Genomic DNA, 222,678 nt, shown 5'->3' on the forward strand with positions numbered 1-222,678 from the left:
CAAGACGAAGTTCGGCACGGTCAACTGCGGTGCGGGGTCGCCGAGGGCCGGCAGCCGAGCTTCCTATCGCGCCTATCTGATCAAGGTGAACACCTGCCTGGCCACCGCCTGGCGCAAGTCGTTCGCCCAGGCGGGCAAGAAGTTCCGCGCGCCCAAGATGGTCGTGGTCAACACGCGCGGCAACACCTCGTGCGGCAAGTTCCCGGCCCGGTTCGTGGGCTACTACTGCTACAACTCCGAGACGCTCTACATCTACCTGTGGAGCACGCCGGTCAAGAACGGCTACGGGTTGTGGGGCGCGGAGCTGCTCGCGCACGAGTACGGCCACCACATCCAGGGGCTGGCCGGGATCCGGGCCTACTCCCTGCAGGTGCCCGGGAACGAGACCTCGCGCCGCCTCGAACTCCAGGCGCAGTGCTTCGCGGGGGCGTTCCTGCGCAGCGTCAGCGGCTCGGTGCCGGGCATCGCCCAGAACATGGACTACGAGTTCGAGTGGTACCGAAAGAACGGCGGCGACAAGGCGGGCGCGCCGCCGGACCACGGCAACGGCCCGAACAACGCCTACTGGCTGAAGCGGGGCTGGACCACCGCGAGCCCGGGGTCGTGCAACACCTGGAGCGCCCCGCGCTCGCGGGTGGCCTGACGGGAGGCGTGTGAGGGCGGGCCGCCCGCGGGCGGCCCGCCCTTCCTGTTCAGCAGGTACGCAGGGCGTCTTCGACGAAGGTCATCGCCTCGGGGTGGCCGCGGAGCAGGCCGAGGCTGTGGTCGTCGACCGGCAGGATCTTGAGCCGCCCCTTCGTGGCCTGGGGGACCTTCTCGAACAGGGCCGTCGCGTTGGCCCCGAAGGCGGTCTCGGCGACCGTCCACAGGCTCCGGACCGGCCTGTCCTCGGCCAGCGGCGCCACGCCGCCCTCGATGCCGGTCAGCGGCGAGACCGCGATCGCGACGCACATCGGCAGAGAGGTCGCCCGCTGGGCGGCCAGCACCGCGATCGGGCCGCCGTAGGAGCTGCCCAGGGCGGCCAGCCTGGTCGCGCCCTGGTCGTGCAGCCAGGTCAGGGCCGTCTGCAGGTCGGCGGCCAGCTCGCCCACCTCCCCGTCGCCCTCGCTGGAGCCGGTGCCGCGGCGGTCGGGGACGATCACCCGTACGCGCAGCCTCTCGGCGAGCGCCGACATCGCCGGCAACCAGTCGCAGAGCGTGTGGCCGGCCCCGTGGGCGACCGCCATCCCGACCGGGGCGCCGGGCGGCCCCACCACCGCCGCGCCCAGCCGTACACCCGATCCGGCCCGAAGGACGACCCGTTCGGCGCCGGGCGGCACGGTGTCGCACTGGTCGGCGAGCGGGCTGTCGGGCGCGACGCCACACCCGGTGAGCAGGGCGAGCACGATCAGGACGGCCAGTCGGGGCATGAGCCGGAATCCTACAGTTGGATGATTCATAAACTTGTATCGTTCGTGTTTAGGGCGGTAAGTTGGACGTCATGACGGCACCCAAGAGCCAGACCATCGCGGAGGAGTTGCGCGGGGCGGGACTGCGGGTGACGGCAGCCCGGGTCGCGCTGCTGGAGACCGTGCGGGGTGGCAACCACCTCGGCGTCGAAGACATCGCCTCGGGCGTCCGTGATCGAGTCGGTCACGTCTCCCTCCAAGCCGTATACGAGGCCCTGCACGCGTTGACCGCGGCGGGGCTGGTCCGCCGGATCGAGCCGGCCGGGAGCCCGGCCCGGTTCGAAGGACGCGTCGGAGACAACCATCACCACATCGTCTGCCGGTCGTGCGGCGCCGTCGCCGACGTCGACTGCGCCGTGGGTGAGGTGCCGTGTCTGACCGCGTCCGAGACCCACGGTTTCACGATCGACGAGGCCGAGGTCATCTATTGGGGCCGCTGCCCCAGCTGTTCCGCCACTGCGAGCTGAGATAGTCCGGAAGGATTTGGATGTCCGAGAACCACGACGCCATCGTCACCGACGCGAAGGATGAGGGCGCCTGCCCGGTCGCGCACGTGCGCGCGGCCCACCCGACCCAGGGCGGCGGCAACCGCCAGTGGTGGCCGGAGCGGCTCAACCTGAAGATCCTCGCGAAGAACCCGGCCGTCGCGAACCCCCTCGGCGACGACTTCGACTACGCCGCCGCCTTCAACGCCCTCGACCTCGCGGCCGTCAAGCGCGACATCGCCGAGGTGCTGACGACCTCCCAGGACTGGTGGCCCGCCGACTTCGGCAACTACGGCCCCTTCATGGTCCGCATGGCGTGGCACAGCGCGGGCACCTACCGCATCCACGACGGCCGCGGCGGCGCCGGCGCCGGCCAGCAGCGCTTCGCGCCGCTGAACTCCTGGCCCGACAACGGCAACCTCGACAAGGCCCGCCGTCTGCTGTGGCCGGTCAAGAAGAAGTACGGCCAGAGCATCTCCTGGGCCGACCTGCTCATCCTCACCGGCAACGTCGCCCTGGAGACCATGGGCTTCCAGACCTTCGGCTTCGCCGGCGGCCGCGCCGACGTGTGGGAGCCCGAGGAGGACGTCTACTGGGGTCCCGAGTCGGTCTGGCTCGACGACAAGCGCTACACCGGTGACCGCAACCTGGAGAGCCCGCTCGGCGCCGTCCAGATGGGCCTCATCTACGTCAACCCCGAGGGCCCCAACGGCAACCCCGACCCGCTGGCCGCCGCCCGCGACATCCGCGAGACCTTCCGCCGCATGGCCATGAACGACGAGGAGACCGTCGCCCTCATCGCCGGCGGCCACACCTTCGGCAAGACCCACGGCGCGGGCCCGGCCGACCACGTCGGCGCCGACCCGGAGGCCGCCTCGATCGAGGAGCAGGGCCTCGGCTGGCGCAACACGTTCGGCACCGGCAAGGGCGCCGACACGATCACCAGCGGTCTCGAGGGCATCTGGACGACCAAGCCCACCCAGTGGACCAACGACTTCTTCGAGATCCTCTTCGGCTACGAGTGGGAGCTGTTCAAGAGCCCCGCCGGCGCCAACCAGTGGCGTCCGAAGGACGGCGCGGGCCAGGGCACCGTCCCCGACGCCCACGACCCGGCCAAGCGGCACGCCCCGACGATGCTGACGACCGACCTCGCCCTGCGCGTCGACCCGATCTACGAGCAGATCTCCCGCCGCTACCTGGAGAACCCCGCCGAGTTCGCCGACGCCTTCGCCCGCGCCTGGTACAAGCTGACCCACCGCGACATGGGCCCGGTCGTGCGCTACCTCGGTCCCGAGGTCCCCAGCGAGGTGCTCTTCTGGCAGGACCCGCTCCCCGCGCGCACCGGTGACCTGCTCTCCGACGCCGACGTGGCGGACCTGAAGGCCAAGATCCTCGACTCGGGCCTGTCGGTCCCGCAGCTCGTCTCGGCGGCGTGGGCCTCGGCCTCCTCCTTCCGCGGCAGCGACAAGCGCGGCGGCGCCAACGGCGCCCGCATCCGCCTCCAGCCGCAGATCGGCTGGGAGGTCAACGACCCCGACCAGCTCGCCAGCGTGCTCAGCACCCTTGAGGGCATCCAGGCGTCGTTCGGCAAGCCGGTCTCCCTGGCCGACCTGATCGTGCTGGCCGGTTCGGCCGCCGTCGAGCAGGCCGCTCGCGACGCCGGTTACACCGTCGAGGTCCCGTTCACCCCGGGCCGCGTCGACGCGACCCAGGAGCAGACCGACGTCGAGTCGTTCGCCGCCCTGGAGCCGACCGCCGACGGCTTCCGGAACTACTACGGCAAGGGCAACCGCTACCCGGCGGAGTACCTGCTGCTCGACCGCGCCAACCTGCTGACCCTGAGCGCGCCCGAGATGACCGTCCTGGTGGGCGGCCTGCGTGTGCTCGGCGCCAACACCGGCCAGTCGGCGCAGGGCGTCTTCACCACCCGCCCCGGCACCCTGACCAACGACTTCTTCGTCAACCTGCTCGACCTGGGCACGACGTGGAAGTCGACGTCGGAGGACCAGACCTCCTTCGAGGGCCGCGACGCCGCGACCGGCGAGGTCAAGTGGACGGGCACCCGCGCCGACCTGGTGTTCGGCTCGAACTCCGAGCTCCGTGCGCTGGCCGAGGTCTACGCGAGCGACGACGCCGGCGAGAAGTTCGTCGCCGACTTCGTGAAGGCCTGGGTCAAGGTCATGAACCTCGACCGGTTCGACCTGGTCTGACCTGACATCTGACAGGGGCCGGCCCGCGATCCACGCGGCCCGGCCCTTTCGGCGTGCCGGGGTGTTCCTCAGTCGAGCCAGGTGACGCGGACGACCAGCACAAGTTGGAGATGGTCGGCGACGATGAAATTCAGGAAGCCCCGGCCGCCGAACAGGTCGAGCGTTCGCAGCCCTCCGCCGTGCAGAGGGCCTCTGCCCGCGGTGGCCGCGTCCCGTCCCAGAATCGCGAGTTGATCGCCCAGCCGTTCGACCTCGGCGAGGACCGGGGCGGGCAGCCCGTGGGCGACGCTTTCCTCGTCGGGGTCGTACTCCCAGGTCCAGGCGTCACTCATCGGCGGCGTCACCACGGGCGGCGTCGGTGATGGCGCGGATCTCGGCCAGCAGGACCGTCACCGTCTGCCGGTCGGTGGCGACGGCCACCTGCCGCTCCAGATCGTGTAGGCGGGCGGCCGTGGCGGGGTGGCGGTGGATGGCCACGAACTCGGCCCATTGCCGGAGGAACCCGAGAAGCGGTGCGACGGTACTTTGCCGCGCGGCCTGCTCCGTCGCCTGATCGAGATGTTCGACGAACTGACCCAGATGAGCGGGGGCGATCTGGGCCACCGCGGCCCGCAGCGCCGCCGTCGTCATCGGCGGTTGAGGGATGAGGGCCTCGTCATCGTGACGCGGAGTGGACATCGGCGACCTCCAGCTGGGAACTCATCTCACCGTATCGCCGTCGGCCGACGCTGTTCAGGCACTTGACCGGGTGCCGCCGCCCTCGTAGCGGCGGCGCATGATCGGGCCCGCCGCGAACACGTGGCCAGTCGACCTCGACGCTTCGGACGGCTGGAGATCGGCGTCCGCTAGACCGTGCCCCACACGATCGGAGCGGCCAGCACCTCGGGGAATTTGCGTTCGGCGTATTTCACGTACTCGTCGATGTGGGCGGCCATGGCCTCGGCCGACTTCTCCGGGGAACGATCGCGGATGGCCTCGTAAATCTTCACGTGGGCGCGGTGGACGGCCGAACGGCGCACTTCCGGATAGTCGATTCCGATGGCCGAACCGTCGAGGATTCCCAGTAGCGCGTCGATCAGGTAGCCGAACATGGTGTTGCCGGAGCCGTGGGCGATGATGTCGTGGAATCGTTTGTTCTCGGCCAGGAACACGCTCTGGTCGGAGAGGCCGGCGCGCATGTCGTCGACGCTCGACTTCAGCGCCGCGAGTTGTTCGTCGGCCATTCTCTCGGCCGCCAGCCGGGCCATCATCGGCTCCAGTGCCGCGCGGGCCTCGGCGACCGTGCGGAAGGGGGCGTTCTCGAACTGCAGGAGCAGGGTCAGCGTGGTGACGAGGCTGGTCGCGTCGGGTTGCTGGACGACCGGGCCGCCGCCGGGGCCGGGCTTGAGCGAGAGCACACCCTGGAGTTCGAGGAAACGCAGCGATTCCCGGAGGGTGCCGCGGCCGACTTCATAGGTGTCGAGCATGGCGCGTTCGGGAGGAAGACGGTCGCCGATCGTGTTGCCCCGGCGGTTGATGTCCGCCACGATGCGCTGCGCGACCAGCATGGCCGTCTTCTGCGGACGCAGTGACACCTGAGCCATTTCTCATGACCTCCGAGAGCGAAACGCGATGACGCCCTCGCTCGAGGACGGCTTTGGGATTTCCACCCATGAGGGAGACGCCGTCACAACTCGGGCCCCGTTAGTTTCTCACATACGGGATGAGGCGGAGCATCAACCTTTTATCTCGTCCATTTGAGAATGAATCGATGCGCATGATTCGTGGCGGTGCTGCCAGCGCGGGACCGGACGCAGCCGGGTCAGCACCAGCGTGACGGCCACGGCCGCGACCGGGAGGCACATCGCGGTGAGCCAGCTCGTCATGGCCATGTGCCGGACCGTCTCCACCCGGCCGTGGACGAGCACCACCACGGCGAACTGGGCCAGCGCGGCCCCCGGGAGGACCACCGCCAGGCGTCCCGTCGCCTTCTCCGACGGGGTCAGGGAGCGGCGGCGCACCACCAGCCATCCGGCCCCGGCCGTCACGATCCAGAGCACCGGCACCAGCAGCGGGCCCGCGCGGAAGACCTCCCAGATCGCCGAGTAGACGGTGATCCGGTGCTCCTGCCCGCCCTCCGGCTTCCCCGCCCCTTCCGGGTAGGAGCCCAGGTAGTTGGGACGGAGTCCGGCGACGCCCTGGAGACCCCAGCCGACGGTACGGATCAGGTGCCACGGATGCGTCGCGTAGAACCCGGCGACCCGGAGAGGGGAGGGGTGGGCGGTGCGGTGATACCGGTCGGCGAAGGAGACCCAGGCCGCGTCGTCGCGTGACAGGCCGGCGGCCGGGGCGAGCGCCGGGTCCAGGCCCAGCGACGCGAGGTCGGCGGCGGCCGTGGGGTCGTCGTGCAGGATGGTCTGGAACACGGCCCTGTGGTCGTCGAACCCGGTCTCGGTGACGACGTGGAAGACGCCGAGACCGGCGATCCAGGTGGCGACCATCAGCGCCACGATCCGGCGGCCCGGCACCCAGAGCAGCGCGAACGCGATCACGGGCACGAACGTCACATACTCCGGCCGCGCCCCGATCACGAGCAGCGCCGGGACCGCCGTCGCCACCACCCTGGGCGCCGTCGGCCGTTCCCACACCAACAGCAGCGCCACGACGAGGAACCCGGCCGCCACGAGCGCGGTCGGTTCGGCGTGGGGAGAGATGAGATACCCGGCGAACGCGGCGTCGGCGTACAGGAGCCCGACCGCTGAGGCGAACCCCGCCCGGACCAGCGGCCGTCCCGGCACGACGGCGACGAGCAGCCCGCAGACCACCCCGACGAGCAGCCCGAACACGACCCCGAGCGCCCGCAGGTCGAGCGCCCCCGGGTAGCCGAGCAGCGGCGTCAGCCACTTTCCGGCCGCCTGCGCGAACAGGGCGGTCGAGAACTCGGGCGGGCAGCTCTCGCCCGTCCACGTGTGCGCGATCCAGGCCGGCTGTACGTGCTCCCACCCGGCCAGCGCGGGGTTGCGGAAGTTGGCCAGCCCGAGCCGGCAGGGCAGGTTCTCACCGAACCCGGCAAGCCCGACATGTCCCCCGAGAAACAGCCGAACCTGCATGACCGCCGCCCACACGACCCCGACCACCACCGCCACCTGCGGGTACCGCCGAACCCCGGCCTGTCGGGTATGTGGGGTCCGAGTCCGATCGCCGCCCCGACGTGCGAGCGGCGAGGACAACCCGCGCTTCCGAGGTCTGTCGCCCGGGCGTCTCCAGCGCGAAAGCAGCCGGGTCAACCCCCGCTTCCGTGGTTCGGCGGTTTCGGGATAGCGGTCGCCCCATGCCACCGGGCCGTCGGTGTTCTGCTGGTCGAGGGTCATGCGGCCATTCCCTCGCGCAGGGTGCCGACCGTGATGTGGTGGCGTTCCTGGCCCACCCAGCACGACCGGTCCGGGCCGAGGCGGATGCGCAGGCCGCGTAGCCGTCCGGCGAACATCGCCGCGTTGGCGCGGCAGCGGTTCCTGGTCAGGCCCTGGGGTTCGACCCACTCCCACTCGTGGGGGAGTGAGCACTGGACGTCGCGGCCGTCCAGGTTGCAGCGGCGGATGGCCGCCGACTCCGGGCGGTTCATGATGCCGCGCAGCGGGGCCGTCAGGACCGGGCCGCCGTTCGGGTGGGTCGTCGGGACCAGCAGGTCGCAGCGGAGGGTGCGGTCGCCGGCGGCCCACTCGTCGGGGGTGGGGACCTTGCCCCAGACCGAGACGCCCCACTGGGCGTCGTGCGGGCCGGCGGCCAGGTAGGGGCGGATCGGGCGGTAGTCGCAACCGGCCGTGACCATCGGGACCAGCAGCTCGTGCGGGGGGCGGATCGGGGTGTCGGCCAGCGGGCCGGACAACCGGGTGACCAGGTAGGTCTCGGTCTGGTGCGGCTGGGTGCACGGAACGGGTGGCCGGACGTCGCTCAGGGCGTACAGCTCCTCCGGCTGGGACATCACGTGGCAGCTGCCGACGGGCATGGCCGCGCTCGGGTGCGTGGTCGCCGGGGCGGCGCACGCCGTCGCGACCAGCAGCACGGTGAATCTGCCCCAGAGAAACACGGTCTTGCCCACGGGACCTCCTGGGGGCGTCAGGGAAAACTCGCGGCACCGTAACAAGCCGACCAGTCCGGGGGCGCGGAGGACGCGCGGTGACTGACCCTGCCGAGTGAGCCGTCACGCGCGGCTGAGGTGGCCGGACCGGCGCGAGGGCTAGGTTGCAGGTCGTTCTAGAGGGGGGAACATGGCCGTTCGGGTAGGCCTTTCGGGGGTGCTGGGGGCGCTGCTCCTGGCGGTGCTGCTGATCGACGACCGGATGCGGGGCTGGGAGGCGGTGCTGGCCTCCCACGTGGTCGCGCTGGTGGCGCGGACCGAGACGGCGGTCAACTCGGTGATGGCGGTCATGTCGTTCAACGAGGAGACCGGTGACGCGGTCGGGTTGCGGATCTCGCCCGAGTGCACGTCCGGGTTCCTGATCGTGCCGCTGCTCGGGGTCACGATCCTCATCCTCTGGTTGTCGCGGCGGACGAGCGTCTGGCCGCTGGTCGCGCTGGCCGTCGCCGTCGTCATGCTGTTCGCGACCAACCAGGTGCGCATCCTCGCCCTCGTGGTGCTGATCAAGGGGCTGGGCTTCGACCCCGGCTACTACTGGGGGCACACCATGGTCGGCTCGGTGATCAGCGTGTTCGGCATCGGGGCGGCGCTGGTGGCGTACGTGCTGCTGACGATGCGGGGGGTGCGGCGCTGATGGGCTACCTGCTCGGGCTGACCCAGGCGTTCGCGCTGTTCCTCAGCGTCACCTTCCTCACCTACGTCCTGACGATCGTCCGGCCCTATCTGCGGCAGCGGCCCGACCCGGCGGGCAACCCGGCCGCGTTCGAGTGGCACCTGTTCATCCCGTGCCGCGACGAGGCCGCCGTCATCGGGCCGACCCTCACCTACCTGCGCGAACGGTTCTCCCACGTCAACGTGTGGGTGGTGGACGACGCCTCCGACGACGACACGGCCCGCATCGTCGAGGAGATCGCCCGGGACGACGCCCGGATCCACCTCGTGTCGCGAAAGCGCCCGGAGGCACGGACCGGGAAGGGCGACGCCCTGAACGCCGCCTACCACGCGCTCGACGACTTCCTCCCGCCGGACGCCGACCGCACCCGGCACGTGGTCTGCGTGCTGGACGCCGACGGGCGGCCCGCCCCGAACATGCTGAGCGTGTGCGCGGGCGAGAAGTTGTTCGCCGACCCGGCGATCGGGGCCGTCCAGATCGACGTGTGGATGATCAACCGTGACGACAGGAACCCGTGCCCGGAGCGCGGCCGGTTCCGGAACGCGTTCGGGCGGCTGCTGGTCCGGATGCAGGACCTGGAGTTCCGCGGCCCGATCTCGGCCATCCAGCTCGGCCGGCGGCGCAGCGGAACGGTCGCGATGGGCGGCAACGGCCAGCTCACGCGGCTGAGCGCGCTCGACAAGGTGGCCGGTGCGGGAAGACGACCGTGGGGCGGCTCACTGCTGGAGGACTTCGAGCTCGGCGTGCAGCTCCTGCTGGCGGGGGAGCGCAACGAGTACACCCCCGACACATGGGTCGAGCAGGAGGGCCTCTGGTCGTTCCGGCGGCTCATCACCCAGCGCACCCGCTGGGGGCAGGGCACCATGCAGTGCGCCAAGTACCTGCCGCGGATCTGGCGGTCGGCCCGGTTCAGCAGCCTCGGCGCGCTCGAAGTGCTCTACTACCTGGCGCAGCCGTGGATGCAGCTCCTCGGCACGCTCGTCTACCCGATCCCGATGATCTATCTGGCCGGCCGCGTGATCGCCGACCCGGCCAGGATGACGTGGTGGCTGGCCGAGGGCGGCTGGATCCTTTTCGCCATCTACGGCACGTTCGGCATTCTGCCGTTCCTCATCTGGGGGCCGCTCTATTGGTGGCGCTGCGAACCCCGGGTGGGGCTGGGCAAAAGCCTGCTCTATGGGATCGCGTACGCGATCTACGTTTACAACTTCTATCTCACGTCCTGGCGCGCGTTCTGGCGGATCACTCGCGGCCGGAGTGGCTGGGCGAAAACCCGGAGAAACGCCGAGACCCATGTCGCGGGCACACCGGTGGCCCGGGAAATGTGAATCCCGGGCCATTTCGGCGGCTATCGCACCTTGTGCATTCTGAACAACAAAGCGCCGCCCACGATCAGGACGGCCGCCAGCGCGATCAGCACGGCCAAGGGAATTCCGGTGAACGGCAGAACGGCCAACGGGACGCCGGTCTGCCAGCGGGGGCCGTGCCCCCAGGATCCGTACACGATGACACCTCAGTTCTCGGAGTGGATGAGTTCGGCGCACGCCCTGGCCACGCGGGCGGCGGCGTGGCCGTCGCCGTAGCGGCAGGGGGCGACGTGCCTGACCCGGCCGGCCACGGCCGACTGGAGGAACAGGCCGGCGGTCTTGGTGACCAGTTCTTCGTCGGTGCCGACCAGGTGGGCACCGCCGTCGTCGAGGGCCTCGACGCGTTCGGTGGAGTCGCGCATGACCAGCACCGGCAGGCCGAGCGCGGCGGCCTCCTCCTGGACGCCGCCCGAGTCGGTGATCGCCAGCGCGCTGACGGCCAGCAACCGGGCGAACTCCCTGTAGGGCATCGGCGGCACGCACCGGATGTTGGCCCGGGGCCGCACCACCTGGTCGAACACCTGGCGTACCGCCGGGTTGAGATGGGTGGCGACGACGAAGTCGACGCCGGGATGGCCGGCGGCGAGCCGGTCGGCGACGCGGGCGACGCGCCGCATGGGCTCGCCCCACGACTCGCGCCGGTGCGCGGTGATCACCACCACCGGCCGGTCCCGGGGCGTGGGCCGGTCGGCCAGCACGGCGGCCAGCGCGTCGATCACCGTGTTCCCCGTGACCAGCACCCGATCGGCCGGGATGCGCTCGGCGAGCAGGTTCGCGCGGGCCGAGGCGGTCGGCGCGAGGTGGAGGTCGGCCAGCGGCGCGATCAGCCGCCGGTTCGCCTCCTCGGGGAACGGGGTGAGGCGGTGGCTGCGCAGCCCCGCCTCCACGTGGGCGACCGGGATGCGCCGCAGGTAGGCGGCCAGCGCGCCGCCGAACGCCGACGTCGTGTCTCCCTGGACGACCACGAGATCAGGTCTGAGCCGCCCGAACACCTCGTCGAGCCCGAGCACGACCTCGGCGGTCAGCACGGGCAGCGTGGCCGCATCGCGGCGCAGCTCGTGGGACACCGCGGCCTCGAACAGCGCGAGCACCTCGCCCACCACCGCGCCGTCGTGCTGCCCGGTGTGCACGACGTCGACCCCGGCGAAGGCCCGCAGCTCCCGGATGACCGGCCCGAGCTTGATCGCCTCGGGCCGGGTGCCGACGACCACGCAGACCCGGCTCACCAGCCGCTCCCGGTGCGCGCGTCGCCGAGCACGACCGCGATGGCGTGGGCCCGGTCGCGTGCGCCGATCTTGCGCAGGATCGACTTGACGTGGGTCTTCACGGTCTCGTGGGCGATGCAGAGCCGCCCGGCGATGGCCCGGTTGTCGAGGCCCAGGATGATCTCCTCCAGCACTTCGTGCTCGCGCGGGCTGAGGCCGAACCGGGTGCGGTGGCCCCCGCGCCCGGCGGCCGACCGCCCGAGCCGGTCGTCGACGATGACCTGGCCCTCGGCCACCCGCTCCAGGTGGAACAGCAGGTCCTCCAGCGGCGAGGACTTCAGCAGGTACGCGTGCGCCCCCGCGTCGAGCGCCGCGCGCGCCAGGTTCACGTCGTCGACCGAGGTGAGCACCACCGGCATCACGCCGGGATGCTCCAGGCCGATCCAGCGGCACAGTTCCAGGCCGCAGTCGTCGCCGATCCGCGTCTCGCAGATCACGATTTCCGGCATAAGCCGAGAAATTATTCGGCGGCCTTCCGCCCCGGTCATTGCGGAAGCGGCGACCGTGAATGCGGGGGCCTGCCGGAGAAACGCACGCAATGCGAGATGCGCGAGCGGACCTTCGTCGACGACGACGATCTGGCACGTTTCCCGGCGGACGGCTCCGCGTGTCCCCATTTCGGCTCCTGTTCTTCGACGCTCAATGTAACGAGCGAATCGAGCCGGGCGCGGGCCACAACACTCACTCTCTGGAGTGAACTGACAGGTCCCTTACCGTTTCACCCTCGGCCCACGAATAACTTGGAGCGTCACCGACTTATACAAGAAGCCCGCGGAGGGCCCGCACATGTTTCTCGGACGTACTTTCGCCGTTTCCCTGGCGGCGCTCACGGCGCTGCTCGCGGGGACGACGAGCACCGCCCACGCGAGCGACGACACGGTCAACGCCTACGGCGCCTCGATCACCCTGCCGCTGGGGCTCAGGTTCCGCCCCGCGCCGGAGGCCGAAGCCGGCAACCCGGCCGCGGAGGTCGCCTCGATCAACGTCGGCACCGTGTCGACCGGCGCGGTGGCGGTGGAGGTCGAGCGGAAGACCGCCGTCGGGACCGAGTCGGCGCGGGCGTCGGTCGACGGCCTGAACGCGGCCCTGCTGGGCGTCGGTTTCACCGCGGGCTCCGTCCGGGCGGAGTGCACCGCGGTCGCCGGTCAGCCCACGACGGGCTCGACGACGCTGGCCGACGCGCGGGTGCTCGGCACCACCCTGGACAGTAGCCCCGCGGCGGGCACCACGTTCCTGTTCCCGCCGCTGCTGCCGCTCGTCGAGGTCCGCCTCAACGAGCAGATCCCCAACGCCGACGGCAGCCTGACCGTCCACGGCATGCGCGTGCGCGCGTTGTCGGGTGACGGCGACGTCATCCTGAGCTCGGCGACCTGCGGCCCGGCCACCCTCGACGCGCCGAGCGACGCGCCGCTGGCCTCCGGCGCCGGCCTCTATATGGCCCTGGGCCTGGCCGCCGCCGGTGGCGGCGCGATGCTGCTGCGCCGCCGCCGTCGGTTCGGCTGATCGAAGGGCGCCCCGGCGGGAGCGCCCTGTTTCATTTCGGCACGTAGAGGGCGAACCAGGAGTAGCCGAAGTCCTTGTAGTAGCGGGCCCGGTAGTGTCTCTGCAGGTTCAGATAACCCGGGTCGGTCTCCACGAAGGCGCTGTTCTGGTGTTTCCGCCCGCCGGACACCACCCACACCCGCTCGGCCTCTCCGGTCAGTTTGATCAGTTTCTGGTACGGCTCCGCGTACACCCCGACGAACCACTCATAGGTGGGATCGACGTACAGCACCCGATCGCCCGGCCGCACCCGTTCGGACAGCGCGGCGGCCATCGACCGCAGGTCGTCGGGCCGGTGGTCGGGTGCCCGGAGCCACAGGTGCTTGGGCACCGTCAGCGCGACGAGCAGCGCCAGCGCGACCCACGCCAGCGGCCTCGGCCGCAGCCGGTCGAGCCCCGCCCCGGCCAGCAGGGCCAGCCCGGGGAGGGCGAACAGCACGTAGCGGGGGCTGTAGATCGGGTAGACCAGCGAGACCAGCATCGACAACGGGATCAGCAGCGCCCACGCCCCGGCCACCCGGCCCAGCGCGCCCCGCGCCCCGAAGGCGGCCAGCCCCAGCAGCGGGATGATCGCCCACCTGCTGCCCATGACCTCCTGGGCCAGCGTCGGCAGGGCCGCCCACGTGGGCGCATGCAGCCAGCCGAGCTGCACGCCCCGCTGCCCCGCCGCCAGCGCCGCCAGGGGCGCCAGCCCCGCCGCCGCGATGAGCATGGCGCGCAGGAAACGCCGCCGGTCGGGCGCGACGAACACGTGCGCCACCACCAGCAGCAACCCGTAGACGTGCGACCACCCCAGCAGCACGATCACGACCGCGTAGAGCACCTGGTTGCGCCGGGTCACCAGCAACCAGGTCGCCAGCACCGCCAGCGCGGTCACGATCGCGTACGACCGGACCTCCTGCGCGTACCGCGTCACCATCGGCAGCGCCGCGAAGACCAGGCCGGCCAGCAGGCCCGCGCGGGCGGAGGCCAGGTGGCGTCCGATCGCGGCGACGCCGTAGGCCGCGGCGGCCGTCGCGAGCACCGAGGGCAGCCGGAGCGCCGGCTCCGACGTGGAGATCCACGCCACCGGCCGCAGCAGCAGGTAGTAGAGGGCGTGCACCCGGTCCATGTGGCCGAGCAGGTCCCACAACTCGCCGATCGGCCGGGAGGCGGCCAGGGCGGAGACCGATTCGTCCCGCCAGAACGACGGCACCCAGACGTTCCACAACCCGACGGCAAGCGCGACGGCGGCGGCCGTAAGTTCGGCGCGGCGCCTGGTCAGCGGCGCGACGGGCGTTTCGGTCAGGGTTATGGCCATGGCGCCAATTCATACCACTTGACCGGAATCATGTTATGAACGTACGTTCATGAACATGCGTTCATACATCGTGAACACCCACCAGGCCGAGGCCTGGAACGGCTACGAGGGCGCCCACTGGGCCGCCCACCACGACCGCTACAACGCCGTCAACGACGCCTTCAACCCGTTCCTCCTCGGCGCAGTCCGGCCGGGCGACCGCGTCCTCGACATCGGATGCGGCACCGGGCGTACCACCCGGCTGGCCGCGCGCACGGCGGCCTCCGCCACGGGGATCGACCTGTCGGGGCCGATGCTCGCCACCGCCCGCGAGCTCACGGGCGGGGGAGGCGTCACCTTCGTCCAGGGCGACGCGCAGGTCCACCCGTTCCCCGATTCGTCGTTCGACCTGGCCCTCAGTAGATTCGGGATCATGTTCTTCGGCGATCCGGTCGCCGCCTTCGCCAACATCGGCCGGGCCCTCGCGCCGGGCGGGCGGCTCACGTTCCTGTCGATGCGCGGCTACGGCGACCTGGCCCAGGTCGTCTCGGCCCTCGGCCTGCCCGCGCCCGAGCCGGGCACCGGCCCCCTCGCGCTGGGCGACGCCGAGACGGCGGGCCGCGTCCTCACCGAAGCCGGCTTCGCCGACGTCGTCGCCCGCCCGGTCGACGCGCCGCAGAACTGGGGCGCCGACGCCGCCGACGCGGCGGCGTTCCTGGGGGCCTGGGGGCCGATCCGGCACCAGGCCGGAGACGGCGCGGCCGGGAGGCTGCTCCCGGCGCTGCGTGCCTTCGAGACCCCCGACGGCGTGCTGCTCAACGGCGAGGCGCTGCTGGTCGGCGCGGTGCGGCCGTGATGGCGCCGCGCCGGGCGCGGGCCGTCGAGGCCGGGGTGGACCTGCGCGACCACCTGATCGGCGCCGCCGCACGGCTCATCGCCCGGCGCGGCACCGGCGGCCTGACCGTGCGCGAGATCGCCCGGGAGGCCGAGGTGGCCACCGGGGTGCTCTACAACCACTTCGCCGACAAGGAGGAGCTGCTCGCCCTCGGCCTCCACGGTCACGTGCGGGCCGCCGAAGCGGATCTGCCGCCGTTGCCCGCCGACGACGAGGAGGTGGGACGGGCGCTGCTGGCGTACACGAGAAGGGCCCTCGACCTGCACCTGGCCATCGTTCCCGCGTTCGCGAACCTGGCGCCCGAGGTGCTCGAACGGTTCACCGCGCTCGGCAACCCCGCCGCCGGCGGGCAGGGGCTGCGCGACCAGCTCGCCGCCTTCCTGCGGCGGCGGCAGGAGGCGGGGGACGTCGCGGCCGGCGCGCCGGTCGAGGCCGTCGCGACGATGATCATCGGGGCCTGTCACGAGGTCACCCTGCGCGCCCCGGCGGTGGTGCCCGAGGGGTTCGCCGACGACCTGGTCACCATCGTCCTCGGTGGGATCCAGGTGCGGTGACGAAGCCCGCGATACAGTCGTGTAATGGTGCGAAGCTCGTTGGGGTGCCCGTGAACCTGCCCGGGGCCTGGCCGATCACCGACGACGTCGGGTCGATGCGTGACCGCATCGACGCGTTCGCCTCGGGTGCCGGGCTCACCGGAGCCCGCCTCCATGACCTCGTGTTCGCGGCCAACGAGGCGGTCGTCAACGTGCTCGAACACGGCGACGGCCTCGGCACCGTCCGGATCTGGCTGGAAGACGGCCAGGTCGTCGTGGAGGTGACCGACCGGGCCGGTCGGCTCACCCCCGCCCATCTCAGCCCTGCCCGGCCCTCGCTCGACGGCCGCCGCGGCTTCGGCCTGTGGCTCATGAGCGAGGTCTGCGACCAGCTGACGATCGAGCAGGGCGACGGCGGCTCCCGGGTGGAGATGCGCATGAACGTCGACGACGACGACTCGATCAAGCCCCGTGGCACGCAGCAGCGCCTGGGTGTGGCCGTGACGCGACTGGCGGCGGGGCCGCTGGTGACGGTCTCCGGCGACCTCGACGTCACCACCTCGCCGCAACTGCACGCCGTGGTCACCGACCTGCTGACCTCGGGCGACACCCACATCGCGGCCGACCTGTCGGAGCTCTCGTTCTGCGACTCCAGCGGGCTGCGGGTGCTGCTCGTCTCGACGGTCGCGGCCCGGGAGATGGGCGGGCTGATGGTCCTGGCCGGCGTGACCGGCCCGCTCGACCGGCTGCTCCGGCTGACCGGAAGCCTCACCGTGCTCGCCGTCCGCGACAACGCTGAGGAGGCGTTGAAACTCCTCTCCGAGCACCGGGCCGGTTCATGACCCACGAACTCGACGACCTGATCGCCCGGCTCCAGGAGGAGACCCGGCTCGTCGAGACCCTCCACGAGGTGGGCCGCGCGCTGGCCGCCGACCTCGACCTCCCCCGGATCGTGCGCACCGCCTGCGACGCCGCGACCTCGCTGACCGGGGCCGCCTTCGGCTCGTTCTTCTACAACGTCTACGACATGAACGGCGAGAGCTACTTCCTGTACGTGCTCTCCGGCGTCCCCCAGAGCGTGTTCGAGGGCTTCCCGATGCCGCGCAACACGAAGGTGTTCGACCCGACGTTCCAGGGCGAGGGCGTCATCCGCATGCACGACGTGCGCGCCGACCCCCGCTACGGCCACAACCCGCCCTACCACGGCATGCCCGAGGGCCACCTCGACGTGCGCAGCTATCTCGCGGTGCCGGTGGTCTCGCCGTCGGGCGAGGTGCTCGGCGGGTTCTTCTTCGGCCACCCCGAACCCGGCATGTTCACCGTCCGCCACGAGCAGCTCGCCTCCGGCGTGGCCGCGCAGGCCGCCGTGGCCATGGACAACGCCCGCCTCTACCAGCGCCACCGCGACGCCGCCGTGGAGCTCCAGCGCAGCCTGCTGTCCCCGTTACCGCACGTCCCCAAGGTGCGGCACGCCTGGCGCTACTACCCGGCCCACGGCATCGACGTCGGCGGCGACTGGGTCGACCTGATCCCGATCGACGACGGCCGGGTCGCGCTCGTGGTCGGCGACGTGATGGGCAAGGGCATCCAGGCCGCCGCCGTGATGGGGCAGATGCGCACGGCCGTACGGGCCCTGGCGGTCAGCCACATGTCGCCGGGCGAGATCCTGCGCCAGTCGGCCGTGGTGCTGCGGGCCGCCGACAAGGCCCGCCTGGTGACCTGCTGCCTCGCCGTCTACGACGCCGACGCCCAGACTCTGACCTGGGCCAACGCCGGGCAGCTCCCGATGCTGCTCGACGTCGCCGGCGGGCCCTACCGGTTCCTCGACGACGGCGCCGGACCGCCCCTGGGCGTGGTCGACTACAACTACGTCGAGCACAAGGTGCACTTCCCGCCCGGGGCCCGGCTGCTCCTCTACACCGACGGCCTGGTCGAGCGGCGCGACCGGGCGATCGACGCCGGCATGGGCGTGCTGAAGGCGCTCTGGCAGGGCACTCGTGACCTCGCCGACCTCGACGCGGTCGCCGACCGGCTCATCGCGGAGCTGGTCGACGTCCGCGCCCACGAAGACGACATCGCCCTGCTGGTCGTCACGACCGGCTGAAGGTGGTGGTGAGCTCCAGCGCCTGACCGGTGCGGGCCGACTCGTGCGCCTTCAGCATGATCTCCAGCGCGTGGCGGGCGACGTCGCCGCCCATGACCTCCTCGGCCGTGCCGTTCACGACGTCGGCGAGGTGGTCGACCAGCAGCGCCCGGCGCAGCTTGTCCACGCGCTGCTGGGCCGGCTCCAGGTGGGCGAGGTCGAGGTCGACCCAGCCGCTCAGCCCGGCGGCGGCCTCCAGCAGGAACAGGTCGATGCCCCGGCCGCCGTTCACCGGCAGGTTGTTCGGCAGGTTCAGAGTGCCCTTGCGGCCGAAGACCTCCAGGCGGGGGCCCTTGGCGGCGTTCACGTTGAAGGTGCCGTCGACGACGGCGAACGTGCCGCCGCCGAAGTCGAGCATGATCAGGGTGTTGTCATCGGTGGTGACGGTGATCTCCTTGCCGGCGTACGGGCCGGAGCGCACCACGCGGGTCGGCTCGGTGACGCCCGAGAACGCCGACACCCGCTTGGCCGGGCCGAGCAGGCCGAGCATCTCGTGGATGCCGTAGACGCCGACGTCGAACAGCGGGCCGGAACCCTCCTGGTAGAACCACGTCGGGTCGGTCGGCCAGTTCATCATCGAGGCCGGGCCCCCGTGGCTGGCCCGGACCTTGGCGAACGCGACCTTGCCGATGACCCCTTCGCGGATCAGCCGGGCCGCCTCGATGCGGCTCGGGTAGAGCATGTTGGGCGGCGAACAGACGATCTTGAGGCCGCTCGCGGCGGCCAGGTCGATGAGCGCGTCGGCCTCCTCCATCGTGGTGGCCAGCGGCTTCTCGGTCGCCAGGTGCTTGCCCGCCTCCAGGATCTTCAGCGAGGTCGGGCCGTGCGCCGGGATGGGGGTCAGGTTGAGCACCAGGTCGATGTCGGACGCGTCGAGCATCTCGTCGAGCGTGGCGTAGGTCTCCCGCGCGCCGTACGTCTTCGCGGCGGCGGCGGTGCGCTCCTCCACCGGGTCGCACAACGCGACCAGTTCCACCTTGTCGGCGATGTGGTGCAGGTTGGGCAGCACCCCGTAGTCGACCGTGGCGATCGCCCCGACCCCGAGGACCCCGAGCTTCAACATCAGACAGAACCCTTTCTCAACCCTTGACCGCGCCCGCGACCATGCCCTGCATGAGGCGCCTCTGGACCAGCAGGAAGAACACGACGACCGGGATGGTGAAGATCACGCTGGCCGCCATGACGCCGCCCCAGTCGGAGTAGTAGCTGGAGAAGAACTGCTGCAGCGCGACCGGGAGCGTCTCCCTGGACGACTGCTGCATGTACGTCGCCGAGAACATCAGCTCGTTCCACGACGTGATGAACCCGTAGATGGAACTGGCCGCCAGCCCCGGCCAGACGAGCGGGAACACGACGAGCCGCACGGCCTTCATCCGTGAGGCCCCGTCGACCATCGCCGACTCCTCCAGGGAGACCGGGATGTCCAGGAAGAAGCTCCGCAGCATGTACGTCGCCAGCCCCACCGTCAGCGCGAGGTGCGACAACACGAGCCCCTGGTAGGTGCCGAGCAGATCGGTGTTGCGCAGCACCACGAACAGCGGGATGACCAGCACCGTCTGCGGCAGCATCTGGATCGACAGGATCACGATCAGCAGGTAGCGCTTCATCGGCACGTTGAACCGCGCCAGCGCGTAGCCCGCCAGCAGCGCGATCAGCCCGGTGACGACCGTGGTGGCCCCGGCGACCAGCAGCGAGTTGAGGAACTGGCGCGGGATCGCCCCGGAGAACAACTCGGTGTAGCGCGACAGGATCGGCTCGTGCGGGATGAACTGCGGCGACACCGTGAAGATCTCGGTGTCCGGCTTGAGCGAGGTGACGATCATCCAGAAGAACGGGAACAGGCTCACCACGCAGATGAGCACCATCGCCGGATAGACGACGAGCCGCCGGGTCATGTGCCCTCCTTCGACAACCTCACGTAGACGGCGGTGATCCCGGCCAGCAGCACGAACGTGACGACGGCCATCGCCGCCGCGACGCCCTGGTCGAGCACCGTGAACGCCTGCAGCCAGGTCAGCAGCGACAGCACCTCGGTGCTGTGGCTCGGCCCGCCGGGCGGGGTGGTCATCACCAGGAAGTGGTCGAACGACTGGTACGCGAAGATCGTCGACATCACGCCGAGGATGGTCAGCAGCGGCTTCATCATCGGCAGCCGGACCCTGATCAGCTGCTGGTAGAAGCCCGCGCCGTCGACCCGGGCCGCCTCCAGCACCTCACCGCGCGTCGCGCGCAGCCCGGCCAGCATCGAGATCGCGATGAACGGCACCGAGTGCCACACCACGGCGATCGTGATGGCGACCAGCGAGGCGAAGCCGTCGTTGAACCAGGCGTAGCCCCGGAAGGAGTCGAAGCCGAGGGAGACCAGCAGCCAGTTGGCGATGCCGTACTGGTCGTTGAACATCCACTTCCAGATGATGCCGCTGGCCACCCGGGGCATCGCCCAGGGCAGCAGCACGACCACCGTGACGATCCTGGCCGTCCACGACCCGGCGTCCAGGACGAGCGCGATGGCCAGGCTGATCAGCAGGGTGGTGACCACGCAGACGACCGCGAAGACCGTCGTGCGGAGCAGCGCGGCCAGGAAGTAGGGGTCGCCGAAGATCTCGGTGTAGTTATCGACGCCGTTGAAGGCCCCGGTCATGAGGTATTCGCCCTCGTGGAACGAGAGCCAGACGGTCCGCACGATGGGGTAGCCGACCACTCCCAGGATCACCGCCAGGAGGGGGGCGAGCAGGAGACTCGGCAGGCCGAACCGGTCCCATCGGGACCGGGTCCGGCTTCCCGAGCGGGCGGGCACAACGGAGTGCTGTGCCCGCCTGCTGGTGGTAGAGGTCATTGTTGTCCGATCGCGGCGTCAATCTGCGAGGCCAGTTCCTGCATGGCCGCTTCGGGCGTCTTCTGCCCGTTCATGATCGCCTGCATCGCGTTGACGATGGCCCCGGTGCCCTCCACCTTGCCCCACGTGGCCACCGGCGGGATCGACCGCGTGTTCGGCGCCTGCTCGGCGTAGGCCCGCAGCAGCGGGGTGGAGAACGAACCGCTGGTGCGCTCCTTCTCCAGGGCGTCGACGGTCGCCGGAAGGAGACCGATCTTGGTGGTGACCGGCACGAGGTTCTCGGTCTTCATCAGGAAGTCCACGAAGCTCTTGGCGGTCGCCTTGTTGTCGCACCCCTTGAAGATGGCCAGGTTGCTGCCGCCCGCGAAGGTGTCGTTGTTGCCGCCGGGGCCGGCCGGCAGCGGCGCGGTGGCGAGCTGCTGCTCCATCCCGGGGTTCTGCGCGAGGATCGTCTTCAGGTCCCACGAACCGCCGACCATCATGCCGATCTGCCCGAGCGCGAACGCCTTGGACGCGTCGGCGCCCTGCCAGGTGGCCGCCCCTTCGGGGGCCAGCTTGTGCTTGGTCAGCAGGTCGGCGTAGAAGGTGAAGGCCGCGACCGCCTCGGGCGAGTCGACCTTGGCCTTCCAGGCGCCGCCCTCCTGGACGGCGATCTCGCCGCCCCAGTTCCAGATCATCGGCAGCCAGTACCACTGGTTGCCGCCGATGATGCCGAAGCCGTTGACGCCGGGGTTGTCCTGCTGCACCTTCGTGGCCGAGCTCAGCACCTCGTCCCAGGTCTTGGGGGCCGCCAGGCCGGCCTTGTCGAAGAGGTCCTTGCGGTAGATGAGCGCCCGCACGCCGGTGTCGTAGGGCACCGCGTACGAGACGCCGTCGAGCACGGTCGAGTCGATCATGCTCTGGGTGTAGACGCCCTTCATCGACGCCGGGTCCTGCGCGATCGGCTCCAGGGCCTGGAGGCCGGCGAACTCCGGGCTCCAGGTGTTGCCGATGAGCGCGACACAGGGCACGGTGCCGCCGGCGATGCTGGTCAGATAGGTCTTGTGCGCGTCGGCGCCGAGGAACCGCAGGTTCACCTTGGTGCCGGGGTGGGCGGTCTCGTAGTCCTTGGCGAGCTGGACGATCGTCGGCTGCTGGGCGGCGCCGATCGGGTCGCCCATCCACACGTCGATGGGGCCGGTGACCTCACCGGTCGCGTTGCCCTCCGCGGCGTCATCCGAGCCGCAGGCCGAGGCGAGCATGAGTGCGGCCGCCGCCGACGTGGCGGTGATGACCTTCAGTGCGCTTTTCCACGGTCGTTGCATTTCTTCTCCTGGCAATGGCGGTCGCGAAAGCGGTGTATGAGCGCCCCCCGTGCGCATTGGTCCTGGGTCAGGCAGCCCGTGGGCTACCGGTGGCGTTCCTCCAGGTGGAGGAACTCCTCGAAGAGCGGTTCGTACACGTTCGCCAGGTTCGGATCGGCGGGCACGGTCCTGGCGACCCGTGTCCACCGCTCGTGGGACGCCCGTCCGGACAGGGCTCGGTCGGCGATCATGGCCGTGCCGAGGATCCCGGCCTCGGTCGTCTCGGGGACCGTCAGGTCCCGCTTCAGCACGGCCGCGAGGATGCGCAGCCAGAGGTCGCTGCGGGCGCCGCCGCCGACCGCGACCAGCTCCGCCGGGTCGCGCTGGTCGAGCGCGGCCCCGGCGATGGCGCGGAGCCAGAAGGCGGTGCCCTCCATCACGGCTCTCGCCAGGTCTGCGGCACCGTGGGCGAGGGTCAGGCCGTGCACGGACCCCCGGGCGGACCGGTCGTGGCCCATGCCGCGCTCGCCCATCAGGTGGGGCAGGACGACCACGCCGCGGGAGCCGGGCGGGACCGACTCCGCCGCCGCGACCGCTTCGGGGGCTCCTCTGCCGGTCAGCTCGGCGATCCAGTCGAGCGCCGACCCCGTCGAGGTCGCGGCGGCGAAACACAGGGGGTCGGTCAGCGCGGCGGCGGCCCGCGCGGACGCGAAGCCGCCCACGGCGCCGGCCGTGCCGAGATAGACGCAGGCCCGCCCCGGGAGCACCGCCGCCGAGCCGAGCAGGGTGGCCATCCAGTCGCCGGTGCCCATGACGACCGGGGTGCCCTCGGGCAGCCCGGTCGCGGCGGCGGCCTCTCTCGTGACCGCTCCGGCGACGTCGAGCGGCTCGCCGATCGGCGGCAGCCGGTCGGGCGAGATGCCCGCCTGGGTGGCGACCGCCGGCGACCAGGCGCCGTCGCGCAGGAAGCCGGTGCCGCCCGCCTCGTAGCGGTCGGTGGCGGCCTCGCCGGTCAGCCGCATCCGCAGGAAGTCCTTGACCGGCAGATACCACCGGGCCAGCACGGCCAGCGGGTCGCGTTCGGCCCACCACGCCACCCGGTCGGCCGCGCTCGGCCCGTCCGGACGCTGGTCGGGCCACAACAACGCGGGCCCGAGGACCTTGCCCTCGTCGGTGACCGGCACGACCGTGTGCATGAAACCGGAGATCGCGACCGCCCGCACGTCGTGGACGGGCAGCCGGGAGACGCACGACACCAGCGCCCGCCACCACATCTCCGGGTCGGCCTGCGCGGCGGTCGTCTCGGGGTGCTCGACCGGCGTGCGCCGCGAGGTCATGGCGACGATGCGCCCTTCGCCGTCGACGACGGCCGCCTTCGCGCCGCTCGACCCCTGGTCGATCGCCAGGACGTGCATGCCGGTCACCCCCTTCTAGGGCTCGATCAGGACCTTCATCGCCAGGGACCGCTCCTTCTCGTCGGCGGCGGTGAACGCCTCGACGATCCGGTCGAGCGGGAACCGGTGGGTGATCAGCGCGTCGGCCGCGACCTGGTTCCCGGCCACCAGCCGCAGCGCCTCGGCGTACGCGCCGGGGCCGTAGCTGTTGGACCAGTGGACGGAGACCTCGCGCACGTAGGCGACGTGCGGTTCCAGGCGCGGCGGGGTCGGGTAGACGCCCAGCACGCACACCGGGGAGCCCTCGGCCGCCGACTCGACCGCCTGCTGGAGCGTCACGTCCGGGATGGCGACGGCGTCGACGACCAGGTCGGCGCCCTTGCCCTCGGTGAAGTCCTCGATGCCGGCCCGGGCGTCGTGGGCGAAGGCCACCTCGTCGGCCGCGCCCGCCTCGAGCGCCAGGTCGAGGAACGCCTTCGCCGTGCCGGTCAGCAGCACCTTGACCCCGTGGGCACGCAGCACCTGGCCCATGGTCAGGCCCATCGTGCCGCTGCCCAGGACGACCGCCCTGCTCCCGGCGGGCGTCCGCACCAGGTTGTGGGTGTGCACGCCGCACGCGTAGCAGTCGAGGATGGCCCCCGCCGCGAGGGAGACCGAGTCCGGCAACACGTGGACCCGTTCGGCGGGGGCCAGGTCGTATTCGGCGAAGCCCTCGCTGGTCACGTGGACGTCGCCGACGTAGCCCCGCCTGCGGCACAGGTGCGACCGGCCGTTGCGGCAGGGCGGGCACTGGCCGCAGGCGATGAGGTGCTTCGGCTCGACGGCGACCCGCTGACCCACGTGCAGGCCGGTCACGCCGTCGCCGAGCGCGGCGATCTCGCCGGCCAGCTCGTGGCCGTCCCGGCCGGGCTTGTCGGGGCTGTGCTGCCACGGGCCCTGGCCACGGAAGGCCAGCACGTCGCTGCCGCAGACACCGGCCGCGCCGACCCGCACCAGCACTTCGCCGGGGCCGGGCAGCGGGATCGCCATCTCCTCGATCCGGATGTCCCGGCCGCCGCGGAAGACGGCCGCACGCATCATCTCTCAGGCTCCTGTTCTCTGGGCAGATTCTTGGCGCGGGCCACGGCCGGCCTTCGGCCGCCCGCAGCCCGCTTACAGCGGGACGTTGAGGTGCTTGGCGGCCACGTCGACGCTCGCGCCGCCGTGCACGATCTCGACCAGGGCCGCGACCATCCGGTCGGGCCGTTCGGCCTCGACGATGTTGCGGCCGTAGACGATGCCGCTCGCCCCGGCCTCGATGGCGTCGTGGGCCATCTGCAGCGCGTGCAGCGGGGTCGGCTTCATCGGGCCGCCGAGCGCGAGCACCGGGACCAGGCAGCCCTCGACGACCTCGCGGTACTCCTCGGGGGTGCCGGTGTACTGGGCCTTCACGAAGTCGGCGCCCGCCTCGGCCGACACCCGCGCGCCGTGGGCGATGTTGGCCAGCGTGTGGGCCTCCAGGGCCTTGAAGCCGACCGGGATCGGCTCGGCCATCACCGGCATGCCCCACCTGTCGGCCTCGGCGCACAGTTCGCGCAGCTCGCCCATCTTGGTGACCTCGGGGTTGCCCGGGAACACCTTGAGCTCCAGCGCGTCGGCGCCCCAGCGGACGGCCTGCTCGACGCCGTACCCGGCCGAGGGGATCTCGCTGTCGAGGGCCAGGATGAGACCGGTGCCGCCGAGCTCGTCGGCCGCCGCGCGGGCCAGGCCGATCGTGGCCAGGATCGCGTCGACGCCGCCGTCGACGACGCGCTTGACCGCCGCGCGGCCCCGCTCCAGGCCGGGGGCGACGCCCTTGGTGATCCCGGCGTCCATGGCGGCGATCACGGCCCGCCCGTCGGGGGCGAACACGTGGTGCATGCGACGACGGGGCCAGTGGGTGCTCATTTCTCTCCTTCTGCGACAACCAGGGACTTCAGGCCCCGTTGCTGTCTCGTCGTTTCGAAGGCTTCGGCGACCGCGGCGAGCGGGAACCGGTGGCTGATCAGCGGGGCGACGTCGACCTGGCCGAACCGGAGCAGGCGCAGGGCGGTCGCGAAGTCGTTGGGGATGAAGTCGTGGCTGCCGTTGATCGCGACCTGGTCGTAGTGGGGCACGTCGGGGTTGAGGGCGATGGCGCCCTTCGGGTGGGTGCCGGCGAACAGGTTGACCGCGCCGTTCTTGGCCACCAGGCCGAACGCCGCCTCGATGACCGCCGGGATTCCGACGGTGACGATCACGATGTCGGCGCCGCGCCCGTCGGTGAGGTCGAGGACCGCCTCCCGCTGGTTCGCCACCTCGGCGACGTCGTGGGCGCCGAGTTCCCGGGCTGCCTTCAGCCGGTCGGCCTTCATGTCGGTGACGATGACCCGGCCGCCCCTGGCCCTGGCGACCTGGGTGTGCAGCAGGCCGATCGGGCCCGCGCCGACGACCAGCACGTTCTCGGCGAGCGGCAGCGGCAGCGCGCGGTGGGCGTTGACGACGCAGGCCAGCGGCTCGGCGAAGCTCGCCGCCTCGAAGCTCACGCCGTCGGCGAGCCTGGTGAGCTGCGCCACCGGCATGACCGTCGCGTCGGCGAAGCCGGCGATCGGGTACTTGACGAGGTTCTCGCAGAAGTTGGCCGCGCCGCGCACGCACTGGTGACACCGGCCGCAGACGCCGCGCCAGTCGACCGCGACCCGGTCGCCGACCTGGAGGTCGCCGGTGTCGCCGCTGCCGAGTTCGGTCACGACGCCGGCGATCTCGTGGCCGGGCGTCCACGGGTCGCGCTTGGCGGCCGTCGCGGCAGTGTAGCTGCGGATGTCGCTGGGGCAGACGCCCGAGGCGTGAATCCTGATGACGGCCTGGCCCTCGCCCGCCTTCGGGTCGGGCCTTTCCTCTACACGCAGGTCGTTGTGGCCGTACAGCAGAGCTGATTTCACGCCGACCCCTTTCCCAGCAGCCGGTCAGGCTGCCTGCTTGTCTGGCAGGTTTGAAATGGTGCCTCGTGTCACAGAGCCGAACAAGGCTCCGTTTGTCACGATTTGGTGTTATTGAAAGAGTTCGCGGAGCACGCGGATGGTTCTGAGCTGGTCCTCGGGACCGCCACCCTCGTGGTTGTTGTACGGCCACACCGTGATGTCCTTCGGCCCCTGGTAGGCGTTGAAGGCGGCGTACACGGTCGACGGCGGGCAGACGCCGTCCATCAGCGCGACGGAGAACGACCCGCGGCAGGTCGCCCGCGCCGCGAAGGCGGTCGCGTCGAAGTAGGCGAGCGTGGCGAACGCCCGCTCCCACTTCGTGCGGTGGATCGAGCACCAGCGCACGATCTCGGCGTAGGGCTCCCGTTCGGTGATCGCGGTGCCCCTGCGGAAGGCCGACAGGAACGGGACGTGCGGGATCGCGCCCCGCACGTCGTCGCGCAGACCGGCCACGACCAGCGACAACGCGCCACCCTGGGACCTGCCGGTGACGGCGGTTTCGCCGACGCCCGGATGTCGTCTGACCGCGTCGACGGCTCTCACGGCGTCGGTGTAGAGGCGGCGGTAGTAGTAGTCGTCGGGATCGAGGATGCCCCGCGTCAGGTAACCGGGCACGGCCGGGCCGGTCGCCGACGGGTCTCCCGTGTCGCCGGCCCGCCACGAGCTGCCCTGACCCCGGGTGTCCATGATGAAGTGGCCGAAACCCGACGACACATAGGCCAGCGACTCGATCGGGATGCCGCGGCCCGAGCCGTACCCGAGATACTCCACCGCCGTCGGGACGGGGCCGGACCTGTTGGCGGGCAGCAGCAACCACCCCTTGATGGGGTCGCCGCCGTAGCCGGTGAACGTGACGTCCCAGGTGTCGACCGTGGTCAGACCCGCGTCGTGGGGCTCGAAGACCACGTCCAGCGGCGGCTGCTCCTTGAGGGTGCGGGCCCAGAAGTCGTCGAAGTCGGCCGGTTCCGGTTCGGGGTAGCGGTATTCGCGGAGCTGGGGGAGCGGGAGGTCGAACTGCGGCACTGTCTCACCCCTTGAGATTCGGGAAGAGCCGGGCGGGATTGGTCTCGGCGACGGTGGTCAGGTCGGGGCCCAGGAGTTCGGCCGCCTCGTGGAGGCAGGCCGCGACCGTCTTCGCGTCGACGAACGGGAAGTCCGAGCCGATGAGGAGACGTTCCGGGCCGGCCAGCGCCAGCGCCGAGCCGAGGGCGTAGGGGGTGGTGGCGAGGGCGAAGTCGTAGTGGAAGCGGCGTAGTGCGCGGTAGATCCCGCCCTCGCCCACCTGCTCCAGTTCCGGCAGGGGTTCGGCGATGGCGAGGCGTCCGGCCAGGTAGGGGGCGGTGCCGCCGCAGTGGGAGAAGATCCAGGTGATGCCGGGGTAGCGGTCGTGGGCGCCGTTCAGGGTCAGGTTGACGATGGCCCGGGTGGTGTCGAAGACGTACTCGATCAGCGACGGCCGCAGGTGGATCTCGGCGGCCGGGTAGTGCACCGGCAACTGCGGGTGGACGTGCACCACGGCCCCCCGCCTGTCGAGCTCGGCCAGCACCGGCTCGAAGGCCGGATCGCCCAGATACCGTCCCGCGTAGTTGGTCAGCAGGCCGACCCCGGCGAACGCGTCGTGGCCGGCCCACCGCTCGATCATGTGCAGCGCGTCGCCCACCGACGGCAGCGGCACCGCCACGAACGCCCGGAACCTGCCCGGGTGTTCGGCGACCGTCGCGGCCAGGTCGGCGTTGGTGCGCTCGCACAACTCGCGGGCGAGCGCCTGGTCGCCGTCGAAGAAGAACCCGGGCGACCCGGCGGACAACACCGCCAGGTCGATGCCCAGGTCGTCCATCATCGCGAGCGAGGCTCCGGCCGACCAGGCGGGCAGGCCGACACCGGGCTGCGCGCCGATCCCCAGGCCTTCGAGGACCTCGGCGTAGGCCGGGAAGATCGCGTGGTGGTGGACGTCGACGCGCATGGTCACGAATCGAGGACCGCGTAGGCCCGGTAGTTGGACGAGCCGGGGCCCGCCGCGCGGTTCTTCATGATCGCGGTGGCCGTGTAGGCGGGCGAGGAGTTCGGCGGCTCGTTGAGGGCCGGGAGCGGGCCGCCCTTGGCCGGCTCCCGCGCTTCGAGCGCGTCCTTGATGGCCGCGCAGAACTCCGGCAGGTCGTTGGGCAGCCGGGAGGTGATCAGGTTGCCGTCGACCACGACCGGTTCGTCCTTGAACAACGCGCCGGCGTTGATGACGTCGTCCTTGATGGTCGCCACGCAGGTCGCCTGCCGTCCCGACACGATCCCGGCGGTGGCCAGCATCCAGCCGGCGTGGCAGATGGCCGCCACGACCAGGTTGCGGGTGTCGGCGTCCCTGACCAGCTTCACCATGTCGGGGTTGCGCCGCAGGTACTCGGGGGAGAAGCCGCCCGGGATGATCACGGCGTCGACCGAGTCGAGGTCGACGTCCTGCACGGTGAGGTCGGCGCGGGCGGGGTAGCCGATCTTGCTGGCGTACACCTCGTCCGTCGACGGGCCCACCACCCGCACCTGCGCGCCGTCCTCGCGGAAACGCAGGACCGGATACCAGAGCTCCAGCTCCTGGTAGAGGTTCTCGACCAGCACGACGATCCGTGCCTGTGACAGTTCCACGTTGTCCCTCAGACCTTGATGGAGAAGATGCGGGCGGCGTTGTCGCGGGTGATGGCGTCGATCTGCTCGTCGGTCACGCCCTTGCTCTTCAGGCGCGGGATGAAGGAGGTCCACATGTAACCGAGGTCGACGCGCTCGTTGGCGAGCTGCGGGTCGGACTCCGTGACGTCGGAGCGCGGGTTGTAGAACCAGCGGTCGTAGGAGAGCACGAGCTGGCTGGTGAAGCCCTCGTTGATCAGGCCCACGAACGCGTTCGCCATGCGCTCGTCGAGTTCCTCGACGGTGTCGACGCGCCAGGGGATGCCGATGTGGTCGAGCTGGAGGTTGGCGCCCCGGTTGAGGATCTCGTGCAGCTGGCCCTCGTCCGGCTCGACGAAGGCGTGCCCGATGATCACCTTCGCCGGGTCGGCGCCCTCCTCTTCGAGGATGTCGAGCTGCTCGATGCCGGGGTTGGTGACGCGGTAGTCCATCGGGTCGGTGTGGGTGTTGATCGCGCAGCCGACGATGCGGGAGGCCCGCCCGGCGGCCCGGATCACCCGGTCCTCGACCTCGTGGATGCGCCGGCCGTTGGGCCCGATCGGGCTCGGCTGCGGCGTGACGCTCTCCTGTCCGGTCGCGATCTTGATGGCGCCCGCCTTGTAGGGCGTCTGCTGCCACGCGAAGACCATGCCCTCGGTCAGGTCCCGCACGAAGAAGTCGGTCAGCTCCTCGACCGTCTGCCGCCGCCAGTAGTAGGGCACGCCCATGCGCTCGGGGAAGAAGCCGGTGATCGCGATGACGTTCATGCCGGTCCGGCGGGCGACCTCGGCCATCAGCTCGGGGTGGCGGCCGACCTCGGGCGGGGTCATGTCGACGAGCGTGCCGAAACCCCAGTCCCGCATGCCGTCGGCGACCTGTTTGGCGATGAACGCGACGTTGTTCTCGTAGTCGAGCACGGTCCGGTGGTCGAGCTCCGCGCCCGGGTAGCCGTAGAGGAGGTGCTCGTGGGTGAGGAACCGGCCCGACGTCTCGGGTGAGACGTCGCCCAGAACGGTCCTGAAGACTTCCATCGGATTCAGACTCCTCTGCGAATGGTGGCGAAGAACTCGGAGAGATCGTTCGTGCCGTCGGCGGAGACCACCCGTTCGTTCTGGTCGCCGATGGCCTGGGCCACCACCGACGCGCCGTTGCCGACCGAGGCGACCCGCCCGCCGGCCGCGTGCACGGCCGTGACCAGGGCGACCTGCGCGCCGCTCGGCTGGGGGAGGTCCCACGGCGCGACGCCGGGGGCGATGATCACGTCGACGGAGGCGGGGTCGAGGTCGGCGGCGTCGGTGTCGGGGATGACGGGGTAGCCGAGGATGCTCTCCGCCCCCGCGGCGGCGGCCACGATGTGGACGGTCGCGCCCTCCTCGCGGCCGCGCAGCACCGGGTACCAGAAGTCGAGCTCCTGGTAGCCGGGGTAGGCGAGGACCACGACCTTCTGCTGGGCCAGCGACATTTACGCTCCAAGGTGTTCGGCGGGATGGGACGCGGCGAAGGAGTCGACGACCTCGGCGCAGGCGCGCAGGGCGGTCAGCGCCGTTTCGTTGTCGACCTGGGGAGCGGCGCCGCTCACTCCGATGGCGCCGATGAGTTCGCCGTCCGACCGCAGCGGGAAGCCGCCGGCCAGGACGACGATCCGCCCGGCGAGTGCCGAGGTCAGGCCCCAGTCGGCCGCCCCGGGCTTGGTGACCTCGCCCCACGCGTCGGTCGGCGCGTTGAACGCGGCGGCGGTGAACGCCTTGTCGATCGCGAGGGTGAGCGCGACGTGCGAGGCGCCGTCCATGCGCACGGCGGCGACGACGTGGCCGTGCCGGTCGGTGACGGCGATGGCCATCGGCTTGCCCGCGCTGTCCTGGGCGGCCCTGACCAGGCGTTCGGCCAGTTCGAGAGTGACGACGGATTCGGTGCGGATCATCGGAGCGGCCTCACGGGGTGAGCGTGGCGGAACGGATCGCGAATCGGCGGGCGGGTTTCACGAGGTGAGCGTGGCCTTCGACGAAGGCGCGGGTCGGCGGGTGGTTTCACGAGGCGAGGAGGCCGCCGTCGACGACGACGGCCTGGCCGGTCAGATAGCGGGAGCCGGGGGAGAGGAGGAACTCGATGACGGCGGCGACGTCGTCCGGAACCCCCTGGCCGCCGAGGGGGATGCGCGACTCCAGCGCCGCGACGGTCGTGTTGTCCTTGCCGCCCACGCGGGTCCAGTAGGGGTCGTTGAAGGGGGTGTCGATCCAGCCGGGGCAGACGCAGGTGACGCAGACCCCGTCGGGGCCCATCGCGACCGCGAGTGACCTGGTCAGCGCGACGAGGCCGCCCTTGGAGGCGGCGTACGCGAAACTTCCGCCGCCGCCCCGGAAGGCCGCGGTCGAGCCGGTGAGCACCACCCGGCCGTGGGCCGACGCCGCCAGATGGGGGGCCGCGGCCTGCGTCATGAAGAAGGGCGCCCGGAGGTTGAGCGCCATCGTGCGGTCCCATTCGGACGCGGAGAAATTTGCCAATTCGGTCTCGACGAGAAGCCCTGCGCAGAAGACGATGGCATCCAGGCGGCCGTGCGCTTCGACCGCGTCGGCGACCGCCTGGGCGGGTCCGTCGGCCGTGGCCAGGTCGACGTGGCTCGCCGTCCCCGAACCGGGGTGGGCGTCGAGGGCCTTGACGACCTCGGCGGCACCGGCCGCGTCGATGTCGGCCACGTGCACGTCGGCGCCCGCCGCGCGCAGCCGGGCCGCCGTGGCGGCCCCGATGCCGCTCGCGCCACCGGCTATCAGCACAGATGTCACCACAACTCCAACCTGTAGGGCTGCCTGACATCATGAACCTGTGTTTTGAGTTCTGGCAAGGCGTTATGCCCGAAAAACCGGCGAGTTGACACTGTTGGACCCAGGCTCCCACAATCAACATGTCTGACAGCCAGGCACCCTGGACGATTGTCCAGCCTCATGTGAGGGAGCGGCCCGTTCCATGCACTTTTCTGGGGAGTTCCCAGTGGTCCGCGTGGCCGGACCGCCCGCCGAGCGCGGCAGGCGGTACGGCGCGCTGGCCCGCACCCGGATCCACCGTTCGATCTCCGCCTACCAGCGCGTCTTCGACCACTACGCGGGATGGGACTGGGCCACCGTGTGCGCCCACGCCGCCCGGTACCGCGACGTCGTCGGTGACTTCTCGCCGGCGTCCCTGACCGAGATGCGGGGCATCGCCGAGGGCGCCGGCCTCGACGTCGCGGAGATCCTGGCCCTCAACACCCGCAGCGAGATCATGTTCCACGCCGGCGACCGGGAGATGCCCCACGAGTGCACGTCGCTGACGCTGCTCCCGGACCGCTCGGCCACCGGCACCCCGCTCATCGCGCAGAACTGGGACTGGCTGCTCCACTCGATGGACACCGCCATGATCCTGGAGGTCGTCCGCGACGACGGCCCCTCGTTCGTCACGCTGGTCGAGGCCGGTCTGCTCGCCAAGGTCGGCATGAACGACGCGGGCGTCGGGTTGTGCACCAACACCCTGATCAGCGACGGCGACGAGGGCCGGATCGGGGTGCCCTACCACGTCCTGCTGCGCGCCGCCCTCGACAGCGGGTCGGGCCGCGAGGCCGCCCGCACGATCGCCGGCGCCGAGCGCGCCCTGTCGGCCAACTACCTGCTCGCCGACGACACCGGCTTCGCCGCCGACCTCGAAACGGCCCCCCGCCCCGACGGTGTGCGGATTCTCACCCCCGAAGACGGCCAGATCACGCACGCCAACCACTTCCGATCTCCCGACCTGACAGGCGAGGATCTGTACGCGCGCCGCAAGCCCCACACGTTCACGCGGCTGCGCAACGTCACCGAGAGCCTGGGCGAACGGTCCGGCCTGTCGGTCGACGACCTCAAGAAGGTGCTCGCCGACCACCAGGACAGCCCGTCGAGCGTCTGCCAGCACCCCGACGAGAATGTGCACGAACGTGAGCGCACCGCGACGATCGCCGGTGTGATCATGGACGTGTCCGGCCGTACGATGCATATCGCCGCGGGGCGGCCCTGCGTGGCACGGTGGGAGACGAGAACCCTGGCGCCGAGATGAAGAAGGACCTATCCGTAATGAAGGTCGTCCCTGTCGAGCAGAAGAGCGCGGCGGAGCACGTGCGCACGCAGCTCATCGAACTGATCGAGTCGCGTCACTTCGCGGTCGACGACCGCCTGCCCTCCGAGGCCGAGCTCGCGGCGTCGTTCGGGGTCAGCCGCTCGGTCATCAGGGAGGCCCTGCACAGCCTGAACGCCCTGGGCCTGACGAAGTCCTACGCGGGCAAGGGCACCTTCGTCGCCGCCACCCGCGTGCAGTCCCACCTGCTCAGCGGGCAGTACCTGCCCTCGCAGCTCAACGAGGTGCGCCGCTACCTTGAGGTGCCGGCGGCCCGGCTGGCGGCCGAACGGCGCACCCAGGAGGACCTCGACGGCCTGGCCGAACTGGTCGCCGCCTTCGAGGACAACGACGACCCGGCCGAGCGCAACAAGATCGACGCCCGGTTCCACATCGCCATCGCCCAGGCCACCGGCAACCCGCTCTTCTCCCGCCTGGTCGAAGACCTGCGCGCGGTCCTCCAGGACCAGGCGCTCGCCGTGTCGGCCTCGCCGGGCCGGGCCGCGCAGGCCCGCGCCGAGCACCGGGCCATCTACGAGGCGATCAAGGACGGCGACGCCGAGATGGCCGCCCTGGCGATGCGCCGCCACCTCCAGGCGGTCGTCGCGACCTCGGCCGCGCTCAGCGACTCCTGAAGTCGGTGTACGTCGACCGGAAGGTCGTCGTGAACAACCCCGCGTCGCCGAGCGGCCGGCCCACGTCGAGCACGAACGAGACCGGCCGGTCGTGCTCGTCGATCGTGAGGGTGTAGGTGACCAGCGACCGGTCGACGGCGTCCCCGGCGTACTCGATCAGCAGCAGCTTCAGCGCGTCGCCGGTCAGGTTGCCCGGGACGATGCCCCGGTAGACCCGGCCGTCGCGCTCGAACGTCACGTTGCCCTGGACGACCAGCGACCGGATCACGGTGAGCCCCGCTGTGGCCGTCAGCAGGATCGGCGGCTCGTTGCTCCCGTCGCCGAACTCCCCGAGCGGCTCGCCGGTCTCCTTCACCCGCCGGTCCTCGATCGTGTAGCGCCGGGTCTCCTCGCTGCCGTACTGGATGTCGGCGACGAAGTCGTCGTGCGGCAACCCCGGATCGCCCGCGACGGTGACGGTGCCCCGTGACGTGGCCAGGTTGTCGCCCTGCCCCATGCCGCCCTCGCTGGTGAACGTGGCGGTCGGCGTCTTCCGGTACACCTCCGACAGGGCCGCCGCCAGTTCGGCCTGGGTCTCGGGCGGCCGGTCGCCGCGCGGCCAGAACACGACGGCCGCCGCGATCACCGCCAGCCCGGCCAGCGCCGCCACCGCGGCCCGCCACGGGACCGCCCTGCCCGTGACCGGCCGGGTCGCCTCCAGCCGGCCCGACTCCAGCGCGTCGAGGTCGTCCTCCTCATCGTGCCCGAGCAGGCTGAGCAGCACCTCCTTCGAAGTGGGCCGCTCGGTGGGCGACTTGGCGAGGCAGCGGCGCACCAGCGGCAGCAACACGCGCGGCACCCCGGTCAGGTCGGGCTCGGCGTGCAGCACCCGGTAGGCGACGGCCGCGATGTTGTCGCCCTCGAACGGCACCCGCCCGGTCGCCGCGAACACCATGGTCGCGCCCCACGCGAACACGTCGGCCGCGGCCGTGACCCGCTCCCCGGAATACTGCTCGGGCGCCATGTAGGGCGGGCTGCCGATGGCCCGCCCGGTGGTCTCGCTGTGGCTCAGCCGCGAGATCCCGAAGTCGATGACCCGCGGCCCCTCGGGGGCCAGCAGCACGTTGCCCGGCTTGAAGTCACGGTGGATCACCCCCGCCCGGTGGATCGCCACCAGCGCTGTGGCGGTCCCGATGGCGATCCGCTGCAACTCGGCCCCCCTGCGGGGCGGCACCCGGTCGAGCGGGGTGCCGGCGACGTACTCGCTGACGATGTACGGCGGATCGTGGTCGAGCACCACGTCGATGATGCGCGCGGTGCAGAACCCCGCGACCTGCCGGGTGGAGTTCACCTCCCGGACCGCCGCGTCGTCGGCGCCGTGCCGCAGCACCTTGACCGCGACCGGCTCCCCGTTCCACTCGCCCAGGTAGACGACGCCCTGACCGCCCTCGCCCAGCCGGGAGACCACCGTGTAGGGCCCGATCGACCGGGGATCGCCGGCCCGCAACGCCATGTCCACAATCCCATTGGACGCCATCACCCCCTACCGGGGTTTGGCGATTGCGGGGACTACTTCGGCGCGAGCCCCTTGAGGAAGGCGACCACCGCCTCCTCGAACCGCTCCTTGGTCACCCCCAGTTCGGTGAGGACCGGGTTTCCCGCGCTGAGCAGCGCGAGCACCATGTGCTCGGTGCCGATGTAGTTGTGCCCGAGCCGCAGCGCCTCCTGGAACGTGAGCTCCAGGAGGCGCTTGTTGTCCTCCCCGAGTTCGGCGTTGCCGTCCAGCGCCGTGCCGGTCTCGGGCAGCGCCCGGCGCGCCGCCTCGCGGGCCGCGTCGAGGTCGAGGCCGATCTCGACCAGGGCCTTCACGGCGAGGCCGTCGGCGTCGGCGAGCATCGCGACCAGCAGGTGCTCCTGCCCGGCCATGGGGTGGCCCAGTTCCTTGGCGAGCCGCTGCGCCTCGCCGATGGCCGTCTTCGCGCGCGGGGTGAACCGGGAGAACTGCTGCTGGTTGTCCTCCAGCTTGGGCACGAACCGCTTCTGCGCGGCCTGCTTGGTGACGCCCATGCTGCGGCCGATGTCGGTCCAGGAGGCGCCCGACTTGCGGGCCTGGTCGACGAAGTGGCCGATGAGGTGGTCGGCGACGTCGCCCATGTGCTCGGCCATGAGCACGGCGCCGGAGAGTTGTTCGAGGACGTTGGGGTTGGCCGCCTTGATCCCGTTGATGAGATCGTCCAGCCGTACGACGGGATAATCGCTCATGCGTCAACAGTAGGTTGACGCTGCGAGAATCGTCAACCCTCTGTTGACGCTTGGAGCACTGGGAAGGGGCCACAAGTCGCGTCCAATCAAGTCCCAAGGGCGCCTTGTCATGGTCACGGTGATCGCCGATCGAAGGAGATTCCCGTGCGAACGTCCTTTCGTGCTCTGCCGTTCCTCGTCGGGACGCTGGTGCTCAGCACCGTCGTCCAGCTCGCGACGGTGCCGCAGGCGGCCCTGGCCGCTGAGGCCGCCGAGCCGCTGGCCAGGGCCTATCACATCGACAGCCGGGCCGAGGTGCCCGACCTGCAGATCCATCCCGGACGGCTGGCGCTGTCGGCCGACGGAACCACCGCCTTACACCTGTCTCCACGGGGAGACGACCCGCCGGTCCTGGTGGCCGCCGACCTGCGCGACGGCGGAGAGGAGGTCGTCGGGCTCGACCTCGAAGGGCTGCCCGTGGCGCAGGTGATCGACGCCGCGATCAGCGGCGACGGCCGGACGGTCGCCTTCCTGGCCAGTGGCTCCAACGCCGCCGACCTGCGGCTGCCGGCCTCGGCCGACCCCTTCATCAAGGAGGCGATCTTCGTCAGGGACCGGCTCACCGACGCCACCACATGGGTCCAGCTTCCCGACCTCGGCGTCCCGGTCTCGCACCACAAGCTGCGCAACCTGGCCCTGAGCGCCGACGGCGGGCGGCTGGCCGCCGACCTGTCGCTGCCGCTGCCCGAGTACGACGACATCACCTCCCCGGAGGGCGTGCTGCTGGTCACCCTGCAGTCCGACGCCGCGCCGGTGTCGCAGGTCGTCCGCCCGGAGGACCTCTCCGACGGCGAGCCCGACGTGAAGGGCTTCGCCCTGTCCGGTGACGGGAAGGTGCTCGCCGTCAACGTGGGCGGCGACGAACGGACGCTGCTGCGCTTCGACGCCGCCTCCGGCGACCGGCTGCCCGGCGAGCGTGAGCTGACCCAGGCCCAGCACACGGCCTGGACCCCCAACCTCGACCAGGCCGGACGCCGGACCGCCCTCGGCGGCGACGCCGGGGTGGTCGTGGCCGACCTCGACACCGGACCTTCGGCCGACGTGACGCTGGCGGCCTCGGGAACGGTCCCGTACGTCTCCGGCGACGCCGCCTTCCCCTCCGACGACCTGCCGGCCGTCGCACGGCTGAGCGCCGACGGCGGGACCGTCGCGTTCCGGCGGGCGGGCGCGGTGTGGACCCAACCGGCTCAGGCCGGCCGAGCTCCCGTGCTGGTCAGCGCCGGTCTGGACGGCCGGATCGCCGACCCTCTCCCCGGCGAGATGGCCACCTATCCCGACTACGTGAACGCCTACGCCATGAGCGGCGACGCCGCCACCCTGGCCTTCCTGTCCGCCGCCACCGCGTTCGTCGCCCCCCGCACGGACACGCCGCAGCCCTCGCACCTCTACCGCGCCGTCCCGGCCGACGCCCCCGCGCCGACCTGGCCGGAGGACGCCGCGCTGGCCGCCGAACCCGGCACGACCTCCGTCGCCCTCTCGTGGCCCGCCGCGAGCGCCACGGCCACGACCTACGACGTCAGCGTGAACGGGACCACGGTCGCCACCGTGATCGCGCCCACGACGCGGGCGACGCCGTCGGGGCTCACCCCCGGCTCGACCGTCGAGGTCGCGGTCGTCGCCAAGGACGCGTCCGGCCGCGCCTCGGCCCCGCTGACCAGGAGCGTCACCCTGCTGGACGACGTGCCGCCCGGCGAGGCCCCGCTCTCGGCGGTGGCCGGGCCCGGCGCCCGGGTGCGCCTCCAGTGGGAGGCCTCCGGCCTGAGCGGCCTGACCGGCTACCGGGTGCTCCGCGACGGCGTGAAGCTGGCCGACCTGGCCCCCGGCGCGACCACCCACGACGACACCGCGGTCGCCGCAGGCACGGAGTACACCTATGCCGTCGCCGCGCTGCGCGGCACCGAGCAGATCCGGCTGACCAAGGACGCCCGGGTCCGCGTCGACGAGCTGACCGTCACCGAGACGGCCGCCAACCTGCCCAAGGTGGCCGGGTCGGCGGTGCTCGCCCTCGGCCGTGAGGCCACCTTCGCGGTGGTCGGCGCGGCGGGCTTCACCGCCACCGCCGACCTCGTCGTGCGCACCGCCGACGACCCGGCGAAACCGGTGACGGTGCCGCTCGCGGAGGAGCGCGCCGGACGGTACCGGGGCTCCTGGCCGCTGCCGGAAGGCGTGACCGAGATCGTCTCCGGCGTCCTGCGGCTCGCCGACGGCACGGGGCACGCGATCTCCCGGCCGGTCACCGGCCTGCCCGCCACGGTCGGCGGTCTCGTCCGGGTCGGCGTCACCGTGCCGGGCGGGGAGCCCGACGGCGTCCGTCTCCAGGTGTGGAGCGACACCACCGGCACCGGCCACGTCACCCAGCTGAAGGCCAACGGCACCCTCGCCGTGCCGGTCGCGCCGGCGACCGATCACCGGATCACCACCCGCCGCTCCGACGGCCTCGACGGCACCCCGCCGACGACCGTGGGGGTCACCTCCGGCCAGGCGGTGGACGTGACCGTCGCGCCGCACGCGCCCGCGTCCCTCACCCTGACGCTGCGCCGGGCCGGTGACGTGGCGCTGGCCGACGTCCCGGTCATGCTCACCACCCGGACCGGGGTCCGGTCGGGCCGCACCGACGGGAACGGACGGGTGATGTTCGGCACCCTCGACGCGGCCACCGACGTGACCGCGAAGATCACCGTGCCCGCGCAGACCCTCGTGACCTACGGCCTGGCCGCCGTGCCGGACCGGACGGTGACCCTGGCGGCCGGGGCCAACGCGGTCGCGGTGACCGCGGGCGCGCTGCCCAGGGTGACCGTGCGCGGCACGGTCAAGGACGACGACGGCCGCCCGCTCCGGGCGACGGTGACGCTGCGGCAGACGGTCGCCGGCGTCGGGGTGCCCACACGCGTCGAGTCGGCCGCCGACGGCACCTGGTCGGCCCAGGTGTTCGGCGGGGGAACCGGCACCGTCGTGACGGCCACCCGCGCGGGCCAGACGACCGCCGAGGTCGTGGCCGGTCCGGACGCCCCGGCGGAGCTGGTCTTCCCCGACGTGTCCGGCTACGTCGTGCGGCCCAAGGTCGTCATCGTCTCGATGGACGGCGACCGGACCGAGCAGGAGCTCAACACCGAGACGGTCGACCCCCTCAGGCCCGAGGTCCTGGCCGGTGGCCGGAGGATCATCGCCTGGGACGGCGAGGTGCCGGTCGACGTGCCCCCGGGCTCGACCGTGACCTTCTGCGCGGACGGCTCGAAGCGGGGCCTGAGCAGGGCGTGCGCCGAGGCCGTAGCGGCGGGTTCGCCCGACATCCCGCTGACCGTGGAGATCCACGAGAAGTCCAGGATCACCGCGCGCATCCTCGAACCGGACGGCACCCCGCGTACCGGCCGGACCTGCTCGCGGATCGAGGGCGAGGACGCCTCGGCGGTCGCCGACTTCGCCGGTCCGGACCTGCGGGTCTCCGCGCCCGCGGCGGGCACGTACGTGCTCACCGTGGTGGCGTGCCGCGACACGCTCAGCGGTTCGGTCCAGCGGGTCGTGACGGTCGGCGCGGGGGAACAGCTCGACCTCGGCGACCTGCGGCTCGCCCCGATGACGACCCTCGTCCGCGGGGAGCGCAGCGGCTTCGACGCCGTCACCGACGCCGTGCTGCCCGGCGAGCTGGCCCACCTGCGCGCCGACGTCGAGTTCCAGAACACCACGCGGAGCGGCGCCGCCCGGCTGACGCTTCCCCCGGGCGTCACGGTTCCCGACGACGCGGTGCTGCGGGACGGCACGCCGGTGGCGTTCACCCGCGAGGAGAACGCCGTGGTGATCCCGCTCCCGGCCGCGACCACGCGGAAGATCGACGTGTACGTCCGCACCCCGGCCACGGCCGGGAATGAGCTGCCGTTCTCCCTGTCGGTGTCCTCCGGCGACCTGACCGAGGTCGTGGGGTCGGCCGGGGTCCGGGTGGGCACGGTCACGCTGCGGGCGCCGTCGTCGAGCCAGACCGGGCGGTTCACCGCATCGGGCCTGGCGCCCGCCGGTGCGCGTGTCGTCGTGCGCGACGGCGACACGGTGGTCGCGGAGGCCGACGCCGGCGAGGGCGGCCGGTGGCACGCCGTCGTGGACCTCGGCGCGGGCGACGAGGCGGTGAGGCACGTCCTGCGCGCCTCCGCCGCCGTCGGCTCCGCCGAGTTGGCCGCCGACCCGGTGACCGTGGTCGTCGACCCGTACGCCAGCGTGCTGGAGAAGGTGACCATGTCCCAGACGGGCATGACCAAGACCTTCCGCCCGGCCGACGGCGTGGCGCGTTTCCCCTGGGTGTGGAACCCGGGCCTGGCCGTCACCGTCAAGGCGGAGTTCAGCGGCCCGGTCGGCGGCCCCCGGGCGCGGCTCGGCACACTCGACCTCCCCCTGACGCCGGTGGAGGGCCAGGAGAACGTCTACACCCTGACCACCAAGACCAAGGCGCACGAGGTCGGCGACCTGACGATCACCTACGGTCCGGAGCACGACCGGCCCCTGCTGCCGATCCCCCCGGCGCCCGACCCGGCGGGCGGTCTCTTCGATCCGGAGGCCGCCGTGGTCGCCGACCCGGTGACCGAGGGCGACGCCGTCAGCCAGGAGTTCACCGTGCCGGTGCCGAAAATGGGCCCGGCCGCCCAGGGGCGGATCAAGCTGACCATCGAGCCGCTGCCCGGCTACGAGCCGGGCCCCGCGGCCGTCAAGGCGGCCCGCGCCTCGGGCGTGCCCGTCTACGAGCCCGTCCTGTCGGGCGGCGACCCCTTCGCCACGACCGGCCGCTACACCAGTGAGGCGGCGGCGATCGTCGACATCGGCGTGCTGGCGAGCATGTCGCCGGACTCGCCGGTGGTCAGGTCGCTGAACGCCGCCGGGTTCGTCAGCGGACCGGCACGGGCGATCTTCCAGACGTCCTTCTGGAACGTCACCAACTGGGACGCCATCAACTCGGCGGAGAGCAGCGACGAGAAGTACACCGAGCTCAACAAGATGATGGACATGGCCAACCGGTGCATGGACGGGTCGCTGGGCGCCGTCTACCGCCACCACCTGCAGCAGCTCATGCGGCGGGCCGTCATGCTCGACATCTACAACGGGGTGTCGGCCGCCGTCGGCCTGGCGCTCACCCCGGCGACCTTCGGCCTGGGCACCGTCGCGATCTGGGCGGTGAGCTGGGGTATCGGCAAGGCTCTGGAGATCCCGCTCAACAACGACATCGCGGCGCTGCGGCGCGAGATGAACAGCGCCCAGGAATGCCGGTGGACCGAGCGGGACGCCCCCTACCGCGACCCGCACGCCCCGCTTCCGGACGCCGACATCGACTACCGCTTCGACCCCTCCGGTTACCTCTACGAGGGCCTGGACGCCCGCCGCGTGGAAGGCGTCACCGCGACCCTGCTGCGCGCCCCCGCCCCCGAAGGGCCGTGGCAGCCGTGGGACGCGGCGGTCTACGGCGACCTCAACCCGCAGGTCACCGACGCCGAGGGCCGCTACGGCTGGGACGTGCCCGAAGGCTGGTGGAAGGTCGTCTACACCAAGGACGGCTACCTGCCGGCCGAGTCCAAGGTGCTGAAGGTGCTGCCCCCGCACACCGACGTCGACGTCAACCTGTTCCGCGCCGAACCGGCCGAGGTCGCCACGATCGAGGCCGACGACGAGGGCCTCACGGTCACCATGAGCCAGCCGACCCGGGTGGCCCAGGCGCTCGGCGGCGCCCTGAAGGTCACCGGCGCCGACGGCCAGTGGACGGCCGTGTCCCCGCAGTCGCCCCCGGCCGGTCACCCGTACCCGGACCAAAAGCTGGCCATGGCGTTCCGCTTCACCGGCGAGAAGCACACCGGTGAGGTCAACGTCGAGGTCGACGGCCTGCTCCAGGACCACGGCGGCCGCGCCATCGCCGAAGGCGTGGAGAAGACCATCCAGGTCCGGTGGACCGGCCCCGACGCGGCCGGACCGCAGGTCAGCGTGACGGGCGTGGCCGACGGCGCGACCTACCGGCTGCACGCCGTGCCAACGGCCGCGTGCGTCACCGTCGACCGGGGCTCCGGCGTGGCGACCGAGGCCACGCTGACGATCACCGGCGGCACCCCCACCGGGGTCGGGGTCTACACCGCCACCTGCGCCGGAGCGAAGGACAACGAGGGCAACCTCACCCCGCCGGTGACGGCGACCTACTCGGTGGCGTACGTCTTCACCGGCTTCGCCGCGCCGGTCAAGAACGACGGCGTCGTCAACGTGGCCAAGGCCGGCCAGGGCATCCAGGTCAAGTGGCGGCTGACGGACGCGAACGGCGCCCCCGTCAACGGCCTCACCACGGCGGCGCTGACGGTCAGTCCCTTCGACTGCCGGACCGGCCTGCCCACCGGCCAGGAGCGCACGCCCGCCGAGGGCGCCTCGGCGCTCCAGGTCCTCGGGCACGGCAGCTACCAGGTGGTCTGGCGCACCCCGGCGTCCTACCTCGACAAGTGCCTGACGCTCCACGTCGACACGGGGGAGGGCGCGGCGGCGTCGCACACCGCGCTGTTCCGCTTCACCCGCAACGAATCCCTCTGACGCGCCGCTGCCGCGCCCGCCTTCCCCGGCGGGCGCGGCAGCGCCGTCTCAGGCCGCGAACCGGCGGGCCAGTTCCCGACCCCGGGCCACCTGCACCTTCTTCGCCTGCCCCATCGAGAAGCGCAGCAGCCCGAAGGGCGCCGACAGCCGGTAGTGGTCGGTCACCCGGGTGTCGCCGGGCACGGCGTCGATGCGGTAGCCCCAATCCACCCGGACCCCGCCGGGGCTGACCACGTCTCCGGTCCTCATGGGGTGTCCCTGGGTCGGAGGAGCCGGTCGAGGACGGCGTCGACGTCGACGGCGTCCGGGCCGAGGAGCAGGCAGTCGGTCCGCATCCCCTCGATGACCCGCGCGAGGATCGTGGCGGCGGCCGAGGGGTCGGGGACGTCGGCGCGCGCGAACTGTTCGCCGAGCAGGTCGAGCAGGATCTTGCGCTGGGCGCGGTAGTGGGCGGCGAAGCCGGGATCGGTCGCGGCGCGGGACACGAACGCCTTGGCCACGCTCGTCTCGGCGGCGCGTTCCTCGTCGAGCGGCAGCAGCTCCGTCACGATCACCGCCAGGGCCTGACGCGGCGACCGCGCGCCCTCCTCCGACCGGGCCGTGAGGCGGTCGGCGCAGCGCCGGCAATGGTGTTCCAGGGCGAACAGGAGCAGGTCGTCCTTGGTGCCGAAGTGATGTTGCAACGTCCCGGTGGTCACCCCGGCCTCGGCGGCGATCTCCCGCATGCCCGGGAAGGTGCCGTGGCCGCGCATCAGCAGCCTGCCCACGGCGTCGGCCACCGCGTTGCGGCGTGCGTCCGGAACCCACCGTTCTCGCATGTCCCACCTCCATTACAGATGTAATGTAACAGTGGTCCGCTCGTGTCAGAAAGAGGACGGTTTCTGGCCGCTATGGCTGGGATCGTGGTCATATGACGATGACCGTTCTCGACACCCGGGCCCTCAACCGCGCCACGCTCGCCCGGCAACTGCTGCTCGACCGCGCCGGCCTGCCGGTCCTCGACGCCGTCGCGCACCTGTGCGGGATGCAGGCGCAGGAGCCGCAGGAGCCGTTCGTCGGGCTCTGGTCGCGGCTGCGCGGGTTCGACCCGGCGACGCTCTCCGGCCTGCTGGTGGGGCGGAAGGTCGTGCGCACCCACCTCATGCGCCGCACCGTCCACCTGGTCACGGCCGACGACGTCGTGGCGTGGCGGGCCCGGCACGACACGATGTTGCGCCAGCGGGTGCTCGGGGTCTACCGGCGCGAGCTGGCCGGCGTCGACCTCGACGAGCTCGCGGCGGCCGGCCGGGCCCTGATGGCCGACGGCGAGCCGTGGACGATGGGCGATCTGGCGCGGACGATGGCCGAGCGGTGGCCGATGCCGCAGCCCCGGCCGCTGGGCGAGATGCTGGTCTCCGCCCTCGTCCCGGTGGTGCAGTTGCCGCCGCGCGGGGTGTGGCGGGCCAAGGCGGGGGTGCGCAACGTCCCGATCTCCCTCTGGCTGGGACGGGAGCTCGACCCGCCCGCGCCGAACGGGTCCGACCCGGTCGGTGAGACGCTCGTGCGGCGCTACCTGGCCGCCTACGGCCCCGCCGCCACGGCCGACCTGCGCGCCTGGTGCGGGCTGGCCGGCCTGCCGGCCGCGGTCGCCGCGGTGCGCGGGGAACTGGTCTCCTTCCGCGACGAGCGGGGCCGCCAGCTGCTGGACCTCCCCGACGCGCCGCGCCCCGACCCAGACACCCCCGCGCCGGTACGCTTCCTGCCCGCCTTCGACAACGCGCTCCTCGGCTACGACGACCGCACCCGGATCGTCGACGACGCCCATCGCGGCGTGTCGATCGCCGGCGTCCGGGTCGTCCTGGTCGACGGCCGGGTCGCCGCCACCTGGACGGTCACGGACGGCGCCGTGACCGTCGCCCCGCTGCGCGAGCTCTCCCGGTCCGACCGCGACGAGGTGGCCGAGGAGGGGGAGAGGCTCGCGTCGTTCCTCTCCGACGGCGAGACGCGGGCCGTCAAGATCGCCTGACCGGTCACTCGCAGCGGGTCGTGGTGTCCGTGCCGGGGCCGCCGTTGCAGGAGTCGAGGCCGGGGCCGCCGTTCAGTTCGTCGGCGCCGGTGCCGCCGTTGAGCTCGTCGGCGTCGGCGTCGCCGCGCAGGTCGTCGTCGCCGGTGCCGCCGTTGAGCTCGTCGGCGCCCGCGCCGCCGCTCAGGTCGTCGCTGCCCGTTCCGCCCTGCAGCTCGTCGCTCCCCGCGCCGCCGCGTAACTCGTCGTCGCCCGCGTCGCCGCGCAGCTTGTCGTCGCCGCCGTCGCCCCGGAGGGTGTCGTCGCCCTTCCCGCCGCGCAGGTCGTCGGCGTTCCCGCTGCCGCGCAGCTCGTCGTCGCCGTCGCCGCCGAGCACGACCACCCGCTGCCCCTGCGGCAGGACGTTCACGACCACGACGTCGTCCCCGTCGCCGGCCACCACTTTGATCTTCGTGCCGAGCCTGGCCACCACGGTCGCCGGGCTCTCGGCGACGCAGCCCTTGATCGAACCGGCTTCGTCCTCCAGGCGGACGACGTCGCCGACCTGGGTGATGGTGAGGTCGTTGGCGACGCCCGGCTCCGCCGTGTAGATGACCTGTCCGCCGGTCTCCTCGACGCACGTTCCGGCGGTCACCGCGGCCGCCTCGGCGGGGACGGCGAGCGCGGGCACGACCGCCAGCGCGGCCGCCACCAGAAGGGCCGATCTTCTGAGAGTCGTCATGGTTCCTCCTGCTTGGGTTCTCGGCTTCGCCATCACGCTAGAAAACGGGGCGGGCCCCGATCAGCCGAGCAGTCCCTAGAGACGAGGGAGGGCCAGCCCTCCTGCGCGGGCGCCTAACATGACGTATGGCCCGCCGCGAGCAGCTCAGCGACTTCCTGCGCACCCGCCGGGCCCGGCTCACCCCCGGCGACGTCGGCATGGCCGTGGCCGGCCGGCGCCGCACCCCGGGGCTGCGGCGCGAGGAGGTCGCCGTGCTGGCCGGGGTCGGGGTGTCCTGGTACACGTGGCTGGAGCAGGGCCGCGACATCAACGTCTCGGCCGAGGTGCTCGACGCGATCGGCTGCGCGCTGCGCCTGAGCGAGTCCGAGCGCGCCCACGTCTACCTGCTGGCCGGGCTCAACCCGCCGCAGGCCGGGGCCGCCCGCGACGCCGAGGTCACCCCGGAACTGCGCCGCCTGCTCGACACCTGGACGCCGCCCGCGATGGTCCGCGACCGCTACTGGAACCTGGTCGCGACCAACGACGCGGCGCAGCGCCTGTTCCGCTACGGCGACACCGACCACAACTGCCTGGTCGCGTTCTTCACCAACGCCCGCTACCGGGCCATGCACGTGGAGTGGGAGTCGGTCGCCCCGGCCGTCGTGGCCGCCTACCGCGCCGACGCCGGGCACGCCCCCGATGACCCGGAGTTCGCCCGCGTGGTCGCCGACCTGAGCGCGGTGAGCCCGGAGTTCGCCGAGCTCTGGGGCCGCCACGACGTGGGCCCGCCGGTCCAGGCGATCAAGGCCATCCGGCATCCCGAGGCCGGAGACCTGTTCTTCGACATGACGACCCTGGTGGTGGCCGACCGTCCGTCGTGGTACCTGGAGCTCTACACCCCCCGGTGAAGGTGGTGGTGCCACACCCCGGATCACTGCGCACTGTTCGTCTTCCGCGCCCGTCGGCACGCTGGATCCATGACCCACACGTTCCACGGCAAGATCGCTCTCATCACCGGCGGCACCAGCGGCATAGGCCTGGCGACGGCCGAAAGGTTGCTGGCCGGCGGCGCCCACGTGGTCGTCACCGGCCGCGACAGGACGAAGCTGGACGCCGCCGTCGGGCGCCTGGCCGGCGGCGACCGCGTCCTGGCCGTTCAGGGCGACGCCGCGAGCCTGCCCGACCTCGACCGGCTGGCGACCACGATCGAGAGCCGGTACGGACGGCTCGACGTCGTCTTCGCCAACGCGGGCACCGCCGTGTTCGAGCCGCTCGGCGAGGTCACCGAGGCCGGCTTCGACCACGTCATGGCGACCAACGTCAAAGGCGTCTTCTTCACCATCCAGAAGACCCTCCCCCTGCTGGCCGGCGGGGGGTCGATCGTGGTCAACGCCTCCTGGGCGCTGCACCGCGGCCTGTCCGGCGCCGCCCTGTACGCCGCCTCCAAAGCCGCCGTCCACAACCTGACCCGCACCCTCGCGGCCGAACTGGGCCCGAGAGGCGTGCGCGTCAACTCGGTGAGCCCCGGCTACATCGAGACCCCGATGTTCCACGAGCACATCTCCGCCGAGACCGCGGCCGTCGCCCTGGCCTCGGTCGCCTCTGGCCGTCTCGGCACCCCGGACGACGTCGCCGACGCGGTCGTCTTCCTGGCCTCCGACGCCGCCTCCTACGTCAACGGGCAGGACCTGGTCGTCGACGGCGGCCTGGTCGCCGCCATCGCGCCGACCGGCCGCTAGGCGGCCCCGTCCATGGTCATCTCGGGCCAGAACTCCCGGTAGCGGCCGGAGTGGAAGACGAGCGGCTCCCCTTCGGTGCGCTGGAAGCCCTCCACCGCCCCGACGAAGATGTGGTGGTCGCCGCCGTCGTGCACCCGTTCGGTCCGGCAGACGAAGGTGGCCAGCGTCCCGGCGAGGATCGGCAGGGGAGCGGCGGAGAGCAGGTCCACCCCGGCGAACTTGTCGGGCGAGGGCGTGGCGAACCGCCTCGACAGGTGGTCCTGGCCGGCGGCCAGGACATTGACGGCGAACCGCCCGGCCCGCAGGAAGACCGGCGCGCTGGGCGCCCGGTTCGACAGGCACCAGAGCACCAACGGCGGATCGAGCGAGACCGAGGTGAAGGAGTTGACGGTCACCCCGGCCCGGTCGCCCTCGCCGGTCGCCGTCGTGATCACCGCCACCCCGGTCGCGAACTGCCCCAGGGCCTCACGGAGCGATCTCATGCCGCGACCCTCCTGAGGTAGGCCTCGGCCCGGTCGGCGTCCATGAACCACTCGGCGTAGTCGGACGGGTCGTCGAACCCGTTGACGAACCGGTGGGCGACCTCGGGGTGCTGCCCGGCCGCGCCCAGGAGCGCCAGGTGGTGGGGTTCGGCCGGCGCCAGCAGGGTGTTGGTCCAGGCGGTGACGTGCCGGGCCTGGTCCCAGAAGCGGTCGAAGGTGGCCCGCATCCAGTCGGCGTCGAACGGCTGCCCTCCCCGCTCCACGATGGCCCGCAGGTAGGTGGCGGCGCACTTGGCGGCGTTGTTGCTGCCCTGCCCGGTGATCGGGTCGTTGAGCACCACGACGTCGGCGACGCCGAAGATGGGCGCACCGGACGGCAACACGGCGACGGGGTTGCGGACCGTGGGGGCGAAGCGGCCGGTCAGGACGGCGTTGTCGTCGGTGAGCTCGATGCCGTCGCAGCGCTCGGCCTCCCACGGGAAGAAGGTCTCCAGGATCTGCCGGCTGCGCGCCAGGTGCTCGGCGGGGCCGCGCACGTCGCCCCAGCAGTCCATGGGCCCGCCGGGCACGCCCTCGAACACCATGATCTCGCAGGGGCCGCTGGTCGTGAGGGCGGGGAAGACGAAGTACTCGCCCACACCGGGCAGCAGGTTGAAGCAGACGGCCGAGTGGTCGGGCCGGGGGGTCAGCCCGTTGACGTAGGTGACCGCGAGGGCCCGCTGCGGGGCGGCGTAGGGGGAGCGGGCGGGATCGCGCTCGAACAACGAGGCGATCTGGCCCTTGCCCGCCGCGACGAGGACCAGGTCGTAGCGGGCGGCGTAGGTCTCCAGGTCGTCGGGGGTGGCGTCGTGCAGCACGAGCTTGCCGCCGAGCCGCTCGAACTCGCCCAGCCAGGCCGGCATCTTCAGCCGCTGGTCGACCGAGCGGGCCGGGGCGTCGAGGCGTCCGGCCCAGTCGAGTAACTTGCCGCCCTCCGGATTCGGGACCGCGAGGGCGATGCCCTCGATGGGCGGGCAGAGGTCGGCCCACCAGTCGAGGCCGAGTTCGCGCTCATGGGAGAGCGCGGTGCCGAACATGCACTGGCCGGACATGACCCGGCCGTCGCGGATGTCCTCGGCGGTGCGGTTGGAGACCACGGTGACGTCGTAACCCTGCTGGAGCAGGCCGATGGCCAGGTGGAGGCCGGCCTGCCCGGCGCCGACGATGAGGATGTCGCGCATGGTGGTGAGTCCTTTCGGGGTGAGGAGTGGAGTTTCGATCGGCGCCTGACAAGAACGGTACGTTCGGCGCCGCCACTCCAGCCATCCGCTGAGCGCGGATGTCATCCACCTGACGCGGGCCCTCTCCGCAGCGTCTCCGACGGCGGCAGTCCGTACTGCTCGCGGTACTGGGCGGCGAACCGTCCCTGGTGCAGGAACCCCCACCGCGCGGCCACCGTGGTCACCGTGACCCGGGCGGGATCGGCCGCCCTGAGCTCCTCGTGCACCCGCGCCAGCCGCACCTTCCGGAGGTAGGCCATCGGGGTCAGCCCGAGGTGCGCGCGGAAGCCCTCCTGGAGGGACCGGCCGCTGACCGCGACCGCGCCGGCGATGTCGGCGGTGGTCAGCGGGAGGTGCGCGTGGCCCTCGACGAACTCCATCGCCCGGCGCACCACCTTCGGCAGCGCGGGCCGCCTCGGCGCCGTCAGCCGCTCCCGGTAGTTGGACGGTTGCATGGTCAGCAGCAGGCTGATCAGCGCGTTCTCCAGATGGGCGATGGCCAGCGGATGGCCGGTCAGCCCGTCGTCGCGTTCGCCCTCCCTGACGAGCAGGTCGGCCATGTCCCGCCACGACCGGGTCCAGCCGGTCGTCAGGTCCATGCCGAGGTCGAAGACGACCGGATCGCCGATCGGCTCCCCGAGCATCTGCTCCAGCGACCGCTCGATGGAGGCGCGCTCGAACTTGATGACGAGCTGGGGGCACCCGGCCGCCCAGCGCATGTCGAGGTGCCGGGTCGGGGAGGGCAGCGCGGCCAGCGTCGGCGTGGAGACGATCTCACTGGCGCCGGCGCGGATCAGGCTCCGCCCGGCGAGCGGGATCATGACGAGGAAGAAGGTGTCCAAGTCGCCCGGCTCGATGTGCACGTCGCCCCCGTAGTCGAGGTAGCTGACGCGGACCGAGCCGAGCTGGACCGAGTTGAACCGGGCCGACAGCAGGTTCGCTTGCCCGGCAAGGTCCAGCCGGTGAGGGCAGAACACCTTGGCGACCTCGCCGCGGACCTCGTCGAGGTCCGAGCTGGCGAAGACGGCACGATTGCTGAGGAGCACACCAGATGATCGGCCCTTTCGGGCGTGGCGTTCCATGAAAAAGGACGCACACCTGGCGCCACATTTCCGGGACGGCGGTCACGACTCCGGCGGCATGCTGAACTCGTCGGCCCACTGGAGCACACGGTGCGCCCCCGCCCGTTCCGCCGTCTCCCTGGCCTCGGCGATCAGGTCGGCCGCGTCGTCGGCGCGCCCTTCGTCCCGCGCCAGGTAGGCCAGCCCGACCAGGTTCGCCGCCACCCCGGGAAGGAACCCGAGGTCGCGCCGCAGCCGGGTCGACTCCTCCAGCAGTTCCCGCGCCTCGGGCGTGCCCTTGGACGCGAAGGCGAGGTGCCGCAGCGTGTACGCCAGCGTCTCCCGGTCGCCCGCCTGGGTCGCCAGGTCGCGGGCGCGTTCGAAGAAGGGCCGGGCCACGTCGTCCTCCCCTGCCACGACCTGGTGGTAGATGCCGACCCAGAACAGCGCCTCGCCCTCGCCCCGGGTGTCGCCGAGGGAGTTGTAGAGGTCCACGGCCCGCTCGAACGCGGTCACGTCGCCGTCGCCCTCGCCGGAGAGGTAGCGGGCGTGGGTGATCCGGCCCCGAGCCAGCATGAGGTCGGCCTCCAGGCTGTCGAGGGCCAGGTCGGCCATGTCGAGCGCGCCTTCGGTCCCGACGAAGACGGCCTGCTCGTACAGTGTCTTGGCGTTCTCGATACGTCCCATTCGCCGACCCTACGCCCGGGAGGATCACCCGCATGGGAATCACGTGCCACTACCTCAACGTGCGCCCGGAGGAGATCGAGCCTCTCCTCCGGCATCCCCAGCGGATCGACGAGCTCATGGAGGACGTCGAACGGGGCCTCGACATCGGCAAGGCCTGGGACGGCCTGGCCGCCCTCCTGACGGACCTGCCGGTCGACGTGGTCTTCGGCGGCACGCCCCTGGAGACGGGCCACGAGTTCCCCTACGGTCAGCCGCGTTACCTGTCGCCCGAGCAGGTCGTGATCGCGGCCGAGTCGCTCCCCGGCGTGCTGCGCTACGACGGGACGGCGATGACCGGCGTCTACCCGGGCGACGACGACGAGGACTACTACCGCCGCCACTACGCCGGGCTCTGGGAGTTCTTCTCCACCTGCGCCAAGAACGGCGACGCCGTCGTGGTCACGCTGCTCTGAAGCCGGTCGAGGGTGAAGCGGTGGATGTCGTCGATCGGCTCTCCGGGCGGCGTGGACGTCGCGCGGGCCCGGAGCTCGCGGAGGCGGTCGGCGTCGGCGCCGTACAGCGGGGTGGCGCCCTTCTGGGCGGCGACCGCGTCGAGGATGGCCAGCGCCGACGCGAGGTCGCCGCACCGGGCCAGCAGGAACGCGGCGCCCCGGATCGTCGCCCACTGCTGGAGGCGGTTCCCGTGGCGTTCCCAGTGGGTGATCACCTCGACGTAGAGGCCGGCGGCCGAGGCCGGGTCGCCGTGGCGGGCGGTCACCGAGGCCAGCGAGGTCAGCGCGACGCCCTCGCAGTAGCGGTCACCCGTCGCCACGGCCTGTGACCTGGCCTCCGCGAGCAGCCGCCCGGCCCGGCCGGGGTCGGTGTCGAGGAGGGACTCGCCCAGGACGTACAGGGCCCAGCCCCTGACCACCGCAGACCGGCACGTGTCGAGCATCGCGGTGGCCGCGGCGGCAGCCTCCTCCGGCCGGCCGCCGTAGGCGGAGACCAGCACCAGCGAGGAGCGGATGTAGCCGGCCCGCAGCTCGTCGTCGGCCGCCTCGGCCCAGCGCAGCACGTCGGCGCCGAGCCGCCGCGCCTCGTCGAGGTCGCCGCTCAGCAGGGCCAGCTCGGCCTGCACGAACACGGCGAACCGGCGGAACGGGTCGTCGGGGCCGAGCAGCCGCAGCGACAGTCCGGCCAGCCGCCGGGCCTCCTCGTAGTCGCTGCGGAAGCGGGCGCAGCCCGCCGCCACGCCCAGGGCGAGGGCGGCGAGGGGTTCGTCGTCGGGGTGGCCGGTCTCCGACCAGCGGCGGGCCGCCGCCTTGGCCCAGTCTTCGAGCTCGGCCGGCATGCGCATCTCGGCCCAGTCGGCCAGTTCGCCGATCAGCCACAGGTCGAGCGTCAGGTCGTGGTCGAGCGCCCACAGGTGGGCGGCGCGGATATCGCCGAACCGCCGGTCGACCTCGGCCACCCACGCGCCGTCGATGCGCTCGGCACCGCGCTGCACGAGTTCCAGCAGGTCACGCGCGTGCGCCTGCCTGATCGCGGCCTCCTCGCCGCTCTCGGCGAGCCGGTCGCGCGCGAACGCGCGCAGGGTCTCCAGCATCGTGTACGCCGTCACGTCGCCCCCCGCGACCGCCACGACCATCGACCGGTCGACCAGGTCGCCGATCCGGTCGAGCGCGGTCGCCGGGTCGAGCCCGCAGACCCGGGCCGCGTCGTGGGCGGTGAACACGCCGGGGAACACCGACAACCGGGCGAACAACCGCCGGTCGTCGTCGTCGAGGAGGCGGTAGGACCAGTCGATGACCGCGTCGAGGGTGCGATGGCGTTCGGCCGCCTGCCGGTAGGAGGTGCGCAGCAGGCCCCCCGACGACAGGATCTCGGCCGGGCTCATCACCCGCAGCCGTCCGGCCGCCAGTTCGATGGCCAGCGGGATCCCGTCGAGGCGGCGGCACAACTCCTCGGCCGCGTCGCCGGCCACGTCGACCCCGGGGGCCAGCGCCGCAGCCCGCAGCCGGAACAGCTCGACCGCCTCCTCGCCCAGCGGCGGCACCGGGACGATCTGCTCGACCGGCAGGCCGAGCGGAAGGCGGGAGGTGGCCAGGATCCGCACCCCCGGGCACGACGCCGCGATCGCCTGCGCGGCCGCGGCGGCCGACTCGACGACGTGCTCGCAGTTGTCCAGCACGAGCAGGGTCTCGCGGGACCGCAGGTAGTCGACCAGCCGGTCGAGCGGGGCCGACCCGTCGACCAGGTGCACGCCGAGCGTGGTCAGCATCGCCCCGGCGACCTCGGCCCCCGTCGGCAACGACGACAGGTCGACGAACGCGCCGCCCTCGGAGACCTCCGCCGCGAGCCGTGTCTTGCCGACCCCGCCCGGCCCCGTCAGCGTCACGACCCGCGCCCGGTCCAGCCGGGCCCGCAGGTCGGCGAGCAGCTGGTCGCGCCCGACCAGTGACGTGGGCGCCGGTTCGGCGGCCTCGCGCGGGTGCAGCCCGGGGTCGTGCCGCAGGATGCGGGTCTCCAGGTCGCGCAGCGCCTGCTGCGGTTCGAGGCCGAGTTCCTCGTCGAGCATCGTCCGGTACGCCCGGTAGGCGTTCAGCGCCTCGACCTGCCGTCCGAGCCGGTAGAGGGCGAGCATGAGCTGGCCGCGGGACCGTTCCCGCATCGGCGACTCGGCGATCACCTTGTCGAGTGTGGCCAGCGCCTCCTCCGGCCGGTTCAGCCGCAGCGCGGCCTCGGCGCGGTCCTCCCAGGCCGACAGCCGCAGCTCGGTCAGCCGGGCGACCTCGGCCATCGCGAACTCTTCGTGGGCGTACTCGGCGTAGGCGCCGCCCCGCCACAACGCCAGCCCCTCGTCGAGCAGCGCGAGCGCCTCGCGCGGCCGGGTCGCGAGCAGGCCGCGCCCGCGTTCGGCCAGGTCTTCGAAGGTGGTGACGTCGAACCACGCGGGGTCGACGACCAGGGCGTAACCGGGGTGGCGGGTGTGCAGCACGTCGCCCAGGCCGGCGGCGCGCAACTGCGTGCGCAGCCGGGAGACGACGGTCTGGAGCGCCGCGTCCGCCCGCGCGGGCGGGACGCCCTGCCAGACGACGTCGGCGAGCGTGTCGGCGGCGACCACGCCGGGGGAGCGCACCAGCAGCGCGGCCAGCAGCCGCCGGGGGTTGCCCGACCGGGTCAGCGCCTCGGCGCCGGGCACGTCCAGCGGTCCGAGGGCCCTGATGCGTAGTGTCACGGCGACTCCCGGCGCTGGATCTTCCGGAAGGAACTATAAGTCGGGGATGTTCACCCGCGCAGCGCCATAACCGCCGCCGCGACGGCGGCCTGCCTGACCTGCTCGTAGGGCTCGCGGGCGAACTGCACCACCGTGTCGGAGAGTCCGCCGACGGCGACCGTGGCGCGCACCCGCGCGCCGAGCTCCCGCCCGCCGCCGATCAGGAGGGTGGTGAGCTCTTCGCGGAAGGCCAGCATGCGGTCGATCAGGTCGAGTTCGTGCAGCACGCTCAGGTCGGACAGGATCATCACCAGCGTGTCGCGCCGCTGCCAGACCAGGTCGAAATAGGCCCCCAGCAGTTCCTCCCGCGAGGTCTCCGCGTGGGCGGCGAGGAAGCCCTCCAGCTCCTCGAACAGCGGCGTGACGATGGTGCGCAGCAGGTCGCCGCGTGAGGAGAAGTGATAGTAGAGCGCCGGCTTGGTGATGCCGAGCCGGTCGGCGATGTGCTGGAGGCTGGTGTCGCGCACCCCCTGCTCCAGGAAGAGCTCCCGGGCCGTGGCCAGGATGCGGTCGCGGGTGTCGGTCGGCCTCGCCATGGAACTCACCCTGGCTTACCATCCGTTAAGTAAGCAACTTACCGACTGTTAAGTAAGGAGCTTTCCGGATGCGCATCCTGATCTCCGGCGCGAGCGTCGCGGGCCCGCTCGCCGCCTACTGGCTCGCCCGTCGCGGCCACGCCGTCACCGTCGTCGAGAAGGCCCCCGAACTGCGTAAAGCCGGGGGCCACGCGGTCGACCTGTTCCGTCCGGCACTGGAGATCGCCCGCCGCATGGGCGTGTACGACCGGATCACCGCCCGCCGGACCGGCGTCGAACTGCTGTCGTTCCGCCGCCCCGGCGACACCCGCCCGGCCCGCATCCGCGTCGGCGCGCTGACGGCGCGGGCGGCGGGCGACCACGTCGAGATCATGCGCGACAACCTCAGCGAGATCCTCTACGAGGCGGGCCGCGACCACGTCGAATACGTCTTCGGCGACTCGATCGCGGCCATCGACGACCGCGTGGTGACCTTCGAGAACGGCCCCGCCCGCGAGTTCGACCTGGTGATCGGCGCCGACGGGCTCCACTCCAACGTCCGCCGCCTGGCCTTCGGCCCCGAGTCCGACTACGCGACCTGGATCGGCGCCTACCTCGCCGTGCTGACCGTCACCGACCACCCCGGCCCGTCCGGCCGGGTCGACGGCGTCGTCGCGGTCGACCGGATGGCGATGATCTACCACGACCACACGAACACGCGCGGCTTCTTCATGTTCCGCACCCCGGCCCCGCTCGACTACCACCACCGCGACGTGCCGAGGCAGCAGACCCTGCTCAAGGAGCACTTCGACGACCTCGGCGGCGAGGCGGCGTGGTTGCTCGACCGCCTCGGCGACACCCCCGCCTTCTACTTCGACTCGGTGACGCAGCTACGCATGGACACCTGGTCGAAGGGCCGGGTCACCCTGGTCGGCGACGCGGGCTACTGCCCCGGCCCCGCCGTCGGCGGCAGCACCAGCCTCGCCATGGTCGGGGCCTACGTCCTGGCCGGCGAACTCGCCCGCTTCTCCGACCACGGCCACGCCTTCGCCTCCTACGAGCGGGAGCTGGCGGACTACGTACAGAAGAGCAGGGCCTTCGCGATCGGCGCGGCCAGGCGGCTGGTGCCCGGGAACGAACGGGCACTGCGCACCCTCATGTACGGAACGCGCCTGCTCAACCGCCTTCCCACCCCGGCGGTGCGGCTGCTGACGGCCTCCAGCGTGGGCCTGCGGGTGCACACCTCGTTCCGGCTCAGGGACTACCCCGGCTAGAACCGGCGGCACTGGTCCTCCTTGTTGCCCCCGACCTTGTTGCCGCCGCCCGTCGGCCGGGGCGAGTTCTCCTTGCACTGGAGGTTGCCCTTCATCCTGTTGTCCCTGATCTGCGCGCCACCCTTGTTGCCGACGACCTGGATCGACCCCCCGACCCGGTTGGAGCGGACCTTCAGGTACCGCCTGTTGGCGTCGAGCTGGATGTCGGAGTCGACCCGCGACGAGGTGACGGTGGCCGCCCCGCCCTGCTTGACCTGGACGCTGCCCTTGACGTGAGACCCGGCGAGCACGCTGACGGCCCTGGCGTTCTCGCCCTGGACGTTGCCCTCCACCCTGATGCCCCGGGCGACCAGCGTGGCCCCGCGCTCGACCTTGAGCGTGCCCTTGACCTTCGTGCCGACCAGCGTGCACGTGGCCCCCGAGGGCACCCGCAGGTTGTCGACCGTGACGGCCCGCATGGTCGCCCGGCACACCCGCTCCTCCGCGACCGCCGGCGAGACCAGCCCGGCACCCCCGAGCAGCACACCCAGCACGACCCCGCCCAGCAGAACGTTCTTCCTCATCGCAACCCCTCCCCATTCGGAATCGGGCGATCCGCCCGCCTGGGAAAGAGCTTCGAGGCCGGGGGTGAAGACTCCATGAGCCGCCGATGAGCGGCTTCTCATCCAGGGGAAGCGAGTGTGCGGACCGGCGCGTCGGGGCGGAGCGCGGGGCGGGGCGGAACGGGAAAGCCCGGCGCGGGCCGCGCCGGGCTTCCTCGTTCGGGGTGCTATCGGGCGGGCGTGAACGTGTACGTCGTGCCCTTCGCGGCGTCGATCCGGAGCGTGGACTTGCCGGCGCCCACGTTGCTCACCGTCCCGTCGTCGGCCGAGACGTTCACCTTCGTGCCGAACCAGGGGTTCTTGACCTCGAAGACGCCGCCCTGCTCGCTCTTCACGGTGATGTACTCCACCGTGTCCCCGGTCCGGGACGCGCTCACGAGGAGGCCGCCCTTCTCGCGGAGGTTGTGGAAGGCGCCGCTCTTGCCGGCCGGCCACACCGGGAAGACCTGGACCAGCCCGTCCCAGCTCTGCAGGAGCAGGTTGTTCAGCGCCTCGATCGCGCCGGCCTTCTCCAGGCCGTGGTAGCCGTCGGAGATCCGCAGGTTGGCCGCCGAGCGCTGGGTGATCTGCTGCTTCAGCCGGTCGATGATCGTCTGGCCCGGGTAGCCCACGCGGGCGGCCTGGGTGAAGACCTTCGGGAAGCTGTTGTCCTGGCCCCACGAGTTCATCGCGTTGATGGTGTCGATGGCGGTCTGCCGCTCGGCGGCGGGGGAGCCGATGCCGAGCTGGCCGCCCGGGTGGATGAACTCCAGGTTGACCGTGTTGTCGCCGGGGCGGATCGCCCGGTCGTCGCTGATCGTGCCGGGCTCGCCGAGGGCGTACACGGTCTTGCCCTGGTAGGTCGTCGTGGGGATCGCGGGCAGGTTGCGGAGCATCTTGCCCCACACCCAGCGGTGGTCGGCGTCCAGGCCGAGCCGGGTGCTGGTGTCCTCCAGCGTGGTCAGCAGGAGCTTCAGCATGCCCAGGTCGGCGCTGGGGTTCTTCGCCCAGGTGATCTCGTGGGGGCCGCCCCAGAAGGACAGGGCGCCGGTGGCCGGGTCCTCCTCGACCCAGTTCTCGAAGAACGAGGCGACCTCCTTCATGAAGGGGTAGCCGGTCTCGCGGAGCCACTGCTCGTCCTGGGTGTACTGCCAGTACTCGATGTGCTGGGTCACCGTGAACAGGGCGTTGGCGACCTGGTTGTGGTAGTTGTCGTCGGTCGTCGTGCCGAACGGGCTGATGCCGACCGGGAAGAGCACGCCGCTCTTCACGCCGCCGCCCGGGAAGCGCGCGTCGACGTAGTCGGGCTTGACCCGGCGCAGGTCCTCGGCGGCGCGGCGGCGGGCCTCCGGCACGAAGGCGTCGACCGCGTCGAAGTAGGGCAGCGCCAGCTCGGGGCGGTTGGAGCTGTAGACCCCGTAGTAGTTGGCCTGCCAGTTGTAGTTGAGGTGGAAGTCGCCGCCCCACATCGGGAAGTCGGTGGTGGCCCAGATGCCGTACAGGCCCGAGGCGGTCTTGCCCTCGCGCAGCGAGCTGCCGAGGAAGTACAGGGAGCTGTAGTAGAAGCGCTCCAGCACGTCGTCGTCGAGGTCGACGTAGGAGCGCAGCCAGTAGTCCTTCCACCAGTCGAGGTGGGCGGCGTAGAGGCCGTCGACCGACGCGGCGGTCTGGGCCCCCGCCAGGGCGATCGCGGCCGGGCCCGGGTCGGCCGGGTTGACGCCGCCGCCCGCGACGGCGGTGACGACGTCGACCGTCTGCCCGGGGGCGAGCTCGAAGTCGATGCGGCCGTTCGAGACGGTGGGGGCGCCGCCGATCACCCGGGTCGCCAGCGACGCCCGCGAGACGCCGCGCGGGCTGGCCGGGGTCTGGCGGGTGGCCCACACGGTGTCGCCCTGCACGCCGGAGGTCTGCACCATGCCGCCGCGCGCGTCGGGGGTGCCGACGACGGTCTGCGCGCGCAGCCGGACCGGCCGGTCGCCCTGCGAGGTGATGGAGGTGACGACCACGTTGCTGTCGGCGCCGGCGAAGGTCTTCATCGTCACGGGCACGCCGCCGAGCTGCATCGAGGTGTCGACGTCGCCCCTGAGCAGGTTCTGCTCCTCCAGGAAGGTCCCGGTGGGCTGGGTGGGGCCCTCGGCGTCGTACAGCTCGAAGGCGCCGACGCGGGCGCGCGGGTTGTTGATCGAGTCGGCGGTGGTGCCCTGGGTCGGCTCGGTCAGGTTCAGACGCAGGTAGCGGGCGGTCACCGGGGCGAACGTGCGGTCGGTCGTGGCGGCCGTGTTGCCGGTGACGGTGTCGATCGTGGTCCAGCTCTGGCCGTCGGTGCCGGCTTCGAGCGTCCAGTTCTTGCCGTTGTTGGCGGCCTCGCCGGGGCGGGCGGCCTGGTCGTGCTTGAGGATGTAGCGGCGGAAGGTCTTCGCCGAGCCGAGGTCGAGGCGCAGCCACTGGGGTTTGCCCACGTCGGAGACCCAGCCCTCGTAGCCGGAACTCCAGGCGCCCGAGACCGCGCGCGACGGCGGGAAGGACGGGTGGCTGCTGGACGCCGTCGCGGTCGACCCCAGCGCCAGGTTGGTGGCCGTGACCATGGTGTCGGCCTGGATGGTCACGTTGCCGAGGGCCACCAGGGAGGGACTGCCGGCGGACGTCCAGAAGTCGCCCTTGGAGATGTAGAAGGTCTTGGTGCCCTGGCTGCCGCCGGAGGTCACGCCGATGTCGCCGTTGCCGAGGAGGGCCGTGTCGGGCATGGTGCGGTTGACCGCGCCGGAGTAGGTCTGGTTCGTCCAGCGGCCCTTGACCGCGCCGACGAGCTGCTGGATCTCGGCCCACTGCTGGTCGGCCGCCGGGACCGCCGCGTCGGCGGGGAGCGCCGTCAGGAGGGAGGCGGCGACGGCCGCCGCCAGGATGCCTCGGGTTGTTCTCATGGGGGGTGCCTTTCTGCCCCTGCCTGAGCAGGCAAAAGACCTCGTCCGGCCGGGCGTGGACCGGTCGAGATAACGTTATCTCAAAACCATAGAGTGTTTCCCGCACGTTTCTGAAGACGTTCGCCCATAACGGCTTCATCACGCGCCCCAGCGGTGAAAACTTCTGCCGATGTCAGCCCGACCTGCGGGAGAACGCTCTCCCAATGACTTAATTCATAGCGTGGTATTGGCGTGATCAAGCTGATGTGCTGCGACTTCTCTGGTGAGAGAGCGCTCTTGTGAACGTATTGACTCGGTCCGGTAACACGGTCAGGATTTCGCGTGTGCAGCCCTCCATGCGAAAGAGACGCTTCGCCGTCCTCAGTGGTTTGTCCCTGCTGTTAAGCGCCGTCGTCGCCTCGCCGGGGCCCGCGACGGCCGCCGAACCCCCGGTCGCCGGTCCGCCCGCCCTCGAGAACGGGTGCGCGAAGATCGAGGACACCCTGCCGACCTACAGCGACTGGCCGAAGGTCGAGAGCAAGATCGAAAAAGACCCGGCCATCGAGCGCAAGGTCGCCCGCCTCGTCGCCGACATGACCCTGGCCGAGAAGGTCGGCCAGATGACCCAGCCCGAGATCAGCGCGATCACCCCGGCCGAGGTCAAGCAGTACTTCATCGGGTCGGTCCTCAACGGCGGCGGCTCGTGGCCTGGCGGGGACAAGCACGCCCCGGTCGGCAGCTGGCTCGGCCTCGCCGACGCCTACTACGACGCCTCCGTGACGACCCGCACGAAGATCCCCGTGATCTGGGGCATCGACGCCGTCCACGGCAACAACAACGTCTTCGGCGCGACGATCTTCCCGCACAACATCGGCCTGGGCGCCGCCGCCGACCCGTGCCTGATCCGCAAGATCAGCGAGGCCACGGCCGAGCAGCTCCGCGTGACCGGCCAGGACTGGGCCTTCGCGCCCACCCTCGCCGTCGTCCGCGACGACCGCTGGGGCCGCACCTACGAGGGCTACGCCGAAGACCCCAACCTCGCCCGCGCCTACGGATACGAGGCCGTCCAGGGGCTCCAGGACTCCAGCTGGCGCCGGATGGGCAACCGCGGCGTCATCGCCACCGCCAAGCATTTCATCGGCGACGGCGGCACCCGCAACGGCGTCGACCAGGGCGTCAACCCGTCGTCCGAGGCCGAGATGATCAACGTGCACGGCCAGGGCTACTACGGCGCGCTCGCGGCCGGCGCCCAGTCGGTCATGGTGTCGTTCAACAGCTGGACCAACGAGGACCTCGGCATCGACGAGGGCAAGCTGCACGGCAGCAAGAAGGCCATCACCGACATCCTCAAGGGCAAGATGGGCTTCGACGGCCTGGTCGTGTCCGACTGGAACGGCATCGGCCAGGTGGCCGGCTGCACCAACTCCAGCTGCGCCCAGGCGATCAACGCCGGCATGGACATCGTGATGGTCCCCAACGAGTGGAAGGCGTTCATCGCCAACACCATCGCCCAGGTCGAGTCGGGCGAGATCGCCATGTCCCGCATCGACGACGCCGTCACCCGCATCCTGCGCGTGAAGTACCGCGCCGGCATCTTCGACGGCCGCCGCCCCTCCGACCGGGTGCTGGCCGGCGACGAGTCGCGCCTCCAGGCCACGAAGCTGGCTCGCGAGGCCGTGCGCAAGTCGCAGGTGCTGCTGAAGAACAACGGCAACGTGCTCCCGCTCGCCAAGGACGCGAAGGTCCTGGTCGTCGGCAAGAGCGCCGACAACCTGCCGAACCAGACCGGCGGCTGGTCGCTGACCTGGCAGGGCACCGGCAACACCAACGCCGACTTCCCGAACGGCACGACCATCCTCACGGGCCTGCGTCAGGCCCTCGGCACGTCCAACGTGACCTTCAGCGAGACCGCCGACGGCGTCGACCCGTCGCAGTTCGACGCCGTGATCGCCGTCCTGGGCGAGACCCCCTACGCCGAGGGCGTCGGCGACCTGGCCAGGCGGACCCTCGAAGCGGCCAAGCTCTACCCCGGCGACCTCGCGGTCCTCGACAAGGTGGCCGGCAAGGGCGCCCCCGTGGTGACCGTCTACGTCACCGGCCGTCCCCTGTACGTCAACAAGGAGCTCAACCGCTCCGACGCCTTCGTCGCGGCCTGGCTCCCCGGCACCGAGGGAGGCGGCGTCGCCGACGTGCTGGTCGGGCGGCACCCCTTCACCGGCAAGCTCTCCTACTCCTGGCCCAAGAGCGCCTGCCAGTCGCCGCTGAACCCGGGCGACCCGGGTTACGACCCGCTGTTCCCGGCCGGCTACGGCCTCACCAACGGCCAGACCGGCAACGTGGGCACCCTCGACGAGGCCTCCCACGAGTTCCCCTCGTGCACCTCCACGGGCGGCGGCGGCACCGCCACCGAAGACCTGGAAGTCTTCGTCCGGACCGACGTGGCGCCGTACAAGAGCTTCATCGGCTCCCCCGAGAACTGGGGCGGCACCGAGATCGGCCCCGACGGCGCCGCCGCCCACGCCAACATCAACACGGTCCCCGCCGACGTGAACGTCCAGGGCGACGCGCTCAAGGTGACCTGGACCGGCGGCGGCCCCGGCCAGGTCTACTACCAGAGCCCCGCGGGCACCGACCTGCGCGGATACCTGAACGCGGACGCCGCCCTGGTGTTCGACACCATCGTCCACTCCGCACCCGCGGCCCGGACGGTGATCAGCGCCCACTGCGTCTACCCGTGCTTCGCCGAGGTCGTCGCCACGGACCTGTTCACCGGCCTGGCCGGAGACGGCAAGTCGACGGTGAAGATCCCGGTGTCGTGCTTCGCGAACGGCCTCGACTTCGAGAACGTGAACACGCCCTTCCTCGTCTACACGGAAGGCGCGTTCTCGGCGTCGTTCGCCAACGTGCGCTGGGTGCCGCAGGCGGCCGACGACCCGGACGCGCTGGCGTGCTCGGAACTGTCCTAGCCAGATGAAGAGCCGGGCCGGTCATGGCGACCGGCCCGGCTTCTTTGTGCCCGCCGAGGACCGCTCATGGCCGTTTTCTTTACGGCTCCCGCCCACCCTGAGACGCCCCGACCGGCGTGGCCACTACGGCAGTGAACGGCGGTTTCGGCGAAGGGCCAGACCGGTCAGGGCGGCGGCGAGCACCGTCGCGCCGATGAGCGTGATCACCCGGCCGTCGGGCCCCGCCGAACCCCCGCCACCGGTCGCGACACCGCCCACGGGAGTTTCGACCTCGTCGACGAAGGTCTCATAGATCGTCGGCACGGTCGTGACGGTCTGGGTGACGCCGACCGGATCGGGGTCGACCGTTCGGGTGACGGTCATGGTCGGAATCGGGGTGCGAGTGCCACTCGGAGTCGGTGTCGGAGTCGGTGTCGGTGTTGGAGTGGGCGTCTGGATCGGACTCGGGGTGGTGGTCGACCCGCCGGCGCCGACGACGACGCGGTAGGTGGTGAGGTCGTCCTTGTTGCGGACGTCGCACTCGATCAGTGGGTCTGACGTCGTGAGGCCGAAGTTGATCGCGGCCGGCCGGACGACCCCCGTTCCCTCGCCCGGCGGTGTCGAGTTCACGCGGGTGGTGCCCGCAGGGAGCATGATCTCTCCACCGGCCGCCACCGGGCCGACGACGACGCCTTCTCCGGTGCCCGAGGTGAACCGGGGAAACTCGCTGATGCCTACATAGGCGTACATCTTCGTTCCGGCAGGAAGCGCGGTGGTGGCGCGAATTCTGCCGGAGTCGGCGTAGGTGGCGCGATGGAGGAATGTCAGCGGAACACCCGGCTGCGCACCGGTCGGCATCGTGAGTTCGACGTGGATTCTCACGATCTGGGTGGTCCCGCCTGCGGGAGTGCACGCGTATTCGACGATGTCGGTCGCGGCATAGGCCGGTGGACACAGCGAAATGAGGCCCAGTAAGCCGGTTGATGCGAATAAAAGTCGTCGAAGGCGCACCGCTACTCCTCGTTTCCCGCAAAGGCGTATACGGAGACGGCCTGGTTCGCCCTGTGGTTGACGATGACTCCTGAATTGTCATCTGTCTCAACAGATCTGTCGGTCGTGCTCGCTAGCGTTCGGGCGTTCGATCAAATTCGGGGTGGAGGTCTCGCGGTGGGCGCCGAATGGTCTGGCATGGGGGAGAGCACATGGTCCGATCTGGGCCGGGTCCGTGCCCACTTGGCAGCCGGAGCCGATCCGAACGGGTCTGACCACTGGGGCCCGGTCCTGTTCCGGGCGGCCGCGTTCGGCAGCCCCGAGGTGGTCGCCGAACTGGCCGATCGGGTCGCCGACGTCGACGCCATCGACGAGGGCCACACCGCGTTGTGGTCGGCGGTCTTCCACCGCCAACCCGGCAACGCCCGTGCCCTGGTCGGGGCCGGCGCCGATCCGTGGCGGGCGATGATGAACGGCTGGTCCCCGGCCCGGCTCGCCCTCGCGGGCCCGACCCCCGACCTCTTCCCGCCGGGCGACCTCGCCCTCTCGCCCGGCGAGCTGGCGGCGGTGGCCCTTTCCGAGGACCTGTTCACCGCGCTGGAGTCCATCGACGACGACGGCCACAGCATCGCCTGCGTCGCGGGCGTCACCGCCGCCGAGGCGGCGCGCCGGTTGGGCGGCACGGTCGTGACCGAAGACGAACTAGGCCTGGTCTTCGACGACCCGGGCGACGCTTGGCACGACGATCGTCTCGAACGGGTCGTCGGCGTCACCGACGTGACGGGCGGTTGTGTGGTCACCCAGCCGTGGGGCTGGCACGCCTCGGATGAGCGGCTGCTCAGAAAGCTCACCCGGGGCACCCGCGGCTACGCCATGTTCGCCAACCCCAAGAGCGGCGAGCAGGGCGTCGGCGCGGTCGACGGCGAGATCACCGACTGGGACACGATCCTGGGCCTCGCTCCTCCCACCGCGGCCGACTCGGCCGAAGAACTGCTCCGGAAGTTCCTCTACCAAGACGACCCGGAGGCCTACTGCTGCGGCTACGCCGGCCTCCACCTCACCGACGCACGCCCGATCCTGGGCCCGCCCGACCTGTGGATCCGCCTGGATCCCACCCGCTGAAAACCAGTGGCGCCCCGCCGGAGCGGATCGATTCACTGTCCGGCGGGTTTCCGCACACCGAGGAGTTTCATGTACGCAGTCACCGCCGCCACCGGCCAGCTCGGCCGCCTGGTTCTCGACCGGCTCAAGGGTGACGTGGTCGCCGTCGTGCGGGACGTCTCCCGCGTCCCGTCGGGCATTGAGGCGCGGTACGGCGACTACGACGACCCCCACAGCCTCCAGACGGCGTTCGCCGGGGTCGACCGGCTGCTGCTCATCTCGTCCCCGGAACTCGACGCCGCCCGCCGGACCGCCCAGCACCGCAACGTGCTCGACGCCGCCGTGGCGGCGGGCGTGACCGCCGTCGTCTACACCAGCTTCCTCGGCGCTGACACCGTCGCGACGGGGATGACCGAGGCCCACCACGCCACCGAGCAGGCGATCGTCGAGAGCGGTCTGGCCCACACGATCCTGCGCAACCCGTTCTACGGCGACGCATTCCTGCCTCAGGTCACCGACGGCGTCATCCGCAGCAGCACCGGCGGCCGGGGCCTGAACACCGCCTTCCGCGACGACCTGGCCCAGGCGGCGGCCAACGCCCTGACCGGCGAGGGCCACCTGGGCCGCGCCTACGACCTGACCGGCCCGCTGTGGACCTACCCCGAGGTCGCCGTGGCCCTCGGCGTCGCCTACGAGGAGGTGCCCGACGCGGGCCCCGGCCCGATGGCCTGGCTGAACGGGCTGGTCAGAGCGGGCGCCCTCGAACGCCAGACCGGCGACCTGGAGTCACTGCTGGGCCGCCCCGCAGAGACGGTGGCCGAGAGGCTGACGACCTGATTCAGAGGAAGCCCGACCCGTTCGCCCTCATGGACAGGGCCGGGCGCGTGTGCCTGGACCGCCTCGACCCGGCAGATCAGGTGAGAAGGCGGTCGCACCAGGCGATCAGCTCGGCGCGCAGCGGGGCCGCCCGGCCCGCGAACTCCCGTTGCGTCGCCGCGTATGCCGTGCGTCCTTCGGCCGTCTCGATCGGGATCGGTTCGTAGCCGAGATGCCGCAGGTCGTAGGGGCTGGCGCGCATGTCGACGGCGCGGATGTCCCAGGCCAGCTCGAAGCAGTCGGCCACCAGTTCGCCGGGGACCAGCGGTGAGAGTTTGACCGCCCACTTGTAGAGGTCCATGTTCGCGTGCAGGCAGCCGGGCTGCTCCGTCGCGGGCTGGAGTTCGCGGGAGAGCGGCAGCGTGTTCAGCGGCCGGGCGGGCTCGGTGAAGAAGCGGTAGGCGTCGAAGTGGGTGCACTTCAGCGGGCGTTCCTCGACGGCCGCGGCGACCCGCTGGGGAGACAGGCGGAGGGGCTGGGCGGAGTGCCGGACCTCGTCGGTCCGGTAGACCATGGCCCATTCGTGCATGCCGAAGCAGCCGAACTGCCCGGCCCGGGAGGCGGTGCGCCGCAGCAGGTCGGCGATCCAGGTGATCGAGTCGAGGCGCCGGGCGACCAGGTCGGCGACGTCGAGGGTCTGGCCGCCCGGGACCGAGACGTACCCGGTCCCGAAGTCGGCCGCGCCCTCCAGAACGGTGAACGCGCCGGGGTGCCAGCGCCGCAGCCGGCTGGGGCGGTAACCGTAGTAGCTGAACAGGAAGTCCTCGACCGGGTGGGCCTGGGCTCGCCTGCGGCGTTCGAGGTGGGGCTCGATCCACGCGTCCACCCGTGCGTGGTGGGCCTCCTGGCGGGCCTGCCACTCTCGCTCGTCCAGCCTTGTCACGCGCATCATGCTAGACATGCGACGTACTTATGTGGTCACCGGAGGAGGCCGGGGGATCGGCCGGGCCATCGCCGAGCGGTTGTCACTCGACGGCCTCGTGGTGGTGGTCGACCTCGATCCCGGGCCGGTGGGCATCCCCGTGCGGGGTGACGTGGCCGATCCGGCCGTCGCCGAGAGGGCCGCCGACCTCGCCGAGGAGCACGGCGACCTCGTCGGCTGGGTCAACAACGCGGCGATCTTCCGCGACGTGTCCCTGCACGACGATCCGCCCCGCGAGGTCCTCGACGCCATCGGGCTCAACCTGAACCCCGTCGTCGTCGGGTGCGCGGCGGCGATCAGGAGGTTCCTGCCGAGGAACCGGGGGGCGATCGTCAACGTCTCCTCCCACCAGGCGCAGCGGCCGGTCAGAGGCGCGATGGCCTACGCGACCGCCAAGGCGGCCGTCGAGGGGCTCACGAAGGCACTCGCCGTCGACTACGGGCTGCACGGTGTCAGGGTCAACGCCGTCGCGCTGGGCTCGATCTGGACGGAGCGTTATGCGGCGTACACGAACGAGCGGGTGGAGGAGGAGATGCGCCGCCTCCACCCGCTCGGGCGGGTCGGCCGGCCGGAGGAGGTTGCCGACACCGTCGCCTACCTGCTCTCGGACGCCGCCTCGTTCGTCAGCGGGGCGGTCGTCCCGGTCGACGGCGGGCGTTCGGTGCTCGGGCGCGATCCCGAAGAGGTGTAGGCGGGCGTTCAGGAGGCGTACTGCTGCAGGGCCATCTGCCGGGCCGTCTCGATCTCCTCGGCCGTCGCCGTGCCGGACGCCTCGATGGCCGCGGCCCACGCCGCCACCGTGGCCTGCCCGTATTCGGGGGTGACCCGGCCCTGCGCCTCTTCGCCGGTGAGGAACAACCCCAGCGCCAGGAACGCCTCGTCCCAACCCGGACCGACCCAGAGCGCGCCCGCGCCGCTCCGCGCCATCGCGATCGGCACCGAATGGGTGAGTTCGAGCGTGGTCGTGTCGTCGTCGCCGGTCAGGGTGACCGTCACGACGCTCGACTCGTCGCCGTAGGTGACCTTCAGGAGCGGCTTCTCGCAGGTCAGGATCGTGCCTCCGGCCCCGCCCTCGGTGGCGAAGGCGCCGCCCGGCCGCAGGTCGCCGCTGACCGGGAGGAACCAGCGCTTGAGGCGTTCGGGGTCGGTCAGGGCGTCCCAGACGTCGTCGATCGGGGAGCCGAAGTCGCGGCGCAGGACGACGGCCACGGTCTCGTCGTCGCGGGTGACCTCGCGGGAGGTCCAGCCGATGTCGATCATTTCTTCCTCCTCGTGCGGGCCAGCTCGGTCTCCAGGGCGTCGAGGCGCTGGGACCAGAAGCGGCGGAACGGTTCGAGCCACACGTCGACCTCCGCGAGCGGGGTGGAGTCGACGACGTAGAGGCGTCGGGTGCCCTCGGCGCGCACGGTCGCGAAGCCGCTCTCGCGCAGCACCCGCAGGTGCTGCGCCACGGCCGAATGCGAGATCCCGAACTCCGCCCGCACGGTCGCGGTGATCGCGCCCGAGGTCTGCTCGCCCTCGCTGAGCAGCTCGATGATGCGGCGGCGCACGGGATCGCCCAACACGTCGAAGGCGTTCACGTGGCCGACTATGTCAGTTCTAGTTTATATAAGTCAACACAGACATAGTGCTCGGCCGCGCGGAGGCGCGGGTCTTCCACGAGCCCTTTTCTTTACGGCTCCGCCCGCCCTGAGACCGGGGCGAGTGGCTCACGACGTACAGCGAAAAAGAAAAGGGCCCGCGCGGGGAACGCGGGCCCTTGGCTGGTGAGCGGTTATCCCTTGTAGCGAGGCGCCTGACGGTCACCCGGAAGGCAGAACTCGCCCGTGAAGAAGGTGCTCTCCGGCACGCAGCGCCACATGCTGGGGTTGGTGTAGCTGGGCGCGAGGCGGTCGTCGATCGCCTGCTCCAGCGCGTAGCCGCCCGCCAGCAGCTTCGCCTCGGAGAAGGCGCCGCCGATGAGGGTCACCCCGATCGGGTTGCGGCCCGCCGAGCTGGCCTGCACGCCATACCCGGCCGGGATGGTGAGGGCGGGGTAGCCGGCGCGGTCGGCGTAACCGATCACGTTGCTGCCGCTCGGGACCAGGATCAGGTCGTACGAGCCCAGCACGGTGTCCAGGACCGCCCGGTTGGCGGCCTTGCCGTTCGCCAGGTCGGCCGTGTACTTGGCGTTCGTCGCGGGGTCGGACAGCTCGACCGCCTGGGCGGCCAGGAGCTGACCCTGCTGGTACTTCAGGCCCTCGACCGGGTTGGCGAGGTTGTAGTCGATGATGCTCTGCAGCGTCGTGCCGGGCCTGGTCTCCGCCAGGTAGGCGTTCAGGTCGCGCTTGAACTCCGTGGCGACGACGCCGTCGGTCGCGGCCGGGGTGGCGATCGAGACCTGGGTGACGGTCGCGCCGAGGCCCTGGAGCTTGGCGATCGCCTCCTGGTAGGGGGCGCTCGTGCTCGACACCACGGCGATCTTCTTGCCCGCGAGGGCGTCGGCCTTGAGGTCCTTCGTGTAGTCGACCGGGGTGGCCGGGTCGGCGATCACGTTGAGGATCGTCGCGGCGTCGCCGACGCTGCGGGTGATCGGGCCGGGGGCGTCCTGCGACTTGGCCACCGGCAGCACGCCGTCGGTGCTGACCAGGCCGACGGTCGGCTTCAGGCCCACCACGCCGGCCGCGTCGGCCGGGGCGAGGAGCTGCGCCGAGTCGGGCGAGGTCTCCATGCCGATCGTGATCGCGGCCAGACCCGAGGCGGTGGCCGCCGCGGCGCCGGCCGACGAACCCGCCGGGGTCTTGTCGGTGTCGTTCGGGAGCAGGACCTGGCCGCCGAGCGAGGAGTAGCCCTTGGGCAGGTTGGCGTCGAAGACGCCGTTCAGCTCGGTGACGTTGGTCTTGCCGAGCACGATCGCGCCCGCCGCCTTCAGCTTCGCCACGATGGCGGAGTCGTCGGCCGGCTTGGTGCCCTGGAGGGCGATCGAGCCGCCCGTGGTCGCCAGCGCCTTGGCGTCGATCGTGTCGTTGACCAGCACCGGCAGGCCCCAGAGCGGGGGACGCGCGTCGGGGCTGCGGTACTTGCCGCGCTCGTGGTCGAGCTTGCGGGCCTCCTTGATCGCGTCCACGTTGATCTCGCGCACGGCCTGGATGGCCGGGCCCTCGGCGTTGGTCAGCGCGATCCGGTCGAGGTAGGCGCGGGTGAGCTCCTCGGCCGACACCTCGTCGGCCTTCAGCTTGGCCAGCAGGCTGGTGGCCGTCTCGGTCTCCAGCGAGAACGGGAGCGCACGGGAGTCGTAGCCGGTGACCTTGAGGACGGCGTCGTAGTCGGGGTTGCAGCCGCCACGCGCGGCGAACGGCGGGGCCGGGGTCGTCTTCGCGCAGCGGTACATGCTCGGGTTGACCAGCGAGGCCGGCTGCCGGAGCTTGGTGGCCTGCTCGATGACGTAGGCGACGCCGAGGAGGTCGAACTCGTCGTAGGCGCCGCCGTGGACCGCGACGTTCTGGGCACGCCGCTGCGTCGCGGTGTAGCCCATCGGGATCGTGATCGTCGGGTAACCGGCCTGCGGGGCGCTCGGCGTGCTGCCCAGGATGGCGATCACCGGGTCGGCCGGCTGCGCCGGGTCCGAGTTGGTGTACGTCATCATGTCGTCGATGGCCTTGTGCCAGGCGGCCTTACGGATCGCCAGGTTCGTCCGGTACAACTGCTCGTTGGCCCCACCGGGGGTGACGTCCGACTGCGAGGCGTTCAGGTGGGAGTTGTTGCCGAACTTCAGCGCCTGGTGCGCCTCGGCCTGGTTGACCTGGATCTCCTGGAGCAGCGACTTGATCGGCGCCTGCGGGCCGAGCCGCTCGTAGTAGGAGTTGATGCTCTTGTGCTGCTCGTAGCCGCTGGGCAGCGCGGGCAACGAGGGGACCGTCGCCGTCGGACGGGGCACCATGATCGCGCCGGCGGCCACGAGGGCGTCGTACGCGATCTTGAGCGGGCTGCCCTCGGTGAGGTTGCCGTTGTAACCGATCTTCTTACCGGCCACGAAGTTCGGGTCGAGGGCCTTCATGTAGTCGGGCAGCGTGGCGGGGAGCGCCGGGATGATGCCCTTCGCGATGTAGTCGTCGCCGAACATGGCCTTGTACCCGGCGTCGGCCACCGGGTCGGGCCCGGCGATCGAGGCCAGCGTGAGCGCGGCGTCGGAGACGGTGCGGACCATCGGCCCGGCGATGTCCTGCGAGGCCGAGATGGGCGCGATGCCGTACCCGGGCACCAGGCCCACGGTCGGCCGCAGCCCCACGAGCGACTGCGCGTTGGACGGCGAGATGATCGACCCGGACGTCTCGGTGCCGATCCCGAGCGTCGAGAGCGCGGCGGCCATGGCCGCGCCCGTGCCCGACGACGACCCGGAGGGGTTCTGGTCGGCGTCGATGCCGTTGAGGACCTGGCCGCCGTAGTTGCCGAAGCCGGAGGGCTGGTTGCCGAAGCTGTTGGCGTACTCAGACAGCCCCACCTTGCCGAGGATCACGACACCGCGTTCCTTCAGCTTCTTGGTGATCCCGGCGTCGGTGGCCGGGAACGACTGCCGCAACGACCAGTTGTTCGCCGTCGTGGCCATGCCCTCGACGTCGATCAGGTCCTTGAGCAGGATCGGCAGGCCCATGGCCGGGCCGAGCGACTTGCCCTTCTTGCGCAGGCGGTCGTACGCCTCCGCTTCCTTTAACGCGTTCGGGTTGAGGTCGGTGACCGCGTTCAGCGCCGGCCCGCGCTTGTTGAGCGCGGTGATCCGGTCGATGTACGCCTTGGTCAGCTCGACGGAGGTGAGCTTGCCGGCGGCCATGAGGGAGATGGCCTCGGCACCGGTCAGCGTTTCGAGGTCGAGTTCGACCTTGGCGGCTGCCGGTTGTGCGTGGAGTGTGACGAGGGTGAGGGAGAGAGAAGTGAGGGAGATCAGGACTTTGCGCACCACGTGCTCCTTGAGGAACCCGGTAATGCGGTGGACGCTATAGATCATCCGTTACGGTGATATGTCATATATGTTCCCTGGGCGAAACCGGACGTACCGACCGGTTTAACGGACGTCCGAGAATCTGGAACCTTCCAGCGCGCTTAGGGTGAACGACCATGGATGACCAGCAGCAACGCCGTTCGATCACGACGATCTCGACCCGGGAGGTCTACCGGAACCCGTGGATGAGCGTCCGTGAGGACGAGATCGTCCATCCCGACGGCACCCCCGGCATCTACGGCTACATCCAGCGGGCCGACTTCGTGCTGGTCATCCCCGAGGAGAACGACGGTTTCCACCTCGTCGAGGAATACCGCTACCCCATCCGCCGCCGGTCCTGGAGTTTCCCGCAGGGCTCGGCGAAGGCCCCCACGCGCCAGGACGAGGCCCGGACCGAACTCGCGGAGGAGACCGGGCTCCGGGCCGATGACATGCGGTTCCTGGGGCGGCTCGACAACTCCCACGGCCTGAGCGACCAGTCGATGCACGTCTTCGTCGCGACGGGCCTCACCGCCGGCGAGACCGCGCGTGAGCCGACCGAGCAGGACATGCGGCAGACGTGGGTGTCACGCGCGGAATTCGAGCAGATGATCCTGCGCGGCGAGGTCACCGACGCGTCCTCCGTCGCGGCCTACGGCCTCTACCGCCTGAAAACGGGTTCCGAGCCTGAGAAACCCTCCCAGCTGGGAAATTGAGCGGAGTTACACTGACGGCATGAGTGCCGATCCTGCCTACGAAGAGCTGCACCACCTGGTCGACAGGCTCTCGCCTGGCCAGGCCAGCCGCGTGCTGCGGCTGGTGCGGGATGAGCTTGCCGAATCTGCGACCGCGGGTCCGGTCGCCGACAGCCCGCAGAGAGAGGTGTCGTTCATCGGCATCGGCGAGGGCGATGAGGATCTTTCGGAACGGGTGGAAGAGATCCTCGCGGAGCGGTTCAATCGCTCAATGTGACTATAACGCTACTGGATACCGGCCCGTTGGTCGCCGGAGCCAATCGCAAGGACAAACACCACGCCTCCTGTGCCCGTCTGCTGCGGAACCTGGTCGGGCGCGTGCTGGTTCCCACGACGGTGCTGGCGGAAGCAGGGTGGATCCTCAACGGCAGACTGGGTCCAGAGGTGCACGCCAGCTTCTTGGAGTCGGTCGAGCAGAGCTTCGAATTGGTGGAGCTCTTTCCGGTTGATCTGCGACGGATGGCCGACCTGATCCGTCAATACAAAAGCGCTGACCTCGACACGGTGGATGTCTCGGTAATGGCCATCGCGGAACGGTTGGGTGTCAGGCAGATAGCCACCTTGGATCGGCGGGATTTCGGGCTGGTGCGGCCCTGTCACATTCCCGCATTCGACCTGTTGCCGGAGACGCTCCCCTAGGAAACATCCGGCCGCAGCACCGCGCGCAGGTTCTCCAGCACCGACGGATCCTCGATCGTCGACGGCACCGGTTCCTCGCGGCCGTCCGCGAGGGCGCGCATCGAGCGGCGGAGGATCTTGCCCGACCGGGTCTTCGGCAGAGCCGGCACGATCGCCACGTCGCGGAAGGCCGCCACCGGGCCGATCTCGCGGCGGACCGCGTGGACCAGGTCGTCGACGAGCCGGGCCGGCGGGATGTCGGCGCCCGCCTTGAGCACCACCAGCCCCAGCGGGACCTGGCCCTTGAGCTGGTCGGCCACGCCGATGACGGCGCATTCGGCCACAGCCGGGTGGGCGGCGAGCACGGTCTCCATGGTGCCGGTCGACAACCGGTGGCCGGCGACGTTGATCACGTCGTCGGTGCGGCCCATGACGTACAGATAGCCGTCGTCGTCGAGGAAACCGCCGTCGCCCGTCAGGTAGTGGCCCGGGTAGCGGGTCAGGTATTCGCGGATGTAGCGCTCGTCGTCGTGCCACAACGTCGGCAGCGATCCCGGTGGCAGGGGGAGTTTGAGGGTGATCGCGCCGTCGTCCTGGATGCGGACGTCCCAGCCGGGCAGCGGCACCGTCGCCGAGCCCGGTTTGGTCGGCAGGGACTCCAGGCCGCGGGGGTTGGCCGCGATCGGCCAGCCCGTCTCGGTCTGCCACCAGTGGTCGACGACCGGCACGCCCAGGCGCTCGCCGGCCCACTGGTAGGTGTCGGGGTCGAGGCGTTCCCCGGCCAGGTAGAGGGCGCGGAAGGTCTTCAGGTCGCCGATCAGCGTGCCGTCGGGATCGACGCGTTTGATCGCCCGCAGCGCGGTGGGCGCGGTGAACAGGGTGACCACGCCGTGTTCGGCGACGACCCGCCAGAACGCCCCGGCGTCGGGGGTGCCGACGGGCTTGCCCTCGTACAGGACGGTTGTGGCGCCGATGAGGAGGGGGGCGTACACGATGTAGCTGTGCCCGACCACCCAGCCCACGTCGGAGGCGGTCCACCAGACCTCGCCCGGCGCGACGTCGTAGACGTTCAGCATCGACCAGGCCAGCGCGACCGCGTGGCCGCCGGTGTCCCGGACGATGCCCTTCGGCCGGCCGGTCGTGCCCGACGTGTAGAGGATGTAGAGCGGGTCGGTCGCCTTCATCGGCACCGGATCGGCCGGTGACGCGGTCGAGATCAGCTCGAACCAGTCGACGTCGCGCTCGTCCATGCGGGCGACCCCCTGGTCGCGCTGGAGCATGACGATGACGTCGGGCCGGTGCCGGGACAGTTCGAGGGCCTGGTCGATGATCGGGCGATATTCGACGGTACGGTTCGGCTCAAGACCACACGAGGCGGCCACGATGGCCTTGGGGGCGGCGTCGTCGATGCGGGCGGCCAGCTCCCGCGGCGCGAACCCGCCGAACACCACCGAGTGCACCGCCCCGATCCGCGCGCAGGCCAGCATCGCGATCACGGCCTCGGGCACCATCGGCATGTAGATCACGACCCGGTCGCCCACCCCCACCCCGAGCGACCGCAGGCCACCCGCGAACCGGGCGACCTGGTCGGTGAGCTGCTCGTAGGTGAACCGCCTGACCTCCCCGGTCATCGCGCTGTCCCAGATGAGCGCGGTCTGCCCGCCCCGCCCGCCGGAGACGTGCCGGTCGAGGCAGTTGTAGGCCGTGTTCAGCTCCCCGTCGGGAAACCACCGGTAGAGCGGGGCGGCCGAGTCGTCGAGCGCCCGGGAGGGCGGCACGACCCAGTCGACCGCGCGGGCGGCCTCCAGCCAGAACGTCTCCGGATCGGCCAGGCTGTGCCGGTACACGTCTCGATAGTCGGCCATGAACTTCACAGTACGCCTGCCCTATTTCCGGGTCAGGATGGACATATGAGTCTTTCTGATGCGGAACTGGCCGTCACCGCCGCCGAGGCGGGCGCCGCCGTGGTCCGCTCCCTCTACGGCAAGCCGCTGCCCCGATACGACAAGACGTCGGTCGACTTCGCCACCCAGGCCGACCTGGAAGCCGAACAGGCCATCCTGGACGTGATCAGGGAACACCGCCCCGACGACGCCTTCCTGGGCGAGGAGACCGGCCTGAGCGGGGCCTCCGACCGGACGTGGATGGTCGACCCCCTGTGCGGCACCCTGAACTTCGCCGCCCAGACCCCCTTGATCGCCGTGAACGTGGCCCTCCGGGTCGCCGGCCGGGACGTGGCCGCGGCGGCGGCCGACCCGATCAGCGGCGAGGTCTTCTGGACCGACGGTGTCCGCGCCCAGGTGGACGACCAGCCCTTGACCCCGTCCCCCGACTCCAAGCTGGTCGACTTCAACCTCGACCCGCCCTACGGCGACCTGCTGTCGGTGATCGCGGCGCCCGGCTTCGCCGAGAGGTTCAGCCCCCGGGTGATGTCGACGTCGCTGGCGTGTTTCTGGGTGGCGGCGGGCCGCCGGGCGGCCTACCTGAGCGACGGCGACAAGCGCGACAGCGTGCACTTCGCGGCGGCACTGGCGGTGTGCCGGACGGCCGGGTGCGTGGTGACCGACCTGAAGGGGGGACCGTTCGAGACGGGGGAGGGCCTGCTGGTGGCGGCGGATCGGGAGACGCATGAGGCGCTGCTCGGGATGATCCTCCTCGGCCGATAGAAGCATGTCTCCGGCGGGGTCCCGATCTGCGCCGCGAACGATGAGGAGGCGGGCCCTATAACCTGCCCTTCATGCGGCGATCGATCACTTCTCCTCGTCTTGTCATCGCCCTCGTCGCGATCGGGGTGGCCGTCGCGACGGGCGGTCTTCTGGTGGCGGGGTCTTCGGAGCCGGATCTCAGCGAATTCCAGATCATGCAGTATTCGGAGATCACCCGAGCTGACCGTTGAAGGCGGCGTGGAAGTTCCGTCAGGGCTGAGACAGGTCGGGCAGTGCTTCGCCTTCTTGGGGTGATCGCCGTTCGGTCAGCCAGAACAGGTAGTTCCGGAGATATCCCTCCAGCTCCCCGTTGTCGATCGACGCGGCGAAATCTCGTAATGCCGGCACACGGTCGCGGTCCCAATCTTGGTCGTTCTCCGCGTACTCCTTGGCCAGCCTCTCGGCGAACGCGCGAACCTGCCCGCGTCCGGCCCACCACTCGCGCACCGACTCGGGTGTCCAATGATCGTCTCCGTCGTGGGCGTAGTCGCCGAACGGTTCTTCCTCGGCGGCGTCCAGGATCTCGGTGAGCCCGTCGCGGTCCCCCGCCTGCCGGTAGACGAACTCCTGTCCTCTGGCGTCGCACAACACATGCCGGGGCGCGACGAGCGGTCCGGCGCCGCACGTGTCGGTGTCCGCGCCGTAGAAGGGGCCGGGCACGTTCAGCGGGTTCCGCCGCTCCCATGTGCCGCGGAAACGGTCTGACAGACATATGTTGCCCGCGATGCGTTCGAGAGCCTCGGGCAGGGGGTCCCAATACACCAGACGATCTTAACGAAGCCGAAACTTTTCGAACCGAAGCCCGTCTGGAATCCGTGATTTCAGCTACTTTCGCCCGGTGCTGTCTCGCGGACCAGCATCACCGTCAACGTCTCCCACCAGGGCCGCAGCTCCAGCTTCTCCGCCCCGGTCGAGGTGCCCACGGGGACCGGGCCGTTCCCCGTGGTCGTCGTGTACGGGGGATTCGGCGCCGACGTCAACGCCATCAAGGCCGCCGGGGTCGCCGTCATCAGGTACGACCCCTACACGGTCGGCCGCGAGGGCACTCCGCGAAACAACAAGCAGGGCGCTTTCTACAGCATCTACGGCGCGCAGAGCCAGACCGGGCTCCTGGTCGCCTGGGGCTGGGGCGTCTCCCGCATCATCGACGTCATCGAGTCGTCCGGGAGCTCGATCCTCAAGGCCGACGCCACCGGCGTGACCGGGTGTTCCCGCTTCGGCAAGGGCGCCTTCGTCGCGGGCGCGTTCGACCAGCGCATCTCGCTGACCATGCCGATCGAGTCGGGCACGGCCGGCGTGCCGATCCTGAGAGGGGTCCCAGGAGAAGGGGCGCAGAGCCTGAGCAGCGCCTACGGCGAGCAGCCCTGGTTCGGCGACGCGTTCGGCTCGTTCACCGGCAGCCCGGCCCGGCTCCCCGTCGACACGCACAGCGTGGTCGCCATGATCGCTCCACGCGGCCTGTACGTCATGGACAACCCGCACATCGCCAACCTCGGCCCGCGCTCGGCCGGCGTCGCGGCCCTGGCCGGAGCCGAGGTCTACAAGGCGCTCGGCGCGGGCGACGACATCTCCTACTGGTTGGACGTCGCCGACGGCACCCACTGCGCCAACCGCGCGGAGTGGCGCGACCAGCTCAACAAGAACCTGCGCAAGCACCTGCTGAAGACCGGCGACGACGCGGGCGCGATCCGCGTCTCGTCGCGGGCGTCGGGCAAGCTGGCGGAGTGGCGCGACTGGACCACCCCCACCCTGACCGACGGCCCGAACCCGACCCCCACGCCGACCCCGACACCGACTCCCACCCCGACCCCCTCCCCGAACCCGGGTGGAGCGTGCTCGGCGACGTACCGCCAGGTCAACGCGTGGCCGCAGGGCTTCCAGGGTGAGGTGACGGTACGGGCCGGCGCCGCAGCCATCCAGGGCTGGAGCGTGACCTGGACCTGGCCCGGCTCGCAGACCATCACCCAGATCTGGGGCGGCCTGCGCTCGGGCGCCGGTCAGAACGTGACCGTCCGCAACGAGACCTACAACGGCAACCTCGGCGCCAACGCGAGCACCACGTTCGGCTTCAACGGCGGCGGCGCGGCCGTGACACCCACTCTGGCCTGCACCAGCCCATGATGAGAGGGCCCGTGGCGACGCGGGCCCTTTATTCTGACTTGCCGGTTTACAGCAACATCGGCACGATGTGGGGCTTGTGAGACGAACCCTCATCCCCGGCCTGGTCTTAATCGTCGCCCTCGCAGGACTCGCGACACCCGCACACGCAGACCCCGCCGACGACCCCAAGCTCATCGACAACGCCCTCTACGCGAGTGGCACGATCCCCCGTTCCACCTGCGCCGAGAAGCCGATCAAGAAGCGCAACGACCCGGCCACCGCCAGGGCCTACTTCGCCACCGTGACGGCCTGCCTCGACCGCGTCTGGACCAAGCAGCTCGCCAAGGCGGGCGTGAAGTTCAGGAAGCCCAAGCTCAAGCTGCTCGCGAAGGACCCCAAGAGCTACTGCGGGTCGAAGTGGGACCGGTGGGACGGCATCGACTACTGCGAGGACAACCGGGAGATCATGGCGGTCCTCGACCGGACCATCCTCAACCTCGACCCCGACGATCTGTGGATCTTCACCGCACTCTCGAACCGGTACGCCGAGCACGTGCAGTACCTGACGGGCATCGAGACGGCCATGTTCAAGATCCTTCCCGACGAGGGCGAACCCGGTTATGAGGAAACCCACCGCCGGGTCTACCTGCAGGCGTACTGCCTCTCGGGCGTCTTCACCGCGAGCGTCTTCAAGTCGCTGCCGCGTAAGACGTCCGAGTGGACCCACATCGTCAAGGCGCACACCGAATTCGCCCACCGGATGGTGGGAAGCGCCAAGAACATCACGTACTGGATGAACCGCGGCTTCAACTCGCGCAACCCCAAGTACTGCAACACCTGGACGGCCTCCAACGCGCAGGTTGCCTGACCACGACGGACCTCGCCGCGGGCCCTTGCGCGATCTTCGGCGAACCACCACGATCGGGGATTTGTGCGACGAGCCCTCATCCCCGGTCTGGTGTCCGCCCTCGCCCTCGCCCTCGCAGGGCTCGCGTCACCCGCGGGCGCCCACCCTCAGTCCGACCCCCTGCTGGCCGAGAACGCCCTCTATTCGACAGGGCCGATCCCGCGTTCCTCCTGCGCGGAGAAGCCGGTCAAACGGCGCAACCACTACCCGACCGCCAAGGCCTACGTGACCTTCGTCGCCGCCTGTCTCGACCGGGTCTGGTCGAAACAGTTCGCCAAGGCGAAGTTGCCGTTCAGGAAGCCCAAGCTCCAGCTGCTCGCCAAGAACCCCGTGTGGCACTGCGACCTCAAATGGGACAAGCGCTGGACGTCCAGCTACTGCGGGGACTACCGGACGATCACCGTCGTCCTCGACCGGCGGCTCCTCCGCGACCCCGACGACCTGTCCCTCTTCACTCTCACCGCCGCCCTCTACGGCCAGCACGTGCAGCGGCTCGCCGGGATCGAGAAGGCGTGGGTGCGGGCTCTCCCCGAGCCGGCCGACCTCGGTTACGAGGAGGACGTGGACGACATCATCCGCCGTGTGCTGCTGCAGGCGGAGTGTCTCGGCGCCGCCTTCACCAGCAGCGTCTACGGGTCGATGCCGCGTGACCGGGCCGACTGGGCCGCCGTCGTGCGCAAGAGGGCCAAGGAGCGCCACATGGGGGGAGCGGAGAACATCACGTACTGGCTGAACCAGGGTTTCGCCTCCCGGGACCTGCAGGACTGCAACACGTGGCGGGCGGAGAACTGGCGGGTCGCGTAGCTCCGCCTTGCATGATCGTGCGGCGACCGCCACGATCGTGGGCCTATGCGACGAATCCTGCTCTCCGCCTTGCTCTTATCCCTGGTGACGGCGACCCCGGCCCACGCCGATCCGTCCAGGGACCACAGGCTCATCGACAACGCCCTCTACGACGCGGGACCGATTCCCCGCTCCTCCTGCGCCGAGAAGCCGATCGACCGGCGCAACCACGTGCCGACCGCGCGGAAGTACGTGACCTTCGTGATGGGCTGCCTCGACCGGGTCTGGTCCAAGTACCTCGCCGAGGCCGGCATCCCGTACAAGAAGCCCAAGCTCAAGCTGCTCACCAAGGACCCGAAGAAGTACTGCGGCCTGGACTGGGCGGACTACGAGTACGCCTGGTACTGCTATGCCAACAGAGAGATCATGGTCGTCCTCGACCGGACCCTGCTCAACATCGACCCAGACGACCTGTACATCTTCACCATGCTCGCCGGGTTCTACGGCGAGCACGTGCAATATCTGGCGGGCATCGAGGAGGCCAGGCTTGAGGAGGAATCGGACGAGCCCTACACGGACTTCCGGCGTTCTCTCCTACAGAGTCTCTGCCTTTCCGGCGCCTTCACCGGTAGCGTCTACAAGTCCATGCCGCGGAATGTGGGCGACTGGAAGTTCATCGTGAAGCAGCGGGGCAAGGTGGTGCAAGACCGCTTCTACGGGAAGCCGGCGAGCATCGCGTACTGGATGAACCGCGGCTTCAAGTCGCGTGACCCCAAGTACTGCAACACCTGGACGGCCCCCAAGGCCAAGGTCGCCTGAAATCTCAGGTTCTTGCCAAGAAGGGTCCCTATCGTCCCGAGCGCCACAACCGCTCACACGAAAGGGAATCCCTCCCATGCGGCGTAGTACCTTCGTCCCCGCTCTGCTCGGCGCGGCTCTGGCCGGCGCCACCCTGGTCGGCGTGGCCCCCGCCTCGGCGACCACCGGCACCCCGTGCGAGAAGGCGCCGTGGATCGGCCAGGTGCAGGGCAAGCCCAAGGGTCTCACCCCGGGGGCCCGGGCCGGTGACTACTTCTGGCACGACAGGGCCGGCTTCCACCTGCGCATCACCCAGAAGAAGCCGCGCAAGGCCACGGTCTACACCGGCACGATCACCTCGAACACCCCGATCCGCGACTTCAAGTGGGTCAAGCTCGAGGAGAAGCAGGACTCGGTCGTGCTGTCCGAGGACAAGCTGACCATCACCTTCAAGGTCGTCAACCACGGCTGGGTCGACGGCTTCTCGTTCCGCACCTCGTGCGCCGACAGCCTCACCGTCTCGGCGCTGACCATCAACTCGAAGCCGCTGCCGGCCGGCAAGGTCTACCTGGGCAAGACCAAGGCCCACCCGGCCTCCATTCCCTTCACCGTGCACCGTAAGGCCTAAACTGCCAGGTCCGGCCGCATATGGCCGGAGGAGGTAAAGCAGATGGGCGCACACCGGATTCTCGCCGTGGACGACGACCCGGCGATCCTGCGGGTGCTGCGGCGAGGGCTCACCCTGGAAGGCTTCACCGTGGAGGCGGCCGGCGGCGGCCAGGCCGCGCTGGAGATAGCCGACCAGGTCGATGCGATCGTCCTGGACGTCTCGATGCCCGGCGTGACCGGCATCGAGGTGTGCGCCGAACTGCGCCACCGGGGCTCGGAGGTGCCGATCCTCATGTTGTCGGCCCTCGACGAGGTCGCCGACCGCGTCGCCGGTCTCACCGCCGGGGCCGACGACTACATGGTCAAACCGTTCGACCTCACCGAGCTGGCGCTGCGGCTGCGGGCGCTGCTGCGCCGTGCTGGCGCTGCGGCGCCGGTCGGGTCGGGTGTGCGGGCCGGCGGCCTGGTGCTGGACACCGACGGCCGCGACGCCGTGTTCAACGGCCGGCCGCTGGCGCTCACCCGGCGGGAGTTCGACCTGCTGGAGGTGCTGGCCAGGAACCACGGCATCGTGTTGTCGCGGGAGGTCCTGCTCGAACGCGTCTGGGGGTACGACTTCGCGGTCACCGCCAACGCGGTCGAGACGTTCATCGGCTACCTGCGCAGGAAACTCGAGGCCGAGGGCGAGCCGAGGATCCTGGAGACGGTCCGCGGCGTCGGCTACGTGCTGCGGGTCCGGTCGTGAGGTTGTCGACCCGGTTCGCGCTGGGCGTGGCCGTGCTGGTGCCGCTGCTGGTCGGGCTGTCCGGGCTGCTCTTCGTCCGGTTGTCGGCCGACGACCTGCACACCGCCCGCGACGAACGGCTGATGCAGCGCCTCCAGGCGTTCACCCCCGTGGCCCTCAACCACACCCAGCGCCCGGTCCGCGTCCGCCCGGCGGAGGGCGACCCGGCCGAGGGTGTGTACGTCGATCCGGTCCGCGGCCAGCCCCTGGTCATCGGCGCGGTCCCGCCGGAGTTGCCGGCCCCGGCGACCGCCCCCGCGACCGCCGGGACCTGGCGTTACGTCAGCACCGACCTGGGCCGCCGGGGCCGCCTGTGGATCTTCGAGAAGCAGGGCCCGCTCGACTCCCGGATCTCCGCTCTGTACGACCGGCTCCTGATCACCACCCTGATCGCACTGGTCGCCGGGGCCGCCGCCGGCCTCACCCTCGGCCGGTTCACGCTCCGCCCGCTGACCCGCCTGACCAAGGACGTGAAAGCGGGCAACGGCCGGCTGACCCGCAAGACCCGGGCCCGGGAGATCGACGAGCTCGCCGGCCTGGTCAACGGCCTGCTCGACCGCCGCGACGAGGCCGTCCACCGCACCGCCGAGGCCCTGGAGACCGCCCGCGCCTTCGCCGCCACCGCGGCCCACGAACTGCGCACTCCGCTGACGAGCATGGGCGGCAACATCGCCCTGCTCGGCTACCCGACCCTGCCGCCGGAGGACCGCGTCGAGGTCATCCGCGACCTGGCCATGGAACAGGCCCGCCTCGAACGCCTCATCACGATGCTCCGCCAGCTGGCCAGGGGTGAGCTGATGGAACCCGACTCGCTGAAGGACGTCGACCTGGCGGGGGTGTGCGAGGTGGCCGTACAGGAGGCGACCCGCAGGCACCGCCACGCCCGCTTCGTCGCCCACCTCCCCGACGCGGCCATGGTCAGAGGCTGGCCCGAGGGCCTGCGCATGATCGTCGACAACCTCCTGGAGAACGCGGCCGTGCACGGCGTCGGCCCGCACGGGACGGTCCGGGTCGAGCTGTCCGTGCGGGTCGAGGGCACGGTGGCGCTGCTGCGCGTCGCCGACGACGGCCCCGGCATGCCGCGTGAACTGCACCAGGAGGCCTTCAACCGGTTCAGCCGCCGCGCGGGCAGCCCGGGCACGGGCCTCGGGTTGACGTTGATCCACCAGCAGGTGGTGCTGCACGGCGGCACGGTCGAGATCGAGCCGTCCCAGGGACGGGGGTTGTCGGTGCTGGTGCAGATGCCGATCGCGTGGCGTCCCGACGGGCCGAGCGACGGGTTGTCGTGGTTGTCGCTGCACCAGAAGGCCTGATCAGGTGTTCCTGATGCGGCAGACGGGAAGGCCGTCCCAGTCTGCTCGACCGTAGTCCGACCAGTCGGCCTGTCCCGTGAAGCGGATCCAGTCGGCCCTGCTGATCTCCGCGCCGAGTCTGCCGTCGCAGGCCACCGCTTCGGGGTCGGCGACGATCTCAGCCAGGCTGCGGAGATCCCACATCGTGCTTCCGCCCGCACCGGCGGTCAGCGCGACGCCGCCGTCGGCACTGAGGGCGGATGAGTCGATGTCGTGGTCGTCTCCCTTCAATCTGGCCAGCAGGACCGGGGCGGAGGGGTTCGACAGATTCCAGAGAAGGCCGGAACTGCTTTCGCCGGTCACCAGGGCCGTCCCGCCGTCCGAGCTCAGGGACACGCTGCTGATTCCGGCCAACGGCCCTTCGAACCGGGTGACGCGCCTCGGCGGCGACGAGCCCTCCAATCGCCACACCTCGAGCTGGGCGGCCGCCCCCACCAGAACCGTCCGTCCGTCAGCACTCACCGCCACGGCGGTCGGCGTATTCGTGGGGTCGGAGAGATCGGCTGTCTTGACCGGATTCGCCGGGTCGGTGAGGTACCAGCTCCGCACCGTGCCGTCGTCGGCCGAGGTGACGGCCACCCGGCCGTCCGAGCTGAGGTCCAGGTCGACGGCGTAGGAGTTGTGTGCCCTCGTCGTCGACCTCCGCTTCGGACGAGCGCCGTCGGACAGGTCCCACACAGCCAGCTCGCCGTGGAAGTCGGCGATCACCGCCCGCCGCCCGTCGGCCGACAACGCCACCGCTTCGACGGAAGCACCGTCCTGGCTCGGCAAGGTCGCACTCCCGATGGGCTTGGCCGGATCGCCGAGGTCCCATATGGTCGCGCCCTCGTCGCCGCCGCTGATCGCGGCCCGCCCATCAGGCGTCAGTTCCACCGCTGTCTGACCGTTCCGGCCACCCTTCAACGTGGCGAACGCTTCGGTCACCTCTCCGGTCTTCGGATCAAGCCGGCTGGTGAGGTCCCAGACTCCCGCTGCTGCACCGTCACCGATCAGGGCGGCCCGGCCGTCGGCGCTCAGGGCCGTCTGCCAGGCAGAAGCCGTGCGCAGACGCACGTTCTCCCCCCACACCAACGTGTCGATCAGCTGCGCCCGGATCTCCTCTGCGGGGTGGATCTCGAAGGCCGCGATGGCCAGCATCCTGGCGGCGGCACGGTCGGTGTCGACCAACTCCGCCGCGTGGAACGCGAGCCGATAGGCCAGTGCCTCATGCCGCTGGGACGCGGCGTCGGCGTGCTCGCGCATCCAGCCGACTCCCAGGGCCAGCGTGACGGCCAGCAGCGCCGCGACCGTGACGGGCGAGGTCACCCGGATTCTCCGCCGCGCTGCTCCGAACAGGTCCTTCATTCCAACCTCCAGGAGGCAGCGGGGTTTGTCGGTGGCGGCTTCTAGGCTGCGCGACCATGATCGAAGAAGGAATCCGGACCGTCCAGCTGGAGCTCTACGTCGAAGACTGCAGCATGGTCCACCTGCTCGAACAGGACGGCGGACAGAGCCCCAACCCGGCCCGCCGGTTCGGCGACATCGAGATCCGGGAAGGCGTCGTCGACCTGGTGATCAACACCCAGTGGGGAGACGACATCCCGTTCACCGTGACCGTCGCCGACCGCGACCCCGGCGCCGGCCTCGACGACTACGAGGACATCACCGAGATCGACTACTACTCCCCGTCGGGGAAGCTGGTGATGGCGGGGTTCTCCTTCGACTGGGACGAGGAGAAGGCGCCCGCCCTCCCGCCGTTGCCGGCCGGTCCCGGCAACTACCGGTTGCGCTACCACGTCCGCGGCGCCGACTGGGAGAGCTGCCTGGAAGGCGACCACTACCTGCAGATCTGGCCCTCGGAACCGGCCGAGCCGAAGGTGGTCAAGGCCACCAGCCACTACTACAAGCACCTGGTCAGCAAGGTCTAGCTCCGGTGCGCCGCCACCTGCGGTCCGTGCCCGGGGGCGACGGAGCCCTGTAGCACCAGCGCCGCGCCGCCGATGGCCGCCGCGTCGCGGGGGTTGCTCGACAGGTCGACCTGCACGGGATGGACCTGCCGGGAGAACGCGCTCTCGCCGAGCCGGCGGCGGATCTCGCTCACGTACAACGAACCGGCGACGGCGAAGCCCGGCCCGGCCAGCACCAGCGTGTCGAGGTCCCACAGGTTGGCCAGGGTCAGCGCGCCGTCGGCGAGCAGGGACGCCGACTCGGCGATGAGGGCGCGGGCCTGGTCGTCGCCGTAGACGGCGGCGCGGGCGAGCACGTCGAAGGCGCGCGGGTAGGGGTCGTCGGGGCGGATGCCCAGGCGGTCGGCCAGGCCAGGAGGAACGCAGCTGGCTCGGAGTGACGGTCGGCCGCCGGCAGCGATCACCAGCGGCTTCGGAGCCAGCTGATTGTCGCGCGACGTCCGTGTTCGCGCCGCTCCCGCAGATGCGGGGCATGCGCCAGGCCGGGGAGCGCGGCGGTGTGGGTCCAATAACTGGCGAGCGCGACGAGGAAGGCGTCAACGTGGTCATGTTCCGCGACGGAACCGAACAGCGACTCCGGGTCCTGGCCGCCGAGGTCTGATTGCAGCAGCAGGAGAACCAGGTCGGTCCAGGCGGGCCCGACGCAGGAGCGCCCCCAGTCGACGATCCGCGCCGTGCCGGTCGCCGGATCTATGACGATGTTGTCGAAACGCGGGTCGAAGTGCACCAGCGAGTCACCGACGACGATGTCGCTCCAGACCGCCTCGACGAAGGCCAGCCGCGCCAGGTGCCGCCGCTCCCATTCCCCGACGTCCTCGACGGCGACCGGCCCCCACCGGCCGTCGCGTTCGAGCCCCCGCCAGGTCTCACACCGTCCGGTCATCCGCTCGCCCAGCGTCGGCAGACCGCCGACGGGTGAAGGCGTGAGCTCCCGCGCGCAGACCGCGAGCATGTCGAGCGCGGCGGCCAGTTCGTCCGCCCGCCACGGCTCGTGCGGCAGCGCTCCCGGCGCGACGTCGAAACAGAGCAGGAACCACCCGGCCACCTCGAACGCGAAGCGCAACCGCGGCGTCGGAACGGCCCGGGGGAGCGCGGCGGCCACCACGGCCTCGGTCCGATAGTCCTGGACGTTCCCGGCGTCGTCCCGAACCGCCTTCACGAAGACCTGGTCACCATCGGCCAGGAAGGCGACCCCGAGAACACCGAACGAGAAACCACCCTGCCGCTCCTCGAACCCGACGACGGCTGCCCCCAGCCGGGTCTCGACTTCGTCGATGACGGCGGCGGGAAGCTCGGTCCAGGCGACGCGCCGCGTTCTCATGGACGTCATTCGGGTGGGACCAGGCCGTGGTCCGCAAGAGCCTTGAGGGCCTTCTCCATGCATTCGTCGGCCGAGAAAGCGTCCACGCGCACTGACCACTCGCCATTGGTCGCGTGAAAGGTCCACGGCCGGACGCCGCCCCGGCCGGCGTCCACTCGGAGGAGTGCGTCGACGTCACACTCCAATAGCCAGTCGAGCAAGGCGATGGCGTCCATCACGGCACGGTACAGCACCCCTTGACGATCGGGCCGGAACGCGGTCTTGTGGGTGAAGCGGTCTTCACAAGATCTTGACGCGGTGAGTGAGTCGTGTTGTCATCGGAATACCCTCCATTACCTGCCAGTTTGATAGGAAATTCCGCATGCGCACACTCCGTCGGGCAGCGATCACGACCGCACTCCTCTTAGCGGCGGCAGGACTCCACGTCATCCAGAGCGGCGCGGCACAGGCCGCGCTTCCGACCGCGGCCGTCGCGCTCGGCGACAGCTTCGTCAGCGGCGAAGGCGCCGGCGACTACCAGCCCGTCGTCGACGCCAACGGCACCGCGCAGGGCTTCCCCGGCTGGTCGGCGCCCAACAACAACGCCTACTTCTGCCACCGCTCCGCCAACGCCTCGCTGTTCAAGGCCGATCTCCCCGGCATCCAGGACCGGTTCAACCTGGCCTGCTCCGGCGGCCAGCCGCACGACGTCGCCAACGCCTCCAGCGCCCGCGCCAACGGCCGCACCGTCAAGTCGCAGCTCGACCAGCTTCGCGCCGTCGCGCAGACGCACGACATCGACGTCGTCCTCATCGGCCTCGGCTCCAACAACACCCAGTTCACCTTCGGCGACGTGGCCACCCTGTGCGCCAACCGCTTCATCGCCGACGCCTGGACCGGCTGGTGGGAGTTCTGGGCCTACCTCGGGGGAGACGTGCCGCAGGAGCCGTGCACGGTGTCCGACCTCGCCAGCCCGGCGGAGGTCAGCACGGCCACCGACGAGACCACCGCCGCCCTGCGCCGGATCCTCGACACCCTCGCCCAGGTCGACGCCGACGGCGTGCACCAGGTGGTGCTCCAGACGTACACGAACCCCCTGCCTCTGGACGTCGCCCCGGAGTACCGCGACGAGGACGGCCGCACCGACACCCGCGACAAGTTCCGCGACCTCGGCGCGGAACGGTATGCGGCCGGATGCCCCATCCACCGCGCCAGCCTCGCCCCCGGGCACGTCTTCTCGTCCAACCTCGGCGACCTGGTCAAGAACGCGTACACGACCCTGGCCGCCGAACGCCCGGCCGCGAACCTGCGCGTGCTCGACGTGCAGCGCGCCTTCGACGGCGCCCGCCTGTGCGAGAACCCCGGCAGCCCGTCGGGCACCCTCGCCACGCCGGTCAGGGTGATGGAGGGCCCGACCGGCAACCACGTCACGAGCCTGTCCGGCTGGGACAAGATCCGCATCCAGCGTGCGGCCAACGCCTGCGTGACCTACTTCCAGACCTGCCAGGAGTCGTGGCACCCCAACGCCGCCGGGCACAACGTCCTCGGCCAGTGCCTCTCGGGCGCGCTGACCGCCGCTACCCGGACGGTCGTGACGTGCGCACGGAACGCCAACGGGACTCTGACCATCTCCTGACCCCGGCGGCGACGGCGAGCAGCACCACACTCGCCACGAGGTCGAGCACGTAGTGGTTGCCCGTGACGACGACCACCACCGCCATCCCGACGGGAAACGCCCACGCCAGGACCGCCAGGCGTGGGCGTGCGGCCCAGACGGCGTAGGCGGCCCAGAGCGACCAGCCGAAATGGAGGCTGGGAAACGCGGAATAGAGGTTCGCGCCCCTTGACCCGACGATGTCGACGATTCCCGGGAGCGCGAAGCGCGGCGGTGACATCGGGATCGTGAAGAAGACCACGAGAGCGAGCCCGAGCATCAGCATCATGGTGCCGCGGACTCTGACGTAGACGTCCGGACGGCGGAGGAAGAGCCAGACGAGAACGGCCGCCAGGACGACGTAATAGAGGCGGTAGTAGAGAATCGCCGGCTGGATGAACGCCGGATGGGCGGTGAGCCACTGATTCGCGGCCACCTCGATGTCCAGCCCCAAAGCGCGTTCCCACGACTGGAGAACGAGCGCGTTGGCGGTGGCCTCGGCGGCGACGCCTTCTCCGGCGGCGGCGTGCAGGCGGGAGAACAGCAGAAATACGAAGACCAATAAGGCGAATTCGCCGACGATCCTCAGCAGGCGGGGGGTTCCGCGCATACGGAGACCCTAGATGCTCGGACCTGGCTCAGCAGTTCAGCGTCGCCCAGTTCTTCGGCGGTCCACTCCATGAGCGAACGCGTGTAGTCGTTGTCGTCAGGCGCGGCGAGATACCGGCGAACCACCCGCTCCGCCCGCCGGTCAGCCCGTCTGGCCAGGCCGTACGCCGCCTCCGCGGCGACGACCACAACCGTGTCGTCGAGCCGGGCCGACAGCGCCTCGCGGATGGCCGTGTCGTCCGCGTCGAGCCCCGCGAGACCGGTCGTCGCGCAGTCCCGGTTCTCGTCGTCGTCCGTTTCCCGGCTGATTCGGACGAGCGCCGCGACGGCCTCGGCGTCGTCGGCTCGCATCACGTTCGGCAGACTCCACGCGGCGGCGTGGCGAACACCGTTGTGGAAATGGCCGGCCGAATCCAGCACCTCGGGAAGGGCCCGCTCGTCCCCGAGATGCCCCAGCGCGAACAGCACCGAACGGAGCACCATGGGGTCGCATTCCCGCCGCGCCATTTCCCGCAGGATCGGCAGACTGCGGTCGAGGAACGGCTTGGCGTCGCCTCGGTGACCGAGTTGCGCCAGAACGTCGGCGCCGAGTTCGCGCTCTCCGCTGAGGTCGCCGGCGCACAGTCGTGCCGCCGCCTCGAAGATCCCGGCGTCACCGCGCCTGTGCAGTGCCGCGACGATCTCCCACCGTTCGTCGTCGGTGTCCGAGACGAGGGCCCTGGGGATCAGTTCCTCGAAGGGCGTGGTCATGCCACAAGTGTGAAAAATGGGCACACGTCCTGTAAAGCGAGTTGAATCCCCCTAAGATCACCGGCTGTGACGTCATGGGCTGCGCGATACAGGGCCGGTGAATGGTTCGCCGTCTGGGCCGAACTCCGTGAAGGTGTTCCCGCCGCGTCGATGGAAGACGCCGAGGACGTGGCGCGCGAGACCATGCGGCGGGTGGCGGTCAACGCGGACGTCATCGTCGAGCGTCTCGCCGGCGTCGGCTACTCCTTCGCCTTCCCCGACTGGGTCAGGCAGCCGCCCACCCCCGACGACCTGGCGGCCGTCCGGAAGGCGGAGCAGGTGATCGGCCCGTTGCCCCTGGCTCTCCGGGCCTGTCTGGAGGTGGTGGGCGGCGTCAACCTCTGTGGCGACGGCGGCGCCGTTCTCCCGCACGTCGGCTATCACGACGTCCCGCGGGAACACGCCGATTTCTACCCCGACCCGTTGGTGCTCCCACCGGGACGCCACCTGTGGGAGGACTGGGAGATGTTGGGCGACGCCGACACGGAGGGGCACACCTTCTCCTTCGCTCCGGACGAGATCCACAAGGCCAACGTCAGCGGGGGCGTGCAGGATGTCGAGCTGCCGAGCAGCGCGGCCGATCCGCAGCTGCTGGGCACCCGCCCTGGCGTCACCCTCGTCGACTACCTGCGCATCTCGTTCGCCTGGGGCGGCTTCCCCGGCTACGACGCGCTCGCCGTGCCCCCGAAGGTCGTCGAGGAGTTGCGCCACGACCTGCTGATGTTCTGACGCTACGGTCGCGTGTCGTCCAGCAGCCGGTCGAGGCAGCGCCGGCCCAGCTGCGCCATGACCGGATTGCTCCTGACGTAGTACCAGACACACCCGATCGCCTGTACGAACGCCCACGCCTTCCCCCGCTCCCATTCGAGGTCGTCGACCCCGAGCAGTTCGCGGAACACCTCACGGGGCCCGTTTTCCAGCAGGTTCCACGCGCTCAGCAGATCGAGCGCCGGATCGGCCGCCCCGAACCCGCCGACGTCGAGCACACCGGTCAGCCGTCCACCGGACACCAGCACGTTGCCCGGCAGCAGATCGCCGTGCGTCATCACGTCGGCCGACCGGCGCGGCAGCACGCGGAAGTCCGCCCACAGTTTGCGCAGCCTCGGCACGTCCAGCAGCGCCTCGCTCTGCCGGAAGCAGGTCTCCACCCATTCGTCGTGTACGTCGATGTCACCGCCCCGGCCGCCGCCGGAGAACGTCCGCCCACGGGTGTCGATCGCGCGCAGGCCGGTGACAAGATCGGCCAGATCGTGCGCGAACCCGACCGACTCCCCAGGATGGTCGTCGGTCGCGACGACCCCCGGCAACCAGGTCTGCACCGACCACGGCACCGGATAACCCGCCCCCGGTTCCCCCAGCGCGACCGGCTCAGGCGTGCGGAACCGCGTCCGCCCGGCCAGCTCACGGGCCGCCTCGGCCTCGGCCTCCAGCCAGCGCCGCGTCGACTCGACGCCGCCGGGCGGCTGGAGGGGAAAGCGCGCCGTGTAGCGGTCGCCGATGCGGAAGATCGCGTTGACGGTGCCGTGGGAGACGACGCCCGTGACGGCGAGATCGCGCCACTGGGGGAACTGCTCGTCGACCAACACACGGACCATCCGGGTCGACACGGTCAGCTGGCTGGCATGCATTTCGACGACCCTTCCGGCCGCCCGGCCGGTCATGCAACCCATTTGTTACGGTCGCTGCCATGAAGATCCTGGTCGTTGGCGGCACCGGCTTCCTGGGCGCCGAACTCGTCCGGCAGGCCGCGGCCCACGGCCATGTCGTGGCCGCCACCTACTTCACCCGCCCAGGAGCGGCGCCTGAGGCCGACTGGCGGTCGCTGGACGTCCGTGACCGCGCCGACGTCGCCCGCCTGGTCGCCGACGTCGCCCCCGACGTCGTCGTCAACGCCGCCTACGTCCAGTCCGACTGGGCCACCACGGCCGTGGGAGCCGCCAACGTCGCCGTCGCGACCGACGGCATCCGATTGGTTCTGGTGTCGAGCGACGCCGTCTTCTCCGGCGCCGCGGTCACCTATGCCGAGGACGCCGTCCCCGACCCCGACAGCCCTTATGGCGCGGCGAAGGCGGCGGCGGAGGTCGCCGCCCAGACGGTCAACCCGAGCGCCGTGATCGCCCGGACCTCCCTGATCATCGGCGACGGCGGCTCGCCGCACGAAGCCCTGGTGCACACCCTGGCCTCGGGCGATCGGCCCGGGATCCTGTTCACCGACGACGTGCGCTGCCCCGTCCACGTCGCCGACCTGGCGGCGGCCCTGCTGGAACTCGCGGACTCCGGTCGCGCGGGCGTCCACCACCTGGCTGGAACCGACGCGCTGAGCCGCTACGAACTCGGCCTGCTCATCGCCTGGAGAGACGGCATCGACCCGGCCCGGCTGCCGTCCGGCGCACGGGCCGACGTCGGGCTGGCGGGGCGGCGGGACGTGCGGCTCGACTGCGAGCTGACCCAGCGGCACCTGAAGACCAGGTTGCGCGGCGCCCGGGAGTTCCTCTCATGCCGGTAGACGACTGCGTGTTCTGCGCGATCGTCCGCGGCGAGGCCGAGGCGAGTGTGCCCTACGCGGACGACCAGGTCATGGCGATCATGGACATCGCGCCCGTCACCCCCGGGCATCTCCTGGTCATCCCGCGCGTCCACGCCGTGGGCCTGGACGACCTCGACGAGGACACCGGCGCGCACATCTGGCGGATCGGCCACCGCATGGCCCGCGCGCTGCGCCGCTCCGGGTTGCGCTGCGACGGCGTGAACGTCTTCCTCGCCGACGGCGCGGCCGCCTTCCAGGAGATCTTCCACGTCCACCTGCACGTCTTCCCCCGGTACGAAGGCGACGGCTTCCGGATCGAGGCCACCTGGGCCACCCGGGAGCGGAGCCTGCTCGATCGGGAGGCCCAGGCGATCAGGGCCGTCCTGCCCGGCTAGATCCTCTTCAGGAAGGCGTCGAGGGCCGTACTCCTTGTCATCGATCGAAGACGGCCACCCCAGCTCCGGCCCCCGCGATGCCACGGCCGTCCCCGGCTCGGTCTGCCCCCCACGATCAGGAGCAGCAGCGGAAGGCCACGCCCGAACACGAGGTCATGAAGGCCGTCAACGCCGGGCGGCGTCCAGTTTCTCCTGGACCGACGCGGCATCGCTGGGCACGCCGGGCGACTCCCAGAAGTTCTCGGTGTCCCCGGCGTAGAGGCCGCCGTAGGCAGGGGTGCCCGGCTGGTAGCGCCACCCGTCCGCGAGCTTCCCGGCGTCGACCGCGTCGTAGCCGATCCGGTCGAGGAACGTGACCGCCTCCGCCTTCGCGTCGGCGTCGTCGCCCGCGACGGCGAGTGCGCTGCGGTCGGCCGCGCCCGAGGGCCGCGGCAGGGCCCGCAGGTGCACGAAGTAGATGTTGTTGAACACCTTGACGACCTTGGACGTCGGCAGATGCGCCTGCAGCAGCTCACTCGACGTGGTCGTGGCGGCGTCGAGCTCCGGGAAGACCCCGTCACGGTCGGGGTAGTAGTTGTTCGTGTCGAGCACGGTCTTCCCGGCGAGCGGCTCCACCGGAACCTGGCGGTAGGCGCCCAGCGGAACGCTGACGACCACGAGGTCGCCCGCCTCGCCCGCCTCGGCGGCGGTCGCCGCGCGGGCCTTCGGCCCGAGCTCGTCGACGAGCTCCCGCAGCGTCTCGGGGCCGCGCGAGTTGCTCAGGACGACGTCATAACCGGCCGCGACGGCCAGCCGGGCCACCGTGCCGCCGATGTGCCCGCTGCCGATGAATGCAACTGTTGTCATACGAGCCACAAACCTCCCCGTCCCGCCGGGCATTCCACCGGTAGGTTCCGGACGTGTTCTCGTTGGCCGAACCCCCTCTTTTCACCCGGCTCAAGCAGGCCCGGCGCATCCTGGTGGCCGGCGCCGGCGGCGGATTCGACGTCTTCGCCGGGCTCCCGCTCGCCGCGGAACTGTGGACGGCGGGCAAGGAGGTCCACCTCGCCAACCTGTCGTTCAGCCGCCTTCACGGCCTCGACCTCGACGTCTGGGTGGAGGAGAACGTGGCGGCGATCGTCCCCGGGACGGCCGCCCGCGACTCCTACTTCCCCGAACGGTCACTCGCCCGCTGCCTGGAGGCCCACGGCCTGCCCTCCACGGTCTACGCCTTCCCCAAGGTCGGCGTCACCCCGTTACGCGCGGCCTACCAGGTGCTGGTCGAACGCCTGGACCTCGACGCCGTCGTGCTGGTCGACGGCGGCACCGACATCCTGCTCCGGGGAGACGAGGCGGGTCTGGGCACCCCTGAGGAGGACATGGCCAGCCTGGCCGCCGTCCACGGGCTCGACGTACCGGAGAAGATCGTCGTCTGCCTGGGTTTCGGCGTGGACGCCTACCACGGCGTCAACCACGTCCAGGTGCTGGAGAACCTGGCGGCACTCGACCGGGAAGGCGCCTATCTCGGCGCCTTCTCCCTTCCGAGAGCCAGCCGGGGAGCAGAGCTCTATCTGGACGCCGTCGCACGCGCCCAAGCCGACACCCCCGACCATCCGAGCATTGTGAACGGCTCGATCGCGGCGGCCCTGACCGGCGCGTTCGGCGACGTCCAGTTCACCAGCCGAACCAGGGGCAGCGAGTTGTTCGTCAACCCCCTGATGGCCCTCTACTGGGCCGTCGACGCCGACGCCCTGGCCCGCCGCTCGCTCTACCTGGACCGCCTCGAAGAGACCTTCCTGATGCGCCAGATCAGTTCCATCATCGAGGGCTTCCGCGCCGAGATCACCCGGATACGCCCACCCCGGGCATATCCGCACTGACGGCCAGGCGTGGACCTTGGTACTGCAACGGCGAGGTGCTCGATCACGTAGCCGCGCAGCGTGCTGAATCAGCGAAGACGGCGGAGCCTCAGCACGGCATCGTCCGCTGTTCCCGCCTCGCCGGCCGGGCCAGGCCGTTCCCGCGTGACCACTTTGTCGACGTCCACCACCCAGTCACCTCCTCCGTTCCGTACCCAGCCGAGAATCACCGAGTTGGGTACCAGTTGCTCGGCCAGGTAACTCGGTGGCTGCTCGGACATCCAGGAAGGGAAGCCGGCGTGGCTGATGATCAGCAACGTGCCGCCAGGGGCGACGGCGGCGGCAGCCGAGGCGAAGACCGCTTCCCGCGCGGGCGCGTCCGCGATGGGCGAGTGCAGATACTGGGCGGTCACCAGATCGAAGGTGCCTACCGGGAGCGAGCGGGTCAGATCGTGTACCTGCCAGTCGATCCGGTCGGCCACCCCTGCCCGCGCTGCGGCGGTGGCGGCTCTGGCCAGCACGGTCGCCGATACGTCGGCCGCGGTCACCCGCCAGCCGTTCTCCGCGAGCCAGATGGCGTCACCGCCCGCCCCGCAGCCGAGATCCAGGGCCGTGCCCGCCACGAGATCACGTGCCTCGTCGGCGAGTAGGGGGTTCGGTCGCGGCACCCAGTCGGCCGGCGGCCGCAGGCCCTGGTAGAAGCCCTCCCAGTAGGTGTGCGCCGTGTCAGTCGGCGTGGGAGCGGGCATCGCACTGCGCGGCCGCTGCGGGGCGGTGTCGGTCATGGGCACACCCTCGTTCGATGATGTCCCAGGACGCAACGGTTCTTGCCAGAGTGGCAAGTAGGAACACGCGCGACATCAGGAGGCGTGGTGGTGCCGGCTCCAGACGCGATGGGTCTCCAGGGCGTCGGAGGACTCTGCCCGTCCAGGAGAGAAACCAGGAGGAGCCGCCCGGGGCGGCTCCTCGCGTGTGCCGGTCGGAACGCCGGCTCAGCAGGTGACGGACAGCACCTTGGCGGTCTCGTTGGAGCTCACCTTCACCCAGCCGCCGTACGCGAAGTACTGCGAACCCGCCCGGACCGAATAAGTGGTGCGGCAGCCCTGGACGCTGTAGAACCCGTCGATGTCCCTGCGTGGGCTGTAGGTGTAACCCCCCATCCCGGTGCCGGGGGCGAGGCTGGCGGTCGACCACGGGTCGCTGTCGTTGTTCTTCCAGCGCACCCCGATGTAGGTGGTGGTTTTGTTCTCCACCCGCCCGCATGGGGGAAGCGTGCAGGCACTGGCGGACGCGGGCCCGGCCGTGACGACGCTGAGACCTGCGGCGATCAGCATCGCGGTCGCTAAGCCGGCGGTACGCCGTTTGGTGCGAGATTCCATGCCGAACATCCTTTGAGATTGGTCGGTACTGGCGAGTAACAACTGTAGTCACACGCGAATCTCGCAATGCCTCACGTTTTGGATGATTGGCACAGATAGGCATAAACGTCGATGCGCACCCGGCCACGCCGCGCCCGACCCGAGCGCTGATCCGCGCCGGCAGCCGTCACCGGCCTTCCTGGCGCAGCCCCCATTGACCGTGTGCAGTCGCAGCTCAGCCACGCCCTGCTCCAGTTCGCCCAGCGTGCGAGCGGCGTAGGTGAGGTCGATGCGCTCGTTCAGCTCGTCGAGGTCAATCCGTCCGCAGCTGCTCGGCGGCCCGCGCGCAAATGGCGGCGATCGTTCATACGCCGATCCCGTGGAACGACCCGTCATGGAGTACCCGCAGGAACCCGACGACGGCAGGGGCCAGGCGCTCAGGCAGTCAGAATGCCCTCGATCCCCTGAAGGAACGTCTCGCAGACCGCAGCCGGCTCGGACAGACAACCCGACGCCATCGCACCGTCGCGCAGCATGACGAAATGCCGTCCCGCGAGCTCGGGCGGTGTCTTCCCGCTCTGCGCGAGCAGGTCGGTGACGGTGTGCAGGAACCACTGGCGGTGTGCCAGAACGGCCTGGTGCACGGGATGCTCGGGATCCGGATACTCCGCCACGGCGTTGAGGAACGCGCACCCGCGAAACCCGGGCGACCCGATGTCCTCGGCGATGGCCGTGGCGACGAGCCGCAGAATCTCGGCCGCCGGACGCCCGCTGGCGAGGGCCTCGTCGACCCGATCGCGGATCGCCTGATCGGCCTCCCGCAGATAGGCGACGACGAGTTCGTCCTTGCCGGTGAAGTGCCGGTAGAGCGTCGCCCGGGTCACCTTGGCCTCGGCGACGATCCGGTCGATCCCCACCGAGTGCAGCCCCTCCATGTAGAAGAGCCGAGTGGCGGTGCCGAGCAGCCGGGCCCGCGCTTCGGACACCTGACCTCGAGTGTTCCTCACCCCAGCGAGATTAGCAGACAGAACGTTCGGTCTTGACGTCCAAGACGCCGTGGTGCCAGGCTTACAGCGATACCGAACGTTCTACCTCATACGCGAAGGATCTCCCATGACCACTGTCATCTCCTCCACCGTCGCCATCTCCCTGCGACGGCTGTACTTCACCCGCTTCGCCTTCGCCCTCATCTGGGCCGGCCTGCTGGCCGCAACCGCGTCGAGCCTGACCCCGATCAGCATCGCCCTGCTGGTGCTCTACCCCCTGTTCGACGGCGTCGCCGCCGTCGTCGACGCCCGCTCTTCGAAGGACAAAGGCCCAACCCTGAGCCTGTACGCCAACATCGCCATCAGCTGGCTGACCGCGGCGGGCCTGGCCGTCGCCACGTCGTCAGGCATCCCCGCGGTGCTGCGCGTGTGGGGCGCCTGGGCCATCGTGTCGGGTGTCACCCAGCTGGCCGTCGGCGTCATCCGCCGCCACTTGGACGGCCACTGGCCCATGATCCTGAGCGGCGGCATCTCGGTCGTCGCCGGATCCTCGTTCATCCTGCAAGCCGGTCAGGAGGGCGCATCCCTGCTCAACCTCGCCGGCTACGCGACTCTGGGCGGCCTGTTCTTCCTCGCCTCGGCCCTCCGCCTCGGCCGAGCCGCGCGAGGCCGCTGACGCGGAGTGGCAGGCGTCCCACACGTGATCTGCGACGGCTACGTACCCGACACCAAGTCGGAACCGCATCGGCCATGGGTTGAGATCGCGGGGGCCAGGCTGTCCAGTTCGGTGATCGAGGATCAGTCGCCCCCTCCACCACATTGGCTGATGCCACGGGGATCACGCGAAACCACGTGGCCGGCCAGATCGATGAGGACTCCCAGGCATGGTGGCGCTGTTCATGACGAACTGGCTGTCATGGAGGCCAACGTCGGCTGGGCGAAGGACAACAAGGTCCTGGCGCGTGCCTCCGGGAGGCCGTCGGGTGAAGGATCGTGGAGCGATCGTCTGATCAGAACTCGGCGCGGGCTATCTGCTCAGCGCAAGCGGCCCGAACCGTGGCGATCAGCTCGGCCTCAGTGCGCCCCCATCCAGCTCCCCATTCCTCATCCAGCCCGTAGAGCGCACCGAGCGGAGGCGCAAGCACCTCCTCGGAATAGTCGGTCATGATGACGACTTGCTCGATCATCGAGACCAATCGGCGTTCACTGAGATCGCCCGAAAGGTAACAGCGCGCCATATCGGCGAGGACGCTTTTCGCGGCGTCGGATATGGACGGCATCACGGTCCCCGTGTCAGCGAGAGCGTCGGCCAGCACGTCGCGCACCTCATGTGGATCTCGTCCGTCAAAACCCGCGAGAATGCGCAACGTCTCACCATCCATGCCCTGAACGAGCCAATGAGCGGCCCACATGGGAACCCGATCGGTAGGCAGGACTCCGAGTGCGCACCAGGCAGCCACCAAATATGGTGCCGGAATCAAGTGTCCCGTATCGTAAGGGGATCCATACATAAGAGCATCGTTTCACGACGGCAGATCCTTTGGACCATCGTTGCAAATGACCCCAGCGGCCGCGCTCGACGGCCGCCTTGACCAGGCTGACGAAGCGTTCGTCGCGCCCCCGGGTGGCAAGAGGGTCGGCAGAGCAGGAGGAAAGGAGTGACCCTGGCCTCCGCTCCAGATTGATTCCAGGGGACTCTGAACGCCTCATCTGGGCGGAATAACGACTGGCCTATCAGAATTCTCAGGGAATTCTCGTGATCAGTTCCGCAGACGTGACCGCAGCGCTGAGGCGATTCGGGGTGGTGGAATGGTGGCGCATCTCGATCGGCCTCGATCCGCGGGACGGACTCCACCGACCGCCCTTGATCGTGTGGCGCTACTCCTCGCCGGGTGACCAGGTCAGGGAGTTGATTCACCGCACTGTCTCAGGTCTGCCGACCTCTGTCGACTGGGATGTCGACACGTCCGGAAAGAACTGGACGATCATTCCGGAAATATTGCGTCGTGAATACGCCCGCCACGCAGGGGACTCCTATACCGGAGTATTGGGCGATGTGAAGCGTTCGGATCAGCTGTTCTGCGAAAAGGCGAACCTCGACATGGTGCTGTTCGTACGCGAACTAAACGACACTGCGGCGTTCTGATCCATCCGACCTGGCACGGGACGCGCGTGGAGGGCGCAGGAATAATCTTGTCCGGTGTCAGACGAACTAAGCCATATGACCGACCTCTGGGACAGGGGATCGTTCACCGAAGCCGCCGCTTTCGTGCGGCGCCTTGGCGCCGCACGTCCCGGAGAGCCACTTCCCATCCTGCTCCAAGCCCTCATCCACACGCGCCAGGCCGACGCCAGGACCGCACGTGAACTGATCGAGCGCGCCATGGACCTGACCTCGTCCCCAGGCTCTGACAGCCTGGCTCTCGCCAGCATGATCTTCCGCGAACTGGGCGACACCACTCAGGCCATCTCATACGGCTTGCGTGCGACCACGCTGAAGCCGCATGACTGGCAGGGATATGTGGCCTTGGCCCGCGCCGCGGCAGCGGAGCCACTGCGAGGACAGCAGCACGAGGCCGAGCGCGCGGCACGCCGAGCCGTCGCACTCGCCCCAGGTGAGGCAACCGCCTATCTGGCTCTTGGGGAGGCCCTGCTGGCTTACCCGCCTCAACGCATTGGCACCCGCAAGGAAGGCGTCGAGGCACTGGAACGCGCCGCAGGATTGGCGCCCGGCAATGCCGAGATCCAGAAGGCGCTGGCTGAGGTTCGTCCGGCCAAGGACGGCAACGCCTGGTTGGGTTGCTTGGCGTTGCCTGCCATGGTCGCCCTGTTCGTGGCTGGTCACAGAGTCATCGAAATGGCGGGGGACGGTATCGCTCGCTTGCTGCAAATCGACCAGAATCGTCCAGAGGGCGAGCATTCCTTTCCAGGCTTGCTGATTCTCGTCGTGATGGGAGCCGTGGTCTGGATCCTCGTACGCCTTGTCAGAATCAAGCGGAGAGGTGACCGGCCGCAGGTGGCGATCGGCAGGAGAAAGGCCCTCTCACGTAACCTGCATCTGGCCGACGAGGAGAGTCTGCGCATCGCGGCCGCCACTGCGGCAACCGTCGTCTGCATGGTGCCCTTGATCTTGACCGGATCCCTTGCCGCCGAAGCCGCAGCCGGCACGCCCCTGTCTGCGGACGGCGCACTTCTGCCCCTGGTGGGCGTGGTCGCTTTATCGGTTGTCGGCTGGTCGGCAGTGCGGTGGTGGTTCGGGCCGGGGCAGGTACAACGGGCACTGAGGGTCAGCGGAATCTTGAGGGGCTGCCTGCTGACCAGCTACGTCATCGTGATCGGTACCGTGCTACTGAGCTGGGCGGAGGTGTCCGACGAGGCGGCATGGACCGCGCTGATGGTGCTGCACTTCGTGTGGTTCACAGCCGGGCTGGGCCCATTGATCATCGGTGCGCGCCTTGCCCGCCGCCGGGGCAGGAGTGGACGAATTCCTCCCGAGTAACGGACCCACGGCCTTCCTGCTCATCTAGGGTCGTCAAGTCCGCCGGCCCGTCGTGTTGAAGGTGGTTTCCGGCTCGTATGCGCATCCCGTAGGAGGCTCCGCAGACTCGCCTTTGTCGACCGCAGTGATCGGGTGGCCGGAGTTGGTCGAATGGCAGGCCAGGCGAAGCCGTAACAGAAAGGAGCTTTGACGAGCGAAGCGAGGCCTTGCCAGGGAGCGCGAGGGGGCACGAGCCCCTTAGCAGCGAGTTTCTGGAGGCCGCCCCCAGAAACGAAAGAGTCCAGCGAGGGCGCCAAAGCGCCGAGCAGGGCTCGCCGAGAGCGGGAATCGAACCCGACCGCGACCGCTCCCGACTCGAGATGCGCCTGGAGAACCTCGAGATTGGTCACAATGATGTTGACGAGTTCCGGCGGGCGGAGTGGGATGAGCTCCCGCACGAGGATGACAGAAGGTTCGGTCGCGCGACTGTAGGCCAGAAGTGCCCCTAAATCAGTGTCTGCGGACACAACCAGCCTTCCGCCCTGTACAGCGAGCTCCATGATCGTCGCGTCTGGAGCACTCGTCGAGTGAAGATCGCGCACGTGGACCGCATTGTGGCCGGCCTTGCTCAACAGCTCGGCAACACGGGGCGGGAGGTTTTCGTCGACCGGAAGTTCACGCTGGCTCACGGAGACTGTAGAAGTGGACATTCGTCGAAGCCGCCGCGTACTCAAGCGCCTGCCTGATGTCCTCAAGCTCCAGGTCGGGGTAATCGGAGAGGATCTCGTCAAAGGTCCACCCTCCGGCGACCAGACGTACCAGCGTCTCGACGGACATGCGCAGGCCCCGAACGGTCGGCTTGCCTTCGAGCCGCCCAGGCTCAACGGTGATCCGATCGAAGTTCATGGTGTCAGCTCGGCCACAGAGAATGGCGGTCTGATGACGCCATCCGACCTTCCCGCCGTCTGAAGTCACTACAGAGGATTGACCTGAGTGACAGGCTTCTGAGGATTGTTCACCGGGCGATGCACAGTGCGGCGAGGCGTTCCAGGGTGCTCGCCATCTGCGTCTGCCACCATGCGCGCCCGCTGTCCACTTCCGCACGTTTGTCCTCCGGCATACGTGAACCGTCGAAGATCTCGGTCACGGCCGTCGCCCCAGCCCCGTCAGGTCGCAGGTCGAAGATCCACCGGTGGCCCCATGCGGTCCCGGGCTCGGTGGCGTCCGGGTGCCCGCGACCGGGTCTCGGCTCCCAGCCGATGCGGCGGTCCGGCTCGAACTCGACGACGTGGTTGTTCATCTCGTAGTCGCCATAGCGCTCGTAGTGCATCCGCATCACGAAGACGTCCCCGACGCCCGAGACCGCGGCGTCGCGGACGCAGCCTCGCAGCATCCCCGATCCGTCGAGGTCCGGGTGCCGTCGGGGGTCGGCCAGGATCCGGAAGATGTCCTCCGCCGGAGCCTTGATGCGCCGGGACACCGCTACCACGGCGTTGTCTGTCGTGCTCGTCATCCGCACGCCTCCGTCGATCGCAGAGCATGAGCCTGACTCCGGCCTGAACGCTACATCGGGGGTATGACAACGCCTGAGCACGTACGAGCCCCAAGCTGTTTGAAGCAGCCGGGGAACACCAGAGCTCCACCAGAACCCGGATCGCTGCAATCTGTTACGACCTGGTGGTGGGGACGAACGGAGACTGGTTCCGCCGGCACTCCGGACGGACGTCAACCTCGGGCCGGCCGCCGACTACATCACTGCCGCTCGAAGAGTCTCCGTGAGATGCGGGCAACTCCGTGAGGACTCTCCACTGTCATGACCGCGAAGGCGCAATAGCGGGGTGGCCGGAGCTGGTCGAGTGGCTGGCCAGGCGAAGCCGTAACGGAAAATGGATGTACGAGCGAAGCGAGCAGCAGTCCGAGCGAAGCGAGGCCTTTCCAGGGAGCGCGAGGGGCGAGCCCTTCGCCTGGAACGCGGCGACCCGGAGCGAAGCGACGACGGGGACGCGACAGCGGACCGGGGGAGCGTGAGGGGGCGAAGCCCCCTGACAGCGGGGGTCTGGGGTCGCCCCCCAGAAATACGAAAGCCCCGCGAAGGCGGTCGTAAGGCCACCGAGCAGGGCTCGCCGAGAGCGGGTGACGGGAATCGAACCCGGGCTGTCAGCTTGGGAATTGTAGCTATCACGGGCCTTGGACCTTGGGTTGGCTGTGACCGCGGTTGACCCCGCGTCACCGGGGTTAATGGCACGCTAATGGCACGACGATCATCAGAAGCTCCTGCAATGGCGGCCTACGCAGGCGGTGCCCGGCGAATGCCTGGGGGTCCCAACTGGACAATTGCAGCCTCGAACTACTGGGCGTCTGCGACTGTCGGTAGCGGCTGGCAGCATGGCGCCATGACTACGCATCCCCTTGACGTTTCCTGGCTCTGCGGAGAGTACACCGAATATGGCTACAGCTTCATCTACATCCGCGACGCACCCGAGCAGGTAATCACTCGCCTCGGCGGCCGATGGGAGGACTTCACGCCCGGCCCATTCCCCGGTAACCCCGACCAGTTCCCATTCCCCGGCGACCCGATCGGCATCGCCTCCATCGGCGAATGGTCGTTCATCGTCGAATCTGGCTCGCTTGGCACCCGCGAAGAAGACGTGCTCCCTTCGCTGTCCAAGGGCACCCGCCTTGTCTCCCAGTTCGCGCTCAGCATCAAAGGCTTGGACTACTTCTACTGGTTCGAGGACGGCAAGATCAGATTCGGCTTCTGGGCGCAAGAGGGATACATGATGGAGACACCGGACGAACTCGTAGACACCATGGCGGAGATCGACAGGCTCTATCCCGGGTTACCCTATCTCTACGAAGGACCGGCTTTCTTGCTCGCCGAGCGCCTCACCGGGATAGCACTGACCCGGCAACTGTTGGCAGATTCCACCTTTTGCTGGGGAGTCGTGCCAGAACCACCCCTATAGCCGTCGCTAATGGCAGGGCAACCAGCCCGTGACCTACGGTCTTGTCGCCGCACTGCGTATACCTGCCCTACCTGGTCATCCCGTCTGCCATCGCCCTGTCCGAAGGGGAAGCGGGCTACCATGATCATGTCGGGCTCGATCAATGGCTTGCAATATCTGGAGGCCAAGGCCAGAGCGCACTGCATGATCGAAATCGACGGTCCCTTCTGCCGTGAAGAGAACATGAGAGCTGCGTCTCATTAGGGGGAATGGCGCGACGATCATGACTCTGCGCTGGGGCTCTCCTGCCCGGCCATATCCGGCTGTTGACGCAGGCCGTAAAACCGGAAGACCGTTTCACGTTGTCGCTCGATTGAAGCTATCTCGTGGGGCTGCGCTGGTGCGAACAAGTCGACTTCCTCGGGTGGGTTCCCTGGAGGTTTGGAAGCCAAGACGTATCCGAAGCGGCCGTTGGTGAACTGTCGGAGCAAGCCTGATGGCCAGACATCCGCTCGTGCTCCTTGGCAGCAAAGGTTGAGGCCTTCGGCTTCCAATCGGCAGCGGAGATCGATGAGGCAATCCAACAAGTCCTCGCCCTCTGCATCCATTAGGAGGCTGCGGCACATGAATGTGAGCCGGGCCGGCGCAGAGTCATAGAGCGTGAGGGTCGCCACTGTGGTCTTTCCCTCGTGGTCGACAACGTCTAGTTCGATGGCTTCCTCGGGGGATGTCTGCATAAACGATCAGCTTAAGGTTCTTAAGGTGCGAGCAGAATCGGCAATCGTCTCCGCAGACATGACCTGCCGCGGTGGTCGGGTGGTCGGAGCTGGTCGGGGGGCCGCCCAGGCGAAGCCGTAACGGAAGAAAAGCTTGAACGAGCGAAGCGAGCAGCAGCCCGAGCGAAGCGAGGCCTGTCCAGGGAGCGCGAGGGGCGGAGCCCTTCGCAAGGAGCGAAGCGACCCAGAGCGATAGCGATGACGGGCCGCGAATGCGGACCAGGGGGAGTGTGAGGGGGCGAAGCCCCCTGACAGCGGGGGTCTGGGGGTCGCCCCCCAGAAATACGAAAGCCCCGCGAAGGTGGTCCAAAGGCCACCGAGCAGGGCTCGCCGAGAGCGGGTGACGGGAATCGAACCCGCGCTGTCAGCTTGGGAAGTGCAGCTATCACGGGCTTGGCACCTCGGGGTCCCTGGTCAGCGTCGGTCTCGGGACGGTCGCGAGTGGCCGTGGTTGACTCCTCGTTACCGGGGTTAATGGCACGCTAATGGCACGGTCTCCGAGCTCACCTGCAGGGTCGCCGCTCAGGGGAGCTGGGGTCGGAGGGCAAGCCAGTGATCGATTTCCTCCCGAATCCCTGCGTCCGCAAGATGCATGCGGATGATGCCGGCGGGGGCAAGCAGGTTCTTGCACCGCCGCAGGTTGAGGATCTCCAACTCGGGGCGCTGCCTCCACTGACAGGACCACTCCTCGGCCTGTTCCCGTCCGAGCGGCAGAGCTTGGAGGATGTCTGCTCCGAGGGTGTCGGGGTTCCATAGGGGATCGTCGTATGCACCCAGGTTCGTGATCACCCAAGCACACAGATTGAACCCCGCTTACATCGGCGGTTGCTCGATCCAGCCCTTCACCCTGGGCGCGCTCCAAGGCGTAGAGGGCGGTTTCAGCCCACATCCGTCGTCCCTCGCCTTGGTCCGGGTTATAGGCGTAGAGCTGATTGGCCTCCCACACCGCCAGCCAGTGGTCAATCAAGGAGCGGTCCTCGGCCATGAACGGAGTCTGGCACGTGCACCGCGCCGCCCTGCCTGATCATCCGGCCGGTCGATAACTACAACCAGCGGAGCAGGCTTCCCCGTTTCAGACTTCGACGAGGCCACCTCTGCGGGGTAGCGTGCGGCCGTGATGCCGGAGCGCCGTTCGTTTCACAACCCTCCTGCGCGGGAGCGCGACGATGCGTCCTCTGTGTTGGAAAGCGCGCTGTACAACGCGACGCTGACGGGCGAAGCCGCTGACACCCTCGTGGGCCTGGCTCTCCATGATGAGGACCAGGCGTTCGTGGAAAGCTGGTGTATCAGGCTCGGCCGAGGGCTTACCCCCGGTAGTCCTCTGCTGGGTCTTGCGGCGCTCTGTGTCGGGCATCTGGCTCGACGTTTCGGTCAGGTGAGTGACGAAGCAGCCTTGCTCGTCGTCGACCTTGCCAACCGCTCCAAGGCCGACCCTGCCGACGTGGACGCCCGTGCTCAGGACGGTATGGATGACGTCGTCTTCTTCACGGGGCGGAACCTCTGACCACGCCTTATCGTCGCGTCCCTGCGTGAGATCTTCACGAGTGCACGACATCGAACCTCATCCTGTCAGCTGGCAGAGTGTGTGCATCACTGTGGCCACGCTGGCCTGGACACAGACGCGGTAATTTGACCGCTCCGCAGGCAGCCTCGGCTTGCCACCTGTGAGGAGCTCCGGCGGGAGCCCCCGGCCCGCGAAGGTGGTCCAAAGGCCACCGAGCAGGGTTCGCCGAGAGCGGGTGACGGGAATCGAACCCGCGCTGTCAGCTTGGGAAACCTGTGCTGACCTCGCACCATTGACCTGCAACAACAAAGGTCCAGCGTATGCGCGTGACACCGGACACGCTTGACCGTCAGCGACCGCGACTGACCGACCGTTCTGGCACGCATCTGGCACGCTCAATGCGGGAAGCTCCTGATCGGTTGGTGACCGAATGATCTCCACGAGCGTTGAGGACTGATGTCGAGAAGCGCCGAACCAGGCCATGACTCCAGGGGCGCCCAGCTTGCAGCCGAATAATCACGCGAGGGGCTGTCATTCCCTTACCACCAAGGTGGCTTGCGGCCGATCCAAGTCTCGCTCCCCCATGCAGCCATCGAGGGTGTGACCATGGCGGGGAAGTAGTAATCAGCCTTGTCGAGGTCTTCGCCATCTGGCACGTACATGCATGCCACCCGCTCAATCGGCTCCATCACGCCGAGCTTGCTCGCCTCGACCTCTAAGGAGGGAACAACCGCACGAGGCATGACCGACAGTGAGATATTCCGCCCTACTCCTGGGTCTGAGACACTTCGAATGAGCCGAACGAGCGCTTGCGCGATGCCAAGGAATCCGTCCGGGTGGCGTTTGCGGTAGCTGCGGATGAAGTTTTTAGTCCGATCAATCTCATCGGTTGACGGTAGGATCCCAGCAATCTTCAGCAAAAGATCACGGTCATCGGGGAGTACATGCCTGTTGACCTCAAAGGCGGGGCGCGGCCTCCATGATCGGTAATGTGACCCCAACGCGTTTGAGATAGTTGCAATCGCGGGAACTCGGCGACGCTGAGCATCAGATCTTTCAAGCACCGGATACCCAGCGATCACGTAGGCATGACCGGTCCCAGAACGGTCTAAACCCGCAGCCTGCCTGATTGCGTCAATCGCCCGCTGAGACTTTCCGGCCAAAGCCTTAAAGTACTCTGACGGATCAACCTTGCTTAGCTCCTCAACAACCCACTTGTCGGTATACATGCCGCCAAGTCGGGCGAATCCTGTGTAGCCCATAATCGCCTGACCGTTGAGTACAACAGCCTTGTTCTCAACGTCCTGATAGATATTAGATTGACCTGCCCGCTTGATGGTGATCATTCGATCCGAAGCGATCGCAGCATAATTATGACTGATATAGCCGACAATTAATGTCATGCAAGCCCAATTCTTCCAGGGGTGGTTTATCGCCGCACTATCAGACCTATTCAGTCGAGACGAAAAAGCAATTATCATCGAGGTGGAGGACCAACCCGAAGCTCATAAAGGTTGCAGACCTCTATCAGGAATTGGCGCGCAAGTATGCCCGTGCGGCTTCAATTGTCGCAACGCCATCGCCGTCGCAGGTTTGGCAGTAGCGAGTTTCGGATAGCCAGCCACCTCCACCCGATCCATCACACTCGGGGCAGCTTTTCTTTCCTGGAGAAACCTGCCAGGGGTCATCGTCGTTTGAGCTTTTCGGCAAGGACAAGAGCATCACTCGCCTGTTCGCCTTATCCAGCTCGGCTTTCAGTTCGGCAAGCTGTCTGAAGTGCATCATCTTGCGCTTGTCTGAGGAGATATAGACGAGCAGACTGACCAAAAATATGATAAGCGTGAGGACCAGTGCTGGGGCCTCAAGTCTCGCCCCATTTCCTGTATAGCCGGCGATGCTGGTCATAAACCAGTGAAGCGCATCGGCGACCAGAATAGATACCGTGAAAACCATAATGCCGCCGAGAAAAACAACCTTTATTAATTCCCACAGCTTTGCCGATAAGCTCTCAGGCATGACGCTACCCCACTATGCGATGTGGGAATTGATGCTAATGTAGCCAGGGAAGCCTACAGGTGCACGTTGATCACGATTGCATATATTTTTTGGAAGTCGTCGCACCCTGAGTCTGGATGGCCCCGATCTAGGTCAGCGGATGGGCGAAACAAGCGATCGTCTCCGATGGGAAATCAGGCTTCCATGCGCTTTTCGGTCCATGCAGGTATATGCAAACTGGACAACCATAAGAGCTCCGGTGGCACAACTCCCCTGCTCCCGATAGCTGCCACTCCGGGACTGTCGGGCAGGTTCTGTCAAGGACGGCTTCGCGTGTACTTTTGCCGGTGACCTTCCGCCTGTGCTGGTTGTCCTGCCTGCACAGCCGTGCTTGACAGGTTCTGCCTGCCCCGGATAATCGGGCAGCGGGTGCAGGGGTTACGGCGGGAAGGCGGCGGGCCGACTATGGCGCGTTCGTTCGGCAACGGCGACTGGGCGGGTCGGAGTGCGGCCCGGGGCGCTGCCGGCCGGGACCGGCCCCCAGGCCGCATGCCCGGACGGCAGGCGGCAGAGGGCCGGGTACGGCGGCGCGGCGCGCCGCCGTCTTGATACCTAACGGTGCTATTCGGCAAGTCGGACGCTTAACTCTGCTGCGCCTGCTCGATCAGTCCCATTAGGTCAGCCACAAGCTTTGGCCCTGCGGCGATGGTCACGCTTGAAGCCATCGTGTGAGGGCTGCCATCAATGTCCATGACTGCCGCCCCTGCTTCGCGAGCGATTGCCACGCCAGCGGCGGTATCCCATGGCTTGTTGGAGAGCATGATGCAGGCGTCCGTCTTACCGGCGGCAACCCACGCCAGATCGACAGCGGCAGACCCGTACATCCGTACTCTCTGCACTTTCGTGGCGAGTTGGTAGTTGAGCGGAATCCGGAGCCGGTTCTTCTCCTCGGCGTCCGCTCCAACGGCGTAGTCCCCAATGGCCACGATCGCGGCGTCAAGGGCGTCCGTTCTGCTGGCGTGAATGGCTTCGCCATTGCAGGAGGCTCCAGCACCTTCGGCCGCCGCATAGGTCAGGCCGAGAAAGGGGAGGTCAATGACGCCGAGCACAGACCGATGTCCCTCGGCGAGTCCGAGCGAGATCCCACACAGCGGGATCCCATGCATGAAGTTGGCGGTCCCGTCGATGGGGTCGAGCACCCATGTGAGCCCCTCGCGGGTACCTGTGAGTCCCTCCTCCTCGCCGAGAAATCCCACTTCAGGGGTCTCTCGGGCAAGGAACTCGCGGAGTGCCTGTTCAATGGCGTAGTCCGCCTCGGTGACCATGTCGCGGTCACCCTTAGACGTGACGACTCCGGGTTGTGCGGTGGTGAAGATCTGTCGTGCGATGGTGACGGCCTGCTCTGCTAGCGGCAGTAGCTCGCGGGCGTCGATGGTCATACAGGTTTGCTCCGCTCCCACAATGAACTGAAGACCTGGACGAAGACGGGATACAACCCGCCTTCGGTGGCGTCGTTGGTCATGACGAGCGTGGGCGAGTCAACACCCCGGGAAGCCGGCAGGTACGGCTGCACGACGCACGTCTTCCCGTCAACGATCAGGATGTTGAACCGGATCGTCTCGTCATAGACGCGGATCTCAAGCCGTTCGGCGGTGGCGTCGCCGAGTCGGGCCTTGAGCCTCGTAAGGATGCTGATGTTCAGGGCCGTAAGCACCTGCAGCGTCGCGTCGGTGTATTGCTCTTCGGCCTCGCGGGCCTTGATGGCGGCTCCCTTGGGGTCAAGGAACAGGCACCGAATCCGAGTGCCCTCGTCGAGTAATCGCTTGAGCTGGTGGTCGGGATAGCTCTGGCAGATCACGTTCAGCGAAAGGCCGGCGGCGTCGATCGACTGCGCGTTGTCGAACAGAGCCGACGGCGGATGCGCGGCGGTGAAGGCAGACCGGCTGCTGTAGACGGCGGTCAGATCTGCCATAGCCCCCGCCGCAGCAACAACAGGCGGGACAACGACCTCGGGACGCGGCACGGCCTCGGCGGAGAACAATTCGGCAGCCGTCGTGCCGGGGAACATCGCCTCCAGGACACGGCAGTGATCGGCGTAGGGAAGGCCCTTGAGTTCCCCGGTCAGCCACCGATTGAGCTGCGCTCGGCTCGGCCACTTGCCCATGAGGCAGGGGTCCACCTGCCTGGCCGCCTTGTCGTACTCCCGGCAGAAGGTCGTGTAGCTCTGCCAGTGCCGCTGTCGTAAGAGGGTCCGCAACATGATCGCTTGCTCGGTCATGGTTCACGCCCCGGAGGTTGGAAGCCTGCCATCGCCCAGGTTAACCAGGGTGGCGAGGTAAGAGGCAGCGAAGAAGAGACACAACGAGACGGAATGCGTTGAAACGAGAATTCCGCGCGGTCGAGACGTGACATGACCTGGCGGAATCGTCGAGTCATGGTCGAACGGTGTGAAATGTGTTCCGGTCGCGGGTGGAAGTACGTGAGTCCGCGACGAGTCGTCGCCGCAACCGGGTCCGACACGTCGACCCCGGCACGTGTGAAGGCCGAGTGCCTCGGCTGCGTGGGCACCGGAGGCGCGCAGTCATGAGGACCGACCGCATCGAAGACGTGATCCTCGGCGTCGCCGTTCCTCTGCGGGCGGTGTCCGACGCCCACCAGGCCATCACGCTCCTCCGGCTCGAACTGCGCACCGTCCATGACCTCATGGGTGATTGCCACGTCGGTGATGGGGTGGCCCTGCTGTCGGTCTGTTACGGCCTGGTCGTGTGGACGAACGGAGACTGGTTTCGCTGGCAGTCCGGCCGGACGTCGAACTTGGGCCGGCCGGTCTACGCTTTCAGCCCGGCCGCCGACTACGTCACCGCCGCCCGAAGAGTCGCCCTCAGATACGGGCAGCTCCGGCAGGACCCTCAACCGACATGACCGTGCCGCCCGACTGCCACGGCACCCACCCATTGGTTCGGCAAGAGAACGCACGGCCGATCGACTGGCATCCACCGCAGCCAGGAGGCCGCGTGCTCGTTAAGGACTGGACCTGTGGGTGTAGCGGTCTGTACTTCGAGCTCTGCCAATCAGGCGGTGCCGTCTACATCCGGAAGACCGTCCCAGAAGGCGACGGAACGCAGACCTTCGAGACTGCCAGATGGCCCACTGGGCAGGCCCTCGTGGCGTGGGAGCAATTGCTCAACGGCCAGCTCTGGTAGCGAGCGCGGCGGGCCTGGCCCTCCAGCGCAGTGGAGCCGCCCACTGCCCGCCGCGCTCCGTCATTTCCCGTGCGGGAGACAGATCCGATCGGCGTGTCTAGACTTCACGACAAGTCGAGTTGTGGGGAAGTCGTCATGGCATCTGATGAGTTTGCTCCACCGAAGTACGCCCAGATCGTGCAGGCGATCCGCCGCAAGATCGCCGATGGCACCTACCCCCCGGGGTCACTCCTCCCGTCAGAGACACAGCTCGTCCGCGAGTTCGGCGTCAGCCGGCCAACCGTCGTCCGGGCGCTGCAAGTCCTCCAACTCCGGGGCACCATCGACCGCGAGCACGGCAAGGGCTCCTTCGTGAAAGCGGCTTCACCGGTCTCAGGTGAGGACAACTCACGCCCCGGCCGCGCCGTGCTGGATCGGGCGGAGGCCGATGAACACCTGACGCTCATCGCGGTCGGCCCGCACTCCGCCCCGGCCCATGTCGCCAAGCTCCTCGGCGTCGCAGATAAGGCAACCGTCATGATGCGCCGCATCGTCATCAGCGACGACCAGCGCGCGGCCGAACTCGTGACGCTCTGGTGCCCGGTCGAGCTGGCGGACGGTACGGACCTCGGCCGCGACGAACCGTTGAGCGTCGGCATTCGGCAACACCTGCGCGCCACCAAGAACCTCAAGCTCGAACACGTCGCAGAACGTCTCAGCGCTCGGAATCCCTCCGCCGACGAGGCGAAGATCCTCGGCATCCGCAAGACGGCTCCCGTCCTGGGCGTAGTCGCCAGCGTGTTCAACGGCGGCGGCCGGCCGGTCCTCATCGTCGACATCGTGCTTCCCGGCGATCTGCACGACCTGGAAGACGCCTACTCCCTCTAGGTATGCCCTGAAGGCATGAGTCCTGACAACTCGACTTGTCAAGCTGACGAACCCGGATCTACGGTTCAAGCAACTCGACAATACGAGTTGTCAACAACACAACAGGAGCACACATGGCACTGCAAGGACCCATCCCCATCCACTTCGGACAGTTGTTCCCCCACGGCTGCTACGCCGTGGGAGAGGTCGAAAAGGTCCGCGACTTCGACGCCTCCACCCCTGACCGCTTCGTCCAGTCCCGCGACAAGCAGACCGGTGAACCGGTCTGGCAGCTCGCCGTCATGGACCCCGACCCCGCCGCCAAGGCCGCGCAGAAGACCGTGGTCGTCAAGCTCGTCGGCCAGGTCGAGCCGGTCGTCCCGCCGCCCACGGGCGGCCTGCCGTTCACGCCGGTCGAGTTCGAGGCCCTGTGCGTGACCCCTTACGTCAACAAGGACGGCCGCCTCGCCTACTCGATCAAGGCCCGCGCCGTCCGTCCGATCCGTCTCCACGCTAAGCCCGTCACCGAGCCGAAGGAAGCCGCCTGATGTCCCGTCGCAGGAACCGCCCCTCCAGCGTGATCAGCCTGAACACCGGTTCGGGTGCTCGCGCCGCCCATCACAAGTACCCGGCCCGAACGCCCATCCTCATCCTCGACTTCGGCGCGACGTCCCTCCTCCTGGCCACCTCCGCGAGCGACCTGGTCACGCCGGAAGACGTCGAGTTCGCCTGCCAGTTGGCCCGCGAGGCGCGGCTCTTCGCCGAGTCGGTCACGCGCAAGTACCACCAGGCCGGCGGGGAGATGGCGGCGTGAACCACAAGCCGTACACCTACCTCACGGTCTCGCTGACCGGTCAGGAGGTCGGCCACCTCGGCATCTCGTTCCACACCGCCGACGTGCGGGTGAGTGCCTTCGTGGTCAAGGGGGAGCGCCCGTGCCTCAACATCTCCAGCTCGCAGGCCTCGGTCTCCATCGGCACCACCGGAGCGGGACCCGTCACCGGACAGGACCTCTCCCTCGCCCGCACCCTCCACGCCGCCGCCGTCCGCTACCTCGCGGACTGCGAGCGCCTCCACAACGCCGCTTGAACGCAGGCGGGGCCGCCGGAAGCGGGAACTTCCGGCGGCCCCTGAATCTCCCGCCACACGCGAAATGTTTCGAGAGGACCCGAAGTCTAATGTTCAGAAAACTTCCTGGTGACGAGGCACGAAACCTCGTCACGACCACCCCGGACACGGCCGTCGTCTTCCGCCCGGCCGTCGTCACCACTCCCGCGATCATCACCCTCGTCATCTGGCTCGCCCGCCTGATCAGGGGCCTGGTCCGCTTCATCTGGCGGCACCCTGTCGTCGTCTTCCTGCTGGCGGGCTCGGTCGCGTGCCTTCATCTGTACGGCTGGCGCGCCACCCTCGCCCTCCTCGGCGTCGCCCTGCTCGCCAGCCTGTCGTGGGCGTTCAGCGATCGGGCGTCGTTCCTCGGATACGTCGGCTGGCCGCTACTCGCCTTCGGGCGCTGGTTCTGGATCTACCGGCGTACCTGGCAACCGGTCATGACCATCTCGGGCCTCGGGCGGCATGTGCGGGGGCGGGACTACTCGCCCCGGCTCGTCCGGGTCGACTGTGACGGCTGGGCCGACAGGCTGACGGTCCGGATGCTCAACGGCCAGTCAGTCAAGGACTGGACCGACCGCATCGACGGCCTGGCCCACGGCTTCGGCTCGCTCTCGTGCCGGGTCTCGGTCGCCTCGGCCGGTCACCTCGTCCTGACCTTCCCGCGCCGCGACCCGCTGGCCGCACCACTGCCCGCCGTGCCGGTTCCGCTCGTGCCGACCGTGGGGCCGGTCGAGATCGGAAGCCAGGAGGACGGTACGCCCCTGCGACTCAAGGTCCACGGAACCCACCTCCTGGTGGCCGGCGCCACGGGGGCAGGAAAGGGCTCCTTCATCTGGGGGACGATCCGCGGCCTGCTCGCCGCGATCCTGGCGGGCCTCGTGCAGGTCTACGCGCTCGATCCCAAGCGCATGGAACTCTCGTATGGACGCGAGATCTTCGGACGGCGATACGCGGCCACGCCGGAAAAGTGCGCCGACCTCCTCGACGAGGCGGTCTCGCTCATGCAGGAACGGGCCGACCGTTTCGCCGGCCGCCAGCGCTCACACACCCCGACCACAGCTGACCCCTTCGTCCTGGTCGTCGTCGACGAGGTGGCGTTCCTGACCGCCTACCAATCGGACAAGGGCCTCCGTCACCGCATCACGGCGGCGCTGGCCACCCTGACGACCCAAGGCAGAGCGGTCGGTGTCGGCGTCCTGGCGGCGCTCCAGGACCCGCGCAAAGAGGTCATGAACATCCGCAACCTGTTTCCCGACAAGATCGCGCTTCGGCTCGACGAGTCCGAACAAGTGGACATGGTTCTCGGCGACGGCGCACGGGATCGCGGCGCACTGGCCGACCACATCTCACCCATCCCGGAACTGGGCGCGGGCGTCGGTTACGTCCGACTGGAGACCAGCCCCGACCCCGTTCGGGTCCGTGCCGCCTACGTGTCCGATGAGGACATCCGCGACATGGTGCAGATCGTCACCGGAGCGGGTGAGGCCTTATGACGCTCGCCCACCTCCTCGAAGGCCTGCGCTGCTCCTGCTGCGGCGCACTCGATGTCCTGTGGCTCGACCTGGCGCGCGGCCTCATCGAATGCCGTGAATGCGGACAGAGCGCATTCACTTTCCCGGAGATCGGGGAGGGCGAATGAAGATCACCCAACCGTCCGCCCGCGCGGCCGTCGAAGCGGTCGCCATCCAGAACGGCATCTGTGTACGCCCGGTGCCTGTCCGCCGGTACGACCTGGTGACCGGCCAGACCAAGGTCATCGACATCCCGTGCGGCTCGACCCTGGAGACGAGATGCCAGAGCTGCGCCAAGCGCAACCGGCAGCTCAGGATGGCCCAGTGCCGGGAAGGCTGGCACCTCGACGAGGAACCGGTCACGACCACCGCAGAACCCGACTGGTATCAGAAGTACCTGATCGAACTCCGCGCCGACGCCCAGGCCAGGCGCGACGAATGCGAAAGCGCCGGCACCTCCACCGAGGACTATGACGGCGTCATCACCGAACTCAACACCGAGATCCGTCAGGCCGGCCTTCGCGGCGACGTCCTGCCCGACGAGAAGCCCCGGCGCACCAGATCGACCCGCCGCCGCCAAGACGCTCCCGACCTACCCAAACGCAAGATGGCGGCCACGACCCTCGGCAGGGTCTTCGAGGCCAACGGCAAGACCTTCCGGCCCTCCATGTTCCTCACGCTCACCCTGCCGTCCTACGGGCGCGTCAGAGACGGCGTGCCCGTCGACCCCGACGCCTACGACTACTCACGTGCCGCCCGCGACGCGCTGCACTTCTCCAAGCTCGTCGACCGCTTCGTCCAGAACCTTCGCCGCGTGGCCGGTTACGACGTCCAATACTTCTCGGCCGTCGAACCCCAACGCCGGTTGGCACCTCACCTGCACATGGCCATTCGCGGAACCCTGCCCCGCGCCGAGATCAAGCAGATAGCCGCCGCGACCTACCACCAGGTCTGGTGGCCCTCCGTCGACACGATCCGCTTCGACGGCGACCACCTGCCCGTCTGGGAGGACGGCGCGGGCTACCTCGACCCCACGACGGGCGAGATCCTGCCCACCTGGGACGAGGCCCTCGACGCCATCGACGAGCCGTTGCACGTCGTCCGCTTCGGCGCACAGGTCGATGTGAAGGGCGTGCTGTCGGGCACTCAGGATGCCGATCAATGCGTCCGCTACCTCGGCAAGTACCTCACGAAGAACATCGGCGACTGCCACACGCCGCAGAACGAGGCACAGCGCCGTCACCTCGACCGCTTCACCGACGCCCTGCGATACGAACCCTGCTCGCCGATCTGTCCCAACTGGCTCCGCTACGGCGTCCAGCCCAAGAACGCCAAGCCCGGAATGCGCCCGGGTGGCTGCCGCTCCAAGGCGCACAAGCCCGAACACCTCGGCTACGCCGGCCGCCGCGTCCTGGTCTCCCGCAAGTGGTCCGGCAAGACCCTCACCGAACACAAGCGCGACCGTAGGGCCTGGGTCCTGGAAGTCCTCGGCCTGCCCGGCGACCAGTCGGCCCCTGATCGCTACACCTGGCGGCCGGTGAAGCCCGGCGATGACGACGTCCCGTCCCTGACGAGACGCCTCCTCAAACAGATCTCCGAACGCCAACGCTGGCGGGCGGCGATGCATGACCCGCCCGATGATCCTCCGGCGACCGGTCAGGCGGCGGCCTGATGGACGAGTTGCTCACCGTCTCCGAAGCCGCCGCGCTGCTCCACACCTCCGAGCGCTTCGTCCGCCGCCTGATCGCGGAACGCCGCATCGAGTTCGTGAAAGTCGGCCGTCACGTGCGCATCCGTGAATCGGCCCTGATCGCCTTCGTCGTCGCGGGCACGGTCGCGCCCCTGACGACCCACGACGTCACGGGAAGGGTCGCCTGATGCCCAACAAGGACGGTCACCGACGCTTCGGCAGCATCCGCAAGCTGCCCTCGGGCCGATTCCAGATCCGCTACCCCGGCCCAGACGGTCGCATCCGCTCGGGAACCGACACCTACGAACGAAAGGGCGACGCGGAGCGTGCTCTGTCCCTCGTCGAAGCCCAGATCATCAGAGGCGAGTGGACCGACCCGGACAGAGGCAAGATCAAGCTCAAGGACTACGCCGAGACCTGGATCTCACAGCGCCCCGGCCTGCGCCCCCGAACGGTCGACCTGTACACGTGGCTCCTTCGGAAACACATAACCCCGCACCTCGGCGGCGTCCAGGTGGCCAAACTGTCCACGCCGTTGATCAGGCAGTGGCGGGCCGACCTCCTCGGCAACGGCGTCTCGGTGTCGGTGGCGGCCAAGGCGTACCGGCTGCTGCGGGCGGTGCTGATGACGGCGGCGGAGGATGACCGGATCATCTCCGCCAACCCGTGCCGGATCAGAGGGGCCGGCGACGAGCACCCGGCGGAACGGCCCGTCCTGACCGTCGCCCAGGTCTTCGAACTGGCCGACAGCGTCGGACGTCGTCCGGTCGGCAATGTCCGCCAGGTCAAGCCGGGTGCCTACCGGTTGCGTTTCCAACGGCACGGCGAGATGCGCGCCTTCCCTGAGACGTTCACCACACGGGCCGACGCCGAGCGGGCGCTGTGGAAGATGGGCACGGACGGCCGAGCCGACCGCACCCAGGACCGTAGATTCCGCGCCCTGGTCCTCCTGGCGACCTTCGCAAGTCTGCGATGGGGTGAGGTGAGCGCACTCCGCCGCAGTGACGTCGACCTCGACGCCGGAACCGTGCGCATCCGGGCGGCCTTCGTCGAACGCGCGACCGGGGAACTGGTCCTCGGCCCGCCGAAGTCCAAGGCGGGCCGCCGCGTCGTCGGCATCCCGCAAGCTGTCGTCCAGGCGCTCAAGGAACACATAGAGATCTACGTCAAAGACGAACCGGGCGCGCTGCTCTTCCCCGGAGCGAAGGGCGGCGCGCTGCGGCGCAGCGGTTTCAACACCCGAACCCGCTGGGTCGACGTCGTCAAGGAGATGGGCATGCCCGGCCTCCATTTCCACGACCTCCGCCACACGGGCAACATGCTCGCCGCCGAGTCCGGCGCGGGCCTCAAGGACCTCATGGCGAGGATGGGCCACGACAACGTCAGAGCCGCCCTGATCTACCAGCACGCCGTACGCGGCGCGGACCAGATGATCACCGATGCCATCGACCGCCAGATCAAGAAGGAGGACGACGGCGAGCTAATGGCACGCTAATGGCACGGAAAGATCAATAGCCTCAGAAAACAATCAAGGCCCGGGTCGGGATCTATCCCCTGACCTGGGCCTTAGTGGTGAGAGCGGGTGACGGGAATCGAACCCGCGCTGTCAGCTTGGGAAGCTGATGTTCTGCCATTGAACTACACCCGCAAGGTGCTCCGCCTACTCTACATGATCCACGCCAAGCCCACGCCCCCGTTCCCACTACCCTGTCGTCGTGCTGCTTTCAGATCGCGACATCAAGGCCGAGGTGGACAGCGGAAGAGTCCGTCTCACCCCCTACGACCCCGCCATGATCCAACCGTCCAGCATCGACGTCCGGCTCGACCGGATGTTCCGGGTCTTCGAGAACCACCGCTACCCCCACATCGACCCGTCCTGTGAGCAGCCCGACCTGACCCGGCTCGTCGAACCGGAGAAGGACGAACCGTTCATCCTCCATCCGGGGGAGTTCGTCCTGGCCAGCACCTACGAGGTCATCAAGCTTCCCGACGACATCGCCAGCCGCCTGGAGGGCAAGTCGAGCCTCGGCAGGCTGGGGCTGCTGACCCACTCCACGGCCGGCTTCATCGATCCGGGGTTCGAGGGGCACGTCACCCTGGAGCTCAGCAACGTCGCCACGCTGCCCATCAAGTTGTGGCCCGGGATGAAGATCGGTCAGCTCTGTCTGTTCCGGCTGAGCAGCCCCGCCGAGCATCCGTACGGCTCGGCCGCGTACGGTTCGAGGTACCAGGGGCAGCGTGGACCCACGCCGTCGCGGTCTTTCCTCAACTTCCACCGCACCAAGATCTGAGAACGAGCGAAAAACCTTATGTGTCAGGGGAAGACCGTTGGGCAACCATTAGGTGACATCTACCTTAAGTTCACGTTCTGCCTGGTTGCCTCTACTCTTCTCTGCGGACAGTCCCCGCACATCTGGAGATCCACGTGCGTCTGCGTCTCACGCCCCGTGAGGACAGTTACTACGACTTGTTCGCCGACTCGGCGAACAACCTCGTCACAGCGTCACGGCTGCTGGTCGAGATCATCAGTGACGGTTCCGACCGTGAGGCTCTCGCTGAGAAGATGCGCGCGTGTGAGCACGCGGGCGACGAGCGTACTCACGCGATTCTGAACCGGTTGAACGAGAGCTTCATCACACCGTTCGACCGGGAGGACATCTACAAGCTCGCCTCCAACCTCGATGACGTCATGGACTTCATGGAGGCGGCGGCCGATCTGATCGTGCTCTACCAGATCGACCACCTGCCGAAGGAAGTCGTGCGTCAGGTCGAGGTGCTCGAACGCGCGGCCGAGCTGACCGCCGAGGCGATGCCCCGGTTGCGGTCGCTCAACAACTTGAACGAGTACTGGATCGAGATCAACCGTCTCGAGAACCAGGCCGACCAGGTCTATCGGCGCCTGCTGGCCAAGTTGTTCTCGGGCGAGTACGACGCCCTGACCGTCCTCAAGATGAAAGAGGTCATCGACCAGCTCGAGTCCGCGGCTGACGCGTTCGAGCATGTCGCCAACACGGTCGAGTCGATTGCGGTCAAGGAAAGTTAAGTGGAGCTTGCGCTCGTCATCAGTGTGGTCGTCATCGCACTGGTGTTTGACTACACGAACGGCTTCCACGACGCGGCGAACGCGATCGCGACCTCGGTCTCGACGCGGGCGCTGACGCCGCGGGCCGCCCTGCTGATGGCCGCCGTGATGAACTTCATCGGCGCCCACCTGGGGGAGCAGGTCGCCAAGACGGTCGGCAGCGGCATCATCGAGCCGCCTGAAGGAACCCACGGTCTGGTGATCGTGGGGGCCGGGCTCGTGGGCGCGATCACGTGGAACCTGATCACGTGGTACTTCGGGTTGCCCTCGTCGTCGTCCCACGCGCTCATCGGCGGGCTCGTGGGGGCGGCGCTGGCGGCCAGCACGACCGTCCACTGGGATGGGGTGCTGGAGAAGGTCGTCGTGCCGATGATCCTGTCGCCGCTCGTGGGGTTCACCCTGGCGGGTGGCATCATGATCGCGATTCTGTGGATCTTCCGCAAGTCGAATCCCCATTCCACGGGCCGGGGTTTCCGCTACGCGCAGACGGTGTCCGCCGCGGCCATGGCCCTCGGCCACGGTCTGCAGGACGCCCAGAAGACCATGGGCGTGATCTTCCTCGCACTGGTCGTCGGCGGCTACAACCAGCCCGGCGACAACATCCCTCAGTGGGTCATCCTGGCCGCCGCGGCCGCGATCTCCCTGGGCACCTACGCGGGCGGCTGGCGCATCATGCGCACCCTCGGCCGGCGCATCATCGCCCTCAACCCACCCCAGGGCTTCGCGGCCGAGAGCGCCGCCGCCACGGTCCTCTACGTGGCGGCCATCGGCTTCCAGGCTCCCATCTCCACCACCCACACGATCACCAGCGCGATCATGGGCGTCGGCGCGACCAAGCGCCTGTCGGCCGTGCGCTGGGGCGTCGCGGGCAACATCGTCACGGCGTGGGTCCTGACGATCCCGGCGGCGGGCATCGTCGCGGCGATCACCTACTGGATCGCCCACGCGATCATCGAGTAGTCCCACGTAAGGACGCAGGCGCGGGATCCCCGATCACGCGCCTGTTTCTTTTCCCGTTACGGCCCCGCCCACCCCGGCACCGCCCGCCGCCCCCGGCGCTCCCCGGCATCCGGCGCCAGGCCCGCGCTCCCGGCACCCGCCGTCACGGGCAAGCTCACCGGGCCGGGGCGTACATCACGTCGACGTCCCACCGGCTGAAGCCCAGGCCCTCGTACAGCCCGATCGCCGCCCGGTTGTCCTCGTCCACGTACAGCATGACCTGCGACAACCCCAGCGACCGCAGGTGCGCGAGGCCCGTCAGGGTCAGCGCCTTCCCCAGGCCGGACCCCTGCTCCGCCGGATCCACCCCCACGACGTACACCTCGCCGATGGGCTCGTGCCCGTGGCCGCCGTCGCCGTGGACCTTCGTCCAGTGATAGCCCGTCATGGTTCCGTCGCGGAAGGCCAGGAAGAAGCCCGCGGGGTCGAACCAGGGCTCCTGTTCACGCCGCCGCACGTCCTCGACGGTCCATGCGCCCTGTTCGGGGTGGTGGGCGAACGCGCGGGCGTTGAGGGCCACCCACTCCTTCTCGTCCCGGCCGGTCTCGAACGTGGTGATCCGCACGCCCTCCGGCACCCGCGCGGCCGGGAACGGCGCGAACAGGCTGCGGCGCATCTGCCAGAGCGAGCGCACCCGCTGGAACCCGGACGAGGCGGCCAGCCGCCCGGCGCCCGGGTGGTCGCCGTGGGCCCACAGGCGCAGCCGCCCGCCGGTCTCCATGAGGATCGCGTCCAGAAGCATGCGGCCGTAGCCCCGGCGGCGGGCGGCGGGGTCGATCACGAGTTCGCCGCTGGGGCCCTCGACCGTGTCGGTCGGGTCCACATGGGCAAAACCTGACAAAACGCCCGATTCATACAAAAGCGCCGTCTTGGCTCCGGGGTCGCCCCCGTACCGCAGATGGAGCATGACGTGCTCGTTCAGCGGGCGGACGCCGTCGGCGTCGGTCGCGGCCTGGACGAGCCGCCTGACCTCGGCAACCGTGTCGTCATCGAGTCGTTCCCTGATCTCCACGTGCGCGTTCATGGAACGCACTCTACGTACCCCTGACTGGCAAATCCCGCCAGGTGTCGCCGAGGGGAATCGTTACCTTTGCGCCATTGGTCGGCCAGGTGGTCACTCTAGGCTCACTTACCATGACCCCTGCATCCCTCAAGAGACTCGCCGTGGCCACCGCCGCCTCGGCGGGTGTCATCGCTCTCGCCATCGGGCCCGCGGGCGCCAGCGCGAGCGGCTCGGCGAAGATGGACGACGAGCTGGTTCCGGTCCGGATCCTCTCGATCAACGACCTCCACGGCAACCTGGAGCCCCCGACGGGGTCCAGCGGCCGGATCGCCGACGAGACCGGCACCGTCGTCGACGGCGTCGGCGGCGCGGCCTACCTCGCCACCTACGTCAAGCAGCAGCGCAACCGCGACACCGTCCTGGTCGCGGCCGGCGACCTGATCGGCGCCTCCCCGCTGCTGTCGGCCGCCTTCCACGACGAGCCCACGGTCGCGTTCCTCGACTCGCTGGAGCTGGCCACCTCCAGCGCCGGCAACCACGAGTTCGACGAGGGCTACGCCGAGCTCAAGCGTGTCATGGAGGGCAAGTGCCACCCGGTCGACGGGTGCTCGCCCGCCGGCAAGTGGAAGGGCACCGACTTCGAGTTCATCGCGGCCAACGTGATCGACACGGAGAAGAACAAGCCGGCCCTCGCGCCCTACTATGTGGAACGAATCAACGGCGAGAAGGTCGCCTTCATCGGCCTGGTCACCAAGACCACCCCGACGATCGTGACCGCCTCCGGCATCGCCGGCCTCGAGTTCACCGACGAGGTCGCCGCCGCCAACGAGACCTCCGCCTACCTCCGCGACGTCAAGGGCATCAAGGCCCAGGTCGTCCTGGTGCACGAGGGTGACCAGGTCACCCCGAACCAGAGCCCCGACGCCTGCCCGATCACCAAGGGCGCCGGCTCGCGCATCGCCGAGGGCATCGACCCCGAGATCGACATCGTCATCAGCGGCCACTCCCACCAGGCCTACATCTGCAAGGCCACCGACCCGGCCGGTCAGCAGCGCGTCTACACGCAGGGTTCGTCGTTCGGCCGCGTGCTGACCCAGATCGACTTCCAGATCGACAAGGGCACGGGCGACATCGTGCGCTCGTCGGTCGTCGCCGACAACACCGTCGTGCGCCGCACCGTCACCCCCGACCCGGCCACCGTGACGTTCATCAACGACTGGAAGGCCCGCGTCGCGACCGTCGCCAACAAGAAGGTCGGCGACATCACCGCCGACATCACCAACGTGGCCGGTCCGTCGGGAGAGTCCCCGCTGGGCAACCTGATCGCCGACTCGCAGCTCGAATCGGCCAAGGCCGGCGGCAACGCCGAGATCGCCCTGATGAACCCGGGCGGCATCCGCACCACCCTCACCTACGCCAGCTCGCCCGCCGGCGAGGGCCCCGGTGTGACCACCTACGGCGAGATCTTCGCGGTCCAGCCGTTCAACAACCTCGTGCAGGTCGTCACGCTGACCGGCGCCCAGCTCAAGCTGGTCCTGGAGCAGCAGTGGGTGGGCGGCCCGAACAACCAGGCCTTCACCAAGATCCTGCAGCCGTCGTCGAACCTCACCTACTCCTACAGCAACAGCGCCGCCTGGGGCTCGAAGGTGTCGGACATCAAGATCGACGGTGTTCCGGTGACCCCGACGCAGTCGATCCGCGTCGCGGCCAACAACTTCCTCGTCGGCGGCGGTGACGCCTTCGCGGCCTTCACCCAGGGCACCGACCTGTGGAGCGGCCCCCTCGACATCGACGCGTTCGAGGACTACCTGACCGCGAACTCCCCGGTGGCGCCCCCGGTCGCCAACCACATCACGGTTCTGCCGTAGGGCTGAGAGCACCAGGAAGCCCCCGGTCGATGGCGACCGGGGGCTTTTCCCTGCTCTGAACGCGCCGATCAGCGGCGGGCGGACTCCAGTTCCTGGGCCATCTCGTTGCCGCGGTCGGGCACGAAGCGGTAGCCGACGTTGCGGACGGTTCCGATCAGCGCCTCGTATTCGGCGCCCAGCTTGGCGCGCAGGCGCCGCACGTGGACGTCGACGGTCCGGGTGCCGCCGAAGTAGTCGTAACCCCAGACCTCCTGGAGGAGCTGGGCCCGGGTGAACACCCGGCCGGGGTGCTGGGCCAGGTATTTGAGCAGCTCGAACTCCTTGAACGTGAGGTCGAGCGCCCGGCCGCGCAGGCGCGCGGTGTAGGTCGCCTCGTCGATCGCCAGATCGCCGCTGCGGATCTCGTCGGGCACCTCCTCGGCGGCGGCCAGCGACAGCTTGCCGATCGCCATGCGGAGGCGGGCCTCGACCTCGGCCGGGCCGGCGGAGTCGAGGATCACGTCGTCCGCACCCCACTCGGCGGTCATCGCCGCGAGGCCGCCCTCGGTCACGATGACCATGAGCGGGCAGTCGATCCCCGTGGTCCGCAGCAGCCGGCACAGGCTCTTGGCCTGTACGAGCTCACGCCGGGCGTCGACCAGGATCGCGTCGGCGGGCGGGGCGTCGAGCAGCGCGGTCCCCTCGGCGGGGGCGACCCGGACCGAGTGGAGCAACAGCCCGAGCGCCGGCAGGACTTCGGCGGACGGTTCCAATGCGTTGGTCAGCAGAAGCAGATTGCTCATGAGGCCTCCTCGCCAAACGGGCGGGCGCGCCGGGAGAGCACCGCGCTGTGCACGATCACAGGCTCGCCTCCTTCGATCCGCGTCAACGGCAGGGCCGTAGAAACACGTAAGGACCCGGGGGCTACGTCGCCCAGGTCCCGTTGCTCGTAGATTAGCCCACAGCAACTTTGCGTCCAATGTGCGTCCACCGTGTGAACAGCACTTCACGTGGAGAATCACCGTATCCAAACGCTCACTGTGAGTGTGCGGATCTGGGGCTGGAGAGGCGTATGGCTACGGGAACGGTGCGCTTTTGGGCCGCGGCGAAGGAAGCGGCCGGAGTCGCCGAGGAGACTTTCGACGCGGAAACCCTTGGCGAGCTTGTTACCAAAATCACAAGGAACGACGCGCTGGCCAGGGTGCTTCCGCGGTGCTCGTTCCTGGTCGACGGGAACCCGGCCGGCACCCGCGACCCCCACACCGTGGAGCTGCCCGAAGGTGCCACGGTTGAGGTTTTGCCGCCGTTTGCCGGCGGATAGGCTGATCCGAAACCCCCCGGCCAACGGAGGATGCGGTGCGCAAGCTGGTGGTGGCGCTGCTCGTGCTCGTCGTGCTGGCCGTGGTTCTCGACCGCGTGGCCGTCGCCGGCGTGCAGCGGGAGATCGCCAAGCAGGTCCAGGCCAGTGCCGATCTCGACGCTCCGCCGACCGTGCAGGTCAGGGGCGTGCCGTTCCTGACCCAGGCGATCGGCGGGCGCTATGAGGAGATCGCCATCGACATCGGCGACATCCAGCGTGAGGGCATCCGGCTCAGCGACGTGCAGGCGACGCTCTATGGGGTCGAGGCGCCGCTGATGGACCTGATCCAGAACGCCACGGGCACGAAGATCGTCGCCGAGCGGGTCAGCGGCACGGTGACCATCTCCGAGGAGACCCTGAACTCGCGGGCCCCGCGCGGCATCAAGATCGAGGGCGGCGGCGGCAACGGCACCGTCCGCGTCTCGGGCGAGGTGACCGCGCTGGGCAACCAGGTGCCGGTGACCGCCGACATGAAGATCGAGGTCAAAGACGGGGTGCTGCGGCTCACCCCGGCCAAGGTGACGATCGCGGGCGGGTTCACCGTGCCCAACGCCGAGCGCCTGATCACCTTCACCGTGCCCGTGCAGGGCCTCCCGCTCGATCTGAAGATCGACGAGGTCCGGTCCGCCCCCGGGGGCGGACTGGTCGTCGACGCGACTGCGACCGATGTCCCTCTTTCGCGGTGAACCGAAGCGCCGCCGGTTGCGTTCTGAGGATGTGAGCGCAGCCGGGACGGCCGACGAGGAGCTGGTGAGAGCCCTTTTCGACGACCACGCCGGGCCGCTCTACGGTTACGTACTGCGATTGACGGGTGACCCGGGGAGGGCGGAGGACATCGTGCAGGAGACCATCCTCCGGGCCTGGAAGAACCCGATCGCCGACCGCCCGGTCCGGGCCTGGTTGTTCACCGTGGCCCGCAACCTGGTCGTCGACCAGGCCAGAGCGCGCAAGTCCCGCCCGCAGGAGACCGGCGACGAGGCGCTGGCGATCCTCCCGGCCGACGACGAGCTCGACAAGGCCGTCGAGTCGTGGGCCATCGCCGACGCGCTGGCCTCGCTGCGCCCCGACCACCGTGAGGTGCTGCTGGCCGTCTACTACGGCGGCCAGTCGGTCAAGGAGGCCTCCGAGTCGCTCGGCATCCCGCCGGGCACCGTCAAGTCGCGCACCTACTACGCGCTGCGCGCGCTCAAGCTGGCGCTGGAGGAGCGGGGGCTCGCGCCGTGAACCACGACGACGTCAAGATCTCTCTTGGGGTGTACGCCCTGGGCGCCCTCGACGCCCGGGAGACCGCCATGGTCGAGGCCCACCTCGACACCTGCGACGAGTGCACGGCCGAACTCGCCGAGCTCTCCGGCCTGCCGCCGATGCTGGCCCGCGTGTCGGCCGCCGACGTCGAACACGCCGCGGCCCCGCCCCGGGCGGTGCTCGACCGGCTGCTGGCCGACTCGGCCAAGCGCCGCAGGCGCGGCCGGATCACCCGCACGATGCTGGGCCTGGCCGCCGGCGTGGCGATCGTCGGCTGGGGCGGCGCGGTGCTCATCGACGGCGCCGCCGACACCACGGCCGCCCCGGCCGCCGGGGGCGCCCCCGAATCGGCCCAGATTCCCGACACCACCGCCCAGGACCGGAGCGGCCACGTCGCCGCCGAGGCCCAGCCGATGATGACCGAGGAGCCCCCGCACGACGTCTCGGCGGGTACCGGCCCCGCCGAGACCGGCGTCGCTCCTGCCGAGGAGCCGACGGCCTCCAAGGCCGCGCGGGCCCCGCAGCCCAAGGAGAGCCCGGCAGCCGAGTCGGCCCAGGCCGACGAACCGGCCACCACCAAGATCGCGCCCGAGACCATGACGCTGGAGCGGTCGCGGGGCGAGGTCACGCTGCGCCTCGACCTGACCGGGCGCGAGGGCGGCACCGAGGTGGTCGCCACCATGACCGGCGTGCCCGTCGACACCAAGACCGAGCTGGTCGCGGTCTCCCGGGAGGGCCCGAGCACGTCGGTGGCGAGCTGGGAGGTCAAGGCCGACGACGCCGACGGCGCCACCTTCCCCGGCTCGACGAGCCTGCCGATCGCCGAGATCGCCCGGTTCGAGCTGCGGGCCGCCAACGGCACCGCGCTCATCACGATCCCCGTCGGCTGACCGGGAATTTCCCGGTCGCAGCCGGTGGTTGCCGATCGTATGGACCTGGGTGCGCCCTTGGGCGAGCGGGCGACGCTCGTGCACTTCTCGACGGCCTTCTGCCAGCCCTGCCGGGCCACCCGGCGGGTGCTCGCCGAGGTCGCCGCGATCGTTCCCGGGGTCCGCCACGTCGAGGTCGACGCGGAGTCGCGGTTGGACCTCGTACATGCCCATGAAGTTACGAAAACCCCAACGGTGTTAGTTCTCGACAGTGCTGGAAATGTCGTGAAAAAGGCATCAGGGCAGCCCAGGAAAGCCGACGTCATCGCGGCCCTCGCCCTGACCCTGGACAGCGTGTCTCAAAGCGGGTCTCAGCAATCGGACGGCATGTGACAGATGGCGAGACGAAAGGGTACTGTCGTGCCCATGACTCCCACGACAGAGATGCTGACGAAGCGGCGGGCGGTTGACTTCTGCCGCGTCGCGACGGCTCTCTGTCGCATGGCCTGAGGGTGATTTCCGGCGGCGTCTGAAGCCGCATCACGCGAAACCCATCAGGAGCATCAGGCGATGCAGGTCGATCCCCGTGGCCCCCGCTCTGGCGCGGCCGACACCACTCTGGTTCCGCCCCGGTACGTCCCGGGGCCTGGGCATCATTCGCATCGTTCCCGCCTCTGGAATCGTCCCTCCGGCCCTGGGTGCGACAGCAGCGGCACTGCTGGCCGCCTTTCCCCCGCATCACCACCGCTCATCAGCCGTCTACAACCTGGGAGAAATTCATGAGTCGCTCCGCCGCACTGGTCGACGCCGACTGGGTCGAGGCCAACCTCGACACGCCCGGCGTCGTCCTGGTCGAGGTCGACGAGGACGCCAGCGCTTACGACAAGGGTCACATCCGCGGCGCCGTCAAGGTCGACTGGCGCGACGACCTGCAGGACCCGGTCCGTCGTGACTTCGTCGACAAGGCCGGTTTCGAGGCGCTGCTCTCGTCGCGTGGCATCGCCAACGACGACACCGTGGTCCTCTACGGCGGCAACAACAACTGGTTCGCCGCCTACGCCTACTGGTACTTCAAGCTCTACGGCCACGAGAACGTCAAGCTGCTCGACGGCGGCCGCAAGAAGTGGGAGCTCGACTCCCGCGAGCTGGTGAAGGACGTCCCGAACCGGGAGGCCACCACCTACACCGCCCAGGAGCAGGACCTGTCGATCCGCGCGTTCCGCGACGAGGCCGTGGCCGCGATCGGCAAGCTCAACCTGGTCGACGTCCGGTCGCCCGACGAGTTCACCGGCAAGCTGCTCGCGCCGGCCCACCTTCCGCAGGAGCAGGCGCAGCGTGCGGGCCACATCCCGACCGCTCGCAACATCCCGTGGAGCAAGGCCGCCAACGACGACGGCACCTTCCGTTCCGACGACGAGCTCAAGACCCTCTACGCCGACGCGGGGGTCGACTTCGGCAAGGACACCATCGCCTACTGCCGCATCGGGGAGCGCTCGGCGCACACCTGGTTCGTGCTGCACGAGCTGCTCGGCCAGGCCAACGTCAAGAACTACGACGGTTCGTGGACCGAATACGGCTCGCTCGTGGGCGTGCCCGTGGAACTGGGAGAGGCCCGATGACGACCATCCAGCAGGGGTGCGCCGCGCCCGAGCAGACCGTGGCGCTGCCGACCGGAATCGACCTGTCCAAGCAGGCCGTGATCCAGGGCGTCGTCACCGGCGCCGGCACCGCCTACGCCCGCCTTCTCGACCACTCCGGTGAGTTCACCGGTGAGGTCGTCGTCTCCGACGAGGGCATCTTCCGCTTCTTCGCCGCCCCCGGCTCGTGGACCGTCCGCATCATCGCGGGCGGCGGCCGGACCAAGGACGTCGCGGTCGAGGCCAAGCTGGGCGAGGTCGCCCAGCTCGCGGTCGCCGTCTAAACCGCATCGGGAAAGCCCGGTCTCCATGAGGAGGCCGGGCTTTTCAGTTGACGCCGGCCAGTTGTTCCAGCACGTCGATCAGCGCGTTGTGCTCCCCGGCGACCTTGAAGAACTCGCGGTCGACGTTCTCCACCACCCCGGCGGCGCGCTCGGCCAGCCGGCGGCCCTCGTCGGTGATCACGAGCACCTTCTTGCGCATGTCGGCGGGGTCGTCCTCGCGGCCGAGCAGGCCCTTGACCTCCAGCACCCTGACCACCTGGCTGGTCATCATCACGTCGACGGTGGCGTGTTCGGCCAGTTCGCGCTGGCTGGGGCGGACGCCCTGACTGTCGAACCACCACAGGTCGACGAGGAGGGCGAACTGCACGTGGGTCAGCCCCATCGTCTTCAGCGCCGTGGTGATCTCCCGCTGCCATCGAAGGGTCGCCCGCCACAGCAGGAAACCCGGGCTCCGGCCTGGACCGGCGTCCCGTTCCGCGCTCACTGTCTGATTCCCCGATCTACGACTTCAGGGAGTGTCCCACCTCGCCTCCCGCATATCCGCCGTTGACCAGCCCGGACGGCCGATCTTTGACCTTTCCGGCTCCTTGACCGCTAGCATGCGCAAGATGTCCGGAACGTCCGCCAAGACGGCGCGCTTACCCCTCGACGCGCTCAGGATCGCCGGGTCGTGCGCGCTGCCGCTGATCATGTGGTTCTCGCTGGGCCGGTTCGTGCGCTGGGCGCTGCTCTACGCCGCCGCGCACCTGTCGCACGGCTCCTGGTACCAGCTCCGCATCGTGGGCGTGCTGTTCATCTTCACCCTGGTCGTCATGGTCTCTCTGGCGACCGTGGTCGGCATGCTCTACACCGTCCGGGAGGCGCTGGCCGAGACGCGGGCCCGCCGCGCGGGCGACGAGGCGCAGGAGACGATCTTCGGGGCGCTCAACCGCACCGCCCTGACCTTCGCGGGTCTCTACATGACCTGGGGCCTGGTCGACCAGGACATGCGCGACTTCGAGAACATCGACCGCACCCTCAACCCCGACCGGCAGTTCGTCGACCAGCTCCAGGGTGTGCAGAGCACCATCGGCGACGGCCTGACCGGCCTCGACGTGCGGATCTCGGTCGCCGCCATGGTCGTCGCGTACGCGATCAAGTGGTTCGCCGGCCGCCGCCACGAGAACAAGCCGGGGAAGTTCACCGGCGTCCTGACCACCTTCGGCGAACTGGCCTTCGTCTTCTACGGCCTGACCGCCACCGTCGCCGCCCTGAAACTCCGCGAAGACTGGATCGAGCACCGGGCGCTCGTCATGGGCGTCAGCGACGCCACCGAGGACGTGCGCGAGTCGCCGTTCTTCGAGTGGCTCGGCGACGTGTGGCCGCTGCTCCTCGACGCGCTGGTGCTCCCGCTGGCCTGGCTGACCGTCGGCATCCTCGTGTACGGCGCCTACGCCGAAGACACCCAGACCACGATCAGGGGCACCCGCCTGGAGGGCGTCGGCGCCCGCGTCGAGCGCAGCCACAACTGGACCCAGGTCACCCTGGCCAAGCTGGCCGGGGGGTTCACCTCCCGCTGGATCCCGCTGCTCAACTCCCTGCGCCTGACCGCCAAGGGCGGCCCGGCCCTCTTCGGCCTGTACGCCCTGCTCTACGTCGGCCTCCACGTCGGCGGCGACTACCTGGGCAGACTCCTCGACTACGCCACCGCCGGCGGCCCCTACCTGTGGATCGTCACCAGTGTGCCGACGACGTTCGTGGTCGACCTGCTGGTGACCGTCCTGTCGATGTGCCTGATCGCGGCCACCTACGACCAGGCCGCGACCCGCAAGCGGCTAACGGAGGAACCGGAGGACGTCGAGGTCGGCGCTTAGGTCGTCGGTCAGGTCCTCGGTCGGGGTGTCGGAGCGGTAGGACTTGGGCCGGACGAACAACTCGGCCGTGCCGGCCACGTCGGTCGGCACGACGGCGTAGATCTCGATCGGGAACGCCCTGCCGATCTGGTCGTCCGACGGGTCGAGCGGGGTGGCGTTCTCGAGCACCTCGGTCCGCCACTTGCGCCCGGAGCCGTCGCGGATCTCGACGTCGGGCACGCCGGTCAGGAACGTGCCGTCGCGGTCGAGGGCGGTGCGGGTCAGCATGATCTTGACCCACTGGCGGCCGGGCTTCTCGGCCGCGCCCGCCGGGTTGGGGATCGGCTCGATCGTCGACCGCCAGGCGACGTGCTCGAACTCGTAGCTCTCGCCCGCCGGGACGACGTGGACGGTGTCGGGCTCGCCGGTGGCGTACACATAGGTCGACCAGTTGGCGGCGGCGGGCGCGCCGACGGCGAGCACCACCGAACCGGCGGCCCCGGCGAAGAACCGGCCCCAGCCCTTCTTCTTCGGCTCCGGCTCCGGGGGAGGCGGCGGCGGTTGCTCCGAGACGGGCGGCGGGTCGGGGAACGGCGGATAGGGCTCCGGGTCCTGGAAGGACGGCTGGGGGCGCGGCAGCGGACGGCCCGCCGCGATGGCCGGGAAGGGCTGGGTCGAGAAGCCCTCGTCGTCCTCCTCCGGTGTGGGGGGAGGCGGCGGTGGCGGCCACACCAGCACGTCGCTGGGCGGCGCCAGCGGCGGGATGTAGGCCGGGATCATCGGCGGGAGCGGTCCCGAATAGGTCGTGTCGTCGATCTCGGTCGGCTGCGACGGCGGCGGGGAAAACCAGTCGCGGGGTGGCTCTTGCTGGTTCACGTGCCCTCCGGGGCCAGCGAGTAGTGCTCGACCGGCGACTCGCCGCCGGTCAGCCCGAGATCGATCTGCACGTCCGGGGCGAGGTTGTCGACCACCAGCGGGTTGTTCGGCGTGATCAGCACGAGCTCGGCCCCCGGAAGCGCCTCCTTGGGCACCTCGAACACGAGCGGGGCGTCGATCCACCAGCCGGCCTGCACCCACTTGCCCAGGAGCATGGCATCGTCGGCCACCTTGTCGGTGACCTCGTACTTCTTGTCGCCCTCGGTCAGCAGCCAGGCCTCGTGGCGGCGGAACTGGAGCGGTTCGGCCGGGGAGGTCGCGGAGACGTGCGCGACGAGGAACAGGTTGCCCGTCTCGATGGTCTTGTCGGCCACGTCGACCGAGGTCGCGACGGCCGTCTTGGTCACTTTCACCGAGAACCGGCCGGCGTCGACCTCCTCGCCGGAGTCCCCCGAGGTGGTGAGGTAGGCGTTCTTCTGATCAGGCTCCAGCGCGAAGGTCTGGGCGCAGACGGCCGCGGCGGCGAGGCTCAGTCCGAGCGTCAGCGCGCCCAATCGGCGGAGGAAGCCGGCCATCAGGCCTCCTCGGGCCGGATCGGCAGGGTGACCTGGGCGATGACCTTGGGCTCGATGAGGGCCATCTCGTCGCCCGCGCCGGTGGGCAGGTCCTTGTCCGGTTCGACCTGCCAGAGCTCGCGCGGGTCGCGGCGGCTGACGGGCTCCTCGACGAAGCCGCCGACGTCGACGGTCACCTTCTCGGGGGGAGTGGCGCCCTCGGGCAGGTCGTAGCGGATGACGACGGTGTGGGTGATGCCCGGGTGGAGCTGGAAGCTGCGGACGCCGTGGCTCCACACGCCGATCTCCGGATAGGAGTCGGGCTTGCCGAGCGGCGGGGTGGTCTTGAGGATCGTCGAGCCGAGGCGTCCGTGCCGGCTGACCTTGGGGCCGGTCGCCATCGCGCCGACGCTCTCGGTCGTGTCGCCCTCGTTGGTGACCTTGAGAACTAATTCCACCGCGTGGCGGTCGCCCTCGGCAACGTCGACCGCCTTGACGAACTGGGTCTTGAAGAGCTTCTGATCGATCGTCGCGCCGGCCTGGTACTGCTTGGGAGGCGAGTCGGGTTCGGTGTCGAGCCCGCCCGTGCCGGCGGTCACCCCGAGCCCGGACACGGACAGCAGCGCCACCACGGGCACGAGCACCGGTCGCCGACTCATGGCAATGGATGGTAGTACGCCCACACGTGACCCATCCGCCGCAATCGTCCCTATCTTTGGTGGGAAACCCGTCCGAATGCCGAGAACCCTGCCCTGACGGGGTGCCTAGCTCCTACGCTTTGACCTTACGACGAATACGGAGGGGCCAGGCGCGACCATGGCGAGGTTGACCGACGCGCACCCCGAGCACGCGGAGCTGCGCGCCGACCGCATCTACCTGGGGTGGCAGTACCTTCTGCTGCACCCCGACCCCGGCCCGCCTCCGAAACGCCCGCCGCGCGACGACGCCGAGCTGCCGCCCGATCCGGGCCCCGAACTGTTACGCAACGAACGCCTACAGGAAGACCTCCTGAACCGCCCGGTCAAGTTGTTCCGCAACGTGGTGGCCGGGCTCGCTGTGGTGGTCGCCGGCCTCGGGTTCGCCGGGGTGATCGGCTGGCCGTTCGTGGGCATGGGCGTGCTGGCCGCCGCCGGGGTCGCCGGGGTCTGCTCGTACGCCATCCACCAGGGCAACAAGGCGGTCCGGTTTCGCGTACAGGAACGCCTCGCCCAGACCGAGCGCGACCGGGCCAAGCGCGAGCGCGAGAACGTCCGCGCCCAGGAGGAGCACGCCGCCCGCTACCGCGACTGGGCCGAGCGCAAGGCGATCTACGACAAGCAGATCAGCTGGTACGCCGTCGCCGTCCCCGACGACATCGACCGCGTCGACGTGGCCGGGGGCACCCTCCCGGGCTGGTCGGCCCTGATCACCCTGATCGGCGCCACCCGCCTCTACAGCGGCGGCCACCTCACCGTGCTCGACCTGTCCGAGGGCGTGATCGCCAAAGACCTGATCCAGCTCGCCAAACGCGGCGGCGACGACCCGCTGGTCTGGGTGCTCCCCTCCGACCTGCCCAAGCTCGACCTCGGGGCGACGCTGAAGCCCGAGGCGTTCGCCGACGTGCTGGCCCACGTGGTCAGCGTCAGCGAGGAGACCAGCCGCGACATCGGGTTCGACAACGCGATCCTCGAACGGGTCCTGGAAGTGCTCGGCGAGACCGCCACGATCAGCCAGGTCACCGCCGCGCTGCGGGCCCTGGCCCAGGTCGGCGACCCGCGCGAGGACCTCAAGTCGGGGCGGCTCACCGCGATCCAGCTCGAACGCATCGGCACCCTCTTCGGCCGCGGCGTGGCCGACCGGGTCGTCATCGAACGGGCCTGGGCGCTGGAGTCGCAACTGCGCAAGCTGGAGACCCTCGGCTCCGACGCCGTGCGGCTGCCCCCGGCTCGGTTGCGGGTGGTCAGCATGGACCGCCAGGCCGGGGTGTTCGGCAACCGGGTGCTCGGCACCTACGTGGCGACCGCGCTGACCCACATCCTGCGGCAGTCGCCGGCCAGCGAACGGCCCTGGTACCACACGATCATCGTGGCGGGGGCCGACAAGTTACGCGGCGACGTCCTCGACCGGCTCATGGACGCCTGCGAGACCTCGCGCACCGGGCTGGTCCTCACCTACCGTTCCCTCACCCCGACCGTCAGGGAGCGGCTCGGCCGGGGCCATGCCGCCGTCGCGTTCATGCGCCTGGGCAACGCCGAAGACGCCCGGGTCGCCAGTGAGCACGTCGGCACCGAGCACCGGCTCGAACTGGCCCAGCTCACCGAGTCGGTCAGCTCCGTGGTGAACGGGGCGGGGGGGACCTACACCTCGACGGTGGGCGAGGGGCGTACCGAGCTGGAGGCCCTGGCCGAGGGCGACCTGAAAGAGGGCATCACCGAGTCGACCGAGTGGGGCCGCAGCGCCGGGAGGGTCGCCGAGGGGGTCATGCAGCGGTCACGGGAGTTCCTGGTCGAGCCCCACCAGCTGCAGCAGCTCCCGACCACCTCGGTGATCGTCACCCACGCCACCGCCGACGGCCGCGAGGTGCGCCTCGCCGACGCCAACCCGGCCATCCTGACCTTCCCGAAGACCACGCTGGAGGAGGTCAAGTCGCTGGCCGTGACCCCTCCCGTGATTCCGCCGGAAACCGACGAGAAGGCGCCCCCGCCGAACCTCGGCCCGCCGCCGCCGCGCCTTGATTGGCGCAAACCCTGACGCTCACTCCGGTAAGAGGTTCGTCAACGGGGATGTGTGAGCATGATCGGCAAAGGACCGTGAAAGCCTGGCAGAGAGGGGTCTCATGCAACCGTTCCCCCTGAGCGGGCCGTGGTATCGGATCCAGGCGATCACCGCTCCGTCCCGCACGTCGTCGGCCGAGTGGGACTTCGTGAACGTGCTGCCCGCCGTGCTGTCCGCCGCGCAACGCGACCGGCCCTTCGTCATCGGCTGGTTGTCCCGGGGCTCCGGGGCGCCGCTCGAACTGATCACCAACGCCGGGCCGCTGACCCCGCCGCGCGCTCCGCGCAGGGCGGCCGTCGCGGCGATCGAGGTGGTGCCGACCGGGCCGCAGCCGCTGCTGTTCCCCGGCGGCGCGCGGGGCGTCGAGATCGGCGACGACTGGCTCGCCGACCTCGCCGATCTGGTGTGGACGCCCTGTCCGGGCCGCCAGGCCCCGCCGCTCAACGGGCGGCGCGAGCCGGAGCCCGACGAGCCCAAGCAGCCGACCCTGTTCGAGTCGACCCTGACGACGCTGATGTCGCGCCCGTTCGGCTGGGTCGTCGTCGCCGAGCCGACCGACCTGCTCGACCAGGAGGTCGGCCACCTCCGCACCCAGCTCAACGTGCTCCGCCAGTACGGCGACGCCTCCGAGCGCTCCCGCTACGACGCCGAACGCGCCGAGCGCCGCATGCAGGAACTCGACGCCTTCCGCGAGGCGGGCCTGTGGAACGTGCGCGTCCTGGCGGGCGCGGCGGGCCCTGAGGAACTGCGCCAGATCGCGCCCGTCCTGGTGGGCTCGGTGGAGATGAGCCACCACCCCTACCGGCTGCGCAGCGCGATGGCGGGCCCGGCCCGGCCGAGCGCCCAGGAGCCCGTCTACAGCTTCACCGAGGCCCTCAACGTCAACTTCCAGGACCCGACCGACAGCGCCGCCGCCCCCTTCGCCGCCACCGCGGGCGCGCTCGCGGCCCTGGCCGGGCTGCCCCGGCGCGAGGTCCCGGGCGTGCGGGTCCTCGACACCGGCTTCTTCGACGTCACGAGTGAGGCCGACTCGACCGGCGGCGACATGCTCGACCTGGGCGCGATCGTCGACGGCCAGGACCGGGCGGTGGGCACCTTCCGGGTCCCGCTGGCGACCCTGAACCGGCACGCCTTCGTCACCGGCGCGACCGGGTCGGGCAAGTCCCAGACCGTCCGCCACCTGCTCGAACAGCTCACCAAGGCGGGCATACCGTGGCTGGCCATCGAACCGGCCAAGTCCGAGTACGCCGCCATGGCCGGCCGCCTCGAAGGCCAGGCCCCGCTGACCGTGATCAACCCGTCGGCCCCCGACGCCGTGCCGTTCAGCGTCAACCCGCTGGCCCCCGAGCCCGGCTACCCGGTGCAGGCCCACATCGACATGGTCCGGGCCCTGTTCATGGCCGCCTTCGACGCCGAGGAACCGTTCCCGCAGATCATGTCCCTGGCCCTCCAGCGGGTCTACGAGGCCAACGGCTGGGACGTCGTCACCGGCGGCGGCATCCCGGGCGCGGCCGTCCAGCCGCAGGTGCCGACCCTCGAACAGCTCCAGCAGCACGCCCTGGAGGTCATCGAGGAGATCGGCTACGGCAACGAGGTGCAGGCCGACGTCGAGGGCTTCATCTCGTTGCGCCTGCGGTCGCTGCGGGTCGGCTCGGCCGGGCGGTTCTTCGAGGGCGGCCACCCCGCCGACATCGGCGGCCTGCTCCAGCGCAACGTGGTGCTCGCGATCGAGGACGTCGCCAACGACGAGGACAAGGCGTTCCTCATGGGCACCCTCATCATCCGCATCGTCGAGCACCTGCGGATGCGCGCCCGCCAGCAGAAGTCGACCGGCCTCCAGCACGTCATCGTGATCGAGGAGGCCCACCGGCTGCTGCGCGACCGCGGGGCCCAGCGGGCCTCCACCCACGCGGTCGAGCTGCTCGCGGGCATGCTGGCCGAGATCCGCGCCTACGGCGAGGGCATCGTGGTGGCCGAGCAGATCCCCACCAAGCTGGTCTCCGACGTCGTCAAGAACACCGCGCTCAAGGTCGTGCACCGGCTGCCGGCCGAAGACGACCGGTTCCTCGTCGGGGCGGCGATGAACCTGTCGGAGGAGCAGTCGCGTCAGGTGGTCTCGCTCCAGCCGGGCTTCGCGGCGGTCTTCGCCGACGGCATGGACCGGCCGCTGCGCATCCAGGTGCCGCTGGGGGAGGACCGCGAGCGCGTGCTCCAGTCACCGGCGCCGCCGATCAAGGGGCGTCGGTCGGCCGCCTGCGGGCGCGAGTGCCGTACCGGAAAGGCCTGCACGCTCTTCGAGGTCCGCGAAGCGGACCTGCTCGCCGTCGCGCCCGAGTGGGCGTGGCTGCGGATCTGGACCGACACCGTCATCCTGTCGTTCGTCGCCAACCGGTCGCTGCCGGGCGTGCCGCGCATCCTGGCCGACATCTGGTCGGAGCTCCCGCCGCGCCGCCGAGAGTGTCTGCTGGCCACGCTGGTGGAGCGCAGCGTCGCCCGCCGGGCCTGGTCGCTGCGCACCTGGTTCGACCCGACCCTGCTCACCGAGAAGGCCGCCGAGGTCGCGGCCGGGCTGCTGGCCGGCTCGCCCGCCGGCGACAAGCCCGGCCCGGCGTGGGTGATCCCGCAGATGCGCTGGCTCCACGAGGTCGACCGGCTGTTCCCCTACGGCCACCCGGCGCCCAACCTGCGCAGCCCGGCCCCGGCGATGGAATACGCCCTCTTCGGTACGGACCCCTCCGGCCGCCCCTACCTGCACGCCGGGGTCAACGGCGGCGGGCTCGCCGTGGAGACCAGGACCGAACTGCTCGGCCACCGGGCCAAGGCGCTACGCCACCATCCGCTGTCGATGGAGGTCGACCGCAACCGCCCGCTGGCCTGGCGGGTCATCCTCGGCGACGACGAGCACGAGGGCATCCAGCGCGACATCGCCACCGTCGCGGTCGGCGTCGAACCCCGGGAGCGCATCCGGCACGTCGCCCACACGATGGGGGCGGCGTGGCTGGAGACGGTACTCTCCTGGCCGCGCCGGTTCGTTCTCCCGTTCGACGGCGACGCCCCTGCCGAGCTGTCCTTCACCGACCCTTAGGATCACTGCATGAGTCAGTTGCCGTTGCGCGCTCAGCTCGCCAGCGCGCTCGGACGAACCGCCGCGACGCTCTCCCGGGCGACCGGGCGCGGCGACGGGTCCGTGATCGGCGGGCGGGTGGGCCTGCTGCTGGAGCCCGACCTCCTGCGCAAACTCGCCCACGAGAAGAAGCTCGCACTGGTCAGCGCCACCAACGGCAAGACCACGACGACCCGCCTGATCGCCTCGGCGCTCCAGGAGCTCGGCGAGGTCGCCACCAACGCCTTCGGCGCCAACATGCCCGCCGGCCACGTCTCGGCCCTGTCGTCCAACAAGGCCGCCCCCTACGGCGTGCTGGAGGTCGACGAGAAGTACCTCCCCGAGGTGCTCGACACGACCGAGGCCGGCGTCGTGGTGCTGATGAACCTCAGCCGCGACCAGATGGACCGTGCGGCCGAGATCTGGCTGCTGGCCCAGAAGTGGCGCCGCGCCCTGGCCGGACGGCCCGCCCACGTGATCGCCAACTGCGACGACCCGCTCGTCACCTGGGGCGCCTCCACGGCCGCCCGGGTGACCTGGGTCGCCGGCGGCCAGCGCTGGCACGAGGACTCGTGGTGCTGCCCCGAGTGCGGCGGCCCGCTCGACCGTGCCGAGGGCATCGTCAACGCCGACTGGGCCTGCCGCGAGTGCACCTTCAGCCGGCCCGAGCCCAACTGGATCCTCGACGGCGAAGACGCGATCGACCCCTACGGCCACCGCTGGCGGCTCGACCTCCAGCTCCCCGGCACCGCCAACCGCTCCAACGCGGTCGTCGCCCTGGCCACCGCCGCCGCGTTCGGCCTCGAACCGCAGCGTGCGCTGCCGAGGCTGCGCGAGGTCAAGTCGGTCGCCGGCCGCTACACCACCGTCGAGCGCGACGGCCGCGTGATGAAGCTGCTGCTGGCCAAGAACCCGGCCGGCTGGCTGGAGGCCTTCGACGTCACCCGCCCCGACCGCCCGATCGTGTTGTCGGTCAACGCCCAGGGGCCCGACGGCCGCGACACCTCGTGGTTGTGGGACGTCGACTACCGCATCCTCGCGGGCCGCCACGTCTACGTGACCGGCGAGCGCCGCCTCGACCTGGCCCTCCGGCTCGACGTCGCCGGGGTCGGCTTCATCCTGGTCGACGACTTCAGCCAGGCGGTGTCGGCGCTCCCGCCGGGAGACATCGACGTCATCGCCAACTACACCGCGTTCCAGTCGATCCGGACGGAGTTCGGCCGTGCAGTCTAGCCTCCGCATCGTCTGGATCTACCCCGACCTGCTTTCGACCTACGGCGACCAGGGCAACGTGCTCGTGCTCGAACAGCGGGCCCGCCGCCGGGGCATCCCCGTCGAGGTCGTCCACGTCCGCTCCTCCGACCCGGTGCCCGAGCAGGGCGACATCTACCTGATCGGCGGCGGCGAAGACCGGCCCCAGATCCTCGGCGCCGAGCGCCTGCGCCGCGACGGCGGCCTCCACCGGGCCATCCAGCGGGGCGCGTCGCTGCTGGCGGTGTGCGCCGGCTACCAGATCATGGGCTCGGTGTTCGGCGGCGAGGAGGGCCAGCCGGTGCCCGGCATCGGCCTGCTCGACATCAGCTCGGGCCGCGGCGAGCGCCGCTCGGTCGGCGAACTGGCCGCCGAGGTCGACCCGTCGCTGGGCCTGCCGACCCTGACCGGCTTCGAGAACCACATGGGTGTGACCCGGCTCGGCCCGGGGGTCACCCCGCTGTCGCGCACCCTCGTCGGCACCGGCAACGGCGACGGCACCGAGGGCTGCTTCGCCGGCAAGATCATCGGTACGTACCTGCACGGCCCGGCCCTGGCCCGCAACCCGGCCCTGGCCGACCTGCTGCTCCGCTGGGCCGCCGGCCCGCTGCCCGCGATGGACGACAGCTGGTACGAACGCCTCAGGAACGAACGCCTGGGCGCGGTGCTCAAGCCGTAGGGCCGAGGTCGAACCGCCAGACGTAGCCGTCCCAGGTCCCGGCGAACAGGTAGGTCCGGCCCTCGTGGGTCGCGACCGCGAACCCCTCGGGACCGGAGGTCGGCCCCTCCGCCGGTGGGCCGACCTGTTTTGCGGTGGTCAGGTCCCATTCACGCAGGGTGCCGTCGTCGGCGCCGGAGAACCCGATCGTGGTCCCCCCGGCGACGGCCAGCGCGACACACTTGACCGGGTTCGGCAGCCGCTCGCCCAGCAGGTGGCCGATGGGCTGCCGCTCCGACAGGTCCCAGAGCCGGGTGGTGCCGTCTTCGGCGGCCGACAGGGCGATGGGCCGCCGGTCCGCGTGGCCCATCGTGAGGTTCCAGATCGTGCCGTCGTGGCCGCCGATGGGCACACCCGTGGGGCTGGGCTCGGTGAGATCCCACCGGCGCACCAGCCGGTCGTCGCCGCCCGACAACGCGGTCGGCTTCCCGGCCACCTCGCCCACCGCGATGGCCTTGGGCGACATGGCCAGCGGCTGCCCGACCACCTCGCCCTCGGGGGCGGACGCGGCCAGGTCCCAGCGGCGGATCGTCAGGTCGTCGCCCGCCGTGAACGCCCAGGGCCGCCCGGCGATCGTCGTGACGCCCAGGGCGTTGATCCCGCCCGACTCCTTCCCGGCGTTCAGCACCCGGCCCTGCCCCGAGGCCAGATCCCACATCCGCACGGTCCCGTCGGCCGACCCGGTCACCCCGGTGGCCCGGCCGCCCACGTCGGCGATCTTCGCCGCGAACACGGCCCGGGTGTGCCCGGTGAGCACCGCGCCGATCCGTTCGCCGCTCACGAGGTCGCGCAGGTGCACCGTGCCGTTCTGGCAGCCGTAGAGGACGACCGGCCTGCCGCCGAGCACGCCGTGGGCGACCGACCAGACGGCGCCGTTCCCGCCGGACAGCGGCCCCCCGAACATGACGCCCGTCCTGGGCCCGGGTTCGCCGCTCAGCAGACGAGGGGTCACCACGGCGGCGGCGGCCACGACGGCGACCGAGGAGAGCGAGATGAGCACGGCCCGCCGTGACCTCAGGATCCCGCCGAGCCGGCCGGGAGACCTCTCGTCGTGCTCTGGTCGCTCGCCGGTGACCGGCGCGGGGGTGTGCATGTCCCCATGGCTCGATCGTTCTTCCACGGTCGGCGCGGTGATACCCGTGTCCGCGTGGTCCGATTGCCCTCCCGCGACGGGCGCAGGAACGCCCATACCGGAGATTTCGTGATCTGGGCCGCGCGGAGGCGTGGTCGTGGCGGCGTCGGCGGTGAGCCACAGGCGGTGGAACTCCGCTGTGTCGCCGCCCAGGGACTCCACGATCAGTTCCAGGGCGCCCCAGCGGGGGAGGCGTTCGCAGAGGATGACCGTGCGGGCCGACGTGTGGCTCATTCCGGTCTGCTTGGCGAGTTCGCGGTAGCTCGGTTTCCCGGCTATGCGATAACGCTCCTGAAGGAGTAACCGTAATTCGGCCAGTGGATCGCCGGATGTCATTTATTCGTCCCGTCCCGGAATAAGGGGACCTGCCGCGCTCAGGCCGAAGCCTAATGACACCCGCGCCGTGTTAGTAGACCAGCGCCTGAACGCCTTCCTGGGTGATCTCCTCGACGAATGTCGGCGCACCGGCGATGCGGATTCCGTCGATCACGTCGTCGAGCGTGATGCCGCGCCGGGCCGCGCACTGGGTGCACAACGTCACCCGCCCGCCGGCCAGGACCGCGGCCAGCAGGTCTTCGAGGGGAGCCGCCTCGGCGAGCTTGAACTCCTCGGCCCGGCCGGGCAGGGCGAACCACGACGACTCGCCGGTCAGCCACAGCGACACCCCGACCCCGCTGACGATCGCCGCCCCGGCGACGTTGAAGGCCTGGTTGCACCGCTCGGGGGCGTCGCTGCCCGCGGTCACTTTGATCACCAGTTGGCGTGCCATGCCCGCAGCCTAAACCCGCACTAGCCTTGACGGCATGGACGTACATCCCGATCTTGAGCCGATCGCGTTCCTGCTGGGCCACTGGGAGGGTGCCGGGGTCATCGGCTACCCGACGATGGAGAGCGCCAACTTCGGCCAGGAGATCATCTTCGAACACAACGGCAAGCCGTTCCTCAGCTACCGCAGCCGCACCTGGCTGCTCGACCAGCAGGGCGAGAAGGTCCGCCCCCTCGCGAGCGAGTCCGGTTTCTGGCGCGTCCAGCCGGAACGCCAGGTCGAGGTCATGTTGTCCCACCCGACCGGGATCATCGAGATCTACGTCGGCGAGGTCGTCTTCCACAAGATCGAGCTGATCACCGACGTCGTCGCGCGCACGGTCACCTCGAAGGACTACTCGGCCGGCAAGCGCCTCTACGGCCTGGTCAACGGCAATCTCATGTACGCCTACGAGATGGCCGCCGTCGGCCTCCCGCTGCAGGACCACGCCTCGGCGGAGCTCAAGAAGGTCGCCGACTAGGATCGGGCGCCATGAGCACCCCGCTGACCCCAGACGCGGTCGAAGCGATCAAGAAGCACATGAACGACGACCACGCGGACGACGCGCTGCTGATCGTGCGGGCCCTCGGCGGAAAGCCCGGCGCCACCTCGGCCCGCACGACCGGCGTCGACGCCGAGGCCATCCATTTTGAGGCCGACGGCGAGCCGGTCACGGTGAAGTGGTCCACGCCCATCACAGAGCGGGCGCAGGTGCGCAAAGAAGTCGTCGTGCTCTACCGGCGGGCGTGCGAGATCCTCGGCGTGGAGGCACGCGGGCATTGAGAAACCCCGGGCACCTTCCGCTCGGTTGAGCGGGCCGGCTGGACCAATGGGAGAGGGTCTGCACCCTGCACCCGCCGGCTGCCCGGGGTTCCGGTGTCTGCCTGGATCTGCGCTCTGACGCGCCGACCCGGAGCTGGTCCGGATCGGTTGTCCTAGCGGACAGCCACCTCGCTAGCCCAATCATGACTAATCATTATTCGGACCACCTCCTTTCTGCGTGCTTCGTACGCTAGGCGCTCTTCTCGGGGGTGGGCAAGTCAATATCGGGCCGTAGGATTTCGTCATGACCGACACCTGGCACGACGAGCTCCGGGCCCGCGGCTACCGGGTCACTCCGCAGCGCCAGCTCGTCCTCGAGGCGGTCAGCGCGCTCACCCACGCCACTCCCGAGGAGATCTGCGCCAAGGTCCAGGAGACCGCGCGCGGGGTGAACATCTCGACCGTCTACCGCACCCTCGAACTGCTCGAGGAGCTCGGCCTCGTCACCCACACCCACCTCGGGCACGGCGCGCCGACCTACCACCTGGCCGCCGACGCCGACCACGTCCACCTGGTCTGCCGCAGCTGCGGGCAGATCATCGAGGCGCCTCCCGAGTTGGTCGGCGACATGGTGGCCCGGCTCGACCGCGACATGGGCTTCCAGACCGACGTCCACCATCTGACGATCTTCGGGCGGTGCCGCGACTGCCGTTGAGCGGGCTTAGCCTGAGAGGTATGCGCAGCCCTTTGCTCGACGTCTCCGGAGCCGTCCCCGGATCGTCGCCCGACGACACCGTCGCGGCCCACTACGGCGACCCCTACGGCGAACAGCGCGCCCTGGCGGCCGGCCGGGCCGTGGTCGACCGGAGCAACCGTCCCGTGATCACCGTGTCCGGGCCCGACCGGTTGAGCTGGCTCAACAGCCTCAGCTCCCAGAAGCTCGACGACCTGCCCCCCGGAGTCTGGACGCAGACGCTGTTCCTCGACCCGCAGGGGCGGCTCGAACACCACCTCCACCTGCGTGACGACGGCGAGACGACCTGGATCCACGTCGAGCCCGGCACCTCCGAAGCCCTGGTGACCTGGCTGGAGAAGATGCGGTTCATGCTCCGCGTCGAGATCGCCGACGTGTCGGCCGACTGGGCGGTGATCTCGGGCCTCCCCGGTGACGACCGGCTGATCCCGCGTTCGGAGCTCGCCGCGCAGGGGCCGCTGGCGGGGATCTGGGCCTACGAGGCGCTGCGCATCGAAGCCCACATCCCCCGCTACGGCTTCGACACCGACCACAAGTCGATCCCCCACGAGCTGGGACTGATCGAGAGCGCCGTCCACCTGAAGAAGGGCTGCTACCGGGGCCAGGAGACGGTCGCCCGCGTCCACAACCTGGGCCACCCGCCGCGCCGGCTGGTCTTCCTGCACCTCGACGGCAGCGTCGACGAACTCCCGCCCCACGGCACCCCGGTGACGCTCGGCGTGAGCACCCCCCTTGAGGCCGACCCCGAGGCGGCGGTCGAGGGTTCGGCGACCCCGGGCCAGATCGGCTTCGTGGGCTCCTCGGCCCGCCACCACGAGCTGGGGCCGATCGCCCTCGCGGTGGTCAAGCGCACCGTCCCGGTCGACATCGACCTGGTGGCCGGCCACGTGGCGGCCAAACAGGAAGTGATCGTCCCCCAGGACGCCGGCCGCAACGTCCAGGTCGACCCGGAACTGCGCAGGCAGGCCGCGATGATGGCCCGCGACCGGAAGCGCCCGAATCTGATGTAGGCACTAGCCTGCTCGCGTGGGACGCGCGCTGGTGTCGATCGTGATGTTGTGCGGCCTGGTGGGCGTGGCGGCCGCGCAGCTCACCGGGTTCGTCGTGCTGTTACGGGCGATCCCGCCGGGGAGGGTCTCGCCCGTCGGCTTCGTCATCCTCGTGCTGGTCATGTTCGGCTGGGCCGGCTGCCTCGTGTGGGCGCTGGGGGGCGGGTTGTGGCGGGCACTGCGGTGGCGGGACGATCGGTCGACCGGCCCGGCCCTGGACGCCGATCAGGCTCCGGGGTTGTGGGAGCTGGCTCGGGAGGTGGCCGCGGAGGCCGGCACCCGCCCGCCACACGAGATCCGGCTCATGCCGGAGATCGATTTCCGGTACGCCCACACCTTCCTGCGCGGCCGCCGCACGCTGTTCATCGGCCTGCCGCTGTTCCAGACGATGACGGTCGGCCAGGTTCGGTTCGGGCTCGCGCATCACATGGAACATTTCGCCGCCGGTCACACCCGGTGGTTCGCGGTCGCCCACCGGTGCCGTGTGGCCATCACCGGCACGGCCGAGACCTTGGGGCCCACGAACCCGGCGGGGTGGGCGTTCCGCGCCTACGCCCTGCTGTATGTGGTGATCGACCGCGTCGCCTGCCGTCGATGGGAGTTCCGCGCCGATGCCGTCGGTGTGCGGGTGGCCGGGTCGGCCGACGCGATCGACGCGATGCACGAGGTCTGGGCGGTCAGCGACGCATGGAACTTCTTCCACGACTTCCACCTACAGCCGGGCCTGGAGGCGGGCTACCTGCCCGACGACCTGTTCGGGGGTTTCGCCGAGTTCGTGGTCGCGCGAGAAGACGAGGTCGACGCCCTGCGCGCCAAGCCGCTCCCCGCGAACACGTCACGGTGGGATCCCCATCCCTCGTCGGCCACCCGGGCCGCGCGGTTTGCGCAGTCCCTCGTCGTGCCGGACGGACGGCCCGCCACGTCGCTGATCCTCGACCTGGCCGCCGCCCAGGCGGCGCTGCGGGCCACCGAACTGGAGGTCACCCGGGCGGCGTTGCGGGCCCTCGGCAGGGAACTCGAAGACGGCATGGTCCTGGACTGGCCCGAGTTCACCCATGCGGCCACCGCCGCGCGGCTCCAGCGCGAGGCCGACGCGATCCTCCAGACCATCGGGCTCACCGGGCCGGGGCTGCCCCAGGTGCTGCGCATGCTCGAAGACGGCCGCCTCGACGACCTCGCGCGACCGCTGTTCCCGGAGGCCGCGCCGGGCGAGCTGCCCGACCTGTTCCTGACCCCGCTGGAGATGCTGCTGAACCTGGCCGCCGTCCACGCCGGTCAGGCCACGTTCCGGCATTCGTGGAGCGAACCGGCCGAACTGGTCACCTCTGACGGCGGCCCCTTCGACCTGACCAAGGTGGCCGAACAAGCGATCACCGATCCGCGTGGGGCCACCGCCGAACTGGCCGCGCTCGGCATCGGGATCTGGCGGGCCTGACCGGTCAGACGTCGATGACCAGGGTGATCGGGCCGTCGTTGACCAGGGCGACCTTCATGTCGGCGCCGAAGCGGCCGGTCTCCACCCGCGCACCCAGCCTGCGAAGTTCGTCGACGACCGCGACCACCAGCGGCTCGGCCACCGGGCCCGGGGCCGCGGCCTGCCAGGTCGGGCGGCGGCCCTTCCTCGTGTCGCCGTAGAGGGTGAACTGGCTGATCACGAGCAGGGGTGCGGCGATGTCGGAGCAGGACTTCTCGCCGTCGAGGATGCGCAGTCCCCACAGTTTCGCGGCCAGTTTGGCGGCCTCGGCCGGGCCGTCGGTGTGGGTCACCCCCACCAACACCATCAGGCCGGGCTCGTCGATCGCGCCGACCACCGTCCCGTCGACCGTCACCGATGCCTGACTCACTCGTTGCACCACCGCGCGCATGGCGGGATTCTGCCATGCCCTACAGTCGACGGCATGTCCGAATTGCTGGTCGAGGTGGTTCGCTCCGGGTTCGTGGAGTCGGTCCACCGCGCCCGGGTCGTCGCCGTCGACGCCGAGGGTTCCCCCGTCCTGGTCCATGGCGACGTGCAGGCGCCCGCCTCGCCCCGATCCTCGATGAAGCCGCTGCAGGCGGCCGGCATGCTGCACGCCGGGCTCGACCTCGACGGCGAGCTGCTGGCGCTGGCCTGCGGGAGTCACGCGGGGGAGCCGATCCATGTCGAGGGCGCGCGCCGGATCCTGCGCGCGGCGGGGGTCGACGAGAGCGCCCTGCGGTGCCCGGAGGACTACCCCGACGACCGGTCGTCGCTCGACTTCGGCCGCGTCTACATGAACTGCTCCGGCAAGCACTCGGCGATGCTGGCCACCTGCGCGGTCAACGACTGGCCGACCGAGGGTTACCTCGACCCGACCCACCCGCTGCAGAAGTCGATCCGGACCACCGTCGAGGAGCTCACCTCCGAGCGCATCGCCGCCACCGGCGTCGACGGTTGCGGGGCCCCGCTGTTCTACGTGTCGATGGTCGGGGTCGTGCGGGCCTTCCGGCGGATCGTCACCGCCGCCGAGGGCTCGAAGGAGCGCCGGATCGCCGACGCCATGCGCGCCCACCCCGAATACACCAGCGGCACGACGCGGCCCGAGGCGGTGCTGATGAGGAGCGTGCCGGGGCTGATGCTGAAGGCGGGCGCGGAGGCGTTCGACGCGTTCGCGCTGGCCGACGGGCGGGCCGCCGCCGTGAAGATCGTCGACGGCGGCCAGCGGGCCAGGGTCGCGGTCACCGCCCATGTCCTGAGGGCGCTGGGCGAGGACGTGCCCGGCGACCTGGTGCCGCCGATCAAGGGCGGCGGGCGGCCCGTGGGCGAGCTGCGGGTCAGAACGACCTGAACTGGCGGGCCGCCGAGATCGCGCCCGACGTGGTCATCACGAACGTGCGCATCGAGTCGGCGAACTTCGACAGGTCCCACTCGGCGGGGCCGTGGTACCAGTACAGGTTGTCGCCCTCGGTCGTGATCGTCGACACGACACGGGCCCACCGGTCGACGCTGTCGAAGATCACCGCGTACGGCAGGTAGCGGCTGAACAGCTCGACCCGCTGGCCCTCCGGCAGCCCGTTCACGTCGCCCGAGATGAGGAACTGGCGGAAGCCCAGCGTGTGGGCGAGCGCGGCGGCGCCCTTGGCGGTCTTGGCCGGCATGTACTGCCCGCCGACCGTCAGGGCCGCCCCGGCGATGATCACCGCCAGGCCGACCAGGCCGTAGGTGGTCTGCCAGGCCAGCACGACCGTGCCGGCCAGGCCCACCAGGGTCAGCAGGACGCCCAGGACAGTCCAGCGCGACCGCACCGAGTCGGGCCGCCGGGCGAACCAGCCCTGCTTGACGACGTCGCGGTAGAGGGCGTCGCGCACCCGGGCCAGACCGGCCGAGAAGCCGCCGTGGAGCTGGGAGAGCAGGATGTCGTCGCGCAGGTCGAACATGGCGTCGTACAGGGCGCGTTCGTAGGGGAGCAGGGCCTGCACAGGGGCCTTGGGCAGCTTCACGAGGAGCCAGTCGGGGGCGTCGTAGGGGCCGCGTGGTTGTTCGTCGATGCGCAGGTAGCCGCGTACCGCCAGGTCCACGATGGTGGCCGTCACGTCGATCACGTCGGCCTGTTCGTCGATGAGGGTGCCGATCTGGCCGGGCCGCACCCCGTCGGGCGGGGCGAAGCGGCCGTCTTCGAGGGGGGCGTACATGCCCGACTCCGATTCGACCACCCGGGCATCGCGGCCGCGTGAGCGGTAGAGGCCGTAGAGGCCGCCGAGCAGCAGGACCAGCAGGGCGACCAGCGAGCCGCCGGTCCACACGTCGACGGTGAAGGCGGTGGCCAGGTCGAAGCGGCGCTCCAGGATCGGCTGCGCGCCGGTCGACCCGGCAGGGTAGGCGACCACGACCGTGAGCTGCTCGCCCTCGGCGAGGCCGGTCTGCTCGAAGGCGGCGTTCTCGGCCGACTCGTCCATGCTCGCGGCGGTGCAGCCGAGCGCCGAGGCGGCCGGTCCGGCGAAGCAGGCCAGGCTCTGGATCTGGCCGGGGCCGCGGACCGACACCGTCACGGCGTCGAGCGGCCCGCCGGCCGCGAACCAGCGCAGCTCCTCGGTGCCGTCGGGCAGCGGGGTGACCGCGCCGGTGACGTCGTACTCGACGGTCCCGGCGGCCGGTACGGTCAGCGTCTCGCCGTCGAGGGTCGCGCCCTTGACGTTGGTGATGCGGTAGATCCGGTCGGAGCCGTCGTCGTGGCGGGTCCGGGTGGTCACGGTACGGCTCAGCGGCCCGTCGGCCCGCTCGACCACGTGCAGCACCCCGTCGGGCCGCAACTGCATGGTCACCTCGCTCGTCCCGGCGGCACGGGCCGGCGCGGCGAACAGGACGATCAATAAGAGGGCCAGCCCTAACGGGCGTGCCAGAGATGTCATGACCCGTCACGATAGTGCCATCGGAGTACGCTGAGCCGGTGGCGCGCACCCGGCTCTACCGCAAGGGGAAACTCGAATCCGAGGGTTTCCCGATCGCCGACGTCTCCGACCACCTCGGCGAGCCCGACGTGACGGTCTGGTTCGACCTGTGCACCCCGACGCGCGCCGACCTCGACGCGATCAGCGAGGAGCTGGGCCTCCACCCGCTGGCCATCGAAGACGCCCTCCACGCGAACCAGCGCCCCAAGCTCGACGTCTACGACACCCACATGTTCCTGAACGTCTACGCCACCCACTTCGACCCGGACAACGGCCGCCTGGAGTCAATCGAGGCGTCGGCGTTCGTCACCGAACGGGCCCTGGTGACCGTGCGCACCAGCGAGGCCTTCTCGATCGACCAGGTGCAGCGCCGCTGGGACTCCGGCGGCGCCCTCGCCGAACACGGGGTGGCCTTCCTGCTGCACGGCCTGCTCGACTACGTCGTCGACAGCCACTTCGAGGTCGTGCAGGCCATGGACGAGGAGATCGAGAAGCTGGAGGAGGGCCTGTTCCAGGAGACCCTGCCGGGCCCCGGCGAGCAGCGCCGGACCTTCGAGCTGCGGAAGAGCCTGGTCAACCTGCGGCGGGTGGTCGCCCCGATGCGCGAGGTGGTCAACACCCTGTTCCGCCGCAACGACGTGATCCGCGACAGCTCCCTGGCGCCCTACTTCCAGGACGTCTACGACCACGCCGTACGCGCCGCAGAATGGACCGACTCGCTGCGCGACCTGGTGGGCAACATCCGCGAGGCGCACATGACCATGGCCAACAACAAAATGAACCTGATCATGAAGCGAGTGACGAGCTGGGCCGCGATCATCGCCGTGCCCACCATGATCACCGGCTTCTACGGCCAGAACGTGCCCTATCCGGGCTCGGGCCAGCCGTGGGGGTTCTGGACGTCGACGGGGCTCTGGGTGGTCGCCGCCATCGTCCTCTACACGCAGTTCAAGAAGCGGGACTGGCTCTGATCACGCCAGGGGATCACCAGGGGCCGTAGGGGCCCTGGTTGCCGCCACCGCCGCCCTTGTACTCGCTGACGGCCGGCTTCACGTCGGCCAGGTAGATGCCGGACGCGATCACCGAGGCGATGGTGAAGATGTTCAGCATGTTCAGCCCGCCGCCCATGTATCCGGCGGCGGAGGCGAGCGTGAAGATCGTGGCCAGGCCGGTGAAGAGCATCCACAGGTTCTTGTTGAGCTTGCCGGCGGCCTGGAAGGCGCGGGCGGGGGTGCGGATCGCGTGGATCAGGGCCCACACCGACATCCCGAACGCCGCGATGGCGAGGCCCAGGAAGATGAGGTCCAGTACGCCGTAGAGCATCGCTTCACTCCCGCGGGGTCAAGGTCGGAATGTCCACCAGCCTAGTGTCTGGTTTCCGTGGTGTGCAGGGCGAGAAAGCCGCGGCCCCGGTGGGGGATGTCCCACCGGGGCCGCGAACGGTTCCGCTACGACGCCTTCGTGGCGTTGGTCCGGCGGGCGGCCGGGCGCTTCGCCGGGGTGGTCGCCTTGGCGGCGACGGCGGGCTCGGCCGCCTCGGAGACCTCGGTGAGCTCCAGCGCGGCCTCGCCGCTGGCCTGGCTGACGACCTTGCGGCCGCGGTTCGCCATCTCCTCGTAGATGGCGTTCAGCCGCTCGGCGACGCTGTTGGCGTAGTCTTCGGCCTTGCCCTGCACCCGGCCGGCGTAGGCGAAGGCCTCCTCGCGGCGGGCCTGGAGGTTGATGACGCGGTCGGGGATCTCGCGCAGCTTCTCCACCGCGTAGTCGCCGGCCCCGGTCAGGGCGTAGAACGGCTTGGACTCAGTGATCTTCTTGACCTCGGTGGCGAGGGTCATGGCAGGTTGTACCCTTCTGACGTGGCGTGACCGTTAAGTGAGGCCGCATCGAGGGGCTCGGCCGGTTGCGTCGGCTGGGCCCCTTCCTTCTCCGCGGCCTTGTTCTCCTTGCGGAACGACTCGTATATGTCGACCAGAACCTGGCGCTGCCGTCCGGTGATCGTGACGTCGGCCCTGATGGCGGCCAGGACGTCGCTCTCGGGCTCGCGCTCGTCGATCAGACCGGCCTGCACGTAGAGCGCCTGGGACGAGATCCGCAGACCCTTGGCGATCTGGTTGAGGATCTCGGCACTCGGCTTGCGCACTCCCCGCTCGACCTGGCTGAGGTAAGGAAAGGACACCCCGGCCTGGGCCGCGAGCTGACGCAGCGAGATCTTCGCCTGCGTGCGCTGCTCGCGGATGTATTCACCGATCGAGCCGACCTTCGGGAGTTCCATGTCTCCCAGCTTGCCAGAGCGTGTATGCATTTGCAAACGCACTGGTTAACGATAGCTAACTCACTGGGGCAAGAACCACAAAAGGGGCGCTGTGGTCGTAAGCAGGGCAGCCCCGGCCACGATGCCGTAGCGGTACCGCTTGCGCATGGCCGGACCGGGCTGGACCAGCCGGTTCACCCGCGCCATCACGTTCTCGGCCCCCATGCCGAGCGCGCCGTGGGGTGTGGCGAACGCGCCGGCCGTGCCGAACCGCAGCAGCGCCGTGGCCAGCCGCTTCGGCGGCACCCGCAGCCGGGCGTGGTCGTCGGCGGCCATCTCGACCAGCAGCGCGACCGACGCGTTGGCGTCGCGCACCACCTTCGACCAGGGCAGCACCCAGCGCAGCGCGGCGAACGGCAGCAGCACCAGGTCGTGGCGCTCGCGCGCGTGGGCGTCTTCGTGGGCGAGCACGGCGGCCAGTTCGTCGCGGGAGAGCAGGCTCAGGGTGCCCTCGCTGATCACCACCTGCGACTTCAGCCCCGGCACGCAGTAGGCCGCGGCCCCGGGGTGGTCGACCACCCGTACACCCGGAACGGCCGGTTCGTCGCGGGCCACCAGCGACAGCAGCAGGCGGTGGCGGCGGCGGGCCTGGAGGGTCTGCGCCATGGCCACCACGACCACGGCCATCAGCACGGTCAGGAGCGCCAGCCCGGCGGCCAGCGCGCCCACCCGCTGCAAGCCGGAGGGCTCCCGCCAGTGGGTGACCAGATAGACCAGCCCGTGGATCACCCCGCGCCCCCACGGTTCGAGGGCGTAGGCCAGGAGCGCGCCGACGGAGGCCAGCCCCCACGTCAGGCCGAGGGCCTGCCACAGTGCGATGGCGGCCCGGGGGGCCCGCCAGGTCCAGCGGACGGACGTCATCCGCCACGCGGACACCGCGCAGACGGCGGCGAGCGCGGCGAGCGCGACGGCCGCGATCACTCCTCCTCCAGCTCCGTGAGAGCTTTTCGGAGCACGTCGGCCTCGGTGCCGGACACGGCCTGCGCGAACCTGGTCAGCGCGGCGGAACGGTCTCCCGTCATGTCGAGGGCCTCCAGCATCAGCTCGGCGATGTAGGCGTCACGGCTCGCGGCCGGTTCGTAGCGCCACGCACGGCCGTCGCGGACCCGCGTCAGGAAGCCCTTCCGGGTGAGCCGGTCGAGCACGGTCATGACGGTCGTCGGCGCCAGATCGCGATCGGCGATCAGCCGCCCCACCTCGCGGGCGGTCAACGGACCACCCTCCGCCCACAGAACGTCCATGATGCTGCGCTCAAGCTCGCCAAGACCCTTCACGACATTCAGCCTACCCGGCGTAGTACTACGTCTCGTAGAGGAGGGTGGGGTACACCTCAGCTTACAAGCGCCGACCAGGGCAGGGACAGCTCACCGAGTCGCCATCGGGCCGTTCCCCCGTAGGGGGCGGAGGTGTAGAGGGGCCAGATTTCCCTGAGCCGCCCGATCGACTGGATCCAGCGCTGCCGTGCCCCGTACGCCCCGAAAGGGGCGGACATCGCCCACGCGCGGTCCCAGTCGGTGAGGAAGGCGTGCACCTTCTCCCCGGGCACGTTCCGGTGGATCAGCGTCTTCGGCAGCCGTTCGGCCAGGTCGGAGGGCCGGTCGACGCCGCCGAACCGGGCCGCGAAGGTGAGCGTGCGCGGGCCGGTCCGGTCGAGGCCCACCCAGACGGCCCGGTGGCCGATCTCCGAGCAGGTGCCCTCGACGATCACCCCGCCGGGCTGGAGCCGCGAGGCCATCAGCTCCCAGTGCCGCCAGGCCTCGGCCTCGGGATACTGCCGCAGCACGTTGAAGGCCCGGATCACCAGCGGCGGCCGGCCGGGGATCTCGAAGCCGCCCCGGCGGAAGTCCAGGCCGGGCTTCCGGTACGCCGACGCCGCCGCCACCCGCTCGGGGTCGATCTCGACCCCCACGACCTCCAGGTCGCGCCGGACCCGCCGGAGCCGGGCGAACAGCTCCAGCGTGGTGACGGGGGAGGCGCCGTACCCGAGGTCGACCACCAGCGGGTCGGCGGCCGACCGCAGCAGCCCCTCGTGGACGGCGGCCAGCCATCGGTCGGCCCGCCGGAGCCGGTTGTGCCCGGTGGTGCCGCGGGTGATCGCCCCGACCGGTCTCACACGCGGTGGAGCTTGTGCTGGGCGGCCTGCGCCCGGGGGCGGATCACCAGGCGGTCGATGTTGACGTGGGCCGGACGGGTCACCGCGAACGCGATCACGTCGGCCACGTCGTCGGCGGTCAGGGGGTCGGGCACGCCCTGGTACACCTTCGCGGCCTTCTCGGCGTCGCCGCGGAAGCGGTTGAGCGAGAACTCCTCGGTCTCCACCATGCCGGGCGCGATCTCGATGATCCGGACCGGCTCACCGACGAGTTCCAGGCGCAGCGTCTCGGTCATGGAGGTCTGGCCGTGCTTGGCCGCGCAGTAGCCGCCGCCGCCCTCGTAGGAGACCAGCCCGGCGACCGAGGTCAGCATGACCAGCACGCCGTCGCCGCTGGAGACCAGCTTCGGCAGCAGCGCCTGGGTCATCCGGAGGGTGCCCAGCACGTTGACCTCGTACATCTGGCGCCAGTCGTCGAGCAGGCCGTAGGCGACCGGTTCGAGGCCGACCGCGCCGCCCGCGTTGTTGACCAGCACGTCGACCGTCGGCACGGCCGCGTTGAAGGCGTCGACGGACTCCTGCGAGGTGACGTCGAGGGTCATCGGGACGATTCCCGGGTGCTCGGCGGCCAGGTCGTCGAGCCGGTCGCGGCGGCGGGCCGCCGCCACCACCTGGAATCCCTCTTTCGCCAGCCTGCGGGCCGTCGCGGCGCCGATTCCGCTGCTGGCCCCCGTGACCACGGCTGTTTTCGTCATGGTCGCAATCCTAGTGAGAGCGGGAATCTTGGGCTGAGTGTCATGGTTAGTCGTTGTTTGGAGGTGGTTGCGGGTGCGACGGGTCAACCGGGTCGCGACGATCAGCATGCACACGTCACCGCTCGACCAGCCGGGTACCGGCGACGCGGGCGGCATGAACGTCTACATCGTGGAGACGGCCAAACGGCTGGCCGACCTCGGCGTCGAGGTCGAGATCTTCACCAGGCAGACGTCGCGCGACCTGCCCCCGATCGTGCAACTCGCGCCGGGAGTCTCGGTCCGCCACGTCACCGCCGGCCCCTACGAGGAGCTCTACCGCTCCGACCTGCCGGGCCAGATGTGCGCGTTCCTGTCGGGCGTGCTGCGCACCGAGGCGATCTACGATCCCGGCCGCTACGACCTCATCCACTCCCACTACTGGTTGTCGGGCCAGGTCGGCTGGCTGGCCAAGGAGCGCTGGGGCGTGCCGCTCGTGCACACCATGCACACCATGGCCAAGGTCAAGAACCTGCTCCTGGCCGAGGGCGACTGCCCCGAACCCCCGGCCCGCGTCTTCGGCGAGGAACAGGTCGTCGACGTGGCCGACCGCCTGGTCGCCAACACCGCCGCCGAGGCCGATGAGCTCATCTCCCTGTACGCCGCCCCGCCCGCCCGCGTGAGCGTGGTGAACCCCGGGGTCAACCTCCAGGTGTTCCAGCCCGCGTCCAAGGGCGCCGCCCGCCACCGGCTGGGCCTGCCGCAGGACGCCCACGTGTTGCTGTTCGTCGGCCGCATCCAGCCGCTGAAGGCCCCCGACGTGCTGCTCCGGGCCGCCGCCAAGATGATCGCCGACGACCCCGCGTTAAGGGACCGCCTCGTGGTGGCCTGCGTCGGCGGGCCGAGCGGCAACGGGCTGGCCCGGCCGTCCCTCCTCACCGACGTGGCCGCCGAACTGGGCATCACCGACCTGGTGCACCTGGCGCCGCCGTGCCCGCAGCCCGAGCTGGCCGACTGGTACCGCGCCGCCGACGTCACGGTCGTGCCCTCCCACAACGAGTCGTTCGGCCTCGTCGCCCTGGAGTCGCAGGCGTGCGGCACTCCGGTCGTGGCGGCGTCGGTGGGCGGGCTGCGCACCGCCGTCGAGGACGGCGTCTCGGGCCTGCTGGTCGACAGTCACGACCCCGCCGAGTGGGCGACCGCCCTGGCCGGGCTGCTCCACCGGCCCGCCTGGCGCGACTTCCTCGCCGAAGGCGCGATGCGCCACGCCGCGGCGTTCGGCTGGCAGGCCACGGCGGCGCGGCTCGTGGAGGTGTATACCGGAGCGATGAGCCAGCTCCAGCCCGTGGCGGCCGCCCGATGAACGTCTCCGCCGTGATCGAGGCGGCCCTGAATTCGATGGGCCTGACCTACGAGAGCCCCCGCAGCGGCTCCTACCTGGTGAAGCTCCCCGGCACCCACAAGCTCCAGACGATGACCTGGCTGGTCGTCGACGACCAGGCCCTCAACATCGAGGCCTTCTTCTGCCGCGGCCCCGACGAGAACCATCAGGAGTTCTACCGCTGGCTGCTGTCCAAGAACGGCTCGATGTACGGCGTGCACTTCGCCCTCGACCACCGGGGCGACGTCCACCTCGTCGGCCGGATCCCCCATGAGGGCGTCACCGAGGCCGAGGTCGACCGGCTGCTGGGCTGCGTGCTCACCTACGCCGACGAGTTGTTCGACCCGGCCCTGGAGATCGGCTTCGCGAGCTCGATCAGGCGCGAATGGGAGTGGCGGCTCGAACGGGGCGAGTCGACTGCCAATTTGCAGGCTTTCGCCCGTTTCGCCGACCCGGAGCGTTAACCGTCCACCACTAAGATGCCGGTCATGGCGACTTTGGTACTGCTCCGGCACGGCGAGAGCGAATGGAACGTCAAGGGCCTGTTCACAGGCTGGGTCGACGTCAACCTCTCGGCTGCCGGTGAGGAGGAGGCCGCGCGCGGCGGCCGGCTGCTGCTTGAGGCGGGCGTACGCCCCGACGTGGTCCACACGTCCCTGCTCACCCGCGCGATCCGGACCGCCAACCTCGCGCTGGAGGCGGCCGACCTGCTCTGGCTCCCGGTCGAGCGGTCGTGGCGCCTCAACGAGCGCCACTACGGCGCCCTCCAGGGCAAGGACAAGGCGCAGACCCGCGCCGAGTTCGGCGACGAGCAGTTCATGCTCTGGCGCCGCTCCTACGACACCCCGCCGCCCCCCATCGCCGACGACGACGAGTTCTCCCAGTTCGCCGACGTCCGCTACGCGGGCCTGCCGAAGGAACTCCGGCCCAAGACCGAGTGCCTGAAAGACGTCGTCGACCGCATGCTGCCCTACTGGTACGACTCGATCGTCCCGCAGCTCGCCGCCGGCAAGACCGTCCTGGTGGTCGCCCACGGCAACTCCCTGCGCGCCCTGGTCAAGCACCTCGACGGCATCAGCGACGCCGACATCGCCGGCCTGAACATCCCCACCGGCATCCCCCTGCGCTACGAACTCGACGCCGACTACAAGCCGGTCAGCTCGGGCTACCTCGACCCCGAGGCCGCAGCTGCGGCCATCGAGGCAGTGGCCAACCAGGGCAAGTAGCCTTCCGGCCTGCTTGTGATTTTTTAGCCACGTCTGCTTATAAGTTCCAACCACGTCAGCTCATGAGTCTTAGCCACGTCTGCTCATGAGGTGCCCGAGCGCGCCGGTGTCTGGACTGAGGAGCGCAGGGGAGCGAAGCGACCCGGAGCGACGAGGGAAGACGCCGGCTGAAAGCGCTCGGGCCGTGTGTGCGAAGCACACACAAGGAAACACAGAGCCCCGGCCCCCCGAGGGCCGGGGCTCTCGCTTTGGGTTACTCCTCGCCGTCGCGGGAGCCGGTGACCAGGTAGACCACGTCGCGGGCGACGCGGACCGCGTGGTCGGCGTAGCGCTCGTAGTAGCGGCCCGCCAGGGTGATGTCGATCGCGGCTTCGATGCCGTGGTCCCACTTCGGCGACAGCAGGACGCGGAACAGGCGGCGGTGCAGCATGTCCATCGCGTCGTCGTCGGCCTCCAGTTCCTTGGACAGCTCGACGTCGCGGGTCGCGATGCAGGTGCCGGTCTTGGTGATCAGACGTTCGGCGACCTGGTCCATCTCGACGATGGTGTCGCGGAGCTCGGCCGGGATGGCCGACTCGGGGTGACGCATCCGGGCGATCTTGGCGATGTGCTCGGCCAGGTCGCCCATGCGCTCCAGGTCGGCGGCCATGCGCAGCGCGGTGATGACCGTGCGGAGGTCGACCGCGACGGGCTGCTGGGTGGCCATCAGCTCGTAGATGGAGGTCTCCACCTCGGCGTACAGCCGGTTGACCTCCTCGTCCTGAGAGATCACACTCTCGGAGAGGTGAAGATCGGCGTCAAGCAGGGCCGTGGTGGCCCGGGACATGGCCGAGCGAACCAGTCGGGTCATCTCGACCAGACGTACGGTGAGGTTGTCCAGCTCGTCATGATAGGCGTCGCGCATGCCCGTCACGGTAATCCGCGCTTCGTGAACGATCTCCGACCGGAAAGTGAACTCTTCGGGAAAGGCCATGGTCAGTCGGCATCCGGCCGTAAGGAACAGGGGCATTCCCACCTAGCATCGAAGCGTGAATGAGTTGCTGGCGAGTCTTGCCGCGATGGGTGGGTTCCTGGTGGGCACCCTCGTCATGCTGGCGATCCGGCGGCAGTCCGAACCCGCTTCGGTGCCCGATTCCCCGCCCGAGGAGACCCTGTCTCCGGGGGTGGCCTCGCTGCTGGCGGTGCTGCCGTCCTCGGCGGTCGTACTCGACAGGGAGGACCGGGTCCTGCGGGCCAGCTCGGCGGCCCGCGCCTACGGCCTGGTCCGCGGCGACACCCTCATCTCGGCCGAGTTGCTCGCGCTGGCCCGCAAGGTCCGCCGCGACGGCGAGATCCGCGAGGGCGAGATCGAGACGTCCGGCCGCAAGTTCGGCCAGGAGTCGACCTCCTTCGCGGTCCGCGTCGCCCCGCTCGGCTCCACCGGCCAGGTGCTGGTCCTGGCCGAAGACCAGACCGACCGGCTCCGCGTCGAGGCGGTCCGCCGCGACTTCGTCGCCAACGTCAGCCACGAGCTCAAGACCCCGGTCGGCGCGCTCAGCCTGCTCGCCGAGACGATCCAGGACGCCGCCGACGACCCCGAGGCGGTCACCCGCTTCGCCGGCCGCATGCAGCACGAGGCGGCCCGCCTCACCTACCTGATCCAGGACCTGATCACCCTGTCCCGCATCCAGGGCGCCGAGGAGATCCCGACGCCGGAGCCGGTCCAGGTCGACGAGGCCGTCCACGAGGCCATCGACCGGTGCAGCACCAAGGCCGCGTCGAAGGACATCACGCTGGTCGCCGGCGGCACCGGCGGCCTCAACATCTGGGGCGACGACGAACTGCTCGTCACCGCCCTGCGCAACCTGATCGACAACGCGGTCGCCTACAGCCCCGAGCACACCCGGGTCGTGGTCAGCGCCCGCCCGGCCGGCGACTCGGTCGAGATCAGCATCAGCGACCAGGGCATCGGCATCCCCGAGAGCGCCCAGGAACGCATCTTCGAGCGCTTCTTCCGGGTCGACGCGGCCCGCTCGCGCTCGACCGGCGGGACCGGCCTCGGCCTGGCCATCGTCAAACACGTCGCCGTCGCCCACGGCGGCGAGGTGTCGGTCTGGAGCAAGGAAGGCTCCGGCTCGACCTTCACTCTCCGCCTCCCCGCGTTCGGCGGGGTCGCGGTCGCCACACCCCGCACAACGTCAACTCCCCTGGAGGCGGCCACATGACCCGGGTACTCGTCGTGGAAGACGAGGAGTCGTTCTCCGACGCCCTTTCCTACATGCTGCGCAAAGAGGGCTTCGAGGTCGCGGTCGCGGCCACCGGCCCCGAGGCGCTGGAGACCTTCGACCGCAACGGCGCCGACCTCGTGCTGCTCGACCTGATGCTCCCGGGCCTGCCGGGCACCGAGGTCTGCCGTTCCCTCCGCCAGCGGTCCAAGGTCCCCGTGATCATGCTCACCGCCAAGGACAGCGAGATCGACAAGGTCGTCGGCCTGGAACTCGGCGCCGACGACTACGTCACCAAGCCCTTCAGCTCCCGCGAGCTCGTCGCCCGCATCCGCGCGGTGCTCCGCCGCCAGGGCGACGTCGAAGAGGTCGAGTCGGCGGTCCTGGCGGCCGGTCCCGTCCGCATGGACGTCGACCGCCACATCGTCGCCGTCCGCGGCCGCCAGGTGCAGCTCCCGCTGAAGGAGTTCGAACTCCTGGAGGTCCTGCTCCGCAACGCCGGCCGGGTCCTCACCCGCGGCCAGCTCATCGACCGCGTCTGGGGCGCCGACTACGTGGGCGACACCAAGACCCTCGACGTCCACGTGAAGCGCCTGCGGGCCAAGGTCGAGGCCGACCCGGCCAACCCGCGCTGCATCCTGACGGTCCGGGGACTGGGCTACAAGTTCGACCCGGTGATCGAAGACTGAAACCGGCTCGGCTCCGCCGGCCCGTGCGAAGACGCGCGGGTCGGCCATGCGTCTGTTCCGAAGTTCCTGCTCCGTTACGGCTCCGCCTGCCCTGACCCCGCCCGCCTCCCCGCGCGCGGCCGATCATCCGGCGCTTCCCGGCCGCCGAGCCGACCGCCGCAACGTGTCGTGTGCCTACGGAGCGAATCCGGAAATTTCCGGCGCGGAGCGCCGGATGGGCTGACCCGTGTGCGTGGCCGTATAGACCGCTGGATTGGCGTGGTCGAGGGACCGGGCCTGTGGAGCGTCCGTTACGGGGCTTGGCCTGAGCGGCCGAGGAGCGCCGGGTGATCGGGCGTTCCGCTGCGGCCGGCGGTGCCAGGGTGGGCGGAGCCGTAACGGAGCAAGATTGCGGTCGGACGACCCCGAATGGCCGCGACGCGGGACCGACCGGCCGTGTGGGGACGGCCGGTCGGTGGGCGGGTCAGTGGCCGGAGGACTCGCCGGTGGCGGTGGCCGTGGGGGACGGCTTGGGCGGGGCCGGGACGGCGCCCGGGACCGGCGGGAGGGTCGCGTATTCGCGGTTGCGGGTGATGACCGGGACGACCATGGTGACCTCGCCCGCGTTCTGGAACTTGAGGGTCAGCGGGATGCTCTCGCCACCGCGCAGGACCGACTTCACGCCCTGGATCTGGATCTGCGGGTTCGAGCCGGTGCCCGTGTGGACGAGGGTGCCCACGGGGAGCTGCACGCCGCCGCCCTGGGCCGCCGTGGCGGCGTTGGGGTCGGGGGTGACGCCGGTCAGGACGTCGGGCGCGGTGCCGTCGTTGGTGAGCGACAGGTAGAGCGGGACGGTGCCGCCGGCGGGGATCTGACCGCCCGGGTCGGGGCCGAGCATGTAGGCCTGGCTGACCTTCATGCCGTTCACGCCGTACTGCCCGTCGCGGATGAGAACCTGGGACTCGGTCGGCGCGTAGGGCTTGTTGGTGTTCGCGTCGGTCCCGGCGCCACACGCGGCCAGCGCGGGGGCGGCGGCCAGAAACGCGGCGATGGCGATCACCCTGCGGCTGGTCGTGGTCACGGTCGAGAATCTCCTTGCTAACGCGCGCGATCGTATGCGGGGATCACCATATCGGCGTGGCAGGCCCGTCCGATAACCGCCCTGTGATCGGACGGGGGAACGCTCGAGGCGCAGGTCATCCCGCTTGTCGGACGGCTCGATTCACACAGTAGAGCTCTTGTCAAGTCCCAAAATGAGGCTTTGACCTGCAGTTATGGTGATTTCACTGTTCCGGGAGAGTGTTGGCGCGTGGTACCCTGGAGTACAGCGGAAGGGGTACTTGTCACATGACTTTCCAGGTCGGCGACACGGTCGTCTACCCCCATCACGGGGCTGCTCGGATCGAAGCCATCACCACTCGGACGATTAAGGGTGAGGAAAAGACCTACCTGGTACTGAAGGTCGACAAGGGCGACCTCACCGTCCAGGTGCCTGCGGAGAACGCGGAGCTCGTCGGCGTGCGCGATGTGGTCGGTCAGGAGGGCCTCGAGAGGGTCTTCGACGTCCTGCGCATGCCTCACACGGAAGAGCCCACCAACTGGTCGCGTCGTTACAAGGCGAACCTTGAGAAGCTCGCGTCCGGTGACGTCAACAAGGTGGCCGAAGTGGTTCGGGACCTCTGGCGCCGCGACCGCGAGCGTGGACTCTCCGCAGGTGAGAAGCGGATGCTCGCGAAGGCTCGGCAGATCCTGGTCAGCGAACTCGCCCTGGCGGAGAAGACCAACGAGGACAAAGCGGAAGCCCTGCTCGACGAGGTGCTGAACTCCTGAGCGCAAAACTTCCGAGGGTGGGCGTCGGTGTCGACGTCCACCCTTTCGCTTCTGGCCGTGAACTTCACCTGGCGGGGCTGTTCTGGCCGGGGGAGACCGGGCTGGCCGGCCACTCCGACGGCGACGCGGCGGCCCACGCGTGCTGCGACGCGTTGTTGTCGGCCGCCGGGCTCGGGGACCTGGGAAAGGTCTTCGGCACGTCCGATCCCCGCTGGTCGGGGGCGTCGGGTGTGACGTTGCTGACGGAGACGGCCCGGCTGGTGCGCGAGGCCGGGTACGAGATCGGCAACGTGGCGGTGCAGATCATCGGCAACCGGCCCAAGCTCTCACCTCGCCGCGGTGAGGCGGAGAAGGCGCTGGGCGCGGCGGTCGGGGCTGACGTGAGCGTCAGCGCGACCACGACCGACGGGCTCGGGCTGACGGGCCGCGGCGAGGGCATCGCGGCGATCGCCAACGCGCTGATCGTCGGCCGCTAGGGATCGGCTCCACGGTCGCCGCCGCGGCTTGATTCGGTCCCGGGGCGATATGGCTCGGGCGCTCTCCTGCACTCTCAGTGGTGTGCTGCTTGTCGTCTATCGGCGCGGACACGGCGTCGGGCTGTCCACGCTCGCTTTCTTTGAGGCCACGCTCGACGTCCTGACTTAGGCGATATGTCGGTCTCACGTTCGGCGGCGTGGTTTGGGGGCGCGGTTTGGGGGTGCGCTCACCGTTCCGGCCAGGCGTGTGCCGGCTCCTCGTTGGCGGTAAAAGCGCCTGGATGTCATTTCGGCGTTGCGGTGCGTGGGTGAGCGGCCGAGGAGCGCCGGGTGATGAGCCGTCGTCTGGACGGCGGGCGGTGCCGGGGTGGGCGGAGCCGTAACGGAGCGGCGTTTTCGACCCATGAGCGGCGCGTCGCCGTCTCATTTGTCACAGCGGGTTCTTTCTTCCAATCGCGCCACAGGCTGGGATAACGCTTTGGTGCGGTCCAAAGTGGATGGCAACCGGGGTCTGGGATGCGGCGTCTCATATGCGGTTGGGGCGGCGATCCCGTAACCAGGCGCGGTGCGTGGATCGCCGTCCCTTTTTGGGTACTTCATCCCCTAGAGGTGCAGATGTCACCTCGTCGGGGGGAATGTCATGATCGCTTCGATCCTTGGCGCCATCATCATCGGTGTCGTCATCGGCGCGCTGGCGCGTCTGGTCCTGCCCGGACGGCAGAACATCAGCATCGGGATGACGATCCTGGTCGGAATCGTCGCCGCGCTCATCGGGTCGCTCATCGCGGCGCTGTTCGGGTTCGCCAACACGCGCGGGTTCGACTGGTGGGAGCACATCCTCCAGCTCGTGCTGGCCGTGATCGGCGTCGGCTTCGTCGCGGGGCGGGGCATCACCGCAGGTGGCGGGCGTGGGCACGGAGGGGCCACGGGCCGGCCGGGGCACAGCGGGATCTAAAAAATTCCGGCGCCAGGCATATTTTGTCGATGGAGGGTATTCGATCGCTTGAGCGTGAAGCTGTCACCCTCAAGGGGAGGTCGAATAATGACCATCGAGACCATTCTCGGCGCCATCGTGATCGGCGCCATCATCGGTGCGCTGGGCCGACTGGTTCTGCCCGGCCGTCAGCCGATCGGTTGGATCCTGACCATCGTCGTCGGTATCGTCGCCGCCCTCATCGGCACGGCGATCGCCCAGGGTCTGGGTGTCGCGACGACCGACGGGATCGACTGGATCGAACTGGTCATGCAGGTCGTGCTGGCCGTCATCGGAGTCGGCGCCGTCGCCGCGCTGCGAGGCCGAACCAGGGTCTGACCAGCCGGTACAGGTTGATGCCCGACGGCCACCCGGCCGCCGGGCACCGGCCTTTTCCGGGGGCGACACCGAAACTTGTTCAAAGGCCCGCCGCGGCTCCCACTCGGAGTCGCGGCGGGCCTTTCGGCTTCGTCAGGAGTCGCTGGGTGGGGTGGGGGTGCTGCGGAGGTGGCCGGACGGAGGGGCGGTGACCTCGTCGTCGTAGGGCTCGCGCCAGGTGGCGGCCTCGAACTCCTCCGGGTCGGCGGCCTCGGGGCCGTGCTCCGGGTCGGGGTCGGCCGGGAGGTTGCGCATCGGCTGGGTGTCCACGTTGGCCTCGTCGGGCTCCTCGCGGCGGCTCAGCTTCTCGGCGGCCTGGGCGGCGGCCTCGCCGTACTTCTTGTCGGTCTCGTCGTCGGGCTCGGGGAGCGGGTGGACGAGGACGTCGCCGGCGTTGGGCCGGATCAGGTCGCCCCAGCGGGCCGGACGCGGAGGCGGGGACGGGGTGAGCGGGGGCGCCAGCTCCGGGGGCGCGACCGTTTCGGTCACGGGGCTCACGGGCGTCGGCGGCGTGTAGTCGGGGGGCACGGTCACGTGGGCGGTGCGGGTGAAGGGGACCACGTCGTCGTCGGAATCGTCGTCGAGGTCGGCGCTCTTCGTCTGGGCGTACCGGACGATCAGCAGTAACAACCACAAAGCCACGACCAGCATGATCCAGGGCACCAGCGCCACCACCACGGCGGCGGGGCGGACCGCGAGGACCACGCCGGACGCCATCGCGACGTCGGCCGCCGCCGCCGCGACGAGGAGCAGGATCAGGATCAGGGCGGCCTGGAGGCGGATGACCAGCCGTCCCGGGCGGACCACCGGCACGGCCAGCAGGGCCACGACCAGCAGGGCGTCGAAGCCGGCCGGGTAGAGGTAGGCGAACTCGGGGTCGGCCTGGCCCTGGAGCGCGAGGGCCCGCAGGTCGTCGAAGGAGAGCACGCAGGCGGCTCCGGCGAGCACCGCAACCGCGAGGCTCGCGACGATCACGGCCACCCGGCTCAGCAGGCGGGATCCGGAGGAAGACGGACGGGAGGCCGGGCCTGCCGTCGCGGGGGGAATCGCGTCCATGGCGTGTCGAGCCTAGCGACTCGGGTGCCCCCGGCCGTTTTATGACACGTACGAAATGGCATGATCGCTCCTATGGGAGACCAGACCTTGCCTGACGGCGCGCGTTCCTTGTTCGACGGGCCGAATTTCGCCACCGTCTCCAGCGTGAACCCCGACGGAAGCCCTCAGGCCTCGGTGGTGTGGGTGCGCACGGACGGGAACGAGATTCTCTTCTCGACGGTCAAGGGACGCCGAAAGCACCGCAACATGGAACGCGACCCGCGTGTCTCGATTCTGATCGTCGACCCGGCCGATCCCTACGTGTACGCCGAGGTCCGCGGCCCGGTGACGCTGTTCGACGACCCCAACGGCGACCTGATCCAAGAGCTTTCGCACAAATACACCGGAAAACCGTTCGTCGAGGGGAGCCCCGACAACGAGCGCGTGATCGTGCGGATCGCTCCGGAGAAGGTGTATCTGCGCGGCTGACGCTCACGGTTTCTTAACTCGGCCTGTGCTGGCCGGGAAGGCGTTAGCCTTGCCTTTGTGAGCCTGAGACTCTATGACACCAGCACCCGAACGGTCCGTGAATTCGCCCCGGTTGAGCCCGGCCGGGTCACGATGTACCTGTGTGGTGCGACCGTCCAGGCTCCGCCCCACATCGGTCACATCCGTTCCGGCGTCAACTTCGACGTCCTGCGCCGCTGGCTGATGCATTCTGGGTACGACGTCACGTTCTGCCGCAACGTGACCGACCTCGACGACAAGATCATCCGGGTCGCGGCCGGCGAGGGCGTGCCGTGGTTCGTGGTCGCCGAGCGGAACCAGCGGGCCTTCACGTGGGCGTACGACCAGCTCGGCTGCCTGCCTCCCACGGTCGAACCCCGGGCGATGGGGCACGTGCCCGAGATGATCGAACTGATGCACCGCCTGATCGACAAGGGCCACGCCTACGCCTCGGGCGGCGACGTCTACTTCGACGTGGTCTCCTATGCCGACAGGTACGGCAAACTGTCGAACCAGAAGCTCGAGAACATGCGGGCCGCCGGCGACACCGACACCGACTCCCTCAAGCGCGACCCGCGCGACTTCGCGTTGTGGAAGGGCGCCAAGGAGGGCGAACCGACCTGGCCGACCCCGTGGGGCCGCGGCCGTCCCGGCTGGCACCTCGAGTGCTCGGCGATGGCGACCAAATACCTGGGCGGCACCTTCGACATCCACGGCGGCGGCGTCGACCTGATCTTCCCCCACCACGAGAACGAGATCGCCCAGTCGCAGGCGGCCGGCGACGGCTTCGCCCGGTTCTGGCTGCACAACGGCATGCTGCAGCTCGGCGGGACCAAGATGAGCAAGTCCCTCGGGAATTCGCTGCTGATCCCCGAGATGCTGACCAAGGTCCGCGCCGTCGAGCTGCGCTACTACCTGGTCTCGGCCCACTACGGGTCGGCGATCGACTACTCCGAAGAGGCGCTGCAGGAGTCGGCGGCCGGTTACCGGCGGCTGGAGGGCTTCGTCTCGCGGGCGGCCGAGGTCATCCACGACGTCGACGCCACGGCGCCGCTGCCGCAGGCCTTCGTCGACGCGCTCAACGACGACCTGAACGTGTCGCAGGCGCTGGCCGTCGTCCACGAGGTGGTTCGCGAGGGCAACGTGGCCCTGTCCCAGGGCAACAAGGAGGCGGTGGCGCGGCTGCTCGCCGAGACGCAGACCATGCTCGGCGTCCTGGGGCTCGACCCCCGGTCTCCGCAGTGGCGCTCCTCCGGCGAATCCGGGCTCCACGAGGTCGTCGACGCGCTGGTGGCCGTGGCCCTGGAGCAGCGGCAGGCAGCCCGCGCCCGGAAGGACTACGCGGCCGCCGACGCCATCCGGGAGTCCCTGGCGGCGGCCGGGGTGGTCGTCGAGGACACCCCGCAGGGCCCGCGCTGGGAACTGGCCCGCTGAATTCACGGATAGGCTTTTCAGTTATGGCAGCGGGACGTAAAAGGCAGGGCGCCACTCGGGGAACCGGGGGCAAGGTTCGGCGATCTCTTGAGGGCAGGGGACCGACGCCGCCCGCTGAGGCTCGGCACTGGTACAAGGACAAGGCCCGGTCCGAGCGCATCGCGCGTGAGGAGCGTGGCGGGACCTCCCCTCGGAAGGCTCCCGTACGGGCGCGGAAGTCCGAGGACGCTCCTGAGTACATCGGGGGGCGCAACCCCGTCGTCGAGGCTCTGCGGGCCGGGGTGCCCGCCTCCGCGCTCTACGTCGCGGCGCGGATCGAGAACGACGACCGGGTCCGGGAGTCGATCAAGATCGCGGCTGACAAGGGGATCGCGCTGCTGGAGGTCGACCGGGGGAAGCTCGACCGGTTGACCGAGGGTGGGGTGCACCAGGGCGTCGCGCTCCAGATTCCGGCTTACGAGTATGCGCACCCCATCGACCTGGTGCGGTTCGCCCAGGATGCCGCTGAGGTGCCGTTGATCGTGGCGCTCGACGGGGTTACCGATCCTCGGAACCTTGGGGCCATCGCGCGGTCTGCGGCCGCCTTCGGGGCTCATGGGCTGCTGGTGCCTGGGCGGCGGTCCGCTGGGGTTACCGCTGGGGCCTGGAAGACGTCCGCTGGGACGCTCGCCACGCTTCCTGTCGCCCGGGGGGCCAACCTCACGCAGGCGCTGCAGGGGTATCGGGAGGAGGGGCTCTTCGTCGTCGGACTGGACGGGGAGTCCCGGACGGACATCGGGGACATGACCCTTGCCGGCGAGCCGCTGGTCGTCGTGGTGGGGTCCGAGGGGAAGGGGCTTTCCCGGCTGGTGCGGGAGGCCTGTGACCAGGTGGTTCGCATTCCGATGGGGGCCGCCGCCGAGTCGCTGAACGCCGGTGTCGCGGCCGGCATCGCTCTCTACGAGGTGAGTCGCCTGCGCAGAGGGTAGGTGTGTACTAGACTAGCCATGGTTCCAGCCGCCTTAGCTCAATCGGCAGAGCATCTGTCTTGTAAACAGAAGGTCTGGGGTTCGATTCCCCAAGGCGGCTCTGATAGTTCGGCCTCCTGACAGTTGGAGGTCGACAGTGTCATAACCTTTTGCCGTCTGAAGCTCGGCTAGCTCGTCGGTAAATGCTCCAAAATATAAGCGAAATTTCGCAGAGTGGTTTGAAAACCTACCTCTGTGTTGATTATCTGTGTCGGCTGACTTTTGCCATCGTGCGCTAGGCGTGGAAATCGGCCGCTAAAGTAGACAACCTTCAGCAGGCGGGCAATGTCTACCGGGCTGCTGCCGCATGCCCTCGATGATCAGAACCTTGCGACGAGGATGGGCTGCTCACGGAAGCTGAAAGAGGGCGAGACATGGGTCGGCGACAGTCGTAACGGGTTTCTGGATAGGTCTCACGAGCACCACGGTGTGGGGTGCACGTTGTCTCTGACGTATCCCCTCCCTATTCTCGATCATTCGGGCCCTCAGATCGCGGTAGGTTGGGCAAGTTTCGCGCTCGCGCCGCCAGGAATGCTGATCTATTTACCTTGTGGTGCGATCATCGACAGAATCGACCCGTCTCGGTTAGTGAGAGCGGCCGAAGTTCTTAGTGCTCTGATGTCGCTACTTGTCTTTGGCCTGCTGATCTCCGGCATTTTGTCCCTTCCGGTGATTCCGGACGCCGCCTCCATCGGGCGAATCATCTCGTGGGGATCACCCTCGTGAAGCAGTACACGAAGTACGGGGCGCTTATGGGGTCTCTCACCCGCTGCGATTCGATGCCACGGTAGATGTGGCCTCACTGGCCATCGGCCATCCGTTCGGCCAGGCGGTGGAGATGTGCCGGGAGTGGTGGCGCCTTCGCGGCCATGGCGGCGGCGGCGAGGTCGGCGGCTCCTGTGAGATCTGCGGCCTGCTGCTCGACCAGAGCCGCGTAAAGGAGGGCGGGCCCGTGTTCCGCCGTGTTCGCGCGTACGGCCGTGATCTCATTCCGCGCTTCGTCCAGGTTCCCGAGCCTCGCCAGCGCGTACGCGTGGGCGGCGCGGACCCATGGCTCACGTATCGTGCCGAGCCGGCCGAAGTCGAGCAGGGCCTCGTCGGTGCGGTCAAGGTGAAGCAGGATCTCGGCGCGGGCGCGCAGGGCGGGCCAGGAGTTGGCGTCGTCGTCGAGCACCCTGTCGAGCGTCTTGAGCGCGTTGTCCTCGTGTCCCCCGTACCAGTAGGTCCAGGCGAGCTCGATCCGGACGCCCTGGTCGTCCGGAACCCGTTGGATGGCGGACTTGATGTCCTGAATGGCGCGGCGCGTCTGGCCGAGCGCGCGACGGGCCCGGCCGCTTGCGGCCAGCAGGCGGCCCACGATCTCCGTGCGCCCGTGGACGTCGAACAGGGCGGCGGCCTCGCGGTAATGGTCGATGGCCGTGGCATAGCGGGCGTCCTGGAAGGCGACGTCTCCGAGGAACGACTCGATTTCGGCCCGGAGACGGGAGGAGTCGGTCCGGTCGAGCGCGTCTCTGGCGTCGCGGCGGGCGCGGGCGAAGTCGCCCTCGCGGAGGGCGTGCTGAGCGGTGTGGAGAGGCTGCTGGGAGGTTCGCCTGTCGACCACCACGTCGCCCGCCTCCGCGCGGATGAGGCGGACGAGGCTCTCGTGTGACAGCTCGTACCACTGGGAGTCGTCTCCCGTGACGCCCGGGCGCGGGGTCAGGATGTGGTGGTCGACCAGGGCCGCGACCACGTCGTTCGGGATTCCGGCCGTCATGGTCTCACCCCGGTAAACCGGGGTCTTGGCGGAGTCGGCGACGAAGTTGTCGAGCAGCCAGGCCCGCAGGCGGGCCGTGTCGCCGTCGAGGTGGTCGCGGGCGACTTCGGCGATCGTCTGGTCGACGAACTTCTCCAGCGATCTGCGCACATTGGCGTACCGGATGACGTGCTCGGTGGTGATGTGGGTGACGTCCGGAGGCAGCGAGTCCCACAGGACCGTGCAGACCACCTGGAGCTGGACGGGTTCGATGGCCTTCGACTCGGGCGCGGTGCCGTCTCCGCTCAGGTCGTCGATCAGCCGCTGGGCGGCCGCGTCGTCGAAGGAGTAGCCGGTACCGGTGAGCGGGCCCACGATGGCCTGGGTCGCGGCCGGTGGTTCCAGGGCGCCGAGTGTGAACCGGCCCTTCGTCATGACGTCGATGATGCGCTCGTCGCGGAGGATGGCGCCGGCCTGGTCGTTTCTGATCGAGATCAGCACCCGCAGGTCGGGATCCTTGCTCAGGGCGGTGACGAGCTGGTCGAGGAACCATTCGTGGTAGGGCGCCCGCCGGTGGTTTCCCAGGAACAGCTCTTCGGCCTGGTCGATCGAGGCCAGCCGGAGCACCGGATCGCCATAGCGGTCCTGCCTGGGCGGGCGGCGCTTGAAGAACCGTTCGAGGGTGAGGCTGGCGAGGCGCGACGGATGTTCCCCCGGCGACCACGACGAGAGAAGCGCGTAGACATGGGGGTTGTGCTCGGGCAGCGCCTCCCGGGGAAACGAGGAGGTGACCGAGACTCGCCCCACCGGCAGGATGTCGTTCTGCGACGGGTCGAGCAGGGGCATGACGCCTGCGTTGAGCAGGGAGGTCTTCCCCGCGCCAGAAGGGCCGGACAACACCGTGATCTGGTTGGAGCGCCAGAGATCGCAGACCTCGTGGGCCTCACGGGCCCGCCCGAAGAACTTGCCGCTGTCCTGCCGCCGGAACGCGCGCAGGCCGACGTAGGGTTCGAGGGTCGGCTGATCTCGGCCGGTCACGGCATGGCTCCCATCCGCTCGCGTAACTCCTTGCAGAACTCGTCGATGCCGCCCCAGTAGACCGAGATCTGCCACTCGGCGTAGTACCAGTTCAGCAGGCCCTCCATGTCCTCGATGGTGTAGCCGGAGGTGGGAGCGAGCTGGATGCTCACATGGCGGCGCCTGCTGATGGCGGGGATCGACCGGCCGAGTTCCTGGAACAACATCCGGAACGTCGAGTCCTGCAGGCTGTAGCCGACGAACAACAGCGGGCGGGTGGTCAGCGCGGCGAGGATCGACGGGGGGAACATCCTGTTGGTGCCGTTGGTGCGCTCGATGATGAAGTTGCGCAGGAACACCATGTAGTCGTCTTCGGCCAGCACGAAGCTGGCCGGATCGCGCATCGCGCCGTGCAGGTGGTAGACGAGCGGGGTCGCCGGGCTGGGGTTGAAGCCCGCGGTCTCGGCGAACAGCGGGTCGGGGGCGATGGTTTCGGTCCACGGGCAGAGGGCCGCCATGGCTGACTTCGTCCGTGTGGCGAGCGCCTGGACGATGAAGTCGTCGTAGTTGGTGGTCAGGTAGACCGGCAGCGGGAAGTCGGCCAGCAGGGCGTGTGGTTCGTTCGGGTTGCCGAAGTCGGGTGTTCTCGTGTCCTCGGTCAGCACGTCGCGGACCCGGTTCTTGACGTAGTGGAGATCGCCGTATTTCACGCCCGCGTACTGGGCGACCCGCAGGAGTTCGGTTCCGTTCGGCCCGGGGTAACCACACATGGCCGCGAGCCTTTCACTGAGCTCGGCGTTGGATGGGAGAACGCTCGCTGAGGCGCCTGTACCCACGAAGGGGGTGCAGTGGCCAGCCCGCAATTGATGAATAAGACGTTCCCAATCCTCGTCACGCATTTGGCCCATACCCGTGACTGTAGAGCCGGTCACGACCAAATGACCCTGGTATTTTCCGCCCCGCGAGCAGGTGGATCATCATTGCTGCACGACCCTCCCGCCGTAGTGTCAGATGAAGTTCTGGAACCCAGAACTCGTCGTGGCAGGGGTTTCGAGGACGTGTTCCAGCAGCCCACGGAGGGTTGTGTAAGGAACCTCGCCGACGGCGTTCAGGAACGGTTCCCCGTTCGCCGCAGTACCACGTGCATCATCCGTCATTGGGCTCTCGCCTTCAGCGGCAGTCGGAATAGGGTCTATGGTTGGTCGCCTTTCGCGACGCGGGCGCCATTGAGAACTTGCTGTATAGATGAGCTTTGAGCAGGCTCCGACGGGAAGCAAGTAATCTACCCATGGTAAGCAGCGGAGGTCCGATGGTCGCCGAATCCTCCTCGCCAGTGACGCATTCCCGTGGAGACAAGCAGCCGGAGATCTTCGAGCGGGTTCCGCCACGAAATCGGAACTTCACCGGCCGCGAGAGTCTGCTGCACCAGCTACGTGAGGGGACCCGGTCGGTGACCGCCGTCATCCCGCTTCCCCAGGCGCTGCAGGGATACGGCGGTGTCGGCAAGACCCACCTGGCGATCGAATACGCCTATCGCTACCGCTCCCACTACGACCTGATCTGGTGGATCCCGGCCGACCAGTACTACCTGGTCTCCTCCGCCCTGGCGGCGATGGCGCCCCACCTCGGGCTGACCCCCGCGTCGGTCGTCGGTGTGGAGGAGGCGGCCGACGCCGTGCGTGAGGCGCTGGAGAAGGGCACTCCCTACAACAACTGGCTGCTGATCTTCGACAACGCCGAAGACGCGCGCATCGAGAAGTTCATCCCACGCGGCCCCGGCCATGTGATCATCACCTCGCGCGACCCGAACTGGGACGACCAGTTCCGGTCCCTCCAGGTCGACGTGTTCTCCCGCGAGGAGAGCATCGAGTTCCTCACGAAGCGGCTGGGTTCGCGCATCAGCAGAGACGAGGCGTTCCGGTTGGCCGACAAACTGGGCGACCTCCCGCTGGCCCTCGAACAGGTCGGCGCGCTGCAGCGGCGCAGCACCATGACGGTCGACGACTACATCGAGCTGCTCGACAAGCAGACCGCCCGGCTGCTCGACACCGACCGGGCCAAGGACTACCCGCTGACGATGACGGCGGCCTGGCGGGTGTCGATGTCGCTGCTGGAGGAGCGCCTCCCGATCGCGCTCAACCTGTTGCGCTGCTGCGCCTTCTTCGGGCCCGACCCCATCCCCCTCGACGTGTTCCGGCGTGGCAACAAGGCCAACGCGCCGAGCCTGGAGAAACTGCTGGCCGACCCGATCATGTTCGACAAGTCGGTGAAGGAGCTCAGCCGCTACGCGCTCATCCGGAGCGACCCCGACAACCGGACGATCCAGGTGCACCGGCTGATCCAGGCGCTGCTGCGCGCCGACCTCGACGACGAGCAGCAGACGAAGCACCGCGAGGAGGTCCACCGCCTGCTCGCCGGCAGCGCGCCGCAGGCGCCCGACGACAACTCCAAGTGGGGCGACTTCGCCGATCTGGTGCCTCACGTGGGGCCTTCGCAACTGCTGGGCTCCTCGGAGGCCGACGTCCGAGAGTTCGCCCTGAACGTGGTGCGCTACCTGTACTCCTCCGGCAACTACCCCTCGGCGCTGGAACTGGTCGACACCTTCATCACCGACTGGGGCAAGTCGCGGGAGAACCACGCCGACGTGCTGCGGGCCCGTCGTCACCAGGCCAACATCCTGCGCCGCATGGGCGAGTACAGCAAGGTGTACGAACTCGACCGCTCCACCCTCGACAAGGTGATCGCCGAGTTCGGCGCCGAGCACCCCGAGACCCTGATCGCGACCAACGGCCTCGGTGGCAGCATGCGCGCCCGCGGCGACTTCCGGGCCGCGCTGGAACTCGACGAAGAATCGGTCCGCCAGCACGAGCGGCTGCTCGGCGAAGACCACGTGCTCACCCTGCGGGCCAAGAACAGCCTCGCCCTCGACTACGGCCTGAACAGCCGATACGAACAGGCCAGGCAGCTGCATACCGAGGTCTACCTGGCCCAGAGTGAGGCCATCAACCCGGCCAGCGCCGAGATCGTGTTGCTCTCCCGCAACAGCATGGCCCGGGCCGTGCGGCTCACCAACGGCTTCGAGGAGGCCTGCGACACCGGTGAGGCCGCGCTGGCGTTCGGGGTCCAGAAGCTCGGCCGCGACCACTGGGCCACCCTGATCACGGCGAAGGACCTGTCGATCGCCCAGCGGCGCGCCGGCGCCCTCAACGAGGCCATCGAGATCGCCCGCGACACCCACACGCGGCTTGTCAGGCTCTTCGGCGCCCGCCACCCCGACACGATCGCGGCCGCCGTGAACGTCTCCAACGTCCTCCGGGTACGCGGCGACCTCGCCGAGGCGTACGAACTGGCCGAGGAGATGACCAGGACCTATCCGTCGGTGTACGGGAACGACCACCCCTTCACCCTCGCCTGTATGACCAACCTGGCGATTCTGCACCGCCTGCTCGGCAAGCCCGAAGAGGCGCGCGTGCTCAACGAGGCCGCCCGCGAAGGACTGACCGAACGGCTCGGCCCCGACCACCACTACGTCCTGTCGTGCGCGGTGAACCTGGCCAGCGATCTGGCCGCCCTGGGCCGGAGCGAGGAGGCTCGGCAACACGGCGAGGTCACGCTCGACCAGCTCACCCGCCTCTTCGGGCGCGACCACTTCCTGGCCCTGGCCTGCGCCGCCAACCTCGCTCTCGACCGTGAGGCGGTCGGTGCGCCCGACGCGGAGGATTTCCGGTCCGAAGTCGTGGATCTCTACAAGGAACGACTCGACCTGGGCCAGCCTGATGCGATTAATGCAGCGAACGGTAATCGCATCGACTGCGATCTCGACCCGCTTCCCATCTGATTCCCGGCTGCTATCCGAGGAGCTCGAGGACTATCGGCTCAAGATGCGCGGGTAGCGCCGGCGATCTCGCGACCCGTGCCTGGTGGGCGAGCCGCGCTGCAGCTTCGGTATCGCCGCTGAGCTTCGCGATCCTGGCGAGCCGGAGGATGGCAGGCCCGTGGCCGCCGGCGCTGTCCTCGACGGCTGTCATCTCCGACTTCGCCTCTGCGAGATGGCCGGCCAATGCAAGCGCCAGGGCATATGCGGCCCGGGCGGAAGGGCGGCGGAGAGGTAGCACCTTCTCGAAGTCGCGAAGCGCGTCTTCCGGCCTGCCGAGGTCGGCGAGTATCTGGGCCCTGGCGAGCAGAGCGGCCGTAAGTTCCTTCTCCGCGCCGAGGACTTCGTTCAGGGTGTTCTCCGCGTTCTCCGGACGTCCGCTGTACCACTGGGTCCAGGCGAGTTCGGTTCTGATCGACTGGTCGCCTGGTACGCGCCTCAGGGCGGACTGGAGATCGTGCATCGCCTCCACGTCCTTTCCCTGAAGACGCCGTGATCTGCCGGTCGCGGCGAGGAGCCTTCCGACGACCGGGGCGACGCCGAAGACCTCGAACACCGTGGTGGCCTCTTGATAGTGCTTGATCGCGGTCCTGTAGAGCTTCTGGCTGAATGCGACGTTTCCCAGGAAGGTCTGAATCTCACCCTTGAGCTTCATGTCCTCAGTCCGGTGCAACGCCTCTTTCGCCTGGGTCATGGCCAGGAGGAAATTGCCGTCCCGGAACGCGGTTCCGGCGGCTGTGAGGTAACTTTCGGGCGAGCTCCGCACGGGTGAGGTGTTTCTCAGCACGTTCTCCACCGCCTCGGCCACGGTCCCCTTGGTGAGTGCGTGCCAGCGGTTGCCGTACTGGTCTGTCTGCGTGGTCAGAATGTTGGCATCCACCAGGGCGTCGACCACTTCGTTGGGCATTTCAGCAGTGAGGGTCTCTCCTCGGTAGACCGAGCCGAGGTTTCGGTCGAAGACGAATGACTCGTACAACCAGCTGCGAAGCAGATCTGAGTCGGTTCCCAGATGGTCCCTCGCCGCGTCGGAGATCGTCTGTTCGACGACGGCGGTAACCGGCGTGGCCGAGGCAGCACACTTCGCGACATGACGGGTTCGAATGACACGTTCGCCGGGATCCAGTGACGTCCACAGCCTCGAGCAGGCCAACTGCAGCCGGGCTACCTCGACGTGGCCGTCTTCCGGTCGTGACTGGAGTGTCTGAACCAGCATCCCGGCCACGCCAGGGGCGAACGTCACGCCAGTGCTCTCAAGCGGCCTGGTGGCCGCGCGTATCGCCGCTGGTGCGGCCATCTTGTCCAGCCGGATGACCCCCTTCGGGATTCCGGCCAATCGTGGGTCGCCCAGAAGGACTGACGACCGGTCGTCGGTGACGGAGATGAGCAGGTGCAGGTACGCGTTCTGCCGCAACGCCTCGACAAGCTGGTCGATGAACTGTTCCTGGCCACTACGTCCGGGCCTCGCGAACAGATCCTCGAAGTTGTCGATCGCCGCGAGCACGGCGATCTTCTCCTCGTACCGCGCCTCGCGTACGGACTCCTTGGGAAAGAAGGCCGGGAGGGAAAGACTCGCAAGTCGGTTCGTGGGAAGATGCGGCGCCCACGAGGAGAGGGCTGCGAACGTGTAGGGGTTGAACGAGTCTCCGCCTGCGGTGGGTCCCGCACCGGTCGACAGGTCGGCGATCGGAAGAACGTCGTTCGCCGACCGATCGATCAGCGGAACGACGCCTGCCTCAAGCAAAGAGGTCTTGCCCGCACCGTGCGGACCGTGGAGGACGGTCAGCTGGCACGACTGCCACAGATCGGCCGTCTCGTGTGATTCCCTTTCTCGGCCGAAGAACTTGCCGCTCTCGGCTCGGCTGAACGGGCGAAGGCCGACGTAAGGCGGATTGATCTCGGTCAACTGGGTGCCCCCATTCTGGCGCGCAGTTCGGCACAGAACGCCGCGGCGCCGCCCCAGAAGACGGTGATCTTCCAGCCTCGGTAATAGGAGTCGAGTTGCAGTTTGAGATCTTCCACGTCCCGGTCCTCGTCGCCGGTGACGCGTTCGAGCTGAATGCTCACATGCTTTCTCTGGCTGATGCCGGGGATCGACTTGATCAGCTCCTGGAACAACATCCGGAACGAGATGTCCTGCAGGCTGTATCCGACGAAAAGGAGTGGCTCCCTGGTCAGTGCCTTGAGAACCGATGGGGGTAGCATCTTCCGTTGCCCGGTGGCCGACTCGACGGCCAGGTTGCGAGTGAATTCGTGATAGTCGTCGTGGGCGATGACGAGACTGGCGGGATCTGTCAGGGCGCCGTGCAGGTGATATACGAGCGGAGCGAGCGGCTCTGGTTTCCAGACGGCCTCGCTGGCGAGGACGTTTTCCTCCGTCGTGATATCCGACTTCCAGGGGCAGATGACGCTGGTCGGTGACTTGCCCACGGCCAGCAGCGACTGTGCGATGAAATCATCGAAATTCGTCGTGACGAATACGGGAAGAGGGAAGCCGGCGAGGAGGCCGTGAGGTTCTTCCGGGTTGCTGAAATCGGGGGCCAGTCCCACGTCGAGTATGTCTCGGACCATCTCCTTGATATGGACGAGATCGTGTTTTATTCCGCCCCATTGGGCTACGTATGGAAGGTCGTCAGCGTATTTCCCCGTATAGCCCAGGATCTCCGCGAGTTTGTGGCTCAGCGCCCCGCCTGACGGCAGGACGCTGACCGATGCGCCGGCTCCCACGAAAGGAGTGCAGCGTCCCCGCTTCAACTGGTAAGTCAAGCGCTCCCAGTCATGCTCCTGCATCTCGTCCATGCGCATTACCCGCCTTGACGATCCCGACTAGACGCCACCTTAGGATCAAATCAGGGCATGTGGATGAAGGAGTTCGCCGTGGTCCCGGTCGGCACCACATTTTGGGCTCTGGTCCCTGCCCAGACTCACATGAAGTTCTGGAATCCAGATGAGACGGTTCCCGGCACCTCGATGAATGCCTCGTTCTGCCCTCTGAGGGCGGCGTAGGGGATCTCGTCGATTTCATTGAGGATCGGAGATGGCTGAGTCTTCGCCGAGTTAACGTTGTCCGAAATCATGGACTGCTCCGCTTCTGGCTGTCCGTTCGCCTGGTTCTGCTTGGCCCGGAAACCCTGGAAGGTGTTCCATTGTCGTTATAGCTGGTTTCATGGGTTTTGAACATGGCGGGAGCAATTTTGGGTTCTCCTTGTTCGGAGGTTTAGCTTGGTCGAAACAGCGCATTCGATGCCTGGTAAGCAACCCGAGATCTTCGAGCGGGTGCCGCCAAGGAACACGAACTTCACCGGCCGTGACAGTCTCCTGCGTCAGCTTCGTGAGGCGAATCGGCCGGTGACCGCCGTCATCCCACTGCCTGCCGCCCTCCAGGGCTATGGAGGCGTGGGCAAGACCCACCTTGCGATCGAGTACGCCCATCGATACCGATCGCACTATGACCTGATCTGGTGGATCCCCGCCGACCAGGCATATCTGGTGCCGGCGGCGCTGGCGGCCATGGCTCCTTCTCTCAACCTGCCCAACGCCGCACTGGTGGGGGTCCGGGAGACGGCCGTGGCGGTGCGGGAGGCGCTGGAGAAAGGGGCGCCTTACGGCAACTGGCTGCTCATCTTCGACAACGCCGAAGACGCGAGCATCGCGCAATACATCCCGCAGGGTCCCGGCCACGTGATCATCACCTCCCGCAACCCCTACTGGGACGAGCGTTTCCGTTCTCTGCAGGTCGACGTGTTCACCCGTGAGGAGAGCGTTCAGTTCCTCCAGAAGAGATTGGGGGGCCGGATCACCAAGGACGAGGCCTCCCGGTTGGCCGAGAAGATGGGTGATCTACCGCTGGCGCTCGAACAGGTCGGGGCGCTGCAACAACGGAGGTCCATGTCGGTCGACGACTACCTTGAGTTGTTCGACAAACAGACCGCCGTGCTGCTCGACGCCGAGCGGGCCAGTGACTATCCGCTGACGATGACGGCGGCGTGGAGAGTCTCGGTGTCGCTACTGGAAGAACGTGTACCGATCGCCTTGAACCTTCTCCGCTGTTGTGCGTTCTTCGGCCCGGACCCGATTCCGCTCGACGTCTTCCGACGCGGCAATCAGGCCGATGCACCGAGTCTGAAAGGTCTCCTGACCGACCCCATCGAGTTCGACAATGCGGTGGAGGAACTCACCAGGCACGCCCTCATCCGAAGTGACACCAACACCCGCAGCATCCAGGTGCACCGGCTCATCCAGGCGCTGCTCCGGGCCGACCTCGATGAGAAACGCAAGGAGAACCATCGTGCTGAGGTCCACCGCCTGCTCGCCCGCAGTGCGCCGGCGTTGCCCGACGACAGCACGGTGTGGGGTGACTTCGCCGAGTTGGTTCCGCATGTGGGCCGGTCGAAGCTGGTCAAGTCGACCGAACCTGACGTGCGCATGTTCGCGCTCAACGTGGTGCGCTACCTGTACTCCTCAGGCAACTACCAATCGGCCATGACCCTGGTCGACGAGCTCATCGATCGGTGGAAGGCCGCCGGAGGCGGTCGGCTCGACGTGCTCAAGGCCCGTCGGCACCAGGCCAACATCCTGCGCCGGATGGGTGAGTACCAACGTGTGTACGACCTCGATCAGGAGACTCTGGACATGGTGCGGGCCGAGTTCGGTCCGGAACACGAGGAGACCCTGATCGCCACGAACGGTCTCGGCGGCAGCATGCGAGCCCGGGGGATGTTCCGTGAGGCGCTCGACCTCGACGAGAAGTCGGTGACTCTGCATGAACGGTTGCGCGGACCCAAAGACGTGCTCACCCTGCGGGCCAAGAACAGCCTCGCCATCGACTACGGCCTCAACAGCAGGTTCAGACCGGCCAGACGCCTGCACACCGAGGTCTATCTAGCGCAGAGCGAGGCGGCCAATCCGACCTCGTCGGAACTCGTCCTGCTGTCACGCAACAGCATGGCCCGGGCCGTGCGGTTGATGGGCGGGTTCAAGGAGGCCTGCATCACCGGTGAGCAGGCGCTGACGTTCGGCGTCCAGAAACTGGGTAAAGATCACTGGGCCACATTGATCACCGCGAAGGAGCTGTCGATCGCGCAGAGACGGGCGGGTGCGCTCGACGAGGCGATCAGAAACGGCCGGGACACGCATACTCGGCTGAGCAGGATCTTCGGGCCTCGGCACCCCGACACGATCGGTGCCGCGGTGAACGTCTCCAACATCCTGCGGGTGCGGGGCGAGCTCGCCGAAGCCTTTGAGCTGGCGGCAGACATGGCCGAGGTCTATCCCCAGGTTTACGGCGATGACCACCCCTTCACCATCGCCTGTAGGACGAACCTGTCGATCCTCCACCGGCTGCTCGGCGACGTGGAGAAAGCGCGTCGGCTCAACGAGGCCGCCCATCGCGATCTGGTCGACCGGCTGGGCCCGGCCCACCACTACGTGTTCTCGTGTGCGGTGAACCTGGCCAGCGATCTGGCCGCCCAGGGCGAACTCGATCAGGCGCTGCAACTCGGCGAGGTCACGTACAGGCAGCTGACCGAAATGTTCGAACCGGCGCACTTCCTGGCGATGGCGTGCGCCGCCAATCTCTCGCTCGACCGGATGGCGGCGAACAGGCCGGACGCGGAGGAACTGCGGGTGTACGTGGCGGAGCTCTACGAAGAGCGCTTCGAGCTGGGGCAACCCGACGCGGTGGCTGCCGCGTCGGGCACTCGCATCAACTGCGACTTCGACCCGCTACCGATTTGACGAGCCGTGTCTGGCCTCCCAGACGGCACGATGACCGGCCGCCGCTTCTTCGGCGGCGGCCAGGGACTCGTCATCGAGTGGTTCGGCCAGCACCGCGCCGAGGCGGGTGCGCATGCCGTCGACGAAGGTCAGGCCGGCGTTGGTGAGGAGATGTTCGGCCTCCAGGGTGTCAAGGACGAGCCGGACCCCTTCACGCCACCGCGCGAGTTCGATGCGGCCGCGGAGGCCCTCGTACACATGTTGGCGCCGCCAGAACTCGGTCACACCGAGGTAGGCGTAGGCGCCCTGGAGTAGGCCATGGGCGGGCCGTGGATCGGGTCGCCAGGGCGCGTAGTACGCCTCGGTCCGCTCGTAACGAACCAGGGGGACCAGGTGCATGAGCGCGTCGAGTTTGGCGTGCTGGATCTCGTGCGCGAACGTCTCCGCCAGCCACGCGGGGGCCCCTGTGGGCGTGGACATGGCGATCGTGCCGAACGTCTCTCTGGCCGAGGCACTGCTGACACCTTCCGGCGGAGCCGCGATGGGGGTGAGCGCACGTACGATGATGGCGATCTCCTCCGCGACACCAGAATGGTTCGCGCGCAAGATGCGCCACGCTTCGGGGAGCAGGGAGCGCCAGGCGGGCAAGGCCTCGGGGGCGAGCCGGGCGGTGACACGGCCAGGTTCCGGCCATCGATAGGGATCGAGGTCGTCCAGCGTGACGGAGAAACCGTCGTCTATCGGGATTCGGTGCAGAACCTGCCAGCCCGGCTTGTCGGCCGTCAGATCCACCTCGGCACTCCAGTCGCCGGCGAGCAGGTAGGTGCCGTCCACCTTGATCTCATCAGATGATCCGACCCGGCTTAGGCGCCCCAGGCCAGGCAACATCAGGCCGCCGTCGGCGTCCATCAGTACCTTCACCCGGCATGCCGCGCCTGACACGATTGCCGCCGCCAAAGCGATCGAGCCCAGCCGGCCCGGGCGTTCGTGTCCGCCCTCACGGACGGAACGGAATGTGCGCCAGGCCCAGGCGCCGACGGTGGGGTGGCGGAGGATTCGGCTCACCGCGGCGGGATCGGCCGCCTCCAGTTCGAGCAGCGTCTTATAGGCGCTGCTCGTCAACTCCGCGTCGGGATGGCTCGACACCCTGGATTCCTCGGCGACTCCCCGAAGCAGGCCGATACGGCGCCGAATCTGGATGCCGTTGAGCTCTTCGGCCGCCTCCGCGTTGCACGGCTCCTCAGCCAGCGCGCGGAAGGTCTTGTCAGAGACCATGTTCATACACGTCCCTTCAGTCGGGCGGTGTCGCGGTCGTGCCGGTGGCTGATGTGGGTGATGAGTTTGTAAAGATCCGGACAGTAGATCGACGGATTTCGGAAACCGGTGGCCGTGGCGTATCGGTGGGCGTACAGACCACCACCGCACACCCGGCTGATGTCGCACCTGAGGCACGTCTCGGAGAGCGCGGCCATGCCGATCTGGCGCGCGACTATGCCGGGCAGCTCAAGAGCCCGGTCGAAGGGGTCGCGGAACACATTCAGACCGGTGTGCGCCGCGCCCTCCCACGACGATTTGAGAATGTCCGACTGTTCTATGGAACCGTCGGTCTCGATCACCAACATCCGGGACGGTGACAACCCCACCGACTCACACCGGGACGGTGCTCCGGAGAGTAGACGCGTGATCTCCCGGAAGATACGGATCTCGGTCTCCAGCGTCGGCGCGTTGCGCCAGTGGTCAAAGATCTCCACGAGCCAGTCGGCGTACGGAGTGCGCGAGGAGTCGGGTTCGCGGGACGGCGGTGGGCTTACCCAATTTCCGTGTGGAAGCAGGAAGTCGATTCCGGGCGGATCGAATTCAAGCAATGACCGATAGGTTTTTAGGGGATCGTTTCTGAGATCGATCGTGCAGAGCAGGCCTGCGAAGAGATGGTGGAAGGGGCCGGTCGCGAGGCGTGCCAGAGATGTGGCGACGGCGTCGTAGCTTCCCCTGCCGTTGGCGAACACTCGTGTTCGATCGTTGGCCTCGCGCCAGCCGTCGAGGCTGACTCCGATTCGGATGTCGAGTTCGTTGAACTGGACAAGAGCGGCCTCGTCGAGGCGGACGGCGTTGGTCTGCATACTTGCTCTGACCCGGGTGCCGACGGCCGCGCACGCCGACCGGATCCGCCGCACGATGGCGGCCAAGCCGTCGGCGCCGACGAGCAGAGGTTCGCCGCCATGAAGGACGACATCGACTTCAACGATGGAATGGGTGCGAGCGTGCTCCGCTATTCGGGCGGCCACTTTATCGATTACGGCCGGAGTCATTTTCCGGGGTTGTGACCGCCAACCCTGGTCGGCCATCGTGTACACATAACAGGACGGGCAGGCCAGGTCGCACCGGCTGTGCACTTTCAGGATGAACTGCTGGAAGGCCATTGGCCGCCAGCCCGAGGCTGCCAGTTCCGTCACATCGAGGCTCTCCGGGAAGGGCTGGATCTGGGCTTCTCGCTCGTTGTGCAACCGTGTACACCCTTCGCTTGGCGACCCTCATTCCGCCGCACGCAGGTCTGGTAAGTCAATCACTTGAAGCCGTGGTTCCTTCAACAGTCTCCCTCGGCTGGTCTTCTGGTCGTGACGAATTCAGCGGGCCAGCCCAAATCAGGTATAAGGAGCCGGCATCAGCCTGGTTGTGGCTGAGGTGATCAACCTGTCGAGGACTTTCCGATTGATCAGTTTATAGCCTGTCGCACATCCGAAACTCTCTCATTTGTGCACTTCGGAGGTGTCTTGCATAGGAAACTTTCCTAATAAATACTTCGCATGACGACCCTCATCCCCCCGGAGGTCCCATGCTCCGCCGCGCCCTGACCCTCGTGGCCGCCGCCACCCTCACCGCCACGACCGTCCTCACCGCCCCCGCTCAGGCAGTGATCGTCAACCTCAACTTCGGCCCCCTCAGCATCGGCGAATACTGCACCGCCAAGATCCACCCCGAGGCCTGGCTCGGCCTCTACGAGGCGAGCGGCCTCAGGTGCTACACCCCCCAGGGCTCCGGTCTCGTCTTCCGCGGCACCGGCGACCCCTATCTCGCCTGCAAACACCTCACGACGGACGTCATCGCGGGCGCGACCAGGATCGCCGGTGACGGCCTCAGCTGCCAGGCCGTCCGCTAGGCCACCGGCGTGATCTGGAACACCGCGGCCCGCCAGGCGCCGGACGGATCCAGCACCATCGTCGTGGTCGCGTAGACCACCATCGTCCCCCGCGCGGAGTCGATCTCCACCCGCGAGGTGTGCACCACGCTGGTGTCGCTGAGCCGTACCACCCGATGCTCGGACTGATCCGTGCGGGTGTACGGATTCTCGTTCTCCGCGAACGTCCGCAGGATGGCGGCCCGATCGGTCTCCACCCCCCACGGGGAGATCGCCACCGGGTCGTCCGTCAGGTAGGCGTCGTAGAAGGCCGCGTCTCCCTCGCGGTTGGCCTTCCACGCCCGTTCGCTCAGTTCGATGAAGTCCATGTCACATCCCTGTGCCCTGTGTCGTCCTTCTTAGCGTGGAACCGTATGTCGCATTCCGGCCAAGACTTGTCCGCTTGGCCTACGGCCTCCTGGGCGATCTCCAGGAGTCCGAGGACGTCGTCCAGGACGCCTGGTTGCGCCTGACCAGGGCGGACGAGCAGCCGGAGGACGTCGAGGGCTGGCTGGTCGTCACCGTCTCCCGGCTGGCCCTGGACGTCCTCAAATCGGCCAGGAAGCGCCGGGAGGAGTACGTCGGCCCCTGGCTCCCCGAGCCGGTCGTCGACGCCGACCCCGCCGACCGGGTCACGCTCGACGAGTCGCTCAGCCTGGCCATGTTCGTCGTGCTCGAAAGCCTCAGCCCGGCCGAGCGCACCGCCTTCGTCCTCCACGACGTCTTCGGTGTGCCCTTCGACCAGGTGGCCAGGGCGGTGGGGCGGACGCCCGCCGCCTGCCGTCAGCTCGCCGCCAGGGCCCGCAGGCACGTCCAGGAGAGGGCTCCGAGGTTCGACGTCGACGTCGACGACCACAAACGGGTGGTCGACGCGTTCGCGGCGGCCTGCGCGGGGAGGGACATCGAAGGGCTGCTCGCGGTGCTCGATCCCGATGTGGTCCTGCGCAGTGACGGGGGAGGGCTGGTCAGAGCGGCCCTGCGGCCGATCTCCGGGGCCTCCAAGGTCGCGCGGTTCCTGGCCGGGATCCAGCAGGGGGGATTCCGGCCGGTCACGGTCAACGGCCTGCCGGGGCTGGTCCGTGACGATCCGCCGGCCGTCTACGGGCTGGCGGTCAGACAGGGACGAATCGTCGAGGTCGACATCGTCCGCAATCCAGAGAAACTGAGGAGTCTGCGATGAGAATCGACGTCGCCGCACTGGCGCCCGAGGCGTACAAGGCGATGCTGGGGCTGGAGCGCTACCTGCGGTCCAGCGGGCTGCCCTCGCAGGTCGTCGAGCTGGTCAAGCTGCGGGCCAGCCAGATCAACGGGTGCGCCTACTGCGTGCACATGCACAGCGCCGACATGAAGAAGGCCGGCGAGCCCGACGAACGCATCTGGGGGGTGGCGGCCTGGCGGGAGACGCCGTCGTTCACCCCGGCCGAGCGGGCGGCGCTCGCGCTGACCGAGGAGGCGACCCGGCTGGCCGACTCCGCCGGCGTCGGCGACGAGGTCTGGGGGGAGGCGGTCAAGTACTTCGACGACGCGCAGCTCGCGGCGCTGGTGGTGTGCATCTCCACGATCAACGCCTGGAACCGGATCGCGGTCACGACCCACAAGGAACCAGAGGCCTGATCACCCACGTGGTGTGGCCCGGGACTAGACCTCGGGCCATATCGCCATGTCCTCCCCACGGAAGACCTGCGGCGCTCACATAATGTCCACCGATGAACGCGCAACGTCACCACCCCTTTGACGTCAGCGTCGTCGTTCCGGCCGCCGGTTCCGTTCACCTGGACAGCTGGCTGACGCACGCGCTGGCTCTGCGGGCCTCCAAAGAGATCCTCGTGGCCGACTCGCGGCTCGCCCGGCTCTACGCGAGCCTGCACCGGAACGTCCACGTCGTCGACCGTCCGGAGACCGCCCCCACCCGAGGCCGGTACACCTACTTCGCGGGCGACCACCCCATCCCGCCCGTCGATCTCATGATCGAGACGGCCGACCGGACCGGCGCCGACCTGGTCGCCGTGGCGGCCGAGGCCAGTGACGACGCGCTGCTCGGCGACATCTACGACGACCTGTCGCTGGGCAAGCTGTTCCGGACCACGTTCCGCGACCGGATCCCCTTCACCGACCCGGCCGACTTCGTCGTCCACGCCTACTGCCACGCCGAGCGGATCGCGACCGTGCGGGGGCGGCAGCAGAAGCGGCGGCACCACCCCGACCGGCTGGTCCGCCGGGTGCAGAGCCATCTGCCCAACGGGCTGCTCCGCGACCATCTGATCGCCCGGCACATCACCCGCGACGTGCTGCCGGATCTGGCCGAGCCCTTCCTGGAGGCCGACGACGAGGCCAGGGACGCGCTCGTCAAGGCGGTCGCCCACCGGTGCGCCGCCTGGGTGACGCCGGGGGTGCGGGCCCAGCTCGACGCCGCCGACCAGGCGCGGCTGGCCTCGTTGCAGGACCACCGCAGGCTGGAGAGGCTCGCGCGCATCTCCGAGGCGCCGCTGCACCGGGCGCTGACCAACGTCGCCTGGGAGGGCGACCGGCTCCGCATCGAGTTCACCGCGGCCCTCGAAGGGTTTCCCGAGGCCGAGATAGGGCTGCTGCTGAAGGACGGCGATCCCCAGGACGTCTGGGACGTCTACGTCACCGCCGAGTGCGACGGGATCGTGCGGCAGGCCCGGCTCGAAGGCGACCGGGACATCGCGCTGCCGGCCCGGTTCACCGACGACCTGGTCGCGCTGCCCTACCTGACCAGGACGGGCACGCTCAGTCTGCGGAAGGAGCGTCGCCTGTTGCACACCTCGTCTTAATGCGAATGACTCGCAACTGCTCTACTGTTGTGGAAAATTCGTACAAAAGTGGAGGAAGGCCGTGCACGTCCCCGATGGCTTCTTCACCGCGCCGGTCGCCATAGGCGCCGGCGTCGTCTCGGCGGCGGCCATCGCCGTCTCCCTGCGCAAGGCCAAGACCGAGCTCGACGACCGGACCGCGCCCATGGCCGGGCTGGTCGCGGCGTTCATCTTCGCCGTGCAGATGCTCAACTTCCCCGTCGCGGCGGGCACCTCGGGGCACCTGCTCGGAGGGGCGCTGGCGGCGATACTCGTCGGGCCGTACACGGCTGTGTTGTGCGTGTCGGTGGTGCTGGCCGTGCAGGGCTTCTTCTTCGCCGACGGCGGGCTGACCGCGCTGGGGCTGAACATCCTGCTGATCGCGATCGTCCCCGCGGCCGTCGGCTGGGGGATCTTCCAGCTGGTCACGCGGGTGGCGAGGAACCGGGCCTCGGTGATCGCGGGGTCGTTCGTGGCGGCGTTGATCTCGGTGCCGATCGCCGCGCTGGTGTTCGCGGTGCTCTTCGTGGTCGGCGGCACCGCGCCGATCGAGGCCGGCGCCGTCTTCGCCGCCATGGGCGGCGTCCACGTGCTGGTGGGCATCGGTGAGGGGCTGATCACCGCGGTCACCGTCAGCAGCGTGCTGGCCGTGCGCCCCGACCTCGTGTACGGCGCCCGTTTCCTCACCAAGCCGCTGGTCCTGAAGACCGCCACGGGCGAGCGGGTCGTCGAACCGGCCCGGCCCGAGAGCACGCCCAAGCCGGTCCGGCCGTTCCTCGTCGGCGGCGGGATCGTGGCCCTGCTGCTGGCGGGCGTGGTCAGCTTCTTCGCCTCCTCCTCGCCCGACGGCCTGGAGCGGGTCGCCGAGGACGAGGGCTTCATCGGCGCGGCCACCGACCACTCCTTCGGCGGCTTCCTCCTGGCCGACTACGGCGACGTCGGCGGCGTCCCCGTCGGGGTCGCCGGGATCATCGGCGTGGTGATCACCCTGCTGGTGGGCGGGGCCATCCTCTGGTCGGTCCGGCAGAAGACCGCGGCGTGAAAGGCCTCTACCTGCCGGGCGACTCGCCGATCCACCGGCTCGCCCCGCAGTGCAAGCTGCTCGCCGTCGTGCTCTTCGCCGTGGTGGTGGTGGCGACGCCGCGCGAACGGTTCGCGGCCTTCCTCCTGTACGCCCTGAGCCTCGCGGTCGTCGTCCTCCTCGCCAGGATCCCGCCGGGACACGTGCTGAAGCGCCTGGCGGTGGAGCTGCCGTTCGTGCTGTTCGCCGTGGCCATCCCGTTCATCGGGACGGGGGAGCGGGTCGACGTGCTGGGCGTGCCGCTCAGCGTCGCCGGGCTCTGGGCGAGCTGGAACATCCTGGCCAAGGCCACCCTCGGGGTCGCGGCCTCGATCGTGCTGGCCGCCACCACGGAGCCGCGGGCCCTGCTGCTGGGCGCGCAGCGGCTCAGGGTGCCCCAGCTGCTGATCCAGATCGCCACGTTCATGCTGCGCTACCTGGAGGTCATCCTCGACGAGATGCGCCGCATGCGGGTCGCCCGCGAGTCCCGGGGCTTCACCCCCCGCGACTTCCGGCAGGCCCCCGTGCTGGCCAAGTCGGCGGGGGCGATGTTCATCCGGTCGTACGAACGCGGCGAGCGGGTGCACCTGGCCATGCTGAGCAGGGGATACACGGGCGTCATGCCCACGCTGGCCGACGGCCGGGCGCCGAAGGCCCAGTGGGCCATGGCCGCCGTGCTGCCCGTGGTGGCCTCGGCCGTACTGTTCGTGTCATGACCCTCGACGTCCGCGACCTGGCCTATGCCTATCCCGACGGCACGCAGGCCCTCTTCGGGGTCACCCTCTCGATCGCCAGGGGCGAGCGGGTGGCCCTGCTGGGGCCCAACGGCGCCGGCAAGACCACGCTGGTCATGCACCTGAACGGGATCCTGACCGCCGGGCACGGCGAGGTCAGCGTGGCCGGGCTGCCGGTCCGCAAGGAGAACCTCAAGGAGGTGCGCCGGCGCGTCGGCCTGGTCTTCCAGGACCCCGACGACCAGCTCTTCATGCCCACCGTGCGCGAGGACGTCGCCTTCGGCCCGGCCAACATGGGCCTGCGCGGCGCCGACCTCGACCACGCGGTCGTCACGGCCCTGGAGAAGGTCGGCATGGCCGACGTGATCGACCGGCCGCCCCACCACCTGTCGTTCGGCCAGCGCCGCCGGGTCGCGGTGGCGACCGTGCTGGCCATGGACCCCGAGATCCTGGTCCTGGACGAACCCTCCTCGAACCTCGACCCGGCCAGCCGCAGGGAGCTCGCCGAGATCCTGCGCGGGCTCGACGTCACCGTCCTCATGGTCACCCACGACCTGCCGTACGCGATGGAGCTGTGCGACCGCTCGGTGATCCTGTCGGGCGGGGTGATCGCGGCCGACGGGCCGACCCGCGAGATCCTGGCCGACGCCGGCCTGCTGGCCGAGCACCGCCTGGAGCTGCCCTACGGCTTCGCTGTGCCTAGTCCTCCGGCACGTGGATGACGACCAGCCGGTCGCCGGCCAGCAGCGTGGGCACCTTCGCGTAGGGGATGACCCGGCCGTCGCGCACGACCGCCACGACCATGCCCTCGGCCTGTTCGCAGGTGCCGCCGACCTCGCCCGGCTTGACCGGGCGTTCGTAGAGGTCGAGGCCGGTGCCGTACATGAGGAAGTCGTCGATGATCGTGCTGACCGCGGGGCTCTGGGTGGCCACGCCGAGCATGCGCCCGGCCGCCTCCGACGAGGTGATCACGACGTCGGCGCCGCTGCTGCGCACGAGCGGGTCGTTCTCCGACTCCCTGACGGCCGCCACGATCACGGCCTTCGGGTTGAGGCTGCGGGCGGTCAGCACGACCAGGGCGGTGGTGTCATCGCGCTGGGTCGAGATGATCACCTCTTTGGCGGTCTCGATCCGGGCCCTTCTGAGCACGCTGCTGCGGGTGCCGTCGCCGACGACGCCGACGAAGCCGTCCTCGTTGGCCTCGTCGACGACGCCGCCGTTGGGGTCGATCACCACGATCGAGTCGCGGGTGCGGTCGTTTTCGAGGAGGGTGCGCACGGCGGCCCGGCCCTTGGTGCCGTAGCCGACCACGACGGTGTGCCCGGTCAACTTGGACCTCCAGCGGTTGGTGAGAAAATCCTCCCTGGTCCGCCGGGTGAGCACTTCGAGTGTCGTGCCCACGAGGATGACCAGGAACACGATGCGCAGCGGCGTGACGAGCACGATGTTGATCAGCCGTGCCAGATCGGAGGTCGGGGTGATGTCGCCGTAGCCGGTCGTCGAGACGGTGACCGTGGCGTAGTAGAGCGCGTCGAGCAGGGACACCTTGCCGTCGTAGCTGTCCTTGTATCCGTCGAGGTCTGACGCGACCAGCAGAAACACGGCGCCGAGGGCGGCCAGGGCGTACCAGAGCCGGCGCAGGACGGCCCTCAGAGGGCTGACCTGTTCCTGGGGGAGCCGAATCCCGGCATCTGTCACAAGGCGATCTTACGGTTCAAGCACCTCACTGCCGGTGATGCACCAGTAAAGTGGGCCTCGCGGAGGAGGTTCGACAATGAAACTGCGGCTTGCCCGGAGATCACTCTCCGGTGCCGTGGTGGTGGCCGTCGAGGGCGAACTCGACCTGTTCACCGCCCCCTTCCTGCGCGACGAGGTGCGCGACGCGATCAAACAGGACGGCGCCGTGCTGGTGCTCGACCTGACGTCGCTCTCGTTCATGGACTCCAGCGGCCTCAGCGTGCTCATCGAGGCGTGGCGGCTGGCGACCAGCGAGGGCGGCGGCGTGACGCTCGCCGCGCCGCAGGCGCCGGTCGCGCGGATCCTCCGCACGACCGGGCTCGACCGGCGCATCAAGGTCTATCCCGACGTCGACACCGCGATTTTGGGCCACCCCGAGTAGAACTTCATTCGGTTCGTTGGTTATGGTCCGCGTATGGACCTGAGGAACTGTGTAGCGATCATCTCCGGCGGGGCGAGCGGGCTCGGTGAGGGCACCGCCCGCGAGCTGGCCGGAATCGGCGCGACCGTCGTCATCGCCGACCTCAACGAAGAGCGCGGCAAGGCCCTGGCCGACGAGCTGGGCGGGCTCTTCGTCCGCACCGACGTCGCCGACGAGGCCTCCGTGCAGGCCGCCGTCGACGCCGCGGTCGCCGTGGGTAAGCCGCTGCGGGCCGTGGTCAACAGCGCCGGCATCGGCTGGGCCTCCCGCACGGTCAACCGTGACGGGTCGCCGCACGACCTGGCGTCGTACCGGAAGGTGATCGACGTCAACCTCATCGGCACCTTCAACCTCATGCGCATCGGCGCCGCCGCGATGGCCAGGACCGAGCCCGCCGACGCCGACAACGCGCGCGGCGTGGTGATCAACACCGCCTCGGTGGCGGGCATCGAGGGGCAGACCGGCCAGGTGGCCTACTCGGCGTCCAAGGGCGGCATCATCGGCATGACCCTCCCGGCGGCCCGCGATCTGGCCGCGATCGGCGTGCGGGTGCTGACGATCTGCCCCGGCATCATCGACACCCCGATCTACGGCTCGGGGCCCGAGTCCGAGGCCTTCAAGGCCCACCTGGCCGCGCCGGTGCCGTTCCCGAAGCGCATGGGCACCGCCGCCGAGTTCGCCCACCTGGTCCGCTCGCTGATCGAGAACGACTACATGAACGGCGAGGTCATCCGCTTCGACGGCGGCATCCGCTTCCAGCCCAAGTAAGGAGACTCGCCATGTACGATGAAGTACTGGTCGAGGTCGACGGCAACGTCGCCGTCCTGACGATCAACCGGCCGAAGGCGAAGAACGCGGTCAACGGCGCGGTCGCCCAGGGCATCGCGGCGGCCGTCGACGAGCTCGACGCCCGCTCCGACGTGTCGGTCCTGGTCCTGGCCGGCGCGGGCGGCACCTTCTGCGCCGGCATGGACCTGAAGGGCTTCCTGACCGGCGACATGCCGTTCGTGCCCGACCGGGGGTTCGGCGGCCTGGCCGAGTCGCCGCCGAAGAAGCCGCTGATCGCCGCCGTCGAGGGCTACGCCCTGGCGGGCGGGTTCGAGCTGGCCCTGTCGTGCGACCTGATCGTGGCCGCCGAGTCGGCCAAGTTCGGCCTGCCCGAGCCCAAGCGCGGCCTGATCGCCGGCGCGGGCGGCGTGATGCGGCTGCCGCGCCGCATCCCCTACCACGTCGCCATGGAGATCGCCCTGACCGGCGACTTCTATCCGGCGCAGCGCCTCTACGAGCTGGGCCTGGTCAACCGGGTCGTCGCCGAGGGCGAGGCGGTCGCGGCGGCCAAGGAACTGGCCGGGAAGATCGCGCAGAACGCGCCGCTGTCGCTCGCGGGCACCAAGAGGATCGTCGTCGAGTCGGTCGACTGGCCGCTCGGCGAGATGTTCGCCCGCCAGTCCGAGATCATGAACCCGATCTTCGCCTCCAAGGACGCCATGGAGGGCGCGGCCGCCTTCGCAGAGAAGAGGGCGCCCGTCTGGCGCGGGGAATGATCGTCCCGGTGGGGGGAACTCCGCGTTCATGACGAGAACTGCGTACCGTTATGGCATGAGCGACGGCATTCCCCCCACCTCCCGGCAGAAGGTGCACGGCCTGCTCGCCGGGGCGATCGGCAGCGGCCTGCTGGTCGTGCTCCTCGTGGGCGTGATGTGGGTCCTGGAGGTCGTCGACTACGTCGGCGACGGCTATCTCGACCGCTACGGCATCATCGCCCACGAACCCGACGGCCTGCCCGGCATCTTCTTCGCGCCCTTCCTGCACGCCGGCTTCCCGCACCTGATGGCCAACTCGCTGCCCCTGCTGATCCTGGGCTTCCTGGCCGCCGTCCGGGGCCTCGGGAAGTTCCTGGGCGCCAGCCTGATCATCATCCTGGTCAGCGGCGTCGGGGTGTGGGTCACCAGCCCGCCCGACTCGGTCACGCTGGGCGCCAGCGGCCTGGTGTTCGGCTACTTCGGCTACGTCGTGGCGCGCGGCCTGTTCGACCGGCGGCTGCTCGACATCGTGCTCGGCGTGATCGTCGCCGCCCTCTACTGGTCGATCCTGTGGGGCGCGCTGCCGGGCGAGACGGGCATCTCGTGGCAGGGCCACCTGTTCGGGTTGATCGGCGGCGTGCTGGCGGCGTGGGTGCTGCGGCGCAGGAGGCCGCCCGTCACGCGCGTCTCGACCGCGAGCATCGAATGAGCACGATCGCATCACTGTTCGCATGGCGCGACCTGCGAAGAGCCTGACAGAATCGATTTCGTGAACCTGGGGCCCCTGGAGCGCGCGATCATGGACGTTCTGTGGGACGCCAAGGAGTCGCTGCTCATCCGCGAAATACAGGCGCTGCTGAACCAGCGGGCCGAGAAGCCGTGGGCGTACACGACCATCCAGACGGTCGCCGAACGGCTGGTGCGAAAACGCCTGCTGTTCCGGACCGCCGAGCGCAAGGCGTTCCGCTACGGCGCCACGAAGTCGCGTGAGGAGCATCTGACCGAACTGATGCTGACGGCCCTCGCGGAGAGCCCTGACCGCTCTCCGGTGCTGTCCCGGTTCGCGCAGAGCGTCGACCTCGACGACGCCCTGCGGCTGCTCGACGAACTGGCGCGGCGGGCCGGGCGGGCCCCGGTGGAGCAGCCGCCCGGCTGGGTCCCGCCGCCCTCCGTCGACTAGGCCGCCGCGAGGGTGCGGGCACCCTCGCGGCCTCGTCTTCCGGACTAGAGGCGCTCGACCACGTAGTCGACGCAGACCGTCAGGGCCTCGATGTCGGCCGGGTCGATCGCCGGGAACATCGCGATGCGCAGCTGGTTGCGGCCCAGCTTGCGGTAGGGCTCGGTGTCGACGATGCCGTTGGCGCGCAGCGTCGCGGCGACCTTGGCGGCGTCGACCGAGTCGTCGAAGTCGATCGTGCCGACGACGCTGGAGCGCTGCGCCGGGTCGGCCACGAACGGGCTGGTGTAGGCCGTCTTCTCGGCCCACTGGTAGAGCCGGGCGGCCGAGTCGGCCGTGCGGGCGGTCGTCCAGGCCAGACCGCCGTTGCCGTTCATCCAGTCGAGCTGGTCGGCCAGCAGGAACAGCGTCGCCACCGCCGGGGTGTTGTACGTCTGGTCCTTGGACGAGTTGTCGATCGCCACCGGAAGGCTGAAGAACTCCGGCACGAACCGGTCGGTCGCCGCGATCTCCTCGACCCGCGCGAGCGCGGCGGGGGAGAACAGGCCGATCCACAGGCCGCCGTCGGAGGCGAAGCTCTTCTGCGGCGCGAAGTAGTAGACGTCGGTCTGCGACACGTCGACCGGCAGGCCGCCCGCGCCCGAGGTCGCGTCGACCAGCACGAGCTGGCCCTCGGAGCCCACCCGCTCGATCGGCATCGCGACGCCGGTCGAGGTCTCGTTGTGGGTGAGTGCGTAGACGTCGACGCCCTCTTCGGCGACCGGCAGCGGGTGGGTGCCCGGGTCGGACTTGATCACCGACGGGTCGGCCAGCCACGGGGCCTTCTTGACGACGGCGCCGAACTTCGAGGAGAACTCACCGAAGTGCAGGTGCTGCGACTTCTCGCGGATCAGGCCGAAGGACGCGATGTCCCAGAACGCGGTGGTGCCGCCGTTGCCCAGGACGACCTGGTAGCCCTCCGGCAGGGAGAACAGCTCGGACAGGCCCGCGCGGACCCGGCCGACGAGGTTCTTGACCGGCTTCTGCCGGTGGGAGGTGCCCATCAGGCTCGCTCCGGAGGCCGCCAGGGCGGCCAGCTGCTCGGTGCGGACCTTGGAGGGCCCGCAGCCGAAGCGGCCGTCGGCGGGCTTGATGTCATTGGGGATCACGATGTCAGCCACGTGTCCCACATTAGTGAGGTCACGAAACGGTGTACGCGCCGGTCCAGCCTTTGAGATGGAAAATGAGACGCGAAACACCCTGTCCCGCCGGGGCCGCAGGGCCTCGGCAAAGAAACGAAAAGGCCCGCGTCCCGGACGGGACGCGAGCCTCACGAAAAGGAAGGGTCAGACGGGGGTGATCTCCGAGGCGCCCGGCACCTCGTTGATCGACCGCGAGGCCGGCCCGGTGTAGGTGGCGCTGGGGCGGACGAGCCTGCCCGTGCGCTTCTGCTCCAGGATGTGCGCCGCCCACCCGGCGGTGCGGGCGCAGGTGAACATCGAGGTGAACATCGACGCGGGCACCTCGGCGAAGTCGAGGATGACCGCGGCCCAGTATTCGACGTTGGTGGCGAGCACCCGGTCGGGCTTGCGGGCGTGCAGCTCCTCGAGCGCGGCCGTCTCAAGTGCGGCCGCGACCTCGTAGCGGGGCGCGCCCAGCTCCTTGGCGGTACGGCGGAGCACCCGCGCGCGCGGGTCTTCCGCCCGGTAGACACGGTGGCCGAAGCCCATCAGGCGCTGACCCGAGTCGAGCTCGTTCTGCACCCACTTGCGTGCGTCACCGAGCTTCTCCACGCCTTCGATCATGTGCAGCACACGGGCCGGGGCGCCGCCGTGCAGCGGGCCCGACATGGCGCCGACGGCGCCCGAGAGCGAGGCGGCCACGTCGGCGCCCGTGGAGGCGATGACGCGGGCGGTGAACGTCGAGGCGTTCATGCCGTGCTCGGCGGCCGAGGTCCAGTAGGCGTCGATGGCCTTGACGTGCTTGGGATCGGGCTCACCGCGCCAACGGATCATGAACCGTTCGACGATGCTCTCGGCCTGGTCGACCTGCGCCTGCGGCACCATCGGCTTGCCGAGGCCGCGGGCCGACTGGGCCACGAACGACAGTGCGGTCACCGACGCGCGCGCGAGGTCGTCGCGGGCCTGCGTGTCGGAGATGTCGAGCAGCGGGCGGAAGCCGAGAGCCGGGGCCAGCATGGCCAGCGCGCTCTGGACGTCGACCCGGATGTCACCGCTGTGGACTGGAACGGGGTACGGCTCAGCCGGGGGCAGCCCCGGCAAAAACTCGTTGTCGACCAGCAGGCCCCACACGTTCCCAAAGGGGACGCGGCCCACGAGTTCTTCGATGTCGACGCCCCGATACCGCAGGGCGCCCCCTTCTTTGTCCGGTTCCGCGATCTCCGTCTCGAAAGCTACGACGCCTTCGAGCCCGGGTTTGAAGTCGGACATTCCCGGCCGCCTCCCTCTCTTGTGAAGTCCAAAGCCTTGATGTCGAGATACCGGCGGGTCAATTTAACCCCCAGGGTTGCAGCGGGTCGCCTCCGGTCCCTCCCAAACGCCGTCGTCCCTGGTTAGGGCTGGTGTGTCCGACGTCTGTCAAGCGCGCAAGAATACCGTTCCGTGGACAGCGCATCGCACCTCGCCGGGCTCCGGCGCAACTACCAGGGCGAACCTCTGCTCGACGTGGCCGACGATCCGATGACGCAGTTCGCCGTCTGGTTCGACGACGCGGTGAGCGCCGAAGTTCCGGAACCCAATGCCATGGTGCTCGCGACGGCGTCGGCCGGGGGAAGACCCTCGGCCCGGACAGTTCTGCTGAAAGGCGCCGACGAGCAAGGTTTCACGTTCTTCACCAACTACGAGTCCCGCAAGGGCCGCGACCTCGCCGAGAATCCCCGCGCGGCCCTGGTGTTCCCCTGGCACGTCATCAGCCGCCAGGTGCGCGTGGAGGGCCGCGTCCGGCGCCTGTCCCGCGAGGACACCGCGACCTATTTCCAGTCCCGCCCGTACGGCTCCCGCATCGGCGCCTGGGCCTCACGGCAGTCGGCGGTCGTGCGCAGTAGAGAGGACCTGGAGAACCGCTACCGGGAACTCGCGGAGAGATGGCCCGAAGATCCGCCGGTGCCGGATTTCTGGGGCGGCTACGTGGTCGTGCCGAGCGAGATCGAGTTCTGGCAGGGCCGGGGCGACCGCATGCACGACCGGCTCCGCTACCGCCGGGCGGGCGACGGGTGGACGGTCGACCGCCTGGCGCCCTGACATCCGGACGAACCCTGGAATATGTGATATTTCCCCCATGAGTAGGGTGTCCCCCCGTGAGCAAGGTGAGGGCGGCACTCGAACGGCACTTCGCGGACACCCGGCCGGTGGCCATCCCCGAGTACCGCAGGCTCCTGGCCGGTCAGGCCGTCGGGTACATCGGGTTCCAGCTCACCGGGGTCGCTGTCGCGGCCGAGATCTACTCCATCACCAAGTCGTCGTTCTGGGTCGGCATGATGGGGCCGGTCGCCCTCATCCCGCTGGTCGTCTTCGGCCTGTGGGGCGGCGCGGTCGCCGACGCGACGGACCGGCGGAAGCTGCTGCTGATCAGTTCCCTGTTCACCTGGGGCGCCACGGTCGCGCTGCTCGTCAACGCGCTGACCGCCAAGAGCGTGTGGGTGATCATGGCGGCGGTGTTCGTGCAGTCGAGCGGCTTCGCGGTCAGCTCGCCGACCCGGCAGGCCATCGTGCCGAGGCTGGTGCCGACCGACCTCGTGCCGGCCGCGAACACGCTGAGCTTCCTGTTCTCCAGCCTCGGTTCGGTGCTCGGGCCGCTGCTCGGCGGAGTGATCCTGGCCACCGCCGACTTCTCGGCGGCCTACGCCATCGACGCCGTCCTGTTCACCGCGACCCTGTACGCCGCCTACCGCCTCCCCAGGCTGGAACCCCTCGGCGAGGTGACCGCCCCCGGCCCCAGGGCCGTGGTCGAGGGACTGCGCTACATCATGACCAGCCCGATCGTGCTGATGAGCTTCGCCGTGGACATCGTGGCGATGGCCTTCGCCCTGCCGAGGGCGCTGTTCCCCCAGATGGCCGCCGAACGCTTCGACGGCTCGGAGTTCGCCTTCGGCGCCCTGTCGGCCTCGATCGCCCTCGGCTCGGTCGTCGGCGGCGTCTTCTCCGGCTGGGTGGGGCGTGTACGCCGCCAGGGGGTGGCCCTCACCGTCGTGATCGCCCTGTGGGGCCTCAGCGTGGCTCTGGCGGGCCTGGCCGAACCCCTGTGGTTGTGCGTGGCCCTGCTGGCCGTCGGGGGCTTCGCCGACCTGGTCTCCGCGGTCTGGCGGCAGACCATCCTCCAGACGTACGCGCCGGACGAGATGCGCGGACGCCTCCAGGGCGTCTTCTTCGTCGTGGTGGCCGGCGGGCCGCGCCTGGGCGACCTGAGGGCGGGGGCCACCGCCTCGGCGTTCGGGCTGGTACCGGCCTGGGTGGGGGGCGGTCTGCTGTGCGCCGTGAGCGTGTTCGCGGTCGGGCTTTCGGTCAAGTCGTTCCGGAACTACCGGGTCGGTTCCTAACGCGGAAGGTTTTCGGCCGTCCGGCTGTTGCCCAAGGTGCTGTTCTGGACCAGTAAGGTCGGCGGGAACGCGCTTGCGGGTCGTAGCATCGAACAGGACCGGGAGGATGACCGTTGACCGCACACGGCCTGATCGACACCACGGAGATGTACCTCCGCACGATCTTCGAGCTCGAAGAGGAAGGGATCGTCCCGCTGCGCGCCCGGATCGCCGAGAGGCTGCAGCAGAGCGGTCCCACCGTGAGCCAGACCGTCGCCCGCATGGAGCGCGACGGGCTCGTCAAGGTGGAGGGCGACCGCCACCTGACCCTGAGTGAGGCGGGTCGCAAGCAGGCGATCCGCGTCATGCGCAAGCACCGTCTCGCCGAGTGCCTGCTGATCCAGGTGATCGGCATGCCGTGGGAAGACGTCCACGTCGAGGCGTGCCGCTGGGAACACGTCATGTCGGAACAGGTCGAGGTGCGGCTCGTGGCGCTCCTCGGGAACCCGACCGTCTGCCCACATGGGAACCCCATCCCGGGGCTCGAAGAACTGGGCGCGTCCGGTTTGACGGAAATTGAGCAGGTCTCGCCTATGGCCGACGTCGCGGGGCCCAGAGATATACCCGTTGTCGTGCGCCGAATTAGCGAACAAGTGCAAAGCGATCCCGCTGTGATGCTTAAACTCAAGCAAGTTGGGATACAACCCGGACGCGAGGTGACGCTCGCGGCGAGCGACGACGGTGTGCGGGTGACTGGTGACGAACAGGCTGACAACAACCTCGCGGAGCTTCCGCGCGACGTCGCAGCACACGTTTTCGTCTCCAAGCGCTGATCCCAACGGGTCCAGCTCTGTTCTCCTAGGAGTGGTCGTCGGATGAAGCGCTGGGGGGACCTGTCGCAGGACACGACCGACCACCTCTCCGCGGGCGCGGTGCTCGACCAGGCGGAGTTGGCCGTCGTCGTCACCGACCGGTTCAGCAACGTTCTCTACTGGAATCCCTTCGCCGAGCAGCTGTTCGGCCGGCCGGGCTACGCCCACGGGCGTGATGACACGATCTCCATCAGCATCATGGAGCGTGACCACCCGCTGGGCGTCGAGCTCGCCAAACACGTGCTCAAGGGCAACGTGTGGGAGGGCACCTTCGACGTCGTCCGCCACGACGGCACGCTGATCTACGTCCGGGCGCAGGCGGTGCCCATGCGGCACACCTCGGGGTCGGTCACCGGCATCGTGATCACCGCGCGCGAGGCGATGAAGAGCAACGAGCGGGAGAAAGACCGCTTCGGCCTTCTCGAGCGCATCGGCGAGCGGCTGGCCGGCTCCCTCTACGTCGAGGAGACCCTCAACCGGGTCGCCGAGATGCTCGTCCCGCAGTTCGCCGACCACTGCTTCATCGAGCTGATGGAGGGCGAGCGGCTGGTCCGCAAGGTCTCCACCCACGTCGGCGGCTGGCAGCCCCCGGCCGACACCTGGAAGCCCGTCGGGGCCGAGATCCGCTATCCGATCGGCCACTTCGCCGACAGCGCGCTCCGCCGCCAGGAGACCATCCTGGTCGAAGACTTCTCCCAGGTCAGCTACCCGTCCATCAGCGAGGGCGCGGCCCGGGTCGACGGCGAGGTCGGGGTGACCTCGGCGATCGTGGCGCCGCTCTGCGCGCGCGGGGAGTCCCTCGGGCTGATGTACCTGTCGATGTCCAACCTGACCGACCGGCGCTCGCCCCACTACGACGCCTTCGACCGCGACTTCGTCGGCGCCATCGCCACCCGGGTCGCCATCGCCGTCGACAACGCCCTCCTGTTCGAGGAGGAGCGCCACACCGCCGAGTCGTTCCAGAAACACCTGCTGCCGCGCGAGCTGCCCAAGCTCGACGGGCTCGAGATCGCCGTCCGCTACCTCCCGGCCGCCCCGCTGTCCAGCCACGGCCAGGGCATCCAGACCCAGGTCGGCGGCGACTGGTACGACGTGATCCCGCTCTCGGCCGGCCGCGTCGGCATCGTGATCGGCGATGTCGAGGGCCGCGGCGCCAAGGCCGCCGCCGTCATGGGCCAGCTCCGCGCCGCTCTGAGGGCCTTCGCACAGGACGACAAGCCCCCGGCCGACATCCTGGCCCGCCTCGACGAGTGGACCCGCATACTGGCCTCTCCGGAGGAAGACGACTACGGCGCCGACGTCACCAGCCCGCCGATCGTCACCTGCCAATACATGGTCTACGACGCCTGGTCGCGCGAGTTGTCGTTCGCCAACGCCGGTCACTCGCCGCCCCTGCTGATCGTCGACGGCTCGGTCACCGAGCTCGACATCGGCGACGTCGGCAAGCCGCTGGGCGTGCGGGCCACCGGCGTCCACGCCGACCTGGTCTACAAGGAGGAGACGCGGGTGCTGCCCCCGGGCGCCACCCTGCTCCTCTACACCGACGGGCTGGTCGACCGGCGGCCGCACCGCGAGTCGGGCACACCCTCGCGCGATCTCGAAGAGGCCGTGCGGGTGCTCTGCGACGAGATCTCCAAGATCGCCGACGAGCCGGTCGAGCGCATCGCCGACGCCGCCACCAGCGCGGTGCCCGGTGAGATCGACGACGACATGGCGATCCTGGTCGTCCGGTCGGGCGGTGGCGAGCTGGAGTTCGAGGAGTCCGACTACCCCGCCCAGCCGATCATGGTCGGTGAGGCGCGGCGGATGGCCCGCAACGCCTTCGAGCGCTGGAACATCCCCGAGGAGAAGGGCGAGCTGGCCTGCCTGCTCGTCTCCGAGGTGGTCACCAACGTCGTGCTCCACGCCGCGTCGGCCAGTGCGCCGCGCCGCGAGCTCGTGCTCGACGGGCCGCCGCTGCCGTTCGACGAGTCGTGGGACTTCCCCGATCTCGAGGTCGACCTCGATCTCGACCTCGGCCGTGAGGGCATCGCCGCGCTCAACGCCGCCGCCGACCCGGAGAAGAAGTTCACGCTCCGGCTCCGGCGTGGCGGCGAGTCGATCTGGGTCGAGGTGTTCGACCAGGACCTGCGGCTGCCCCGCATCCGCAGCGCCGGGGAGAACGACGAAGGCGGGCGAGGGCTTTACCTGGTCGACCAGCTGGCCCGGCGCTGGGGTTCCCGGCCCACCCCCGACGGGAAGGCCGTCTGGTTCGAGATTCCGGTCGGCGGTCGCTGAACTGGCTTTCCCCTGGTTTCGGTGTTTGACTCGAAGCCATGGAGCTGGTCTACCGCCGCACGGGAGCCGGTCCGCCTCTGGTGCTGATGCACGGGATCGGGCACCACTGGCAAGCCTGGCAACCGGTCATCGGCCTGCTCGCCCGGCACCACGACGTGATCGCCGTCGACCTCCCCGGGTTCGGCGCCTCCCCGCCCCTGCCGCCGGGCACGATCTCCACCGCCGAGTCGCTGGCCTACGCCGTCGAGGCCTTCTGGCACGACCTCGGCATCGAGGAACCCCACGTCGCGGGCAACTCCCTCGGCGGCTACCTCGCCCTCGACATGGCCTCGCGCGGGGTGTGCCGTACGGCCACCGCGATCTCCCCGGCCGGGTTCTGGTCGCGGACCGAGCTGCTCTGGCTCCGGAGCGTCCTCAAGCTGATGCGGGCCGGGCCGGCCACCCGCAAGGGCCTGGGGCTGGTCGTCGCCCATCCCGAACGGGTGTCGGACGAGGTCATGCACGCCGGATGGCAGGCGCTCAAGGACGCGCCCGGGTTCTACGAGACGCTCGACGCGTTCTACTGGCTGCCACCGCCCGCGCCGCCGAAGGTGCCGGTCACCATCGCCTGGGGCGACAGAGACCGGCTGACGCCCACACGCCAGGCGGTCAGGGCCGGACGGTGGGCGCAGAAGCGGGTGCACCTGCTGCGCGACTGCGGGCACGTCCCGATGACCGACGATCCCGAGCTGGTGGCGCGGGTGCTCCTCAGCGGAGCACGCGCAGCGAACTGACGACCGTCGAGACGTCGGGCCACAGGCGCTTGTGGGTCTCCGGGATGGTGATCCAGATGACCGACGGGCGGTCGGCGCCGGTCTCCACCGCGACGGCCACGGCCAGTTCCAGCCGTGCCTTGCGGCCCAGCTCGCTGGGCGGCATGCGCATCTCGCGGGCCACCAGCCAGCCGTTGGGCACCCGCTGCGAGGCGACGTCCTTGCCCTTGGTGCCGCGGGGGAAGTTGTTCTCCTGCTTGTAGTCGAGCATCGCGACGGCGGCGTCGTACGGGCTGTCGCCTCCGTCGAGGTCGCTCCACAGACGCTGGGCGTCGATGTCGGCGAACCACTCGTTGTCCAGGTCGGGGCCGTACTCCTCGGTGACGAAGGTCTGGCGGGTGGAGTAGCGGCCGTCGGAGAACAGGCCCTCCGGCTGGCCCTTGGCGGGTTTCCAGGGCTCGCCGAGCTCGGCGTAGCGAAGGCGGGCCTTGCGGTCGCGGACTTCGCCGATCACCGGCGAGGGGGTGCCGGAGTATTTCTTGAGGCGGACGACGGTGCCTTCGGGGATGCGGTCGACCTCCAGCGTGGGGGAGGGCGACGGGGTCGGCTCCGGCGTCGGCTCGGGCGTGGTCTCGACGTCGGCCGGGACCGGCGTCGCGGGGATCGGGGTCTCCCGCTGCTGTACGGGGACAGCGACCGGCGTGCGCGTCGAGGCGGTGGCCAGGGAGATGCCCGTGATCAACTGGGTGACCAGGAGGACGCCGCCGAGCGCGTTGGCCCACACCGGGACGCGGACGTAGAGGCGGCGGGCCTTGGGAGAGACCTTGGGCATGTCAGCCCGCCTTCGGCAGCAGGACCAGGCCGGCCTTGCGGGCGTCGCGCACGCTCTCGCGCAGCGCGGCCTCGACTCTGGCGGCCTTCTCGGTCAGGGCGTCGATCTCCTCGGTGGCCAGGCGGTCGCGGACGGTCCGGGCCAGGAGTTCGGTGTAGGCGTCGCCGTCGTCGGCCAGTTCCTGGAGGGTCTTCCACTCCTGGTAGGCGTCGTCGGCGGCCATCACCCGCAGGGCGTAGTCCTCCAGGGCCTCGACGCGCTCGGTCAGCGAGTCGGTGGCCACCTTCATGGCGCTCTGGTGGGCGTCGAGCATGTCTCTGATGCGGTCGGTGACCTTGCCCTTGCGGGCCGCCCGCTGTTCGCGGCGCAGCCGGGTCATCTCGGCGAGGGTCTCGGCGATCTCCCATTCCTGGCGGGGGAGGGTGACGGTGTTGGCGATGTCGTCGAGCAGGCCGGCCCGGTTGACGCTCGATTCGAGCACGGCGGCGACCGCCTTATGGGTGCGCTCCAGCAACTCGGCGTCGCGGAGGTGGAGGTCGGCGATGTAGCGGCCCTGGTGCTTACGGGCCAGTTTGGCGACCGGAGACTCGCCCGACAGGCCGAGCAGGACGAGGAATGCCACCGCCTCGACCGCGAGGCTCATGGTGAAGGCGGGGGCGAAGCCGTAAAAGAACCAGATCATGAGCTGGACGACCTGCAGGGTCGCGCCGAGCGGGAACCACCACCGGCCGTGGAGGCGGCCGATGACGACGGGCAGGAACCCCCACAACGAGGCCGACAGCAGCGCGGCCCAGGCGTCGGCGCCGATGCGGCCGCCCCAGCGGGGGCGGCCGGGAACCGGGTGGAGGAATTCGGGGGAGGCGGCCATGAGCGCCCGGTCGGCGGGCGGCAGAGCCGGGTCGAACGCGGGTTTCATCGGATGGTCTGACCCCAGATCAACAGCATGGTGATGATGAAGACGATCATTACGCCGCCGTAGGCGACGGCGCCGAGCCGGAAGAACCGGCGCACCTTGTTCAGCAGCCAGGCCGCCAGGAACGCCAGGAAGACCAGCAGGATCAGCCCGGTGATTTCCATGGGCCCAGTATGAAGCTTTACCGCCGCTTTTGGATCGGTTCAGAACCCGAACGATCTGCCGATGATCTCCTTCATGATCTCGGTGGTGCCGCCGTAGATGGTCTGGACGCGGGCGTCGAGCCAGGCCTTGGCCACCGGGTACTCGGTCATGTAGCCGTAGCCGCCGTGCAGTTGCAGGCAGCGGTCGATGACCTTGTTCTGCAGCTCGGTGGTCCACCACTTGGCCTTGGCGGCGTCGACCGGGGTCAGCGTCCCCGCGCTGAGCGCGGTCACGCAGGTGTCGACGAACAGGCGGGCGATCTCGACCTCGGTGGTCAGCTCGGCCAGCACGAACCGGGTGTTCTGGAAGCCGCCCAGGTTCCGGCCGAACGCCTGGCGGTTGCGGCAGTAGTCGATCGTCGTGGCCAGCACGGCCTCGGCGGCGGCGACCGCGACCACCGCGATCGACAGGCGCTCCTGCGGCAGGTTGGCCATGAGCTGGAAGAAGCCCTGGCCGTCGTCGGGCCCGAGACGGTTGGCGGACGGGACCCGGACGTTCTCGAAGAACAACTCGGCGGTGTCCTGCGCCTTGAGGCCGACCTTGTCGAGGTTGCGGCCCCGCTGGAAACCGGGCATGCCGCGCTCGACCACGAACAGCGTGGTGCCGCGCGCCCCGGCCGCCGGGTCGGTCTTGGCCACCACGACCACCAGGTCGGAGTTGATGCCGTTGGTGATGAAGGTCTTCTGGCCGTTCAGGACGTAGTCGTCACCGTCCTTCTCGGCGGTGGTGCGGATGCCCTGGAGGTCGCTGCCCGCGCCCGGTTCGGTCATCGCGATGGCGGTGATCAGCTCGCCGCTCACGAAGCCGGGCAACCAGCGGGCCTTCTGCTCGTCGTTCGTCAGGTCGACGAAGTAGGGGGCCATCACGTCGTTGTGCAGGCCGAAGCCGAGGCCGCTGGCGCCCGCGCGGATGATCTCCTCGATGACCACCACGTTGAACCGGAAGTCGGTGATCCCGATGCCGCCGTGTTCCTCGGGGACCGACATGGCGAACATGCCCAGGTCGCCGGCCTTCTTCCAGATCTCGCGGGGGACGATGCCGTCCTTCTCCCACTGCGCGTGGTTCGGGATGACTTCGCGGCTCATGAAGTCGCGCACGGTGTCACGGAAGAGCTCGTGCTCCTCCTCGAAGAGGGTTCGCTCCATGACAACCAGAATACGATTCTGTTACTCCTCAGAACATGCTGGGGAGCGCATCACAAGTGCGCCACGTTCCCACCAATCACGTTCCTTAACCCCATAAGATCTACCTTCGGTTTGGTATGCCGCGATATCGGAGTGTGCGCAATGCGGTGGGAACGGATGCGTCGGCGGTGGGCCGCCCTGGGAGCGGTGGGAATTGCCACTGCTGGCGCACTGATCGCCTTCCCCGGCACCAGCCAGGGTTCGGCAGAAGGTCCCTACTACTTCAAGTGTGTCGGCCCGCTGGCCGACAACCAGACGATCGCGGCGTCGATCTCCCTTTCGTCCAAGGAACTGACCGTCGGGCAGCAGCTCGTCATCAACTGGCAGCTCGGTGACGCCCAGCGCAGCGTGAAGGTCCCCGACCCGCTGAACCCCAATCACGACAGGGGCGCCCACCTCGCGGTCACCGCCCGCGTGAAGGCGCACGGCGTGTGGACCGGCCAGGGTGCGATCGACTCGACCGGCACCCGCCTGGTCCCGGCCGACGACCTGCGAACGGGCAAGCCGCTGTCGCTGGGGCTGGTCTCGCCGGGCCTGGCGACCGCCGAGCGGGCCGGCTCCGGGTCGATCGAGGTCGGGCCGATCATCCTCGACCTCGCCGACGTCGAGTCGACCTGGAACAACGACTTCCAGCCGGTCGGCGACTTCTCGCACTGGTACGGGCCGGGCTGGAACCACGTCAACGACCCGCTGGCCTACTTCGGCAAGACGCACTACGAGCAGGACCTCCGTGAGGCCAAGGACGAGGGCGACGAGGCGACCTTCACCTTCGTCGGCACGGGCGTCGACCTCATCGGTGACAAGAAGAACGACATGAGCGAGTTCACGCTCGTCACCGACCAGGGCAACCCGCCCGACGAGGCCTCCGAGCGCTACAACGCCTACTGGCAGGTGGCCGGCGAGCGCCGGGTGCTGGAGAAGTTCACCGCGGCGACCGACCTGCCCTACGGCAAGTACACCGTGAAGATCAAGAACCAGACCCAGGACAAGTTCGCCCGCGTCGACGCCTGGAAGGTGTACGCCGACACGGCCGACAACCTGAACGCCTCCCCCTACCGCACGGTCTGCAGCCCCGAGCCGAAGTTCCCGCTGATCCCGCTGACGGTGACCGGCGGCGGCACCTCGCAGTCCCCGTCGCCCGACCCGTCGCAGACCCCCTCGGGCGACCCGTCGGTCACGCCGTCGACCACCCCGTCGACGACGCCCTCCACCTCGCCGAGCGGTTCGCCGAGCCCCTCCGGCAACGTGAGCAGGCCGCCGACCCCGCAGGAGAACTTCACGCCGCTGGTGTCGGTGATCGTGCAGGGCACCCCGACCCCCACGGCGACCACGACCGTGACGCTGACCTCGACCCCGACCGTGGCTCAGGTGGCCATCACGCCGCTGGGCGGCGCGCAGACCGGTGTGGCGCCCGAACGGTCGAACCCCGGCGTCACGGTGCTGGTGGTCGGAGCGTTGCTGCTGATGGGCGGCATGGTCAGCGGACTCAAGCTGCTGCGCAGGCGCGCGGCCCACGCCGGGGAGCGGTGATGACGGACAAGCGCAACCCCTATCCGACGCCCGACCCCGAGCCCGAGGAGGAGCAGCCGAAGCCGGCCTCTCCCGGGGCGATCGTGCAGCACCCCTACGACCGGCTGCTGAAGGCGACCGGGCACAAGCTCGTGAAGGGCGACAGCGGCGACAAGCCGGCCATGCCCATCGAGCCCAGGACCCCGGCCGACGCCGACGGCTCGACGGCTTCCGAGGCGCAGGCTTCGGGCGCTCAATCTTCGGGGGCTCAGGACGCCGAGGCTCCGGCTTCCGGTGCTGACGTGCCCGGCGCGGTCGCGCCGGGTGGCGTGGTCATGGTCCCGAGCGGGTCGGTGCCTCCGGGCATGGTGCCCGTCGTGATGGTGCCTGTGGGCCAGGTTCCGGGCGCCGGTGTTCCGGGCGCTGGGGTTCCCGGGGCGGTTCCCGGTGCCGCTCTGCCCGGCGGACAGGCTGCTGGGGCTCAGGCTGCCGCCGGTGCGGGTGCTCCGGGTGCCGGTGTTCCGGTGGGTGCGGTTCCGGTCGCCGGTACGGCCGCCGGTCAGGTCGTGCCCGTCGTCCAGGTCCCGGCGCAGGCGCCGCCGCCCGGCGGCATGTCCAAGCGCACCCTCACGGCGCTGCTGGTCGGTGGGTCCTTCAGCGGCATCGCGGCGATCATGGCCGGTCTGCTGATGGTGCTCTCGCCGACCCCGGTGGTCGAGGAGCCGGCCGACGAGGTCAACATCCAGGCCGCCGGCAACTCCTACGTCATCCCGCCGACTGTGGGCCCGGGTGGCCCCGGGGTCCCGCTGACCGCGGCCGACCCGACGGCGCCGCCGCCCGCGCCGGCCACCCAGCCGGTCGCCCCGCTGACGCTGTCGCCGCAGGTCGTGGCGCAGGCGAACGGGGTGGGCCTCAACGTCGAGGTTCCGAAGCCGGCCGCGAAGGCGAGTTCGGCGCCCAAGGTGACCGCGCCCAAGTCGTCGCGTCCGATGAAGATCAGCATTCCGGCCGTCGGCGTGAACCGGGCCAAGATCGGCACGGTCGGCGTGACCAAGAAGGGCGAGATCGCGACCCCGTCGCTGGCCAAGCCCAAGGAGACCGCCTGGTACAGGTTCGGCCCTGCCCCGGGCGACCAGGGTCCGGCCGTCATCCTCGGGCACGTCAACACCCGCTCGGGCGCCGCGGTGTTCAGCCGGCTCCGTGACATCAAGCGCGGCAACAAGATCAGCATCCTGCGGGCGGACGGTAAACTGGCGGTCTTCACCGTCGACGGTGTCGAGCAGGTCAGCAAGAAGGCCTTCCCGACCAAGCGCGTCTACGGGAACACCATCACCTCAAGCCTTCGGTTGATCACCTGTGGTGGTGCCTACAATGCCAAGACCCATCACTACACCGACAACATCGTCGTCTACGCGACCCTGACCGAGGTCCGCGGATAGACGGCGTATCCGGGGGCAAGCGATGAGGATGCTGAAGACTCGTGCCCGCTTCGCCGTGCGCGGAGCGGGCGCCGGGGCGGCCGCCGCCCTGCTGTTACTCGGCCTCCCCGCGCTGGCCGGGAACAGCGACGGCACGACGACCTACGAGTGCGCCCGGGGCGCCGACACGTCGTCGACGCCCTACCAGGTGCGGGTGCTCCTCGGCGGGCCCGACCAGCCGACCCCGAGCGCGCCCGTGTCGGTCATCTGGAGCCTCGTCCCCGGGACGCCGACGGCCAGTGGCGGCCCCGTGCTGAGCCTGCCGACCCCGCTGGCCGTGGGCGACCAGGTCGGCGCCCAGGGCGTGCTGCGCGCCACCGGCCCGGCCATCGACGGCTCGACCCCCACACCGAGCGCCACCCCCAGCCAGACCCCGAGCACCACTCCCAGCGGCTCGGGCAGTGAAACCCCCAGCGAGACCCCCAGCACGACGCCGAGCCAGACCCCCAGTCAGACGCCGAGCGAGACCCCCAGCGAGTCGCCGAGCCAGACCCCCAGCGGGTCGGACGACGATCCCTCGGTGTACCCCGGGGCGACCGCCACCGCCACGATGACGGTCAACGCGGCGCTCACCCAGGGCGCGACCCTCTGGCCGATCCCACCGCTGGTCGGGGTCGTGACCCCCGAGGCCACCGGGGTGTTCGAGGTGTCCGCCCGTGAGTTCGTGGTGCGGGTCAGGCCCACCGGAGCCACCACCGACTCCGTGCTCTACACCTGCGAGCTCCCCGACACCGCGACCCCGGTCGCGCTGAAGATCACCGTCGTCGCGTCGCCGACCCCGACGTCGTCCACGACCCCCAGTTCGACCCCCAGTTCGACCCCGAGCCACACTCCGAGCGGCAGCGGCACGCCGACCCCCAGGGGCACCGTGACCGCCACCGCCACGGTGACCGCGCCCACGCCGGTCGACCGCTCCACCCGGACCGCGACGGCGACCGTCACCGCTCAGGTCGAGACCCCCGACGGAGGGGTGGCGACCGGTGGAGGGGGGTCGCTGGGGCCCGACGGGCGGGTGCTCGTGCTGGCCGGAGGCACCCTCACGCTTGCCGCGATGGTGGGAGGGCTGATACTGAGGAGACGTGTGGTGTCTTGACGAAATCTTTACTGATTGTCGTCAGAGTTGGGGTTATCTCTGCCTTCTCCCAGGCTTTGTCCCTAGGATCTCCCCATCCGCCATGAAACGGTCATCGAATCTGAAACGGAGAGAGTCAGTGCTGAAGTACAAGGCACGGCGACGCATCGCTACCAAGGCCGCCGCCGCCGGTGTGGTCAGTGCTGGTCTTCTTCTTGGTCTCGGTCCCATGCTCAGCAGCGCCACCGCCGACACGAAGACGGTGAACTACATCTGCAAGCCCCACCTGAACGGGGCCCCGGGCACCGATGTCGACTATGACGTGACCGTCGCCCTGAACTCCTCGGTGACCGCCGGGACCATTAACACCGGGTTCACCGCGACCGTCGCGCTGGGCGGCACCGCACTTCCTCCGGCTCCGGTGGCGCTTGAGACCACCCACTCGATCCAGGTGCTCACCGAGATCGAGATCAAGGGCAACGGCGGCGCGGCGGCGATCGCCACGGTGACGCCCTCGGCCTCCGTCGCTCCGGCGGCCCCCATCTCCATCGGCGGCGCACTGCCCGCGCTGCCGACCCCGACGGCCACGATCACCCCGTCGACCGGGACCACCCAGCTGATCCTGACGGCCAAGAACTTCACGCTCCGGCTGATGAACGGCACCACCGAGACCGCCAAGTTCGTCTGCACCCTGCCGACCACGGCCCCGCTCCCCACGCCGGCGAGCGCGACCCTGAGTGTCAGCACCGCCAGCACGAGCCAGTCGCCGAGCGCCACGCCGACGCCGACCCCCACGCCGTCCGCGTCGAACACCCCGACGCCGCGGGTCACCCGGACGGTGACCGAGACCGCCACGGCCGACGTGCCCGACGACGACCAGGTCGAGACGCCCGACGGCGGTGTGGCGACCGGTGGCGGCGGCATGCTGGGCCCCGACGGGCGGGTGTTCGTGCTGACCGGCTCGGCGATCGTGCTCGCGGCCGGTGTCGGCGGACTGATGCTGCGCTCCCGGCGACGGCCGCAGCAGGGATGAGGCGCCGGTGACCGGCTACTACCCGCAGGATCCCAACCAGCCGCAGCAGGGCTACGTCTACTACCAGCAGGTTCCGGCGCCGCAGCCGGAGCCTGAGGGGAAGAACGGCACGCAGCTCGTGCGGTTGGTGTTGATCATCGCCGCGGTCGCCGGTCTCCTGACGGTCGGGCTCGGCCTCGTGTTCATCCTGGGCAACCCGGAGGAGTACAGCGAGCCTGACCGGGTCAAATTCAACGTCACCAACGGCATGCTCCCCGAGGTCGGCCGTGGCGGCGGTCCCGAGTTGCCGCAGGCCGTGCCCGAGGCGCCGGCGCCGCTGCCTCCGCTGACGCCCGTCGCGCCCATGAGCCAGCCGTCGTCGCCCAAGCGCCTGATCGTCAAGCGGCTGAACATCGACGCGCCGGTGCGTTCGGTAGGGCTCGACAAGACCGGTGCTATCGAGCCGCCGCCGCTCGCCAACACGAACCTGGTCGGCTGGTACCGGAAGGGACCGACCCCGGGTTCGCCCGGGCCGGCCACGCTGGTGGGTCACCGCGACACCGCGACCTCGCCCGCGGTGTTCAACCGGCTGGCCGAGCTGCGCTACGGCGACACCATCGAAGTGGTACGGCAGGACGGCACCGTCGCGATCTTCACCGTCGGCGGTATCGAGCAGGCCGACAAGACGACGTTCCCGACCGAGCGGGTCTACGGCGACAGCGACATGGCCGAGCTCAGATTGATCACATGTGCCGGAACATTCAACCGCACCACCCGTCACTACGTAGACAATGTCATCGTTTACGCGACGATGACAGGGACGCGCCTAGCCTCGTCCTGACTTCTACGTAAGGAGGGGCACATGGGTCTTCTCTCCAATCTGCTGCTGCCTGGCCGTCTTCGCACCGGCCCCACGGTCGTGGTGCCCGCCAAGACCAAGCCCGAGGCGATCCTGGAGATCGTCCGGCTGGCCGACCCACAGGCGGAACTCGACGGCGCCGACGTGCTGGCCGCCGCGACCCGCATCCACGACGCCGTCGAGCTCACCCCCGACCTCCAGAAGAAGCTCGGCCTCGACGGCGAGGAGAAGCTCTGGGCACACCGCGTGGTGGCCGAGCGCCCGCTGCCGGTCGACTACTACGACAAGCTGCTGGCGGCGGGACTGGCCTACCGCCTGGGCGGCTACTGCCTGTGCGAGGGCTCGGCCGACGACCCGGCCGAGGACGTCGAGCTGGAGTACGTGGTCTACCTCCCGGCGGTCGAGGAGTCGGAGCTGACCCCTGCGCTAGAGAAGATCCTCGGCACGGAGGAGGACGCCGACCCGACCGTGCCGGACACCGAGTCGAGCGCCGCCGCCATGGGGGACGGATCCGAAATTTCCGGACTCGAATCCGGAAGCGGCATCGCGATCGCCGAGCCGGAGGGCGACGCCGAAGCGGCAGGAACCGTGGCCAAACCGGATGCCGCCGAGAGCGAGTCCGCCGAAGCCACAGCCGGTGTGGGTGAAGCCGTGACCGGTGACGACACCGGCGACACTGCCGAAGGTGATGCCTCGGAGGACGTCGAGGAAGGCGGCGCCGAGTCCGCCTCCGCCAACCCGCGTAGGTCGCGCTGGTCCTCCGACGGCGTCTACGAAGCCGCCGGTTTCCGGGTCTCCGTCACCCCCGTGCACCGTTTCCCCGCCGCCGTCGCCGGGCTCATGCCCTATGCCACCGAGGTCGTCAGGATCGCCGTCAGCGCCACCGAGGAGCTCGACGGTGACGCCCGGATGCTCGATCCCGGCAACGTCGCCCTGGCCCTCGGTACCGCCCTTGACGGTCCCGTGGTCGACCATTGGGGATTCCAGGTCTTCGAGCCCGCCGATCTGCTACCGCCCAGGAGCGTCTAGGAAGCGACTGTTGTAGCCTCCGAAGTAACGACCGAATGTTGCTCGGTTTCGTGACACAGGTGGAGGCCATCGTGGCAGAGGCGTACATCGTCGGTGCGGTTCGTACTCCCGTCGGCAGGAAGAAGGGCGGGCTGTCGGCCGTCCATCCGGTCGATCTGGCCGCGTATCCGCTGAAGGAGCTCATCGACCGGACCGGGGTCGACCCGTCCGCCGTCGACGACGTGATCATGGGCTGCGTCATGCAGTTCGGGCCGCAGTCCATGGACATCGCGCGGAACGCGTGGCTGAGCGCGGGGCTGCCCGAGAGCGTGGCGGGTGTCACGATCGACCGGCAGTGCGGGTCGTCGCAGCAGTCGATCCACTTCGCCGCCCAGGGCGTCATGTCGGGTACGCAGGACCTGGTGGTGGCGGCCGGGGTCGAGTCGATGTCGATCGTCCCGATGGGGTCCAGCATCACGGCCGCCCTGGAAAAGGGCATGCCGTTCCCGTTCGGCGAGAAGTGGGTCGAGCGCTACGGCATGCAGGAGATCTCCCAGTTCCGGGGCGCCGAGCTGATGGCCGAGAAGTGGGACTTCTCCCGCGAGGACATGGACCGCTACGCCTACGAGAGCCACCAGCGCGCCGCCAAGGCCGTCGCGAACGGCTACTTCAAGGACCAGATCGTCCCGGTCAACGGCGTCGAGGACGACGAGGGCCCGCGCCCCGACACGACGCTCGAGAAGATGGCCTCGCTGAAGCTGCTGCGGGAGGGCGGCCGGATCACGGCCGCGACCTCCTCGCAGATCTCCGACGGCGCCGGCGCGATCCTGGTGGCCTCGGAGCAGGCCGTACGCGACCACAACCTGACGCCCAGGGCCCGCGTCGTCACCCTGGCGCTCACCGGCGACGACCCGGTCTACATGCTGACCGCGCCGATCTCGGCGACGAAGAAGGCGCTGAAGCGGGCCGGGCTGAGCATCGGTGACATCGACGTGGTCGAGATCAACGAGGCGTTCGCGCCGGTCCCGATGGCCTGGATGAAGGAGCTCGACGCCGACCCCGACAGGACCAACCCGAACGGCGGCGCGATCGCCCTGGGCCACCCGCTGGGCGGCACCGGCGCGATCCTGATGACCAAGCTCCTGCACGAGCTAGAGCGCACCGGCGGCCGCTACGGCCTGCAGACGATGTGTGAGGGCGGCGGTCAGGCCAACGTCACCATCATCGAGCGGCTCTAGCGTTCGGGGCAGACGTCGATCAGGTGCCCTTCGGGATCGGCGATCACGGTCCAGTGGTCGCCGCCCGGCTGGAAGTCGGGCTTGGTGGCACCCAGGGCGAGATACTCCTCGACCGCCTTGGCGACGTCGGGCACCCGGACGTCGAAGTGGAACTGCTTGCCCGGTCCCGGCCACGGGGCCGGGGCCCGCTCGGGGACCTGCTGGAAGTAGAGGGTCGTGGTGCCGTCGCCGATGGCGCTGTACTCGTCCTGGGAGTGCTGGACCTCGAAGCCGAAGATCGTGGCGTAGAACTCGGCGAGGATCTTCGGTTCGGCGCAGTCGATGTTCACTGCGATCAGTTTCGCGATCGTGGTCATGCGTCCGATCCTCCTCGCGATACCTGCCAGGGCGTGTCAGGAATTCCGGGCGCGGTGGAGTCGCGCATGACCAGGCGGGTCGGCATGCTGTTCACGCCCGGTGTAGCCCTGCCGTCGATGGCGGCGAACAGGTGCTGGGCGGCGGTGTGGCCGAGGCGCTCCAGGTCAGGGGTCGATCGTGGTGAGGGTGGGCCGGGTCTCCTCCGACAGCACCTCCCAGTTGTCGTAGCCGACGACCGCGATGTCGTCGGGCACCCGCCGGCCGCGTTCCCTGACGCCTCGACGAAGCCGGCGGCGATCTGGTCGTTTCCGCAGAACACCGCGTCGATCGCGGGGTCGTTCAGCAGCAGCATGTCGGCCGCGAGGCGGCCCCACCGCTGGGACCAGGCGCCGTAGAGCGTCTCGCCGGCTTGCGCCAGGCCGGCCTCCTCCAGGGTCTCGCGCACGCCCTCGGCCCGGTCGGTGCTTTTCACCGTTCCGCTCACGCCCGCGGCGGCCCACGCCGAACCGGCCACTCTGACCTGGTCGGTGCAGCCCGCGAACGCGGCGGGTCCGGACGGCCGCCGCTGGATCGAGCTCTCCCTCGACCCCGTCAGACCGTGACCGAGCACCTGGCGGTGCGGAACTTCAGCGACGGCGAGGCGGTCTTCGCCCTCAAGGCGGCCGACGGCTACCTGACCGACAAGGGCCGGTTCAACATGCTCCGGTCCGACCAGGCCTCCACGGACGGCGGCACCTGGATCGACGTCCAGAAGGAGGTGAAGGTCGCGGCCAACGCGACCACGGTCGTGCCGTTCACCATCACCGCGCCGAAGGACGCCGCCCCCGGCGACCACCCGGCCGGCGTCGCCGCCACGGTCACCAGCGCCGGCGGCACGGTCGCCGTGGAGAGCCGGGTCGGCTTCCGCGTCATGATGCGCGCCACCGGCACGGTCCGGGCGCAGGTGGCGGTCACCGGCCTGACGGCCACTTATGAGCAGCCGTGGAACCCCTTCTCCTCCGGCGTGGGCAACGTCGCGGAGATCTTCCCCGGCGACAGCCGGACCGTGGCGACCAGGATCGGCGGCGTCTGGGCCCTGGGCCCCATGTCGGCGAACGTCACCGTGACCCCCTCGGTCGAGGGCGGCACCCCCATGAGCGCCGACGTGACGCTCTGGACCGTCCCGTAGCCGCAACTGGCCCTGATCGTGCTGGTCGCGGCGCTCTCCCTCGGCTACCGGGCGATCATGCAGCGCCGTCGCAGGCGCCTGGACGACCTGCTGGCCCGCGCCGAGGCCCTGAGCTAGACCTCGCTCATGACGGCCGTGCGCGCGGTGGGCAACGCCACGTGCACGGTCGTCCCGTTGCCGGGGGCCGAGGTGATCCAGCAGCGCCCGCCGTGCGCGTCGGTGATGGCCTTCACGATGGCCAGCCCGAGGCCCGCCCCGCCGGTGGCGCGTTCCGACGAGCCCCGGGTGAACCGGTCGAACGCGCGGGCGACCTGCTCGGCGGGCATGCCCGGGCCCTGGTCGGTGATCTCCAGGAGCACCCGGGCGTCGTCCTGCGCCAGGTGGATGAGCGCGGGGGTGCCTTCGGGGGTGTGCGCGCGTACGTTGGCCAGCAGGTTAACCATGATCTGCCGGACCCTGGCCTCGTCGACCACCGCGACCAGCGAGTCGGGGGCGTCGACGACGAGAGGGGCGCCGGGGTTCAGCGCGCCCGCGTCGGCGGCGGCCTCCCTGACCACCTCGGCCAGGTCGGTGGCGGCCAGGCTGAGGGTCGCGCCCTTGTCGAGGCGGGCCAGCTCCAGCATCTCGGTGACCAGGTTGCCCATGCGGGTGGCCTCGTCCTCGATGCGGCCCATGATCTTGGGCAGTTCCTCGGGCGGGATCGCGCCGGCGCGGTAGAGCTCGGCGTAGCCGCGTACCGTCGACAGCGGCGTGCGCAGCTCGTGGGAGGCGTCCGCGGCGAAGCGGCGGACCCGCTCCTCGGAGGTCCAGCGGTCGCGGAACGCCTCGGAGATGCGGTCGAGCATCAGGTTGATGGCGCTGCCCAGCCGCCCGACCTCGGTGGCGCCCTCGGGCATCCGGGCCGACAGGTCGCCGCCCTGGGCGATCCGCAGGGCCGTGCGCGACATCCGGTCGAGCGGCGACAGGCCCGACACGATCAGCAGCCGCCCGCCCAGGGCCAGCAGCGCGATCAGCAGCCCGCCCGTGACCAGCTCGGCCAGCAGCAGGTGGCGGACCGGGTCGCCGACGACGTCGAACGGCACCGCCACGACCACGATGCTGGTTCCGGTACGGTCCTTCGCCGCGCTCGCGAGCAGGTCGTCACCCAGCCGGAAGGTGCGTCCGGCGGCGGCGTGCCCGCCCAGCCGGTCGGCGCCGAGGTCGGAGAGCATTCCCGGCACCTTCGACGACTGCGGGAAGTCGCCGTTGACCAGCGCGGGCCGCCCGCTCTCCAGGTTGACCTGCGCGACCGCGAACGGCGAACCGGCGAGCGCCTGGGTGACCGACTCCACGGCGTCGACCCGCCGGGTGGCGGTCGCCGTGGCCGCCAGCAACTGGCTCTCCAGCCGGCTGGTCAGGTGCTGTTCCAGCACCACCGCGCTCGTGACCGACAGGACGACCAGCAGGATCGTGCTCACCACGAGCAGCCCGGCCAGCAGCCGGGAGCGGAGCGACATCGTCAACGCCATTTCGTCTGGCCCCGATCGTCAGGGCCGCAGAGCGTATCCCACGCCACGTTGCGTGTGGATCAGAGGTGGTCCGAGCGGGTCCAGCTTCCGCCGCAGATAGGAGATGTAGGTCTCCAGCACCTGCGACGAACCGCCGTACCCCCAGACCTGGTCGAGCAGTTGCCGTTTGGTCAGCACCAGCCCGGGATGTTCCATCAGGAAGGCGAGCAGCCGGAACTCGGTCGGCGACAACTCCACCCTGACCCCGCCGCGGCGCACCTCCCACCGGGCCTCGTCGAGTTCGAGATCGGCGACCCGCAGCACGTCACGGCTGGGGCGCTCCGCGACGTCGGGCACGGTCGTCCGGCGCAGCACCGCCCGCACCCGCGCGACCAGCGCCTCCACCGAGAAGGGTTTGGTGACGTAGTCGTCGCCTCCCATGGTGAGCCCGCGAACGGTGTCGGAGACGGTGTCGCGCGCGGTCAGGAAGATGACGGGGGTGGTCGCGCCCTCGGCCCTGACCCGGCGGCAGATCTCGAACCCGTCGATGTCGGGGAGCATCACGTCGAGCACGATGAGGTCGGGCCTGCGGTCGGCGAACTCGCGAAGCGCGTCGCGCCCGTTGGGCACCGCTTTGACGGTGAACCCGTGGAAGCGGAGGGCCACCTCGATGATGTCGCGGATGTTCGGGTCGTCTTCGACGACGAGGATCCTGGTCTCACTCATGGCGAGCTCAAGTATGGTGCTTTTCTCCCACTAAAAGCCCCATATCGGTCACATCGTGGCGTCTCATGCGCCACACCTTCTCCTCCGCGTCTGTGGCGCCTGGAGGAGAAGGGTGAGAAAAGCCTGAGTTATTTCACCGTCGCGACGCAGAAGACGGTCTGGCCGAACGGCGGGGTGATGAACCGCTCGATGAACCGCGTGGCCGGCACGACCGTCCGGTCGTAGATCTTGACCAGGCGCGGGTCGGGATAGCCGACGCCGCCCCGGCGCACGGCCGCCCACCAGGCGATGCCGCCCAGGAAGTTGATCGGCTTCAGCGTGTGGATGCCGAGCCCGGCTTCGCGCACCGTCGCGCCGAGCGTCTTGGGGGTGTAACGGGTGACGTGCCCGACCTTCTTGTCGAAGTCGCCGTAGAGCTGCATGTAACCGGGCACCCAAATGATGATCTTGCCGCCGGGCTGGGTGACGCGGGCCAGCGAACGCAGCGCCTCGACGTCCTCCTCGATGTGCTCCAGCACATTCATCAGCACGACCGTGTCGACCTTCTCCTCAAGCGGGATGTCGGTCGGCAACCCGAACTGCAGCACGCCCACGTCGGGGTTGTCGGCGAACCGCTTCTCCAGCTGCTCGACGCAGTAGGGGTCGAAGTCGCTCGTCACCAGACGGTCGAGCCGCGGCAGGAACTGCTCGGCGAAGTGACCGAGACCGGAACCGATCTCCAGCATCGACCGGCCGACGTGCGGGGCAACCATGTCGAACTCGTATTGCCGGTAGTTGCGCGCCTCGTCGCCGCCCAGATGGTTCTCCAGGGCTTCGTCTCCGGCCGCGGGCTGTACTACACGGTCGTACCCAGACATGGCTCCTCATTCGTCGGTGGCGGTCCGAGCGAGTCTAGTGCCCAGGAGAATGACGCTGATTCTCTTCTGCGGCATCTCCCACTACAGAGTTACGATTCGTTAATGCGTGCCGAGGTGACCAGTTTCATCGGCCGGGAGCCGGAGATCACCGAGATCGCGCGTCTGCTCGAGGTCTCCCGCCTGGTGACGCTCACCGGTGTGGGGGGCGTCGGCAAGTCCCGGCTGGCGAGCCGGGTCGCCGCCGTGGCGCAGGCCGGTTTCCCCGGCGGGGTGTTCGTCGCCGACCTCGCCAAGGTCGGCGAGCCCGATCTGCTCGCCGTCGCCGTCGCCGACGCGATGCGGCTGACCGATCGCACCGCCCGCCCGGCCGACGAGGTGCTGACCGCCCATCTGGCCGACCGCCGCGCGCTGCTGGTGCTCGACGGCGCCGACCGGCTCGTCGACGCGTGCGCCAAGCTGGCCGAGCTGCTGCTGCGCGGCGCTCCCGGGTTGCGGGTGCTGGTCACCAGCAGGCAGCCGCTCGACGTGGCCGGGGAGCACCTGTTCGCGGTGGCGCCGATGAACCGTACCGAGGCGCTCGAACTGCTGGCCGACCGGGCGGGGCGGGTGGTCGCCGACGACGCCGGGTTGTGCGACCGGCTCGACGGGATCCCGCTGGCGATCGAGCTGGCCGCCGTGCGGCTCGCCGAGTTCCCGGTCGAGGAACTGGTGCGCCGGCTCGACGACCGGTTCCGGCTGCTCGACGGGCTGCGCGCGGCGATCGGGTTGAGCCACGAGTTGTGCTCCCCGGCCGAACGCCTGTTGTGGGCGCGCCTGTCGGTGTTCGCCGGGTCGTTCGGGCTGGCCGCCGCCGAGGAGGTGTGCGCCGACCGCACCCTCCCCGCCCACGCGCTGCTCGGGCTGATCAGCGGTCTGGTCGACCGGTCGATCGTGGTGCGCGCCGGCGGGCAGTACCGGCTGCTCGACACCGTGCGCGACTACGGCGAGGAGTGGCTGCACCGGCTGGGCCCCGACGAGACCGACCGGTTGCGGCGCAAGCACAAGAACCACTACCTGCGGCTGGCCCGGCGCGGCGAGTCGCAGTGGTTCGGGCCCGGCCAGCAGAAGATCTACGCCCGCACCCACGCCGAGCACGGCAACTTCCGGGCCGCCCTGGAGTTCTGCGTCTCCACCCCGGGCGAGGAGCGCGACGGCCTCGACCTGGCCGCCACCCTGTGGTTCTACTGGGTCTGCTGCGGCCATCTCGGCGAGGGCCGTCACTGGCTGGAGCAGGTGCTCGACTCCGATCCTTCGCCCACGCCCGAGCGGGCCAAGGCGTTGTGGGTGGCCGGGTATGTCGCGATCATGATGGGCGACACCGCCAGGGCCACGGCGTTGCTGGCCGAGTGCCGCGAGCGCGGCGACGACCGGTCGCGGGCCCGCGCGGTGCAGCGGCTGGGCGCGCTGGCGATGCTGGCCGACGAGCTCGACCGGGCGATCCCGCTGCTGCTCCACGCGCTGGCCGAATACGAGGACATGGGGCTGCTCGACACCCACGTGCTGATGGGCAAGATCGAGCTGGCCATGGCCCAGGCGTTCACCGGCCGGCTCGAACCGGCCGGGGTGATCTGCCGCGACGTGCGGCGGCTCTGCGAAGACCACGGCGAGAGGTGGGTGCTCGCCTACGTCTGTTACGTGGAGGCCTATCTCGCGTGGGGGTCGGGCGACCACGCCGGGGCCGAGCGGCTGGTGCGCGAGTCGCTGACGTACAGCAGGGTCTTCAACGATCTGATCGGCACGGTGCTCGACGTCGAACTGCTCGCGCTGGTGCTGGTCGGCACCGGCGACGCCGCCGGCGGCGCGCTGCTGCAGGGCGCGGCGGCGGTCGTCTGGGAGTCGGTCGGTTCTCCTCTGTACGGCTCCCGCCACTTCACCGCCGCCCACGAGGAATGCGCCAGAAAGGCGGCACTCGAACTGGGTGAAGAGGCCTACCAGACGGCGCTGGCGCGCGGCCGGAGAATGGGACTCGACCGCGCATTAGAAATTTCCACCCGAGGTAGAGAATTATCCACCTCCGCCCCTCAAACGTGATTGCGCCGTGAAACCCTGACGGCCGTGAACCTTCCGGCGGAAACCAGTACCTTCGTCGGGCGAGACGCGGAGTTGTCCGAGGTCGGCCGACTGATCACCGAGTCGTCGGTGGTGACGCTCGCCGGTCCGGGCGGCGTGGGGAAGACGCGTCTGGCATTCCGCGTGGCGGCCCAACACGCCAGGGTTCACCTGGAGCCGGTCCGGGTGGCCGAATTGGCCGCCGAGCGCAACGGCGATCTGCTCGCCCACGCGGTCTCCGCTGCGCTCGGCCTTCCGGAACAGTCGGTCCGGCCCCAGGGCGAGGTGCTGGCCGCGCACCTCGCCGACAGCCGGCTGCTGATCCTGCTCGACACCGTCGAACACCTCGTCGGGCCCGCCCGCGCCCTGGTCGGCCAGGTGCTCGCGAAGGCGCCCGGCGTGCGTTTCCTGGTCACCAGCCGCCAGCCGCTCGGCCACCCGGCCGAACGTGTCTTCCGGGTCCGCCCGCTCGCCGAGACCGACGCCCTGCGCCTGTTCGCCGAACGCGCCGCCGCCGTCATGCCCGGCTTCACCTCCGACGAGGAGGTCGCCCAGCTCTGCCGGCGGATGGAGGGCCTGCCGCTGGCCATCGAACTGGCCGCCCGGCGGTTGCGCTCGATGACCCCCAAAGAGCTGGCCGACCGGCTCGACGACCGGTTCGCGCTGCTTTCGGGCCACCCGGGCCGCACCGGTCGGCACGCCGCGCTGCGGACGTCGGTCGGCTGGAGCCACGAGTTGTGCACCCCCGACGAGCGGCTGCTCTGGGCCCGGTTGTCGGTGTTCGCCGGGTCGTTCGAGACCGAGGCCGCGCAGTACGTCTGCGGCGACGACCGGCTGCCCAACGTGCCCGGCACCCTGGCGAGGCTGGCCGACAAGTCGGTCGTCTGCGCCGTCGGCGAGCGCTTCCACATGCTGGAGACGGTCCGCGTCTACGGCCAGGAGTGGCTGCGCGAACTCGGCGAGGAGGAGCACATGATGCTCCGCCACCGCGACCACTACGTCTCGCTGGCCCGCCGCGCCGAGGCCGACTGGTGCGGCCCCAACCAGGCGTCGTGGTCCGACTGGGCCCGCGGCGAGATGCCGAACCTGCGCCTGGCCCTCGACCGGTGCATCGCCAGCCCGATCGGCCTCGACCTGGTCGGCCGCCTGTGGTTCGTCTGGTACTGCCTGGGCCACGCCCGCGAGGGCCGCTACTACCTGGACCGGGCGTTGGAACGTAACACCTCCGACAGCCCCCAGCGCACCCGCGCCCTGTGGGCCGCCGCCTTCGTCGCCTTCGCCCAGGGCGACCACGACCAGATGTCCGTCCGCCTCACCCAGGCCCGCGAGGCCGCCCTGGCCCAGGAGGACCCGGCCGCCATCGGCCACGCCTGCACCGGCGCGGCGAGCCTGGCGCTCTTCCAGGGCGACTTCGACGCCGTACGCCTCCTCGCCGAGGAGGCCATCGACCACCTCGACCGGGTGGGCGGTCGTTTCGTCGCCCGCCTCTCGGCGATGGCGCTGCTCGCGCTGGCCCTGATCGGCCGGGGCGACCCCGACGAGGCGATCGCCGTCCTGGAGGCCCAGCGGGCCGCGTGCGAGGCGCTCGGCGAGGCGTGGTCGCGTTCGATGGGCGACCAGATCAGGGCTGCCGCCGAACTCGGCCGGGGCGACGCCGTCACCGCCGACCGCTACGCCCGCACCTCCCTGCGCACGATCTGGCGCCTGGGCGACGTGATGGGCAGCGCGATGGCCGTCGAACGCCTGGCCGCCTGCGCCGTCGCGATGGGCGACGCCGTCCGCGCCGCCCGCCTGCTCGGCGTGGGGGAGCGGTTGTGGGCGGAGTTCGGGCCGACCCACTTCGCCCCGCCCGGCTTCGTCGAGTCGCGCGGCCGCACCGACCGCCGCTCCCGCCGCGTCCTCGGCGAACACGAATACCTGGAGGCCTACGCCGAAGGCCGGCGCCTGTCCCTCGACGGCGGCGTCGGCTACGCCCTGGGCGGTCTTCCCAATTCTGAAGCGATGCGGTGGAATCATCCCGCCGATGAATGCCGATGACCCTCCCCCTCTGACCGACGACGAAGCGGTCGGCCGTTCGCTCGCCGGTGACCTGACCGCCTACGAGGCGCTGGTCACCCGGTACACCGCGATCGCCCACCGCACGGCGTTCCTGCTCGGCGCGGGCGACGAGGCCGAGGACGTGGTCCAGGAGGCGTTCGTCAAGGCCTATCGTCATCTGAGGTCGTTCCGGCGCGACTCGGCCTTCCGGCCCTGGCTGCTGCGCATCGTGGCCAACGAGACCCACAACGCCACCCGGTCCCGGGGACGCCGGGCCGACCTGTCGGTGCGCCTGGAGGCGGTGCGGGAACCGGGCGGCCCGGAAGATCCGCAGGACACGGCGGTGGCGGGCGACCGGTCGGCGCGGTTGCTCGCGGCGGTCCGGGCCCTGCCTGATCGGGAACGTGAAGCGGTGGTCTGCCGGTATTTCCTGCAGTTGTCCGAAGCGGAGACGGCCGAGGTCCTCGACTGCCCGATCGGGTCGGTGAAGAGCCGCACCCACCGGGGTCTGCGGCGGCTGAGGGAGGAGGTGGACCGTGAACTCCTCTGACGACCCCCTCGAGGCCGAACTGCGCGCCCTGGGCGAGTCCCTCCACGTGCCGCCGCCGCCCGAGGCGATGGCCGGCCGCGTGCTGACCGCCCTCCGCGAGCCCGCGCCGAAGCGGCGTTTCACCACCAAGCGGCTGGTCGCCGTCGTGGCCGCCGTCCTGGTCGTGCTGGTCGCCGCCACCCCGCAGGGCCGCGCGGCGGTCGCCGGGGTGCTGCGGTTCGCCGGGGTCGAGATCGAGGTCGGCGGCTCCGCGCCCGTCCCGTCGGGCTCGCCCTCGCCGCTCCCGTCGGAGACCGGCGCCGCCCTGGCCGAGGCCCGGTCGGCGGTGGCCTTCCCGCTCGTCGTGCCGGCCGCGCTCGGCGAACCCGACCAGGTCAGGGTGGCCGACGGCGGTCAGGTCGTCAGCATGTACTGGGACGCGATCCGCCTCGACCAGTACGACGGGTCGCTGCGCGAGGTCTGGCACAAGGAACTCGGCGAACCGTTCCCGCAGCAGCTCTGGCTCGGCACCACCTCGGGGGTGTGGATCCCCCAGCAGCACGGCGTCGAATATCTGCCCGTGGGAGGCGGGGCGCCGGTCTCCCTGCGCCTGGCCGGCCCCACCCTCATCTGGCAGCACGGCCGCGTCGGACTCCGCCTCGAAGGCGTGCCGGACGTCGAGGAGGCCAAGAGGATCGCGGCGTCAGTTCGCTAGCCAGGCGTCGATGTCGGCGATGATCTCCTTGCGGACCGGCTCGGGGGCCGTCGACGACCGGATCGACTGGCGGGCCAGCTCGGCCAGCTCGGCGTCGGAGAAGCCGTAGACGTCCCGGGCCAGCTCGTACTGCGGCAGCAGCCGCGCCCCGAACAGGAGCGGGTCGTCGGCGCCCAGCGCGATCGGCACCCCGGCCTCGAAGAGCCTCCTCAGCGGTACGTCCTCCGGACCCCGCGCCACCCCCAGACCCACGTTGGAGAGCGGGCAGACCTCGCAGGTGATCTGCCGGTCGGCCAGCCGCTCCATCAGCCGGGGGCTCTCCGCCGCGCGTACGCCGTGACCGACCCGGTCGGCCCCCAGGTCGTCGACGCACTCGGCGACCGAGGCCGCGCCCAGCAGCTCGCCGCCGTGGGGCACCGCGAGCAGCCCGGCCCGCTTCGCGATCCGGAACGCCGCGTCGAAGTCGCGCGCCCGGCCGCGCCGCTCGTCGTTGGACAACCCGAACCCGACCACGCCCTTGTCGGCGTACTGCGCGGCCAGCCGGGCCAGGGTGCGGGCGTCGAGCGGATGGCGCGTGCGGTTGGCCGCTACGATCACCGCGACCCCGACCCCGGTCGCCGCGGACGCCTGCCGGGCCGCGTCGAGCGCCAGCTCCAGCGTCTCGGTCAGCCCGCCGAACTTCGAGGCGTAGCCCGACGGGTCGACCTGGATCTCCAGCCACCGCGACCCCTCACGGGCCTCGTCCTCGGCCGCCTCGCGGACCAGCCGGTAGACGTCTGAGGGCCGCCGGAGCACCGATCTGGCGATGTCGTAGAGCCGCTGGAACCGGAACCAGCCGCGTTCGTCGGTGGCGTGCAGTTGCGGCGGCCAGTCCTGCACCAGGGCGTCGGGCAGGTGCACCCCCTGCTCGCGGGCGAGCTCGATGAGCGTCGAATGGCGCATCGAGCCGGTGAAGTGCAGGTGGAGATGTGCCTTGGGGAGTGTTTCGAGTGGGCGCCGCATCTCCATATCCTGCCGCAACAGCACTCAACCCTTCACCCGCTTCGCGCGTTGTGGACGAGCGAAAGGGGAGCCCATGACCGATGAAGACGAAGCGGCCTTCGACGAGTTCGTGGCCGCGCGCAGCACGGCGCTGCTCCGCACCGCGATCCTCGTCTGCGGGGCCAGCGCCCACGACGCCGAGGATCTGGTTCAGGGCGCACTGGAGAAGGTCTACCGCCACTGGTCCCGCATCCGGGCCGACAACCCGGAGGCCTACGCCAGGAAAGTGGTCGTCAACAGCGCCATCACCCGCTCGCGCCGCCGGCGCGTGATCCAGGAGATCACGTTCGCCGCGCCGCCCGACACCCCCGTCGACGGCCCCGACCTCGGTCTTCGCGAAGCGATGCTGGCCGAGCTGCGCAAACTGCCGGCCCGCATGCGGGCCGTCCTGGTGCTGCGCTACTGGGAGGACCAGTCGGAGGCCGAGACCGCCACCCTGCTCGGCTGCTCGGTCGGCACGGTGAAGAGCCAGGCGGCGCGGGGGCTCGCCAGAATCCGAGAAGCGATGGTTGAAGGAGTGCCCGCATGAACGTCGAGGAAGCACTGAAAGAGGCGATGCGCGCCCAGGTGGGCGAGGTCTACGCCCCGCCGTCGATGGGCAGCGCCGTCCGGCGCCGCCGTCGCCGTTCCCTCGTCCGGTTCCGTACGGCCGGGGCCGTGCTGGTGACCGCGGCGGTCGCGGTCACCGTCCCCGTCGTGCTGACGAACACCACCCCGTCGGCGGGCCCGGCGAGCGGCGCCTCGGCGCCCGCGATCGCGGTGCCCGGGATCGTGGTGCCCGACGTGGTCGGCATGAACGCCAAGCAGGCCTACCTGCTGCTGGAGCAGGCCGGCCTGACCCCGATGCTCATGACGCCGGGAGAGGGCGGCGAAAAGGCCGGCGTGGTCGCGGGCGAGAAGGTGATCATGACCGAGCCCGCCGCGGGAACCGTCGCCGACCCGAAGGCGCTCGTCCAGATCAAGGTCCCGTGGGTGCCCGCCCCGACCGTCTCCCCGACGGCCCTTCCGGAGGACGAGGGCGGCAAGCCGGAGATCGAGAACCTGGGCGACCTCGGCGACGGCCTGACCTGGATGGGCATCCACGTCGGCTACCTTCCCGAGGGCGTGAAGTGGGGCGGCACCTCCTACGTGGGCGGCTTCGGCAAGAAGTCCGCCACCGTGCCCTACGTCACCCAGGGCCTGGAGGAGGGCATGTACTCCGTCCAGGTGATCGTCAGTGCCGACCCGCAGCTGCTCCGCCGCGACGGCCAGAAGGTCGGCCCCGCCACCTGGGTCGACGTCTACGACGAGGGCGGCGGCAAGGGCGACTTCGGCCCGTCGGCCACCCTCACCGCCAGCCGTGAGCTGTCCGGCGACCAGATGGTCCAGGTGGCGTTCAGCCCCGACTTCAGCGCCTCCCTCGGCGAGGAGCGCGCCCGCACCGAGATCGTCAAGGTGATCGAGGGCATCCGCCCCGAGAAGTAGGCAACCTCCCCCCACGGTCAGGCGTATGTGAGGGCATGACGGGATTCGCGGAATTCGTCGCCGCCCGGGGCGCCGCCCTGCTCCGGACGGCGTATCTCACCTGCGGGTCCGTCCACGAGGCCGAAGACGTGCTGCAGGCCGCCCTG

General features: G+C 69.6%; 231 protein-coding genes, 2 tRNA genes and 1 pseudogene (1 of these 234 cut by a window edge). 125 read left to right on the forward strand and 109 right to left on the reverse strand.

Annotated elements, in window-relative coordinates:
• Positions 1-643: the 3' portion of a neutral zinc metallopeptidase gene (locus tag GT755_RS26650; protein ID WP_161482359.1), read on the forward strand. Its footprint begins 95 nt before the window's first position; the window shows 643 of its 738 coding nt (coding positions 96-738); its start codon lies beyond the left edge, outside the window; its stop codon occupies positions 641-643.
• 49 nt (positions 644-692) lie between these two features.
• Here GT755_RS26650 and GT755_RS26655 read toward each other — a convergent pair whose 3' ends face one another.
• On the reverse strand, positions 693-1,409 hold the full coding sequence (locus tag GT755_RS26655) for an alpha/beta fold hydrolase (RefSeq protein WP_161482360.1): 717 nt from the start codon (positions 1,407-1,409) through the stop codon (positions 693-695).
• A gap of 71 nt (positions 1,410-1,480) precedes the next feature.
• Between GT755_RS26655 and GT755_RS26660 the strand changes: the two genes are divergently transcribed.
• Together GT755_RS26660 and katG are read left to right on the forward strand one after the other, a co-directional pair.
• Entirely contained in the window at positions 1,481-1,915 is a 435-nt protein-coding gene (locus GT755_RS26660) for a Fur family transcriptional regulator (protein ID WP_030451740.1), read from the forward strand.
• 20 nt (positions 1,916-1,935) lie between these two features.
• Positions 1,936-4,143 carry a catalase/peroxidase HPI gene (gene katG / locus GT755_RS26665; protein ID WP_161482361.1) on the forward strand — a complete coding sequence of 736 codons (2,208 nt, stop codon included), beginning with the start codon at positions 1,936-1,938 and terminating at the stop codon, positions 4,141-4,143.
• 68 nt (positions 4,144-4,211) lie between these two features.
• On the opposite strand, the gene GT755_RS26670 is transcribed toward katG, so the two are convergent.
• The 5 genes from GT755_RS26670 to GT755_RS26690 form a co-directional block, all read right to left on the reverse strand.
• Positions 4,212-4,475 carry a hypothetical protein gene (locus GT755_RS26670; protein WP_161482362.1) on the reverse strand — a complete coding sequence of 88 codons (264 nt, stop codon included), beginning with the start codon at positions 4,473-4,475 and terminating at the stop codon, positions 4,212-4,214.
• The gene (locus tag GT755_RS26675; RefSeq protein ID WP_161482363.1) at positions 4,468-4,821 is read right to left on the reverse strand and encodes a DUF6247 family protein; all 354 of its coding nucleotides are present in this window, start codon (positions 4,819-4,821) and stop codon (positions 4,468-4,470) included. Before GT755_RS26675 ends, GT755_RS26670 begins: the two co-directional genes overlap by 8 nt.
• A gap of 167 nt (positions 4,822-4,988) precedes the next feature.
• Positions 4,989-5,726: a FadR/GntR family transcriptional regulator gene (locus GT755_RS26680; protein WP_030451737.1), complete on the reverse strand. Its 738-nt coding sequence runs from the start codon at positions 5,724-5,726 to the stop codon at positions 4,989-4,991.
• A gap of 132 nt (positions 5,727-5,858) precedes the next feature.
• Positions 5,859-7,259: a glycan biosynthesis hexose transferase WsfD gene (wsfD, locus tag GT755_RS26685; RefSeq protein ID WP_161482364.1), complete on the reverse strand. Its 1,401-nt coding sequence runs from the start codon at positions 7,257-7,259 to the stop codon at positions 5,859-5,861.
• A gap of 230 nt (positions 7,260-7,489) precedes the next feature.
• A complete protein-coding gene (locus tag GT755_RS26690; RefSeq protein ID WP_161482365.1) occupies positions 7,490-8,221 on the reverse strand; it encodes a septum formation family protein in 732 nt (243 codons plus the stop codon).
• A 169-nt stretch (positions 8,222-8,390) separates the two neighbouring features.
• Between GT755_RS26690 and GT755_RS26695 the strand changes: the two genes are divergently transcribed.
• Both GT755_RS26695 and GT755_RS26700 read left to right on the forward strand, forming a co-directional pair.
• A complete protein-coding gene (locus tag GT755_RS26695; RefSeq protein WP_161482366.1) occupies positions 8,391-8,894 on the forward strand; it encodes an exosortase/archaeosortase family protein in 504 nt (167 codons plus the stop codon).
• A complete protein-coding gene (locus GT755_RS26700) occupies positions 8,894-10,261 on the forward strand; it encodes a glycosyltransferase family 2 protein (RefSeq protein WP_161482367.1) in 1,368 nt (455 codons plus the stop codon). The genes GT755_RS26695 and GT755_RS26700 overlap by 1 nt, the downstream gene beginning before the upstream one ends.
• Before the next feature lie 20 nt (positions 10,262-10,281).
• On the opposite strand, the gene GT755_RS26705 is transcribed toward GT755_RS26700, so the two are convergent.
• From GT755_RS26705 to GT755_RS26715, 3 genes are read right to left on the reverse strand one after another with little or no spacing between them, the layout of a single operon-like run.
• Positions 10,282-10,437 carry a hypothetical protein gene (locus GT755_RS26705; protein WP_161482368.1) on the reverse strand — a complete coding sequence of 52 codons (156 nt, stop codon included), beginning with the start codon at positions 10,435-10,437 and terminating at the stop codon, positions 10,282-10,284.
• Between the two features lie 9 nt (positions 10,438-10,446).
• The gene (wecB, locus tag GT755_RS26710; protein WP_161482369.1) at positions 10,447-11,526 is read right to left on the reverse strand and encodes a non-hydrolyzing UDP-N-acetylglucosamine 2-epimerase; all 1,080 of its coding nucleotides are present in this window, start codon (positions 11,524-11,526) and stop codon (positions 10,447-10,449) included.
• Complete coding sequence (locus GT755_RS26715; protein WP_161482370.1) at positions 11,523-12,182, reverse strand: LuxR C-terminal-related transcriptional regulator; 660 nt, start codon at positions 12,180-12,182, stop codon at positions 11,523-11,525. The genes wecB and GT755_RS26715 overlap by 4 nt, the downstream gene beginning before the upstream one ends.
• A 169-nt stretch (positions 12,183-12,351) precedes the next feature.
• Here GT755_RS26715 and GT755_RS26720 point away from each other — a divergent pair, with 169 nt between their 5' ends.
• Entirely contained in the window at positions 12,352-13,068 is a 717-nt protein-coding gene (locus tag GT755_RS26720) for a choice-of-anchor P family protein (RefSeq protein ID WP_161482371.1), read from the forward strand.
• 31 nt (positions 13,069-13,099) lie between these two features.
• On the opposite strand, the gene GT755_RS26725 is transcribed toward GT755_RS26720, so the two are convergent.
• Positions 13,100-14,407, reverse strand: coding sequence for a hypothetical protein (locus GT755_RS26725; RefSeq protein WP_161482372.1), 1,308 nt, complete (start codon positions 14,405-14,407; stop codon positions 13,100-13,102).
• A gap of 55 nt (positions 14,408-14,462) precedes the next feature.
• Between GT755_RS26725 and GT755_RS26730 the strand changes: the two genes are divergently transcribed.
• From GT755_RS26730 to GT755_RS26745, 4 genes are read left to right on the forward strand one after another with little or no spacing between them, the layout of a single operon-like run.
• Positions 14,463-15,242, forward strand: coding sequence for a class I SAM-dependent methyltransferase (locus GT755_RS26730; RefSeq protein ID WP_161482373.1), 780 nt, complete (start codon positions 14,463-14,465; stop codon positions 15,240-15,242).
• Positions 15,242-15,835 carry a TetR/AcrR family transcriptional regulator gene (locus GT755_RS26735; RefSeq protein WP_235967475.1) on the forward strand — a complete coding sequence of 198 codons (594 nt, stop codon included), beginning with the start codon at positions 15,242-15,244 and terminating at the stop codon, positions 15,833-15,835. The genes GT755_RS26730 and GT755_RS26735 overlap by 1 nt, the downstream gene beginning before the upstream one ends.
• Before the next feature lie 50 nt (positions 15,836-15,885).
• The gene (locus GT755_RS26740; RefSeq protein ID WP_161482375.1) at positions 15,886-16,656 is read left to right on the forward strand and encodes an anti-sigma factor antagonist; all 771 of its coding nucleotides are present in this window, start codon (positions 15,886-15,888) and stop codon (positions 16,654-16,656) included.
• Positions 16,653-17,918 carry a PP2C family protein-serine/threonine phosphatase gene (locus tag GT755_RS26745; RefSeq protein ID WP_161482376.1) on the forward strand — a complete coding sequence of 422 codons (1,266 nt, stop codon included), beginning with the start codon at positions 16,653-16,655 and terminating at the stop codon, positions 17,916-17,918. The genes GT755_RS26740 and GT755_RS26745 overlap by 4 nt, the downstream gene beginning before the upstream one ends.
• Here the strand turns inward: GT755_RS26745 and GT755_RS26750 are convergent.
• From GT755_RS26750 to GT755_RS26820, 15 genes are all read right to left on the reverse strand, one after another.
• A complete protein-coding gene (locus GT755_RS26750; protein ID WP_161482377.1) occupies positions 17,905-19,020 on the reverse strand; it encodes a Gfo/Idh/MocA family protein in 1,116 nt (371 codons plus the stop codon). The two genes, GT755_RS26745 and GT755_RS26750, sit on opposite strands and share 14 nt — an antisense overlap.
• Positions 19,021-19,036: 16 nt before the next feature.
• A complete protein-coding gene (locus GT755_RS26755; protein ID WP_161482378.1) occupies positions 19,037-19,852 on the reverse strand; it encodes a carbohydrate ABC transporter permease in 816 nt (271 codons plus the stop codon).
• Positions 19,849-20,793, reverse strand: a complete 945-nt coding sequence (locus GT755_RS26760) for a carbohydrate ABC transporter permease (RefSeq protein WP_161482379.1) — start codon at positions 20,791-20,793, stop codon at positions 19,849-19,851. The genes GT755_RS26755 and GT755_RS26760 overlap by 4 nt, the downstream gene beginning before the upstream one ends.
• Positions 20,790-22,097 carry an extracellular solute-binding protein gene (locus tag GT755_RS26765; RefSeq protein WP_161482380.1) on the reverse strand — a complete coding sequence of 436 codons (1,308 nt, stop codon included), beginning with the start codon at positions 22,095-22,097 and terminating at the stop codon, positions 20,790-20,792. Before GT755_RS26765 ends, GT755_RS26760 begins: the two co-directional genes overlap by 4 nt.
• Positions 22,098-22,180: 83 nt before the next feature.
• On the reverse strand, positions 22,181-23,491 hold the full coding sequence (locus GT755_RS26770; protein WP_161482381.1) for a xylulokinase: 1,311 nt from the start codon (positions 23,489-23,491) through the stop codon (positions 22,181-22,183).
• A gap of 15 nt (positions 23,492-23,506) precedes the next feature.
• Positions 23,507-24,550, reverse strand: a complete 1,044-nt coding sequence (locus GT755_RS26775) for a zinc-dependent alcohol dehydrogenase (protein WP_161482382.1) — start codon at positions 24,548-24,550, stop codon at positions 23,507-23,509.
• Between the two features lie 72 nt (positions 24,551-24,622).
• Positions 24,623-25,396 carry a class I fructose-bisphosphate aldolase gene (locus GT755_RS26780; RefSeq protein ID WP_161482383.1) on the reverse strand — a complete coding sequence of 258 codons (774 nt, stop codon included), beginning with the start codon at positions 25,394-25,396 and terminating at the stop codon, positions 24,623-24,625.
• Entirely contained in the window at positions 25,393-26,409 is a 1,017-nt protein-coding gene (locus GT755_RS26785) for an alcohol dehydrogenase catalytic domain-containing protein (RefSeq protein WP_161482384.1), read from the reverse strand. Before GT755_RS26785 ends, GT755_RS26780 begins: the two co-directional genes overlap by 4 nt.
• A 108-nt stretch (positions 26,410-26,517) precedes the next feature.
• Positions 26,518-27,471, reverse strand: a complete 954-nt coding sequence (locus tag GT755_RS26790) for an acetylxylan esterase (protein WP_161482385.1) — start codon at positions 27,469-27,471, stop codon at positions 26,518-26,520.
• 4 nt (positions 27,472-27,475) lie between these two features.
• Positions 27,476-28,411, reverse strand: a complete 936-nt coding sequence (locus tag GT755_RS26795; RefSeq protein WP_161482386.1) for an amidohydrolase family protein — start codon at positions 28,409-28,411, stop codon at positions 27,476-27,478.
• Positions 28,412-28,413: 2 nt separating this feature from the next.
• Positions 28,414-29,079: a type 1 glutamine amidotransferase domain-containing protein gene (locus GT755_RS26800; RefSeq protein WP_161482387.1), complete on the reverse strand. Its 666-nt coding sequence runs from the start codon at positions 29,077-29,079 to the stop codon at positions 28,414-28,416.
• An 8-nt stretch (positions 29,080-29,087) separates the two neighbouring features.
• Positions 29,088-30,128, reverse strand: a complete 1,041-nt coding sequence (locus GT755_RS26805) for a phosphotriesterase family protein (protein WP_161482388.1) — start codon at positions 30,126-30,128, stop codon at positions 29,088-29,090.
• A 5-nt stretch (positions 30,129-30,133) separates the two neighbouring features.
• Positions 30,134-30,559, reverse strand: a complete 426-nt coding sequence (locus GT755_RS26810; protein ID WP_161482389.1) for a DJ-1/PfpI family protein — start codon at positions 30,557-30,559, stop codon at positions 30,134-30,136.
• A complete protein-coding gene (locus GT755_RS26815) occupies positions 30,560-31,018 on the reverse strand; it encodes a GlcG/HbpS family heme-binding protein (protein ID WP_161482390.1) in 459 nt (152 codons plus the stop codon).
• A gap of 106 nt (positions 31,019-31,124) precedes the next feature.
• Positions 31,125-31,877: an SDR family NAD(P)-dependent oxidoreductase gene (locus tag GT755_RS26820; RefSeq protein ID WP_161482391.1), complete on the reverse strand. Its 753-nt coding sequence runs from the start codon at positions 31,875-31,877 to the stop codon at positions 31,125-31,127.
• 205 nt (positions 31,878-32,082) lie between these two features.
• Between GT755_RS26820 and GT755_RS26825 the strand changes: the two genes are divergently transcribed.
• Both GT755_RS26825 and GT755_RS26830 read left to right on the forward strand, forming a co-directional pair.
• A complete protein-coding gene (locus GT755_RS26825) occupies positions 32,083-33,156 on the forward strand; it encodes a C45 family autoproteolytic acyltransferase/hydolase (protein WP_161482392.1) in 1,074 nt (357 codons plus the stop codon).
• A gap of 17 nt (positions 33,157-33,173) precedes the next feature.
• Positions 33,174-33,848: a FadR/GntR family transcriptional regulator gene (locus tag GT755_RS26830; RefSeq protein WP_161482393.1), complete on the forward strand. Its 675-nt coding sequence runs from the start codon at positions 33,174-33,176 to the stop codon at positions 33,846-33,848.
• On the opposite strand, the gene GT755_RS26835 is transcribed toward GT755_RS26830, so the two are convergent.
• Both GT755_RS26835 and GT755_RS26840 read right to left on the reverse strand, forming a co-directional pair.
• Positions 33,835-35,340, reverse strand: coding sequence for a serine/threonine-protein kinase (locus tag GT755_RS26835; RefSeq protein ID WP_161482394.1), 1,506 nt, complete (start codon positions 35,338-35,340; stop codon positions 33,835-33,837). The two genes, GT755_RS26830 and GT755_RS26835, sit on opposite strands and share 14 nt — an antisense overlap.
• A gap of 56 nt (positions 35,341-35,396) precedes the next feature.
• Entirely contained in the window at positions 35,397-36,089 is a 693-nt protein-coding gene (locus GT755_RS26840) for a Clp protease N-terminal domain-containing protein (RefSeq protein WP_161482395.1), read from the reverse strand.
• Positions 36,090-36,233: 144 nt separating this feature from the next.
• Here GT755_RS26840 and GT755_RS40700 point away from each other — a divergent pair, with 144 nt between their 5' ends.
• The gene (locus tag GT755_RS40700; RefSeq protein WP_161482396.1) at positions 36,234-42,668 is read left to right on the forward strand and encodes a PxKF domain-containing protein; all 6,435 of its coding nucleotides are present in this window, start codon (positions 36,234-36,236) and stop codon (positions 42,666-42,668) included.
• 48 nt (positions 42,669-42,716) lie between these two features.
• On the opposite strand, the gene GT755_RS26850 is transcribed toward GT755_RS40700, so the two are convergent.
• Positions 42,717-42,917, reverse strand: a complete 201-nt coding sequence (locus tag GT755_RS26850) for a hypothetical protein (protein WP_161482397.1) — start codon at positions 42,915-42,917, stop codon at positions 42,717-42,719.
• A complete protein-coding gene (locus GT755_RS26855) occupies positions 42,914-43,486 on the reverse strand; it encodes a TetR/AcrR family transcriptional regulator (RefSeq protein ID WP_161482398.1) in 573 nt (190 codons plus the stop codon). Before GT755_RS26855 ends, GT755_RS26850 begins: the two co-directional genes overlap by 4 nt.
• Before the next feature lie 98 nt (positions 43,487-43,584).
• Between GT755_RS26855 and GT755_RS26860 the strand changes: the two genes are divergently transcribed.
• Positions 43,585-44,673, forward strand: coding sequence for a winged helix DNA-binding domain-containing protein (locus tag GT755_RS26860; protein WP_161482663.1), 1,089 nt, complete (start codon positions 43,585-43,587; stop codon positions 44,671-44,673).
• A gap of 4 nt (positions 44,674-44,677) precedes the next feature.
• Here the strand turns inward: GT755_RS26860 and GT755_RS26865 are convergent, their stop codons facing one another.
• Positions 44,678-45,391: a calcium-binding protein gene (locus tag GT755_RS26865; RefSeq protein WP_161482399.1), complete on the reverse strand. Its 714-nt coding sequence runs from the start codon at positions 45,389-45,391 to the stop codon at positions 44,678-44,680.
• Positions 45,392-45,516: 125 nt separating this feature from the next.
• Here GT755_RS26865 and GT755_RS26870 point away from each other — a divergent pair, with 125 nt between their 5' ends.
• Both GT755_RS26870 and GT755_RS26875 read left to right on the forward strand, forming a co-directional pair.
• On the forward strand, positions 45,517-46,278 hold the full coding sequence (locus GT755_RS26870) for a helix-turn-helix transcriptional regulator (protein ID WP_161482400.1): 762 nt from the start codon (positions 45,517-45,519) through the stop codon (positions 46,276-46,278).
• Positions 46,279-46,347: 69 nt separating this feature from the next.
• Complete coding sequence (locus GT755_RS26875; protein ID WP_161482401.1) at positions 46,348-47,109, forward strand: SDR family NAD(P)-dependent oxidoreductase; 762 nt, start codon at positions 46,348-46,350, stop codon at positions 47,107-47,109.
• Here GT755_RS26875 and GT755_RS26880 read toward each other — a convergent pair.
• The 4 genes from GT755_RS26880 to GT755_RS26895 form a co-directional block, all read right to left on the reverse strand.
• A complete protein-coding gene (locus GT755_RS26880; protein ID WP_161482402.1) occupies positions 47,106-47,591 on the reverse strand; it encodes a flavin reductase family protein in 486 nt (161 codons plus the stop codon). The genes GT755_RS26875 and GT755_RS26880 overlap by 4 nt on opposite strands.
• Complete coding sequence (locus GT755_RS26885; RefSeq protein WP_161482403.1) at positions 47,588-48,811, reverse strand: styrene monooxygenase/indole monooxygenase family protein; 1,224 nt, start codon at positions 48,809-48,811, stop codon at positions 47,588-47,590. The genes GT755_RS26880 and GT755_RS26885 overlap by 4 nt, the downstream gene beginning before the upstream one ends.
• 101 nt (positions 48,812-48,912) lie before the next feature.
• Positions 48,913-49,896, reverse strand: a complete 984-nt coding sequence (locus GT755_RS26890; protein ID WP_328794512.1) for an AraC family transcriptional regulator — start codon at positions 49,894-49,896, stop codon at positions 48,913-48,915.
• A gap of 78 nt (positions 49,897-49,974) precedes the next feature.
• Entirely contained in the window at positions 49,975-50,598 is a 624-nt protein-coding gene (locus GT755_RS26895; RefSeq protein ID WP_161482405.1) for a tetratricopeptide repeat protein, read from the reverse strand.
• 32 nt (positions 50,599-50,630) lie between these two features.
• Here GT755_RS26895 and GT755_RS26900 point away from each other — a divergent pair, with 32 nt between their 5' ends.
• Positions 50,631-51,050, forward strand: a complete 420-nt coding sequence (locus GT755_RS26900; protein ID WP_161482406.1) for a DUF1877 family protein — start codon at positions 50,631-50,633, stop codon at positions 51,048-51,050.
• Here the strand turns inward: GT755_RS26900 and GT755_RS26905 are convergent.
• On the reverse strand, positions 50,978-53,815 hold the full coding sequence (locus GT755_RS26905; protein ID WP_161482407.1) for a BTAD domain-containing putative transcriptional regulator: 2,838 nt from the start codon (positions 53,813-53,815) through the stop codon (positions 50,978-50,980). The two genes, GT755_RS26900 and GT755_RS26905, sit on opposite strands and share 73 nt — an antisense overlap.
• Positions 53,816-53,865: 50 nt before the next feature.
• Positions 53,866-54,390, reverse strand: coding sequence for a TetR/AcrR family transcriptional regulator (locus tag GT755_RS26910; RefSeq protein ID WP_161482408.1), 525 nt, complete (start codon positions 54,388-54,390; stop codon positions 53,866-53,868).
• Between the two features lie 68 nt (positions 54,391-54,458).
• Here GT755_RS26910 and GT755_RS26915 point away from each other — a divergent pair, with 68 nt between their 5' ends.
• Positions 54,459-55,643, forward strand: coding sequence for an FAD-dependent monooxygenase (locus GT755_RS26915; protein ID WP_161482409.1), 1,185 nt, complete (start codon positions 54,459-54,461; stop codon positions 55,641-55,643).
• Here GT755_RS26915 and GT755_RS26920 read toward each other — a convergent pair.
• Positions 55,640-56,206 carry a hypothetical protein gene (locus tag GT755_RS26920; protein WP_161482410.1) on the reverse strand — a complete coding sequence of 189 codons (567 nt, stop codon included), beginning with the start codon at positions 56,204-56,206 and terminating at the stop codon, positions 55,640-55,642. The genes GT755_RS26915 and GT755_RS26920 overlap by 4 nt on opposite strands.
• Before the next feature lie 206 nt (positions 56,207-56,412).
• Entirely contained in the window at positions 56,413-59,145 is a 2,733-nt protein-coding gene (locus GT755_RS26925; protein WP_161482411.1) for a glycosyl hydrolase family 95 catalytic domain-containing protein, read from the reverse strand.
• Positions 59,146-59,480: 335 nt separating this feature from the next.
• On the opposite strand from GT755_RS26925, the gene GT755_RS26930 reads away from it, so the two are divergent.
• Entirely contained in the window at positions 59,481-62,090 is a 2,610-nt protein-coding gene (locus GT755_RS26930; RefSeq protein ID WP_161482412.1) for a glycoside hydrolase family 3 protein, read from the forward strand.
• A gap of 123 nt (positions 62,091-62,213) precedes the next feature.
• Here GT755_RS26930 and GT755_RS38720 read toward each other — a convergent pair whose 3' ends face one another.
• Positions 62,214-63,080, reverse strand: a complete 867-nt coding sequence (locus tag GT755_RS38720; RefSeq protein ID WP_202610554.1) for a hypothetical protein — start codon at positions 63,078-63,080, stop codon at positions 62,214-62,216.
• A gap of 177 nt (positions 63,081-63,257) precedes the next feature.
• On the opposite strand from GT755_RS38720, the gene GT755_RS26935 reads away from it, so the two are divergent.
• A complete protein-coding gene (locus GT755_RS26935) occupies positions 63,258-64,181 on the forward strand; it encodes an ankyrin repeat domain-containing protein (protein ID WP_161482413.1) in 924 nt (307 codons plus the stop codon).
• 69 nt (positions 64,182-64,250) lie between these two features.
• Entirely contained in the window at positions 64,251-64,997 is a 747-nt protein-coding gene (locus tag GT755_RS26940; RefSeq protein WP_161482414.1) for an NAD(P)H-binding protein, read from the forward strand.
• A 76-nt stretch (positions 64,998-65,073) separates the two neighbouring features.
• On the opposite strand, the gene GT755_RS26945 is transcribed toward GT755_RS26940, so the two are convergent.
• On the reverse strand, positions 65,074-65,925 hold the full coding sequence (locus tag GT755_RS26945; RefSeq protein WP_235967488.1) for a 3-methyladenine DNA glycosylase: 852 nt from the start codon (positions 65,923-65,925) through the stop codon (positions 65,074-65,076).
• 10 nt (positions 65,926-65,935) lie between these two features.
• Here GT755_RS26945 and GT755_RS26950 point away from each other — a divergent pair, with 10 nt between their 5' ends.
• Positions 65,936-66,649 carry an SDR family NAD(P)-dependent oxidoreductase gene (locus tag GT755_RS26950; RefSeq protein WP_161482416.1) on the forward strand — a complete coding sequence of 238 codons (714 nt, stop codon included), beginning with the start codon at positions 65,936-65,938 and terminating at the stop codon, positions 66,647-66,649.
• A gap of 8 nt (positions 66,650-66,657) precedes the next feature.
• Here the strand turns inward: GT755_RS26950 and GT755_RS26955 are convergent, their stop codons facing one another.
• From GT755_RS26955 to GT755_RS26965, 3 genes are all read right to left on the reverse strand, one after another.
• Complete coding sequence (locus tag GT755_RS26955; protein ID WP_161482417.1) at positions 66,658-67,218, reverse strand: SRPBCC domain-containing protein; 561 nt, start codon at positions 67,216-67,218, stop codon at positions 66,658-66,660.
• Complete coding sequence (locus GT755_RS26960) at positions 67,215-67,538, reverse strand: ArsR/SmtB family transcription factor (protein WP_161482418.1); 324 nt, start codon at positions 67,536-67,538, stop codon at positions 67,215-67,217. Before GT755_RS26960 ends, GT755_RS26955 begins: the two co-directional genes overlap by 4 nt.
• Positions 67,539-67,732: 194 nt before the next feature.
• Positions 67,733-70,891 (reverse strand): amidase family protein, encoded by a 3,159-nt coding sequence (locus GT755_RS26965; protein WP_161482419.1) that lies wholly within the window; start codon positions 70,889-70,891, stop codon positions 67,733-67,735.
• Between the two features lie 158 nt (positions 70,892-71,049).
• On the opposite strand from GT755_RS26965, the gene GT755_RS26970 reads away from it, so the two are divergent.
• From GT755_RS26970 to GT755_RS26980, 3 genes are read left to right on the forward strand one after another with little or no spacing between them, the layout of a single operon-like run.
• Positions 71,050-71,628 (forward strand): NUDIX domain-containing protein, encoded by a 579-nt coding sequence (locus tag GT755_RS26970; protein ID WP_161482420.1) that lies wholly within the window; start codon positions 71,050-71,052, stop codon positions 71,626-71,628.
• Between the two features lie 19 nt (positions 71,629-71,647).
• Positions 71,648-71,884, forward strand: coding sequence for a hypothetical protein (locus GT755_RS26975; protein ID WP_161482421.1), 237 nt, complete (start codon positions 71,648-71,650; stop codon positions 71,882-71,884).
• On the forward strand, positions 71,881-72,306 hold the full coding sequence (locus GT755_RS26980) for a type II toxin-antitoxin system VapC family toxin (RefSeq protein ID WP_161482422.1): 426 nt from the start codon (positions 71,881-71,883) through the stop codon (positions 72,304-72,306). The genes GT755_RS26975 and GT755_RS26980 overlap by 4 nt, the downstream gene beginning before the upstream one ends.
• On the opposite strand, the gene GT755_RS26985 is transcribed toward GT755_RS26980, so the two are convergent.
• Positions 72,303-74,150, reverse strand: a complete 1,848-nt coding sequence (locus GT755_RS26985) for an AMP-binding protein (protein WP_161482423.1) — start codon at positions 74,148-74,150, stop codon at positions 72,303-72,305. The genes GT755_RS26980 and GT755_RS26985 overlap by 4 nt on opposite strands.
• A 45-nt stretch (positions 74,151-74,195) precedes the next feature.
• On the opposite strand from GT755_RS26985, the gene GT755_RS26990 reads away from it, so the two are divergent.
• On the forward strand, positions 74,196-74,951 hold the full coding sequence (locus tag GT755_RS26990; RefSeq protein WP_161482424.1) for an inositol monophosphatase family protein: 756 nt from the start codon (positions 74,196-74,198) through the stop codon (positions 74,949-74,951).
• Between the two features lie 71 nt (positions 74,952-75,022).
• The gene (locus GT755_RS26995) at positions 75,023-75,181 is read left to right on the forward strand and encodes a hypothetical protein (RefSeq protein ID WP_161482425.1); all 159 of its coding nucleotides are present in this window, start codon (positions 75,023-75,025) and stop codon (positions 75,179-75,181) included.
• Positions 75,182-75,200: 19 nt separating this feature from the next.
• Here GT755_RS26995 and GT755_RS27000 read toward each other — a convergent pair whose 3' ends face one another.
• A complete protein-coding gene (locus GT755_RS27000) occupies positions 75,201-75,752 on the reverse strand; it encodes a hypothetical protein (protein WP_202610557.1) in 552 nt (183 codons plus the stop codon).
• A 153-nt stretch (positions 75,753-75,905) separates the two neighbouring features.
• Between GT755_RS27000 and GT755_RS41325 the strand changes: the two genes are divergently transcribed.
• The 7 genes from GT755_RS41325 (at position 75,906) to GT755_RS27035 (ending at position 82,284) form a co-directional block, all read left to right on the forward strand.
• Positions 75,906-77,111 carry a glucuronyl esterase domain-containing protein gene (locus GT755_RS41325; RefSeq protein WP_328794513.1) on the forward strand — a complete coding sequence of 402 codons (1,206 nt, stop codon included), beginning with the start codon at positions 75,906-75,908 and terminating at the stop codon, positions 77,109-77,111.
• Positions 77,112-77,187: 76 nt separating this feature from the next.
• Positions 77,188-77,958, forward strand: coding sequence for a neutral zinc metallopeptidase (locus GT755_RS27010; RefSeq protein WP_161482426.1), 771 nt, complete (start codon positions 77,188-77,190; stop codon positions 77,956-77,958).
• Between the two features lie 63 nt (positions 77,959-78,021).
• Positions 78,022-78,801 carry a neutral zinc metallopeptidase gene (locus GT755_RS27015; protein WP_161482427.1) on the forward strand — a complete coding sequence of 260 codons (780 nt, stop codon included), beginning with the start codon at positions 78,022-78,024 and terminating at the stop codon, positions 78,799-78,801.
• 45 nt (positions 78,802-78,846) lie between these two features.
• A complete protein-coding gene (locus GT755_RS27020; protein WP_161482428.1) occupies positions 78,847-79,599 on the forward strand; it encodes a neutral zinc metallopeptidase in 753 nt (250 codons plus the stop codon).
• 76 nt (positions 79,600-79,675) lie between these two features.
• On the forward strand, positions 79,676-80,206 hold the full coding sequence (locus GT755_RS27025) for a hypothetical protein (protein WP_161482429.1): 531 nt from the start codon (positions 79,676-79,678) through the stop codon (positions 80,204-80,206).
• Positions 80,207-80,248: 42 nt separating this feature from the next.
• A complete protein-coding gene (locus tag GT755_RS27030) occupies positions 80,249-80,932 on the forward strand; it encodes a response regulator transcription factor (RefSeq protein WP_161482430.1) in 684 nt (227 codons plus the stop codon).
• A complete protein-coding gene (locus GT755_RS27035) occupies positions 80,929-82,284 on the forward strand; it encodes a sensor histidine kinase (protein WP_161482431.1) in 1,356 nt (451 codons plus the stop codon). The genes GT755_RS27030 and GT755_RS27035 overlap by 4 nt, the downstream gene beginning before the upstream one ends.
• On the opposite strand, the gene GT755_RS27040 is transcribed toward GT755_RS27035, so the two are convergent.
• The gene (locus GT755_RS27040; protein WP_161482432.1) at positions 82,285-83,565 is read right to left on the reverse strand and encodes a WD40 repeat domain-containing protein; all 1,281 of its coding nucleotides are present in this window, start codon (positions 83,563-83,565) and stop codon (positions 82,285-82,287) included.
• A 158-nt stretch (positions 83,566-83,723) separates the two neighbouring features.
• Here GT755_RS27040 and GT755_RS27045 point away from each other — a divergent pair, with 158 nt between their 5' ends.
• A complete protein-coding gene (locus GT755_RS27045; protein ID WP_161482433.1) occupies positions 83,724-84,230 on the forward strand; it encodes a hypothetical protein in 507 nt (168 codons plus the stop codon).
• Here the strand turns inward: GT755_RS27045 and GT755_RS27050 are convergent.
• Genes GT755_RS27050 through GT755_RS27060 form a run of 3 tightly spaced genes read right to left on the reverse strand, consistent with a single transcriptional unit; the run spans position 84,227 to position 85,805 of the window.
• Positions 84,227-84,673, reverse strand: coding sequence for an ROK family protein (locus tag GT755_RS27050; protein ID WP_202610558.1), 447 nt, complete (start codon positions 84,671-84,673; stop codon positions 84,227-84,229). The genes GT755_RS27045 and GT755_RS27050 overlap by 4 nt on opposite strands.
• Positions 84,670-85,590, reverse strand: a complete 921-nt coding sequence (locus tag GT755_RS27055; protein WP_161482435.1) for a phosphotransferase — start codon at positions 85,588-85,590, stop codon at positions 84,670-84,672. Before GT755_RS27055 ends, GT755_RS27050 begins: the two co-directional genes overlap by 4 nt.
• Positions 85,591-85,595: 5 nt before the next feature.
• Positions 85,596-85,805 carry a hypothetical protein gene (locus GT755_RS27060; protein ID WP_161482436.1) on the reverse strand — a complete coding sequence of 70 codons (210 nt, stop codon included), beginning with the start codon at positions 85,803-85,805 and terminating at the stop codon, positions 85,596-85,598.
• 146 nt (positions 85,806-85,951) lie between these two features.
• Here GT755_RS27060 and GT755_RS27065 point away from each other — a divergent pair, with 146 nt between their 5' ends.
• Positions 85,952-87,205, forward strand: coding sequence for an SGNH/GDSL hydrolase family protein (locus GT755_RS27065; RefSeq protein ID WP_161482437.1), 1,254 nt, complete (start codon positions 85,952-85,954; stop codon positions 87,203-87,205).
• Here the strand turns inward: GT755_RS27065 and GT755_RS27070 are convergent.
• Together GT755_RS27070 and GT755_RS27075 are read right to left on the reverse strand one after the other, a co-directional pair.
• Positions 87,147-87,833, reverse strand: a complete 687-nt coding sequence (locus GT755_RS27070) for a phosphatase PAP2 family protein (protein WP_202610559.1) — start codon at positions 87,831-87,833, stop codon at positions 87,147-87,149. The two genes, GT755_RS27065 and GT755_RS27070, sit on opposite strands and share 59 nt — an antisense overlap.
• Positions 87,809-88,582 (reverse strand): HEAT repeat domain-containing protein, encoded by a 774-nt coding sequence (locus GT755_RS27075; protein ID WP_161482438.1) that lies wholly within the window; start codon positions 88,580-88,582, stop codon positions 87,809-87,811. The genes GT755_RS27070 and GT755_RS27075 overlap by 25 nt, the downstream gene beginning before the upstream one ends.
• A 150-nt stretch (positions 88,583-88,732) precedes the next feature.
• Here GT755_RS27075 and GT755_RS27080 point away from each other — a divergent pair, with 150 nt between their 5' ends.
• A complete protein-coding gene (locus GT755_RS27080) occupies positions 88,733-89,350 on the forward strand; it encodes a hypothetical protein (RefSeq protein ID WP_161482439.1) in 618 nt (205 codons plus the stop codon).
• A gap of 2 nt (positions 89,351-89,352) precedes the next feature.
• On the opposite strand, the gene GT755_RS27085 is transcribed toward GT755_RS27080, so the two are convergent.
• Positions 89,353-90,249 (reverse strand): aminoglycoside phosphotransferase family protein, encoded by an 897-nt coding sequence (locus GT755_RS27085; protein ID WP_161482440.1) that lies wholly within the window; start codon positions 90,247-90,249, stop codon positions 89,353-89,355.
• A gap of 59 nt (positions 90,250-90,308) precedes the next feature.
• Here GT755_RS27085 and GT755_RS27090 point away from each other — a divergent pair, with 59 nt between their 5' ends.
• The gene (locus tag GT755_RS27090; RefSeq protein WP_161482441.1) at positions 90,309-91,127 is read left to right on the forward strand and encodes a sugar nucleotide-binding protein; all 819 of its coding nucleotides are present in this window, start codon (positions 90,309-90,311) and stop codon (positions 91,125-91,127) included.
• Positions 91,118-91,543: an HIT family protein gene (locus GT755_RS27095; protein ID WP_161482442.1), complete on the forward strand. Its 426-nt coding sequence runs from the start codon at positions 91,118-91,120 to the stop codon at positions 91,541-91,543. Before GT755_RS27090 ends, GT755_RS27095 begins: the two co-directional genes overlap by 10 nt.
• A 165-nt stretch (positions 91,544-91,708) precedes the next feature.
• Here GT755_RS27095 and GT755_RS27100 read toward each other — a convergent pair whose 3' ends face one another.
• On the reverse strand, positions 91,709-92,389 hold the full coding sequence (locus GT755_RS27100; RefSeq protein WP_161482443.1) for an NADPH-dependent F420 reductase: 681 nt from the start codon (positions 92,387-92,389) through the stop codon (positions 91,709-91,711).
• Positions 92,390-92,442: 53 nt separating this feature from the next.
• On the opposite strand from GT755_RS27100, the gene GT755_RS27105 reads away from it, so the two are divergent.
• Positions 92,443-93,402 (forward strand): DUF1152 domain-containing protein, encoded by a 960-nt coding sequence (locus GT755_RS27105; protein WP_161482444.1) that lies wholly within the window; start codon positions 92,443-92,445, stop codon positions 93,400-93,402.
• Between the two features lie 68 nt (positions 93,403-93,470).
• On the opposite strand, the gene GT755_RS27110 is transcribed toward GT755_RS27105, so the two are convergent.
• From GT755_RS27110 to GT755_RS27125, 4 genes are all read right to left on the reverse strand, one after another.
• Entirely contained in the window at positions 93,471-94,166 is a 696-nt protein-coding gene (locus GT755_RS27110) for a class I SAM-dependent methyltransferase (protein ID WP_161482445.1), read from the reverse strand.
• A gap of 207 nt (positions 94,167-94,373) precedes the next feature.
• Entirely contained in the window at positions 94,374-94,760 is a 387-nt protein-coding gene (locus GT755_RS27115) for a hypothetical protein (protein WP_161482446.1), read from the reverse strand.
• Between the two features lie 48 nt (positions 94,761-94,808).
• Positions 94,809-95,135: a DUF1707 SHOCT-like domain-containing protein gene (locus GT755_RS41630; protein WP_161482447.1), complete on the reverse strand. Its 327-nt coding sequence runs from the start codon at positions 95,133-95,135 to the stop codon at positions 94,809-94,811.
• 41 nt (positions 95,136-95,176) lie between these two features.
• Entirely contained in the window at positions 95,177-95,746 is a 570-nt protein-coding gene (locus GT755_RS27125; protein ID WP_328794514.1) for a TetR/AcrR family transcriptional regulator, read from the reverse strand.
• A 106-nt stretch (positions 95,747-95,852) separates the two neighbouring features.
• On the opposite strand from GT755_RS27125, the gene GT755_RS27130 reads away from it, so the two are divergent.
• Positions 95,853-96,401 (forward strand): hypothetical protein, encoded by a 549-nt coding sequence (locus GT755_RS27130; protein WP_161482448.1) that lies wholly within the window; start codon positions 95,853-95,855, stop codon positions 96,399-96,401.
• Between the two features lie 334 nt (positions 96,402-96,735).
• On the opposite strand, the gene GT755_RS27135 is transcribed toward GT755_RS27130, so the two are convergent.
• Positions 96,736-97,107: a hypothetical protein gene (locus GT755_RS27135; protein WP_161482449.1), complete on the reverse strand. Its 372-nt coding sequence runs from the start codon at positions 97,105-97,107 to the stop codon at positions 96,736-96,738.
• Positions 97,108-97,481: 374 nt separating this feature from the next.
• On the opposite strand from GT755_RS27135, the gene GT755_RS27140 reads away from it, so the two are divergent.
• The gene (locus GT755_RS27140) at positions 97,482-97,871 is read left to right on the forward strand and encodes a hypothetical protein (RefSeq protein WP_161482450.1); all 390 of its coding nucleotides are present in this window, start codon (positions 97,482-97,484) and stop codon (positions 97,869-97,871) included.
• A gap of 75 nt (positions 97,872-97,946) precedes the next feature.
• Entirely contained in the window at positions 97,947-99,224 is a 1,278-nt protein-coding gene (locus GT755_RS27145) for a hypothetical protein (RefSeq protein WP_161482451.1), read from the forward strand.
• A gap of 20 nt (positions 99,225-99,244) precedes the next feature.
• Here GT755_RS27145 and GT755_RS41635 read toward each other — a convergent pair whose 3' ends face one another.
• The 3 genes from GT755_RS41635 to GT755_RS27160 all read right to left on the reverse strand — a co-directional run bounded on the left by GT755_RS41635 (position 99,245) and on the right by GT755_RS27160 (position 100,716).
• Positions 99,245-99,913, reverse strand: coding sequence for a DUF5615 family PIN-like protein (locus GT755_RS41635; RefSeq protein ID WP_407929423.1), 669 nt, complete (start codon positions 99,911-99,913; stop codon positions 99,245-99,247).
• On the reverse strand, positions 99,879-100,109 hold the full coding sequence (locus GT755_RS27155; protein ID WP_161482453.1) for a DUF433 domain-containing protein: 231 nt from the start codon (positions 100,107-100,109) through the stop codon (positions 99,879-99,881). The genes GT755_RS41635 and GT755_RS27155 overlap by 35 nt, the downstream gene beginning before the upstream one ends.
• Positions 100,110-100,218: 109 nt before the next feature.
• The gene (locus tag GT755_RS27160; protein ID WP_161482454.1) at positions 100,219-100,716 is read right to left on the reverse strand and encodes an SRPBCC family protein; all 498 of its coding nucleotides are present in this window, start codon (positions 100,714-100,716) and stop codon (positions 100,219-100,221) included.
• Positions 100,717-101,596: 880 nt separating this feature from the next.
• Here GT755_RS27160 and GT755_RS27165 point away from each other — a divergent pair.
• Entirely contained in the window at positions 101,597-102,169 is a 573-nt protein-coding gene (locus GT755_RS27165; RefSeq protein ID WP_161482455.1) for a DUF6461 domain-containing protein, read from the forward strand.
• A 1,277-nt stretch (positions 102,170-103,446) separates the two neighbouring features.
• Here the strand turns inward: GT755_RS27165 and GT755_RS27170 are convergent.
• Positions 103,447-103,713, reverse strand: coding sequence for a hypothetical protein (locus GT755_RS27170; protein WP_161482456.1), 267 nt, complete (start codon positions 103,711-103,713; stop codon positions 103,447-103,449).
• Between the two features lie 325 nt (positions 103,714-104,038).
• Between GT755_RS27170 and GT755_RS27175 the strand changes: the two genes are divergently transcribed.
• Positions 104,039-104,428 (forward strand): hypothetical protein, encoded by a 390-nt coding sequence (locus GT755_RS27175; RefSeq protein WP_202610561.1) that lies wholly within the window; start codon positions 104,039-104,041, stop codon positions 104,426-104,428.
• Positions 104,429-104,967: 539 nt separating this feature from the next.
• On the opposite strand, the gene GT755_RS27180 is transcribed toward GT755_RS27175, so the two are convergent.
• The 4 genes from GT755_RS27180 to GT755_RS27195 form a co-directional block, all read right to left on the reverse strand.
• Complete coding sequence (locus tag GT755_RS27180) at positions 104,968-105,831, reverse strand: hypothetical protein (RefSeq protein WP_161482457.1); 864 nt, start codon at positions 105,829-105,831, stop codon at positions 104,968-104,970.
• A gap of 124 nt (positions 105,832-105,955) precedes the next feature.
• Complete coding sequence (locus GT755_RS27185) at positions 105,956-106,444, reverse strand: hypothetical protein (RefSeq protein ID WP_161482458.1); 489 nt, start codon at positions 106,442-106,444, stop codon at positions 105,956-105,958.
• Between the two features lie 620 nt (positions 106,445-107,064).
• The gene (locus tag GT755_RS27190) at positions 107,065-107,862 is read right to left on the reverse strand and encodes an inositol monophosphatase family protein (RefSeq protein WP_161482459.1); all 798 of its coding nucleotides are present in this window, start codon (positions 107,860-107,862) and stop codon (positions 107,065-107,067) included.
• On the reverse strand, positions 107,859-108,701 hold the full coding sequence (locus GT755_RS27195) for a DUF5919 domain-containing protein (RefSeq protein WP_161482460.1): 843 nt from the start codon (positions 108,699-108,701) through the stop codon (positions 107,859-107,861). The genes GT755_RS27190 and GT755_RS27195 overlap by 4 nt, the downstream gene beginning before the upstream one ends.
• Before the next feature lie 305 nt (positions 108,702-109,006).
• On the opposite strand from GT755_RS27195, the gene GT755_RS27200 reads away from it, so the two are divergent.
• The 10 genes from GT755_RS27200 (at position 109,007) to GT755_RS38725 (ending at position 116,281) form a co-directional block, all read left to right on the forward strand.
• Complete coding sequence (locus GT755_RS27200) at positions 109,007-109,345, forward strand: hypothetical protein (protein WP_161482461.1); 339 nt, start codon at positions 109,007-109,009, stop codon at positions 109,343-109,345.
• A 416-nt stretch (positions 109,346-109,761) separates the two neighbouring features.
• Positions 109,762-110,493 (forward strand): GntR family transcriptional regulator, encoded by a 732-nt coding sequence (locus GT755_RS27205; RefSeq protein WP_161482462.1) that lies wholly within the window; start codon positions 109,762-109,764, stop codon positions 110,491-110,493.
• Between the two features lie 113 nt (positions 110,494-110,606).
• The gene (locus GT755_RS27210; RefSeq protein ID WP_161482463.1) at positions 110,607-111,020 is read left to right on the forward strand and encodes a plasmid replication, integration and excision activator; all 414 of its coding nucleotides are present in this window, start codon (positions 110,607-110,609) and stop codon (positions 111,018-111,020) included.
• Positions 111,020-111,286 (forward strand): hypothetical protein, encoded by a 267-nt coding sequence (locus GT755_RS27215; RefSeq protein WP_161482464.1) that lies wholly within the window; start codon positions 111,020-111,022, stop codon positions 111,284-111,286. The genes GT755_RS27210 and GT755_RS27215 overlap by 1 nt, the downstream gene beginning before the upstream one ends.
• Positions 111,283-111,561, forward strand: a complete 279-nt coding sequence (locus GT755_RS27220; protein WP_161482465.1) for a hypothetical protein — start codon at positions 111,283-111,285, stop codon at positions 111,559-111,561. Before GT755_RS27215 ends, GT755_RS27220 begins: the two co-directional genes overlap by 4 nt.
• A gap of 89 nt (positions 111,562-111,650) precedes the next feature.
• On the forward strand, positions 111,651-113,078 hold the full coding sequence (locus tag GT755_RS27225; protein WP_161482466.1) for an FtsK/SpoIIIE domain-containing protein: 1,428 nt from the start codon (positions 111,651-111,653) through the stop codon (positions 113,076-113,078).
• Positions 113,075-113,224, forward strand: a complete 150-nt coding sequence (locus tag GT755_RS27230; protein WP_161482467.1) for a hypothetical protein — start codon at positions 113,075-113,077, stop codon at positions 113,222-113,224. The genes GT755_RS27225 and GT755_RS27230 overlap by 4 nt, the downstream gene beginning before the upstream one ends.
• A complete protein-coding gene (locus GT755_RS27235) occupies positions 113,221-114,768 on the forward strand; it encodes a replication initiator (RefSeq protein WP_161482468.1) in 1,548 nt (515 codons plus the stop codon). Before GT755_RS27230 ends, GT755_RS27235 begins: the two co-directional genes overlap by 4 nt.
• The gene (locus GT755_RS27240; RefSeq protein ID WP_202610562.1) at positions 114,768-114,974 is read left to right on the forward strand and encodes a helix-turn-helix domain-containing protein; all 207 of its coding nucleotides are present in this window, start codon (positions 114,768-114,770) and stop codon (positions 114,972-114,974) included. Before GT755_RS27235 ends, GT755_RS27240 begins: the two co-directional genes overlap by 1 nt.
• The gene (locus tag GT755_RS38725; protein ID WP_202610563.1) at positions 114,974-116,281 is read left to right on the forward strand and encodes a tyrosine-type recombinase/integrase; all 1,308 of its coding nucleotides are present in this window, start codon (positions 114,974-114,976) and stop codon (positions 116,279-116,281) included. The genes GT755_RS27240 and GT755_RS38725 overlap by 1 nt, the downstream gene beginning before the upstream one ends.
• 82 nt (positions 116,282-116,363) lie before the next feature.
• Here the strand turns inward: GT755_RS38725 and GT755_RS27255 are convergent.
• A tRNA-Gly gene (locus tag GT755_RS27255) sits at positions 116,364-116,434 on the reverse strand.
• 67 nt (positions 116,435-116,501) lie between these two features.
• Between GT755_RS27255 and dcd the strand changes: the two genes are divergently transcribed.
• The 3 genes from dcd (at position 116,502) to GT755_RS27270 (ending at position 118,828) form a co-directional block, all read left to right on the forward strand.
• Entirely contained in the window at positions 116,502-117,077 is a 576-nt protein-coding gene (gene dcd / locus GT755_RS27260; RefSeq protein WP_161482469.1) for a dCTP deaminase, read from the forward strand.
• 134 nt (positions 117,078-117,211) lie between these two features.
• Positions 117,212-117,829 carry a DUF47 domain-containing protein gene (locus GT755_RS27265; RefSeq protein WP_062345265.1) on the forward strand — a complete coding sequence of 206 codons (618 nt, stop codon included), beginning with the start codon at positions 117,212-117,214 and terminating at the stop codon, positions 117,827-117,829.
• On the forward strand, positions 117,830-118,828 hold the full coding sequence (locus tag GT755_RS27270) for an inorganic phosphate transporter (protein WP_030451630.1): 999 nt from the start codon (positions 117,830-117,832) through the stop codon (positions 118,826-118,828).
• A 154-nt stretch (positions 118,829-118,982) separates the two neighbouring features.
• Here GT755_RS27270 and mshD read toward each other — a convergent pair whose 3' ends face one another.
• A complete protein-coding gene (mshD, locus tag GT755_RS27275) occupies positions 118,983-119,891 on the reverse strand; it encodes a mycothiol synthase (RefSeq protein ID WP_161482470.1) in 909 nt (302 codons plus the stop codon).
• 110 nt (positions 119,892-120,001) lie between these two features.
• Between mshD and GT755_RS27280 the strand changes: the two genes are divergently transcribed.
• Entirely contained in the window at positions 120,002-121,738 is a 1,737-nt protein-coding gene (locus GT755_RS27280) for a bifunctional metallophosphatase/5'-nucleotidase (protein ID WP_161482471.1), read from the forward strand.
• Positions 121,739-121,806: 68 nt separating this feature from the next.
• Here the strand turns inward: GT755_RS27280 and GT755_RS27285 are convergent, their stop codons facing one another.
• Complete coding sequence (locus GT755_RS27285) at positions 121,807-122,520, reverse strand: winged helix-turn-helix transcriptional regulator (RefSeq protein WP_161482472.1); 714 nt, start codon at positions 122,518-122,520, stop codon at positions 121,807-121,809.
• A 269-nt stretch (positions 122,521-122,789) separates the two neighbouring features.
• Between GT755_RS27285 and GT755_RS27290 the strand changes: the two genes are divergently transcribed.
• The 8 genes from GT755_RS27290 (at position 122,790) to GT755_RS27320 (ending at position 127,112) form a co-directional block, all read left to right on the forward strand.
• Positions 122,790-123,038: a MoaD/ThiS family protein gene (locus GT755_RS27290; RefSeq protein ID WP_062345258.1), complete on the forward strand. Its 249-nt coding sequence runs from the start codon at positions 122,790-122,792 to the stop codon at positions 123,036-123,038.
• A gap of 35 nt (positions 123,039-123,073) precedes the next feature.
• Positions 123,074-123,763 (forward strand): LmeA family phospholipid-binding protein, encoded by a 690-nt coding sequence (locus GT755_RS27295; RefSeq protein ID WP_161482473.1) that lies wholly within the window; start codon positions 123,074-123,076, stop codon positions 123,761-123,763.
• A gap of 31 nt (positions 123,764-123,794) precedes the next feature.
• Positions 123,795-124,301, forward strand: a complete 507-nt coding sequence (locus tag GT755_RS27300; RefSeq protein WP_030451624.1) for a sigma-70 family RNA polymerase sigma factor — start codon at positions 123,795-123,797, stop codon at positions 124,299-124,301.
• Positions 124,298-125,212: an anti-sigma factor family protein gene (locus tag GT755_RS27305; RefSeq protein WP_161482474.1), complete on the forward strand. Its 915-nt coding sequence runs from the start codon at positions 124,298-124,300 to the stop codon at positions 125,210-125,212. Before GT755_RS27300 ends, GT755_RS27305 begins: the two co-directional genes overlap by 4 nt.
• A 57-nt stretch (positions 125,213-125,269) precedes the next feature.
• On the forward strand, positions 125,270-125,584 hold the full coding sequence (locus GT755_RS27310; protein WP_407929424.1) for a thioredoxin family protein: 315 nt from the start codon (positions 125,270-125,272) through the stop codon (positions 125,582-125,584).
• A 51-nt stretch (positions 125,585-125,635) separates the two neighbouring features.
• Complete coding sequence (locus GT755_RS41640) at positions 125,636-125,701, forward strand: putative leader peptide (RefSeq protein ID WP_369408633.1); 66 nt, start codon at positions 125,636-125,638, stop codon at positions 125,699-125,701.
• A gap of 269 nt (positions 125,702-125,970) precedes the next feature.
• Positions 125,971-126,810: a sulfurtransferase gene (locus GT755_RS27315; protein ID WP_161482476.1), complete on the forward strand. Its 840-nt coding sequence runs from the start codon at positions 125,971-125,973 to the stop codon at positions 126,808-126,810.
• Positions 126,807-127,112, forward strand: coding sequence for a DUF1416 domain-containing protein (locus GT755_RS27320; RefSeq protein ID WP_202610564.1), 306 nt, complete (start codon positions 126,807-126,809; stop codon positions 127,110-127,112). The genes GT755_RS27315 and GT755_RS27320 overlap by 4 nt, the downstream gene beginning before the upstream one ends.
• A gap of 43 nt (positions 127,113-127,155) precedes the next feature.
• On the opposite strand, the gene GT755_RS27325 is transcribed toward GT755_RS27320, so the two are convergent.
• Complete coding sequence (locus GT755_RS27325) at positions 127,156-127,596, reverse strand: MarR family winged helix-turn-helix transcriptional regulator (protein WP_285585559.1); 441 nt, start codon at positions 127,594-127,596, stop codon at positions 127,156-127,158.
• A 124-nt stretch (positions 127,597-127,720) separates the two neighbouring features.
• Between GT755_RS27325 and GT755_RS27330 the strand changes: the two genes are divergently transcribed.
• Positions 127,721-128,965, forward strand: coding sequence for a hypothetical protein (locus tag GT755_RS27330; RefSeq protein WP_161482477.1), 1,245 nt, complete (start codon positions 127,721-127,723; stop codon positions 128,963-128,965).
• Here the strand turns inward: GT755_RS27330 and GT755_RS27335 are convergent.
• From GT755_RS27335 to GT755_RS27345, 3 genes are read right to left on the reverse strand one after another with little or no spacing between them, the layout of a single operon-like run.
• A complete protein-coding gene (locus tag GT755_RS27335) occupies positions 128,927-129,820 on the reverse strand; it encodes a hypothetical protein (RefSeq protein WP_161482478.1) in 894 nt (297 codons plus the stop codon). The genes GT755_RS27330 and GT755_RS27335 overlap by 39 nt on opposite strands.
• Positions 129,817-130,395, reverse strand: coding sequence for a DUF4352 domain-containing protein (locus tag GT755_RS27340; protein WP_161482479.1), 579 nt, complete (start codon positions 130,393-130,395; stop codon positions 129,817-129,819). Before GT755_RS27340 ends, GT755_RS27335 begins: the two co-directional genes overlap by 4 nt.
• Complete coding sequence (locus GT755_RS27345) at positions 130,395-131,033, reverse strand: hypothetical protein (protein ID WP_161482480.1); 639 nt, start codon at positions 131,031-131,033, stop codon at positions 130,395-130,397. The genes GT755_RS27340 and GT755_RS27345 overlap by 1 nt, the downstream gene beginning before the upstream one ends.
• Before the next feature lie 157 nt (positions 131,034-131,190).
• Here GT755_RS27345 and GT755_RS27350 point away from each other — a divergent pair, with 157 nt between their 5' ends.
• From GT755_RS27350 to GT755_RS27365, 4 genes are all read left to right on the forward strand, one after another.
• The gene (locus GT755_RS27350; RefSeq protein WP_235967392.1) at positions 131,191-133,104 is read left to right on the forward strand and encodes a hypothetical protein; all 1,914 of its coding nucleotides are present in this window, start codon (positions 131,191-131,193) and stop codon (positions 133,102-133,104) included.
• Between the two features lie 85 nt (positions 133,105-133,189).
• A complete protein-coding gene (locus tag GT755_RS27355; protein WP_161482481.1) occupies positions 133,190-136,213 on the forward strand; it encodes an ATP-binding protein in 3,024 nt (1,007 codons plus the stop codon).
• 9 nt (positions 136,214-136,222) lie between these two features.
• Positions 136,223-137,464: a MurT ligase domain-containing protein gene (locus GT755_RS27360; RefSeq protein WP_161482482.1), complete on the forward strand. Its 1,242-nt coding sequence runs from the start codon at positions 136,223-136,225 to the stop codon at positions 137,462-137,464.
• Positions 137,454-138,161 (forward strand): type 1 glutamine amidotransferase, encoded by a 708-nt coding sequence (locus tag GT755_RS27365; RefSeq protein ID WP_161482483.1) that lies wholly within the window; start codon positions 137,454-137,456, stop codon positions 138,159-138,161. The genes GT755_RS27360 and GT755_RS27365 overlap by 11 nt, the downstream gene beginning before the upstream one ends.
• Here GT755_RS27365 and GT755_RS27370 read toward each other — a convergent pair.
• On the reverse strand, positions 138,151-139,566 hold the full coding sequence (locus GT755_RS27370) for a WD40 repeat domain-containing protein (RefSeq protein WP_161482484.1): 1,416 nt from the start codon (positions 139,564-139,566) through the stop codon (positions 138,151-138,153). The two genes, GT755_RS27365 and GT755_RS27370, sit on opposite strands and share 11 nt — an antisense overlap.
• 172 nt (positions 139,567-139,738) lie before the next feature.
• Positions 139,739-140,101: a DsrE family protein gene (locus tag GT755_RS27375; protein WP_030451609.1), complete on the reverse strand. Its 363-nt coding sequence runs from the start codon at positions 140,099-140,101 to the stop codon at positions 139,739-139,741.
• A 34-nt stretch (positions 140,102-140,135) separates the two neighbouring features.
• On the opposite strand from GT755_RS27375, the gene GT755_RS27380 reads away from it, so the two are divergent.
• The 5 genes from GT755_RS27380 to GT755_RS27400 all read left to right on the forward strand — a co-directional run bounded on the left by GT755_RS27380 (position 140,136) and on the right by GT755_RS27400 (position 144,137).
• The gene (locus GT755_RS27380; protein ID WP_030451608.1) at positions 140,136-140,618 is read left to right on the forward strand and encodes an FABP family protein; all 483 of its coding nucleotides are present in this window, start codon (positions 140,136-140,138) and stop codon (positions 140,616-140,618) included.
• A gap of 11 nt (positions 140,619-140,629) precedes the next feature.
• The gene (locus tag GT755_RS27385) at positions 140,630-140,920 is read left to right on the forward strand and encodes a DUF2470 domain-containing protein (protein ID WP_161482485.1); all 291 of its coding nucleotides are present in this window, start codon (positions 140,630-140,632) and stop codon (positions 140,918-140,920) included.
• 283 nt (positions 140,921-141,203) lie between these two features.
• Positions 141,204-141,614: a Fur family transcriptional regulator gene (locus GT755_RS27390; RefSeq protein ID WP_030451606.1), complete on the forward strand. Its 411-nt coding sequence runs from the start codon at positions 141,204-141,206 to the stop codon at positions 141,612-141,614.
• Between the two features lie 20 nt (positions 141,615-141,634).
• Positions 141,635-142,663, forward strand: coding sequence for a CAF17-like 4Fe-4S cluster assembly/insertion protein YgfZ (ygfZ, locus tag GT755_RS27395; protein WP_161482486.1), 1,029 nt, complete (start codon positions 141,635-141,637; stop codon positions 142,661-142,663).
• A 16-nt stretch (positions 142,664-142,679) separates the two neighbouring features.
• Positions 142,680-144,137, forward strand: a complete 1,458-nt coding sequence (locus tag GT755_RS27400) for a M48 family metallopeptidase (protein WP_161482487.1) — start codon at positions 142,680-142,682, stop codon at positions 144,135-144,137.
• A gap of 4 nt (positions 144,138-144,141) precedes the next feature.
• Here GT755_RS27400 and dtd read toward each other — a convergent pair whose 3' ends face one another.
• Complete coding sequence (gene dtd, locus GT755_RS27405; RefSeq protein WP_161482488.1) at positions 144,142-144,567, reverse strand: D-aminoacyl-tRNA deacylase; 426 nt, start codon at positions 144,565-144,567, stop codon at positions 144,142-144,144.
• A gap of 33 nt (positions 144,568-144,600) precedes the next feature.
• Between dtd and GT755_RS27410 the strand changes: the two genes are divergently transcribed.
• The gene (locus GT755_RS27410) at positions 144,601-145,509 is read left to right on the forward strand and encodes an asparaginase (protein ID WP_161482489.1); all 909 of its coding nucleotides are present in this window, start codon (positions 144,601-144,603) and stop codon (positions 145,507-145,509) included.
• On the opposite strand, the gene GT755_RS27415 is transcribed toward GT755_RS27410, so the two are convergent.
• A complete protein-coding gene (locus GT755_RS27415; protein WP_202610565.1) occupies positions 145,496-147,070 on the reverse strand; it encodes a DUF2207 domain-containing protein in 1,575 nt (524 codons plus the stop codon). The two genes, GT755_RS27410 and GT755_RS27415, sit on opposite strands and share 14 nt — an antisense overlap.
• A 38-nt stretch (positions 147,071-147,108) precedes the next feature.
• Between GT755_RS27415 and GT755_RS27420 the strand changes: the two genes are divergently transcribed.
• Positions 147,109-148,080, forward strand: coding sequence for a magnesium transporter CorA family protein (locus GT755_RS27420; RefSeq protein ID WP_161482490.1), 972 nt, complete (start codon positions 147,109-147,111; stop codon positions 148,078-148,080).
• Between the two features lie 13 nt (positions 148,081-148,093).
• Here GT755_RS27420 and GT755_RS27425 read toward each other — a convergent pair whose 3' ends face one another.
• From GT755_RS27425 to GT755_RS27455, 7 genes are all read right to left on the reverse strand, one after another.
• Positions 148,094-148,432 carry a DUF2516 family protein gene (locus GT755_RS27425; RefSeq protein ID WP_030451599.1) on the reverse strand — a complete coding sequence of 113 codons (339 nt, stop codon included), beginning with the start codon at positions 148,430-148,432 and terminating at the stop codon, positions 148,094-148,096.
• A gap of 125 nt (positions 148,433-148,557) precedes the next feature.
• Positions 148,558-148,944: a hypothetical protein gene (locus tag GT755_RS27430; protein ID WP_161482491.1), complete on the reverse strand. Its 387-nt coding sequence runs from the start codon at positions 148,942-148,944 to the stop codon at positions 148,558-148,560.
• The gene (locus GT755_RS27435) at positions 148,941-149,381 is read right to left on the reverse strand and encodes a helix-turn-helix domain-containing protein (protein ID WP_161482492.1); all 441 of its coding nucleotides are present in this window, start codon (positions 149,379-149,381) and stop codon (positions 148,941-148,943) included. Before GT755_RS27435 ends, GT755_RS27430 begins: the two co-directional genes overlap by 4 nt.
• A 60-nt stretch (positions 149,382-149,441) precedes the next feature.
• The gene (locus GT755_RS27440) at positions 149,442-150,341 is read right to left on the reverse strand and encodes a M56 family metallopeptidase (RefSeq protein WP_161482493.1); all 900 of its coding nucleotides are present in this window, start codon (positions 150,339-150,341) and stop codon (positions 149,442-149,444) included.
• On the reverse strand, positions 150,338-150,694 hold the full coding sequence (locus GT755_RS27445; protein ID WP_081898316.1) for a BlaI/MecI/CopY family transcriptional regulator: 357 nt from the start codon (positions 150,692-150,694) through the stop codon (positions 150,338-150,340). Before GT755_RS27445 ends, GT755_RS27440 begins: the two co-directional genes overlap by 4 nt.
• 56 nt (positions 150,695-150,750) lie before the next feature.
• The gene (locus GT755_RS27450; RefSeq protein ID WP_161482494.1) at positions 150,751-151,533 is read right to left on the reverse strand and encodes a class I SAM-dependent methyltransferase; all 783 of its coding nucleotides are present in this window, start codon (positions 151,531-151,533) and stop codon (positions 150,751-150,753) included.
• Positions 151,530-152,267 carry an SDR family NAD(P)-dependent oxidoreductase gene (locus GT755_RS27455; protein WP_161482495.1) on the reverse strand — a complete coding sequence of 246 codons (738 nt, stop codon included), beginning with the start codon at positions 152,265-152,267 and terminating at the stop codon, positions 151,530-151,532. Before GT755_RS27455 ends, GT755_RS27450 begins: the two co-directional genes overlap by 4 nt.
• A gap of 106 nt (positions 152,268-152,373) precedes the next feature.
• Between GT755_RS27455 and mshA the strand changes: the two genes are divergently transcribed.
• From mshA to GT755_RS27470, 3 genes are read left to right on the forward strand one after another with little or no spacing between them, the layout of a single operon-like run.
• A complete protein-coding gene (mshA, locus tag GT755_RS27460) occupies positions 152,374-153,606 on the forward strand; it encodes a D-inositol-3-phosphate glycosyltransferase (protein WP_161482673.1) in 1,233 nt (410 codons plus the stop codon).
• On the forward strand, positions 153,603-154,088 hold the full coding sequence (locus GT755_RS27465) for a YbjN domain-containing protein (protein ID WP_161482496.1): 486 nt from the start codon (positions 153,603-153,605) through the stop codon (positions 154,086-154,088). The genes mshA and GT755_RS27465 overlap by 4 nt, the downstream gene beginning before the upstream one ends.
• Positions 154,089-154,112: 24 nt before the next feature.
• Positions 154,113-154,850, forward strand: a complete 738-nt coding sequence (locus GT755_RS27470) for a phosphoglyceromutase (protein WP_030451590.1) — start codon at positions 154,113-154,115, stop codon at positions 154,848-154,850.
• Positions 154,851-155,103: 253 nt separating this feature from the next.
• On the opposite strand, the gene phoU is transcribed toward GT755_RS27470, so the two are convergent.
• Positions 155,104-155,754, reverse strand: coding sequence for a phosphate signaling complex protein PhoU (gene phoU, locus GT755_RS27475; RefSeq protein WP_161482497.1), 651 nt, complete (start codon positions 155,752-155,754; stop codon positions 155,104-155,106).
• A gap of 154 nt (positions 155,755-155,908) precedes the next feature.
• Between phoU and GT755_RS27480 the strand changes: the two genes are divergently transcribed.
• Both GT755_RS27480 and GT755_RS27485 read left to right on the forward strand, forming a co-directional pair.
• Positions 155,909-157,054 (forward strand): sensor histidine kinase, encoded by a 1,146-nt coding sequence (locus GT755_RS27480; RefSeq protein ID WP_161482674.1) that lies wholly within the window; start codon positions 155,909-155,911, stop codon positions 157,052-157,054.
• Positions 157,051-157,743, forward strand: coding sequence for a response regulator transcription factor (locus GT755_RS27485; protein ID WP_161482498.1), 693 nt, complete (start codon positions 157,051-157,053; stop codon positions 157,741-157,743). The genes GT755_RS27480 and GT755_RS27485 overlap by 4 nt, the downstream gene beginning before the upstream one ends.
• 463 nt (positions 157,744-158,206) lie before the next feature.
• Here GT755_RS27485 and GT755_RS27490 read toward each other — a convergent pair whose 3' ends face one another.
• On the reverse strand, positions 158,207-158,803 hold the full coding sequence (locus tag GT755_RS27490) for a copper chaperone PCu(A)C (protein WP_161482499.1): 597 nt from the start codon (positions 158,801-158,803) through the stop codon (positions 158,207-158,209).
• Between the two features lie 266 nt (positions 158,804-159,069).
• Between GT755_RS27490 and GT755_RS27495 the strand changes: the two genes are divergently transcribed.
• The 4 genes from GT755_RS27495 (at position 159,070) to GT755_RS27510 (ending at position 161,340) form a co-directional block, all read left to right on the forward strand.
• Entirely contained in the window at positions 159,070-159,552 is a 483-nt protein-coding gene (locus GT755_RS27495; protein ID WP_030451583.1) for a CarD family transcriptional regulator, read from the forward strand.
• Positions 159,553-159,569: 17 nt separating this feature from the next.
• The gene (gene ispF / locus GT755_RS27500) at positions 159,570-160,028 is read left to right on the forward strand and encodes a 2-C-methyl-D-erythritol 2,4-cyclodiphosphate synthase (RefSeq protein WP_161482500.1); all 459 of its coding nucleotides are present in this window, start codon (positions 159,570-159,572) and stop codon (positions 160,026-160,028) included.
• Positions 160,029-160,668: 640 nt separating this feature from the next.
• Positions 160,669-160,983: a GlsB/YeaQ/YmgE family stress response membrane protein gene (locus GT755_RS27505; protein WP_235967395.1), complete on the forward strand. Its 315-nt coding sequence runs from the start codon at positions 160,669-160,671 to the stop codon at positions 160,981-160,983.
• A gap of 87 nt (positions 160,984-161,070) precedes the next feature.
• Positions 161,071-161,340: a GlsB/YeaQ/YmgE family stress response membrane protein gene (locus GT755_RS27510; protein ID WP_161482501.1), complete on the forward strand. Its 270-nt coding sequence runs from the start codon at positions 161,071-161,073 to the stop codon at positions 161,338-161,340.
• A gap of 132 nt (positions 161,341-161,472) precedes the next feature.
• On the opposite strand, the gene GT755_RS27515 is transcribed toward GT755_RS27510, so the two are convergent.
• Positions 161,473-162,435, reverse strand: a complete 963-nt coding sequence (locus GT755_RS27515) for a DUF2637 domain-containing protein (protein WP_161482502.1) — start codon at positions 162,433-162,435, stop codon at positions 161,473-161,475.
• Between the two features lie 72 nt (positions 162,436-162,507).
• Between GT755_RS27515 and GT755_RS27520 the strand changes: the two genes are divergently transcribed.
• The 4 genes from GT755_RS27520 (at position 162,508) to GT755_RS27535 (ending at position 165,423) form a co-directional block, all read left to right on the forward strand.
• Positions 162,508-162,903, forward strand: coding sequence for a PPOX class F420-dependent oxidoreductase (locus GT755_RS27520; RefSeq protein ID WP_161482503.1), 396 nt, complete (start codon positions 162,508-162,510; stop codon positions 162,901-162,903).
• 57 nt (positions 162,904-162,960) lie between these two features.
• On the forward strand, positions 162,961-164,355 hold the full coding sequence (gene cysS / locus GT755_RS27525; protein WP_161482504.1) for a cysteine--tRNA ligase: 1,395 nt from the start codon (positions 162,961-162,963) through the stop codon (positions 164,353-164,355).
• Between the two features lie 23 nt (positions 164,356-164,378).
• On the forward strand, positions 164,379-165,323 hold the full coding sequence (rlmB, locus tag GT755_RS27530) for a 23S rRNA (guanosine(2251)-2'-O)-methyltransferase RlmB (RefSeq protein WP_161482505.1): 945 nt from the start codon (positions 164,379-164,381) through the stop codon (positions 165,321-165,323).
• Between the two features lie 27 nt (positions 165,324-165,350).
• Positions 165,351-165,423 (forward strand) — tRNA-Thr (locus GT755_RS27535).
• A 738-nt stretch (positions 165,424-166,161) separates the two neighbouring features.
• Here the strand turns inward: GT755_RS27535 and GT755_RS41330 are convergent.
• Together GT755_RS41330 and GT755_RS27545 are read right to left on the reverse strand one after the other, a co-directional pair.
• On the reverse strand, positions 166,162-168,135 hold the full coding sequence (locus GT755_RS41330) for a tetratricopeptide repeat protein (protein WP_161482506.1): 1,974 nt from the start codon (positions 168,133-168,135) through the stop codon (positions 166,162-166,164).
• A complete protein-coding gene (locus GT755_RS27545) occupies positions 168,132-168,884 on the reverse strand; it encodes an SIR2 family NAD-dependent protein deacylase (RefSeq protein ID WP_161482507.1) in 753 nt (250 codons plus the stop codon). The genes GT755_RS41330 and GT755_RS27545 overlap by 4 nt, the downstream gene beginning before the upstream one ends.
• A gap of 563 nt (positions 168,885-169,447) precedes the next feature.
• On the opposite strand from GT755_RS27545, the gene fxsT (GT755_RS27550) reads away from it, so the two are divergent.
• Positions 169,448-171,952, forward strand: a complete 2,505-nt coding sequence (fxsT, locus tag GT755_RS27550; RefSeq protein WP_328794516.1) for an FxSxx-COOH system tetratricopeptide repeat protein — start codon at positions 169,448-169,450, stop codon at positions 171,950-171,952.
• Positions 171,953-171,962: 10 nt separating this feature from the next.
• Here the strand turns inward: fxsT (GT755_RS27550) and GT755_RS27555 are convergent, their stop codons facing one another.
• The 3 genes from GT755_RS27555 to GT755_RS27565 all read right to left on the reverse strand — a co-directional run bounded on the left by GT755_RS27555 (position 171,963) and on the right by GT755_RS27565 (position 175,062).
• Positions 171,963-173,891, reverse strand: a complete 1,929-nt coding sequence (locus GT755_RS27555) for a tetratricopeptide repeat protein (protein WP_161482508.1) — start codon at positions 173,889-173,891, stop codon at positions 171,963-171,965.
• The gene (locus tag GT755_RS27560) at positions 173,888-174,784 is read right to left on the reverse strand and encodes an SIR2 family NAD-dependent protein deacylase (RefSeq protein ID WP_161482509.1); all 897 of its coding nucleotides are present in this window, start codon (positions 174,782-174,784) and stop codon (positions 173,888-173,890) included. The genes GT755_RS27555 and GT755_RS27560 overlap by 4 nt, the downstream gene beginning before the upstream one ends.
• Before the next feature lie 125 nt (positions 174,785-174,909).
• On the reverse strand, positions 174,910-175,062 hold the full coding sequence (locus GT755_RS27565) for a hypothetical protein (RefSeq protein ID WP_161482510.1): 153 nt from the start codon (positions 175,060-175,062) through the stop codon (positions 174,910-174,912).
• Between the two features lie 145 nt (positions 175,063-175,207).
• Between GT755_RS27565 and fxsT (GT755_RS27570) the strand changes: the two genes are divergently transcribed.
• The gene (fxsT, locus tag GT755_RS27570) at positions 175,208-177,721 is read left to right on the forward strand and encodes an FxSxx-COOH system tetratricopeptide repeat protein (RefSeq protein WP_235967397.1); all 2,514 of its coding nucleotides are present in this window, start codon (positions 175,208-175,210) and stop codon (positions 177,719-177,721) included.
• On the opposite strand, the gene GT755_RS27575 is transcribed toward fxsT (GT755_RS27570), so the two are convergent.
• Both GT755_RS27575 and GT755_RS27580 read right to left on the reverse strand, forming a co-directional pair.
• Positions 177,710-178,981 (reverse strand): HEXXH motif domain-containing protein, encoded by a 1,272-nt coding sequence (locus tag GT755_RS27575; RefSeq protein WP_161482511.1) that lies wholly within the window; start codon positions 178,979-178,981, stop codon positions 177,710-177,712. The genes fxsT (GT755_RS27570) and GT755_RS27575 overlap by 12 nt on opposite strands.
• Positions 178,978-180,204 carry an FxsB family cyclophane-forming radical SAM/SPASM peptide maturase gene (locus GT755_RS27580; protein ID WP_235967400.1) on the reverse strand — a complete coding sequence of 409 codons (1,227 nt, stop codon included), beginning with the start codon at positions 180,202-180,204 and terminating at the stop codon, positions 178,978-178,980. The genes GT755_RS27575 and GT755_RS27580 overlap by 4 nt, the downstream gene beginning before the upstream one ends.
• A 329-nt stretch (positions 180,205-180,533) precedes the next feature.
• Here GT755_RS27580 and GT755_RS27585 point away from each other — a divergent pair, with 329 nt between their 5' ends.
• Complete coding sequence (locus GT755_RS27585) at positions 180,534-180,857, forward strand: hypothetical protein (RefSeq protein WP_161482512.1); 324 nt, start codon at positions 180,534-180,536, stop codon at positions 180,855-180,857.
• Here the strand turns inward: GT755_RS27585 and GT755_RS27590 are convergent.
• Positions 180,854-181,204 (reverse strand): nuclear transport factor 2 family protein, encoded by a 351-nt coding sequence (locus GT755_RS27590; protein WP_161482513.1) that lies wholly within the window; start codon positions 181,202-181,204, stop codon positions 180,854-180,856. The genes GT755_RS27585 and GT755_RS27590 overlap by 4 nt on opposite strands.
• A 35-nt stretch (positions 181,205-181,239) precedes the next feature.
• On the opposite strand from GT755_RS27590, the gene sigJ reads away from it, so the two are divergent.
• The 6 genes from sigJ (at position 181,240) to GT755_RS27620 (ending at position 186,204) form a co-directional block, all read left to right on the forward strand.
• Complete coding sequence (gene sigJ, locus GT755_RS27595; protein WP_407929426.1) at positions 181,240-182,055, forward strand: RNA polymerase sigma factor SigJ; 816 nt, start codon at positions 181,240-181,242, stop codon at positions 182,053-182,055.
• Positions 182,052-182,489, forward strand: a complete 438-nt coding sequence (locus GT755_RS27600; RefSeq protein WP_161482515.1) for a carboxymuconolactone decarboxylase family protein — start codon at positions 182,052-182,054, stop codon at positions 182,487-182,489. The genes sigJ and GT755_RS27600 overlap by 4 nt, the downstream gene beginning before the upstream one ends.
• A gap of 92 nt (positions 182,490-182,581) precedes the next feature.
• Entirely contained in the window at positions 182,582-183,670 is a 1,089-nt protein-coding gene (locus tag GT755_RS27605; protein ID WP_161482516.1) for a hypothetical protein, read from the forward strand.
• 61 nt (positions 183,671-183,731) lie between these two features.
• Positions 183,732-184,730 carry an energy-coupling factor ABC transporter permease gene (locus GT755_RS27610; protein WP_161482517.1) on the forward strand — a complete coding sequence of 333 codons (999 nt, stop codon included), beginning with the start codon at positions 183,732-183,734 and terminating at the stop codon, positions 184,728-184,730.
• Positions 184,727-185,464, forward strand: coding sequence for a cobalt ECF transporter T component CbiQ (gene cbiQ / locus GT755_RS27615; protein WP_161482518.1), 738 nt, complete (start codon positions 184,727-184,729; stop codon positions 185,462-185,464). The genes GT755_RS27610 and cbiQ overlap by 4 nt, the downstream gene beginning before the upstream one ends.
• On the forward strand, positions 185,461-186,204 hold the full coding sequence (locus GT755_RS27620; RefSeq protein WP_161482519.1) for an energy-coupling factor ABC transporter ATP-binding protein: 744 nt from the start codon (positions 185,461-185,463) through the stop codon (positions 186,202-186,204). Before cbiQ ends, GT755_RS27620 begins: the two co-directional genes overlap by 4 nt.
• Here the strand turns inward: GT755_RS27620 and GT755_RS27625 are convergent.
• Entirely contained in the window at positions 186,182-187,180 is a 999-nt protein-coding gene (locus tag GT755_RS27625; protein ID WP_161482520.1) for a potassium channel family protein, read from the reverse strand. The two genes, GT755_RS27620 and GT755_RS27625, sit on opposite strands and share 23 nt — an antisense overlap.
• Positions 187,181-187,256: 76 nt before the next feature.
• Between GT755_RS27625 and GT755_RS27630 the strand changes: the two genes are divergently transcribed.
• From GT755_RS27630 to GT755_RS27650, 5 genes are read left to right on the forward strand one after another with little or no spacing between them, the layout of a single operon-like run.
• Entirely contained in the window at positions 187,257-187,601 is a 345-nt protein-coding gene (locus GT755_RS27630; protein WP_030451563.1) for an STAS domain-containing protein, read from the forward strand.
• 33 nt (positions 187,602-187,634) lie between these two features.
• Positions 187,635-188,408, forward strand: coding sequence for an SDR family NAD(P)-dependent oxidoreductase (locus GT755_RS27635; RefSeq protein ID WP_161482521.1), 774 nt, complete (start codon positions 187,635-187,637; stop codon positions 188,406-188,408).
• Between the two features lie 11 nt (positions 188,409-188,419).
• Positions 188,420-189,184 (forward strand): crotonase/enoyl-CoA hydratase family protein, encoded by a 765-nt coding sequence (locus GT755_RS27640; protein ID WP_161482522.1) that lies wholly within the window; start codon positions 188,420-188,422, stop codon positions 189,182-189,184.
• A gap of 55 nt (positions 189,185-189,239) precedes the next feature.
• Positions 189,240-189,872 (forward strand): rhomboid family intramembrane serine protease, encoded by a 633-nt coding sequence (locus tag GT755_RS27645; protein WP_161482523.1) that lies wholly within the window; start codon positions 189,240-189,242, stop codon positions 189,870-189,872.
• Positions 189,873-189,932: 60 nt separating this feature from the next.
• On the forward strand, positions 189,933-190,343 hold the full coding sequence (locus tag GT755_RS27650; RefSeq protein ID WP_161482524.1) for a BlaI/MecI/CopY family transcriptional regulator: 411 nt from the start codon (positions 189,933-189,935) through the stop codon (positions 190,341-190,343).
• Positions 190,344-190,387: 44 nt separating this feature from the next.
• Here GT755_RS27650 and serC read toward each other — a convergent pair whose 3' ends face one another.
• On the reverse strand, positions 190,388-191,500 hold the full coding sequence (gene serC / locus GT755_RS27655) for a phosphoserine transaminase (RefSeq protein ID WP_161482525.1): 1,113 nt from the start codon (positions 191,498-191,500) through the stop codon (positions 190,388-190,390).
• A gap of 165 nt (positions 191,501-191,665) precedes the next feature.
• Positions 191,666-192,769, reverse strand: coding sequence for a citrate synthase 2 (locus GT755_RS27660; RefSeq protein WP_030451555.1), 1,104 nt, complete (start codon positions 192,767-192,769; stop codon positions 191,666-191,668).
• 171 nt (positions 192,770-192,940) lie between these two features.
• Here GT755_RS27660 and pdxH point away from each other — a divergent pair, with 171 nt between their 5' ends.
• The 5 genes from pdxH to GT755_RS27685 all read left to right on the forward strand — a co-directional run bounded on the left by pdxH (position 192,941) and on the right by GT755_RS27685 (position 198,775).
• Positions 192,941-193,579, forward strand: coding sequence for a pyridoxamine 5'-phosphate oxidase (gene pdxH / locus GT755_RS27665; RefSeq protein WP_161482526.1), 639 nt, complete (start codon positions 192,941-192,943; stop codon positions 193,577-193,579).
• Positions 193,580-193,635: 56 nt separating this feature from the next.
• Positions 193,636-194,874 (forward strand): MFS transporter, encoded by a 1,239-nt coding sequence (locus GT755_RS27670; protein ID WP_328794517.1) that lies wholly within the window; start codon positions 193,636-193,638, stop codon positions 194,872-194,874.
• A gap of 113 nt (positions 194,875-194,987) precedes the next feature.
• Positions 194,988-195,686: a metal-dependent transcriptional regulator gene (locus GT755_RS27675; protein WP_030451552.1), complete on the forward strand. Its 699-nt coding sequence runs from the start codon at positions 194,988-194,990 to the stop codon at positions 195,684-195,686.
• Positions 195,687-195,728: 42 nt separating this feature from the next.
• Positions 195,729-198,002: an ATP-binding SpoIIE family protein phosphatase gene (locus GT755_RS27680; RefSeq protein WP_161482527.1), complete on the forward strand. Its 2,274-nt coding sequence runs from the start codon at positions 195,729-195,731 to the stop codon at positions 198,000-198,002.
• 38 nt (positions 198,003-198,040) lie between these two features.
• Entirely contained in the window at positions 198,041-198,775 is a 735-nt protein-coding gene (locus GT755_RS27685) for an alpha/beta fold hydrolase (RefSeq protein WP_161482528.1), read from the forward strand.
• Here GT755_RS27685 and GT755_RS27690 read toward each other — a convergent pair.
• From GT755_RS27690 to GT755_RS27700, 4 genes are read right to left on the reverse strand one after another with little or no spacing between them, the layout of a single operon-like run.
• Positions 198,750-199,586, reverse strand: coding sequence for a hypothetical protein (locus GT755_RS27690; RefSeq protein WP_161482529.1), 837 nt, complete (start codon positions 199,584-199,586; stop codon positions 198,750-198,752). The two genes, GT755_RS27685 and GT755_RS27690, sit on opposite strands and share 26 nt — an antisense overlap.
• A gap of 1 nt (position 199,587) precedes the next feature.
• Positions 199,588-200,502: a hypothetical protein gene (locus GT755_RS27695; RefSeq protein ID WP_161482530.1), complete on the reverse strand. Its 915-nt coding sequence runs from the start codon at positions 200,500-200,502 to the stop codon at positions 199,588-199,590.
• Positions 200,499-200,663, reverse strand: a complete 165-nt coding sequence (locus tag GT755_RS38730; RefSeq protein ID WP_197038532.1) for a hypothetical protein — start codon at positions 200,661-200,663, stop codon at positions 200,499-200,501. The genes GT755_RS27695 and GT755_RS38730 overlap by 4 nt, the downstream gene beginning before the upstream one ends.
• A 39-nt stretch (positions 200,664-200,702) precedes the next feature.
• Complete coding sequence (locus tag GT755_RS27700; RefSeq protein WP_161482531.1) at positions 200,703-201,848, reverse strand: acyl-CoA dehydrogenase family protein; 1,146 nt, start codon at positions 201,846-201,848, stop codon at positions 200,703-200,705.
• A 156-nt stretch (positions 201,849-202,004) separates the two neighbouring features.
• Here GT755_RS27700 and GT755_RS38735 point away from each other — a divergent pair, with 156 nt between their 5' ends.
• The 7 genes from GT755_RS38735 to GT755_RS27730 all read left to right on the forward strand — a co-directional run bounded on the left by GT755_RS38735 (position 202,005) and on the right by GT755_RS27730 (position 210,063).
• Positions 202,005-203,417, forward strand: a complete 1,413-nt coding sequence (locus tag GT755_RS38735) for a hypothetical protein (RefSeq protein ID WP_202610568.1) — start codon at positions 202,005-202,007, stop codon at positions 203,415-203,417.
• Positions 203,417-204,835 carry a class F sortase gene (locus tag GT755_RS27705; RefSeq protein WP_161482532.1) on the forward strand — a complete coding sequence of 473 codons (1,419 nt, stop codon included), beginning with the start codon at positions 203,417-203,419 and terminating at the stop codon, positions 204,833-204,835. The genes GT755_RS38735 and GT755_RS27705 overlap by 1 nt, the downstream gene beginning before the upstream one ends.
• 22 nt (positions 204,836-204,857) lie before the next feature.
• Positions 204,858-205,967, forward strand: coding sequence for a hypothetical protein (locus GT755_RS27710; protein ID WP_161482533.1), 1,110 nt, complete (start codon positions 204,858-204,860; stop codon positions 205,965-205,967).
• 208 nt (positions 205,968-206,175) lie between these two features.
• Positions 206,176-206,979, forward strand: coding sequence for a hypothetical protein (locus GT755_RS27715; protein ID WP_161482534.1), 804 nt, complete (start codon positions 206,176-206,178; stop codon positions 206,977-206,979).
• A gap of 7 nt (positions 206,980-206,986) precedes the next feature.
• A complete protein-coding gene (locus GT755_RS41335; RefSeq protein WP_161482535.1) occupies positions 206,987-207,799 on the forward strand; it encodes a class F sortase in 813 nt (270 codons plus the stop codon).
• 21 nt (positions 207,800-207,820) lie between these two features.
• On the forward strand, positions 207,821-208,846 hold the full coding sequence (locus GT755_RS27725) for a hypothetical protein (protein ID WP_161482536.1): 1,026 nt from the start codon (positions 207,821-207,823) through the stop codon (positions 208,844-208,846).
• A 71-nt stretch (positions 208,847-208,917) separates the two neighbouring features.
• The gene (locus tag GT755_RS27730) at positions 208,918-210,063 is read left to right on the forward strand and encodes an acetyl-CoA C-acetyltransferase (protein ID WP_161482679.1); all 1,146 of its coding nucleotides are present in this window, start codon (positions 208,918-208,920) and stop codon (positions 210,061-210,063) included.
• Here GT755_RS27730 and GT755_RS27735 read toward each other — a convergent pair.
• The 3 genes and pseudogenes from GT755_RS27735 to GT755_RS41345 all read right to left on the reverse strand — a co-directional run.
• On the reverse strand, positions 210,060-210,419 hold the full coding sequence (locus GT755_RS27735; protein ID WP_161482537.1) for a VOC family protein: 360 nt from the start codon (positions 210,417-210,419) through the stop codon (positions 210,060-210,062). The two genes, GT755_RS27730 and GT755_RS27735, sit on opposite strands and share 4 nt — an antisense overlap.
• 165 nt (positions 210,420-210,584) lie before the next feature.
• Positions 210,585-210,794, reverse strand: a complete 210-nt coding sequence (locus tag GT755_RS41340) for a substrate-binding domain-containing protein (protein ID WP_328794521.1) — start codon at positions 210,792-210,794, stop codon at positions 210,585-210,587.
• Positions 210,710-211,030, reverse strand: a pseudogene (locus tag GT755_RS41345) (hypothetical protein); the annotation flags it as partial. The pseudogene GT755_RS41345 and the gene GT755_RS41340, both read right to left, overlap by 85 nt.
• Between GT755_RS41345 and GT755_RS41350 the strand changes: the two are divergent.
• On the forward strand, positions 211,019-211,588 hold the full coding sequence (locus GT755_RS41350) for a hypothetical protein (RefSeq protein WP_328794518.1): 570 nt from the start codon (positions 211,019-211,021) through the stop codon (positions 211,586-211,588). The pseudogene GT755_RS41345 and the gene GT755_RS41350 overlap by 12 nt on opposite strands.
• A gap of 113 nt (positions 211,589-211,701) precedes the next feature.
• Here the strand turns inward: GT755_RS41350 and GT755_RS27745 are convergent, their stop codons facing one another.
• The 3 genes from GT755_RS27745 to GT755_RS27755 all read right to left on the reverse strand — a co-directional run bounded on the left by GT755_RS27745 (position 211,702) and on the right by GT755_RS27755 (position 214,658).
• Positions 211,702-213,084 carry a sensor histidine kinase gene (locus tag GT755_RS27745; RefSeq protein ID WP_161482538.1) on the reverse strand — a complete coding sequence of 461 codons (1,383 nt, stop codon included), beginning with the start codon at positions 213,082-213,084 and terminating at the stop codon, positions 211,702-211,704.
• 30 nt (positions 213,085-213,114) lie between these two features.
• Positions 213,115-213,801, reverse strand: a complete 687-nt coding sequence (locus tag GT755_RS27750; protein ID WP_161482539.1) for a response regulator transcription factor — start codon at positions 213,799-213,801, stop codon at positions 213,115-213,117.
• A gap of 128 nt (positions 213,802-213,929) precedes the next feature.
• A complete protein-coding gene (locus GT755_RS27755) occupies positions 213,930-214,658 on the reverse strand; it encodes a class I SAM-dependent methyltransferase (RefSeq protein ID WP_161482540.1) in 729 nt (242 codons plus the stop codon).
• Positions 214,659-214,760: 102 nt separating this feature from the next.
• Here GT755_RS27755 and GT755_RS27760 point away from each other — a divergent pair, with 102 nt between their 5' ends.
• Genes GT755_RS27760 through GT755_RS27775 form a run of 4 tightly spaced genes read left to right on the forward strand, consistent with a single transcriptional unit; the run spans position 214,761 to position 220,027 of the window.
• Positions 214,761-216,728, forward strand: a complete 1,968-nt coding sequence (locus GT755_RS27760) for an ATP-binding protein (RefSeq protein ID WP_161482541.1) — start codon at positions 214,761-214,763, stop codon at positions 216,726-216,728.
• 24 nt (positions 216,729-216,752) lie between these two features.
• The gene (locus GT755_RS27765; RefSeq protein ID WP_161482542.1) at positions 216,753-218,783 is read left to right on the forward strand and encodes an ATP-binding protein; all 2,031 of its coding nucleotides are present in this window, start codon (positions 216,753-216,755) and stop codon (positions 218,781-218,783) included.
• The gene (locus tag GT755_RS27770) at positions 218,770-219,333 is read left to right on the forward strand and encodes an RNA polymerase sigma factor (protein ID WP_161482543.1); all 564 of its coding nucleotides are present in this window, start codon (positions 218,770-218,772) and stop codon (positions 219,331-219,333) included. The genes GT755_RS27765 and GT755_RS27770 overlap by 14 nt, the downstream gene beginning before the upstream one ends.
• Complete coding sequence (locus GT755_RS27775) at positions 219,320-220,027, forward strand: hypothetical protein (protein WP_161482544.1); 708 nt, start codon at positions 219,320-219,322, stop codon at positions 220,025-220,027. Before GT755_RS27770 ends, GT755_RS27775 begins: the two co-directional genes overlap by 14 nt.
• Here the strand turns inward: GT755_RS27775 and GT755_RS27780 are convergent.
• Positions 220,016-221,029 carry an adenosine deaminase gene (locus GT755_RS27780; protein ID WP_161482545.1) on the reverse strand — a complete coding sequence of 338 codons (1,014 nt, stop codon included), beginning with the start codon at positions 221,027-221,029 and terminating at the stop codon, positions 220,016-220,018. The genes GT755_RS27775 and GT755_RS27780 overlap by 12 nt on opposite strands.
• Before the next feature lie 73 nt (positions 221,030-221,102).
• Here GT755_RS27780 and GT755_RS27785 point away from each other — a divergent pair, with 73 nt between their 5' ends.
• Both GT755_RS27785 and GT755_RS27790 read left to right on the forward strand, forming a co-directional pair.
• Positions 221,103-221,597, forward strand: coding sequence for a SigE family RNA polymerase sigma factor (locus GT755_RS27785; RefSeq protein WP_030451522.1), 495 nt, complete (start codon positions 221,103-221,105; stop codon positions 221,595-221,597).
• Positions 221,594-222,532 carry a PASTA domain-containing protein gene (locus tag GT755_RS27790; RefSeq protein ID WP_161482546.1) on the forward strand — a complete coding sequence of 313 codons (939 nt, stop codon included), beginning with the start codon at positions 221,594-221,596 and terminating at the stop codon, positions 222,530-222,532. The genes GT755_RS27785 and GT755_RS27790 overlap by 4 nt, the downstream gene beginning before the upstream one ends.
• Positions 222,533-222,678: the final 146 nt, after the last annotated feature.

This window comes from Herbidospora solisilvae (assembly GCF_009901565.1).
In the GTDB taxonomy this organism is placed as follows: domain Bacteria; phylum Actinomycetota; class Actinomycetes; order Streptosporangiales; family Streptosporangiaceae; genus Herbidospora; species Herbidospora solisilvae.

Bases quoted from the DNA above. Each gene is read 5' to 3' on its own strand.
- GT755_RS27645 (WP_161482523.1), top strand. From the start codon at position 189,240: ATGAGCGACGGCATTCCCCCCACCTCCCGGCAGAAGGTGCACGGCCTG.
- GT755_RS27195 (WP_161482460.1), bottom strand. From the start codon at position 108,701: ATGACCGAGCAAGCGATCATGTTGCGGACCCTCTTACGACAGCGGCAC.
- GT755_RS26990 (WP_161482424.1), top strand. From the start codon at position 74,196: ATGAGTCTTTCTGATGCGGAACTGGCCGTCACCGCCGCCGAGGCGGGC.
- GT755_RS27640 (WP_161482522.1), top strand. From the start codon at position 188,420: ATGTACGATGAAGTACTGGTCGAGGTCGACGGCAACGTCGCCGTCCTG.
- GT755_RS27160 (WP_161482454.1), bottom strand. From the start codon at position 100,716: ATGACGAGCACGACAGACAACGCCGTGGTAGCGGTGTCCCGGCGCATC.
- GT755_RS27070 (WP_202610559.1), bottom strand. From the start codon at position 87,833: ATGCGCGGAACCCCCCGCCTGCTGAGGATCGTCGGCGAATTCGCCTTA.
- GT755_RS26795 (WP_161482386.1), bottom strand. From the start codon at position 28,411: ATGCGCGTCGACGTCCACCACCACGCGATCTTCCCGGCCTACGCCGAG.
- dtd (WP_161482488.1), bottom strand. From the start codon at position 144,567: ATGCGCGCGGTGGTGCAACGAGTGAGTCAGGCATCGGTGACGGTCGAC.
- GT755_RS26700 (WP_161482367.1), top strand. From the start codon at position 8,894: ATGGGCTACCTGCTCGGGCTGACCCAGGCGTTCGCGCTGTTCCTCAGC.
- GT755_RS27165 (WP_161482455.1), top strand. From the start codon at position 101,597: ATGACTACGCATCCCCTTGACGTTTCCTGGCTCTGCGGAGAGTACACC.
- GT755_RS27630 (WP_030451563.1), top strand. From the start codon at position 187,257: ATGAAACTGCGGCTTGCCCGGAGATCACTCTCCGGTGCCGTGGTGGTG.
- mshA (WP_161482673.1), top strand. From the start codon at position 152,374: ATGCACACGTCACCGCTCGACCAGCCGGGTACCGGCGACGCGGGCGGC.
- GT755_RS27410 (WP_161482489.1), top strand. From the start codon at position 144,601: ATGTCCGAATTGCTGGTCGAGGTGGTTCGCTCCGGGTTCGTGGAGTCG.
- GT755_RS26805 (WP_161482388.1), bottom strand. From the start codon at position 30,128: ATGGAAGTCTTCAGGACCGTTCTGGGCGACGTCTCACCCGAGACGTCG.
- GT755_RS27560 (WP_161482509.1), bottom strand. From the start codon at position 174,784: ATGGACGAGATGCAGGAGCATGACTGGGAGCGCTTGACTTACCAGTTG.
- GT755_RS27030 (WP_161482430.1), top strand. From the start codon at position 80,249: ATGGGCGCACACCGGATTCTCGCCGTGGACGACGACCCGGCGATCCTG.
- GT755_RS27155 (WP_161482453.1), bottom strand. From the start codon at position 100,109: ATGAACTTCGATCGGATCACCGTTGAGCCTGGGCGGCTCGAAGGCAAG.
- GT755_RS27025 (WP_161482429.1), top strand. From the start codon at position 79,676: ATGCGGCGTAGTACCTTCGTCCCCGCTCTGCTCGGCGCGGCTCTGGCC.
- GT755_RS27130 (WP_161482448.1), top strand. From the start codon at position 95,853: ATGACCACTGTCATCTCCTCCACCGTCGCCATCTCCCTGCGACGGCTG.
- GT755_RS27240 (WP_202610562.1), top strand. From the start codon at position 114,768: ATGGACGAGTTGCTCACCGTCTCCGAAGCCGCCGCGCTGCTCCACACC.
- GT755_RS26735 (WP_235967475.1), top strand. From the start codon at position 15,242: ATGGCGCCGCGCCGGGCGCGGGCCGTCGAGGCCGGGGTGGACCTGCGC.
- GT755_RS26955 (WP_161482417.1), bottom strand. From the start codon at position 67,218: ATGATCGACATCGGCTGGACCTCCCGCGAGGTCACCCGCGACGACGAG.
- GT755_RS27605 (WP_161482516.1), top strand. From the start codon at position 182,582: ATGAACGCGCAACGTCACCACCCCTTTGACGTCAGCGTCGTCGTTCCG.
- GT755_RS26695 (WP_161482366.1), top strand. From the start codon at position 8,391: ATGGCCGTTCGGGTAGGCCTTTCGGGGGTGCTGGGGGCGCTGCTCCTG.
- GT755_RS27210 (WP_161482463.1), top strand. From the start codon at position 110,607: ATGGCACTGCAAGGACCCATCCCCATCCACTTCGGACAGTTGTTCCCC.
- GT755_RS26970 (WP_161482420.1), top strand. From the start codon at position 71,050: ATGGATGACCAGCAGCAACGCCGTTCGATCACGACGATCTCGACCCGG.
- rlmB (WP_161482505.1), top strand. From the start codon at position 164,379: ATGGCAGCGGGACGTAAAAGGCAGGGCGCCACTCGGGGAACCGGGGGC.
- GT755_RS27760 (WP_161482541.1), top strand. From the start codon at position 214,761: ATGCGTGCCGAGGTGACCAGTTTCATCGGCCGGGAGCCGGAGATCACC.
- GT755_RS26885 (WP_161482403.1), bottom strand. From the start codon at position 48,811: ATGCGCGACATCCTCATCGTCGGCGCCGGGCAGGCCGGCCTCCACCTG.
- GT755_RS27215 (WP_161482464.1), top strand. From the start codon at position 111,020: ATGTCCCGTCGCAGGAACCGCCCCTCCAGCGTGATCAGCCTGAACACC.
- GT755_RS27100 (WP_161482443.1), bottom strand. From the start codon at position 92,389: ATGACAACAGTTGCATTCATCGGCAGCGGGCACATCGGCGGCACGGTG.
- GT755_RS27285 (WP_161482472.1), bottom strand. From the start codon at position 122,520: ATGAGCAATCTGCTTCTGCTGACCAACGCATTGGAACCGTCCGCCGAA.
- GT755_RS27135 (WP_161482449.1), bottom strand. From the start codon at position 97,107: ATGGATGGTGAGACGTTGCGCATTCTCGCGGGTTTTGACGGACGAGAT.
- GT755_RS27725 (WP_161482536.1), top strand. From the start codon at position 207,821: ATGGGTCTTCTCTCCAATCTGCTGCTGCCTGGCCGTCTTCGCACCGGC.
- GT755_RS27225 (WP_161482466.1), top strand. From the start codon at position 111,651: ATGTTCAGAAAACTTCCTGGTGACGAGGCACGAAACCTCGTCACGACC.
- GT755_RS27790 (WP_161482546.1), top strand. From the start codon at position 221,594: ATGAACGTCGAGGAAGCACTGAAAGAGGCGATGCGCGCCCAGGTGGGC.
- GT755_RS26780 (WP_161482383.1), bottom strand. From the start codon at position 25,396: ATGAGCACCCACTGGCCCCGTCGTCGCATGCACCACGTGTTCGCCCCC.
- GT755_RS27280 (WP_161482471.1), top strand. From the start codon at position 120,002: ATGACCCCTGCATCCCTCAAGAGACTCGCCGTGGCCACCGCCGCCTCG.
- GT755_RS26875 (WP_161482401.1), top strand. From the start codon at position 46,348: ATGACCCACACGTTCCACGGCAAGATCGCTCTCATCACCGGCGGCACC.
- GT755_RS27770 (WP_161482543.1), top strand. From the start codon at position 218,770: ATGAATGCCGATGACCCTCCCCCTCTGACCGACGACGAAGCGGTCGGC.
- GT755_RS27510 (WP_161482501.1), top strand. From the start codon at position 161,071: ATGACCATCGAGACCATTCTCGGCGCCATCGTGATCGGCGCCATCATC.
- GT755_RS26880 (WP_161482402.1), bottom strand. From the start codon at position 47,591: ATGAGATCGCTCCGTGAGGCCCTGGGGCAGTTCGCGACCGGGGTGGCG.
- GT755_RS27430 (WP_161482491.1), bottom strand. From the start codon at position 148,944: ATGACCCTCGCCACCGAGGTCAAGAAGATCACTGAGTCCAAGCCGTTC.
- GT755_RS26815 (WP_161482390.1), bottom strand. From the start codon at position 31,018: ATGATCCGCACCGAATCCGTCGTCACTCTCGAACTGGCCGAACGCCTG.
- GT755_RS27205 (WP_161482462.1), top strand. From the start codon at position 109,762: ATGGCATCTGATGAGTTTGCTCCACCGAAGTACGCCCAGATCGTGCAG.
- GT755_RS27380 (WP_030451608.1), top strand. From the start codon at position 140,136: ATGGACGTACATCCCGATCTTGAGCCGATCGCGTTCCTGCTGGGCCAC.
- GT755_RS27055 (WP_161482435.1), bottom strand. From the start codon at position 85,590: ATGAGAACGCGGCGCGTCGCCTGGACCGAGCTTCCCGCCGCCGTCATC.
- GT755_RS27480 (WP_161482674.1), top strand. From the start codon at position 155,909: ATGGGTGGGTTCCTGGTGGGCACCCTCGTCATGCTGGCGATCCGGCGG.
- GT755_RS27145 (WP_161482451.1), top strand. From the start codon at position 97,947: ATGACCGACCTCTGGGACAGGGGATCGTTCACCGAAGCCGCCGCTTTC.
- GT755_RS27465 (WP_161482496.1), top strand. From the start codon at position 153,603: ATGAACGTCTCCGCCGTGATCGAGGCGGCCCTGAATTCGATGGGCCTG.
- GT755_RS27620 (WP_161482519.1), top strand. From the start codon at position 185,461: ATGACCCTCGACGTCCGCGACCTGGCCTATGCCTATCCCGACGGCACG.
- GT755_RS27345 (WP_161482480.1), bottom strand. From the start codon at position 131,033: ATGAGTCGGCGACCGGTGCTCGTGCCCGTGGTGGCGCTGCTGTCCGTG.
- GT755_RS27330 (WP_161482477.1), top strand. From the start codon at position 127,721: ATGTCCGGAACGTCCGCCAAGACGGCGCGCTTACCCCTCGACGCGCTC.
- GT755_RS27110 (WP_161482445.1), bottom strand. From the start codon at position 94,166: ATGACCGACACCGCCCCGCAGCGGCCGCGCAGTGCGATGCCCGCTCCC.
- GT755_RS27745 (WP_161482538.1), bottom strand. From the start codon at position 213,084: ATGTCGCTCCGCTCCCGGCTGCTGGCCGGGCTGCTCGTGGTGAGCACG.
- GT755_RS26975 (WP_161482421.1), top strand. From the start codon at position 71,648: ATGAGTGCCGATCCTGCCTACGAAGAGCTGCACCACCTGGTCGACAGG.
- GT755_RS26900 (WP_161482406.1), top strand. From the start codon at position 50,631: ATGGGAATCACGTGCCACTACCTCAACGTGCGCCCGGAGGAGATCGAG.
- GT755_RS26910 (WP_161482408.1), bottom strand. From the start codon at position 54,390: ATGGCGAGGCCGACCGACACCCGCGACCGCATCCTGGCCACGGCCCGG.
- GT755_RS27600 (WP_161482515.1), top strand. From the start codon at position 182,052: ATGAGAATCGACGTCGCCGCACTGGCGCCCGAGGCGTACAAGGCGATG.
- GT755_RS26940 (WP_161482414.1), top strand. From the start codon at position 64,251: ATGTACGCAGTCACCGCCGCCACCGGCCAGCTCGGCCGCCTGGTTCTC.
- GT755_RS27235 (WP_161482468.1), top strand. From the start codon at position 113,221: ATGAAGATCACCCAACCGTCCGCCCGCGCGGCCGTCGAAGCGGTCGCC.
- GT755_RS26995 (WP_161482425.1), top strand. From the start codon at position 75,023: ATGCGGCGATCGATCACTTCTCCTCGTCTTGTCATCGCCCTCGTCGCG.
- GT755_RS27065 (WP_161482437.1), top strand. From the start codon at position 85,952: ATGCGCACACTCCGTCGGGCAGCGATCACGACCGCACTCCTCTTAGCG.
- GT755_RS26720 (WP_161482371.1), top strand. From the start codon at position 12,352: ATGTTTCTCGGACGTACTTTCGCCGTTTCCCTGGCGGCGCTCACGGCG.
- GT755_RS26675 (WP_161482363.1), bottom strand. From the start codon at position 4,821: ATGTCCACTCCGCGTCACGATGACGAGGCCCTCATCCCTCAACCGCCG.
- GT755_RS26725 (WP_161482372.1), bottom strand. From the start codon at position 14,407: ATGGCCATAACCCTGACCGAAACGCCCGTCGCGCCGCTGACCAGGCGC.
- GT755_RS27635 (WP_161482521.1), top strand. From the start codon at position 187,635: ATGGACCTGAGGAACTGTGTAGCGATCATCTCCGGCGGGGCGAGCGGG.
- GT755_RS41630 (WP_161482447.1), bottom strand. From the start codon at position 95,135: ATGACGGGTCGTTCCACGGGATCGGCGTATGAACGATCGCCGCCATTT.
- GT755_RS27435 (WP_161482492.1), bottom strand. From the start codon at position 149,381: ATGGAACTCCCGAAGGTCGGCTCGATCGGTGAATACATCCGCGAGCAG.
- ygfZ (WP_161482486.1), top strand. From the start codon at position 141,635: ATGCGCAGCCCTTTGCTCGACGTCTCCGGAGCCGTCCCCGGATCGTCG.
- GT755_RS27320 (WP_202610564.1), top strand. From the start codon at position 126,807: ATGACGACCATCCAGCAGGGGTGCGCCGCGCCCGAGCAGACCGTGGCG.
- GT755_RS27090 (WP_161482441.1), top strand. From the start codon at position 90,309: ATGAAGATCCTGGTCGTTGGCGGCACCGGCTTCCTGGGCGCCGAACTC.
- GT755_RS27355 (WP_161482481.1), top strand. From the start codon at position 133,190: ATGCAACCGTTCCCCCTGAGCGGGCCGTGGTATCGGATCCAGGCGATC.
- GT755_RS27180 (WP_161482457.1), bottom strand. From the start codon at position 105,831: ATGACATTAATTGTCGGCTATATCAGTCATAATTATGCTGCGATCGCT.
- GT755_RS41635 (WP_407929423.1), bottom strand. From the start codon at position 99,913: ATGTCCACTTCTACAGTCTCCGTGAGCCAGCGTGAACTTCCGGTCGAC.
- GT755_RS27390 (WP_030451606.1), top strand. From the start codon at position 141,204: ATGACCGACACCTGGCACGACGAGCTCCGGGCCCGCGGCTACCGGGTC.
- GT755_RS27485 (WP_161482498.1), top strand. From the start codon at position 157,051: ATGACCCGGGTACTCGTCGTGGAAGACGAGGAGTCGTTCTCCGACGCC.
- katG (WP_161482361.1), top strand. From the start codon at position 1,936: ATGTCCGAGAACCACGACGCCATCGTCACCGACGCGAAGGATGAGGGC.
- GT755_RS27095 (WP_161482442.1), top strand. From the start codon at position 91,118: ATGCCGGTAGACGACTGCGTGTTCTGCGCGATCGTCCGCGGCGAGGCC.
- GT755_RS26985 (WP_161482423.1), bottom strand. From the start codon at position 74,150: ATGGCCGACTATCGAGACGTGTACCGGCACAGCCTGGCCGATCCGGAG.
- GT755_RS26670 (WP_161482362.1), bottom strand. From the start codon at position 4,475: ATGAGTGACGCCTGGACCTGGGAGTACGACCCCGACGAGGAAAGCGTC.
- GT755_RS27185 (WP_161482458.1), bottom strand. From the start codon at position 106,444: ATGCCTGAGAGCTTATCGGCAAAGCTGTGGGAATTAATAAAGGTTGTT.
- GT755_RS27190 (WP_161482459.1), bottom strand. From the start codon at position 107,862: ATGACCATCGACGCCCGCGAGCTACTGCCGCTAGCAGAGCAGGCCGTC.
- GT755_RS27710 (WP_161482533.1), top strand. From the start codon at position 204,858: ATGAGGATGCTGAAGACTCGTGCCCGCTTCGCCGTGCGCGGAGCGGGC.
- GT755_RS27515 (WP_161482502.1), bottom strand. From the start codon at position 162,435: ATGGACGCGATTCCCCCCGCGACGGCAGGCCCGGCCTCCCGTCCGTCT.
- GT755_RS27385 (WP_161482485.1), top strand. From the start codon at position 140,630: ATGAGCACCCCGCTGACCCCAGACGCGGTCGAAGCGATCAAGAAGCAC.
- GT755_RS26945 (WP_235967488.1), bottom strand. From the start codon at position 65,925: ATGCGCGTGACAAGGCTGGACGAGCGAGAGTGGCAGGCCCGCCAGGAG.
- GT755_RS27565 (WP_161482510.1), bottom strand. From the start codon at position 175,062: ATGATTTCGGACAACGTTAACTCGGCGAAGACTCAGCCATCTCCGATC.
- GT755_RS38725 (WP_202610563.1), top strand. From the start codon at position 114,974: ATGCCCAACAAGGACGGTCACCGACGCTTCGGCAGCATCCGCAAGCTG.
- GT755_RS26750 (WP_161482377.1), bottom strand. From the start codon at position 19,020: ATGTTGAAGCTCGGGGTCCTCGGGGTCGGGGCGATCGCCACGGTCGAC.
- GT755_RS27505 (WP_235967395.1), top strand. From the start codon at position 160,669: ATGATCGCTTCGATCCTTGGCGCCATCATCATCGGTGTCGTCATCGGC.
- GT755_RS27370 (WP_161482484.1), bottom strand. From the start codon at position 139,566: ATGAGCCACACGTCGGCCCGCACGGTCATCCTCTGCGAACGCCTCCCC.
- GT755_RS27060 (WP_161482436.1), bottom strand. From the start codon at position 85,805: ATGGACGCCATCGCCTTGCTCGACTGGCTATTGGAGTGTGACGTCGAC.
- GT755_RS26865 (WP_161482399.1), bottom strand. From the start codon at position 45,391: ATGACGACTCTCAGAAGATCGGCCCTTCTGGTGGCGGCCGCGCTGGCG.
- GT755_RS27590 (WP_161482513.1), bottom strand. From the start codon at position 181,204: ATGGACTTCATCGAACTGAGCGAACGGGCGTGGAAGGCCAACCGCGAG.
- GT755_RS26745 (WP_161482376.1), top strand. From the start codon at position 16,653: ATGACCCACGAACTCGACGACCTGATCGCCCGGCTCCAGGAGGAGACC.
- GT755_RS27700 (WP_161482531.1), bottom strand. From the start codon at position 201,848: ATGGAGCGAACCCTCTTCGAGGAGGAGCACGAGCTCTTCCGTGACACC.
- GT755_RS38735 (WP_202610568.1), top strand. From the start codon at position 202,005: ATGCGTCGGCGGTGGGCCGCCCTGGGAGCGGTGGGAATTGCCACTGCT.
- GT755_RS27780 (WP_161482545.1), bottom strand. From the start codon at position 221,029: ATGCGGCGCCCACTCGAAACACTCCCCAAGGCACATCTCCACCTGCAC.
- GT755_RS27340 (WP_161482479.1), bottom strand. From the start codon at position 130,395: ATGGCCGGCTTCCTCCGCCGATTGGGCGCGCTGACGCTCGGACTGAGC.
- GT755_RS26765 (WP_161482380.1), bottom strand. From the start codon at position 22,097: ATGCAACGACCGTGGAAAAGCGCACTGAAGGTCATCACCGCCACGTCG.
- GT755_RS26930 (WP_161482412.1), top strand. From the start codon at position 59,481: ATGCGAAAGAGACGCTTCGCCGTCCTCAGTGGTTTGTCCCTGCTGTTA.
- GT755_RS26770 (WP_161482381.1), bottom strand. From the start codon at position 23,491: ATGCACGTCCTGGCGATCGACCAGGGGTCGAGCGGCGCGAAGGCGGCC.
- GT755_RS26835 (WP_161482394.1), bottom strand. From the start codon at position 35,340: ATGGCGTTGCGGGCCGGCGATCCCCGGTCGATCGGGCCCTACACGGTG.
- GT755_RS27020 (WP_161482428.1), top strand. From the start codon at position 78,847: ATGCGACGAATCCTGCTCTCCGCCTTGCTCTTATCCCTGGTGACGGCG.
- GT755_RS27545 (WP_161482507.1), bottom strand. From the start codon at position 168,884: ATGTGTGGTTACCCCGGGCCGAACGGAACCGAACTCCTGCGGGTCGCC.
- GT755_RS27695 (WP_161482530.1), bottom strand. From the start codon at position 200,502: ATGAAACCCGCGTTCGACCCGGCTCTGCCGCCCGCCGACCGGGCGCTC.
- GT755_RS26950 (WP_161482416.1), top strand. From the start codon at position 65,936: ATGCGACGTACTTATGTGGTCACCGGAGGAGGCCGGGGGATCGGCCGG.
- GT755_RS27520 (WP_161482503.1), top strand. From the start codon at position 162,508: ATGGGAGACCAGACCTTGCCTGACGGCGCGCGTTCCTTGTTCGACGGG.
- GT755_RS27375 (WP_030451609.1), bottom strand. From the start codon at position 140,101: ATGGCACGCCAACTGGTGATCAAAGTGACCGCGGGCAGCGACGCCCCC.
- GT755_RS27290 (WP_062345258.1), top strand. From the start codon at position 122,790: ATGGCTACGGGAACGGTGCGCTTTTGGGCCGCGGCGAAGGAAGCGGCC.
- GT755_RS27690 (WP_161482529.1), bottom strand. From the start codon at position 199,586: ATGCCCAAGGTCTCTCCCAAGGCCCGCCGCCTCTACGTCCGCGTCCCG.
- GT755_RS27085 (WP_161482440.1), bottom strand. From the start codon at position 90,249: ATGCATGCCAGCCAGCTGACCGTGTCGACCCGGATGGTCCGTGTGTTG.
- GT755_RS26925 (WP_161482411.1), bottom strand. From the start codon at position 59,145: ATGAGAACAACCCGAGGCATCCTGGCGGCGGCCGTCGCCGCCTCCCTC.
- GT755_RS26850 (WP_161482397.1), bottom strand. From the start codon at position 42,917: ATGAGGACCGGAGACGTGGTCAGCCCCGGCGGGGTCCGGGTGGATTGG.
- GT755_RS27415 (WP_202610565.1), bottom strand. From the start codon at position 147,070: ATGACATCTCTGGCACGCCCGTTAGGGCTGGCCCTCTTATTGATCGTC.
- mshD (WP_161482470.1), bottom strand. From the start codon at position 119,891: ATGAACGCGCACGTGGAGATCAGGGAACGACTCGATGACGACACGGTT.
- GT755_RS27115 (WP_161482446.1), bottom strand. From the start codon at position 94,760: ATGGAATCTCGCACCAAACGGCGTACCGCCGGCTTAGCGACCGCGATG.
- GT755_RS26775 (WP_161482382.1), bottom strand. From the start codon at position 24,550: ATGATGCGTGCGGCCGTCTTCCGCGGCGGCCGGGACATCCGGATCGAG.
- GT755_RS27715 (WP_161482534.1), top strand. From the start codon at position 206,176: ATGCTCAGCAGCGCCACCGCCGACACGAAGACGGTGAACTACATCTGC.
- GT755_RS27045 (WP_161482433.1), top strand. From the start codon at position 83,724: ATGATCGAAGAAGGAATCCGGACCGTCCAGCTGGAGCTCTACGTCGAA.
- GT755_RS27705 (WP_161482532.1), top strand. From the start codon at position 203,417: ATGACGGACAAGCGCAACCCCTATCCGACGCCCGACCCCGAGCCCGAG.
- GT755_RS26760 (WP_161482379.1), bottom strand. From the start codon at position 20,793: ATGACCTCTACCACCAGCAGGCGGGCACAGCACTCCGTTGTGCCCGCC.
- GT755_RS27585 (WP_161482512.1), top strand. From the start codon at position 180,534: ATGCTCCGCCGCGCCCTGACCCTCGTGGCCGCCGCCACCCTCACCGCC.
- GT755_RS26715 (WP_161482370.1), bottom strand. From the start codon at position 12,182: ATGGGGACACGCGGAGCCGTCCGCCGGGAAACGTGCCAGATCGTCGTC.
- GT755_RS26755 (WP_161482378.1), bottom strand. From the start codon at position 19,852: ATGACCCGGCGGCTCGTCGTCTATCCGGCGATGGTGCTCATCTGCGTG.
- GT755_RS26810 (WP_161482389.1), bottom strand. From the start codon at position 30,559: ATGTCGCTGGCCCAGCAGAAGGTCGTGGTCCTCGCCTACCCCGGCTAC.
- GT755_RS26855 (WP_161482398.1), bottom strand. From the start codon at position 43,486: ATGCGAGAACGGTGGGTTCCGGACGCACGCCGCAACGCGGTGGCCGAC.
- GT755_RS27075 (WP_161482438.1), bottom strand. From the start codon at position 88,582: ATGACCACGCCCTTCGAGGAACTGATCCCCAGGGCCCTCGTCTCGGAC.
- GT755_RS26830 (WP_161482393.1), top strand. From the start codon at position 33,174: ATGAAGGTCGTCCCTGTCGAGCAGAAGAGCGCGGCGGAGCACGTGCGC.
- GT755_RS26915 (WP_161482409.1), top strand. From the start codon at position 54,459: ATGCGCATCCTGATCTCCGGCGCGAGCGTCGCGGGCCCGCTCGCCGCC.
- GT755_RS27230 (WP_161482467.1), top strand. From the start codon at position 113,075: ATGACGCTCGCCCACCTCCTCGAAGGCCTGCGCTGCTCCTGCTGCGGC.
- GT755_RS26920 (WP_161482410.1), bottom strand. From the start codon at position 56,206: ATGAGGAAGAACGTTCTGCTGGGCGGGGTCGTGCTGGGTGTGCTGCTC.
- GT755_RS26680 (WP_030451737.1), bottom strand. From the start codon at position 5,726: ATGGCTCAGGTGTCACTGCGTCCGCAGAAGACGGCCATGCTGGTCGCG.
- GT755_RS27755 (WP_161482540.1), bottom strand. From the start codon at position 214,658: ATGTCTGGGTACGACCGTGTAGTACAGCCCGCGGCCGGAGACGAAGCC.
- GT755_RS27470 (WP_030451590.1), top strand. From the start codon at position 154,113: ATGGCGACTTTGGTACTGCTCCGGCACGGCGAGAGCGAATGGAACGTC.
- GT755_RS27350 (WP_235967392.1), top strand. From the start codon at position 131,191: ATGGCGAGGTTGACCGACGCGCACCCCGAGCACGCGGAGCTGCGCGCC.
- GT755_RS27360 (WP_161482482.1), top strand. From the start codon at position 136,223: ATGAGTCAGTTGCCGTTGCGCGCTCAGCTCGCCAGCGCGCTCGGACGA.
- GT755_RS27660 (WP_030451555.1), bottom strand. From the start codon at position 192,769: ATGTCCGACTTCAAACCCGGGCTCGAAGGCGTCGTAGCTTTCGAGACG.
- GT755_RS26660 (WP_030451740.1), top strand. From the start codon at position 1,481: ATGACGGCACCCAAGAGCCAGACCATCGCGGAGGAGTTGCGCGGGGCG.
- GT755_RS27040 (WP_161482432.1), bottom strand. From the start codon at position 83,565: ATGCGCGAGCACGCCGACGCCGCGTCCCAGCGGCATGAGGCACTGGCC.
- GT755_RS27425 (WP_030451599.1), bottom strand. From the start codon at position 148,432: ATGCTCTACGGCGTACTGGACCTCATCTTCCTGGGCCTCGCCATCGCG.
- GT755_RS27680 (WP_161482527.1), top strand. From the start codon at position 195,729: ATGAAGCGCTGGGGGGACCTGTCGCAGGACACGACCGACCACCTCTCC.
- GT755_RS26730 (WP_161482373.1), top strand. From the start codon at position 14,463: ATGCGTTCATACATCGTGAACACCCACCAGGCCGAGGCCTGGAACGGC.
- GT755_RS27575 (WP_161482511.1), bottom strand. From the start codon at position 178,981: ATGAACATGGTCTCTGACAAGACCTTCCGCGCGCTGGCTGAGGAGCCG.
- GT755_RS26860 (WP_161482663.1), top strand. From the start codon at position 43,585: ATGACCGTTCTCGACACCCGGGCCCTCAACCGCGCCACGCTCGCCCGG.
- GT755_RS27685 (WP_161482528.1), top strand. From the start codon at position 198,041: ATGGAGCTGGTCTACCGCCGCACGGGAGCCGGTCCGCCTCTGGTGCTG.
- GT755_RS27495 (WP_030451583.1), top strand. From the start codon at position 159,070: ATGACTTTCCAGGTCGGCGACACGGTCGTCTACCCCCATCACGGGGCT.
- GT755_RS27315 (WP_161482476.1), top strand. From the start codon at position 125,971: ATGAGTCGCTCCGCCGCACTGGTCGACGCCGACTGGGTCGAGGCCAAC.
- GT755_RS38730 (WP_197038532.1), bottom strand. From the start codon at position 200,663: ATGGAAATCACCGGGCTGATCCTGCTGGTCTTCCTGGCGTTCCTGGCG.
- phoU (WP_161482497.1), bottom strand. From the start codon at position 155,754: ATGCGCGACGCCTATCATGACGAGCTGGACAACCTCACCGTACGTCTG.
- GT755_RS26935 (WP_161482413.1), top strand. From the start codon at position 63,258: ATGGGGGAGAGCACATGGTCCGATCTGGGCCGGGTCCGTGCCCACTTG.
- GT755_RS26870 (WP_161482400.1), top strand. From the start codon at position 45,517: ATGGCCCGCCGCGAGCAGCTCAGCGACTTCCTGCGCACCCGCCGGGCC.
- GT755_RS27080 (WP_161482439.1), top strand. From the start codon at position 88,733: ATGGAAGACGCCGAGGACGTGGCGCGCGAGACCATGCGGCGGGTGGCG.
- GT755_RS26655 (WP_161482360.1), bottom strand. From the start codon at position 1,409: ATGCCCCGACTGGCCGTCCTGATCGTGCTCGCCCTGCTCACCGGGTGT.
- GT755_RS27785 (WP_030451522.1), top strand. From the start codon at position 221,103: ATGACCGATGAAGACGAAGCGGCCTTCGACGAGTTCGTGGCCGCGCGC.
- GT755_RS27750 (WP_161482539.1), bottom strand. From the start codon at position 213,801: ATGAGTGAGACCAGGATCCTCGTCGTCGAAGACGACCCGAACATCCGC.
- GT755_RS27200 (WP_161482461.1), top strand. From the start codon at position 109,007: ATGAGGACCGACCGCATCGAAGACGTGATCCTCGGCGTCGCCGTTCCT.
- GT755_RS26840 (WP_161482395.1), bottom strand. From the start codon at position 36,089: ATGAGCGATTATCCCGTCGTACGGCTGGACGATCTCATCAACGGGATC.
- GT755_RS27735 (WP_161482537.1), bottom strand. From the start codon at position 210,419: ATGACCACGATCGCGAAACTGATCGCAGTGAACATCGACTGCGCCGAA.
- GT755_RS26895 (WP_161482405.1), bottom strand. From the start codon at position 50,598: ATGGGACGTATCGAGAACGCCAAGACACTGTACGAGCAGGCCGTCTTC.
- GT755_RS27455 (WP_161482495.1), bottom strand. From the start codon at position 152,267: ATGACGAAAACAGCCGTGGTCACGGGGGCCAGCAGCGGAATCGGCGCC.